This window comes from Helicobacter sp. 13S00482-2 (genome assembly GCF_002272795.1).
Taxonomy (GTDB): Bacteria; Campylobacterota; Campylobacteria; order Campylobacterales; family Helicobacteraceae; genus Helicobacter_J.
On record NZ_MLAT01000001.1, the window covers coordinates 115,343 to 282,368 of the forward strand.

Genomic DNA, 167,026 nt, shown 5'->3' on the forward strand with positions numbered 1-167,026 from the left:
TTATTTATCTTAATCAATGTATATAAAAGTAACATAGAAAAATATTTTTACAGATGTTTTTGAGTGCATAAAGGATAAAAATAAATATTATTTGTAGAATAAAAACTGAATCATTGCTGAAATGAATTTTAAATTTCATAGGAGAAAATATGGATACAGGAACTCAAAAGTTCGATTTTATGGAAACAGTTTCCAACTTCATTCATCATGCTGATGGATTTATTTGGGGATATTATTTGGTAGCACTTCTATTATTGGTGGGGATTTTTTATAGCATCAAACTAAGATTCCCACAAGTAACGCTTACAAAAGCTGCTCTCCATCTCATCACAGAAAGAGATGTGAATGCTAAAGGCAATAAAGAGCATATTTCCCCTTATGAAGCATTGATGATTTCTATGGGGACACGTGTGGGTATGGGCACCATTGTGGGTATGGCAGTTGCCGTTGTGATGGGAGGACCAGGAGCTATTGTATGGATATGGATAGCAGCGTGGTTAAATGGTGCGATAGCAATCGCTGAAAACACACTTGGACAAATCTATAAAAGTAAAGATGGAGGAGCTTTTAAAGGTGGGCCTGCATACTATCTGACTAAGGGCTTAAATGCAAAAAAAACTGCTATTGTTTATAGCCTTATCACAATAGCTATTGGCTGGGCATTCATAGGATTATATAGCCAAACTATTTTTAGTTCATTTGAAAGCTACTCACTCGTAAGAGAAACCCCAAATATGAGCATATATATTGGATTAGCTTTGGCAATATTTTCTGGAATCATGTTTTTTGGTGGGGGAAGATATATAGCTAAATTTACTAGCTATGTAACGCCTTTTATGGCATCTGTGTTTCTTATTATTGCCATTATCAGTATCGGTATGCACTATCATAAAGCACTTGATATTATCAGTGAAGTTTTTAGGAGTGCTTTTGATTTTAAAGCAATTTTTGGAGGATTCGCTGGAAGTGTCGTGGTTATAGGTATCCAAAGAGGACTCTTTGCCAATGAGGCTGGACTAGGATCTGTGCCAGGAGCTTCTTCTTCTGCACACACCACTCACCCTGTAAAGCAAGGCGTTGTCCAGGCATTTTGTGTATTTATAGATACCGTCATTGCAACCTTGGCAGTATTTTTTGTGCTCTTTAGTGATACTTATACTAATGGGGTGCTAGATCCTGATACGGGTGCAAGACTCACGGCTATGCCTCTTGTGCAAGCTGCTATGCAAGAAAGCTTTGGCGTATGGGGGAATTATTATGTGACGTTCCTTATTGTCGTACTCACATCAACTGTCATCATCGGTGCGTATTATATCGGACAGATGAATGTAAAATATATCAAAGACAACCCCACTATAGTGGCTATCTACCGCATCATCACGATCATCATTGTGTACCTAGGTGCTCAAGCTTCTTTAGATCTTGCTTGGGGCGTTGCAAATGTGGTGATGGGAATAGGTGCAACGATCAATATCATCACGATATTCCTACTTGCCAATGTGGTTAAAATCGCCTTAGAAGACTATAAAAAACAAAGGAAACAAGGGAAAGATCCAACCTTCAGTGCTAAAAAACTAGGTATCAAAAATGCTGAGTGCTGGGATTGAATAAAATAAATCAAAATATATCAGGATAAAAAAATGAAATTTGACAGAATCAAAGAAATTAAAAAAACTCTTCCAACAAAGCCAATTTGGCAATGGAATGCCACAGATGTAGCATTAGGTATCAGACATAAAGCTATTAGCTCACTAGAGGCAACAAAAAGCGTTCTTGAGAGAATACAAAAAGTAAATCCAAAATACAATGCCATCATCAATTTAATGAGCGAAAAAGCACTCAAACAAGCTCAACAAGCTGATGAACTTATTTCTCAAGGGATTATCCTCTCACCATTGCACGGAGTGCCTGTTAGCATCAAAGACAACGTGGATGTAAAAGGCGAACGCAACACGAATGGTGGGATATTCAAAGATAGAATATGTGAAGGTGATAGCACTATTGCTACAAACTTCAATACTGCTGGATGTGTGAGCATCGGGATGACAAACCTTCCAGAGTTTGCCATCAGGTGGTTTAGCGAGAATCCACTCTTTGGCAGAACGCTGAATCCTTGGGATGAATCTCTCACTCCTGGTGGAAGTAGCGGAGGTGCGGCATGTGCAACTGCTAGTGGGATGTGTTTTATCGCTCATGGGAATGACATCGGTGGCTCTATCCGTTATCCTGCATATGCTTGTGGAGTTGTGGGGCTCAGACCTACCTGGGGAAGAATCCCGCAATTTGATCCTAGCAGTCCAGGTGGGAGAACATTTGCGAGTGAATTTTTTTCTATTGAAGGTCCTATCGCTAGAAGTGTTAATGACATCAGATTGGGTCTAGAAGTGCTCTCAAGAGGGAGTATTTATGATCAGGTTTGGGTACCTGCACCGCTCACGTATGATGATTGTAAAATCAAACGCATTGCTGTAGTAACCGAGATTGATGGAATGACTATAGAACCATCTATAAAAGAAAACCTCAAAAAAACCGCCAAATGGCTTATAGAAGATGGCTATGTAGTAGAGGAAATCAAACTCCCTGAATTCAATATTGCAGCAGAAGTATGGGGGAAAATTCTTATCGCAGAAAAAACAACCATCATCGGGCATTATGTGACAGATTATGGATCAAAAGAAGTCAATCAAGCTTGGGAAGGAATGTGCTATGGCTTACCTGGAGCTAAAGATATGCGTGAATATATGTTAGCTATCGCAAAAAGAGATGAACTAAGAAGAGTTTATAATGAAATCTTAGATACCTATCCTGTCATAATGCTCCCTGTATCTGGAAAAGAACCTTTCAAGCATGGGGATGATTTGAAAGGAAATGATTATTTCAAAGAAGTGATCATGCCAGCTCAAATCCCCCTATTAGCACTCGTATGCCTAAACTACCCAAGTATGAGCGTACCTACTGGACTAAAAGATGGGCATATACCTGAAGGAGTGCAACTTTTTGCTTCTGATTATCGTGCCGATCTCTGTCTTCAAGTAGCCGAAGATATTGAAAAACACGCCAAAATGCCTTTTAAATTCGATTAATTCTGCTTTAGTGCATGGGATTGCTTTTTTGCAATCCTTTGGTCTAACAAAAAAAGTTCAATATTTTTTATGTATGATTTCAAATCATTAATAGGTGAGGTTTTATGCTAAAGTTTATTGATTTTTGTAGTGGGATTGGTGGAGGAAGATTGGGATTAGAGCAAAATGGCTTTAAGTGTATTGGCTTAGTGAAATTGACAAAGAAGCTATCAGAACCTATCAAAGCTTGTTTGATACAAAAGAGCCAAACTTAGGGGATTTAACCCAAATATACCCCGAAGAACTTCCAGATTTTGATGTGATGATCTCGGGGTTTCCTTGTCAAAGCTTTAGTATTGTAGGCAAAAGAGAAGGATTGCAAAAACAAAGAAAAAGGTCAGATTATTTATCATCTAGCCAAAATCTTACAAGCTAAAAAACCAAAATTCTTTATTTTAGAGAATGTAAAAGGTATCATCAGCCACCGATAAAGGAAAAACCCTAAAAATCATATTAAAAATTTTAGAAAAATGTCATTATAGTGTCTCTTATAAAGTCCTCAACAGTTGTGATTTTTGTCTTCCTCATAAACGTGAGAGAGTTTATTTTGTGGGTTTTAGAAAAGATTTCAATCAAAATTTTGATTTTTCTAACATCCAACCTGCTCACAAACAAAATATCACAAAAATTCAGGATTTTCTAACTCCAAGTAAAGATAACCTATTTGATAATACCTCCTCCTCTTATGAGACTTTTTTGAGATACTTAAACAATAAATACAATCTCAATCGTTTTCATCTTGAAGGACTTTAAAAGAAGATTTTCTCATCTTAGATACTCGCCAAAGTGATTTAAGAATCTATAGAAATGCCACTCCAACTCTAAGGCGAGATAGACAAGGGATTTTATATGTTTATAACAAAAAACTCTATAGGCTAAAGCCAATAGAAGCCCTTAAACTACAAGGTTTTGGAATAATAGAGAACTTAAAAGAAAAAATTCAACCCCTAAAAGATACTAATATTTTGAGACAATGTGGGAATTCAATGAGTGTAAATGTAATAAAGGCAATAGCAACACACCTACTGGAGCAACACAATGGATAAAATCGCTTTAGGTTCAAAAACACCAAAAGATGGTTTCAGAAATGAATATTTTGTGATAGATATTTTTAATAATTGGAAAAAAGAAACACTAGCACAAGAGTGGCTCAAAACAATGGGATACAAGATAGAAGAAATAGAAAATGTAAGGGCTCAGAAAATAAAAGGTTCTTATAAGGCAGATGTTCAGGTTGTTATTTCAATTCAAATCAAACTACAAAAACTTCAAGATATTCAAAACCTACAAGTCAAACTTGTTTCTAATCCACAAGGGTTTAATCAAATCGATAAAAGATGGCTGAAATCCTATGTGGATTTATGGAGTATTCCTGAAGATGTGATTGAAATCCTGCGATACTTCATCGGAGAAATAAAACCCAATATCCAAAATCCTAGAGATGAAAGAAGAATGTTTTTTGATGAATTCTCACAAGAAGATCAAAATAAAATCCTAGAATTTTTCAGAGAAAATCAACCATTGATTTTAAACGACATTTTAAAAGGAAGAGGACAATTTGCTAGTGAGTGGTTTTAGTTATTTTAAAATTATCTTAAAATGGATTTTAAAACCTATAAATGAAGTGATTAATTTCTATAGTGGAAATGTTATGTTTTCTCCAAGAGGAAGTCTTCTGATAGGAAAAATTACTATGCAAAGAAAAGGTGGGGATGGGTAGAGAAAGTGCAAAAATGTTACAGTTTAAAATCAACCCTGCAGAGCTATTTTAGGATTTAAAATTATCAAAAAACTCCTGCAAAAAACTATTTTTACCTCCTGAAATATGAATATCAGCCCCTATAGAGCAAAGCTCTTCATAAAGCTTTATATTTGTTTTGATAGGATTATTTTTTATCTCATCTATGTATGCTTGAGGAATTTCAAAGCCTAGATTATTGTTTATTATTTTTTTACAAAACGCACTCTCATAAATAGGGAAAAAGCTTATCATCCCCATAGCATTACTCCCTTTTGCGATTGTTTCAAAATCATCCAAGAACTTCTGTGCGATTTTGGGTTCAAAAATAGGTTGAGAAATGATGATGTTAGCTCCAGCTTCTATTTTTGTTTTTAGTTTATGCTTTTCCTCTGTATCTAATATAGCCTTACTTCCTGAAATAATAACGCTATCTTCCCCGAGTATATCCTTTGCTTTTTTTATTAGCTCTATTCCGTTAAGATCCCCTATACTAGGTGAATCTCCTCCAATAAGAGCAACCTTATTGACCTGTAAATATTTCAGTGCTAACAAAGTACTCTCGATGCGATCTTTTCTCCTCCCTGATCCTGCAATAGTTCCGATAACATCAATAGCGAGTCTTTGTTTCCACAGCATTGATATGATGCAAGATTCTGGGGTTGGTCTTGAATTTGGACTATCAGGAATCAGGATAAAATCAGGTTTTATTTTATCAATCCAATTTGAGATTAACTCTAAATCCATCTCTTTTTGTTTGGGAATGTATTCCAATCCGATCATTTTTTACCTTTTTGGCTAAAATTATAACACCTTAGGAGGCAAGAAATGAAACTAGCAGTATTTGATTTTGATTCTACATTGATGGATGGAGAGACGATAGAGTTTTTGGCAAAAGACAAAAATGTCATTGAACAAATTACCCAAATCACAAAAAAAGCAATGGAAGGGGAGATGGACTTTTATGAAAGCTTAAAGATGAGGGTCAAACTATTAGAAGGAATGGATCAAAAAAGAGCAATAGAGATTTGTCATCATCTTCCATTAAATCCTGGTGCAAAAGAATGTATCACTGAACTAAAAAATCACGGTTACAAGGTAGTGTGTTTCAGTGGAGGATTCAAATTCGCCACTGAATATTTTAGGGATATTTTAGGACTTGATGGAGAATTTAGCAACACTCTGCATTGTAAAAATGGGAAACTCACTGGCGAAGTTGGTGGAGAAATGATGTTTGATTTTTCAAAAGGAGCGATGCTTTTAACTCTTCAAAGAATACTAGGTGTAAGCATAAAAGATACCCTTGTAGCTGGAGATGGTGCCAATGACGCAAGTATGTTCGCTTATGCGGATAAAAAAATAGCTTTCTGTGCGAAAAAAATTCTGAGACAACAAGCCAACATCATCATCAACAAGAAGGACTTGAGAGAAATTCTTTGCTATCTTTGATTATTTCAGATAACCATTATCATAAAGTGCATTCACCATTTTTACCAAAATAGGTCCACCTCTTCCACCACTTTGACCGTGTTCAAGCAAAACGGTGATGGCATATTTTGGATTTTTATAGGGCACAAATCCAGTTATCCAGCCATGTGACCGATGAAAATATTCTAGATCACTCTCCTTAATCCTTACTTTTATCTCTTGAGCAATTTGAACTACTTGAGCAGTACCTGTCTTACAGGCAAGTTTTACTTTAGCACCTATCGTCCTTTTGTATGCCGTTCCACCGATAGTGCTACAAGCTTCATACATACCTCTTTGAAGTACAGGGAGTTTTGATTTCTGAAAATCACTCAAAACGTCTTTTGGATCTTCAATAAAATCCTCTTTTCCTAAAATTTTCGCAAAATGCGGGGTGGGAAGCTTTCCACTCGCAAGGAGTGCGGTATATCTAGCAATCTGCATAGGTGTCACCAAAAAAGCTCCCTGACCAATAGAAGTTACAATCGTGTCACCTGTATACCATATCTTGCCATATCGCTTCATTTTCCATTCTGGATCAGGCACGATCCCTAAAAATTCATTGGGGATATCAATACCTGTTTTTTCACCAAATCCAAGCTCTTTTAAAACATTTGCAATATTTGTCATTCCTGCATTTTGAGAAAGTTTATAAAAATACACATCGACTGATTCTCTGAGTGCTTTTACTAAATCAGTCTTTCCATGTCCTGTTGGCTTCCAATCTCTGAATTTTCTTCCTCCTACTTCAATATAACCTGGAGTGTCAATTTTTGTATTTTCATTCACGCCTGCATATTCTAAGAATGCTAGTCCAACGCCCATTTTTACGACCGATCCAGGAGGATATAAGGCATTCACAAATCTATTTAAAAGTGGATTATAAATATCTTCTCTGAGAGCATTCCATTTTTTATAACTAATACCTCCAACAAAATCATTCAGATTATACTCAGGATAACTCCCTGCAACAAGTACTTCACCTGTATGCACATCCATTACTATCACACTACCTGTTTGACCTTCAAATTCCTTATTAGCAATATCTTGTAGTTTCATATCAATACTTAAAATCAAATCATTTTGAGTTTTGGGTTTGGACTCTTCTAGCACTTCAAGTTCTTGATTGAAAGCATTCACTGCGACAACCTTATAGCCAATCTGTCCTTGCAAAAATGTGTTGTATTGCTTTTCTAATCCTGTTTTTCCAATAATACCTGTGTACTTGCTCACAGAATCTTTTAAAATATCATTTTCATCAGCTGAACCCACATAACCAATGATATGAGAAGCGGAAAGGTTATTTGGATAGAGTCTTTTTGTCGCAGGTTGGATCAAAATATTTGTATTTTGAATGATTTGAGGATATATTTTTTGCATATCCGCATAAGAGATATAATCAACCACTTTGATAGGCGAATGATTATAGATAGAATTTTGTTTTTTATAGGTTTTGATAATATTTTCTGAATCAATCCAAGGGAAAAAACCTTGAATGAAATTTACTTGCTCATTTAAATTATCATTTTTCAGCAAGGGTTTAAAAGAAATCGAGAAGCCTAGTTCATTGATAGCCAAAGGTTCTCCATTTCTATCAAGTATCTGTCCCCTAGCAGGAACTAAAATCTCTTTTTTGGTCATATTCCTTTGGGCTAATTGTTCAAAATATTGATGAGATTTGATTGTAAGGACAAAAATCTTAGTGAGCAAAACCGCCCAAACGATAGCAAAAAATGTGATAATGAGTTTATATTTGATATTTAATTTTTTCATACACAATTCCTAAACAAGCTTCATAAAGAATATAAGAAATAAAAATAGGTTCTAAGGTTACATTAAAGGTTCTTCCAAACATTCCAGTTAAATACAAAACAAAGAAATAAACCGCATAAATCAAAGGCACATAAATAAAAACAAAAAGTATATTTTCATCAAACAGCAGTCGCAACCTTTTAACAACAAGCCAATTAGTAAAAACAAAAATGAGGGGCAAAATACCAGCTACCTCATCGTGATCGTATTCAAAAAATATCAAACACGCAACAATAACAATGCTAACAATCCACCTATTTTCACTTGAAGTCTGCATATAAAAAATAAATAATAATCCGATCATGGGGGGTAAATAAAGATAGATATTGCTCACAGAAGTATAAAAGCTAAATGCTATTAGGAGAAAAATAGCTTTTAGAATCTCTTTAAAAAGATTATTTCTCCGCAAATTTGAAAATGTCTGCATTCGATATTTTTCATCCTTATTTTATGATCTTATCTTTATAGCTTATTTTGATTGAATATATAACCTCATAAGTGCCTTATATTCAAGCTTTAACTCAAAATCAAATTTTAAAATACTTTGCCCCTTGAACGTAAAATCAAATTCTTTCAATTCCAAGAACACCATCAAGAATCATTTCTCGTATTCTCTCTTTGCCTCCATAATTCTTATTGATAATTTTATCATTATTTGATGCAACTAACTTGCCTTTTTGATAAAGCCTGTGTTGCTCATTTTTATTGAGCTTATCAAATTTGGTATAAATGCTCAAAAGCCTTTGATCGGGTTTTAGAAGCTTTTGAATAATTTCAGATACATATTCATCAATTTGTAATTGCGTATGTCTAGCATCAACAAGATGGACGAATAATTTAATACAAGATCGATGATTTAAAAAATTCCAAAGATTATCTTCCCAATCTTTTTTTGTTCCTTTAGATACTTTTGCATAACCAAAACCTGGCAAATCTACGAATCTAAAAGAAATACTTTGAGAATCCTCTGCTTTTTTTTCCCATAAAACACTAAAAAAATTTATCAGTTGGGTTTTGCCTGGAGTTGAAGAGCTTTTTGCAAGATTTTTTTCCAAAATAGTGTTGATAAAGGTGCTTTTACCCACATTGCTTCTTCCTAAAAAAACCACTTCCATCATATCAGGAGGAGGACATCCTTGAAGATTGGTGGCAGAAGTTAGAAATTTCGAATCTTTGAGGATTATCATTGATTGCCTTGTGGGGGAATAATAGTTTTTGATGGATCTGAAAGCATATCTTGAGTATTTTTATCTTTTTGAATTTCTTCAGGACTTGTGTCGGATTTATTCTTACTAGATCTACTAGATTTGGCACTAGAAGGTTTTTTTGATACAGAAACATCATCAAGATTGAATATAAACTTAGCAGGTTTGCTATCACTTCCTAAAACATTTGCATAACCATTTTCATTATTGACAACAATCTCCTCGCCTCTAATAGTGTTTTCTTTTCCGACTTCTTTAAGTACTGCATTTTCTAAAAGTCTATATTCTCCAGTTTTGGACTCATAAATGAGTCTATCAGAATGTCCTTTTATTTCTCTACCATCTTGCATAAAGATGTGAAATTTCACATTTCCCTCCGCTTCATAAGATATAGGTTTTCTATCTTTATCTGTATAGATAACAACCTGATCAGCTTCTAGCGTGTCTTTAGATTTTTTGATATGCACATCTCCTTGAATGCGAGTGATTCCATTTTTATCATCACTAAAGAATTTTTTGGCACTGATTTCAAGAGTTTCTTCAGCAAACAGACTCAAAACTAAGCAAAACAGACAAATTATTTTTTTCATTTTCCTTTTCCTTTTCGTGGTTCTGTTTCTAGTATGATTTGTGAATTAATATTTTTAGCCTTAATGTTTTGAGTTCTTCTGTTATAGATAATATCCTCTCCTTCAAAATATCCATCGGTGGTATTAAAAATAAAATCACCCTCGCCTTTAAAAATTTCTTTGCGATAATCATAGATACCACCTTCACTCCAAAAACTCCCTCTATCGCTTTTAATATAAATCCCTCCTCTTGGAAAATGATACTTGTCTCCTCTTTTTATCACCTCATCACCACTTATATATTCATAAGTATTTTTGGACTGAGGATTATACCTACTAGCTAAAAACCCATATAAAATTTCATAATCAGAAAATTGAAATGCCTTAGAGCCCTCAATCTTCATATCCACAAAATCATTATTGACTTGATACATATTAAAATCAGTGAGTTCTATTTTTGCAATATCGTTATTTTTATTTTCTTGAAGATACTTTGAAGGTGCGAAGAAGAAAAATGAACAAAAAGTAATCACAAGCAATATTAAAAAAAAATTCAAAACACTATTGGTAGATTTTAAGTACTTCATCTTTAAGCCCATCTTTTAGCAAGATATATTCAATCATCTCTCTGATCGCACCATTCCCACCGTTGTTTTTTAATACCACATCTACATATTCACGTAGCCAAACCGCCCCATCAGATGGCATAAAACGCAACCCACATTCAATAAACATTGGTAAATCATTCAAATCATCTCCAATACAAGCAATTTCAGCAGTCTGTAATCCCAGCTCTTCTTTAAGATCTAAAACAATCTTTCTTTTGTTTTCTATTCCCATATACAGATGAGAGATGCCTAATTCTTTTGCCCTAAAAGCGGTGATTGAAGAGTCTCTTCCTGAAATGATGGCAACTTTCTTGCCAAGTTTTTGCCAAGCAACAAGACCTAACCCATCTTTGACATTAAAAAACTTGCTTTCACATAATTCCTGATCGTAGATAATCTTACCATCTGTAAGTGTCCCATCTACATCAAGCAAAATCAACTCAATCATAAAACTCCCTTTGTGCTAGGGATTTGAATATTTTTATTGAGATAAAGGGCTCTTTTGAGCGATAAAGCAAAGGCCTTGAAGGTGGCTTCTATAATGTGATGTAGATTCTTTCCTCTTTTGAGATAAATATGTGTGCATAGTCCAGCATTCAAGCAAAGCGCACGAAAAAATTCTTCAGTGAGTTCAATATCAAAATCCCCAACCTTTCCCTTAAAATCTCCATAATTACTCATATCAAAGACCAAAAAAGCTCGATTGCAAACATCAATATCACACTCTACACAAGCCTCATCCATTACAACTGCTGCATTACCAAAACGCTCTATATTAATGATGGGATAAATTTCTTCTTTAAGTAATTGCCCCAACACAATGCCACAATCTTCAACGCTATGATGATTATCAATATGTCTATCACCCTCACAAGTTATCTCAAAATCCATCAAAGAATGCTTAGAAAACGATTCAAGCATGTGATCAAAAAAACCTATTTTTGTATCAATTTTACCTCTACCTTCGCCATATATATTCAAACTTGCATTAATTTTTGTTTCTTGTGTATTTCGTTGAATGTATTTCATCTTTACTCCCTAATAATCACACCAGTTATATTTTTAGATTTGGCAAAATCAAGTGCCTCATCTTCGCTCTTGAAACCTTCGACAAATACTCGATATATCGGCTCTCCATTACTAGTTTGCTCTTTAATCTGGACTTTATAATCAGTTTGAATTGATTTTTGGATCTGTTCTTGTAAGGACAATGCACCATCTTTTTTCCTAAATGCACCTACTTGAAGCAAGAAGCTTCCTCCTTCTACGCTACTTTTAGAATCACCTATTTTGAACTCTTCTTTAAGGGTTGATGAGTTTTGCATATCTTTTGAAATAGATTTTTCATAATCTTTAGAAATCATTCCTCCAAAACCTAATACTTCAAGTCTAACCTTAGCTGTCCCTTTATCTACCATATTGATATCTCTAGCTGCTGCATTTGAGAGATCAATAATCCTTCCATCTACAAAAGGCCCCCTATCGTTGATTCTCACAATAGTTATTTTTCCATTTTCCTTATTATGAACTTTCACGATAGTATTCATTGGTAGGGTTTTAGAAGCAGCTGTATGAGCGTGCATATTATAAATCTCACCATTAGAGGTTTTTTTGGAGTGAAAATTTGGCCCATACCAACTTGCGATTCCATCAAAAATCTCTCCGACATCTACACGAGTTGGATAATACCATTTTTCCCCTACCTTATAAGGCCTCATTGTAGCTCTTTGAATTGCTGCAGATTCACGCATACCATCTAGCATTGAAGGGGATGGATTCCCAAAAAGATCACTAGAGAGATTCCCACTATCAAAGCTACCTTGAGTATATGATTGATTGGCGTAATTTGAAGTATATTTTTTGGATCGATATGAACCTAAGCCCTCATAATCGCTAAATGCCCCAACCCCGCCTCTATAAACACTTTGTGGGGAACATCCCAAAAACAAAACCACTCCAAAAAACAGTCCCATCCAAGGTAAGGATTTCAATGTTTTATCTCATTTTGGACTAATTTGCGATAGTCTTTTCTAATCACTGGTACAATTAATTTTTGATTGATAGACAAAAAAGAATTTTTCAGCTTATTGGTGATTTTTATTTCTTGGATACTAACTCTATATTTTTTTGCAATAGATGTGAGTGTTTCTCCTTGTTTTACTCTGTGGAGTACAAACATTTCGTTTGGATTTTGATCTTCTTGAAAATTCTGTTTAAAATACGCAAGCTTCTCATAGGGGACATAAACGGTATATTCCCCATAGCCAGGGGGTAAAAAATTATATCTGAATTGACGGTTGTATTTTTTTAACTCTTCTAGGGTCATTTCTGCACCTTCAGCAATGACAGAAAGCATCGTCCCAGCTTTTACATTCACACTAGCTAAAGTATTCATCGCTCCACGATTAAGTAGGTATTCTCTATCATCACTCTTGAATCTGTCTATATTATTGAATGCCAAAGACATACTTAATATCATACGAATATAATTTCTAGTCTCTTTAGGAAGATATCTTTTATGTTCATCAAGCAAAACATCAATATCTGTACTTTTAGCCTGTTTGATAGCCTTTTGAAGACGCCCTACGCCACAATTATAAGCCATAGCCGCAAGATACCACTTCCCTGTAATCTTGTATAAAAATTGAAGATATTTAATAGCTGCTTGGGTACTTTTAATAGGATCTCGTCTTTCATCAATATAATCATTGATTTTAAGTCCAAGCTGTTTTGCCGTAACAGGCATAAGTTGCCAAATCCCTGAAGCTTTTTTTGGACTATATGCACGAGTAGAAAACTCTGATTCAGCCATAGCTAAAAATAAAAACTCTTGAGGGATTCCAGCTTGTGCCATCATACTTTTGAGAATCGGGATAAACTCATAACCAGAATCAAATTTTTGCACAAAATAATCCCATCTAGCTTCTGCATTGCTAGATTTGAGTGAGTTTTTTGCTTTAAGTTCTGCTAAAAATGCTCCACTCACACCAAAAGAATTCAGTACATTCTCGCTGAATCTATCATAAATCAAGCTATTAAAATCTGCTTTCAAACTATGAGAACAAAGCAGACAAGCAAATAAAAGAGTGGTCTTGATTTTCATTGATCTCCCTGAATAAATTTTTAAACTAACTGTTTGATTGTACTTCAAAAATACTTAAAGGTAAAATATTCTCATTCACATCATAACCGAAAAGTATTTTTCATCACATCTGCCCAAATAGATCATAAGCATTTTTCGTGCTCAAAACTCCGATACTTTCATTATCCATCCCTAAAACTTCAGACAGTTTTTGCACCACCAAGGGAATATAAGAAGGCTCGTTACGCTCTCCTCTATGAGGATGAGGAGTTAAATAAGGAGCATCAGTTTCAAGTAAAATTCTATCTTTAGGTATTTTTGGAAGAATTTCAACAATTTTTTTTGCATTTTTAAAAGTTGCAACCCCTCCAATGCCATAATAAAATCTATCTGAAAGTCCAAGCAAAATCTCATCGGCATTAAAGCAATGTAAAACTCCACGAAGATTTTTATAAGTATTGAGTATCTCAAAAGCATCATTACTGGCTTCTCTGATATGAACAATCAAGGGTAGATTTGATTTGATAGCCAATTCAATGTGAGCAATAAATATTTCTTTTTGAATTTTCTTGTAATTTTCTCGTTCTTTTAATTCTGGTAAGCGATAATAATCAAGTCCACATTCCCCTATTGCGATGCATTTTTCATCCTTAAGAAAATGCTCTATATCCTTGAGGTTATTACCATAAATTTCATATGGATGAATCCCTAGTGCAAAATAAACATTTGGATAACTTTGAGCTATTTTCACAGCATTGCGAAGGTCTTTTGGGTCAGCACCTGGAATAATAAATTTTTCTACTCCATTTTTCTGTGCCCTAAAAATCACTTCTTCAATATCATCTTGATAACATCCATTATCCAAATGGCAATGGGTATCAATCAAACAACTCATTATTTGCCTCATCTTTTTATGGTAGAATTCAAAATTTTAAGAGATATATTTTATTCCAAAACTTTCAGTATTTGGCAACATAAAAAATATAAAAAATAACCTAATTTTTGAAGGATCTTGTTTGTTTAGTGGGTTGGTGCACGAAATAGCAAAGGTGAAAAAATTTCAAAATAATATTCTTTATATTCAATCCCCTTATAAGCCCACATTAGGAGATAGTATCGCTATAAATGGGGCTTGTCTGACAGTGATAAAAATAACTTCTGATGGATTTGGGGTAGAGCTTAGCAAACACACGCAAGAACAGATTGCCATGGAAAATTATCACGATCTAGTGCATATAGAACCTGCTTTAATAGCTAATTCTAGACTTGATGGACATTTCGTGCAAGGACATATTGATAGCATTGGCATCATCACAAATATAATGCCAAATGCAAATCAAACTGATTTCACCATCAAAGTTCCAAAAGACACACTCAACCTCATCATTCCTCAAGGTTCCATTAGCATTGATGGCATTAGTCTCACTATTGCGGAGGTTTTTGAAGACTGCTTCAAGCTCACCATCATTCCCTACACCATAGAACATACACTTTTTAAGGAATATAAAATCAATAGGCGAGTGAATATTGAAACAGATATTCTTGTTAGAAGCATCGCTCATCTACTAAAAAAAAGAGATCAAAATCTCAAAACAAGCTCTTGGAAAGAAATTGATTCAATGCTATTAGGTTATTAAAATGAAAGGCAAAACACTCAAAGCCATCGCTTTAGCCTATAGCAATCAAACAGATATTCCAGCAAAAATTATCGCTTCTGGACTTGGAGAAATGGCACAAGCTATCATCAAAAAAGCCAAAGAATTTGATGTGCCTATTTTCGCAAATCCTACTCTTGCAAACTCCCTAGCAACTATGCAAATAGATGAAGATATTCCTGAGGAGCTTTATGATAGCGTTGTAGAAGTATTCATTTGGTTAGAACAAGCTCAAAACTCTGCTCAACTCAGTAAAAATTAAATAGTCTCATCTTTAAATCAAACACTTAAAATCTAAAAAACCAAAATGAGAATAATTGTAACACTTTATAATAATTTATTTCAATTTTTTTATAAATACATATCGTGTTTATAAAATATCTAGTAGAATCCATTCCAAGTTTTGATCACATATTCACTATCAAATTTTCTAAGGAGGCTACCATTATTGAATTGAAAAATATCACAAAAACCTATCCCAATGGTTTTTGTGCCATAAAAAAACTAGATCTTGAAGTAAAAGCAGGCGATATTATGGGAATCATAGGATATTCAGGAGCTGGAAAATCTACCCTTATTCGCATCATTAATAGATTAGAAGATCCTAGTTCTGGAGAAATCACTATAGATGGGTGCGATATTTTGGAACTGAATTCCAGAGAACTTCAGAAGACTCGCCAAAAAATCGGGATGATATTTCAACATTTCAATTTGTTGAGCTCTAGAGATGTGTTTGGAAATGTTGCTTTTGCATTAGAAATAGCTGGTTGGGAAAAACAAAAAATATCCAAAAGAGTATATGAGCTCCTTGATTTAGTGGGTTTGAAAGAAAAGGTAAATTTTTATCCCTCTCAACTAAGTGGGGGACAAAAACAAAGGGTTGCTATTGCTAGGGCACTCGCTAATCATCCTAAAATACTCCTATGCGATGAAGCAACAAGTGCGTTAGACACAAAAACAACAAAATCTATTCTGGATCTTTTAAAAGATATTCAAAAAAAATTCAACCTCACTGTTGTGCTCATCACCCATCAAATAGAGGTGGTAAAAGAAATATGCAATCAAATGTGTGTGATGAGCGATGGAGAGATTATCGAAAGGGGGCTTGTTCATGAAGTTTTTGCCAATCCAAATCATGAAGTCACCAAGGAATTAATCTCTTATTTGCCCCCAACTGATAAGAGTCTCATCTTATCTCACATCAAAACACAAAATCAGGTTTATAAAATTGTCTTTAGTGGAGAAAATACCGATGAACCGCTGATATCAGATGTTATCAAACGTTTTGGGGTAGATGCAAATATTCTTTCAGGAAATATCGAAGAGCTTGCCACGCAAAATGTCGGTTATCTTATTATTGAATTTAGTGGCGATAACATCGCTCAATCACTAGAGTATCTCAAACAAAAAGGCTTGAATATTCAAAAATTGGAGAAAAAAAATGATCTTTGATATGATTTATGATTCTACGCTTGAAACCATCTATATGGTATTTTTTTCCTGCGTTCTTGCTGTGATTTTTGGACTCCCGCTAGGAGTATTTCTATGCATCACAAGAGAAGATTCTATCCTTCCAATGCCATTAACAAATAAAGTTTTAGGGGCCATTGTGAATACAGCTAGGTCTTTTCCTTTTATCATTTTGATTATTTTGCTTTTGCCTTTGTCTAGACTGATTATAGGAACAAGTATCGGTAGCACAGCGGCAATTATACCTTTATCAATCTCTGCAATTCCATTTGTAGCTAGACTCTTTGAAGGAGCCCTTCAAGAAGTTGATAAAGGACTCATTGAAGCTACCTTGAGTATGGGTGCAAACAAATTAACTATTGTAAAAATGATGATAGCAGAAAGTTTGCCTTCACTCAGCAATGCTCTTATTATAACCACAATATCCCTTATTGGATATTCAGCTATGGCAGGAGCTGTAGGAGCTGGAGGACTAGGGGATTTAGCAATTCGTATTGGATATCAAACCTATCGCCCTGATGTATTGTTCTACTCTGTCATCACTATCATTATTTTAGTTCAAATTATCCAGACAGGTGGGGATTTGATTGTTAAAAAATTGAGAAAAAACAAATAAAGGAACTAAAATGAAGTTACCAAAGAATATCGCATTAGCACTTATTTTGAGTTCAAGTGCTTTTGCAGGAGATTTAAGAGTAGGTGCCACACCCGTCCCAGCTGCAGAAATCTTAGAGTTTGCTAAGCCAATTTTGGCAAAACAAGGTGTGAATCTCATTGTGCAAAGCTTCACAGATTATGTCACTCCTGATATTTCACTCAATGAAGGATCTAGTGATGCAAATATGTATCAGCACCGACCATTTTTAGAGAAAATGAACAAAGACAGAGGATTTTCTCTTGTAGCTATCAAGTCCATATACATCGTTCCATTAGGATTTTATTCCAAAAAATACAAGAGTATTTCTGAAATAAAAAATAAATCCACCATTGCCTTACCCAATGATCCAACAAATTATTCTAGAGCATTGATACTTTTACACGACAATGGAGTTATCAAACTCAAAGATCCAAGCAACTTAGATTGTACGGAATTTGATATCATAGAAAATCCTAAAAAACTCAAATTCAAGCAAGTAGAAGCTGCAATGCTTCCAAAAGTGCTTGATGGTATAGACGCAGCTGTTATCAATGCAAACTACGCATTACAAGCTGGTATGAGTATCAAACAAGCATTTTTTCATGAAAATGGAAAATCTGTATATACAAATGTTTTAGCATCTAGGACAAACAATAAAAATAATCCTGATATTAAAAAACTATCAGAAGTTTTAACTAGTAAAGAAGTAAAAGATTTTATACTCAAAAAATACAAGGGTGAAATCATTCCCGTACAGTGATAAAATACCCATACTGATTTTTTGAGATGATTTAAAAATACATTAAAGGGAAAAAATGAAAAAAATAAAGTTATTTATTGGTTTTTTGGCTTTACTTACGAGCTTTCAACTCGCTTTTGCAGAAGTTTTAAAAGTGGGTGCGACACCTGTGCCACACGCACAGATTTTAAACTTCATCGTGCCTATGTTAAAAAAAGAAGGGGTTGATCTTAAAATCATTCAATTTACTGATTATGTCACACCAAACCTTGCACTAGCAGATAAATCTATTGATGCGGATTTTATGCAACACGAACCTTATTTGAAAAAAATGAACCAAGATAGAGGTCTGAATCTGGTCGCTATTGCAAAAATTCACGTGGAGCCTTTAGGTCTTTATTCTAAAAAAATAAAATCTATTGATGAGCTCAAAAATGGTGCAAACATTGCAATTCCCAATGATCCAAGCAATGGTGGAAGAGCCCTTATTTTACTCCATAATCACGGGATTATCACTCTAAAAGATCCGAACAATCTTTATGCAACAGAGTTTGATATCATTAAAAATCCTAAAAAAATCAAAATTCGTCCCCTTGAAGCAGCAATGCTTGCAAAATCCCTAAATGACGTTGATGCCGCCGTTATCAATGGTAATTACGCACTTCAAGCCAACCTTAAAGCCAAAGATGCAATTTTTGTTGAGGGAGCTGAATCTCCCTATGCAAATGTTCTAGTAGTGCGAAAAGGAGATGAGAATAGACCAAGTATTGTCAAACTAAAAGAAGCTTTGCAAAGTCAAGAGGTACGAAAATTTATTTTAGATACCTATCAGGGCGAAATCGTTCCTGCATTTTAATGAATATTAAATTTTTAGATCTTGCCCAGGAATACAATGATCTAAAAACAGACATAGATCGTGCTATTTTAGAGGTGCTAGAAAGTAGCTCATTTGTTGGTGGAAAAGCTTTAGAAGATTTTGAGCTTCATTTTGCTGATTTTATGGGGGTAAAGAGGTGTTTGGGGGTGGGCAATGGCACAGATGCACTTGAGATTGCAATCAAAGCATTTGATTTTCCCAAAAATAGCGAAATTATCTTACCGGCAAACTCTTTTATCGCCTCCATAGAAGCTATCATTAACAGTGGTCATAAGGCTGTATTGATTGATTGTGCTGAAGATTTTTTGATCGATATAAAATGTATTCAAAATGCCATTACTGCTAAAACTGTTGCTATTATCCCGGTACATCTGTACGGAAGAGCTTGTAATATGCAAGAAATCATGCACATAGCCCTTGAAAATAATCTGAAAGTTATTGAAGATTGTGCACAAGCACATGGAGCAAAAAGCATTGTAAATGAAAAAATAAAAAATGTTGGTTCTATAGGAGATATTGGGTGCTTTAGCTTTTATCCAGGTAAAAATTTGGGAGCGTATGGAGATGGAGGAGCTATCATTAGTAATCAAGTTGCGTTGATTGAAAAATGCAAGATGATAGCCAATCATGGCATTAATGGGCAAGATAAATATGATCACAAGCTACTTGGATCAAACTCTCGTCTTGATGGAATTCAAGCTGCGATCCTTAATGTCAAACTCAAACATCTACTTGCCTGCAATCATCATCGAGAACAAATCGCTCAGCTTTATACCAAAAAACTCTCTAAAATACCCCATATCATCACCCCACCACCATCACTATATGAAGATCATTGCGTTTGGCATTTATATACCATCATTTTAAAACACATCCCTAGCAAGAGAAATGAACTCAAGCAATATTTACAAGACAATGGAATATCTACAGGGATACACTATCCAAAGGCATTGAGCCAAATCAAAGCAATTTATGAAAATGCAAACTGCATCTTACATCCTTGCTTAAGAGCTACAAAATATTCAGAAAATATTCTGAGCCTTCCTATAGGCAATCACATCAAAGATAGAGAAGTGGATTATATTTGCGAAATGATTAAAAAGTTTTATGAATAAATACCCCACAAAAGTGGGGCAAAAAAATTATTTGAAATTTTTGAGTAATAAATCTTGGGTATTCATCACCCCAATGCCTTGATCTAAAAGCTTTCTAGCAATATCTTGAGCCTCTTTTAAAGAGTGCATTTTTGCTGTGCCACACTGATAGATATTGAGCTCTGGAATGTCTTTTTCATCTTTTACCCTCAAAACATCTCTCATACTAGCTTCCCAAGCATCTTTAACATCATAAGAATCAGGTTCTCCAATAAGACTCATATAAAACCCTGTACGACAACCCATTGGGGAAATGTCAATTATCTCTACCTTTGAATTATTCAAATGTTCTCGCATAAATCCAGCGAATAAATGTTCAAGAGTATGGATTCCTTTTTCACTCAAAATATCTTGATTGGGCTTACAAAAACGCAAATCAAAAACTGATATTTTATCGCCCTTTGGTGTCTGCATACTCTTAGCAAGTCGAACTGCAGGAGCTGGCATAATGGTATGATCAACCTTGAAACTATCTAATAAAGGCATAAAAACTCCTTTGAAATAATAAATAACCGATCTTGATTATATCAAAATTGAGATATAATTGAGTCTCACAAATAAGCAAGGAGAAACCCATGAAGCATTATTTTTTTTGTCTATTCTCATTATTTTTTGCATTAGGTTGCACTCAGATACAGACTCCGCAAATCTCTCAAAGTATAAACAAATGCCCCACGCCACTAGCAAACGTTCATATCAACTCCATTAGTGCTACACAAAATGACTTGAATATCAGCTCTGAAGAAATCAAAAATCTAATGAACGAAAATCTAAAAGATAATTGCTTTACATTAGAAGATACTCAAGATACTTATATGGTTAATATCTCTTATAGTACATCTTTAAAAAGCACTTCTGAGGATAAAATAGCTAGTTCAAAACAACAATCTCAAGCTGCTTCAGAGGTCAAAATATCTCTAAAAAAAGGCACTATTACAAGAACTTTTATAGGAACAAGCAACATTGAACTCAGTGGCAAAAAGATACTGAGCATAGGTTCTGATGCCAAAATCACTCCAGAAATCAAAAATGAATCTATTGCTAAAGCATTCAAAGCAGCCTATGAAAGTATGATTAAAAGCTTTGAATAAGAGAGAGTGAATGAAAAGTATCAAAGTTGGTTTTTTTCTCACCATTTTTGCGATTCTTACACTAAATGGGTGTGGAGCAAAAAAGCCAAAACCTCAAGTCACCTACACGACGATAAAATGTGAGACTATCTGCAAAAACAACCATTGCAACCAAAAATGCATAGGAGTTGAAGAAGTCAAATAAATCCCCTTCCTTATCGGGGGATTTTTAATATTTGATCCTGTCACTTATCCTAAAAAAATTCCATTTACTTTTTTATTCTCATTTTTGATACAATCATGATACAAATTTAAATTGTAAGGAGTTTTTATGTTATCAAAAGAAGTTATTAAATTATTGAATTCTCAGATTCAAAAGGAAATGTTTTCGTCAAATCTTTATCTTAGTATGAGTTCTTGGTGCTATGAAAATAGTTTTGATGGTTCAGGATTATTTCTATCAGATCACGCCGAGGAAGAAAGGGATCACGCAAAAAGAATCATTACTTATTTAAATGAAACCGATTCGCATGTAGAATTAGCAAAGGTAGATGCCCCTGAAAACAAGTTTAAAAGCTTGGTTGAAGTATTTGAAAAAACTTATAAACACGAGAAAGAAATTACTGTTTCTATCAATGAACTTGTAGATCATATGCTTAAAAACAAAGATTATCCAACTTTTAACTTTTTGCAATGGTATGTGAATGAACAACACGAAGAAGAAGCACTTTTTAGAGGTATCGTGGATAAATTAAGACTTATCGGCGATAATGGAAATGGTCTTTATCTTGCAGATCAATATATCAAAAATATTGCTCTCTCTAGAAAAAAATAAATCCTTGTGAGATGGCCAGGCCATCTCATCTCCGAAATATAAAACGGAAAAATCTTTTAAATTCTTTATTGACTTTAGCAAAATCAAAATTACTATTTTTTACACCCACAAAAACACCTTTCATTTCACTTCTCTTTGAAGCATCATCTAGATAATTTCCTTTTATGAGTCTCTCATAATTATCTCCCTTATCAGAATCATTTAAAAATTTGAATCCATATCCCAAATCAAAATCTTTCAAAAAATCTAATTTGTGATCTTGCGATAAATTTAAATAATCATAGCTAGGTTTGTATTGATACCCTGAGGATAAATATGCATTAATAGAATCTATTTGATGTGAAAAAAGAATACTAACCCCGCTTCTATTTGTAGTGATATTTTTATTACAACCTGATGCTTTTCCATCAGATAAAGTGCAATAAAGTTGCTTATCATTACTTGATGAGTGATTTTTCTGTGCATAAAGACTGAAAGCTAATGACAGTATAATCAATATTTTATTCATTATCATCTCCAAAATGAATACTTTATTGATTATAGCACAGGACAATCAAGAAAAAAATCAACAAATGCTAAATAAAATATCCCATAACTCCCTATCAATAGGCTTTCAATCAAAAAAGTAAATCTAATGCCATATAAAATGAAGTTGAGCGGAGTGTATCTTTTCCATATATGTCAATTTGTTCAGATGTATTACTGCCAATTTGTGTTGCAGAACTCATTTGATAAGCGATATCATAATAATCATATAATCTCACTTTGCAACCCACATCAATGCGTATTCTCCGTGCGATTGTCTGAGAAACTCCAAAATTCATATATCCACCTTTAATATTCACGTTTGGGGAATCTTTTTCTTTGAGTTTATTGAACATTTCTCCAAAATTATAATCATATCCCAAGCCCAAAAATATACCAAAAGGAGAGCGACCTTTCGTAAAATCAAAAAGATAATCTATGCCCGCAGAAGCAGTATAATAGACACTATCTTCAAAATCTACAAATGGAGCATATTTATGTGTATTTAGTTTTAGGTTCCCTGTTGTAAAACTAACGATAAATCTAAGACCATTTCTAGGAGTGAAAAAATAGTTATAACCAAATCGTCCTCCATAACCAACTGATGATTTGCCACTATAACTTGAAGTTTTGATGTTATTTTGGGTGGTTGAGTATCCACCTGGTTTGACATAAGATCCATGACAAGAGGATTTGCCATCAGGTAGTTTGGTGCAAACCAGATCTGTTTCAGTAGGGGTCAGAGTTACTCTTGTTGTCTCTTGATCTAATTTTAATTCATCATCATAGCAAGTATATGAGAAAATACCACCCATAAAAAATCTACTTTTATCTCTAGCAATACTTGCATTCCTCATTGTTTTGTCTGAAAAATAATTAGACTGAGTATCTGGAGTCCCAAGAAGATCTTGAGCATTTGTTATTACAGATAAGCAAAATATACTAGATAAAATAATCAATGTTTTTTTGTCCATAATAAACTCCTAAAAAACAAATTTTTACCTATTAATGATATTAAAAATAAAATTAAGATGTTCTTATGTATTGTATTATTCTCTATATTGATTTATCATAAAATAACCGTTAATATATATTCAAATACCCCAAATAAGGAAAATTGATGAAAAAAAGCTTATTATTTTTATCTGTGTTCTCGATTTTATCAGCAAATTCTCCTCAGATGATTCCTCAGCAGATAAAATTTCCCAAACATATTGATGAATGTATCGATGGGTATTTATATAGAGCTTTTGTAGATCAAAAAAATCAAATCATTCAAGCTTCTATTCACCAAGTAATGGAAAAAAGTTCCTTGCATGAAAAAATATTGCCTAAAACTTGCAAAGCACAACCAAAAGATATTATCAAATAGTTTTACCTGGACGTTTCCACGTCCCCCTAGAAAATACAATCCAAAAAATAAATGCTCGAATATAAGTCTCTATAAAAATCATTACAAAAATCCATTCTACCCCAAATCCAAGGTGCAATAATACCCACATCGGAAAAATCCTGAACACCCAAATACTGAGTGCATTTATCCAAAGTGAAATCTTAGTGATCCCTGCTCCCCTTAAAGATCCATCAAGCACAAAAATCCATATAAGAGGTACTTGAGAAAGCCCTACTGCTAAAAGATACATTTTGGATATATGAATCACCTCTTGCTCATTAGCAAAAATAGATGAAAAAAACTCAGCAAAAAATGCCATCACCAATCCTAAAATACCCATAATAAAAGAAGAAATTTTCAAAATAGTTTTAACAAAATCACTTGCAATATCCACCCTATTTGCACCCAAACTCTGTCCTACTAATGCCATCGCAGCAACCATAAAGCCAAAACCAGGCATAAACGAAAATGCTTCAATCCTAGTCCCAATCTGTGAACCAGCTAAAACACTATCTCCATATTCTGATAAAAATTTTGTAGTTAGCACTAAAGAAAATAATGTTAAAAGTCTCTCCAATCCCGCAGGAATACCAATTCTAAGAGCATTTTTAAAAAACTTAAAATGGAATTTAAAACAAAAACTCAAATAAGTCTTTTGCCTAAACATCAGTGCAAATAAAATCATTAATTCCAAATAAGCAATAATAACATTTGAATACCCCGCCCCCACAATTCCAAGTTCAGGAAACCCAAACTTGCCAAAAATAAGGATATAGTTCAACAAAATACAAAGCGATGTAGTGAAAATCCTCATCAAAAAAGGTGTGATAGTATCACCAATACCTGCAAGTGCTGAGATAATGATATTTTTTAAAAACATCGCTGGAAGTGAATAAATAACAATTTTTAAATAAATCTCTCCCAGTCTTCTGGCCTCTACCCCCATAGTGATCCAACTCAAAAATTTTGGATAACCCCAAATGGCGATAAAAACCATGGGGAAACAGACAAAAACTGATCCAATAAGCAAGGTAGAAAAAACAAGATTTGAGTTTTCTTTATCCTTTGCTCCAAAAAATCTAGATATTTGTGCATTTGTTCCAATATAAAAAATTGCATTGATAGTATAAAAAAGCATAAAAAAATTGAGGCCTACACCCACTGCAACAATATGCTCACTAGAAAGTTTTCCCATAAAAAACATCGAAATTGCTATAACAAAAATATCTAAAAAAGAATTCGCTCCTGAAGGAAGTGCAATGCTTAAGATTTTTTTTAATTTTTGCTTGAATGTATAACGAATCACTCTGATCTCTTTTTGGCACAAAACTGAACTGCTTGAATATTTTTGCCTGATCGATTGATGAGTTTTTTATCATAATATAAAATATCAAAATTCCAAAACATCTCTTGAAGCTCTCCTTCCTGAAGGATTTTTTCTTCATGAATATTAGCAGGATAACTATCATTTTTAATAAAGGTTTCCATCAAGAAGACACCTCCAACTTTCAAACCCTTTTTGATACCTTCAAAAAGTCTTCGATCTAAAAAATAAAAATCCAAAATCACCTCATAATGATCAGGTATTATTTCATAATGATCTAAATCCAAACACAAAGGAATAATATTGGGTATATTCACAAGCTTATTAATAGCTACAGGTGAAATGTCTATACACTCACAAACAAAACCTCTATCTGCTAAAAACTTCGCATTCCTCCCATTCCCACAAGCAATGTCCAAAACTCTCCCTTTAGGTAAAGTCTGTACACATTTTACTAAAAATTCACTCTGTGAGTTTGGCATAAAATCTTTTAGATGTTTCTCATCCCACTTGAGCATATCTTCCTTCATTTTCTTCCTCAAATGTTTTAAAAATCATACCCCTAATTCAATGCATTCTACCTGAGAAATTACTATCCTTATAAATAACCTTTATCGTTTTATAAGCTTGTATTTTAGCCATCTAAGTCCTGTATATGAGTGATAAATAACTCCTAATGGAATATAGCGCAATAACAAAAAACTAATTCTAGTTATTTTTGACATTCTTGAGTCATTCATAAGAATGCAAATAAGACCATAAATCTCTAATTTGATTTTATCATCAGGTATTTTTTGATTTTTGGCTACATAAATACTCAACAATAAATAGCGAATATATTTTTTAAAAACAGGAGTTAAAACTACTGTGGGAAACTCTTTGTGTTGATTAAAAAATTCATTCATATCTTTTATTCTTGCTAAAGGAATGCTAAAGTCTATTAAATTGCTTGAAGCATTTGGATTATTCTGACGATAAAAATAGTAGGGATCTTGAATATAGGAGATTTTTTTTGCCAAACACATGGTTTCAATAAAAAAAGGGTTATCTACCCAAGAAGCACCTTTTGCCTGAATAAAGTTGATTTTATTTTCAAATAAAAATTCCCTCTTATAAACCCCTGCCCAAATACTTGGATGATAGAATAACAAAGAAGGAAAATCCTCTATCTTAAAAATTTCCTTGGGAGGTTTGATGTTTTGTGTCCATTTAGGGATAACCTGATAACTATCTTTGAGATCTTGTGCGTCAAAATACTCATAATAAGCACATTTAAGAACATCTAAATCATCTCTTTTGGCCACCTTTACAAGCATCTCATACATTGAAAAATCAATAAAATCATCAGGTTCTAAAATCGCTATATATTCTCCTAATGCCTTATGAAGACCAATATTGCAACTATCACCATATCCTGAATTTTCTTTATCAACCACTTCAATTCTTTTGTCATTTTTGGCATATTCTAAAACAATAGCCAAAGAATCATCACTTGAGCCATCATTGACACAAATTATCTGTATATTTTTAAGGGTTTGAAAAACAACGCTATCTAGACATTGCCTTAAATATTTTTCTACATTATAAATAGGAATAATGATACTCAAATCAATCATTTTATCGCCATATTAATGATTTTATCAGCCAAATTTTTTATCCACAATCTACGTTTGGACCCTATGGGAAATAAAATCTTTAGGATAATTTTTTTTGGGAATTGTTTGAATCTGAACTTCAGAGTTTTTTGTTCCCTAAGATAATCTTTTATCATTTTTCTTCGTTTTAACATCGCTTGTTTTTGAACAAAAAAATAAGAATCCTTCTCCCACCAAGAATTCCCATAGTGATGTGCCAAAACCGATCTATGAGTTAAATCCTCTAAAATTGGAGTCTTTCCATAAGAAATGGGAGAGAAATAATCTTTGGGATAGATTTTGACCCTATCTGCAATAATAGGTTCTTTAAATCCAAAAATATAACCCTTTGACTCATTAAAACTGCCATTATCTAGGAAATATAATGCAGTGATTTTTGGACCTATCAATAATTCTTTACGTGCTAAATAAAGTTTTCCTAAATTTTCATAAATCTCGCACATAAATTTAGCCAAATTGGAGTTAGGTTTACTCGCCATAGAGTGACTTGTATAGCCTCCTTTTTGGTTTGATTCTATTCCAATAATAGCATCATATTCTTCTGATATGCTAAGCTCATCAATTAAAATATCCAAACCTTCTTTAGAGACAATCTCTATATCTCCATCTAAATAAATCCCCCCATACTCCTTTAAAACCCACCACCTAAAATAATCACTCAAGAACACTCCATCTTGAAGTTTAACCATTGCCCGAACATAAGAATTCACATCCAAAGGGAGATTGGTTGCATTCCAATTTCTGAATTCATAACCTTTAAGTTTTTCTTTCCAGTTCTGAAAATACTCCTGATAAATATCCTCCTCCCCTCCAAATCCAAAAAATATACGGTGCACAACCTTCAAAGACATTTTGACTCCAGAACAGCCTTCATTCTCTCGGCCATTTCTTGCACACATTTTTTCCAGCTAAATTTTTTGGCTTGATTGATTCCCTTCAAAGATAGCTCTTGTGCAAAAGATGAATCTAAATAAATTTTTTTAAAAGCTTCTTTCAATGCCAAAGAATCACTAGGACTAATAAGTATCCCGCCATCGCCAACAACTTCAGGAATAGAAGTGACGTTAGAGGCTATGAGTGGAGCACCACAAGACATCGCCTCAAGTGCAGGTAATCCAAACCCTTCATAAACAGAAAGATATACACTACACAAACTATGTGAATATAAATTTGACAAATCCCCATCATCAACATAACCTGCACGAATGATTTTATTTTTATAAACTCCTAAATTGTGAATTTTATCTTCTAGCTTTTGGATAAACTCTTCCCAATGACCCCCAGCAAGAACAAAAACAACATCTTGGATTTCATTTTGTTTGATAAATTCTATAAAATTTTCAACTATAAATATTACATTCTTTCTAGGTTCAATCGAACACAGACTAAAGATATATTTTTTATCTTTAGGAATGTGATACTTTTCTCTGATAAGATGATTTTTCCTCTCATTTTTATCAGGATAAAAGTTTTCATTCACTCCTAAATGAGCTACGCTGATCTTATGAGGATCTATCTGAGGACAATGCTTAATAAAATCTTCTTTGGTATAAACTGAATTAGCAAAATAGTAATCCTCTGAATTTAAAGAGTTAAAGAGCTGATAAAACCAGCTTTTTTTCGAGACGAAATATCCTTCACATACTATAGGTATGAGATCGTGCAATAAAGTGAATTTGATAATCCTATCATTATCTTTAAAAATCTGAGGAATTTTTTCCATAGGAGAGAAAAAGACATAATATTCATCTTTATCTAAAGCAAGAGTATCAAAAACACTGAATATTTTTTTTAATATAAGCAACATTAAAGTAAAAGATTTCGCAAAAAACATCTGCACAATATTTTTAGGAAAAAACAAAGAACGCAAATAAAACCCGTAAGAAACCCACTGATTGGGTTTAGAATACAAAAAGATATTTTGGATATCCCTGAGTTTATCATCAGATTGAGAATATTTTTTCAAAGCATAAAGAGATTTAATATCACAATAAAGCAACACTTCAAAATTTTCATTTTGCAACATTTCTAAAAATAAATTATAAGCACTAAAAAATATTCCTGATCTAGAGATATTTTTCTTTGCAATATTTCCAAGCACTGTGGCATCAAAAATGACTTTCATTGTTTTAATCCTTCATATTTAAAAAAATATTTTCTTAATAACCCTGAATAACTCGTGTACAAATTAGAATATTGTTTTGAAATGATCATTCAGACAATTGTAAAAACAAAATAATCATAAACTATTCTCTCGCTTTGGCTTCCTACAAGCAAGTCCTAAAACTAATCCAGAGAGAATAAAAAACGAATAATCAAGCTTACTATAAGCCAATATTACATCAAAAAACATAAAAACAATCAAGCCTGTTAAAAAAACCAAAAAACCAAAAATTGGAATATCTAAACACATTGAACCCGTAATCTTTGTAGCAGACAAACAAATTCTAATTAGCACAAAAATCTGAATGACTATAAGACTAAAACCAATCACACCTAATTCAAAAATCAAAGAAACAATCATATTGTGCATATGAGTGTGTGGAGCTAAATCTAAATTTTCAATACTGGAAACATGATACATATGTTGTTTAGATTCAATATCAACATTTCGTGAAAAATTTTTATAAAAAAATTGTGCCCCAAATCCATTTGGTCTAAAAGGATTTTTTGAAATATATATCAGTGTCGCTTTAAGCAAAGATATTCTATCAAGTGCATTTATTTCAAAATTAAAACGACTATCAAGCTTATCTCCGCTAAATTTAGAGCACTTATAACTTGTTAAATTATTGAAACAAAACACATCGAATCTACCCATCTCAGCAGGCGCATAACTCCAAACGATACCAATATGCTCAATCATTTTTCTAAAGTCAAGTCGTTCTCCAAGATGAGGACTACCAAAATACCCTCCCACACTAACAAGCACAATCCCTCCAAATACAAGACAAAGAAGACTTTTTTTCAATATATGTCTAAACAAAATTAGTGATACCAGCAACATTGCAACAACAGAAAAAATAAAAGCTCGTGTACCGTTGGCATACATTGCAAAAAGACTCACAAGCAAGAGCAAGACCCCCAGAAATCTCCATCTCGCTCTAAAATAAACTATCATTACTAAGCTCAAAGCAAATGCAAGGATTAAAAATAAACCATAAGGGATTATAGGCATGTCTCCAAACCCAACAAAACGTTCTATTGTGGGAGTAGAAGAATTTGTAGCATAATGAAAGATTGTCGACAATGGTTGTAAAAAAACAACAAAACTAAAACAGAAAAACAAAAATTCCAAAGCTTTTTGAGTTAAGTTTTTCATCACAAAATAAAACATCAAAGCCAGAAACAAAGGTGCTATCAAAAAAATACTCACAGCTCTAAATGTAGCTTTGGCATCAAAAGCAAAATACATTGATGCCAAAGCTACTACAATCACACCAATATGGCTTAAAATCCAAAGCTTTATAGGATAAAATTCTTTAATAAAGCCCCGCAAAGAAAATTCATAATGATAAAAACAGATCACTACTCCCAGAAAGCAAAACATTACCGCATATCTAAAATCAACTATCTCAAATAAAAAATACGCAAATACCATCAAAAAAGCAATCGTATAAGATTTTATATTATCAAAAACCTTTATTTTAGATTCTAACATTTTTTACCCACCAAAATAGAAAAACTGTTTTTTGATGCCATAATAAATGTAATGAATAAAATAATACACACTTGAAAAAAAACTTAATTTTTCTACCTGTCTATAGACCTCCCATTGACGTTTAGCAGATTTAATTTTATTATAAGTATCACTACCCTTACGAATGCGAATAGAAGCTAGAAAGTACTTGGGGGGGGGGGCAAAGCTATGATATTGTTTGAGTATTTTTAACCAAATTTCATAATCATGACGAATATTACCACTACAAAGTTTTCCTAAAACACTGCTGTCATAAACGGCTGTAGAATTTGCTATATCGCAAGTTTTAAGAATGTCTTCATAGCTAATATCACTTTTGGGGACAAAAGAACCAAGTTTATTGTTTTTTTCATCAATGACAAGATATGAGGTGTGTGAAAATGAGATATTTTTTGATAACATAAATTGTATTTGGATTTTGAGTTTATCTTTTTCCCAAACATCATCTGAATCTAAAAAAGCAATAAACCTACCTTGTGCTTTCTCTAAGGCAATGTTACGAGCTTCAGAAACACCGACATTTTTATGTAATGCAATACAAGAAATTCTACTGTCTTTCTTAGAAAATGCCTCAATAATACCCACACTTCCATCATTTGAAGCATCATCAACAACCAAACACTCAAAATCTTCAAAACTTTGAGAAAGAACCGAATCAAGTGTAAATGCTATAAAATCAGCTGTGTTATAGCTAGGAATAATAATTGACACAAGTGGTTTCTTCTCTTCTTTATGAATATTAAAATCGCTACAATTCAACTTCTTCCTTACAAAATATGATCTTTTGAAAACAATCCAGCCCTATGCTCTTGCCTTTATTATATCAAATAATTCTAAAATTTTTAGGATTGCTTTATCTATATCGTAATATTGATACTCTCCTAATCTGCCTATAAAATAAATATTTTTAAATCTTGAAGCTTCTTGTAAATACCTCTCATATAATTTTTTATTTTTATTATTGGGAATGGGATAAAATCTCTCCATTCCCTTCTTATATTTTCTAGGATATTCAAAACCAACGATACTGTGAGGGGTTTTTTGATCTAAAAAATATTTATATTCAATGATTCGAGTAAAATCATAATTATTAGGATAATTCACCACTGAATTGACTTGAAAATATTCATTTTGAATTTTTCTAATATCAAATTCCAAACTCCTATAAGGTAATTCTCCATAACAATAATCAAAATATTCATCAATCCCCCCACTATAAAATATCCTATCATACCCCTCAGTAGAAATATCTTTAAAATCTTGATTCAACCTCACTTCAATCAAAGAATTCTGAATCATCTTCTCGCACATACTAGTATATCCTCCAAAAGGGATACCTTGAAATTTATCCTTAAAGTATCTATTATCTTTCCCTACGCACACAGGAACTCTAGCCATCACCGATGGATCAAGCTCATCTGGTTCACACTGCCATTGCTTGAGTGTGTAATGATAAAAAATATTCTGGTAAATAAAATCACTTAAAAATTTCAATTCCTGCACTTTAGAGAGTTCTAAAATAGACACTTTACTCTCATAGTCATAAAGCCTAAGAAGTTGTTTTTCCAATTTCTTAGATAATCGCTTAGGAAAAAGCATTGATAAGGAAGTTAAATTGAAGGGCACTGGCACAAAATAACCATTGACAAAAGCTTTTACTTCGTGCATATAAGGATAAAAACGACAAAATGAATTCAGATATTCCCATACCCTATTAGAATCTGTATGAAAAATATGTGCTCCATATTTATGAACCAAAATTCCTTCATCTTCATAATCATACAAATTCCCACCAATATGATCTCTTCTATCAATAATCAAGACTTCTTCTTGAAGTTCATTAGCCAATCGCTCTGCTAAAACAAGTCCTGATATCCCCGCTCCAACAATAAGATTTCTCATCACTTTAACCCAATATCATTGCACCCACTACTCCAAATATCATCAAAGGGATATTATAAGCAATGAAAGTAGGAACGCAAGTATCCCAAATATGATTATGCTGATCATCAATATTCAAACCAGAAGTAGGTCCCATAGTACTAGAAGAAGCAGGAGAACCAGCATCTCCTAAAGCCCCTGCAATTCCTAAAAGCAATATCGTGGCACTCATTCCAAAACCAAGCTCTACACACAAAGGACAATAAAATGCCGCAATAACAGGAATAGTACCAAAGGAAGTCCCGATACCCAAAGTCACCAAAAGACCTATAAAAAGCATCAAAATCGCTCCTCCGAGCTTCCCGCCAACCATATTTACAGTGCTACTCACAAGATCCCCTATAGCTCCACTCTCTTTGAGAACTTCCCCAAACCCAGCAGCAATAAGCATTACAAAGGCAATGAAAGCCATCATCTTCATCCCTTCATCAATCACCATATCCATTTCATTCCATTTGATGACCTTCCCTATGAGCATCACAATAAGCCCAATAAATGCTCCAAAAGGAAGCGAACCTGTATAAATCTGCACACCAAAAGCTATAACTGCTCCTGCTAATGCAAAATAATCTTGCAAACTCAAATGTGCATTTTGCAATTTTTCCTCTTGTTGGGAGAAAATCTCCTCTCTATATTCTCTAGGTTTTCTATACAAAACAAGTATTGAAATCACAAGTCCCACAACCATACTTGCTCCACCTATCCACATCACACTAGCAATATCTGAAAGTGAAACTTGTATGCCATTTTGAATCATCTGATCACGTAAGATAGTATGAAAAATGAGTCCAAAACCTACAGGTATGCAGATATAGGGTGCTTCAAGTCCAAAAGTAAGAGCACAAGAAATAGCTCTTCTGTCAATTTTAAGCTTGTTCATCAGTCCCAACAAAGGAGGAATCAAGATCGGTATAAAGGCGATATGAACAGGAATAAGATTTTGAGAAAAACAAGCAATAAAGGCAATAAAAAAACATAAAAATATAGATCTACCATTAATCATTTTGGTCATTTTTGCGATTAAAACCTTTGTTAAATTGCCCTGAGATATGGCCACCGCTAAAGCACCAAGCAAAATATAACTCAATGCAGTTTCAAGATTGCCTTTCATTCCAGCTATCATAATATCAACTGTTTGAATAATGCCCATACCTGATACAATCCCAGCAACTATACAAGCACTGATAATTGATAACAAAACATTCATACGAAACAAACACAAAACACTCATCACAAAAACAGCGACCACAACAGGGTTGAATAAAATCAAATCTATCTTCCTCTAATCACAAAATCTTTTCAAGATATCAGCATACGCATCAATTCGTCTATCCCTTAAAAAAGGCCATACACGACGCACCTCTTCACACCTATCCATATCAATTTCAACACTTAAAATCTCATCATCTTCAACACTTCCAAGAGCTAAAAGCTCTCCTTGTGCGCCAAATGCAAAACTAGATCCCCAGAATCTAACCCCTGAAAGAGTTCCACTAGGATCTTTTTCAAATCCTGTTCTATTGATCGCAATCACTGGAAGAGAATTTGCGACACTATGTCCTCTTTGAACTGCAATCCAAGCATCTCTTTGACGCTCCTTCTCTCTCTCATCATCTCCATCAAACCATCCAATTGCAGTAGGATAGATTAATATTTCTGCACCTTTAAGTGCCATAATTCTGGCTGCTTCAGGATACCATTGATCCCAACATATGAGCACTCCAAGCCTTCCAATACTTGTATCAATGGGTTCAAAACCTAAATCACCAGGCGTGAAATAAAACTTCTCATAAAAACCAGGATCATCAGGAATATGCATTTTGCGATACTTTCCCGCCACACTACCATCTTTTTCAAACACAACTACAGTATTGTGATACAACCCACTGCTACGTTTTTCAAACAAAGAAGTTACCAAAACAACTCCACATTCTTTAGCTATTTTGGCAAAAAATTCTACATCTTCAGGATAATCACGAGCATAATCAAAGATATTCACATCTTCGGCTTGACAAAAATACTCCCTAGTATGCAACTCTTGGAGTAAAATAAGCTGTGAACCCTGAGCAGAGGCATCCTCTATCATTTTTCTTGTGTGTTCGATAGTAGCAATCCTATTGCCCTTAAAGCTATGCTGCAGAGCAGCAATTTTTATTTTTTTCATCTATTCTTCTTCATATTCTTCATCTGCATTTTGATAATCATCATCATCATAGCCGTTATACAAGGGGGTGTCCCCATCTCTATCATCTCCATAATCTTGATATTCATCATCAAGATCTTCACCTTCAATCTCATCATCTTCATACATTTTGTAGGCATATGTCTTGAGCATCACTTTCTCCTATTCAAAATATCTCTAATCACTTCACTTCCAATCTGCAAACCAAAGCTTCCTGTCACTGCACTAAAACTTCCTAAAGACTTGCATTTAGGATTTTCAGGGCTAAATATTACCTTAAAATCACCAGAAAAATTCTCTTTTTTTAATAAATCTCTAAATTTTCTGGCAAATTTATCCCCATAGCTTTTCCACACACTATCTACTCGAATTTCTAAGGGATTGAGTTTTTTAGCACTACCTGTGGAGCTAATATAAGTTCCATATGGCATTGTTGAACATTTTTTTGCTAAAGCTACTTTTGCAGGAATATCATCAATGGCATCAATAATATAATCATATTCCCTCACATCAAAATCATCTAAAAAATTCATATCTACAGATCTTTTTATAGGGGCAATACCTGGGTATATTTCAGCTAGAGCCTGAACTTTGTCTTCGCCAAGTTTGTGCGAACCAATCTGTCTATTTTGATTGGTGATGTCAAAAGTATCTTTATCAACAATACTGATACTACCAATCCCTGTGCGATACAGACAATCTAGTGCGAATCCCCCCACACCACCTATGCCAAAGATAATCACCCTTTTATCTCTAAAAAGTTCAAAATCTTCTCCAAATAAAAATCTTGTTCGTGTGAATCTATCTTCCATTACCTATTCCATATATTGTTTCTGTTATTCTATCATAAGCCCCGAGCTTAAAACCCCAATTTAAAGAAGGATTCACATGAAAAGCCATCCACTCAAAAAAATGTTCTTGTGTATGAGCTTGGGAGTAATCTTGGCCACCACTCAGCTCCTAGGCAAAAATATTGAAGTTAAGGATTATTTTGGGACTCAAAGTATCCCACTCCCTATCAATAGGGTGATTTATCTAGGAAGTTTTGCAGAAGTTCCTGCAATGTTTGGGAACTGGAATAAAGTCGTAGGGATGGCTTCTTATGGGTTTAAAAGTGATATTGTTAAACTCAGTGCCAAAAATCTAAAAAACATCAAAAAACTCAGTGATGACCACTATGCTGCCCTCAATATTGAGGAACTCAAAAATCTGTCTCCTGATCTTATCATTACTTATGTAGGAAATCCGCAGGCAGTAGAATTTGCAAAGAAATTTGGGATTAAATTTCTTTCTTTTAGAGATAAAAGTGTGGAAAATGTCATTGATGATATTTCTATTCAAGCAAAAGTATTGGGCGAGGAAAAATCTTCAAAACCAAAAATAGAAAAAATGAGAGAAATACTCCATCTTATTTATACAAAAACTCAAAACATTGCTCAAAAAAAACGTGTCATTGAAATCTTTCACAAACCCAATCAAATTAGTGGTGAAAATAGCTTAGATTCTGATATTTTAGCGAGAGCGGGAGTGAAAAATATAGGCTTACAGTATATTAAAAATGGAAGAGCTGAAATCAGTTTGGAAAAAATCGTTTCTGAAAACCCTGACATGATATTCATCTGGTGGCTCAGTCCGTATAATCCTGAAGATATTATCAAAAATCCACAATTTCAAACCATTAATGCAATCAAAAATAAACAAGTATATAAACTCCCTCCCATTGATATTGGTGGGCCAAGAACACCCCTTATTTCTTTATTTATAGCCATAAAAGCCTATCCAGAGGAATTTAAAAATATCAATGTTGGCAATGTGCTAAGGGATTATTACAAAACTGTTTTCAATTTAAAAGCTCCAGAAATAAATTCTTTTTTATGGAATTAAGGTCAATCTCTTAGACAATAAAGATATTTTTTCATCAATATGCTCCAATAATTATGGAATAATTCCAAGAACTAAAATCCTTGGAGACATCAATGCAAAGATATTGGAAAATATTTTTAACTGTTTTGATTTTGATATCCCTAACATCTCAATTACAGGCAAGGAAGAGAGGTGCTTTTGAAATTTACGGGGATATTTTTCAATTCTTACCAGTAATGGCAGCTGTTTATACGCTTACTCAGAAAGATTACCAAGGGCTTGGAGAACTCGCAATTGGTTCAGGGAGTGTTCTAGCGGCAACATTTGCTATGAAATACAGTTTTGTGGGTATCTCTAGAAATCATCCAAACTGGGCAAAAATCAGTCAAAGACCTGATGATTTAGACTCCTATGAAGGGTTTCCATCAGGGCATACTTCATTTGCTTTTTCAGCTGCGGGTTTTATGCAGAGGCGTTATGGTTGGAAATGGGGAGTCCCCACTACGGTTTTAGCAACTCTAGTAGGTATTTCGAGGATCACATCAAAAAGACATACCATTACTCAGACGATTGCTGGGGCAATACTTGGATATGGAGTATCTTATTTGGTTACAAGCAAGTTAGATAAAAATGTTGAAATAAAAGTAGATATCGGCGATGAAGAGATTTCAAAAGGCAAGTACCAAAACACCTATGGAATATCTGTAAGCTATAGATTCTAAAATTTATTTTAGAATCCTTGGCAAAGTGATTCCTTTTTGACCCTGATATTTTCCCTTTTTATCCCTATAGGTTACCTTGCAAGCTTCATCTCCTTGCAAAAATAGCACCTGTGCAATACCTTCATTGGCATATATTTTTGCGGGTAATGGCGTGGTATTTGATATTTCAATAGTGATATGGCCTTCAAATTCAGGCTCAAAAGGTGTTACATTCACGATAATTCCACATCTCGCATAAGTGCTTTTTCCTAAACAAATCGCAAGAGTATCTCTTGGCATTCTAAAATATTCCATTGTTCTAGCTAGTGCAAAAGAATTTGCAGGTATGACACAATAGCCATCTTTGGAAGCATCTACCTCTATCACGTTGCTTTTGTGAAAATCTTTTGGATCAATAATAGTTGCTCCGATATTTGTGAAAATCATAAATTCACTTCCCACTCTAATATCATACCCATAACTACTCAGACCAAAACTCACAACATTTTTACCCACTTGCTCTTCACAAAAAGGTTCTATCATATTGTGTGTCAAACTCATTTCTTTTATCCATTGATCAGATTTCAACCCCATAACACAGCCTTTATTTAAATTAAACTTATGGTATTATAGCAGATACGAATAGCTGACTGTAAAAACTCTAAAATTATGGATTTTAAAATTCAGATAAAAGGATAGGTACATTATGAATCTTGCAGAACTAAAAAAACTCATCGAAATGTTTGATAATTCAGACGTTGCTAGATTAAGTCTAAAGCAAAGTGATTTTGAAATAAAGCTAGACAAGCAACCTGGTTGTGCTCAATCAATTCCTCTTGTGCAACCTCAAACCGTGGTAGTAGAACCACTAAATTTGGCACAAACACCCCCTGCAGTTCCTAGCAACACTTCAGAAAATAAAAAAGGAGATTTTATTACTTCTCCAATGGTAGGGACTTTTTATCGATGTCCTTCTCCAGATTCTGCTCCATATGTGAATGTAGGTGATACCATAAAAAAAGGGCAAACCATAGGAATCATTGAAGCAATGAAAATCATGAACGAAATTGAAGCGGAATATGATTGCAAAATCCTTTCCATAGAAGTGAATGATTCACAACCTGTAGAGTTTGGAAGCAAGCTTATAAAAGTAGAGAAAATCTAAAACTATGAAACAAGTAGAAAAAAAATCACTCCAAAGAATCCTGATTGCTAATCGCGGAGAAATTGCTCTAAGAGCTATAAGAACTATTCAAGAAATGGGAAAAGAAGCCATCGCTATCTATTCTACGGCTGATAAAGATACGCATTACCTAGATATTGCAGATGCAAAAGTATGCATTGGTGGACCAAAATCCTCTGAAAGCTATCTTAATGTTTCTGCCATTATGAGTGTGGCGGAATTGTTTGATGCAGATGCGATTTTCCCTGGATATGGATTTTTAAGCGAAAATCAGAATTTTGTAGAGATTTGCTCTCATCATGGGATAGAATTCATAGGTCCAAGTTCTGAAGTAATGGTAATCATGAGCGATAAATCAAAAGCTAAAGATGTGATGAAAGAAGCTGGTGTGCCCGTAATACTAGGAAGTGATGGAGCACTCAAAAGCTACCAAGAAGCTCAAAAGGTAGCTGAGAAAATCGGTTATCCAGTAATCATAAAAGCAGCAGCAGGTGGGGGTGGTAGAGGCATGAGAGTCGTTGAAGATCCAAAACTCCTCAAAAACCTCTATTTGGCAGCTGAGAGCGAAGCATTGAGTGCATTTGGAGATGGCACAATCTATATGGAAAAATTTATCCGCAACCCCAAGCATATTGAGGTTCAGATACTAGCAGATAAGCACGGAAATGTGATTCATATAGGCGAAAGAGACTGTTCAGCACAACGCAGACAACAAAAACTCATTGAAGAAACTCCTGCTAGTGTTCTCTCTCCTGAAGTTAGAAAAGCACTACTTGAAACTGCCGTAAAGGCAGCAAAATATATCGGTTATGTGGGTGCAGGAACTTTTGAATTTCTTTTAGATGCTAACTATAAAGATTTCTATTTTATGGAGATGAACACAAGGCTTCAAGTTGAACATACCATTAGCGAAATGGTGAGTGGTCTAGATATGGTAGAGTGGATGATAAAAATCGCAGAAGGACAAACCCTTCCAAGCCAAGAAGAAATCAGTTTCAAAGGACATTCTATTGAATGTAGAATCACTGCTGAAGATCCTGAAAAATTCTATCCTTGTCCAGGTAAGATCACCAAATGGATAGCACCAGGTGGTGCAAATGTGAGGATTGATACACACGCCTATGCTGGATATGTCGTACCTATGTTCTATGATTCAATGATTGGAAAACTGATTGTATGGGGAGAAGACAGAACTCGTGCCATTGCAAAAATGAAAAGATCTTTGAGAGAATTTTGTATTGAAGGAATCAAAACCACGATTCCATTTCATCTAAAAATGATGGATAATGTGGATTTCAAACACTCTAAAATACATACCAAGTATTTGGAACAGAATATGGAATAACAAGTGCTTATTAAACTATGAAATAAGCAAAAGGACTGGTAATGAAAATCACTCCACATAGTGCTAATATTAATGACAAATCTTCTGGTAAAGGGGCTTTGAGCACACGTTTAGAGAATGATAATAACATCAATGGAACGATCAAGGCGAAGCCTCTAAAAAAAAATGAAGACTCTGTTGTCATTAACGAAAGCGAACTAGCAAAATCTACAAGAGAGATCAATAACACCATAGGTTCTTTACAAATAGCTATAAAGGCTATGAATGAAATGAGTCAAAAAACTGAGGAATTGATTAAAAACTCTGAAGAAATTCACGCAAAAGATTCACAAAAATCTGAGATAGCACTCAAAGAATCCCAAGATATTAAAGCAGATATCACGAAAATTTTCGATACCTCAACTTTCAATAAAGAAAATGTATTTACAAAAAAATATAGCCATATAGACCCTAAAATAAAATTTCAGTCCAACTCAATCAATCCTGATAAAATTGAAATAAAAAATACAAAAAATCTCAATGATTTTCTCAAGGATATTAATCTGCAGAAAAAATATGCCAAAGAAGGTATTGAGGCACTCAGAGAAAAAGTTGGGGAGACTCTTGTTGATGATGAAAAATACGAGACACTAAATAAAGATGCACTAGATAAAGAACAATTCAAGGCTTCTCATAATACCGAAGGAATCACCTTAGAACGCCTGACAAAACTACTTAATTAAATGAATCCTTATAGCACTCAATACATTGAAGATGATGACATACAAGCTGTCATAGAGGCTTTAAGAAGCCCTACACTCACTCAAGGAAACCTTACTCAAGAATTTGAAGAAAGAATTGCTGATTTTATAGGAGCGAAGTATGCTCTTGTATTTAACTCCGCTACAAGTGCTTTATATGCAAGCTATAAAGCCATCAATTTAGATCACGATCATTATGCCATCACTTCACCCATCAGCTTTGTTGCTACTACTAATATGATGCTAGAATGTCACTCAAAGCCCATATTTTGTGATATAAAAAGGGATGGAAACATTGATGAAAACTCCATAAAGTCACATATCACCAACCAAACAAGTGCTATTGTGAGTGTTGATTATGCAGGAAATAGCATCGAGGCTGAAGTAATCCAAAAAATCTGTAAAGAAAATAATTTAGTATTTATTTCAGATAGCTCCCACAGTTTTGGTGGCAAATATCAAAATCAAAAAATCGGCACACTCGCTGATGCGACTATTTTCAGCTTTCATGCAATCAAACCCATCACAACAGCAGAAGGTGGGGCCTTGCTCACGAACAATGCAGATATATACGAACAAGCCAAACTCATTCGATCGCACGGAGTCACAAAAAAAGAGTTATGGAATTCTGATGTCACAAGAAGTGGGTTTAACTTTCGTATGAACGAACTTCAAGCAGCACTTGGAATATCTCAACTCAAAAAAATCAATAGATTCTTGCATACCAAAGAAGAGATTGCAAAATTTTATGACAAAGCCTTTGAAGGCAATCCTTATTTTTTTACTCTTCATCAGCATATAAAACATTTCAGCACAAATCATCTCTATCCAATCATTCTTGCACCAGAATTTTGGTGCTCTAAAGAAGATATTTTTAGATCTCTTCAAGAAAAGGGACTTGGAGTACAGGTGCATTACAAGCCTATCAATGAATTCAGTTTGTATAAAAAACTTTTAGGAGAAGTCAATCTTCCTAATGCAAGAGATTTTTATCGTGCAGAAATTTCTATCCCATGTCATCAAAAAATGAGTTATGCGGATGCAAAAATAACTGCCGAAAAAATCCTGAGTGTTTTTGAAAAATTCAAGGCCTGTTTGCATTAAAAAGGAATAATTTTTGCTAGATATCCAAAAACGATTTGGAGTTCTACTGTGGAAATTAATTCGCAACTACCACAAACATCAATATATAATCTGTTTAACACACAAAAAGAACAAACCCAGAGTTCGCAAACTGAAAAAACTCATCTCAAATCTAACGAAAAAGCCTCTCTAGAGCCTAAAAAACAAATTACTAACCCCATAGAATCAAAGCAAAGAGAGACTTATGGGTTGCTCGTTTTAGAACTGATGAGTAATGATGAATACAACGCATTTAAAAGGGCTACTGCAGGAATGAGTGAAGGGGATAAGATGTTAGCTGCACAATCTTTGTATAGTTTGACAAACTTTTATAATGGAAAATATAATCCTGATTTACAACAAGATCTAAAAACTGATTCTAATCCTCATCAAAAGAATGCTCAAAGAGCCTTTGGCATACAAGCTCAAGATCTCAATAACTTTTTGGAAAAATACAAAAATGCCTATGAAAGTTCTGGTGGATTTGATACGATACTTTGATTATTGACTTTTCAGGGGATTTCTCTTATAATTACAGGCTCTTGTCAAGGTAGCTCAGCTGGTTTAGAGCGCTGGTCTCATAAGCCGGAGGTCGGGAGTTCAAGTCTCCCTCTTGACACCAATATGTTTTTTATTTCTTTTCTTAAAAATCCATTAAAAATATTTGAATCCATCTACAAGCATTTGAACTTAAATACCCTCTCCTTGTTGTATGGTTATTCTTGGTTTTTAAATCAAAAAATCCATTGCATGTTTTTAAAATCAAATCTTATACGGATTTATTTTAAAAACCCAGATTACATATTCATATGGCTGTAACTTGAAAATCTTCTTTATTCCTAGCTCAAATGACTTTAGAATTGTTTGCCTTGTATCCAAAAAATATAAGCAGTACTGTCAAACAAACAAATACAATAAGTGGTATATTCCACGAATGCGACAAATCATATATAAACCCAAGAAAAATAGGCCCTAGTGCAGCTATCAAATAACCCAAAGACTGTGCCATACCTGATAATCTAGCTACTTTTTGAGGATGTGAGGCTTTGGTTGAGACAAACAAAAGAGCGATTCCAAACATTCCTCCCATCGGAAAAGCTAAAAAAATAGTGGCAATAAGCATGGCAAATAAACTATTATAGAAAAACAAAATACCAAAAGCAAAAGCATACATTAAACACAAAAAGCTAGTCAAAACATGTTTGTGTTTATTCCTGATCCTAGCTACCATTATGGGTGCGACCAACGCAATGGGCATTGAACAAACCTGATATAAAAGCGTCATATTTGAGGCAAAATGAATGTCAAAACCCTTTTCTATCAAAATGGAAGGAAACCAAGCAATGATGCTATAAAAAATCAATGATTGAGTCCCCATAAAAAATGTTATCCACCAACTCGTAGCGTATTTATAAATAGGAGTCATCTCGTTAATATTTCTTTTTTGATTTTTATATCTTCTTCTGCCTCCTAGCTGAGGTATCCATAAAATAATCGCGATAACTGCAATTATTGCCCAAAGTGCTAGGGTATTCTTCCAGCCTAGATTCAATGAAAGTGTCAAAGGAACAGAGATTCCTGCCCCAATAGCTGCAGAAATAACCAAAACCAAAGAATAAATGGACATAATCTTTCCAAAAGTCTTAGGAAATCCTGCTTTGATGATGCTTGGCAATAGGACATTAGCGATGGCAATTCCTATCCCCATAATAAGTGTTCCAACAAAAAGCCCTGACTCTGCGAAATACGAACGAACGATTTCTCCAAAAAAGATAAATAATAGCCCATAAAGCATCATCGTGACATATCTAAATCTTGCAACAATGGGAGAAAATATGGCAAATGCCAAAAGAGGGAGTGTGGTGATAAATCCTGCAAGAGAGTTTGATAATCTATAGTGTTCTTTAATGATCTCAATAATTGGACCCACCGCTGTAATAGGTCCTCTTAAATTCAAAGTGATAAAAATAATCCCCAATAAAATAAATAACTCTATTCTTCTTTTGCTGTGCATCTTATCTCCGAAATTAAAAAATACTTCATTATATTTGAATAGATTTAATTTTTAAAGATTATCTTTAAATCTTATCAAGATTTTTTATAAAAAACACTCCATATTGATCATCTCAGAATAACAGATAGGATAAAAGTTTAAAAATTATACCTGAGTTCAATATAATAACTTCGACCTGCCGCAGGAATATAGGCCGCAGGAATAAAAGAATCAGAACTAAGGGCTAAATGATAATCAAAATATTGTGTATCAAATAAATTCTGTACCCCTGCATCAAATTTAAAAGATTTGAACGAATAACTCAAACCTAAATTATTCAAGATATAAGCATCTACTTTTGAATAGCTATTATCAAGAGAGGGGCCATAAAAAGAGTTGTTAAGCATCACGCTCAAAAGTTGATTATCACTTTTAATAATATCATAGGCAAGATTTAAAGTGATTTTATAATCCTGAACCAAAGGGATCTGTTTGCCTTTGTTGGTTCCTTTTAATATTTCATTATAGATATAAGAAATTGACTCATTCAAATGAAATCTATCACTAAAAAAATCTTGATAAGCAACCACCTCAACCCCTAATCGGTAAGTTTGATCTAAATTATTGTATTGCCAATTAGATCCGTGCTCAATCTGATTATAATGAATTTCATCTGAAGTGAGTGTGTAATATAATGTGGCAGAGAGATAGGTGAAATCATATTCATCTCTATACCCCAACTCAAAAGTATCATAAGTTTCAGGTTTGATACCATTGTAGCTAAGTCCATTTTTAGGATCTGAATCCATCATTTGATTGGGTGAAGGTGTGATAAAACCTCTTTCATATTTCAGGTAAATATTTCCCGTATCAGAATATTTGAAATTAGGAGTCATCTCTAAAGCATAATTGTTTCTAGTAGTACTAAGTCTAAAATGTGGAGAAGGACCGCTTTTAATGGTTTTATTTAAAGGGCCACTTGCTTGAGTATCTTTATCATTAGATAGATCATAAAGACTATTTTCATATCTTAGTCCCCCGCTAAGCTCAAAGTAATTCGTGAATTCGTATTTATCAAATACATAAAGAGCATTGGAAATTTTACTCGCCTCCAAATTAGTTTGCCAAGCATGATCTAAAGCAGTTGCTAGACTCATATCTGGCACTCCAACTGCACCTGCAACTCCTGACCCACTAGCACCTCCTCCTGTTCCCATAGGAGGTTTTTTTGCAGAAAGTGCGGCGACTATCTTATCAAGAAGCCCTTTAGGCATTTGAACGACATAATGGTTATTTGATTTTCTAATTGTGCTCTGATACAAAATATCATATCCTAGCATTATGGTATTTTTATCTGTGGTGTATTTGAGCTTTGCATTCCCCCCAGCACCCTGATTAAAAAATTCACTCCCACTTTCATCAAAAGGTACTGTTGTGCCTCTTTTTGTAGCAGAAGTGATTGAAAGAGGATAAGCCACATTGTCCATCTGATAAAAACCCAATAAGTCAAAATTCCATTTATCTGATAATTTGGCTTTATAATTAAGAGAGGTATTAATAAAATTATCTTCAGAGGTAATTTCTCCATTTCCTGCAGCTCGTCTATTGTTTTTAAGCTCAATAAGAGAAATACCAGGTGTTGTGTTTATTTTTGAATAAGAATAACCAACATTAAAATCTAAAGATTGATTTTCATTAAAGCTATAGAGAGCCTCTGCATTAAGATAATAGTTAAATAAACTATCCCCTATTCTATATCCATTAGTATTAGCAACACTAGCATCTGCTTTCAAAAATAAATCTCCGATATTTTTACCTGCTGATAAATCAAGCCTACCAAAAAGACCATCTATCACCTCATAGCTACCACCTTTTAAATTAATATTCGCAAAATCTTTTTTGGCGGATTTAGTGACGACATTCACCACCCCACCTCTAGTGCCATTCCCATATACCACAGCCCCACCACCTGGAATAATTTCTATAGATTGAACATCTTCAAGATTGATTTGAGAAAGTGGGGTGATGCCATGACTTGAATCCAAAAGATTGATGGGTATACGATTTATTAGAACTTTTACACCTTGATTAGCACTTCCTCCCTGTCCTCTCAAATCTATATTTTGTCCAAATCCGTTGTTTGAAAAAGTAATTAACGGAGACATCTTAAGTGCATCATCTAAATTTTGATAACCCTTTTTTGTGAGAGTATCTTTATCTATAATAACAATATTTCTAGGCTCATCTTTAAGGGGTATATCAAATCCAGTGGCTGAAGTAATGATTTTATTGAGCTTAATGCTTGATTCATCTTCAGCATTTAGCCCCACATAAAGCAGTGAAACAACAAAAAAAATCTTATAGAATTTCATTATTTTACCTTTAATATTAATTTTAGTAATTATTATTATATTTAGCTTATAATCTGTTTAATGGGTATTTTTAATTCAATAATTAATTTGATTATTTATGTGCTCTGATACACAAAATCAATCAAACAATAAAGATGCATGGATTATAAATTCTAGCTTTTGTTGTTTTTCTAGGATGAGTGTCCCATATGCAAAGCTTTGGCAATAAGCTCTAATGGATGAGAAAATGTTGTCTTCACTCCTTGGTGATCCATTGCATTATCTAATTGCATATGACAGGCACCACATTCTGCACTGACAATCTCCGCATTAGTCTCTTTTATCATCTGAGCTTTTGGAATTCCTGCCTTTAAGGTGAGGTCATACTTTTCACTTTGCATACTAATACCTCCAAAACCGCAACACCTACTTGAATCACTCATTTCTATCAAAGAATAGTTTTTTGATAGCAAATTTCTAGGTTCTTTATAAATATTCAAAACCTTTCTAGCATGGCAAGGATCGTGATAAGTGAAAGTTTGTTCTTGAGATGGAATTTTGAGTAAAATATCTGGAAGTGAAGTATTTTTGTCTAACCAAAAACTAGCCATATTGAACTTAGGAATTAGTTTCTGCAGTCTCTTTGACCAATCTCCTTCTTCATCTTTAAGAGCATGTTTCCAATCTTCTATCAGCATAGCCCCACAAGTCGCCTCTGGTATCAAGATAGCATCTACTTCATCAATAAATTCTTCAAAATGAATAATATTTTTTTTAATGAGATGTTTTACAGTTGCAATATCTCCAGAAAAATAAGCGGGAGCACCACAACATTCCTGTTTGGGAATCAAAACATCTATTCCTAATTCATCTAAGATAAAAAGTAAGCTCTCCCCTACATTAATATAATTATAATTACTCAGGCAGCCAATAAAAATCGCTACTCTATTGTGAAGTAGCTTTGAAGTTTTTGAAATATTTTTGGAGAGAATTTCACCATTATGTTTTTGCAAAAAACTCTTTGAAGAAAATGGAAATACAGTTCTTTTGCCAATTTTTGGGAGTGAGAATCTAAAGGTATTTTTAGTATTAGATGGATTTTTTTTGAATATACAAGGCGAAACAAAATAAACAAAAGAAAACACAAAATCCATCAATTTTCTATGCTTCAACAAATAAAAGAATAGTTTTTTACTCCAAGAAATGCCATATTTTTTTGCAATATCAACACGGATTTTTTCAATCATCACATCTATGGGAAGAGTATTGGGGCAAACTTGCACACAAGTAGTACATAAAAAACAAGACTCAAAGATATTCTTTACATTTCTGTCAAGCTCTAAATCACCTCTTTCATAAGCTCCAAGTAGATCTAAAAACCCCCTAGGAGAAGTGGTCTCATCTTTTTTAATTTGATAAATAGTACAACTAGGAATACATTTACCGCATTTTACGCAAGCATTAGAAATACTACCAAAGTCCATACTCACACGCTTTTACTGAATCGTCTCTGATTGATGGGAATTTTTTGAAGATACTCATCAAAAACCATAGCAATGTTCCTTATAAGCATTCCACCAGTTGGAGTGGTATAAATCCCCTCTTGGGTAATCTTTAAAAGATCTGATTGAATATATTCTTCTAATTGTTCTAACTCTATTTTGAAATAATCTGCAAAATTGATATGAAATCTTTCTTCTATAGTTTTAAAATCCAACTTGAGATTATTCATTAGCCCCATAATAACTTCTTTTCTAATGATATCTTCATTACTCAGTCGAATTCCACGTTCTACAGGTAATATTCCACTATCAATAGCCTTTTCATAGCTTTCCATATCTTTATAATTTTGCGTGTAATAATCTTTTCCTTCTCCAATGCTTGTAAGTCCCATACCTATAGTTTGTGAAAATCCACGTGTAGTGTAACCTTGAAAATTTCTACGAAGTTCTCCCTGAACACTTGCCTTGTAAAGCTCGTCGGTTGCTTTTGCAAAGTGATCCATTCCTATCATCTTATAAGCCATTTTTTCCAAAAATGTAATGGTGTATTCTAAGATTGCCAACTTCTCATCAGGAGGAGGAAGAGTGGTTTCATCAATTTTTCGCATCGTCTTTTTCATCCAAGGAACATGGGCATAGTTAAAAATAGCTAAACGATCAGGAGATAAAGCAACTACTTTTTTGAGCGTTTCAGAAAAACTCTCATATGTTTGCAATGGCAAACCATAAATCAAATCAAAATTGATTGAAGCAATTCCAAAACCTCTAGCAATATCAACACAGTGACTTACAAGATCAACGCTTTGAGTGCGATTGATAGCTTCTTGAACCCTCTGATCAAAATCTTGCACTCCAAAACTCAGGCGATTAAAACCTCCATTTTTCAAAACCTCCATTTGAGCTTCATTGAAATGTCTAGGATCAATTTCGCAACTAACCTCAGCATTTTTTGCAAAATTTGGAAAGGTAGATTTTATCAAATCAATGACTTCCTTTAGTTGCTTGGTATCAAAAAAAGTAGGCGTACCGCCTCCAAAATGAAATTGAACAACTTCGCGCTCTACGTTCATATATTTTTTAAGAATCTCAAGTTCCTTTTTTAGATAGCTAATATAGCGATCTTTTTTGTCTTCTTTACTAGTATAAATCACATTGCACGCACAGAAATAACATGCACTCCTGCAAAAAGGCAAATGCACATACAAAGAAAGTGGGAGCTTGTTCTGAGAATATGCATCTATATTGTCATTACGAATAAATGATTCTTTCAAAGCATTATCATCAAAGTCCGAAGAAAATTCTACGGCTGTAGGATAGCTAGTATATCTAGGAGCTGATTTTGAATATTTAACAAATTTTTTAAAGTCTATCATTTCAAAATTACCCTGTTAGCTAATCGGATTTTGTTTGCGAAAATATTCATCAAGATTAAAAAATAAATTAGGATGCTCCTTCTTTATCTGACCAACAAAAGATCGTGTATCAATCTTTGGCAAAGTCCCATCACTTTTCCGATATCTTTCAAGTCTATTATTAGCTACAGTTTTAACATCATCAAAATCAACAGGAGTATGAGCAATAATATCCCTCTCAATTTCAACTTTTAGCTTCTCTTCATATGCCTTTTTGATAGTAAGGATAATTCCCTTAAGGACGGACTGCGGAACCATGACATACTCATTATTTTCTTCGTCTTTGACAAACCAAGCTTCTTTGGAACTAAACTCGCCTTTTTGTAATTCTAAAAGCATTTTTGTCTCATCTATTTTTTTTGCACTAATATGATTATTCGTCAAATCTAATCCTCGATACAAGCCCTCGGGAGTATTTGAATTCAATCGTTTTAAATTCTGTTTTGATGTAGCCATACCATAATCCCCTTTTGTGCGTGAAGTCGATTTTGAGCCTCTTGAAATACCCTACTTTGATGTCCCTCCACCACACTATCTGTGACTTCTTGACCCCGATAAGCAGGAAAACAATGTAAAAAAATCGCATTTTGATCTGCTAAAGACATTAAATCATCATTCACACAATAATCCTCAAATATTTTCTTTCTCTCTTGTTTTTCATCTTCTTGACCCATTGAGGCCCAAGTATCAGTTGTAACGACATTACAACCTTTCAGTGCTTGTTTTGGACAAGTAGTGATAGTTATTTTCGCCCCACTAATTTGTGCAAAACTCATCGCATCTTGCACAACTTTTGTATCTGGCATGTAGCCCTCAGGTGAGGCAATAGTGAGCTCAAAACCCAATTTGGAAGCCAACATAAGCCAAGAATTTGCCATATTGTTCCCATCTCCAATATAAGCAACTTTTGGAGTTGCAATATGAACACTGTCATACTGCCTATTCAAAAGATAAATCCCGCATTCTATCATTGTTAGATAATCTGTAAGCAACTGTGCGGGGTGAAATAAATCACTCAAACCATTAATAACTGGCACAGGCGAATAAGAAGCGAATTCTTCAAGTCTTTCTTGTGAATAGGTTCGTAGCATTATCATATCCACCATTGATCCAATAGCTCTTGCAGTATCTTTGATGGGCTCTCCTCTCCCAAGTTGAGTATCTTTGCTAGAAAGAAACATGCCCATTCCTCCAAGCTGATATATCCCTGCTTCAAAACTTACTCTAGTTCGGGTGGAGTTTTTTTCAAAAATCATTGCCAGAATTTTATTTTTCATCAAAGGCGTACTTTTACTCTGAAGAAAATCCTTTTTTATTTTTATGGCAATATCTATCATATCAAGAATTTCATCTTTGGTAAAATCCTTTAATGTCAAAAAATGTCTCATAAATGACCCTTTAAATCATAGAGTAATCGCAACGAATTTAATTCTATCTTTTAAAACTTTTAATACAGTTGAATCAGCAACACTACTTGTAAATTTTATGCAGATGATCTATTTTTGCTCCTAGATTCAAAAGCAACATATCTGCCAAAATAATTGCAAGAAGACTTTCACACACCACACTACCTCTGATAGCAATACAAGGATCGTGCCTACCTTTAAGAGAGCAGATCACTTCATCTTTATCTGTGTTTAAAGTTTTTTGAGGCAAAAATATACTCGGTGTGGGTTTGAAATAAACCTTTACAAAAATTTCTGATCCATTACTCATTCCACCTAAAATCCCACCTGAATGATTACTCAAAAAACCATTAGAATCAATGCAATCGTTATTTTCACTCCCAAAAATTTCACTTGATTTAATGCCATCTCCAATCTCAACAGCCTTCACTCCATTTAATCCCATCATTGCACAGGCTATCGTGGCATCTAATTTATCATACAAAGGTTCTCCTAATCCAATAGGAATTTTTCCATTTTTACCTCTAGCTCTTATCAAGGCTACTCCACCCACACTATCGTGATTCATCCTTGCCTTATCAATAAGATCTTTTTGAATTTCTTGTTTGTTCTTATCTAAAGAAAAAATCTCATTTTCTTTAGAATATTGAAAATCCAACTCCTGTGCACTAATTGCCCCGATTGAATAAATACCACTTTCACAGACAATCCCTACCTCTTTGAGTAAGATCTTTGCAATTGCTCCACTTGCAACCCTAGCAACACTCTCTCGTGCAGAACTCCTCCCCCCGCCCCGATAATCCCTAATTCCATATTTATGATAATATGTCCAATCTGCATGTCCAGGACGAAAAACAGATCTAATGTTTTCATAATCAGAGCTCTTAACATTATTATTTCGAATGATCATTCCAATAGGAGCCCCTGTGCTAAGCCCATCAAAAACACCACTCATAATTTCAACCTCATCGCTTTCTCTTCGTGGAGTGCTGTAGCGATTTTGACCACCCCTTCGCCTATGCACTTCTTTGGCAATGAAATTTTCATCGATTTTAAGACCTGCAGGAACACCATCAACAACACATCCAATCCCAGCTCCATGAGATTCTCCAAAAGTACTAACTCTAAACCTTTGTCCAAGTGTATTCATATCAGTCCTTTTTTAGCTTCTCATAAGCAATTTGTGCACATTTTTGTTGAGCATCTTTCTTGCTTCTACCTTTTGCTCTAGCATATTGTACGCCCTTGATAGAAAGAATCATCTCAAACTCCTTACAATGATCAGGCCCACTCTCAGAGATCAACTCATAAGTAGGTATTTCAAAAAACTTTGCTTGGGAGAGCTCTTGAACACTGGTTTTATAGTCTAAAGATAAACTTTCAAAATCCTCGTTTGGATACACTTTTTCTAATAATGTATGCACAATCTTTTTAACCTCTTGTAATCCACCTTCAAGATAAATAGCACCCATCAGTGCTTCAAATGCATCAGAGAGAATGGACGGTTTATGGCGTCCATGATTTTGCTCTTCGCTTTGAGAAATATATAGATAATCCCCTAACTTAATACAAAGTGCGAGTCTCATAAAACCTTTTTCATTCACTATTCCCGCCCTCATTTTCGAAAGATTCCCTTCTGTGCTTTGTGGAAATTTATGGAATAAAAATTCTCCCACTATCAAATCCAAAACAGCATCTCCCAAAAATTCCAATCGTTCATTATCTGCACTAATCTTATAACTTTTGTGGGTGAGTGCTTCTATGAGCAAATCTTTATTTTGAAAAGTATAGTTTATGTCATTTTCTAGTACTCTAAAATTCATCGCATTATCCATCTAAAACCTTTTTATATTTTAAAGCCCACTTTTTAGCAATTTCATCACATCTTTCATTTTCAATATGCCCATTGTGGCCTTTCACCCAAATTGCCCTAACATCATGAGATTTAGAAACCTCAACATACTCTCTCCATAAATCTGGATTTTTTATCTTAATAAAATCTTTTTTTATCCAATTTGATAACCAAGAATTAATGCCATCACAAACATATCTTGAATCACTATAAAGATCAATTTTACAGGGTTGTTTTAAACACTTAAGTGATTCTATGACCGCTTTTAGTTCCATTTGATTATTGGTGCTGACTTCTTCCCCTCCTGCTATGATTTTTTCCTTATCTGCATATTGCAATATCCCGCAATATCCACCTGCACCTGGATTGCCAAGAGAAGAACCATCGCAAAATAATTTAACTGATTTCATTGTTTTTTATCTTACGTGGTTTTAAAATCAAATCCATCATGCCAAGTTCTGAACAAGAAGGACAACGATAGGAATCAAAAGGAAAAATGCTTTTACAACTATGACAACGATACTCAAAATCTATTCCTGCTTTTAAATGAGAATAATGATGGGATAATCTCAAAAGCTCTAATTCAAAAATTTCGCATTCTTTTTTATCATCAATAAAACCTTTTGCCCGATACACATCCAAGATTCTCTGAGAGCTCCCAAGCAAATTCATAGGAAGATCTTCTTTGCCAAAACTCCATAGCAAATCAATAAAATTATTGACATACTCAAGTGTTATGATATGATTCCAAAACATTGGCAAATTATAAGTTTTTAAATACGAAAGTATGACTTTTTGCAAAGAAGGAGCTTTTATAAATAAGGAATTGATTTGATTTTGCTTTTGCTCAAAAGAAAGGAAATTATCATTAGTAAGCATCATTAAATAAAGGTAATTTTTACTATCTAAAATAACTTTATTTTCAGAAATTTCAATATCTAAGAGCTGGTGGTCATTTTTGTCCTCGAAACGATCTTTATCATCAGAACCAAACTCAACTTCATCAAGACAATCAAGAACTTCTAGTGCTTTTTTATACTGCCCCATACTCTCATAAGTTCTCATCAAATAAGAGAGTGCATTGGAATTTCTAGGAAAACTCTTTAAAATCTCAATGAAAATATTCTTTGCTCTCTGTAAAAAACCCGCATTAAAATAAGTTACTCCTAAGGCTTGCAAGACTGGGATCTTATCTTTTGACTCAGAAGTTTTTTCTAATATGCTCAGATAGATTTTGATAGCCTGTTCGCTATCCCCACTTTTTGCATAGGTCTGAGCTAAAAACATTAAAGTGGGGATGGGGTTATGAGCTAAGGATAAAAATTCCATCACGCCATCATTTAGCCCACTATACTCGTAAGATTTTGCTAAATTTATCAAAGATTGCGAACGCTTTTTTGAGCGATTACGATTACGACTGTAATCTGCTAAAGCAACAATGGCAATGATGGCGATCAAAATTGTGATTCCAAAAAGAGGATCTCTGTAAATAAAAGCGATATCTTTCAATTCATTCTCTTATAGTGTTGATTTTTGCCTTTACCCTTATTTTCTCAAAATATTCATCTAAAATCCTATCTTGATTGCCCTCTACAAGTTTTTGTGCAATAAAATTTTTAGCTTGTTGAAAGGGAACTTGGGTCGTTCCTATCTTGTCTTTGATAAAAAACGATACGTAGCTACCTTCTCCAGCATTAAGTATAGGGGTAAAATCTTTAATTTTGGTTTGAATAAAAACTTGAGCAATTTGAGGATTTAAAGATTCTAAAGAAATTTTTTCTTCTCCACTATCCACGCCTGTTACCTTCATCATAGGATTTTCAACTGCCTTTTTTAGTGCTTCAGGATCTTTGGAAACATAACGAATCGTTTGAACTTCTTTTGGAATACTGAACTCTTCTTGATGTTTATCATAATAATCACGCATTTGAGTTTCACCAGCTGTATTAACATTTGACAGTAAAACACTTCTTAAGAGTTCTTGAGTTTGTATTTGCTCTTTTAATTCATCTTTGTATTTGCCATAATTCACCCCTTGTTTCATAAGCATGGCTATAAAAGTATCATAGTCCATTCCATTTCGTTTGGCAATATTTTTGATTTCATCTTCAATTCTAGCATCATCAACATTAATATTTAAACGTTTGATTTCTTGAGATTTAATCCTATCAGCTATCAAAACATCAATAGCTTTTTTCCTATCAATTTTCAATTTCTTTTGGGTTTGGGAGATTTCATAAAGCGTTATAGGATCTCCATTCACTTTGATGGCAATCCCATCAATAATGGTTCCCTGAGTAGTTTTTGATTGTATTTTTTGTTTTTGATCACTATGAGAATCCTCACCAAATAGGCCTGAAATGCACCAAAGGAGAGAGAAAATTAAGAAAACTTTTTTCAATAATATTCCTTGTTTTTAAATGCGAGTATTTTAACATTAAAAACCTATTTTTAATTTAGAATATGTTTTTTTAAGATAGAATTCAGAAACTCAAAATCATCCTCAGGCAAAAATAATGAAATTTGATTCTTCCAATAAAGCTATTTTGGCTTTGGCTTTAAGTTCTTTTTGTATGGGGGTCACAGAATTTATTGTAGCAGGAATACTCCCTGATATTGCTAACTATTTTAATATCACTCAACCCAAAGCAGGATGGCTTGTTACTCTTTATGCACTAGGGGTTGTGATCGGTGCACCCTTGCTCACAATTCCGCTAAGTTCCATGAATCAAAAAAATCAGCTCCTTATCAATTTAGGAATCTTTGCTGTTGCTAACCTCATCATTGCAATCAGTGATAGTTTTTATGTGAGCTTGTTTGCTAGACTCATTGCAGGATTGATGCACGGTGTATTTTTTGTTATCGCTACTATTACTGCGGTAAAAGTTGCAAAAGAAGGCAAACAAAGCCAAGCCATCGCAGTGATGGTTTCAGGGCTTACAATTGCTTTAGTGACTGGTGTTCCTTTGGGAACCTCTGTGGGTCAAGCCTTTGGATTCAAAGCTGTATTTTTACTGATTTTTATCCTCACTAGTATTGCTTTTATGGCAGTTTTAATGATTATGCCTCATCATCTTCAAAGCTCAAAAACTAGTATAAAAAATCTTTATTTAGCACTTAAAGTCCCTCCCTTAATCAAATGTTATGTGATTACTATTTGCACTTGTGGGGCTGGATTTGTGCTCTACACCTACATAGCCGACCTACTGTTAAATGTGAGTGGTTTTGAAAAAAAGGCTATCAGTATTGTTTTGCTTTTATATGGAATCTGTGCGGTCATAGGAAACTTAGCAGGGGGAAAACTAACTGATCTTAAAGGCTCAATAATGGCCTTACGAATCATTTTGTTTGGACAAGTGATTGTGTATTCTCTTGTGAGTTTAAGTGCATACTCCCAAACACTAGCTATCATCAATCTATGCCTGATGGGCTTTTTTGCATTTGCTGGAATATCCCCTTTAAAAACTCTTGCGATGATTAGTGCAGAAAAATACACTCCCAATTTTATCAATAGCTCTGTAAGCTTAAATGAAGGTGCCTTTAATGTTGGAATTGCTCTTGCCTCATTTATCGGAGGAATTATTTTTGCTCATCTAGGAATCATACTCAATCCATTATTTGCGGGTCTTTTTGCTCTCCCTGCACTGCTTATCACACTCAAAAGCTCACGCATTATCTGAAAACTCACGCATTGAAAATATCCTCAAATATTTCTTCAAATGAGTATTTTTAAATAAATTTTAAACAATAAAAAATTAAAATAAGTATAAAAATACATTAGAGGAAGTAAATGAAAAAAATAGAAACTTTATTTGTATTTCAAAATGGAACAAAGTATAAAACAACCCAAAGTAGAACAAGCATCTATCGGGTACAAAATAAGATCTTTTTACGTGATTATCCTGAAAATGATGAGAATCCTGTGGATATTACTACGCTTGAATCCATTTTATGCTATAGCGGTAAAAACGAAAAAACTACAAAGATGGTTATGCAGAGACTTTTGGATAAAATGAAAAGTTATGATGAGGCACAAGAACAAAAAAAGTCTCTCAAAACTAGAGTGTTTGATTTTATTGAATTTGAAAAAAACTTATCACTTGAACCTAAAAAGAAACGCAAGAAATAGCGACAATCAAGCTCACTTGTTTTATAATCTCAAGAATGGAAATCTATAAGGAAGTGTGATGTTTGCATTTTTTATCATTTTAACTCTGGTTTTAACTCTAGCTCTAATAGCTTTAGGGGTTTATCATATTCGGTCTCTAAAACCTTCGCCAAATATTAATGAACTCAAAATAAAAATTCAAGAACTCACCACAGAGCTGAGCTTACAAAAAACATACTATGAAAAAAATCTGATAAATGAGCAGGAAAAACTACAAAATACCATAATGAATCTCAATCATCAAAGCGATGCACAAAAACAATACTACGAAAAACGTTTGCTTGATGAAGAAGAGAAAATAGTTTCTTTAAAATCAGATCTCAACAATATGGAAAGAATCAAAAAAGAACTCAAATTAGAATTTGAAAATCTAACTCAAAAAGTTTTGGACAATAAAACTCAAGATTTTAATAACTCTCAAAGCAAAACGCTAGAACCATTACAAAAAGATATCAAAGATTTCAAGGAGGCTTTTGAAACACTCAAAACTGAGCAAACCAAAGAAAGAACAAGCCTTTTAACAGAAATCAAGCTCCTCAAAGATATGAATGAAACCATCTCTAAAGAAGCTTCTAATCTCACCAAAGCACTCAAAGGGGAGAGCAAGACTAGAGGAAATTGGGGAGAAATGATTTTAGAATCTTTACTAGAAAAAAATGGTTTTATACAGGGTATTCATTATTACAAACAAGCCCAATTTAAAGATGAAGATTCAGGCAAACATTACCAACCTGACATTATCATAAATCTCCCAGATGATAGGATCATCATCGTAGATGCTAAACTTAATTTGATAGCATATGATAGGTTGATTGCCTCAGAAACAAAGGAAGATATTGCAACGCACACAAAAAACCTTTTAGCCAATATCTACACTCATTTTAATGAGCTCGGGAATAAAAAATACCATCTTTTGACGCAAGGAAAAAGTCCTGATTTTACGATTATGTTCATACCCATTGAAGGTGCTTTCATAGAAGCAATGAGAGCTGATCCTGATTTGTTTAATAAAGCTTACAATCTCAGAGTTGTGATCACTTCTCCAAGCACTTTAATGTCTATATTGATGACAATTAACAATCTATGGAAAAATGAACAAATCGATAAAAACTATCATAATATTATTTCTAAGCTTGATTTACTCAAAGATAAAATGATGACCTTTTGCAAATATATGAATGACATTGGGAAGGGGATTGAGACACTTCAAAACAGATACGAAGTAGCCAATAAAACCTTACAGATAGGCAAAGCAAACATAATGGATAGGATCAAAACAATTCAAAATACAAATCAATCTATTGAATACGATGCCAAAGAAAATGAAGATTAAAACAAATAAATATAACTAACACGCCACTCATTGCCTTTAGAGATGTCAAAATTTTGCCTTAGAAGTTGCTGTTTCCAAGGATCAGGATCCCCATATTTATACCAGTTTTGAGAATTCAGTGAATAATAAGGGATTTTTACCCCTATATTGATACGATTGTGCCTACCAAGATAAATAGAACCTCCCAGATTAGCGAAAAAACCACTTCCAGAGGCAAAAAAAGACCTGCCATTCACTCCTGCTTCTAGATTATCCCAAGAGCTACTTTTTAAAGTCGCATACTCTACTCCACCTCCAGCATAAACACCAACCTTAAAAAATGGCATTTTTTTCCAAAACAATTGCACTAAAGAATCAATAGGAAGATTCACAAAAAAATCAAGATTGAGAGCATAGCTAATCCAAATTCCATTGTCAAATAACTCCACTTGAGGATCAGAAACATTTTTCATATTAACCTTTCCAGTAACCATCGTAGTAGGTGGAGGGTATACCGGAGGGCAATTGGTGCAAGTAACAAAAGAAGTATCCCGTGCAGGGGTGTCTTTTATGCTAGATTTCTCTAGGGAACCTAATGAAACATTAGCATACTCAATGCTTCCATAAAAACGCAAACCAACAATCTTGAATTTATCAAAAAAAGTCTCATCTCCTAACACTGCATAAAGGGTATTTCCCTGATACCCAAAATAAGATCCGCTTGTTTTATTCCCTATACACAACCCATCAGGACAGGTGCTATTATCTTTTGTGGTTTGTTGCCAAAAATCTGTCTGATAAGATGTTTTGTTTCCCATAAAACTTCCAAGTCCTACTCCAAAACCCGTGAAGAGATTATTCTCTATTGAAAAAAGAGGTAAGAATAAAAAGAATGGGAGCAAATACTTTAACACTTCAGTTTTCCTTTTCACACGCTTTTCTTATTTAGCTCTACGATGACAGGTAAATCACCTCTAATGATACTCATATCAAAAAACTCACTAATCCCTTCACGCATCTGCACTGAAGAAGTCATTGAATTAACCCTAGTGCGAAATTCACTTGCCTCTGTATGTCCTTTAGCATAAGCGTGAAGATTCTTACGAAACATCACCACACCTCTTTCTCCATAGAAATCAACCATCCTATCAAAATGTTCAAGCACAAGTTCTTTTTTTATCACAGGCGGAAGCTCATCAGTGTTATTTTTGATCTGCCAAAATATCCACGGAGAACTCAATGCCGCACGGCCTATCATCAGGCCATTCGCCCCTGTAATATTTAAAACCTCTTTTGCTTTTTGTAAGCTATTGATCTCGCCATTGGCTATCACGGGGACTTTTAGGATTTTCTTCATCTGAGCAATACTATCATAATCTATCTTTTCTTTTTTATATCCATCACTACGAGTTCTGCCGTGAACAACTACAAAATCTACTGGTGCATCTCTTAAGGCCATCGCTATCTCTAATGGGATTTTTTTATCAAATCCAAGTCTGACTTTCACACTCGTGTAGGGTTTATTTGTGGTTTCTCTGATGAGAGTAAGCATCTTCACTAAATGAGGAAGTTCTTTTAAAAGACCACTTCCATTACCGTGATTAGCCACCTTCGGAGCAGGACAGCCACAATTAAAATCTATAATGTCAATTCCTTGAACTTCATTTAAGATCTCCACAGCTCTTTTAAGAATTTCTTCTTTTGAACCTGCTATTTGAACGCAATAAGGACTCTCCAAAGGGGATTTCTCAATCATTTTCTTTGTTTTTGCACTAGAGTATGCTAGAGCGTGAGAGCTTATCATCTCACTCACTGTAATGTCCACACCAAATTTTTTCACCACAGACCGAAAGGGAAGGTCGGTATAACCTGCTAAAGGTGCCAACATCAATAAATTTTGAAAATCTATCTTCACTATCACTGCCTTGCTATGATTATGGGTAAGATTATATCACATTTGATTCATATAGCAAATCTATTGAATATTGAAGTTTTATTGCTTTGTTTCATCGGTTTTTTGAAACTTTTCAAAAATTTTTTTGATTTCAGCCTCTATCTTTAGAGTCAAATCAACAAAAGCAACCTCCAAAGAAACATTTCCTGGATTGTTTGGCTTGAAAACAAAACTTGTTTTTCCTTGAAAGTCCCCTATCTTAGGATATAACAAAATCGTTTTTTCACTCTTATATTTGCTCACATATGCCCACATTTGATAAATATCAGATACTGCGATATCTTTTTGTGATTCTATCTTTTTCCATTTAGTATCCAAGATGATAGTTTCATTATCTTTTGTTGCCACAATATCTGGACGCAAGGCACAAAAATCATTTTGCAACAAATATTTTCCACGATCTTGAGCACTAATATCCCAGTCTTGGCGATGGGATTTTAGATGATGAGCAACATAGGATTCAAAAAGATAGTTCATATCAAACAAAAGTGCTATAGCTACAGTATTCCCGCCATAGGGAGCAAAATTTTGTTTTCTTAAAAATACCTTACACCAAAGTAAAACAATCTTATAATACTTGAGTGATCTGTCATTATGACAAGAGTTAAAATCTTTGTCAATATTTTCACTAGTAGGTATATCATTAAAGACAAAATAGCATTCTCGCAAAAGACTTTGAGTTTTCGCACCTAGTGAGATTTTTGAAAATAACTCTAAGGTGCTTTTTATCAAACGATTTTGAGGAATATTTGGGGAGTATTCATCACTGCTAGTATAAAATCTCTCTTGATGAGTAAGATTATGCTTGATGTGCTGTGAGAACAAAAGTTTGCCTTTGAGATAAAAACGATTTTTCTGCATGGATTGATAGTTTGATTTGATACCTTTTTTGATAAGAATGATGAGTTCATTTAAAAACATCTGGATAAAGATTTCCAAAAGCGGGGTTTTTGAGGTGTTAAGATTTGAAAAATTAGAGGCTTTGGCAGGAAAGTTTCTAAGTGTTTTGAGCATCTCAACAAGCAGCGTTTTTGTGCTTTCACCCTGTTTTGCTAATGAATCCTTATCATTAATTTTTGGCAAAATCTCTAGGCAAAAACCGCTTTTGGTCTGGATAAGCCCAACATAATTTCTAGCTTTAAGGGCTTTCCCTGCTTTTATGATAGTTATAAATGCATGGTTATGTTCCTCAGAGGCAAATTTTTTAAGCTCATCAAAAATCTTTTCTGCTTTTGTTTTATCATCAACGATATTTTGTATATCATTTGATGAAATACTCTGCCATTCAATGATTTGCAGAGTATTTTTTGGGTTATTGTGATTGCTCATCTTTATTGGTTTCTTTATTTGCTGCTTGATTTAAAATTGTGCTATAGGTTGATGATTCATCCCAAATTTTCTCTTTAAAACTAGCGATTTTATAGCTCTCTTTATCTTCTAAATCCAAATTCTTAATGATCTCTGTATTTAAAAAAATATTTCTAGGCTCAATTTTCTTTTTTTCTATCATTTCATTGCCATTTAAAACCGCATTTATTTTCGCATAATCTTCATAAAAATACTCCTGTAATAAAGGAATAATTTTGTTTTGAAATACTTTTTTGAGATCGGTTAAAGTCTCTATATCCATAAAAAATGCATGGCCGATCGTGTGCTCTCTATCGTATAGAAATTCAATGCGTTCATTCATAGCTTCAAGCATTTCTTGTAAATTGACTTCTTCAATATCTTTATCTTTTAATAGTTCAGGCTTAGGAATCATTTCTATAAAATCAAACCTTCTGCGAAGGGCTGTATCCATAAGGGCAATACTCCTATCAGCAGTGTTCATCGTGCCGATAATATATAGATTCTTAGGTACTCCAAAAGACTCTCCACTATAAGGCAGAGTCAAGCTCAGCTCTTCATCATTTCCAATACGTTTGCTAGGCTCTATCAATGTGATGAGCTCACCAAAAATCTTAGAAATATTTCCACGATTGATTTCATCAATGATGAGAATATAAGGTTTTGTAGAATTTTTTTTAGCCTCCATGCAGATTCTTTTAAAAACTCCATCTACAACTTGGTAATTTATTCCCTGCTTGATTTCATTATTACCACTATATTCGTCAATAACAGGCTTGATACCTTCTATAAATTCCTCATAGCCATAGCTTTGATGGAAGGTTATAAATTTTATTTGGCCTTGTTTCGCAAGATGATCAAAAAGAATTTTTTTATTCTTTCGATCATTATCTGAAATAGCTATCTCTAAGCTCTCTAGCTCAATCTTGATCTTTTTATCATCGTAATTTAAAATTTCAAATGCCTTATCAATAGTTTGATAAGTTTTACCTGTTCCTGGAGGTCCATATAAAATTTGATTAAGAGGTATGCTTTCTAATTTTTTCTCATTGGATTGCACATCATCATTTGATGAACTTTCAGCTTTGGAATCTTCCCCGTATTTGTTCCATAATTCCCAAGAAAAAATATCTAAACTTCGTGGTTTCTTTTTAATAATTTCTTCATACATTTGACTCATCGTCATTTTATCTGAATCTTTTTTGCACTCTTGTTTGACAATTTTTCTGAGTACTTCTTCTTTATAAATAGGAATGATTTTTGGATTGTCCATGTCTTGATAACAAAAAGCTATCTTCCATTTATATATATCTCCCCCACAATCAATGCTATCAATATCGCTTATTTTATCATTCTTCACACATTCAATGATTTTTAAAATTTGACTCTTGATGTTTTCAAATGCATCTTCTTTTGTATCCCCATATCTTTTATACCAAGCATACCCATCTTCATCACAAATCAAAGGATCTTTTTTTTGCCTATTATTAACCTTATTGTAAATCCCATATCTAATGCAATCTACTACTCTTATCCTTCCTAAAAAATCAAGTCCATGTTCTATCCAGTAGGCAAAACAACTATCTTTGCCTCCAGATGTGTGATACTCTTGTAAAGTCATATTTTTGACTTTATCTTCATTCCATTTTTCTTGAAACTGTTTCCACAATTTTCTGTTTTCAGCACTCAACATCATTTACAACTCCAATTTTTTATCTCTATCATACTTTTTTATGGTAATTCAATGCATCCGCAAGGCTATTTGATGCACTCACTTTCCTCTATCACTTTTTTTGCTATCTGTGTTGCCCCGCCTTGAGTTATTTTGCTCTTCAATCTAGCACTAATATCTTTAATCTTAATAATGCCATTTTCATCTACTTCTTGAAGTTCTTCTAAAAATTCAAACAATACCTCTGGAGAGAGTTCATTTTGACGCACAAGTTTTCCTAATCCATCGTTTGTAAATTCTAAGGCATTATAATACTGATGATCTCCCGCTGCATATGGATAAGGGATGTATAACGCAGGAAGTCCATTTGCTGCTAGTTCCCATACGCTACTAGCTCCTGCTCTACTTACGCACACATCAGCTTGAGCTATTTTATCAACAAGTGTTTTATCAAAATCAAAAAGTTCTATAGAATCTAAAATTCCTAATGTCTCATAAAGATCTTTAATACGTTCAAAATCCCCTTTACCACATTGATGAATGATTTTTACTCCTTGTGCTAAAAGATTTTTTGCTACCAAAATAACAAAATCATTCAGTGCCCTAGCCCCTTGGGAACCACCTAAAAAAATCACACAATTGATTTCTTTTCTCACTCTGCCTTTAGCAAAAAATTCATTTCTGAGTGGATAAGAAGTCTTAATATAATTATTTTCTGTATGAGAAAAACTCCCAAATGTGGCTTTTGCAAAATTACAGAGGTATTTGTTTAAGGCACCTTTGATAGCATTTTGTTCGTGGATAAAAAGTGGAATCTTGCTCCCTATACTCGCTAGAGCTGCTGGACCTGCGGAAAATCCACCCACACTAAGGACAGCATTAATTTTATGAAGTTTAAATATCTTTTTTGCTTTGATGATGGAAATAAACTGTTTATACAATGAAACAATCAGGCCAAAGCCTTTTTTATTGACCACACCAGTAGTGTCAAAAAAATAGCACCTTTCAAACAGAGGGCTTCCTTCAAACCAGTCTCTGTCTTGTCCAGCGTTAGAGCCAATATAAATAACGCTATGACCTAAAGAGTTAAATTCCTCTCCCAACGCTTTAGCAATCGCTAAATGACCACCTGTTCCACCACCTGTAATAACGATATTCATAGCAAGACCTTATAAGTTTGCTTGAATTCTATCTAGGGGTTGGTTTGTAAATGCTTAAGCACCCACTTCTTCAATAGCAAAAGATTTAAGTGTATCTCTGAATCCAAAATCTGGATAATCCATAATTGAAAGTGCTATCTGTGCAGCTGTAGAATTACTAGGATTGAATATCAAAGGAGCTAGAAAATTTACCATTGAATCAGAAAGTTCTTTTTGCAGAACAACCACGCAATAAACCTCTACTTTAGAATCTTTATCAAGTTCTAAAAGCAATTCCACATACTTAGGAATACTAAAAGAATATTCTCTGAGCATGTAAGGATTCACCAACGCCATATTAAAAGAACCATCAAGACTGCTGATTTTGCTAAACATATCATCAATCTTTTCAAATTCAACCTGTGCAATATTTTCAAAACCTAAAATCGGTGCCTTTAAATCATAAAGCATATTTTCTCCTGTAATTGATTGGCTTTTTTGTATAATTAAAAAAGCAAAACCTATACCATATTTCAAGGAATCCTGATGAATACCGCCTCAGAAAGTAAATCCTATCAACCTAGTGATATAGAATCTAAATTTTATAAAATATGCAAACAGCGAGGATATTTTGAAATCAATGGAAATAAAAATATTCAAAAAGAAGGTAAAAAATTCGCCATAATGATGCCACCTCCAAATGTAACTGGAGTATTGCATATAGGACACGCACTAACCCTAACACTCCAAGATATCATCACGCGATATAAGCGAATGGATGGCTATAAAACGCTCTATCAACCTGGTTTAGATCACGCAGGTATTGCAACTCAAAACATCGTAGAAAAACAACTCCTAACTCAAGGAATAAAAAAAGAAGAGCTCGGTAGGGAGATGTTTATTGAAAAAGTATGGGAATGGAAAGAAAAAAGTGGGGGAGAGATATTTTCACAAATGGAACATCTTGGTATCACTCCTGCGTGGTCTAGATCAAGATTTACAATGGATGAAGGACTCAGAAATGCGGTGAAAAAAGCTTTTGTAAAGTGGTATGAAAAAGGACTTATCATTCAAGACAACTATATGGTGAATTGGTGCACACACGATGGAGCATTATCTGATATAGAAGTGGAATACGAAGAAAATAACGGCAAACTCTACCATCTAAAATACCCCATAAAAGACTCTAATGAATATCTTATAGTTGCCACTACCCGCCCAGAAACTTATTTTGGAGATAGCGGGGTAATGGTGCATCCTGAAGATGAACGCTACAAACACCTTGTAGGGAAAAAGGTTCTCCTCCCTATAAGCAAAAGGGAAATCCCTATCATCGCTGATGAATATGTGGATATGAGTTTTGGTACAGGTTGTGTGAAAGTTACCCCAGCTCATGATATTAACGACTACGAAGTGGGTAAAAGACATCATTTAGAGTTTATTACCGTATTTGATAAAAACGGATTTTTAAATGAAAATGCTGAAGAATTTCAAGGACTTGAAAGATTGCAGGCACGAGATAAAATCATAGACAAACTAACCAAAGAAGGTTATGTAGAAAAAATCGAAGAATATACCAATCAAGTGGGTAAATGTTATCGCTGTGGCAATACAATAGAACCCTATATCTCAAAACAATGGTTTGTAAAAGCAGAAGTCGCCAAAGGAGCCATAGAAAAAGTCAATAACAATTTTGCTTCATTTTATCCCCCTGGATGGAAAAATAATTACAACGCTTGGATGAGAGACTTAAAAGATTGGTGCATTTCTAGACAACTTTGGTGGGGACACAGAATTCCTGTTTGGACTTGCGAATGCTCCCATACATTTGCCTCTGAATCAGACTTTGTGCATTCTTGCCCAAAATGTTCTAGCAAAAATATCCTTCAAGATCCTGATGTTCTAGACACTTGGTTTAGTTCTGGATTATGGGCTTTTAGCACACTTGGATGGGGAAATGAGAATTGGGAAGAAGGTGAAAAATGGAACAAAGAAGATTTGAATGAATTTTACCCCAACTCTGTATTGATCACTGGCTTTGATATTTTATTTTTTTGGGTAGCTAGAATGCTTTTAAGTGGTGAATCCTTGCTTGGGGATCTTCCCTTTAAAGATATCTATCTACACGCCTTAGTACGTGATGAAAATGGACACAAGATGAGTAAATCTAAAGGCAATGTCATAGATCCTTTAGAAATAATTGAAAAATATGGAGCAGATTCAGTTCGTTTCACTCTAGCAATGCTATGTGTTCAAGGCAGAGATATCAAACTCTCAAATTCTAGTTTAGAAATATCCAAAAATTTTGCTAATAAACTCTTTAACGCTGTGAATTTTTTGATGATGTATTTAGAACAATTAGGAGGCACACACGCTTTAGAAAAAGGTTTTCAAACCAAAGAAAAGCTTGAGGATTTTAAAACACCATTAGGAAAATATGCCAAATCAAGACTGAATCTTGCAATCAAAGAAGTTCGATTAGCACTTAATTCTTATCGTTTCAATGATGGGGCAAATATTTTGTATCGATTTTTATGGGGAGAGTTTTGCGACTGGTTTATAGAATTATCTAAGGCAGATAAACCTTCAATTTATGAACTTGGGAGTGTCCTAAAAGAATCTTTAAAACTTTTACACCCTTATATGCCTTTTATAACTGAGGATTTATGGCATAAACTCAATGCTAGCTCACTAGAGAACTCCTCATCAATTATGATAGCTTCCTATCCTAATGAGATAATACAGGATGAAAACACAGAAAATGAATTTAAAATCATTCAAGATGTTATTATTTCTATCAGAAGGGCAAAAATGACTCTAGATATAGGGAACAAATCCATTGCGAAAGCTTATGTACAACTCAACGAGAATAAAAAAATAAAAAATCAAGATTTATTTATAAAGTTCATCACTAAACTAGCAAAAGTTGAGAAAGTTCATATCGTGGGCAATAAGCCAGAGAAAACAGTGAGCGATGTGAGTGAGTGCTGTAAAACCTATTTGAGCTTAGAAGGTATTGATATAAGTCCTATTTTAAAACGGCTTGAAGCACAAAAAGAAAAACTAGAAAAAGAAATCTCTAAACTAAAAGCAATGCTAAATAATGAAAAATTTCTCCAAAATGCCCCTGCTGAAGTTTTAGCTACAAATAAAGCAAATCTAAAAGAATGTGAAGAAAAATTTTCTAAAGTTTTAGATGAACTCAAAACCTTTGCTTAGATGAGATCCTTAAAAATAACATTTGGATTTTAAGAGTTTATAAAATTTCTAAAATTTTATCTTGCTCTTTAAAACTCCAAAAATCCTCTTAAATCTAAATAGAGAACCTATTTAGATATTGAAATGAGTTTATAGTATATATGCTAGGATGATTTTTTGTAGCTTTTCTTCCTTCTTGGAAGATAAAAATTAATCAAATAAATCGCCACCAAAGCAATAAAACCTCCAATAACCGTATGTAACTTGGGTATTTCTCCTAAAAATATCCAAGCAAATAGCAAAGCTCCAAGCGGAACAAGTAAAACAAAAATACCCCCCTGTGTAACACCTAAAACCCTAATACCCTTATAAAAAATTGTCGTAGCAAAAGTAGTAGAAAGTATCGTTACGCTAAACATACAGAGCCAAAATTTATAATCCACGTTTGCTAAAGGTTGAACATCTACAAAAAACAAAGAGGGTAAAAAAATTACAAATGGCAATATTGAACTATAAAAATTAATAATGATAGGGTGGGAATCCTCAGTAGCATATCTTGAACTTATCGTTAGTAACGCCCACATCAATGCTGCAAATACGTAAATTATGTTAAAAGGAGATATCAAAGAATCATAGTTGGTAATATCAACTAAAAACCCTCCTGAAACAATCCCCAAAACAAGTCCTATTTTTTCATTTCTCAAAAGTGATGTTTTCTTGAGAATACTCCAAATAAAAGTAGCAAATATCGGAGATAAAACCTCCGCAATAACCCCCGCACTCCCAGCTTCTCCATAATTAAGCCCACTCAAAAGTAAATAGTTATAAATCGTATTAAAAATCCCTATCAAAAGAGTAGGCAAAACAGCACTTCTAGGAATTAAAAAAGGAATCTTGAGATAAAACACAAAAGGCAAAAAACTCAAAGTGACAATGCCGCACTTGATAGAAACAATTTGAAAAGGATCCACCTGCTGATCAATCATCACTTTTGAAGCAGTCCAAGTGAGTCCCCATAGCATCATAGATAAAAACATCAATGCCCTCATTTGTGGAAACTCCTTTTGACCTACCTACAACAACCAATGATTATAGATTTTTTAACATTGTATCAAAAGCTTCTTTTGTTCCTGCTCTAACTGGTTGTAAAAGGCTAACTAGAATAATGGCAATACTTGCAAATAAAAATCCTGGAATGATTTCATAGAGTCCAAAGTATTGAATGAAAAAATTCTTATACACAACAACAACGACAGCTCCTACAGCCATTCCAGCAATCGCACCCATTCGAGTCATTCTAGACCAAAAAAGTGAAAAAACAATCACACTACCAAAACTTGCTCCAAATCCTGCCCAAGCATAAGAAACAATACTTAATACACTAGAGTCCTTATCGGTGGAAATAAAAAACGCTACACAAGCCACCAAAAGAACTGCGATACGCGAAACAGTCATCACAAGTTTAGGAGGAGCATCTTTATTGAATACTTTTTTATAAAAATCCTCTGCAATCGTGGATGAAGAAACCAAAAGTTGAGAACTTGCTGTACTCATAATAGCTGCCAAAATAGCACTGAGTAAAATTCCAGCAATCCAAGGATTAAAAAGCAATTGACTCATCACGATGAAAATTTTCTCAGGGTCACTCAAGGATAAATCAAATTTAACTACATAAGCAATACCTAAAAATCCTATCATACAAGCACCAATAAGACTAATGACCATCCATGATATGCCTACAAAAGTAGCTGTAGGTATATCTCTGGTAGATTTTATGGACATAAAACGCACTAAAATATGAGGTTGCCCAAAATATCCCAAACCCCAAGCAAGAGAAGAGATAACAGAAACCAGGCCTACCCCATTTCCAAAAGATAAAGCCTGTGGATTTATATCAGAAACCAAATAAACTGCCTCGCTCATACCACCTAAATGATAGAGCATCACACAAGGAACAATAATCAATGCCCCCATCATCAAAAGTCCTTGTATTAAATCTGTCCAACAAACCGCCTTATAACCACCAAAAAAAGTGTAAGCAACAATAATAACAGTGCCTACAACCAAAGCATAACTATAATCCAACCCAAATGTCGCTTCAAAAAGCTTCCCTCCACCAACCAATCCAGATGAGATATAAATAGTGAAAAATATCAAAATAACAAATGCAGAAATCAATCTCAAAATATGCTTGTCATCAGAAAATCTTGTTTCAAAATAATCTGGAATAGTTATTGAATTAGATATCACACTCGTATATACCCGCAATCTTTTAGCTATCAAAGCCCAATTGATAAACGCACCTACGCTAAGACCAATAGCAATATAGCTCTGCGAAAGCCCTCCCACATACAATGCACCTGGCAATCCCATCAAAAGCCATCCGCTCATATCTGATGCACCTGCAGAAAGAGCACTTACAAAAGGACCCATTGTCCGATTGCCTAAAAAGTAATCTTCTGTTGTCTCATTTTGTCTATAAAAATAAAACCCTATATAAAGCATCAACAAAGCATACACGAGGAAAGTCGTGATAATGGGAAAGCTTAAAACGACCGTTTCTTCAGTCATGATTATCCTTTGTTTTAATTATTTTTTTAAGGCTCTAGCACCTAAATTACCATATCTATGATAGGAAATGCTAACAGATTTTTCCAAGTGATAATAAAGCAACTCAAACCTACCATTTATGAGTGGTCTTGAAGACGCAATAATGATTGCATGAGCTGCGGAAGCTTTATAGATTGGATTTTCTCTATCTGGAGTTGCAAAATATCTCACTCTTCCAAATTCTGAGATTTTCTCTGCAAATTTTGTATCACTCTCATAACGAACTTGAACATCACAACCAAGCTTTGTGAGATTTTTTTCAATCATAACAAAATAAGGATTTGATTGTGCAGAATCAATGCTTAAAACAAGAGGAATCTTACAAATACTTGCTCCAATGACAACACCCATTATATCTTTAAGTGTATCAGTGTCGCTAATGCGATAACCAATAGATTTTACCTTTGTGTAAGAGAACAAGTTATCTTCACCACGAATATTGACATAATCTTTTTTGGTTTCAAATTCATGTTTATTGTGATAAGCATAACTCTTTGCCATATCAATAATAGTTTTGAGTTCCGCTGAATCAACACCGCTCAGGCCAAAAGATTCAATCTTGCTAACAATAGGAGTATCAAGCAAATTATTATCGCTATGTTTTTGAGTAATGTCCATAAATTGCGTGATATAGTTGAATATACCCACTTTTCGACCAAAACCAATCGCTGATTTTTTCACCCCACCAAATGGTTGTCTCAGAACGATTGCACCAGTAGTAGATTTATTAATATAGAGATTACCTGCTTCAATATTTTCAATCCATTCATCCCACTCACGTTCATCAAGCGATTCTAAAGCACTAGTAAGACCATAACCTGTGGAATTTACTATAGAAATGGCGTGTTTTAGATTTTTTGCACACATCACAGATAAAATAGGCACAAAAAGCTCTGTTTTATGGGTATAATCACCTTCTTTTGTTCCATATTTTATAGCAGGTCTCATTAGATATGGATTATTGTTCTCATAACTAGGTGCAATAGCCCACTCTTCATAACTTTCTTTTGTATCAATAGCTTTTTGTACTTTGTCATTGACCTTATCTGCTAAAGTTCCAATTTTATTTTTAAGAATAAAAGGATCTCCTACCGCCATACTCTTAGTCGCATCTATCAAAGTCTTTTTGAAATTCTCATCATTATAAACCTCTTCTTCTAGCACCAAAAGTGAAGTAGCTGAGCATTTTTGACCAGAATTACTAAAGGCTGAATGAATGATATTTTTGATAGCCTGATCTCTATCTGCCATCTTACTTACAATGGTTGCATTCTTTCCACCTGTTTCTGCAGAAAGCAAGAGTGCAGGATTAGCCTCTAGCATCTTATAGGCAGTATCTTCGCCTCCTGTTAATACAGAGAAACATACAGATTTATCTTTGAGTAGGTATTTACTAATATCTGATCCTTTTGCAGGAAGATAAATAAGTGCATCTCTTGGAATACCTGCATCCCAGAAACATTCACATAACATATATCCAGTCACGCTTGAAAGGCTAGAAGGTTTATAGATAACCCTATTCCCTGCCGCCAAAGGTGCTGCTATGGTTCCTATGGATATACCCACAGGGAAATTCCAAGGAGCAATAACCACACCTATTCCCTTAGGGGCAAAATGAGTATTTGGATTTTCTTCCTTTAAGATTCTAAGACTATGAGGATAAAACTCTAAAAAATCTATCGCTTCACTCACTTCAGGATCTGTTTCTGCATAAGTTTTTCCTACTTCTAATGCTGCTATACCAATAAGATCTCCTCTTCTCTCTCGTACTTTTTGAGCAACCTGTGAGATAATCTTATGAATGTCTTTATGATCCATTTTTGAAAATCCACTTTTATCCTCTTTTGCAACTTCTAGTGCTTTGTGAATAGCTTCCTCATCGGCAAGTGCGATGGTAGCAATTTTTTTATTTTGAATATGATCAAAAACTTCTGTTTTTTTCATACCAGGGTTTTGTATTTTTTCACCTGCGATGGGATAGATCTCTAGATGTGGTAAGTTTTGATATTTGGCCTTAATCTGTTGTGCCCAATCCCTATTGGCGGCCAAAATAAAGTCTGTATCACTTTCATTGGTGAATTCTTTATGATCATAGGTGCTTTTCCCACTTTGTGGAGCAAGACGATTTTGAGTCCTATGAGTAGAATTATCAAGCTTAGCCATGTTTTCTAACGAATCCAAAAATAACTGCTTTTGAGTTTCCCAATTTTTTGAACCCACTTTGAGATTGAAAAAATATCTCATAAAATTATCTTCACTTGTATTTTCATCAAGTCTTCTGACTAGATAAGCAATTGCATTATTAAAATGTTCATCATTGCAAACTGGTGCATAAAGAATCAATTTGTGCATTTTGCTGAGTTCATAAGAAGCCTGCAGACTCATTCCTTCAAGCATCTCAAATGTAAATGAGTCTTGAGCTCCCTTATCATAAACTCTTGTATAAGCATATGCAATTTCAAAAAGATTATGGGAAGCAATACCGATTCTTATGTACTTGTAGTTATCACCTTCAAGCACAAAATCCAACATCTTATTGTAGTTGGAGTCAGTATCCATTTTTCTTGAGAATGTCGGTAATTCCCAACCTTTTTGAGAAGCGATAGTCTCTTCTGATTCCATATTCGCACCTTTAACAAAACGAATTTTGATAGCAGGTTTGCCTGATTTTACCCTCTGTTTTGAAAAATCATGAAGTTTTTCTAAATACATTAAAGAATCTGGAATGTACGCTTGAAGAACGATTCCTGCTTCAATATCAAATTTTGAAACAGACTCCATAAAGGCACTCACTGTAAGTTCTAAATCTCTAAATTCCTCCATATCAAGATTGATAAATTTTTTCTTGCCGTGTTTTTTCTCAGATTCTTGAGCGATGCTATAAAGTTCATCAAGTCTTTTAACTACTTCAGATTTTGAGTATTCAAAATCAATAATATTGATTTGTGAGAAAATAGTAGTGATCTTAATGGAAATATATTCAATATGCTCAGATCTAAGCGCATCTTCATATTTGTGCATTCGATACAAAGCCTCTGCTTCGCCAAGCACCTCTTCACCGATGAGATTGACATTTAAAGTAATATTTTGACCTCTTCTTTTAATAATATGAGCATCAAGTTTAGATCTTTCTTCATCTAGCACCATCGCTTTTGTGTCATTTCGAATATAATTAACAAAGAAAGGAACACTCATATTCGGAGCTAATTTCCCCGCTGATAGAAATGCTATCAAGAGAAATTTTTCATACGCAGAGAAAAAATCTGCAATACCGTATTTTCCCAAAATATACTCAATCTCATTGAATCTTGCAGAGTTATCAAAACATCGAAAACTTCGATCAAGCAACTCTATGAGCATCACTTTATTTTTTGGATTTTCTAAAAGTTTCTGCATTTTCTTGTGAAATGATTTTTCTGTAGAAGAAATATGCTCAGTGATTTTTTGTTGTAATTCTTCGGCCAATTGAAGAGATTTAGAAACTAGCTGGTCCATTATGTCCATCCTTAATTTTTGTTATTTTGGTATATCACGATACGATATTTGATTTTCTCTTAAAAATTTGACAAAAATAATTTACAACTCTGCCATATTTATCTAAAAGTGTAGAAATGCTACATTTTTGCACAAACAAAAAAAAATATACTCAAAAAAATCTTACAGTTTTTGTTGAATTTTGATCTAAAAATATATAGTATTTAAAAACACACTAATTTTGAAGGGAATCGCTCATGAAAAACGATAATACATTTGCACGGGATCTAAAAACTCGTCACTTGATTATGATTGCTTTTGGTGGAGCAATGGGAACAGGATTATTTGTAGGTACAGGAGAGAGTTTGCATACTGCTGGTCCATTAGGAACCATCATAGCTTATTGCGTGGCTTCTGTAATTGTTTATAGCATTATGCTTTCTCTAGGAGAACTCAGCTCTTATTTTCCCAATACTGGTAGTTTTGGAGATTATGCTCATCGCTTCATATCTCCATCAGCGGGATATATGGTTTTTTGGCTCTATTGGCTGAATTGGACAACAACTGTAGGGATAGAATTCATTGCTGTAGGATTTTTGATGCAAAAGTGGTTTCCCAACGTAGATACTTACATTTGGGTGATTGTATGCATCATTGGAGTTTTTTCTTTTAATGTCTATAGGGTAAAAATCTTTGCTGAAAGCGAATTCACTCTCTCGCTCATCAAGGTCATTGCAGTTGTTTTATTTTTGATATTTGGATTTGGAATGTTGTTTTATCATTTATACCAAGATGGCTTTGCCAAAACATTTTCAAACTTTTATTTTCACACTCAAGATTATAGTGGATTTTTTCCAAATGGTATCACTGCGGTGTTTATGACAATTTTAGCGGTGAATTTTGCCTTCACAGGCACAGAAGTTATGGGCGTGGCTGTAGGGGAAACAGAAAACCCAGCAAAAGCGGTTCCGATGGCCATCAATGCAACCTTATGGCGTTTGATTGTATTTTTTGTTGGATCAGTTTTTATTATCGCCACATTTCTACCTATGAGCGATGCAACTATCACCCAAAGTCCTTTTGTAAATGTTTTGCAAATTTTTAACGTGCCTTATGTAGGTGATGTGATGAATTTCATCCTTATCTCAGCATTACTTTCCACGGCTAATTCTGGAGTTTATGCTTCTGCTAGAATGATTTGGGGGTTGGCTGAGAAAAAAATGTTGCCAGGCTTCTTTTGTGTAGTGAATAAAAATGGTATCCCTATCAATGGACTTCTTTTCTCTATGCTTGTATCGCTTTTAGCTTTGCTTACGGCAGTTTCTCCAGCAAAAAGCGTGATCAATAATCTCATTGCTGTGAGTTCTTTGGCAATGATGTTAGTTTGGCTAAGTGTGAGCATTTCTCAATATAAATTCAGAAAATGGTATCTTGGACAAGGTAAAAAACTTGATGATTTACCCTACAAAACACCCCTCACTCCAGGTATTCAGATATTTGGAGTTATCGGATGTGTGGTATCAATCATAGGTGCATATTTTGACAAAGAACAACGCATTGCCATCTATGGGACTATTATTTTTTGTGTGGTAGCTTTCATTGCATACCACCTAACCAAACATATTTGGAGAAAAGATGAAAAATTTACGTCAAATTGAATTTGGAGATATTTTATCTAGTGCCCTAGATATGAATGCTTCAGATATTCACATAATGGGAAATGGGGAGGTATTTTTCAGAGTTAGCACACAAATCACTCCCTCAGACATAAAATTAGAAAATAACGAGCTTCTCTTAGAGGAATTTCTTACTCCTATAGAAATAGAGTCTATCAAAACTGGCGAAGAAAAAGATATGAGTGTGTGTTATGAAGGCAAAAGATTGCGGGTGAATTTTTATCTCGCAAATGGTTTGCCTTCAATGAGTTTTCGTGTTCTATGTGAAAAAATTCCTGATATTGATGCACTTTTGCTCCCACCTATTCTCAAAAGTATTTTTAGTAAAACTAGCGGACTTGTATTAGTAAGTGGCAGTACTGGTAGTGGGAAATCGACCACCATCGCTTCAGCACTTGAATATGTAAATGAGCATTTTGCTAGACACATCATATGCATAGAAGATCCTATTGAATATATTCATAGCAACAAAAAGAGTTTTTTTTCTCATCGCGAGATAAAAAAAGATACGCAAAGCTTTGCTTCTGCCATCAAATCAGCTCTTCGTCAAGATCCAGATGTAATTTTTATCGGAGAGCTAAGAGATAGGGAGTCTATCAAAACAGCTCTTTTAGCTAGTCAATTAGGACATTTGGTTGTAGCGACCACTCATTCTTCAGATAGCACCAACACTCTCTCAAGAATTATCAATAACTTTGAAGATTCACGTTCTGAAATTGCACTTGAACTAGCCACTAGCTTAGAAGCCATCATTTCTCAAGAGCTAATCAAACTTGAGAATGGAAAACTTCAAGCAATCTGTGAAATTCTTATCGCCACACCTGCTATAAAAACACTTATTAGGGATCAAAAATTCCATCAAATCCCTTCTCAAATAGCAATGGGAAGAGAATTTGGAATGATTAATTTTGAGCAGAGCAAGAAAAATTTGGGGTTATAACAAATGTCATTATCCTCTAATTTTCTCATAGGAAGTGTTTTATTAGCGATAGGAGATAATCTTTGTTTTTAGGGTTCTCATAATAAAATTCAGCACTTCCATTTCTAGCGTTTTTGCCATATGTGTCTATGAGTTTTTTAGCAGGATCTTTGAATTCAGTCACTCTAATGTCAAAGAACACTCGGATTTTATTTTCAACAAATCTAAATGTGTCTATAACCAACGAAGTTTTTTTATTTGTGTTCAGATGAATATAATTTTTACAAGATTGATACTCACATTTTAGAATGTATGGTTTTGATATCTTCGTAGATTTCCTTTAATCTAGGATTTTCAGATCTTCTAAGACATTTTCCCTTTATTTTGAGGTTTTAAGTATAAACTTTAAAGGATTTGTATCTACCGCCTCAACCATATCCTTCATTTTATAACGAACTACCTCAAAGGTTCTTTTCTGTAAATTTTCGATTTTAGAGGGAATTTGTTCTCTGGGATATTTCTTCTCTATTTTCTCCCATATTTCTTTGGCAGTAAGTGGATGCGAACTTGAAGATAGAGCCTCCATAATGGCTTTTTTGAAAAAATCAACTACCTTTACTTTCATTTTTTCATTTAGAGTATCTATTTTATCTAACTTATTAGATATTTTTGCATCACTGCTTTTATAAAAAAGCTCATTAAATGCTTGTTTTAGGTATTTCTTACATTCTGCCTTCAAGTTTTGAGTTACTTGTTTTTGTTTGATTTCTTCTGCAAAAATCTTTATAAAACCTTCACTCGGTTTGTCTATCTCTTTTTTTAACTTATTTAATATTTTTTTATATTTTATGCATTCTTTTGCCCATTCTACTATAGCGTTTGGATTTATTTTGTCATAAGAAAAATTTTCAAGATTTTTTAAATCTTCACAATCATGACTCTTTAAGTCAAAAACAAAAAATGGTTCTTCATCTAATATGTTAGATCTATTTATATCAGAGAAAAATCGATACTCAACTCCATTACTTAGCATAACAAAAAGCTTATGTTTCGGGTCTGGATTAAGTTTATTTCTAAAATAACTGCTAAGCTGTTTATAAAAACCTCCCAAAGAACTCTCAAACGGTTTGGCTTCCAAGATTAAAACTAGGCTGCCATTTTTATAGAGGGAATAATCCACTTTTTCTCCGCCTTTTCCTTGAAAACCTGCATTATCTTCAACAACACATATATTAGGGTTTGTTGTATCATAGCCCAATGCGTCTAACATCTTATCTATCAAAGATTTTCTAGTCTGTGCTTCATTCCCTCGCATGGGTTTTGTAAAATCTTCATCTTGAACTTTTTTTGCCAACTCTTCTATCAGGGTGTTGTTCATTTTGATTTCCTTTTTTTGATATGTTTTCTGAGTAAAATATTTAAGAATCTATTGTTTTGGTTTATTCTCATATTTTTGAAAATATTCTTCTGACTTTACTGTTGCTTTTTCTCTAAGCTCAATTATTTCTTTAGTTACGTCTCTATACTTGGGTACTGTTTTTGAAGAACCGTTAATAGTAGAATATGTATATACCCCATCATAAATGTAATATTGAGGTGGCAAAATATCTCCTTCTGCGTATTCGCTAGAGCTTTTTTTTTCAACAAAAATGAGTTGACAAAAACTTTGGTTCGACAGTGAATCACAAAGAACATAAGGGAATTGAGCCAAAAATCCTTCTCCAGGAATAATTTGAAATATTCTTACCTGTGAATCAAGTTTAATTACAACCTGTCTATCACGTTCTAACTTGGTAGTGATATCAGGCGGTGATGTAAAAATCTTAGGTAATTTAAAAAAAACAAGATACGAATCAAGATAATATTGAAAAACAGCTTGTTTTGCTGAATGGATTTGCTCTGAAACATAGAGATACATTTTATCGATGACTGCCTTAAATTCTTGTGCCTGTTTTGGACTATAGTTATTAGTATAATATCTCACACCTGCCAAACATTCATTTAAGTCTTTCTCGCATTTTTTCAAAGAAGGAGCACTATAAAGAAAATAGAAAAACCCGAATCCCAATATCAAAACAAGTCTCATTGTCTATCCTTAAAAATTATAATTCAAACCAAAAATTAAATTATCTGCTCGTCCTCGCAGACCCCCGCTAGTAAAGCCTTCAGAACTAAAATAATTATAATTTGGAGAAATAAATTTACGTCTATACCTTATGTCCATATAAATATGCCTAAAAACTCGATAACCAACTCCAATATCAAAAGCAAAAGAATTATTGCTAAAGGCAATATCACTATCAAGTTTCAATGATTGATATTTAGGCTCAAATACAGCTGGAAAAGCTTTAAAATTAGCTGATAAATTGATATGGTTTTTTTGATACACATAATAAAATCCAACAAAAGCAAAAATACCGTATCCAGACCAGCCAATATCGCTGCCCAATGAAAACACTTGGGTTTTATCAAACCCAAAACCTAAGCCAAATGAAGGTGCTACATACAAATTAAAATCCTCTATTCCTACTTCTGATTCTTCTACTTTTTTATCTATATCTACTATATCTATGGCAAGACTAAAAATATAGCCTAATTTGATACTTAATACTTGTTGAAATTGTGGTGTATTTCCTGGATTACTGACTAACCACTTTCCCTTATACATAGCATCACCACTAAAACGACTGCTTAGTTTTTCATACCAATACTGTACCCCAACAAAAAATCCCCTTAGTCCTCTATCGTTTAATACTGCTTTATGATAAATATCGGTTTTCCATTTTTCAGCAATAAAGTCAGATTCATTCTTGTATAGACTCACAGATCTAAATTCATCGTATGTTTTTTTGAGATCAAAACCAAAAGTAGGAAAACTGTCAGCAAAGACAAAACTACAAAAAATAAGGTAAATAAAAATATTTTTCATTATTTATCCATGTAAGATAAATGCCCAAAATCACACCCACTCAATAAAAATATTCCAAAAATAATTACTAAAATTCTCATTAAGAATCCTTTATTTCTGTTTTTTTATGGTGCAATTTTCTCCTGTTGGAGATATAGTGTAAGATACTTTTTTGCAAATCACAGATATAGCTTCGCCTTTTTTTAACTTTGATAGAGCTTTTATTTCAGAATTCTTCACAAACATGGTTGCTGAAAAGAACCTATGATTTATGTCTAAACTGACATATGGCTCACCCATAGTCTTTCCAACAGATGTGATAATTCCTGTTATTTCTATCAACTTCCCACTCAATTTTTCACTAGCAGCAAGTTCATTTTCACTAAACATTTCCTGGAGCTCATCGGGGGTTGTTTTGAAGATTTTAGAATGTTGGGGCTGTGCTATCAAAAAACCTGATAGTCCCAAAAATAAAAATACACTCGCAACATAAACTCTCATTTTCTTGTCCTTTTTTCGATTTCTCGTATCATATTGTCGTGCTCTTTTTTCATTTGATACTCAATGTCTTTGCGGATACTTTTCTCGCTGTCACTTATCATTCGCACGATTTTATCTAGCTTTCTGTCTAGTTCCATTTTTCTCAATGCTGTCTGTATTTCTTTGTTAATCATTCCTGTGATTTCTCTTTCTGTTTCTCTATCCATTTTTTACTCCTCAAAATTTTAATCCAATTATTCTAGGTAATATTTCCTTAATTTTATCTTTAAATAGGTAAATATTACTTAATTTTGTTTAAAAAAATTTTCAAGTAGATTTTATGAAAAATTACTTGAGGATAAAGATGAAATTCACTCAACAAGATATAGCTAGAATCATCGGCGTAGATACAAAAACTTTGCGAAATTGGCGAAGGGATAAGCCCGAACTTTATAGACGCGTGATGCTAAGTTTCAGGTATGAAGAAATCCTCCTTGCCCTCAAAAATCAATATGAAGAATTCAAAAAAATAGGGGATAATCTTCACTGAATTAAAAAATCCATCTCAAGTCCAATGATACAAACACAAGATAAAATAATTAAACTCTTTATCACTCTAAATGACGTTAATAGATTTTAAGCCACATAAATATACAATTCCAAAAAGGATATTTATGAAAGTAACACTCAAACACTATACCCCCCTAGAGGTCTGTTCAATGGCTATTAGAACGTGTTGGCAAAGTTTTGACAAATCCGATAATGGGGGCGAAAAAGATCTTTCCCTCATTGATCGTGTAGGGAATAAAAACAAGCACTCTAGTACTCTAGAACACCTGTATTACAACTTCTATATACAGGGAATCAGTCGGGCTTGTTTGCAAGAACTCGCTCGTCATCGAATAGCAAGTTATAGTGTAAAATCATCTCGTTATACACTCAAAGAAATCAAAGAAGAAGCCTCTTTTATTCCCATCAATGAAGAAAATCTAAAAAGAGCTCAAAAATACATCGTTTTCACACCAAATGAAAACGTTAATATCGCCTCCATAAAAGCTCTAGAAAATCTTCGAGAACTTTTATTGCAACCTGTAGGAAACGATCTAGCCAAATATGCAATGCCCGAATCATACAAAACCGAACTTCACTGGAGTATCAATGCTAGAAGTCTGCAAAATTTCCTAGAGCTCCGCACAAGCAGGGCTGCTCTTTGGGAAATTCAAAAACTTGCCCATAGCATCTATGATGCACTTCCTAGTGAGCATAAGTTTATTTTTGAAGAGAAAATAACACAACCTTATGAAAAGAATCTATAAAGACTATGCAAACACTAACCATAGTTGATACCTTCGGGTTCTTTTTTCGTAGTTTTTATGCCCTTCCTCCGCTAAAAAACGCACAAGGCTTTCCTACTGGTCTTTTGCTAGGCTTTGCTAATTTGATAATGAATTTGCACAAAGAGGGCTTATCAGATTATATTGTTTTTGCCCTAGAAGGACGTGGATTAAATAAACGCAAAGAAATCTATCCAGAATATAAAGGGACTCGGGTGCAAACCCCCGAGGATCTACTGATGCAACTTCCTATTGCAATTGAATGGATAAAAAAAATGGAATTATTGAATCTAGGCTTTGATGGATATGAAGCTGATGATACCATAGCTTCACTTAGTCATATCGCTCAGAAAAAAAATCTTCAAGTTCGTATCATTAGCCATGATAAAGATCTCTATCAACTCATCAACGAAGATATCTATCTTTATAATCCGATGACAAGAAAAGACATAATGGAAAAAGATTGTCTGGCAAAATATGGCGTATATCCTCATCAATTCATTGATTATCAAAGTTTGGTAGGTGATAGTAGCGATAATGTTCCTGGTATCAAAGGAATTGGAGCAAAAACCGCTGAGAAACTCATAACAGAATTTCATAGTCTTGATAATATGTATGCAAATGTGGATAAAATCCAAGAAGTTGTCAGTCCAAGAATCGCAAACCTCATTAAAGAAAATAAAGAGATGGCCTATTTGAGTAAAAAGCTCGTCACTTTAAAAAAAGATCTCATTGATGAATTTGATTTTCAAACATGCAGAATGCCTCAACAAAACCCTCTGATAAAAGTTGTAGATGAACTTGAAAGCTATGAATTTATCAAACTCGTGCAACGCCTAAAAGGGATGCCGATGACTCAACCTGCCAAAGCCTTTATAGCAAAATCAAAGGGGATTGGTGGATTAAATGCTTCCTCACAATCTGCTTTTTCTTATATCCCACATTTACTCAATGATGAGAATGAATTATTTAAAATCTTAGATTCTATCCCTATAGATCAGGAAATTTCTTATGACTGTGAAACAGATTCTGTTGATGTTCAGAATGCAAAAATGGTGGGTTTTAGCTTTTGTTTTGATGGAAAAAATGGCTATTATGTGCCTATAGCTCACAACTATCTAGGAGTTGAAGCACAAGTATCCAAAGAGAGTGCAAAAAAAGCAATACAACAAATATTTTCTCACCCCATGATAGGTCACAATATCAAATTTGACCTTCTTGTTGCTGAAAATAACTTTGGCCTAAAACCTCAAAACTCCATCAAGGATTCAATGATTTTAGCGTGGCTTTTTGATAGTGTGATGAGTGTGGGACTAGATAGTCAGATGGAAAGATGGTTTTCTCACACGATGATAGCTTTTGAAGATGTTGTTACTAAGGGTGCAAATTTCTCAAGTGTTACTCTAGAAGATGCTTCAAAATATGCCGCTGAAGATGCGGTTGCTAGTATGTGCCTGTATCATAAAATTATCTTTGAATTGCGTGCTAAAGAGCTTGATTATCTTATAAAAATCGCTCAAGATTTAGAGTTTCCTCTCATCAGGGTTCTGGCAGATATGGAAAACAATGGAATCAAAGTTAATGTGAAATGGTTTGAAGAACTTCGATCAGAACTATCCAACAAGCTTTCAATCATTCAGAGCAATATTCATAAACATATTGGTTTTGATTTCAATCTAAATTCTCCCAAACAACTCGCTGAAGTGCTATTTGGAAAGCTCAAACTCAAGGGCACTAGACAAATAAAAGGTGGCTATAGCACAGATGAGCGAACTTTAGAAGCTCTATTGAACGATCATCCTGTTATTGCTGAAATTATGGAATATCGAGAAATTTTCAAACTCAAAAACACCTACATAGAACCATTGCTAAAACTCAATAATGATGAACATAAAATTCACACATCTTTTTTGCAAACAGGCACTGCTACAGGAAGATTGAGTTCAAAATCTCCAAATCTTCAAAATATACCCGTACGAACTGACGCAGGAAGACAAATCAGGGAAGGATTTATCATTAGTGATGAAAAAAACACTCTCTTGAGTGTGGATTATTCACAAATCGAACTTCGACTACTTGCACATTTTTGTATGGACAAAGACCTCGTCGAAGCATTTATCAACAACAAAGACATTCACACAGAAACCGCTATTCGCATATTTGGAAAACAAGAGGCTTCCTCCAAACGCTCTGTTGCAAAATCAATCAACTTCGGACTTATCTATGGAATGGGATCAAAAAAACTAGCTCAAACACTCAAAATATCTCCAAAAGAGGCCAAAAAATATATTGATAGTTATTTTGAGTCATTTCCAACTGTAAAAAATTTCCTAAAATATCAAGAAGATCAAATCTTTACAAATGGTTATGCTCAAACCTTATTAGGACATCGAAGATATTTTGATTTTACAAATGCAACAGAATTAATCAAAGCAAACTACTTGCGTGAAGGTATCAATTCGATTTTTCAAGGAAGTGCAGCAGATCTAATTAAGTTAGCAATGCTTAAAATCTATAGAAAATTTAAAAATACACCTGTGAAAATGCTCATTCAAGTCCATGATGAGTTGATTTTTGAACTACCTTTAGAGATTGCAGAAGAAACTTCTAAAGAAATTGAAACCATAATGAACAATATTTATACGCTCAATGTTCCTTTAAAATGTGGTATCAATCTAGGCAAGAACTGGGCAGAACTAAAATAGCTTAATTATAAAAAAGCACCAAGCCAAAATTTGCTTTGACTTGGATGTTAGTTGTGTGGGTTTTTTGTATCTTAAAGCAGAAGAAGTCTTTTAATTGACTTCTTTTAAGAGTGCTTTTGTCTCTTTTTTGTTGAGTATTTTTGCGATCTCATCAGCAATACTTTCGCTCTTTTGTGCACCTTCTTTTGTTTTAAATGGTCCTATAAGTATCTTTTTGACTTCAATAGTTCTTTGATTTTTTGTCTTTGGATCTATAAACTTTTCATTTTCTATAGAAATGACATAAGGATATTTTGAAAGTAAGGTCATTTGTTCTTTAGAGAGATTTCCATTTTTTGCCATAGTATAGACATCAAAATAATAGCCCTCTTTGATTGTGTTGGCCATAGTTTCTTGAGTAGAAGCATGAGATTGATTGTTTTGAGCAAACATTGTTTTCTTACCAAATGCATATCTTCCTCCAACAGAGACAAGATAGTTTTGATTATAATATGTCCCTCCAAAAGAGGTCTCTACATCTGCATAGACCTTCCATCTATCAGAGAGGATAGAATTCACGCCTACAGAAACCAAAGCCATTTGATTGGACTGTATATTTAGATCTGCAGTAGAGAAGTTTGATTTGAAATTGATATTTCCTCCTCCTACGATATCAGTTACATAAGAAAGTCCTACTCTAAAATCAGTTTGATTATGTGCAGTATTAAGACTATAGCCTAAAACTCCTCCTACTCTTCCTCTAAAAGCAAGAATATTATCAATAGCTGCATCTAAAAACGCATTCCCATTGATTTGATCAAATCCACCATTACCAACATATCCAAATATAAACTCAGCACTAGGCTCTAGATAAAGTCTGTGTCTAGAGGTTTGGGTTTCTTTGAGATTGAAATAAAAACGATAGCCCAACTCTTCGCCTAAAGAAGCAGTCGAAGAATTGAAAGATGTGTCTTTATTTTCGTTATTTTGCACACTCAAATCATTGCTAATAAAGGAGTATTTCAAAATCATATCATTATAAAATCCAGTATTACCTACATAAGAGTAATAAGCTCCAAGCTCAATGAGATTGGCTTTTCCATCAAAAGTTTGACCACCCAATTTATTATAACCATATGAAAGGGCAAGTCCCAAATAAGTTTTGCCATCCAAGCTAGAATTAGGGATAGAGAAGTCATAACCTGCTTGAACATTAGTAGAATAGGTTTTAACCTCTTGACCTCTATTGCTAGTAGTCATTCCATTAAAAATTCTTCCCCATACCCCTTGAGCATTTGTATTATCTCTGAGTTCTCCTAATCTTTTGTTGAGATCATTAATATTAGCCAAAAAGATGCTGTAGTTACTTGTGATGGCCGCTTGAGTTAGATTTTGCGAAGTCTGTGTAATTTGGGCTCGTGCAGAACCAATATAATAGTTTGTCCAAGTATCACCCCCAGCTGAAGCACTTGCATCATCTCCAAGATTTGAATTCTGTATTTTTTTATCAAAGGTTGTGGTGATTAAATCATATCCCTGAAGGACAGTAGATTGACTATTGAATGCCAAACCAGCTGTTTTATTGCCATCTGAATCAGTCGCATCATTTTTAATCGAAGCAACCAAGATATTTTTATCACTTAAATCTCCAAGCACTGGGCTTAAAGAATTCTGATACGCTTGAATATAATCAACTTGATTTCCTTTAGAAGCACTGTTAATGATGAGGTGATCACCTTTCCTTTTTTGATCATCACTAGCATTAGAAAAAGGATTATAAGAAAGCCTAAACACCGCATTATTTAAATCTTTGACCTCTCCTATATTCAGAGTAGCAAAAGAAGTTTTTAGATTGCTTGAAGCAGAAGGAATTCCTCCTGTGGCCAAATCAATGATAGTGTTTTCTTGATACAGAGAATCCCCTGTCAAACCTTTGTCATTCAGAATAAAAGATTCTTTTGAGCCATCTGCAAGTGGAGCAGAGGAAAGTAGTCCTATATTAGAACCATCTTCAAGAATAAGTTTTGAGCCTTGTGAGAGGTGGATATGAATATTTTTATCTGTGATATTAAGCTTACCAATAAATACAGCATCATCTTTAAAAATAGCCTCATAAGTTGTAGCCGTTGATACACCAGTTGCAGGAACCAAAGAAGATACCTCTCCTACCATTACTCCATAGATATTAGCAGTGTAAATATCAGAACTGCTGACCTTATCTATTTTAAAAGTTGTGCTATTAATAGGAAAAATATCCCGATAGTTTTTCAAAATTTCGTCTGCTTTAGCTGAATCTAAATTCAAATAGATACCACTTTGATAAGTCAAACCATTGACTTTGACTTGTTTTTTAGAAGCATCAGTTGAATTAGGATCAAAGACATTAATATCACCAAAATCAGTGCTATCTCCTCCTGAGAAAGCCACATCGCTACCATCAGCATTCTTAGAAATACTATCAGCAAAAACAATATTGGTTTCACCCTTTAAGTAATTAAACTGAGCGACACCCTTCACGCTACCTGATAATGCAATATTATTGACTGCATTTTGACCATTAGTAGTGACAACAAAAAGAGGGCCATCACCTCCATAAAGAAGTTTATTGGTAAAATCATTGGCTTGAAGTTTTGAAATAAAAGCATCAGAAAAAGATAAAGTGACATTGGCTGTTCCACCTGTAGTATTAACATTCCCTCCTAAATACAAAGAATCATGAAAATCAACGTTATTTTGACCTTCAGTGGTAAGAATATTTCCAGCATAAGAAGAGATATTAGACTGTGAAAGATAAGACAAAATTTCTTGTGGAGTCAAACTAGAAATTGATGAGTTAGAATCTGGATCACTAGGAGCATTAGATGAATCTGTAGGTTCATTATCAACTGCAGAAGAGACAACTGTTGTAGGCTCATCCTCAGGAGCATTCGGGGCTGTTTTTGCTAAATCTGCAAGTTTTTGTTTCAACATTTCGTTTGATTTAGTGAAATCAATGCTGCCATCTCCACTTAGAGCAGAAGAAAAAGAAACACTAGAAGTAGCTGTTTTAGATGTGACTCCTATAGTACTTAAGACTAAAGAACCTGATTTTAAATTTACAGTTGAATTACCATCTGAGACATTCAAAGCACCCAAAGTGGATTGATTGATAAGATTTAATGTAGATTGACCTCCACTCACATTCAAAGCACCTACATTAGAGGTGTCAGAAAAAGAAAGATTACTTGTTCCACTCAAACTCAAGCTTTTAGCAACACTATTATGATAATCAATATTCAATGTTCCAGCAAAGGTAACATCTCCAAGTATATTAATAGGAGAACTAGCATCCGCATCTTGGTTTAAAGAAGTATCGGTTTTTTGATTACTCAAACTCAAACTAGAAGAAGTTGCACCATTGTTTAAATTTCCAATATCAGAATGGCTCAAATCTCCAGTGATAACTCCAGAAAAATCAATATTTACAATACTAGAATCTTTTACGCCTGTGAATTTCAAAGTAGAATTTACATTAGCATTGCTGATGGTGTTGCTTTTGATGATGGTGCCTGTATCAAAATTAGCCCAGATAATGGAATCGCCAGTGATATCTCCTGAAAATGCAGAATTGCCAGTAAAGTTCACAGTCACTGCATTTTCTTGCCCATTTTTTTTCTTCCTCAAATTGATGTTACCATTCATACTAGAATTATCAAAGCTGAAGGTATTATAAGTGGCATTATTTCCAGTGTCATCTGCAATAATGTCCCCATTAAGAATTGATTTATTTGTAAAATACAGTCCCTTGTCTTTTGAAACACTGTTGATAAAAGTTGAATCACCCCAAGTAATATTTCCATTCACAGTAGTGCTATCAAATGTGGCATCAAGAGTCCCCCATCTATTCTCAATAGCTGAACCTTTGTTGCCTACCGATCCTATGGTGGTACCTACTGCAGAAAATTTTAGATTTGCTCCATTATATAATCTCAAGTGGTTTAAAGAGCTATTTTTCAAAGCCAGATCGCTTGATATTTTATTGCTAGAATTCAACGCAATATTACCGATAGTGGTATTGCCAATACTGCCAGTAATCTTTCCAGAAAAATTGATATTACCAATAGTGTGATCACTAGCCTGGCCACTTGTAGCCACCGAGGCAAAAGTTAGCGTAGAAGAAGCATTATTGTTAGTGATATTTCCTATTGAAGCATCCGTTAAGGTGCTAGCAAAAATCCCATCTCCACTCACGTTACCATTCATGCTAGAGGCATTGAGATTAAGAGTAACTTTTGAAGCATTAGCCCCAACTTGAATACTTCCTGTCCATTCAGAATCTTTCAAGTTAATCACGCTTGAAGGGTGAATATTATTAGAGCCTCCTGTTCCATCAGTCGTGAGATTCATATATATTTTTGAACCCCCTGTAGCCTTAAGGCTAAAATTATCATTGGTGTTTGTATAAGATGTAATGGAATTATCTTTCCTGCCCTGCAAGGTAGAGTTATCAAGTGTTAAATTAATGGTATCTGTGAAGCCACCATTTGTACCTGTTAAGTTGGTATTAAGCTTAGAACCATTAGTAGCAGTGATAGAAAGAGTTCCATAATTGCCTGTTGCATTGATATTCCCATCTAAAGAAGAATTATTAAAACTAACACTCGTTGTTAGTGCGTTGCGATATGCATCAGTTTTTGAGATGATGTTCCCTATCATCTTGGCACCATTAGAAAAATTAACGTTCATGCTCTGATAGCTATTATTAATGTTACCCTTCATAGCAAATCCCTTTGAGGAATTCCCAGAAAAACTTACGGTTGAACCAGTTGTTACCCTTCCAGTGTCATCAGTTCTTTTATTGACAATGCTCCCCTCCAAAGAAGAGTTCGTAAAGGTTACATTAGTGGTAGCCTGATAAGTCCAAGGCTGAGTAGTGATGATATCTCCTTTCATATTTGCATCGTTTTTAAAGACTCCCTTAAAGGTTTGATTGGCCACAGTTATATTTCCCACATAAGCATAACCCTTCACAGAGTTATCGCTATTTCCCTGATAACTTCCATCAAAGCTAAAGCTAGAAACACTATTAAATCCTCCATTCCTAGCCATTGTAAAATTTCCCTTATAAGCAGAGTTTTTGAAGTTAAAGGTAGTTTTAGAGCCATTATCAACAGTAAAATTACTCGCAGTTAGAATGCTAGAATTTGCAGTGACACTAAAATACCTGTCTGGATTATTCAATGCACCACTAGAGAGTTGTAGTTTTAAAGTCTTCACATCTGGAGTGCTATCTAGAGTATCACCAAATGATACGCTAACCCCACCATAACCAGTGCCCGATATACAAGCGGTGCTAGAAGTTGTAGAACAACTCGTAGTTGCTGCTTTTACAACAGAGAAAGGGGTTAATAATAAAGGGGCTAAAACAAAGGAAAATGATAAAAGAGATACTTTTGAAAGTGGGGAAGAGGAGCTTTTTATAACAATGGGGGGGGGGGCTACCACGGACTTTTGTACAGATTTTTGTACATTAGAACGCACGAATGTAAGGCTCTTGAACATCTTTTTCATAGGGACTTCCTTATATTGTTGTTATGTAATGTTGTATCTTTTAAACGTTGTCATTTTTCAAGGTGGTATTATAATCAAAATATTTGTGAAAATGGTAAATAAAAAGAATCTTTATAAAAAATATCCAAAATAAATCCATAATCCTCAGGAGGTGGGAAATATTTATTATTTAATTCTTATATTTTTTTAATATCTATAATTTTAATAATTAATATCATTAAATAATCCCTCAAAATAATCCCAAGAAAAACTCTGTTATGGCCTGTATTTGGAAATAAAATAATGAAGCGACCATTTATGAAAAACCCCTCTTACGTTATTTAGACTTTGTGGTTTTATCTTTTTCAATAGCTCATTTTGCCAAGATTTGACCTTAAAAGATGTGATTTCTGCAATATCCATATCTCCAAAATAAGGCAAAATGTCTCTTTGCAAAATCTGAATATATATTTTATGCGTTATTGCTCTCCTACCATTTTCTCCAGCTTTTAAACTCTCAAATGCAAAATCCCTAAAAAGATTTTTGGGACTATCTTTTAAATCTTCACCCTTTTTTATGTGAGACTCTTTTGGCATTATTGTATCGTTCAACTTCAAGAACTTATGCCAATTTGCCTCCACATACTCTAAATTTGGGGGCGTTGCATCTAACTTCGTAGAAATCCTATATCTTCTCCCATGTAATAGCACGTGGATATAGATGATTCCATTCCTTATTTTTGCGTATTTGTATCGCTTCATTATTGTGTAATCCTCGCTTTCGCTATGGACATATGTGCGACCCTGAAATTCTAGCATTATTCTTCCTCCTGCGTGATGTAGTGTTGAAATTTTTTAGTGATGATTCCCTTTAGATATTCTTGTTTAACATCATGATAGGCATCAAAACAGATACTGTTCTCAATAAAATCTGTGATAAATTGCATATCTCCATACTCCAAAGGTTTTTTGTTTTGGTATCTAATAAACTCCTCTTCAAGGGTTGCTTGTATCTGTTTCTCAATATAAATCTTGTAATACGGATAGATATATTGCATAGAAAAAAATCCATTTTTAACTTTATTGATATTTAAAACATCATTCATCAGAGCAACATATAGCTCAGTAAGAATATGGGGTGAAAAGAGTTCTATCATTCCTCTTAATCTCTCGGTCATAATCGGAGTTATGGAGTTTGGTTGAGATAAAATATCTTCCATAAATTTATTTTTATCAATATTTAGCATTTTTATTACTCTCCTTTGAATTTTAGAAAATATCTACCCATAGCATCTCTATCTGTAGTGATTTCTTTGCCATCTACAAGAGGAATATTTTTCCCTGCTATCACATCTAATAAGCCTAGATTGTGTTTTCTGAGTTCATTTAAAATATGCTCTGAATCTTTTATCCCTAGTTTTGTATTTTTTTTCAAGGTGTTTAGTGTTTGTGGTTCATACACGCTATCCCAACCCCTGATGATGGATTCTTCTAATAGCTTTTCTCTTTTGCTCTCCTCAAAACCCTCTAGTTTTTTAAGTAGCATTTTTGCACCACCCACACTCCAGTTTTTCTTTGACTTTTCAAAGCGATGATTCACAAATGCCTCCCACATTTCTCGCCCCACATTTTTTGGTAAATTCATATTGAGAATTTGGATTTTTATTTCTTGGTTTTTTGAAATGCGATTAGAATGAGGAGTTTTTGAATTGAATTCTTTTGCATTTTGAAGTTCATTTTCAATAGTCTGCCTAAATATATTATTCGTATTGTTATTAATAATAATATTATTATTAAGGGGTGCATTTTTTACCCATTGGGTAAATTTTGCACCTTCGGTTATTTCACCGAAGGGTTGTTTTTTGCACCTTCGGTTAGCAAAAGGATATTCGTTGATTAGTCAAATTCTTATCAAATTTGGCACGAAGCAAAGTTTTATTTTAAAATAAAACTTCATTGCAGGGTTTTAAACTCTAAATAAGGAGAGTTCAGGCATTAAATGATGATATTTTATCTTAAGCCTAAAAACCATTTTTATGTAGCCAAGATAGCATGTCATCTAGGACTTCAAGTCTATTAGGTTCATTGAAGACTTCATGGCGAGAATTAGCATATAGTCTTAGTTCCACATCTTCATAGCCTTGTGATTTTATGTGTTGATAAGATTTTTTTACACCCTCACCATAATCTCCACAAATATCCTCTTCCCCACTTAGGAATAATATTGGCAAATACCTTTTTTTAGGCATATGCGGATAAGTGGAAAAAACTTTTTTCATTCCCTCAAAAAGATTTGCGAAACTACCTAGCGTGAAACGAAACTGACATTTTGGATCTTCATAACGTAATTTTACAATTTCCTCATTACTACAAGTCCAATGATTTTTAAAGCGATCTTTATGAGGGTTTTTGGATTTGAACTTGGATTTAAAGGAAAACAAGTCGCTCATTTTAGGGCTACCTTTTACGCCTAATCTCTCAAGCATTCTAAAAAGAACCACACCAAATCCCAAAAGTTTATTTGGGGAAGGAGTACCTGTGAGAATCAGTGCATTGATCTTGTCTTCATGAAGTTGAAGAAATCTCCTAGATAATAAAGAACCCATTGAATGTCCAAATAATACAAAGCTATGAAGGGGGTATCTCTCTTTGATGAGAAGATTAAAAGTAAGCATATCATCTACGGCTCTCTCAAAACCATCCTTGCCCATTTCTCCCCAAAATACACTTCCTCCAACACTATCACCATGTCCTCTATGATCATTGATAAAAACGCTATAACCTTTCTCTGCTAAAGAAGTGCAAAGCCATTGGTATCTGCTTTTATGTTCAATCATTCCATGTGCAATCTGTATCACCACACCATTACTTATCTCAGGTATATATTCATCGTAATAAATATTACCAAAATCACTTTTAAAGCTAGAATTTTTAATTATTTTCATTTTATTTCCAAAATTTGATAGACTATAATGCAATTATGAATTGCCCTCTTGAGGAAAGGATTATACTATGAAAATCATCACTTTTAGAACAACAAAAAACTCTCCTTATCAAATTGGACTAGTAGATCTAAGCGGAGAAAGAGTCATTTCTTTGAAATCACTAGGACTAGGCATCAAATCAATGCAAGAATTTATCATGTGCTGGGGGGCTGAACTAGAACATAGACTTCAAAATACCCTAAATTCTAGAAGTGGCGAAATAGCACTCAAGGATATTATTCTCGCTGCTCCCATTCCTTGCCCTGCTCAAGAAATAATTTGTTTAGGGATAAACTATCTTGATCACGCACAAGAATCTGCGAAATTCAAAAAAGAAGTATTTGAAGGAAAAACAAAAGAGGCTGTGTATTTTGGAAAAAGGGTGAATGAAGCCACTCCTGATGGGGGGATCATACCTTCGCATAAAGACATCACTGAAAAATTAGACTACGAAGTTGAATTAGGAGTTATCATAGGTAAAGATGCGTGGAAAGTAAAGAGGGAAAATGCATTTGAGTGTGTTTTTGGCTATACCATCATCAATGATATTAGTGCAAGAGATGTACAGATGAAACACAAACAATGGTATTTTGGTAAAAGCCTAGAAGGTTGTACTCCTATGGGGCCTTGCATTGTCACTAAAGATGAATTTTCCATCCCGCCAATAATGAAGATTTCTAGCTATGTCAATAATGAATTGCGTCAAAAAAGCTCTACAGATTTGCTTATTTTTGGTATTGATTATGTTATTGAAGAATTATCAAAAGGAATGGTTCTGAAAGCAGGAAGCATTATCTCAATGGGAACACCTTCTGGGGTGGGTATGGGATTTGAGCCACCAAAATTCCTAAAGTCTGGAGATATTATAGAATGCCATATTGAAGGAATCGGGAGTTTGAAAAATACCATCGGGAATTGATGAGACTTTCTTTGGCTTTATTTATTGCTAATTGAGTTTTTTCAGTTTTTATGACTAAAAATATTTTAAATTTGCTAGGCATAATATTTAGAATATCCTCATTTGCATCGTGCAAGAAAATCCTCATCTTGTTGCATATTTTTTATAAGAATTTTTTACCCTTTTGTTTCTGAATCCTTGAGACTTCAGCAAACAATATTGCCACAGCTTGGAATAACGTTCTAGGGATAGGTTCATCAATATCAACCTCCTTATAAAGTTCTCTGGCTAATTTTGGATTTTCGATGATTTCTATCTCATGCTCCCTGGCGATTCCTTTGATTCGAATAGCTAAATGATCAGTACCCTTTGCAACCACCACAGGAGCAGGATCAGATGGGCCAAATCGTAGAGCGATGGCATAGTGCGTGGGGTTAGTAACCACAACATTCGCACTTGGAATAGCACTCATCATCTTGCTCATTGAATTTTTTAGCATCATTTGACGAATCTTCGCACGAATTTCGGGATTTCCTTCTTGTTGCTTGTATTCATCTTTGACCTCTTGTTTGCTCATACGCAAGGACTTGGTGTATTGTCTTTTTTTGATAATAAAATCTACTAATGCCATCACAAAAAAAAGTATCAAAAGCGAGATAATCAATACTAGTGCCTTGTTACGAAACCAAATCATCTGATCAAAAACATTAAAAAGTGCGATGTGTTCAAGTTCTCCTAAAAAAGATGAAAAAATCAAAAATCCCACCAAAAAAGCGATGAAAACCTTCAGAGTGATCATCGCACCATCTAAGAGTTTTTTGATAGAAAAGAGATTTTTAGCCCCAGATATAGGATTGATTTTGCTGAGTTTTGGAGAGATAGCCTTTGTGCTTAACAAAAAGCCAAACTGACCAATATTACCAAGTGCTCCTGCTATCATTAAAGCAAGGAATATAGGTAAAATCATCATTAAAATATTCCCTAGCAAAGATAAAATAAAATTAAAAATATTTTCTTGTGTGAAGTCCATGCTCATCCATTGTAATGCCTGGATATAGATGGCTTCAAAACTTTTAAGCCAAAAAGGAAATATCACAAATATCCCCAATAGTCCTACCAAAAGTCCCATAAAACCCACAATCTCAGGACTTTTTGCGACATTACCCTCTTCCCTAGCTTTCTGAATTTTATGCGAGGATGGTGCTTCGGTCTTTTCTTGTTCTTCAGGCATCTTCATCCTTCAGATTTTTGATAGCATTTTGATAATCTAAAGGAGTGTTAAGATTATAAAATTCCTCTTCATCATTCAAACTAATCGCAAGAGTCTGGAGTTTATCAATTAAGTTTCCTATCTTGTATTCACGCCCATTGAGTGCAGTTTGCAACTCTTCAAGAGTACTTTTATTCCAAAGCGATATCAGATAATGAGAACGTCCTTTTAAAGAAGGATAAATAACATCATAACTACCCTCAATGGAACAAATCCTATGTATGGTTTCATTTTTCACAAATGGGGTATCCACGCTCAAAAAAAATATTTTTGAAGCCTTTAGTGCCAAAAAAGCATTTCTGATGCCAACAAGAGGAGAAAAGATTTCGTCTTTTTCAATCAGGGTATTTTTTTCAAACTCTGGCAAAATGCCTTTTTTACAAGATATAAAAACATTTTGGAAAATTTTACACATTTTTTGATACTCATAAGAGATCAGATTGAGCTTACCAAAAGGAAGGAGAGCTTTATTTTCTCCCATTCTTGAACTTTTTCCACCTGCTAAGATTACGCAAGGAATGTTTTGAATGAGGAACATTTCACTCCTTTTTAGAATAGATTTAATAAGTTTATTGTATAGTTTAGGAGTTTAAAATCTCATTTATATTTTGCTAAGCGTTATATATTTTTTTATAGTTAGGTAAAAATGCTAATAGATGGCTTTGGAAGAACAATTGATTATATTCGAGTATCAGTAACAAAACAATGCAATTTTAGATGTCAATACTGTATGCCTGATACCCCGATGGATTTTTTTGAAGATGAAAACTACATTCCATTAGAGGGGATGATAGCATTTCTAAAAATTGCTATTGATGAGGGTATCAAAAAAATCCGCATCACAGGTGGAGAGCCACTCTTAAGAAGAGATCTCAGCAAACTTATTGCCTCCATTCACGCGTATGCCCCTGAAATAGATATCGCCATTACAAGTAATGCTTTCTTGTTAAAAAAATACGCATTAGAACTCAAAGAAGCTGGACTTAAAAGAATCAATATCTCTTTAGATTCACTCAAGGCTGATAGGATTATCAAAATATCTAAAAAAGATGCCCTAAAATCAATATTAGAAGGCATAGATGAAGCTCAAAAGGTGGGTTTAAAAATCAAGCTCAATATGGTGCCTATCAAAGGCATCAACGATGATGAGATTATTAAAATGCTTGAGTTTGCTAGAAGTAAAAATATCTTGTTGCGTTATATTGAATTTATGGAGAACACTCATGCAAAAAATGAACTAAAAGGGTTAAAAGAAGCAGATATTTTGAGAATTATTTCTGAAAAATACTCACCAAAACTCCTTGAAAAAGAAAATTTTGGACCAGCGAAAATCTATGAAATAACTAATGGTTATGCTTTTGGTATCATCGCTCCGCACAATGATGATTTTTGTAAAACTTGTAATCGTATTCGATTGACTTCTGAAGGGACGATATGTCCGTGTCTTTATTACCAAGAATCCGTAGATGCTAGACCTGCTATTACCTCTAATAATCCTAAAGAAATGAAAGCAGCACTACTTAAGTCCATAAAAAATAAACCCGAAAAAAATCTCTGGAATGAAGAAATAGCAACAAATGAAATATCTGCGAGGGCATTTTATTATACAGGTGGATAAATTTTGTTTGAATATTTTGTGATACAATCAAAAGTAAGCAATTTTTGATTGTAAAAAAGGAATCATAATGGATGTTTTAGACAGAGTCATAAGAGGGGATAATCTGAACGCAACTGAGCTATCAAAACTTTATGAATACGACATCTTTACACTTGGTAAAGCTGCTGATAGTATCCGTAAAAAGAAATATGATAACAAGGTTTTTTTCAATATGAACCGCCATATCAATCCTAGCAATATCTGTGCAGATGTCTGTAAATTTTGTGCATTTTCAGCGGGGAGAAAAAATCCCAATATGTATGAAATGAGCATTGATGAAATAGTCTCTCAAACCATCTCATCATACAACAGAGGAGCAAAAGAAGTCCATGTGGTGAGTGCTCATAATCCAAACTATACCTATAATTGGTTTTTAGAACTCTTTGGTGAAATCAAAAAAGCTATTCCACAAATCCATCTCAAAGCAATGACAGCTGCTGAAGTGGATTATCTAGAAAGAAAATCAGGGATTAGCTATCAAAAAATCCTCGAAGATATGGCAAAAGCTGGAGTTGATTCTATGCCAGGTGGGGGTGCGGAGATATTTGATGAGAAGGTGAGAAAACACATCTGCAATGGAAAAGTGAGTTCCAAAAGATGGATAGAAATTCACAAACATTGGCATTCTTTGGGGAAAATGAGCAATTGCACAATGTTGTTTGGACATATAGAAAATCGTGAGAATAGAATCGATCATATGTTGCGTATCAAAAACGCTCAGCAAGATACCAATATTGTAGAGGCCAGAAATGGTGGTTTCAACGCATTTATTCCATTGCTATATCAAGCCAAAAATAATTACTTAAAAGTTGATGAATTTCCTAGTGGTCAAGAAATTTTAAAAACCATCAGTATTTCACGACTTGTTCTTGATAATGTTCCTCACATCAAGGCCTATTGGGCAACATTAAGCATGAATCTAGCTCTTGTAGCCCAAGAATTTGGTGCAGATGACATGGATGGCACAATCGAAGCAGAAGCAATCCAATCTGCTGGAGGTGCTAAAAGCAAGAGTGGGATGGGTAAAGATGACATGATTTCACAAATAAAAAATGCTGGGTTTAAGGCCATCGAAAGAGATAGTCTGTACAATGAACTCAAGGAGTGGTGATTGTATTGCAATAAAATTTTTAAGAGTTCTATCTATAAATTTTAAAAATACTTAGAGAAGCTAAAAAATCAACGAGTATGTGAATCTTAAGCCATTTTATGTATAATAGCCAACAATTTTGTGTAAAAAAATATGATTTCTTAAGGGTATGTGCAACTTGTATATTAAAAAAATATTAGCATTGTTATTAATGTTTGGCCTTTCTGTGTTGTATGCAGAAAAAATTAAGACCATCCAATACGATGGACTTCAATATATGTCGCCGATGCTTGCAGGTGAGGTTACAGAGATTCAAGAAGGCGATACACTTGAATCTGCTAAATTAGATAAGGCTATTCTTGCTCTTTATAATCAGGGTTATTTCAAAGACATCTATGCTACTTTTGATGGGGGGGTGTTGATTTTTCATTTCACAGAAAAGCCCCGTGTAGCTAGTATTGAAATTAAAGGCTATGGAACTGAACAAGAAAAAGAAACTCTCTATACCCAAATGGGCATAAAAAAGGGTGATACTTTTGATGATCAAAAGCTAGAAAAGGCCAAAAATATTCTCAAAACAATTTTAGAATATCAAGGTTACTATGGAACCGTCATAGAAACAGATATTGCTCCTGTAGCCTCAAGCGGGGCTTATTCAATCATAATGAATGTCAATCGAGGGGATAATATTCTCATAAAAAAAGCTACTTATGAGGGTAGAGAAAAACTCAAAATCAAGGATCTAGAATCACTTAGTGCAAACAAACAGAGGGATTTTATGGGTTGGATGTGGGGACTAAATGATGGGAAACTTCACCTAAATGATCTGGAGTATGACAGTCTTAGAATTCAGGATGTATACATGCGACACGGATTTTTAGATGCCAATGTTAGTTCTCCTTTTTTAGATGCGAATTTTTCTAACTACAGTGCAAGTCTATACTATAAAATTATCGAAGGCACACAATACAAAGTCTCTGAGATAGAAATCACTATAGATAACGAAGTGGTGCCTATAAAGCAACTATTAAAAGCTATCAAAGTAAAAAAAGGCGAAATCTTCAATATCGAAAATCTAAGGGCTGATACTCAAATCCTGAAGAGAAAAATTGCTGATAAAGGATATGCTTTCGCCCTAGTCAAGCCTGATTTAGATAAAAATGAAACTGATGGAGAGGTCAAAGTCCTCTACCATATTCAAGTAGGAGATAAAGTCCATATCGGTGATGTTCTTATCTCTGGAAACACACGAACTAGCGATAGAATTATCAGACGTGAAATACTCCTAGCACCTGGTGATGAATACAGCCTTAGCAAGGTGAATGATTCTGAGAATGCACTACGAAGACTTGGTTTTTTTGATAATGTAAAAATTGAAGAAAGACGTGTCAGTGCTGACTCTATGGATTTACTAGTAAATGTACAGGAAGGACGCACTGGACAACTTCAGTTTGGATTAGGGTATGGAAGCTATGGAGGTTTGATGATAAATGGCTCTGTGAGTGAGCGAAATCTCTTCGGCACAGGTCAAAGCGGAAGCATTTACGCCAACATCGCCACAGGTACAGGCTCTACTTACACCAATCCTTATGGTGGAACTAGCAATGGACGTCAGTTCTCTGGGAATATCTCTTTATCTAATCCTAGAATCTTTGATAGCAAATACAGTGCTTCAGAAAATCTATATGCAAACTACTATGTCAATTATCAGTATATTGAACAATCTGGAGGATTTGGAGTTACTGCAGGAAGGCTACTCACCAACACATTGCGTGTGAGTTTAGGTTATGATGTGAATGTGACTAAAACCTATGATTTTTCATCTGCAGCTTATGAAAGATTCTATGCTTCAAAAGATCAAATAGTCGCTCATGATACTGAAGGAAATCCCATTTATGGTATTTGGGATAAGGATTATCATATTCCAATTGCAAGTTCCATCACTCCAAGCATTAGCTTTGATAATACCGATGATTATTATTTTCCAAAAAATGGCATCATCGCTTCAGCTTATGCTCAGTTTAATGGTGTAGGCGGGAACGTAAGAAATACAAAAATATATGCAAAATTTGCCGCTTATTATCATCTTAAAAAAATTATACCTATTGATCTTATAGCTAGATACAAGGCACAAGGTGGGTATATCTTCCGCTACACTCCTCAAGATTTTCTTGCCATCAATAATACCTTCTACATGGGTGGTGTCAGCACCATCAGAGGTTTCCAAAGCAGTTCAGTATCTCCACGAGATCCATCTGGCTTGTGGGTAGGAGGGGATGGATTATTTACCAACTCCGTCGAGCTGAGTTATGGGGTACTAGAAGCGGCAAAAATGCGAATATCAGCGTATTTTGACTATGGATTTATAACTTATAAGGGATACGATCAAGCACCTGGCATCGCTGATTTTCAAAACTACGGCATACCTGGAAAAGGAAGAGAGCAACTAGAGTGGAGAGCTGCTACTGGACTCGCACTAGAGTGGGTTTCTCCGATGGGTCCTATCGTGCTTGTTTTTCCAATAAAAATATTCAATAAACAAGATGGGGACTATACTTCAAACTTTGAATTCACAATGGGAACGAGATTTTAAAGGATAAAATATGGAACGAATATCCAATGAACAGATACTTGATTTGATGAAAAATGCTTCTTTAAAGGACTTAGGGGAGATGGCAAATCATAAAAAACAAGAACTTCATCCTGATAAAATCACTACTTTTATTGTGGATAGAAATATAAACTACACTAATATTTGCTGGGTGGATTGCAAATTTTGTGCTTTCAAAAGACGTTTGAATGAAGAAGGACAATATATCCTCAGCTTTGAAGAAATTGATCAGAAAATAGATGAGCTCATCGCTATTGGAGGTACGCAAATTCTATTTCAAGGTGGCGTACATCCAAAGCTCAAAATTGACTATTACGAGGATTTAGTTTCTCATATAGCAAAAAAATATCCCGATATTACCATTCATGGTTTTTCAGCTATTGAGATTAATTACATCGCTCAAATCTCTAAACTCAGTATTCCTGAAGTATTAAGTCGTCTCAAAGTCGCTGGACTTAGCTCAATACCTGGTGCTGGTGCTGAGATACTTAGTGATAGAGTGCGAGATATTATTGCTCCAAAAAAACTAGATTCTGATGAATGGATAGAGGTGCATAGACAAGCCCATAAGCTTGAGATAAAAAGTACAGCGACGATGATGTTTGGAAGTGTGGATACAGATGAAGATGTAGTAGAACACCTAGATAGAGTACGCAAACTCCAAGATGAAACAGGTGGATTCAGGGCATTCATACTTTGGAGCTTTCAACCTCATAATACTCCACTTCAAAAAGAACTCCCTCACATCAAAAAAGCTTCTAGCAATCGATATTTAAGATTATTAGCTTGTGCTAGAATTTATTTGGATAACATCAAGAATATCCAAAGTTCGTGGGTCACTCAAGGATCTCATATTGGACAACTTGCACTGCTTTTTGGAGCCAATGATTTAGGTAGCACAATGATGGAAGAAAATGTAGTTGCCGCAGCAGGAGCAAGTCATTCAATGAATGAAGATGAGATGATAAAACTCATTAGAGATGTTGGAGAATACCCTGCTAAAAGAAATACTGCTTATGAAATTCTCAAAAGGTATTGAATGAAAAATCTAGCTCTTGTTTTATTATTATTTTTAGGAGTTCAAATGAATGCAAGTACGCCAAAAGACGCTGTTAAGTTTTATGAAATAAAAAATGTCAAAATCCCTGTGGTCTATGAAGAATCTAGCCTACTCCCTACAGGATTTGTTCAGCTTGTATTTTTGGGGGGTGGAAATATCAACGATGGAGATAAAATTGGTCTATCAAAAATAGCATCAAACCTACTTAATGAAGGTACAAAAGAACTTGGAGCAACTAAATTTGCTGATCTTTTAGAACAAAAAGCTATCAATCTGAATGTTAAAACTGGACTAGAAACACTGAATTTTGAACTTGATTATCTCAAAGATCAGCAAAATACTGCTATCAAATTAATGAGTGATCTGATAAAATCTCCAAATCTCACAGAGGGTGCTCTTAAAAAAGTTCAAACTCAGATCACCTCAGCACTCCTAAACAAACAAAATGATTTTGATTATATTGCTAGTGTCAATCTTTCAAGTCTTTTATTCAAAAATACACCTTTGGCGAACCCCGCACTAGGAACCCTTAAAGGTATTCAAAATATTTCTTTAAATGATGTTAAAAAATATCTCCAAGAAAATCTCACACTAAAAAGACTTATCATCATCTTAGGAGGCGATATCAACACTGATAAAACCCTCTCGCTCTTAAAACCTCTCTTAGAAACTCTAGAAATAGGTCAAGAGACAAAAATTCATCATTATGAAGCCAACAGCACACCTCAAGAAAAAATCACCTACAAAGACACGCAACAAGCTTATGTGTACTTTGGTTCTCCTTTTAAACTCAAGGATTTAAAATCTGAAAGCTATAAGGCAAAAGTAATGAGTTTTATATTGGGTTCTAGTGGCTTTGGATCTAGATTAATGGAAGAAATCAGAGTTAAAAGAGGACTAGCATATTCAGCATATTTGAGGGTTTCTACAAGCAATATAGTGAATTATACAACAGGATATTTACAAACCAAACTGGAAAATCAAAAAGAAAGTGTTGAGTTAGTAAAAAAAGTAGTGGATGAGTTTGTTAAAAAAGGAGTCACTCAAGAAGAACTTGATAGTGCAAAAAACTTTCTTTTAGGTTCTGAACCACTTAGAAATGAAACGCTTTCACAGCGACTTTACACAAAATTCTTTAATTTCTATTTGGGATTACCACTTGATTTTGACAAGCAACAACTTGAACAAATAAAAAATCTCACACTAGAAGATCTTAATAACTATATCAAGTCTCACACAGAAATCAAAAATCTTACCTTCTCTATCGTGACTCAAAAAAGTCAAAAGGATAAAAAATGAGTAGTTTTGAGACTATTATTGGACTTGAAGTTCACGTACAGCTAAACACAAATACAAAAATTTTCTGCTCGTGTGCAACAAGTTTTGGAGAGGCTCCTAATAGTAATGTTTGCCCTACTTGTTTGGGACTTCCAGGTGCTTTGCCAGTTTTAAATCGTGAAGTGGTAAAAAAGGCAATTCAGTTTGGAACTGCCATCAACGCACAAATCAACCAAAATTCAATTTTTGCTAGAAAAAATTATTTTTATCCTGATTTGCCTAAAGCCTATCAAATATCACAATTTGATATTCCCATCGTCGGAAAAGGAAATATAGAAATAGAAGTTAATGGTCAAAAGCGAAATATTGGGGTGACAAGAGCACATATGGAAGAAGATGCGGGAAAAAATATTCATGAAGACGAATACTCCAAAGTGGATCTCAATCGTGCTTGTACGCCACTTTTAGAGATAGTTTCTGAACCTGATATGCGTGATAGTGATGAGGCCATAGCCTATCTAAAAAAACTTCATTCCATCGTACGTTTTATTGGAATCTCTGATGCAAATATGCAAGAAGGTAGTTTTAGATGTGATGCGAATGTCTCTATCAGACCCAAAGGTGACTCCAAGCTTTACACAAGAGTAGAAATAAAAAACCTAAATAGCTTTAAATTCATTCAAAAAGCCATCGAATATGAAGTGCAACGTCAAATTCAAGCTTGGGAAGAAGGGAGATACAAAGAAGAAGTTCGACAAGAGACAAGGTTATTTGATACTCAAAAAGGCATCACAAGATCAATGCGCGGAAAAGAAGAATCAGCAGATTATCGGTATTTTCCAGACCCTGATCTCTTGCCTGTGTATATTGATGAAGAACTATTCAAAGAAGGCAGGATGATAGCAGAGCTTCCAGATGAGAAAAAATCCCGCTATATTCGTGAGCTTAATATCAAAGAAAGCGACGCAGAAGTTCTTACAAGCGATCTAGAGATGGCAACTTATTTTGAAAAGATGCTAGAAAAAGGAGCAAGTGTAAAAGGAAGCATCACTTGGCTGAGCGTGGAGTTACTAGGACGTCTAAAAGGTGAAGTTAGCCTTCATAATTGTGGTATTACCTCATCTATGCTTAGTTTATTAGTAAAGCGAATTGATGAAGGTAAAATCAGTGGCAAAAGTGCAAAAGAAATATTAGATGTGTTGGTAGAACAAAAAGGTGGGGATATTGATAAACTCATAGATTCTCTAGGATTAGAACAAATCAATGATGATGACTCTATAATACAAATAATTGACACAGTACTTCAAGCCAACCCTGAAAAAGTCGCTGAATACAAAAGCGGGAAAGACAAACTAATCGGATTTTTTGTCGGTCAAGTAATGAAAAATTCCAAAGGATTCAATCCTGGGCGTGTGAATGAACTATTGAAGAAAAAACTGAGCTAAATGTGGCCATCCTTCAATCATTTTTTATTTTTATATTGGCTTGTTTTTTTGAAGTGGGCGGGGGATATTTGATATGGCTAACACTCAAAGAAGATAAACCTATTTGGGTTGGTGCCATAGGCGGGATAGGACTAGTCATTTATGGCATAGTAGCAACACTTCAAGTACAGGGTTTTGGAAGGATCTATGCTGCTTATGGGGGAGTGTTCATTGCATTTTCACTCATATGGGCATTTTATTTTGATGGCTTCAAACCTGATAAATATGATATTATTGGTGGATGCATCACCCTTATTGGGGCAGGGATTATGATGTATGCACCAAGAAATATTCACTAATTTATTCACAAAACTGCACTATTTAAATTCCACATTGGCGTGAGTATTCCTAATGCGAACCACAAAACCAGAAACCCAACAAAAATACTCATAATGGGCTCTAGCCATCTGTTAAAACGCTCTAGATTCTGAGAGTATAAATTTTTATAATGTATGGAAGAAATTTGTAACATTCTTTCTAAATTCCCGCTTTTTTCTCCTGAAATAATCAGCCCTCTACTCATAACATCAAGTATTTCAATCTTACAAAGAGCATTGCTAAGATTTTCTCCTTTTTCAATCCAAGCACTCACTTCTTGAAATTTTGCCTTTAAAAATTCATTCTTTAATGACAAATATGCGTTTTTTAAAGATAGTTTGATTTCAAGTCCAGCTTTTTCGCAAAAATAAAATGCCAAAAAATAACGATGCAAATCCCTATATAAAAATATCTTTCCAAAAATTGGTAGTTTCAAAAAATATCGATGAAATTTTTCTCTGAAAATTTTTGATTTTTGGGGAATCTGTTTCATAACAGAACCAACAAATATCAATGATATGAGGATAAAAATACCCCATTGTGAAAAAAAATTACCACTAAAAATGAGAGCTTTTGTAAGAAATGGTAACTCAATAGACATTTCTTCAAAAAGCCTTGTGAATTCAGGTAAAACTTTAGCATTTAAAAAGCCAAAAGCCAAAATGGTGCATATAAAAACCATACAAGGATAAAAAAATTTCTTTTTGAATTCTGCTGATTCCTCTTGCTTTTGCTCTATCTCTTTTGCGAGAAGTTCAAAAATCTCTGGGAGACTAGCACTGTTCTCTCCTACTTCTATCATAGCAACTCTCAAGTGTCCAACAATTGAAACAAATTTTGAAAATGAGGCACTCAAAGAATTACCCTGCAATAAAGATTTAAGAATATCTTGATACATTGATTTGATTTTTGGATGAACACAACTTGTGATGCATTGCTGAAAAATCTCATCAATAGCAATAGCACTACCAAGCATAAAAGAGATTTGTCTAAAACTTAGCAAAAGTTCGTGTTCATAAGGGAAAAATGATTGAATAGAAAAAGACTCTATAGGAATAATATCAACGGGCGTTATCCCCAAAATTTCTGCTTTATCGTAGGCCTCTTGGGGATTTTTTGCTTCCATAGTTTTATAAATATGCTTAGAATTTTTGATTCCTGATAATTTAAATTTCATCACATTTTTGCCAAACGATAAATTTCTTCAAGACTGATAACACCTTTCATAGCCTTGCTTACCCCATCATCAAAAAGTGTCTTGAAATCACTATTTTTGAGATAAGAATAAAATTCTAAGTGATTCTTAGCAATCATCTCTCTTAACTTAGGAGTAATCTCTAGGACTTCCATCACCGCTTCTCTGCCCAAAAACCCCTGCATATTGCAATCTTGACAACCATTGGCAAAAAAGAATTCTTCAGATAGTTTGATATTTTTTGAAGGAATATCAAGGATTTGTTTTGAGGATTTTTTGCATTTAGGACAAAGTTTTCTTGCGAGTCTTTGAGAAATAACGCCAACAAGACTTGAACTAAGCAAATACGGCTCCACTCCCATATTAATTAATCTATCAATCGTGCTCACACTATCATTGGTATGAATTGTAGATAAAACTAAATGCCCAGTTAATGAAGCCTGCATAGCAAGTTGTAGGGTTTCTTGATCTCGAATCTCCCCGACCATAATAATATCAGGATCTTGACGTAAAATCGCCCTGAGTGCCTCTGAAAATCCAAACCCATAATCGGGATTGATCTGGATTTGAGTTGCAAGATTGATTTGATACTCAATAGGATCTTCAATGGTGATGAGTTTTTTATCATTTGATTTCAGTGCCTCCAACATGGCATATAAAGTGGTGCTTTTCCCACTTCCAGTTGGTCCAGCTATGAGAATAATCCCATAAGGAACTTGCAATATTTTTTCTATTAATTCAAGGTTATTTGATGTGAGATTGAGTTTATCTAAACTAATTGTATCTGTTCGTCTATCAAGTATTCGCATCACGATACTTTCACCATATTGTGTGGGCATACAAGATACCCTAAAATCATAATTCACACCGCTTATTAAAAGAGTATAACGACCATCTTGGGGAAGGCGTTTTTCACTAATATCAAGTTTGGATTCAAGCTTGATTTTATTACATAATAATTCAAAGAATTCAAAATCAATTCGAGCAATTTCTTTAATTTTCCCATCTTGACGTATTTTAAAACTCCCATAATCAGCTTTGGATTCTAGGTGTATATCACTAGCTTTTTGAGAAATAGCGGTTTTTAAAATCAGGATATACAGATTATAAATCCCATCTTCTTGGTGATTGTTGTGAATTTGATGATAAATCTGTTCTTGTATTTTTAAGTTCTCTAAACTCACATAAAAATCCTTTAAGCTTGTGAGTGCAAACTCAATCTCGCAAGAAGGATACTTGTTTTTAATAAGCTCTTGAAGCAATTGGATATTTTTGGTATTAAATGGCTCTAAAGTAACCAGGGTTATCTTTTTAGAGCCAATACAATGAACAAATGTTTTAAGTTTTGAAGCAATATGATAAGGGATAAGCAAACAACACTTTTCATCGCTTATATGATTTTGCAATGTCACAAATCTCATATTTGAAAGGTTTAATATCTCTTCATAACACTCTGGAAATTCTATCAGTGCCTCTTCAAAAGACTTTTCATAGGTACGAATATAATCAAAAAGTATTTTTGATTTTTTATCCAAGCCATATTCACTTTCTAAAATTTTTTGAGTAGCCAAAAAATCTTCAAAAGCTTTTCTCATTGACTTCCTTTGCAAAATAATTCCTGACTTGATCCATCAAATATTGAGCTTTTTTTATCTCCTCATCAGTTCCTATTTTTTTCAAACTTTTTGTGTAGATCTCCCAACTTTTAATGTCTTTTGGATCAATTTGATTTGCCCTATATGACCAAATAATAGCGTCTTTATAAGATTGTTTTTCATAGTAGGATTGTGCAATATCAATAGCGTGAGCATAACTCAGAGTGCCCTGAAGTTTTGAGATATAAAATTTTGGTTTTTCCATCAATGGTAATATACCCTTTGATGAGCTTGAATATAGCTCTTCAAGTATGCTAAGAGATTGTGATAATTGTGCTATTTTCGAATTTTTTTCTTCAGAAACTTTTTCATATGCTTGAAGATAACCTTCATTGACCCCCTTTTTATAACCAGTGCAATAGACATCATAAGCAATAAGACCTATTTCCACTACAATAAGCACAAATGCAATGAGTCTAATCAGCCCTATTTTTCTATATATGGAATCCACCTTAGTCAAAAATGTATGTATTTTATAATGAAATATGGACTTCATTTTTTATCCTCTTGTAAAAAATCATACCCTAAGTCTTTCATATTTGGAGGGATAGAAGTAATGATTCTTGGAGTAATAATAATGATCATTTCTTGTGTTTGTTTGAGTTGCTTTTTATAAGAAAAAAGATATTTCAATATAGGTATTGAACCTAAAATAGGTACCTTTTTCTCAATCTTAGAATGAGTTTTGTGGATAAGTCCTCCAAGTATCACCTTTTGATTATTTTTGAGCTTTACAATTGAAGAAAGCTGATTGGTAGATAGATTTGGGGGTGATTTCAAGGCATTGGGCTCATTTTCTATCATTGAATCTTTTGTGCTTGTAATAGAAGGATTGATTTTTAAAATAACATAGTCTTTGGAAATAGATGGCGTCACATCAAGCAACACGCCCGAAAAAACTGTTGGAAATTGTTCGCCTGTATTTTGAACCACAGCAGTATTGGTGCTATTTTGATAAACCAAATTTTGAGAATACCGAAGCACATTTCCCACAGAAATAATTGCAGGTTGATTATTAATGGTCAGAACTTTTGGATTTGAGACAGAGCTGACCTTCCCGTATGTATTGAGAAACTGTAAAATTTTTCCTACGCTGAGATCTTGTGGAAAAATATTAATACCATAAGCAAATCCATCTTGAGTAAAAGAGAGAAGTCTATCCCCTTCTGATTTAATCCCTAAATTGTATATTTCTGCCCAATTCACTCCGGCTGTGTCAATATCATTATGCGAAAGGGTCAAAATATTGACATCGATGAGAACCTGAGCTTGAATCTTCTCATTAAGCGATTTGATATATTCACTTACCCGTTTGATTTGAGAAGGAGTAGCTGTGATGGTAACCAATCCTGCACCTTTATTGACAATAATAGATTTCTTCTGATTTTTGCTAGGTTGATTTGTATCAACGGAACGATAAGTGATTGCAAAAAGCTCATTTTCTAACTCTCCCCAAAAATTTAATTCATCAATAGAATATATTTTAGTCCCACTCCTACCGATATTGAGTTTTCTTTGATCTGTACCTATAGAGAGTGCCTTTTGATGAGTATCATCCTGAAAATCTGTATTACCATAAAATTGATTTTGATATAAATTCTGGGTATCTTGGGAAAAAATGACATCCGTATTGCTAGAACCCACCCTAGAAGTGGCAACATAATCAATGTGAAAGGTTTTGGTAATAAATCTTTGAAATTTAATATATCCATCTTTAATCTCATATGCCACATCCACACTATCAGAGAGAATATTCAAAAGTGATTCTAATTTTTGAGATCTTAGGTTGAGCATCAGTTTTTGATCTTTTAGAAGATTTTTAACTTCAGAATCCGCATAAATAACGCTAAATGAACATTCATCTGCAACTTCATTAATCACCTCTTGAGCAGATACATCTTGATGCGTGGAAAGGGTAAATTCTTTATTGTCACACAAATCAAAAGCATTTAAAAATGAAAATAAAAAACATAAAAATATGAAGATTCTTTTCATCATCTCTCCTCAGTCAGTAGGATTTTTATTGACATTGAATGATATTTTAGGCTGTGAATGGCTTTTTGTTTTTATGACATTTTGTTTTTGAGTGCTAATATGAAGAGTCAAAGTATTATTAGATTTCTTCAATATCACCTTATCATTTTCTATTTTAAATATTTGATATTTTGAAAAATATTCGCCCTTCTTATACCATTTTCCATTTATCTTTGCTTTTTGGTTCAATATCATTTCTAACATCATCTTTTGTGGCAAATTTGGATGAAAAAAATTCTGTATTTTTTGTGGGGGAATAACAATAACAGGAAGAGAGATCTCTTTAGCTAAAAGGGCAAAAGCACCGATAAAGAATACAACAAAAACACTTCTTAAAAATTCCACAGCGAAGTCCCTAAATTTAGTAAATGTAATGTGCAATCAATATTTTTAGAATTGGGTTTGAGTTGGAGATCTTGTATGAAGACAAAATGATTCTCTTCAATGAGGCGAATGAATTCAACAACATCCTCAAATGCTCCATTTAGAGTGAATGCAATATTTTTATCCTCCAATAAAATATCAGAAACAACATCTAATTTCAAATCTTGTGCAAATTTTGTGATGATACTAAGAACATCGTAGTCATTTTTTGAAACTTGCTTGAATACAAAAAGATTTTTTTGTAAGGTTTGAGTCTTATCAAAAATATCTTCTTGAGAACTCTTTGGAGATATGCTTTTGAATTGCTTTACATTCTGGGATAAAATGAACTTTGTCTGCTCGTAGATATTCATTTTTTGATTCAAAAAATCAGTTGTGGGTGGAATAATATATACATATAAGATAAAAAACACTACTCCAATAATGCTCATCAAAATCAAATACCGTTCTTTTTTTGTTCGCTCATTTAAAAACATATCTGAGTATTTTAAAAATCTATAGAACATTTGAAATCCAAATAATCTTTGTAGCGAAATTTTGATCTGTCTTAAAAATACCATTACTAAAAACTTTTTCATTTTGAACAATTGGTTTAGAGCCCACAGAAATCAATGGAGTTTTGCTAAAATCCTGCATAAATTGAATGAGATTTTGTTCTGATTCACTCACAATGTCAAGTTCTAAAACCTGCATATTTTCAAAAACATCACTTGCAAAATAAAAATTATTTACAAAAATATCCTTTCCTTTTAGACGTTTTGCTATCTCTGCAATTATTTGATAACGGGATATATAAGAGGTTTGTATTTTTTGTAGCGAATGGAGATGATTTTGTAGCTGATTTTGTGTCCTTGTTTCCTCAAAAACAGCTGCGCTATTCTTGCTAGAATCATTAATCAATGCGAGTATTTCATCATTTTGAAACTGGAGAGCTTTAATGTGATGATTGATATAAAATCCATAACCTATCTTACCTATTGGCAATATCAACATCAAAGCAATCACACAAGCTATCTTCAGCAACATTGAAAATGTTTTACTTTTCTTAAAACAAGCATCATGTGCTACTTGCAAAATCGGTAAATCATGATTTTTTTGTTTTTGGAAGTAATCCAAACAAAGAAACCCCAAAGGATTAGGGTTTTTAAGTAAATCTGCCAAAGGACATACCTGGATATCTACATTCAAAGGAACATTATTAGCACTATAAATAATTGAAAGCTTCCTTGAATAAACCGTTTGAATATAATGCAATGCCCTATTAATATCGTCTTGATGGCCGATAAAGACTTGGTAAGCAAGATTACCTAGATGATAAAAAACAAGACAATCCTCAAATAAAAATAAACCTGATTCTCTATACTGATCTTCTAAAGCCATAGGCAAAAAAATATCAGGAATATACACGCTCACATTCATTTCATGCTTGTTTAAATTGTCCTTGAGGACAGGGAGTGAATGCGCCGCTTCTTGAGTCTTTGCATAAATATGATAAATAAATTCTGAAGATTTATCCTCTATGATATAACTAAAAATATAGCTTTTTTGAGCCTGAAAAAAACCTTCTTGGATACACCTAGCATATAGATAATCTGCTATATTTGTTTTCTGAGATAGTTCAGACTTTTTTATATTTAACTGATATTTTGAAAGATCTCTAGCCCTTATAGTTGTAATAAGAATGTCATTTTTAGAGATTTTCACAGGATTTAAGTTTGTATCAAAAAATGAATGAGTTTCTTTTTCTAGATAAATAATATTACTTTTTCTATTCATAGAAATCATTATAATAACACCTTATATTCAATTCAAGTCAATATTATTTCAAATTTTTACTTAAAAATATATATAATTTTTATACTTTTATTCTCTTTTTTGATCTTCTTGCAATGGTAGATAGATCCTTGTTAGAGATCTTTGAATCTGTGATGTGCGGAGATTGAGAGCTTGTATATAAATATGTATTTCATAACCATCATTTATTCTAAAAATATTGTACCCACCTTGATATTGGGCATCAAATAAAAATTCATCATTATTGCATCGCTCAAAATCCAATGCCTGCAAACACAATTTTGCCATTTCTAAAATACTTTTGGTATATAAAGAAGATTGATATTTTAAATGAGTGTTGCTCATCATATCTATTCCTAAACCTTGAGTCCTTAAAGAAGCCGTAGAAATATAGGCAACTGCAAGTAAGACTATCAAGGCATAATAAAGACCTTGAGCTTTACGATTTTTTAAAAGATACTTTGGATGCAAAGGAGTATGAAACAAATTTTAACCTTTAAATATTTAACAATCGAATCAATCTATACCTACACAAAGGTTTTTTACTTATCACTGTGCATAATTTAATCTTAAATCCATCATGCGTTTGAAAGATCTCAAAATCACTTAATTGATCAAGCATTAAAAATCCATCAAAATATAAAGAATTGGCATTCAAAATGATTGTATGCAAATTCTTATTAGAAGGTCTTTGAGTGCTTTTCAAAGAAAAATTTGAATCACCAAAAGAACTACTCCAAGAAATAAAATTCTTTCCATATGTGATAGAATCTTTTGATGCCTCTAGAAGATATGCTTGCAATGAATCAAGGGTATTATTCATCTGCAAGTCGATACTCAAAATTCTAGAATACCTTATATTGTCTTTTTGAATATGCAAAAGCATTCTTGCACTCAAGGACAAAACCACTCCTAAAACTACAATCCCAATTATGAGCTCCATCAAAATAAATCCATTTTGAATTCTTTTAGAAAATTTATTGCTGAACATTGTTTCTTTGATCTAAAATAATATCGGGAGAAAAATACCTATAGCCGACCATATCATCGGGAGTTTGAATTAAAAATCCACTATAAATGTGTCCATTTTTTGACTCTATAGAAAAGTTGCTAGTATTTGTTTTTAAAAGAATAGTTTTTTCCATCAAGTCCTGTGCTTGATATATGGTGGATTGATTAAAAATATTATCTCTCAACCTTTGTTCATAGATCTTATAAAATAAATTAAATCCCAACCCCAAAACAACAATAGCCATCAATAACTCAATGGCAACATAACCCCTATGGATGCTTAGCACCAAAAAATTCTTTTTCTAAGATGATATTTTTACTCACGCCATCTTGCTCATATGAAATCTCCAAACTCACACGCCACCTACCCTCTAAAATCTGTTTGGAATCTTTTGATAGCTTCAGATTAAAATCTTTACTAACACAATTATTTCTATCGCAGTTTAGCATCCCTATATCCATCCTCTCTTTAGCATAATAGCGTTGCAGAAAAACGATGGTTTTTATATTTGAAATAAGATGAGACGAATCTTTACCTGAAGATTTTGATGATATTTTTGGAATAAAATCGACATAAATTTTATTAGGTGCATCAATAAATAATTCGGGTTTTTCATTTTTTTTCTCATCAGAAAGCCTTGAACCATTTCCTTTGATTTCATAATTCATTAAAGGCTGATTTTGAGGTTCAGGAAGAGGTTTTTTATTCACACTCATATAAATAGAATACTGAGCCTGAAATTCCCTAGTATCTTTGATAATTGGATTAATATCTTTTTCCACTTGTTGATAGTTTTTTCCACCATAAGCAATCTCTTCAAGATCAGGATGCCCTGAAGATAAAACCACAAGTCTTATGAGTAAAACTACACCAATGACAATAATTGCCAAAATACCAAATGGCCATAGATTGAACTTCTTTTTCATCTCTTTCCTCTACAGATCAATTTTATTTATTCAACTCAAATACTCAACGTTGTTTCTTTTTGTTTGGAAAAAAATAAACCCATGCAAACAGACCAATCAGGACAATCAACATTGCCCATATGATATAATATACCACTTCTCGAGACTTATCTTTTGGAAAATTTTGATCAAAATCTACATTGTAGCTATCACTGATTTTATCTGCAATGATTGAATACACATTCAAAATAGCAGCAGAAATACGATTAGGGGTAAATTCTGATTCTTTTTTAGGATCAGGCAATAGAGGTGCCATATAATCGAAAAACATTCTTTCAGTATCAAAAATATTTTTAGCATCATCGCTTAGAACAATATCAACTTTTTTAGATTTAGCAAAAAAAAATATGACACTATAAGGGGGTGTGATCTTAAAAAGGATACTTTTTTCATAAGCGATCCTACCATCTTTGGTAGGAAGATCTAAACTATCAACTATATCCACATAGAGAGAAAATCCAGTCTTATGCTTTATTTGAGTAGAAAGTTTATTGACAAAATCAACCGATTTTGGGATAAAAAGACCTGTTTGATTATCTAATACAAAAACCTCCCCCATCAAAGGCAAAAAAAGAAAACAAACAAGCCAAAAGAATTTCACCCGTTTATACCAAAAATAAAAATAAATTTGGAATAAAAGGAATGATAATTGTCATAATAATTGTTAAAACAATAAAAAAAGCTAAGATTTTTTCAAGTCCTGTAAATTTCATCATCCACTCCTTAGTGCTCTGCTTTGTAATGATATGCATTGTCTTTGCTTTTCATCTTGATGTTAGCCTGATTATCAATTTTATAATAATTGGTCGCCTGAGATTTTTGAATACTTACTGCTGCAAAACCAAATCCAACGGCCAAACCAACAACCAAAAGAACAGCAACTATATACCCCAATAATCCGTTGATTCCAAATAGTCCATTCATCATTCACTCCTTACTCATCGCTCAAAGGTTGCAAAGAACCTATATAAGCAGAAATTGCTTTTATTTGCGTGTCAGTAAAATTCCTATAAGCAAAAGATGGCATTTCACCTATATTGCCTTTTTTACCGTGCTCTAAGACATTTTTTACAAAATCAAAGGTACCATATTTTCTCAAATCAGCTGCCATACCATCGTTACCGGCACCATCATTTCCATGACAACTCGCACACATAGAGTCAAAAGCTTGTTTGCCTTTTTTGATTTCATCTTGAAGAACTGATCTTTTATTAGAATCTTTCACATCATTGATATTTTTCTTTTTATCAGAAAGAACATTCATCACATAAACAGCAATAGCTTTGGAATCCTCTTTACTAATAGCTCCTTCAAAAGGAGGCATATCAATGGGATAACCTAATCCAGAACTACCATGCTCAATAGTATAAATAATACCTTCCTCTTTTCCCCATCGGTGTAAATTCTGAGCTTTTCCATCCATACCTTCAGCATCAATACCATGACATTGTGAGCATTGAACCAAGAAAATACCTTCACCCATTTGTATGAGATCTGTGTTATCTAGGTTTTGCCATTTTTGCTCAAATTTTTTGTTATGGGTATCCACTTGTTGATTATAATCCCCAATCTGGGAGTAAGAATCTAGAGGGTAACCTACAAACATATACCAAAAACCCCAAAAAATCAATCCCAAAAAACAGATTGCATAGCCGATGGGAATATTGTTTTTAAACTCTGCAATCCCATCCCATTTGTGATCTGTAAGCTCCCCATCAGCTTTTGAGTCACGCATTTTCTTTATCAATAAACCAGCAATAAATATGGTCAATACTAAAATGACTATTGCAGCAATTAATGAAAATAAATTCACATTATCGCTTAACCATCCCATAACGTCTCCTTCAATTGTTTATTTGTTTTCCCTTGGCTCTATGATCTCATCATCCAAGTTATCTTTTAGTGCCAAATCTGCATATCTCTCATAATCCACGATACCTTTTTTTTGCTTCATATACATGCTGACGATATACGCATACAAAAATACCACAAGCAGAACGGTTACTACAAAATAAGCAATCGCTCTTATTGATTCAAGAGATTCTAGATTCATTATATTTCCTTTATTTCTTTATCCTGGACTGACCAAGACTGTTGAGGTAGGCTATGAGTGCAACAATTTGCTTGACTTCGCCCTTTTTATAAGCTTCTTTGACCGCTTGATTTTTCATATGATTTACAATATCACCTGCTTCTTTTAAAAACTCCTCTTTGGCCTGAGTGATATTTCCTAGAGGAACACCATTCTCGGTATCGTAAGGAACTCCAAAAAGAACCTTTTGCGTATAAGCCTCTGCATAAGCTGTATCAAAATCCACATCTTTCGCGAAAAGATGATGATATGCAGGCATAATAGAACCAGGAACTACGCTTGTGGGCTCCAACATATGATTTTCATGCCAATCTGTAGTTCTGCTATCGCCAACCCTATGTAAATCAGGCCCTGTTCGCTTAGATCCCCATAAAAAAGGTCTATCATAGGCATATTCTCCACTAAGACTATAAGCTCCATATCTATCAGTTTCTGACTGGAAGGGTCTAATGAGTTGTGAATGACAGTTATAGCAACCCTCAGCGATATAAACTTGTCTGCCAGCAGTTTGCAATACAGTATAAGGCTGTAAGCCCTCTATAGGTCTTGAAGATTTCATAAAATCGGGTAAAATCTCCACCAACCCTGCTATTGAAAATACAATCAAAAACGCTACGGTAAAAAAGAATGGATTTTTTTCTAACCAACTAAACATAAATATTTACCCCCTTATCAAGAAGCCATAGGTGAGGCATAATTTGGCTCACGATCTAGCTCTTTTGATGCAGTGATAGTCATCACAACGTTATAGATAAACATAATAAATCCTACCAAATACATCGTGCCTCCAATACTCCTTATCAAATAATAAGGATGCAATTCTTTCACAGTATCAATAAACTGATAGGTAAGATTACCATATTGATCAACATCTCTCCACATCATTCCTTGAGTAATACCAGCTATCCACATACTAGAGAAATAAAGCACGATACCAATAGTCATGATCCAAAACTGAATGTCCATAATTTTCTTAGAATAAAGTTCTCTTTTGTATATTCGAGGAAGCATATGATAACAAGCAGCAATAATAGTGAATCCAACCCAGCCCAAAACACCATCATGAACGTGTCCAATAATCCAATCAGTAAAGTGTGCCAAAGCATTGACTGATTTGATAGCCTGAATAGGACCTTCAAGGGTTGCTAACATATAAAATGTAGAAGCTAAAACTAAGAATTTAATCAGTGGAGATTCCTTGAGTTGATGCCACTGACCTCTCATTGTCAAAAGCATATTGATAGCCGTTCCCCAAGAGGGCAATATTAAAATAACAGAAAACACTGATCCAAGAGTTTGAACCCAGTCAGGGACAGTCGAATAGATAACGTGATGTCCACCTGCCCAAATATAAACAAACATCAAACTCCAAAATGAAAACAATGTCAGTTTATAAGAGAAAATCGGCTGACCAGACTCTTTGGGTAAAAAATAGTAGATAATACCAATGATGCCAGAAGTCAAAACAAATGCAACTGCATTGTGTCCCCACCACCACTGAATCATTGCATCATTACTACCTGCATACATTGATATAGAGTTCCAAATGCTTCCCACACCTGAAACAAAATAAGTAGGAATGGCAAGATTGTTGAATATATAGAGTACTGATATGGCCGTGAATGTAGCAATAAAATACCACAAAGAAATATAAATGGTTTTCTCTCTTCTCACACCCATACTTCCAAACATGCTCACTCCCCAAAGTACCCATACTACAACCACCAAAATATCTAAAGGCCAAATCAATTCAGCATATTCTTTAGATTGAGTTAGGCCTGCTAGAAGACTGATGACAGCCAGAATAAGCAACACAATATAAAGCCAAAAATGTAGATAGCCGATAAACTTCAAAAATGGGTGCTGATGATAGGTAATCTTCAAAACCCTCTGTCCTAAATAATACCAAGCTGCCCATATACCACTTAATGTGAAACCATAAATAACTCCATTAGTATGAAGAGGTCTTAATCTCCCAAAAATACCATACTCTCCAGCAATGTAATTCAAATCTGGAAATGCCAATTGAAATGCGAGCACAACACCAATCAACATACCTATGAACCCAAATGCCATTGTTGAGTATAAAAACAACTTGGCAATAGAGTAGTCATACTCTAAAGTAGCATCATTTTGCATCTATTCTCCTTTTTGCTTTGTTCTTTAAATGTTTAGAACCAACCCTTTAATTTTAGCCTTTTAAATTAATTTGTACCTTAAAAAACATGAAATAACAACAAAATATAAATGACTTATTGACAATGACTTGATAATCAGATAAATTTGTCTTTTAAGTGATGATTCATCTCATCAAAAGTCATATTTTTCTGGTGCATATATTCATAAATTTTTGATCTGATTCTCCTTGGAATAGCATTTTTCCGAGCAATATCTTTAAATTTTTTAGGGAGGATAAAATGAGGAATGTATATTTTTGAAACAAATAGATAATTTTCATTATTTTCCACAATATATTTAGTTGCAATCTCGCAAGAAAAACCTGTCCTTAAGATCTCTTTTCTTTGGTTAGAGGAAATAACATAGCCCATTTTCTTGATGATTTTATCAATCTCATCAATATCTTGATAAGGAGAACATTTTTGAAAATAAACTATATCACCAAAATATAATATCTCACGCTCTTTATAAAGCATTTTTCTCTCTTGGGTTAAGTACTCAAAAGATTTGGAAATCCCTTTGGAATATTTTTTTATCATCTTATTTGAATAAGTATAACGAAATTCATTTCGCTTGTATCTGCTATCTTCATTGGTAGAATCTTCATAAAACTTATATTTAGAACAATACTCATAAATCTCAGATTTTGTAATATTAATAAAAGGTCGTATTATCTTATAGCGTTCTCTTTGTTCAATCCCATCAAAACCCAAAATGGTATTCAATCCAGATCCTTTAGCTAACTGCATCAAAAACCACTCTAACTTATCATTGAGATGATGTGCTAAAATCAAATTATCATAATTATTTTTAACAATAATGTCTTCAAAAAAATCGAACCTTATTTTTCTTGCTTCGCATTCAAAATTAGATTCTATTCTTGGAGCTTTAAGCACAAAACACCTTTTGTGATATTTTCTACATAGATCTTGGGCATATTCACTCTCTTCATCAGAGGCTTCCCTAGTCCCATAATTCACAATACTCACATCAAATTCAATCCCCAACTCCAACAAAGAAAAAAACATCGACACAGAATCCACACCTGCAGAAAAGCCCAAAAGATTTTTATGATCTTGAAGCTCATCAAGAAAGCACAATTTCATAATTAAATTTTTCTCACCACTTTTCCAAACAAAAATCCATCTTTAAGCTCATTCACAAGCACCTCATAATAGCCTGATTTTAAGACCATATCATCTAATTCACTATCATTAATAAGTATCTCTCCATCAACTTCAGGAGGCCATCTGAAATCTCTAGCACTGTAGAAATATTCACTCACCTGACTTTTACCTTCTAAAATCACTTGATGATGTTTTTCTAGCATTTGATGTTTAATTTTCTTTTGTTGTGAGCTAATGATTTTATTGACAATGTTGATTCTTTTATTGATGATTTTAGTAGGGATTTTATCCTCCATATCATAAGCTAAGGTTCCATCCTCTGAAGAGAACGCAAAAATATTAAGCCTATCAAAAATAAAACTTTCTAAAAATTCGCACAATTCCTGAAATTCTTCCTCGCTTTCACCTGGATGGCCTATGATGATAGTGCTTCTAACAAAACTTCCTTCAATATTTCGCATTGCCTTTAATAATTCAATATGCCTTTGCTTGTTTGCTCCTCGTTTCATTCGCTTAAGCATCGTATCGCTAATGTGCTGGATAGGCATATCAAAATAATTTTGAAAGATTTTAGAATCCTTGATTGTATTGATAAGCTCCAAGCTTGTACTAGAAGGGTATAAATATAAAATCCGTGCACTCTTGGCTAGATTTTGAGTATCAATGGCTCTAATAAGATCTATCAATCCTTGATTATTATTTTTGTCCCTTAAATACGAACTAGAATCTTGTGCAATAAAGGTAAAATCACAATAACCTTGTGAGGTTAAGTTTTCAATCTCCTTTAAGATAGAATCAATACTTCGACTTTGCAACCTTCCTTTAAAACTAGGGATAGCACAAAAACTACAATTCTGATTGCACCCTTCAGATATTTTGATATAAGCGTGTATATTCGATCCTGTAATGACCCTAGCGTTAGATTCATCTGCTAGAAAAACTGCTGGGGTAATAGAGTTGGTTTTTGAATCTAGCATCTCATCAATTTTATCAAAATCCCCTACACCAGTAATGATATCAATCTCAGGAATGAGTTCTTTGAGTTCATTTTTATACCGCTGAGTCAAACAGCCACTAGCAAGTAATAACGCACCTTTTTTGCGCACAGAGGATGCTTGGAGAATCACCTGAATGCTTTCTTCTTTTGCAGACTGAATGAATCCACAAGTATTTACTATGATAACATCAGCAAGTTCAGGAGTATCCACCACCTCATAATCTTTCAATCTACCTAACATCACTTCAGAATCTACTAGGTTTTTAGTACATCCTAGCGAAATCAAATGCAACTTCTTACTCAAGATCGTTGCTCCAACATATCAACTTCCCAAAAAAAGTCAATCCATTCCAAAGAAGGATCTTTGACATAAAAATCTGCAAATATTTTAGCGTTGAGTTTTTGAAAAATAACTGCTGAATAAAAACTAACTTGTGGATTCCTAACTCTTAGCTTCTGTAAAATTTCTTCCAAACTCTTGCCACTATCAACGATTTCATCAACTACTAGAATCTTTTTGTGATCAGGTTTGATATCTGGCATATTTTCAATAATCAACGAACTCTGCACATTCTTATCACTATAAGAAAATGCACTAAGAGTGTATATAGAGCGTAGATTCCAAGCTAAGCAAAGCATATGACTCATCACCATTCCACCCCTAGCAATACAAACAATCGCATCAGGGACTCCGATATCTTCCTCAACCTTTCGTGCTAAAATTTTCAAATCCCCCAAAAATTCAGTATAAGAATAATACATTACCCCTCCTAAGCATAATAAGACTCTAAAAATGCAATATTCGCACATCCATTAAATTTTCTAACACCTAGCTTATCCAAAGCCAACTCAATGGCATTCACAACCCATAAAGCCTCATTTAAGGGTATGATTCCCATATGATTGATACGAAATATAGATGTCTTAAGGTGATCTTGGCCTCCAGCAACATTCACATCAAAATCGTTCTTCAATATCTTGGCAATCGCACTAGCATTGAGCTCATCAATAACCGTACTCATAGCTATAGCAGGTATCTTTGGGTAAATTTTTAATCCTATCGATTTCAGAGCATTTTGAGTGGCAAGGGCTCTTTTTTTGGTTTGTTCATAAATTTTTTCTATCCCACCCATGCTTTCAACGATCTCAAAGTACTTCACAAGCCCAATAATAATGGTAGTAGGAGCTGTCCAAGCAGTTGTGTTAGCAACTTGATTCTTAAGTTCTGTTTTAAGATTGAAATAAAAACCAATATCCCTAGCTTCTATCATTTCAATCGCTTTTTGACTCAGACCTATAATGCTCATACCTGGAGGAAGCATAAAGGCTTTTTGACTTCCTCCAATAAGCACATCAATATAACGAGTATCAATATCCTCTACTCCCATAGCTGTAATGCCATCAGCTATAACAAAAATCTCAGGATTAAAACTCTTGATGGCTTCAGATATTTCCTCTACAGGGTGACGCAAACCTCCTGCAGATTCACACACCTGAATGGCAACAGCATCAATGTTTTCATCTTTTTTTATAAGATCTAAGATTTCCTCCATTCTTGCAGGAGTATCCCAATTATGTTTTATTTCAACATTTGGAATATTGTAAGCTTTGGCAATCTTTCCAAATCGCTCACCAAACTTTCCACTATTAACACTCAAGAGCTTTTTAGTGCAAAATGTTCTGATGCAAGCTTCCATCGCCCCACTTCCAGAACTTGCCAACATCAAGACTTCAGGCATTTTTAATATCATCTTCAGTCCAAGCCTTGCTTTTGCAAAATACTCTTCAAATTCAGGAGTCCTATGATGGATAGTAGGCTTTGCCATCTCTGAGCGAATATCTTCTAAAACAGGCGTGGGACCTGGAGTAAAAAGCAACATTTTTTTCTCCCTAAAGATTCAAGGTTAGCGGACATTATACAATAAAGCCTTATAGAAATTTATTAATCAGTGAAACACTCTCTACCTTTAAATCGCCGTGTGCTATCTTTATTTAATTCTTCCTAAAAATGAGCACAAACTATCATTCTCGCACTTTATGTCTTTGAGAGTTATCAATGCAACCTTACATTAACGAAAGCAGCAAATTAAAATCTAGGATGAAATAGAAACAACCTCATCAAATCCCTTTTAAAATCTTTAGATTTTTTAGAATGGGTAGCTTTTTATGAAAAACCTTTGCAAATGATTCAATTTCTTTTATGTTATCCTCTTCACTTTCTATAAGCTGACCTTGTTTGATTATTGTTTGATTTTGAGATTTTAAAATTTCCCATACAAAATCAATATGCTCTTTTAATGTTTTTCTTCCTTCTATGATTGCCAACAAAAATAATTTCTCAAAGCGATTGATTTCAATTCCTTCCCCCAACAAAGCACTGCCAAGCACGGAAATATTATCTTCTGTTATCGCTCTTTGTAATATGTCAAAATTCAATCGGTGTGTTTTCTCCATAACAAGATCTACTTCTTGATCTGATTGAGCATAACGAAGAACTCTTTTAGTATCTAGCACAGTGATTACTTCTATAATCTGTGCCAAATTATCAAATTTGCCATTTCCACTTTTTATAATCTCTGCAATTGTCTTTGGTTTGTGATCAGCTAAAATATCCAAAAAAGATCCATAGAGTTCTTCTGATAAATTAAATCTCTTAGCAAACGTCCCGGCATGAACATCAATGCTAAGCTCTATGTTTTCTCTTGGTTCAATCAAAACAACCCTCAATTTAGATATAAGGTTCTTTTGTTCTGCTTGAGTTAATCTGCGAGCACCTTTTAGCCAATAATCTTTTCTGAACCGATTATTGTTCATCAAATCTCTTGTGTATTCTTGAAAATAAATATTATCAATGCTATCTAATAACTCTTTTTGATTATCATTATAAACCATATGTTGCCACATTGATTGAAAATGAGCTGGAAAAGCGAAGTTTATATTGGCTCTAGAAAGTTCTTTGTAGATCTGCAAAAAATCCATTATCTCCCAAGATTCATTCATAAACTCGTGTGCCAAATAAGATTTACTAAAATCTTTAATCTTTTCAACTTGAGATTTTAATGCTTCATTTTTTAAAATAAACGCTGCATCCACTTCAGAAAGCTTTTCAAAAAAATCTAAACCTGAATCTAACTTAGAAATGGTACTTTTAGATTTTGGTAACATAAAATCAGCGTAATTTTTCAAAACATTTCTAAAAGGAAGCAATTCAAGAAAACCTGGCAAAACATTGTAACTAATATAAACTCCTCCGCCAACTTTTAGCTTTTTATCAATAAAATCGCACAAATAACCTCTATTTTTTTCATCCACCCAACTGTATATCCCATGCAATCCAATAAAATCAAAATCAGGCAAGTCCTTTTGATGTAAAAAATCCAAAAAAGAATCCGCATATATTTTTGCACCATTCTCTGATATATCACTCAATTCACTCGCAAAATTTGCGTGAGATGGATTAAAATCAGTCCCCCACCATTTTACATTTGAAGTGCTTGAATGGATATTCATACTAAGTGCATTCCCATACCCCAATTCGCAAGCTGATGATATTTGGGGTGGTTTTATGCCACGCAATAAACAAAAAATCCTAAAGCTCAATGGAGAAAGCTCTCTATAATAGCCATAATTGTAATCAATATCAATGTTGTAACCATCTGTGTTCATTTTTTATCCTAATAATATTTTTTCAATTATAATATAAAAAATAAATTTCTAATAAAAAACTTTATCCATATTTTATACAAATCACCAGATATTCATAGAGCATGATTGGCTAAAACCATAGATGCGAATAAATTATTTTTTATTTATTGAACCAAAATAATCTATGACTTCTTGATACATCTCTTCTGCTTTGGTGATTGATTTTTCCAATGTATAGTTTGAAGCACTTTGAGCATAAATTTTCCCCATTTTTTCACGCTCGTTATGATTCTCTATCCAATAATCAATCTTATTAGCCAAATCCTTCCAGTCTCCAGCTTGGAATAAAGATCGCTCATCTAATGCAAATTGAGCGGTAGCTGAAACCCTACTATTAGAAATAATAGGCACAATACCACAAGAAATCGCTTCCAAACAAGCAATTGCCTCTCCTTCAACATCCGCAGAATGGACATAAATATCTGTCTTATGCAAAATTTTAAGCAGCTCACTTGGTTGCACAAAACCAAAATCTACCTGATTAGGCAAGATTTTAGCAAGTTGCCGAAGTTTTTTTTCAGTAGGACCCATTCCCTTCAGATGTAATTTTATTTTTGAAGCATATTGGCTATGTGCAATTGCCATTATGAGAAGATCTTGACGTTTTTCATTTGAATAACGTCCCACCATTGATATATGTACAAAACCATCACTTATGGGTTTTTCTATAGGCGGAGAATAAAGCTTATCAAATCCATTTGAAATAATAAATTTTTTAGCCTTATAGCCATTTTGACTGATCTCATTGGCTATAAGAGCAGAAGGGCAATGGATATGAAAAATATGGCGGTAAAACCTAAATTTAAATAACCAAAAAATAAATTTATTTAATATTTTCAATTTCTGAAGTTTCATATTATAAGTGATATGTTCGGGCTGCAAATGAAATGCTCCCATATAAGGAATCTTCATCCTTTTTGCAATTTTCATTGCAGAAATTTCAAGTTGAAATGGCAAAAATAAATGTATAACATCCGCACCCTTAAAAGCCTCCATCAGAACCTTTTCTACAGGCTTTCCAAAGATCATATGTTGTTTATGCGAAATTTCTGTGACAAAAGGTATATATCTTTCTGGAACTTGATAATTTCCCTCCCCATGAATATATGGAGCGACAACTCTAACTTGATGACCTCTTTCTTTTAAGGCATTTGCAAAACGGTAAGCTGTCATAGAAGTACCATTACTCTTGTCTGCAAAACTATCAACCACAAGTACGATAACCAAGCTAAACATCCTGATTTTGATCTTTAAGCCTTAGCTTGAATAATTTTTTATCAAAAATCACCACATAAAAAGCTCCATCAAAAATTTTAATATCAAGCAAAAAGCCTTCAACCCTTACTTCAGTTTTTTTAGATTCAGTTTGAATTGCATTTGCTCTAAAATTTATTTCGTGTCCTAGTTCAATGGGAGCAAAAAATTTGACTTCCGATCCAATGATAATGCTATTTTTTTGATTGATTGCACAAAGCGCAACATACGAAGCAGCATTGAAGATAAAACCATTATGAATCATGTTGTCATCTGAAATCATTGATTCTTTTGGAATAAAAATACTTTGAGCACTGTTTTTAGATAAAAAAGTCAAATCTCCACACAAGGAGGTATCAATTTTATTACAAACAACCCTATCTTGCGTTGCACTGATTGATTTTTGTTCGCTTTCAGTAGTCTGCTCATCCATTCTTTGTCCTTTTTAGGCTGAAATAAGCTCTTTTTGGAGCTGGATAGCCTTCTATTGTTTTAGAATAATCTTCTAGATCCAAAAATGACTCTAAACTCATCCCATCTATCCATTGGGTTTTTCGTTGCTCTAAGGGCGTGGTGTCTTTAATGGCAAGGATTTGCATTTCTGTAAAACCAGCCCTAAAACACCATCCTTCCAAAGCTTTGATAGAAGGAATGAAATACACATTGGGCATTTTAGCATAACTTATTTTTGGACAAAGTGCTATTTCCAAATCAGAATCAATCACAAGGGTATCCAAAATCAATTCTCCATTTTTTTTCAAACCTGCATAAAGAGACTTTAACGCATTGATTGGATCGCTCCTATGATACAAAACACCCAAACAAAAAATCACATCAAATTTCTTATCATACATCCTTAAATGTTCAATTCCCAAAAGTTCATAGCAAATATTTTGAGCAAGAAAAAAATTGATAAAATCAAACTGACACTTATATAATCCACTTGGATCAAATCCCACGATACTCGAGGGTTTTAGTTTTGCCATTTCGAACATATAATATCCATTGTTACAACCCACATCAGCAACATCTTTATCTTTGATATTAATATGAGGTGCAATCAGATTCCATTTTAAAAAGCTTTTCCATTCGCTATCAATAAACAAATCTCCTAAATAAAAAGGACCCTTTCTCCAGGGTTTAAGCTTTAAAGCGAGTTCTGTGAAAAAATCAAAGCTACTTTCTTCAATAGTATCATCAAAGTCAATCCTGATACCATCTTTACATTCATAACTACATCTCATATCTGGAAATTTTAAAGATAGCTCTTCAATAGAATTCACAAGCGGGGCAATACTCTTAGACTGAAGTAACTTTAAACCCTCTTTTCTTGCATTCTCAAGCATATAATTTGCTCAAAATAATGGCAAAACAGGATCTGAATAAGGCGTGGTAAGCAAATCTACCAAATTCGAGTTATCCATCCCAAATACAAGGGCAAAATTATAATTCTGATTTCTGAGCAGACAATCAAGATCGGATCTGTCTTGATAGATCTCATTTTGAGCTATCATATCAAAAACTTCTTCATAACCCTTGGGCAAAAGCAAGATTAATTTTCCCCATTTTGCGTACATCGCAATATATGTGGCATATTTTTTAAATTTTTCTATGTCCTCTTCAGTGATAACAACCCTATCTGTTTGTCCATAATGCACAAGCTTAGCACGAATATTAATAAAATTTGGTTGCATATAGGGAATAGAAGTGAAATTTCTCAAATCAAAAGCAATCTTATTGCTCCCAAATAAATCAATCACACTAGCAAGTTCGGGTAAAAATAAACTAGGAAGTCTTAAGTTGTATTGCGAAATCTTATAGCTAATTTTAACATCAAATAATGTCCTAACCAAGACATCAAAAGGGTATTCCTGAGGTACAACTGTTTGAATATACTCTAAAACAAGATCTAAAAGTTTATTGTCTTTGATCATTACCCTTGTAATATTTGGATTCTTAGCCATAAAGCTCAAAAATTCAGGTATATCTTTATCAAAGAATCCGACCGAATCATCAATATTTATCTGACGTGCAATTTCATATTCAATCTCAGAGGCAAAAAAAACTTCAATCTTCTCTCTTAAAAGCTTATATCGCACTAAACGAATCATCGCATCATGAATTGAAGAAACCTTTATCCAAGCAATTTCTCCATCGACCATTTGAACATACCTATCATATACGATTCCATAAGCACCTAAAGCTACTGCCCCATCAATTTCGTCAGGATTTTTTGCAACAAAAAGACAGCCTCTTTTAACTTCGCTAATTTGCGTAGCCACCCCATTAAAAGAACTAATAGATGGCGTGGATGCCAATTCTCCGTTGATAACCTCAACAGCCTCGTTCACTTTCACTCTAGCTTACCTTACTTCCATTTTTTTTGGCTTTTTCCACACGAAGAAGAGAAAGCCCCTCTTCATCTTTGCTAGCAAGTATCATTCCTTCACTGATTTCACCCATCATTTTAGCTGGTTTTAAATTTACCAAAACACACACTTGTGAACCTACAAGCTCTTCTGGAGTATAAGATTTTGAAATACCTGAAAGAATCTGGCGTGGCTTATTTTCTCCTAAATCTATTTGAAGTTTCAGTAATTTATCACTTTTTTGAATCTTACTCGCTTGCAAAATCGTACCTACACGAATATCAAGTTTTGAAAAATCATCAATGCTAATAGGTTTTTGTGTATCTTCTTGAGGTGGTTTCAAGAAATCAACTTCTGCCATTTTGAAATTTTCAACTTTTGGGAAAAGTGGTTCTATTTTTTTAATAACAAAATCCTCCAACAATTGATGATTTGAGACCAAATGCACAAAAGAATCTGAACTTATATTTACGTGCAAACAAGTAGCTATATCCTCTGCAGTACGGGGCATTATCGGATAAAGAAAAAGAGAACCTTTGGCCAAAATATTTGCAATAAGTCCCAAAAATCCTTGTGTTTGATCAATTTTATTCTCTTTCATCAAATTCCAAGGTTCATACTTGGCAATCAGGCCATTAGCAAGACTAAATAACTTCCAAAGCTCCTCAACATATCTGTTAATATGAATTTGCTCCATCAATAATGGAAGTTTTTCTAAAATTATCTGTATCTCATCAAGCTCTTTTTGATAGAACTTGGTAGTCATTTTGGAACTGATTTTTTTATCAAAGTATTTCTCGCTCATTCCCACAAGTCTATTTAAGAGATTTCCTAAATCATTACTCAAATCAGAATTGATTCTATCCACGAGTGCTTTTTGTGAAAAATCTCCATCTTGACCAAAAGGCACTTCACGCATTAAAAAATACCTCAACACATCAACACCATAAGCATCACTAACATCTTTTGGATGAATAACATTCCCAATACTTTTACTCATCTTAACTCCATCCCTTGTCCACCAACCATGCACATAGATATGCTTAGGCAATTCTAGCCCCAAACTCATCAAAAATGCGGGCCAATAAATAGCGTGAAATCTCAAAATATCTTTGCCCACAATATGAGTGGCATTTTTCCAAAAATCCATTCTCTCTTCTTGGCCACCATAGCCTAGAGCACTGACATAATTAAGCAGTGCATCTAACCATACATACATCACATGATGTCGATCATTAAAGTTTTCAGGCAAATCAATCCCCCATTTAAAGCCTGTACGAGTAATAGAAAGATCATTTAAGCCATTTTGAACAAATTTGATTACCTCATTTTTTTTATGCAATGGTAAAATACACTCAGGATTTAAGTCATACCACTCCAAAAGCTTATCTTGATATTTGCTCAAAGCGAAAAAATAGCTCTCCTCCTTGAGAAGACTTGTATCTTTCCCGCAATCAGGACATTTTCCATTGATGGTTTGCATCTGAGTAAAAAAACTTTCGCAACTCACACAATAATGTCCTTCGTATTCGCCCTTATAAATATCTCCTTTTTGATACATTCTCTCAAAAGCCTTTTGCACAGCAATTTTATGATTTTCATCAGTGGTTCGGATAAAATAATCATAATCAATTCCAAACATATCCCAAAGATTCTTGAATTTTTCACTGATTTCATCAGCATATTGCTTGGGGGTTTTTGACTTAGATTTTGCTGATTGTTCAATTTTTTGTCCGTGCTCATCTGTACCAGTAAGAAAAAATACATCATTTCCATTTAGCACTTGATATTTTTTCAGCATATCAGCAATAAAAGTAGTATAAGCGTGTCCGATATGGGGAACATCATTAACATAGTAAATAGGGGTGGAAATGAATGTTTTCATCTTTCTTCTTTCATTCAAAATTTTGACTTTATTATAACAAACTTATCACTACAGATACTTTAGAGTAACAAGTCTTCAATAATAGTGATGATTTTTGAGATATTGGTTTGCATACTCAGATCATAGGCAACTTTGGAACTATTTTCTTTATAAATATAAATACTTTTTTTATCCATCTCATTAATTGTATTTGCAATATCTTTAGGGTCAAATCCTATAGAGGTTTTCCCAATCTCATATCTATGAATGAATTTTTTAATTTCTAACAGTGGCGTGGATACCACACAAAGCCTAGATTGAATATATTCAAAAAATTTATTAGGCATTGCATTGGCATTGTTAAAAGTATTGGGTTGCAAGCTCAAGATCCCAATATCGAATTGATTACAGAATGTAACAATATCTCTCATTTCAACAGGAGGTAAAAATTTTAGATTATCAATATCAGAAGCTTTATCTTTGATGTTTTCCAGATAGTCTTTATGATTGCTCAATCCCATCACATAAAGACAAAAACGAGAATCTAAGTTTTTTGCTATTTCAAGTAGATTTTGCGAACATCTATCAGGACTTAAAAACCCGTGATAAATAATTTTTATAGTGTTTTTTAACTTAGAAGGTTCAAGCCAAACAAAAGGCGGAAAAGAATAAAAAACTTTTGACTCAACTCCAAAAACACTTTTATATTTTTTTCCTATTTCCTCGCTCACTACAATTGCCATATCCACAAGAGATAGATACTTTTTACAAAGATGTTCAAAAAATAACCCAAAAGTTTCCATCCACAAAGGATCATTTTCATATTCAAGTGGATAGTATTCTCTTAAGTCAATCAAGATCTTTGTGTGCGAAAAAAACTCACGATACCGTATTGCAAATGGCAAGAGTGTGATATCTTCTACCACAATCATATCAAGAACAGGCAAGGACTTAAATATATCTAAAATAACCTCTCTATTTGGAGTATAAATAAGCTTATCAAATTCTTTATTCTTACAATGATCTGTAATCTTTTGATTTTCTTCTTTACTCCTATCTTTAGAACTCTTTGGAGCAGGAAAATCAAAACATTTGATACCTTTTATAACAGAACATTCTCTTGCTATAGCAAAAACATCATATTTTTCTTTGAGCATCATTGCAAGACGGAAGGGTCTAGGGCGCTTTAAAATATCAAAATCCGCAAGTATTGCGATCTTTTTTTTCACCCACAATCTCCTGTTTTAGAGATAAAACTATATCCTGTAACAGGAAGCACACAAATCGTTTTTGTACGAGCGTTTTGCCTAAGAGTGATTTTAAAAGGTTGAGTAAGTTTTATTTTTGAACGCGTACAATAAGGAGTGCCAAATCTATCAAAATAAATCCTCATTCCAAGTGCAATTTCACAAAAACTATCCGCTTGAATATTTAAATCATCAATCCCATAAGCCTCACTCAGTCTCACAAAAACACTTGAATTATTTTTACACTCATCAGAAATATTTGTGTTGTTATAGCCACTCAAACAGCGTCTATCACTACCTTGCAAAGCAATAATATCTCCAGCCATTGGTCTTCCATCATAATTAGTGGTCACAGAAAAACGAGGCGTATCAATATAAATGCTGTAGCTAAATATTGTATATTTGCCATTAAGATGAAATTGTATCTGCCACATTGGGGTCTCATCAATAAGTCCCTGAGGATTTATACTTTTAAATCTTTTTGTAAGAAAATTTGTTTGATCTATATGGGTGTAGAGTTGAGTGTCATTTAATGCCAAATGGCGAGTATAAAGAATGTGCTCTAAAAGAGTATTGGTCGCTCTGTTTAATGTATTACTTTTCTGTGGAAGTGCAAAAAGTCCCAAGATTCCTAAAATAACAATCGCCATAACCATTTCTATCAAGCTGAATGCATGTCGGTTTTGAATCATTTTCATAGGTAGGCTCAAAGGTTTTTTGAAGTGGATTTAATAATGTTATATGATCTTATATTTCTACCCATATAGCTAATGCCTATATCACCTCTTGAGCCATTTGGAATCTTAATAAGCCTAAAATCACCTCCATCTTTTATTCCATAAAATCGTAATCTTAAAGCAAGGGCTTGATCTTTTGTATGGATACTTGTAATCCCATATTTTTTGATAGCAACACTTAGTTCTTTTGCAACATAATAACCAATCGCAAAATTATTTTTCACGCTGAAAATATAGGTGAGTTTATTTGAAAACAAACAAAAAGTCTCAAGAAATAAAGCAACAAACACAATAAAAAATCTCATCTTATAGCGAGTTCTAAAACGAGGTAATCTCACCCTCATATCGTGAAAAAAACTTTTCATCATAATAGGCAATCCTGTGACAATCATAGGGGCAAAAATTTCAGCATCTATATTTTGGCGAATGGATAACAAAAGTGCGAACACTAAAGCACTCACACTGACATAAACCATCAAATTATTTTGATTTTTTGTGATAGCCCAATAAAGGGTATAGTTGTAGTAAATAAACAAAAAGGGTGAGAAAAGCATTGCAAATTCTCCCAAAATATCTAAAAAATGCCCCTGCGGTCTGCCACTAATATCAAAGTCGAATAAATTCATATTCAAAGCAAAACCAAATAGAGCATAAATGATAGTCTTGGGCATTTTATTTTTAATGGCATAAAAGGTCAGTGCCAAAAACAATACACTTGAACTATTATCAATGAAAATACTTAAAAATAAAGATAAATAGGGAATCCTTTGGTATCTTAGATTGATATAACATATCCAAAGCGTTATAAAAATAATAAATCCACTTTTTGTAATCAAAATACCACTAAAATTAATTCCCGGCAACATCGCATACACAACGACAGTAAAAAGACTATCAGTTGGTTTTTTTAAATAAACCCTACTGATGGCATAAATCAAAACCATATTAAAAAAATGAATTAAAACAAACGGACCTCTCAGTGCATAATCATTGTTTCCAAAAAAATGAGTACTCAATCTTGCTAAATCAAATATAAAATTATCTGTCCCAAAAAATCCATAAGCTTCCTTATAGCTAATAGAAATTTGAGAAATCATCAGAAGTTGTATCAAAACACTCAAAAGAGCTATTATTAGGAAAAAAATATCAACAACATCAAAAGGACGTCTTGTTTGACTATGCCTATCTAACCAAAATCGAAAATACATCCAAATTTGTTCAGATCTTGAAGTTTTAAATTCCTCTGCAAACATCAAAAAATCTCATTAAATTTATATCCGCATTCTAGGAGCTTCATCCTAATTTGTTCTTTATGCTCCCTTCCTTTTGTCTCTAATGCCATCGTAACACTTGCGTCTCCATAATCAAGACTCGTGCTAACCCTATCATAATCAATTTGCACAATATTAACTCCAACTTGCGTGAGTATATCTGTGAGCTTTTGAAGACTTCCGGGCTTATCAACCAATATCACTTTAAATTTCATCTTCCTGTCTGATTTAATCAAACCTTTTTCTATGATTAGATTAAGCATGGTTACATCAATATTCCCACCACTTAAAATAATCCCCACCTTATCGGTTGATTTGAATTCTATTTTTTTGTGTAAAACTGCCGCAACTCCTGTAGCTCCAGCACCCTCCACAACAAGTTTTTGATTTTCAAGTAAATATAAAATACCACTTGCAATTTCCTCATCATCAACTTCTATAATGTCATCTACTGTTTCACAAATATACTGATAATTTCTTTCATTCACATCACGCACAGCAATCCCATCAGCAATTGTTCGGACAGAATCTACCTTTTGAATACATTTGGCCTTAAAGCTATCTCTCATAGCTGGGGCACCTTTTGCAGTAACACCGATAATTCTAACCTCGGGCTTGAGTGCCTTATACGCACTTGCAATCCCACCAATAAGGCCACCCCCACCAATTGGAACTAACACAATATTAATTTCAGGCTCTTCTTCTATCATCTCTAATGCAACACTACCCTGTCCTGCCATCACCTCATCATCAGCAAATGGATGAATAAAATGAAGCTTTTTTTCTTCTGCGATCTTGGTTGCACACGCATAAGCTTCATCATAATTATCACCAGCTAAAACCACTTCAGCTCCATATCTTTTGGTAGCTAAAACCTTCAATAATGGGGTAGCTTCAGGCATTACGATGACTGCAGGGATACCAAAATAATTCGCACAATAAGCAACTCCTTGTGCGTGATTACCAGCAGAAGAAGCAATCACCCCATTTTTACGCTCTTGTTCAGTCATACTTGCTATTTTATTGAATGCACCCCTTATCTTAAAGGCTCCAATAATTTGAAGATTTTCTTTTTTTAAATAAATCTGCGCACCAACTTCATTACTTAAACGGGGTGCAAAAGAAAGTGGATTAGGCTCAACAACAGGTTTGATTCTAACTCTAGCTTCTTGAATCTTTTTTAAATCTATCATTTATTCTCCTAGCTTTTGATACTCGATCTTAATACATTTGTTTTCTATCACTTCAACTCCCCTAGATTCTAACATATCTTTGGCATTTGCATTTGAAATCCCCAATTGCATCCAAAAAACTTTGGGCAAAACTTTAGCATTTAAAACCTCTGAAGCGATCTCTTCACAGGCTTGAGTCTTGCGGAATATTACCAAAATATCTGGATTTTCATTTTCTAAGACCATCTTCACATCTCTATAAACCTTCTCTCCTAATATTTTATCTTCTTTAGGATAGATAGGAATAATCTTGAAGCCTTTTTGTTGTAAATATCTTCCAACTTCATTGCTATCTTTTTTTATATCAGGACTCAATCCCACGATCGCAATCTTTTTGGTTTTATCTAAAATTTCTTTGATATCAGACATCTTTTATCCTTTTTATATCACGTAAAAATACTGGCAAAGCTATCAAAACTCCTGAAAGTATAATTAAAAAAATACCTACAATACTCACTAAATCAGGAAACTTATCCCCCAAAAGCAATCCCAAAGCAACTCCCCAAACAATGCGACTATAATCAATGGGTGCGACAATACCCGCTGGAGCAAGCATATATGCACGAGTGAGAAATTGTTGCCCAAAGGTTCCTGCTAGTCCCATTAAAAACACATAAAGCCACTCAATACCTGTAGGAAAATACCACCCATTAGAAAGATGAGGAATGCTAATAAACATTCCAATACCTCCAATAATGCTCATTGTGATACCAAAGGCAAATACAACACTTCTCTCATCAAAATAATCTCTCAAACTCCTAAGTGTTACAAATGCTAATGCCGCACTAACCCCACTAAAAATTCCTGCAAATATATTTTTACTATCAAGTCCTCCAACACTAGGATTTGAAATACATACCACGCCAATAAACCCGATGATGGTAGCAAAAATAACCCCTATTTTTGGTCTCTCTCTTAGAAAAATAACCGAGAAAATAACAGTGTAGATGGGTACGCTTTGTGCAAAAGCTGTAGCAGTTCCCAAAGGAATAGTCGCAATGTTATAAAATAGTGCCAACATGCTCAATCCACCAATAACCGCACGAAATAGAAGTTTTCCCCAACCGCCCTTCTTTTTCTCTTTTTTACTAGGTGATGAAAAAGCAAAGATTCCTAATACAAAAATCACCATCACAAAGGAGCGAAAAAATATATTCTCCATCGGTGATAATTGCGGAGAAAGTAGCTTTACAAAGGCATTCATTAAAGCGAAACTTAATGATGAAAGAGCCATATAAATAATGCCAAAACTTGTTTGAGAATATTTCATACATATCCTTGAGAAAATTTTGCAAAAGTATAAGATAAATTTGATTTTTAATCCTTAAAAATCATAGATAAAGCGATTTTTACAGAATTTTAAATATCAAGATTCTTCATCATTTAAAATTACTATAAGATTTCTAAATAAACTCTTGATTGTGTTTTGAAATACTTTAATAAGATTTATTGCTTACTTTGCTAGTAACTGAAGTATGAATTAAGATGAAAATAAATGTCCGGGGAAACCCGGCATTTACTAAAAGGAAGATAATGCGAAATTAAAACAACGGGAGACATTGCCTTAATTAAAATCACGATTTACAAACTAAACAACCAAACTAAAGGAGACCCACAACCACAACCACACCTACTCTCCTTTAGTTTTTTAAAGAACTAACAATTAGGAATTATTTTTTAATTTTATGTGGATTACCTTCACCTCCTATATAAGAGATTTCCCCATCAACAATATCATAAGCTTGACCAAATCCTTTAACAAATCTACCTTTAATAAATTCAAGATGAATCAGGTGAAAATCCATCATATTGCGAATGGTCTTAATACCGCCACTCTCACCCACTTCATTAACAAAACTATCAAAAATCTTATCAAACTCACTTCCGCGTTCAATAAATTTTGCTCGTGCTTTGTATCTCAAACGTTTTCTTAAAATTACCAACTTTGCTTTTGATTCATCTTCAAGAAACATAACCTGTAGATTATCTGGATTAGCCCTAAGACTCCCATAATGTTCGGCTACCTCGCTGACATAAATATAGCACTTATTTTCATATCTCAAAAGAGGGGCATAAGAACAAACCACTTCTCCAGAGGGGCTCAAGCTTGAGAGGATAATAGAATTCATCTCTTTTGTAAATTCCTTAATTTCTCTCTCCACAGATTCTATATCAAGTGTTTTTGGGACACTCTGACACAATTCAACAATGGCATTTTTGAGTCCATTATGAGGATCAGTGACCTTCTGTGGAAACTCAATCCTGAGATTTTTATTCCCATCATAAGAAATATCTAGTCCTAGCATATCAACTTTTGTAAGTTTGACATCTTTTGGTTCATTTAGTTGCCCAAACTTCTTTAGAAGTGCAATAAGTTCTGAAAGATGATGCTCATTCATATGATTCAAAATACTTTGAACTTCCATAAACTTTCCTTTAGTTTTAATGCTTAAATTTATTGCTTATTTTTAAACTAGTGAAATTATAAATCTTCTTAACTTAAAATAACATTAAAAATAAGAATGATTATTATTAATATAAAAATTTTACTCAGATCTTATCAAGTTTATCATTATTTTCGTATCCTAAAGCTATTTCCAACCACCAAAAGGGAACTCAAACTCATAGACAAAGCAGCAAAAAGAGGGATAATAAACCCAAAAACTGCTAAAGGAATCATCAAGAGATTATAAATAATACTCAAAAGAATATTTTGCTTGATAATTTTATAAGTGCAAATAGAGATATCAAAAGCACTTCCAAGAGAATCAAGACTATCATCAAGAACAACTACATCTGAAGAAGACACAGCTATATCGCTCCCTGATCCCATTGATATGCCTACATCACTTTTGCTCAATGCCAAAGAATCATTAATGCCATCTCCAATCATTATGACAATTTTACCTTGCTGATGATATTCATCTATAATTCTAACTTTATCTTCAGGCATAAGATAAGCATCAAAGCTTTCAATTCCAACCTCTTGTGCAATAAGTCCTACAACCGCTTTTCTATCCCCGCTTAAAAGCCTTATCTCAAGTGCCTTTTTTTTAAGCTTATCAATAAATTCTTTGGCACCTTTTTTAAGAGTATCTCTGAGCAAAAATATAGCACAAAGTTTCTCATTTACACTATATGCAAAAATCATATTTTCACCCACTTCGCTTACAGCAGAAACATCTATATTGTTCATTTTAAGGTACTCTAGACTCCCTCCTAGCAGTCTTTTATCTCCTGATTGAGCCCTAATGCCCATTGAAGAATTTTGAGCAAAATCACTAATAACACCCTCTGATTGACCTAAAAATTTTTTAACACTTTGAGAAATTGGATGAGAACTTGCAGACACAAAGGCTGATAAAAGTTTTTTATCAAATTTTTCAAATTCTCGTATTTGAATAACTTCTGGTTTGCCCGATGTGATCGTGCCTGTTTTATCTAAAAGAACCACATTGGCCTTTGCCATCGTCTCTAAAAACGAAGCTTCTTTAAAAACAAGAGCCTTTTTATATGCCTCCGTAATTCCTATAATCGTAGCAATAGGGGTTGCCAAAGCCAGGGCACAAGGGCAAGAAATAACAATCACAGAAATAGCAATCATCAAAGAATGCTCAAAAATCTCCCCGAGAAGATAATACCAAAGACAAAATGTTGCTATCCCCATAGTTAAAACAATCTTTGAAAAATATTGAGAAAGGGAATTTGCTAGATTTTGGATGCGTGGTTTGTGTGCGATACATTTCTCCATAAGCTTGATAAGCCTACTCATCAAAGAGTCTTCAAAAGGCCTACAAACTTTATAAATAAAACTTTTATTTGTATTCACATATCCAGAAAAAATCTCCTTGCCTTGCAAAAAAACAGATGGTAGAGATTCTCCATTGATGGCTTTGGTATCAAGTAATGCTTCCTTGCTCTGCAATATTCCATCAAGTGCCAAAGCTTCTCCAGGCAATACTTCTATCCTATCTCCTACTTTTGCTTCTTGGGGGGTTTTATAAACTCTATTTTCCCCTTCTAAAACAATCACGCTAGTAGGAACATTTGAATTAAGTTTATCAAGAGCATCTCCAGCATTTTTTCTAGATTTTACTTCTAAAAATTTTCCCACAAACACTATGGTAATAATCATTGCCACAGATTCAAAATAACTCTCTCCTGTCCTGCTTAGACTCGCATATATAGAATAAATATAAGTCAGACTTGCTCCAACACACACTAGTAAATCCATTCCAAAAGATCCATTTTTAACTCCAAAATATGCACTTTTGAAAAAAACTCTCCCAGTATAAAATAAAACAGGCGTGGCCAGAATAAATGAAACCAGATTCAGTGCATCTTTCATATCTCTTCCCATACCTAGAAAATACCCAGCATATTGTGCTACAGCTATCCACATAATATTCATGGTACAAAAAATCGCTACAACCATTGAAATATAATAACTTTTGCGTTCTTTTTTGGCTTTAAGCTCTTGAATCTTGGGATCATAAGCGTAAGCATCATATCCTATGGATCGAATCAGCTCAATAATCCTAGAAGGCTTTATCTTGGAATCATCAAACACAATTCTAGCTTTATTGCTTGTGTAATTGATACTAGCTTCATATATTCCATCTTGGGCATTAAGCATCTTTTCATTGAGCCAAATACAAGCTGCACAATGAATATTTTCTATAATCAACGAAAATTCACAAAGTCCATCTTTAGTAGAAATATATTTTTTAGCAAATGCTATGGTGTCAAAAGAATCTAAATTCTGAGCACCTATGTCTGCAGGAGGAGGTATTGCATTGTCTCCTAACTTATCATAAAAACCATCAAGCCCACTTTCTTTGAGCAAAAAATACACGCTTTCACATCCATTGCAACAAAAATACAGTTCTTTTCCATCATCTAAAATTTTTTTTAGGGCATTTTCAGGATATTGCAAATGGCAATGCGAACAGCTTGTCATCAAGTATTTCCTCCATCCTCAAGACAGATATCTTTTGAGCACACCTTAATACTATGAGTATTGGCATTTTTATATATTCTTTTCACCTCATCGGTATTATCTAACTGGGCACTTGAGTTATGAGTGAGAAGTGGGGGTAATATTTTTAAACTTGATTTGGTGTTGATTCTAGCTTGACATAACAAAACACTGGCTTGTTTGTCCATTCGAGGATAAACAAATCTAGCTACTTCAGGATTTAACCCTTCATTTTTTAGGGTGTAAAAAACCCGATGAACTTCCTTTGCATCATAACAAAATACAAAGCTCCCCTTCGGATTTAATAATTTTTTTACCTTGATACAAAAATTCCTAAATGGTAAAAACTCCTCATTTCTAGCAACCTTGATTCGTTCATTCTTCGCCCCTATGGTACCTGAACGATAAAAAGGTGGGTTAGAAATAATCATATCAAATTTACTAGTACTATGAAAATCTAAAAAATTCTTATGGATAATCTCTGTTTGAATATGTGCAGAAGCGGCATTGATTTTAGATAAAAAAGCCATATAAGGATCAATTTCTATCATTACAAGATGAATATCAAAATCTCTAGCACATAAAAGTCCTACGACACCACTTCCTGATCCCACCTCCAAAACACAAAAAGATTTTTTAATGAACGTTTTAGCAAAATCATATAAAAACAAACTATCACTATTGTAACAATATCCATCGTGTAGTTGATATAACTTTAGGACTTTTTTATCCATAATAATCCATCATTCCCTAATTTTTGAGTGTGAAGCAACTCCGCGTTGTAATCAAAACCCTTTGATTGTATGCCTTGTTTGATTGTAGGAGAAATATGCATTAAAACCATATCCACAAAAGGATTTATGCTCTCAAACAAATCCCAACCCCCTTCTATGATATTAAAGCCTTCTTGAAGTTTAACATCTCTAATATCATTAAATATATCCACCCTTCGATGAGAGATCTTAAAAAGTGGTGCATCATAAAAGGGTTCTTGTTTTGTGAGTATTTGCACATTTGGCAACTTGCCATCATATTCTTTTGTGCAATATCTTGTATCTAATGTGGGTTTATCCACTCTAAGTGTCTTCCCTGATATCATAATAGTATCTGCAACGCATCGTTGGTTATGAGTGAATGTCCTAGATTCTTTGCTTGAAATCGCTCCGCTTTGATAGTCTCCATTGAGCCTTTGAGCAATCTTGAATAGATTAAAATGCCCTTGATTTTTTAAACACAAAAAGGGATAAAGCAAATTCTCGCACTCATTTTTAAGAATGTTTTTTATAACTTCAATTCCAGATTGTTCAAGTCTTTGTGCCCCACCACTTGCTTGTTTTTGAATCTCAGATGAACCAATCACAACTTTTTTAGGGTGAATTTCCTCAATGAGTTCTGCACAAGGTGGGGTCTTTCCATAATGATTGCAAGGCTCCAAAGTCACATAAACAATACAATCTCTAAAAATCCCTTTATGATTGGTTTTTAAATACTGATGAATATCTTTAGAATCTACCAAATCACATTTTTGATGAGTTAATTTTTCATAGGCAATTTTTAAAGCATTCACTTCAGCGTGGGCTAATCCTGCTTTCTTATGAGCTGAGATAGAAAGTATATTCCCCTTACCATCCACCACCATGGCTCCAACACTTGGATTTGGAAGGGTTAAACTCTGATATTTCCAAGCCTCTTGGATACATAATGATAAAAAATATTCATCTGAACTCAATCATGTTCCTTGTTTGAATAGATACTAAACCAACATAATACTAAAAAACATTATAAAACAAATTTATGAAGGCTTTGGATAATTCACTCTTAGATCTAACTTGAAATTTAACGACATTGCATAGAATTTTTCTTAGATTATGAGATAATCCTGCTTTCTAAATATTGCTGATTGATAGATTTTACAAGGAGATTTGATGAAGATTCCTTATTTTAGCTTCGTACAAAGTAAAAATGATATTCTTGCAGGGATGGTAGCTTCTTTTGTAATGGTTCCAGAAGTAGTTGGTTTTGCACTCGTAGCAGGTTTTAACCCAATTATGGGACTTTGGACGGCTTTTATTTTAGGGCTTATCACAGCTCTGATTGGGGGAAAACCTGGTGCAGTAAGTGGGGCAGCTGGTTCTATGGCGGTGGTCATAGTAGGATTAGCCATTTCTCATGGAACAGCTTATGTTCTTTGGGCAGGTGTTTTTGCTGGGATTTTTCAAATACTCATAGGGATTTTCAAACTAGGAAAATTTATTCGATTCGTACCTCAACCTGCAATTTTTGGATTTGTAAATGGATTAGCGATAGTCATCGCAATGAGTCAATTGCAGTTTTTTAAAGGCGAAGGAGCGATAATGTATATCCTCGTAGGAATCACTATGCTCATCATGTTTATCTTGCCAAAATTCACAAAAGCCATTCCAGCAGGACTTGTAGCGATTATCGGACTTGGGATTATGGCTCATTATCTTGAATTAAACACAAAACTTGTTACCGATCTAGGTAATATTAGTGGGACATTTCCTCATTTTTCAATTCCACATGCTCCACTAAATTGGGAAACTCTAAAAATCATTTTTCCTTATTCTGTGATCTTAGCTCTAGTAGGACTGATTGAATCACTTCTAACCCTATCTGTACTAGATGAATTGGGAGGAAAAAGGGGTAATGGCAACAAAGAATGTATCGCTCAAGGCATTGGAAACACAACTTGCGGATTCTTTGGATCAATGTCAGGATGTGCGATGATTGGTCAAAGCATTATCAATACCGCTTCAGGTGGTAGCACTAGATTATCATCTCTAACCACTTCTGTATTGATTATTTTATTTGTTGTGAGCATCCCTCATGTCATTGGTAAGATTCCTATGGGGGCACTAGTAGGGGTTATGTTTATGGTCTCTATAAAAACCTTTGAATGGGCAAGTCTCTCAAGAATCAAATCTATGAATAAACCTGATGCATTCATATTAATAAGCGTAACGCTCATTACAATCTTTGCAGATCTGGCAATAGCTGTTATCATAGGGGTCATCATTTCTGCACTTGTCTTTGCTTATGAACAAGCCAAAATCAAAGCTAACGTGGAGATTGAAAAAGATGGGACAAAAATTTATCAACTTGAAGGACCTTTATTTTTTGGCTCATCTTCAGACTTTATAAATAACATCTTTAGCGTGGATACAGATCCCAAAAATGTAATTATAGATTTTAGCAAAACTAGAGTGATGGATAGTAGCGGGATTGAAGCTATTGACAAAGTGACAAAAAAATACTTACAGGCACAAAAAAGCCTCAAACTACGTCATCTAAGCGATGATTGCAAAAAAGCGTTGCAACTATCTAAAAGGTTCTGCACCTATGAACTAGATGATCCTAGCTATAAGGTAGCAAGAGATCTCTAGCTCTTTTTAAAAAGCTAGATTGGGATTAATGAAAAACTGGAAGATATAAAAACCCTGTTATAACCAAAGAATTCACAATATCAATGAAAAAGGCTCCAACCAAAGGCACAACAATAAAAGCTGTGTGAGAGTACCCGTAGTGATTTGTAATGGTTTGCATATTCACCATCGCCGTAGGGGTTGCACCCAATCCAAAGCCACAATGACCTGCAGCAAAAACAGCTGCATCATAATCCTTCCCGCAAAATCTAAAGGTTATAAAAACAGCATAAAGTATCATAACGACAACCTGACATACCAAAATAACAAACATTGGCAGTGCTAAAGCGACTAACTCCCATAAATTAATCGTCATTAACGCAAATGCTAAAAATAACGACAAACTTACATTTCCAAGAACAGCAACCTCTCTATCAAAAACTTTGTGAATATTAAAGGCTGATAAAAAGTTTCTCAAAATAACCCCAACAAAAAGGCACCATACAAAAGTGGGTAAAGTATAACTCATATGATTTTTCACAAAGTCAGAAACACTAGTACCTATGAGTAATGCCACTGCAATAAGTGCCAAAGATTCCACAAAACTTGAAGTGGTAATCAATCGTTCTTTTTTAGGAGATTCAAAACCTACTGGGGCAACTTCTTCGCTTTCATTTGGTTTATTGCCAGATTTCAATGGAGTTTTGAGGTTATATTTTTTTATCAAATATCTTGCTACAGGCCCACCTATAATCCCACCACTAACAAGTCCAAAAGTTGCTGATGCCATTGCCACTTCCATTGCGGGTGAAAAATTATAAGGAAGATCTTTGAATACAACCGCCCAAGCAGATCCTGTTCCATGCCCACCACTCATTGTAATGGATCCTCCTAGCATTCCCATCAAAGGATTCACTCCCATTGCCTCAGCAATCCCTATCCCAATGATGTTTTGAAGGAACAAAAGCCCCACAACCACAATTAAAAATACTCCTAACATTTTTCCACCCTTTTTCAAAGATGCAAAATCAGCACTCAAGCCAATGGATGTAAAAAATGCCAACATCAAAGGATCTTTTAAAGATGAATCAAATTTTAATTCAATACTAGAGAATTTATAAATAGCTAAGATAAAAATAGCTGCCACAACTCCTCCAACAACTGGCTCTGGTATATCATAATCACGTAAAAATTTGACCCTTTTTATAATCAAACGTCCCAACAATAAGACCGCTACCATACATACCAAAGTAGCATAAATATTAAAATTCAATGTATGCATTCTCTTCCTTTTCTTAATCTAAATTGAAATTCATTCCGTGAAACTTTACCTTAAACTACCTAAAACACTAATTTAAAATCAAACCCTACCAAATAATAAGCATTTTAATCTTATAATTCAAAAAATTATATTGAATCTAGGAGCATGTAATGAATGTTGTGTTACAAATAGGAGCAGGTGGAGTTGGAGGCGTTGTGGCTCACAAACTAGCTATGAATAGAGAAGTTTTTGGAAAAATCATCTTAGCGAGTAGAACGGTAAAAAAATGCGAAGAGATTGCAAAAAGCGTCTCAAAAAAAGGATATGGAGAAATTATCTGCGAGAGTGTAGATGCTGATAATGTAAGTGAATTAGTAACACTTATTAACAAATATAAACCCAAGGTTGTTATCAATGTCGCATTGCCTTATCAGGATCTGACCATTATGCAAGCCTGTTTAGAAACAAAAACTAACTATCTAGATACGGCTAATTATGAACATCCTGACACGGCTAAATTTGAATACAAGCAACAGTGGGCATTCAAAGATGCTTATAAAAAAGCTGGAATTTTTGGATTGCTTGGATCAGGATTTGATCCTGGTGTTACAAACGTGTTTTGTGCATATGCACAAAAGCATTATTTTGAAGAAATTCATTCAATTGATATTCTTGATTGTAACGCTGGAGATCACGGCTACCCCTTCGCTACCAACTTTAATCCTGAGATCAACCTAAGAGAAGTAAGCTCTAAAGGAAGATATTGGGAAAATGGAAAATGGATAGAAACAAAACCTATGGAAATAAAACAAGTATGGCCATATCCTCAAATTGGCGAAAAAGAATCTTATCTTTTGTATCACGAAGAACTTGAGTCACTGGTTAAAAACATTAAAGGACTCAGAAGAATACGCTTTTTTATGACCTTCTCTCAGAGTTATCTCAATCATATGAAATGTCTAGAAAATGTGGGCATGTTACGAATTGATGAGGTCAATCACAATGGCCAAAAGATTATCCCTATCCAATTTCTAAAAACTCTCCTTCCTGATCCTGCAAGTCTAGCTGGTAGAACTAAAGGTAAAACCAACATTGGTTGCTATATACAAGGAAGCAAAAATGGCAAAGAAAAAACCGTATATATTTACAATGTTTGCGATCATCAAACTTGCTATGAAGAGGTTAATGCTCAAGCTATAAGCTACACCACAGGAGTACCTGCCATGATTGGGGCAAAGCTAATTTGCGAAGAAAAATGGGGAGTTCCATCTATAGGAGCGGGGGTTTTTAATATGGAAGAACTCAATCCTGATTTCTTTATGGAAGAGTTAAATAAACAAGGGCTTCCTTGGGAGATTATTGAAAAATAATCACACCCTTTTTTTTGGAAACCTTATTTATAAATATATTCCTTTGTTAAAGGCAGATCGTTATTAACACTATTTGTTAATAACAATTGGAATAAATCCACGCTCCCCACACGGAAAGCTGAAGCACAACTATCTAAGTATAATCTCCACATGCGAACAAATCTTTGATCGTATCGCTTGGAGATTTTGTCTAAGTTATCATTAAAATTTTTATGCCAAATATCCAATGTTTTTGCATAATGAATTCTTAAGCTCTCGGCTATTAAAAGATGAAAATCGGACTCACTCATAATTGAAATCACCTCTCTGAGAGATGGTAAATAACCTCCTGGAAAAATATACTTATCAATCCAAGCATTTGTTTCTCCCTCAAAACAACACATAATGGAGTGAAGCAAGAACATTCCACCTGGTTTCAAAACCTCTTTCACTTTTTTAAAGTAAAGAGGAATATTTAACTTACCTACGTGCTCAAACATACCCACACTAACAACTTTATCAAACTGATAGAGTGCACCATCTAAATCTTGATAATTCAAAAGCTTGATAGTTATTTTATCTTCTAAGTTGGCGTCTTTAACCCTTTGCGTAGCTGCTTTATACTGCTCTTCACTAATTGTTATGCCTAGCACATCCACTCCATAGGTTTGTGCTGCCCTAATCGAAAGCCACCCCCATCCACATCCTATATCTAGGAGTTTCTCACCTTTTTTTAAATCAAGTTTTTTAAGCGTATGGTCAATTTTTTGAATTTGAGCTTGATAAAGAGAGTCTTGAGGGGTTTTAAAATAAGCACAAGAATAGCTCCAGGTCTCATCTAACCAAATTGAGTAAAAATCATTTCCCAAATCATAATGACTTGAAATATTAGATTTTTCTTTTGCACTACTCTGCATGGGCTTTGCATTATCGTGTTTGTGAAGATTCTCATAATTGCTATGCAAATATAAAACCCTAGCAATCTCATCCATTGAACCCTCTATATCAATCACACCATTCATATATGCCTCTGCAATTGCTAAAGACATATCTTTTTTGGCATCACTAAATTTCAATGGTCTATTGATTTTAATAGTGAATTTGGGCGGATTTAAACCGTTTGTGATTTTATCTCCATCCCAAAACACAACACAATAATCACCCATATTCCATTTTTTAAATGCCCTTTTTAATATCATTTTTGAAAACATCTCAAAACACCTTGTATAACAAATTTGAACACATTATAACACTTTGAGTTTAAAATATTTTAAACTGAGACTAAAACATCTATTGATTGATCACTATTAAAGACAATTTTTGATAAAATTTCTACTTTACATTCTAAAGCTAAAAAGCGGGGGCAAAATGAGCATAGACATCCGGAATAAATTCTTAAAGTTCTTCAAATCAAAAGGGCATCAAATCTATGAGAGTATGCCCTTAGTGCCTGATGATGCTAGTTTGCTTTTTACTAACGCAGGAATGGTTCAATTCAAGGATATATTCACAGGCAAAATCCCTACACCAGAAATCAAAAGAGCCACTTCAGCACAACTATGCATTCGTGCGGGAGGAAAACACAACGATTTAGAAAACGTGGGTTATACAGCTCGGCACCACACACTTTTTGAGATGTTGGGTAATTTTTCTTTTGGAGATTATTTTAAAAAAGATGCGATCTCTTATGCATGGGAATTTGTGACCAAAGAACTTGGATTTTCTGAAAATGTCTTATATGTTACCGTACATCAAGATGATGATGAAGCCTTCAGTTTATGGAGTGAGCACATTGATCCTAGCAGAATCAAAAAAATGGGAGATGCAGATAATTTTTGGCAGATGGGGGATACAGGACCTTGTGGGCCTTGTAGTGAAATTTTTGTGGATCAAGGAGATGAATTTTTCCATTCAGAAGAAGATTATTTTGGTGGTGATGGTGACAGATTTTTAGAGATTTGGAATCTTGTATTCATGCAATATGAAAGAAGTGCTGATGGAAAACTCCATCCACTTCCCAAACCAAGCATTGATACAGGAATGGGATTAGAGCGAGTTCAAGCACTGCTAGAAGGCAAAAGGAATAATTTTGATTCTTCAATATTTATGCCACTCATACAAGAAGTTTCCAAAATCACAAATAAAACCTATGTCTATGAAAATGGTGCAAGTTTTCGTGTGATCGCCGATCATGCTAGAGCGGTGGCTTTTTTACTTGCACAAGGGGTCAATTTCGACAAAGAAGGTAGGGGCTATGTTCTGCGTAGAATTCTCAGAAGAGCAGTTCGTCACGGATACTTATTAGGATTAAATGAACCCTTTTTGTATCTTATCGTTGAAAAAGTATGCGATCAAATGGGTGGGCATTATCAATATCTTTCCCAAAAAAAACAGATTATTTCTGAACAATGCAAAAACGAAGAAGCAAGATTTTTTGAAACCATTGAATCTGGAATGGAAATGTTCAAAAAAGAACTTGAATCACTCCCAAAAAATACTCCATTTAGTGGAGAAATTGCTTTCAAGCTTTATGATACCTATGGTTTTCCACTAGACCTCACTCAAGATATGCTTAGGGAAAAGAAAATAGAAATTGATATAGAAAAATTTGAGTCTTGTATGCAGGAACAAAAAAAACGTGCCAAAGCATCTTGGAAAGGCAGTGGAGATGAAGTTAAAAATGGAGATTTTCTAGAACTAATCAATGAATTTGGGTCAAATAAATTCAATGGTTATGAACATTTTCATTTTACAAGCAAAGTTTTAGCACTACTTGATGAGAATTACAAAAGAGTCAAAGAACTCAAAAATAATGGATATATCTTATTTGAAACCACGCCATTATACCCAGAGTCTGGAGGAGCGATAGGAGATACTGGAGAGCTTTATAAAGATGGTAATAAGATAGCGGATATATTGGATACAAAAAAATATTTTGGACTAAATATTTCTGAAATCCATCCTTTTGGCATCATAAAAGTCAATGAAATGCTAGATATATATGTTAGTTCTGATCGATATGAAATCAGCAAACATCACAGTGCCACACACTTATTGCATGCAAGTTTGAGAAAAATATTAGGTTCACATATTTCTCAAGCTGGAAGTTTGGTGCAATCCACTCGCCTAAGATTTGACTTCTCTCATCCAAAGCCTCTAAATTCGGAAGAAATTCAAAGCATTGAAGAAGAAGTCAATCGCCTTATATTCAAAAGTATTCAAACAAAAACCGAACTTTTACCCATACAAGAAGCAAGATCAAAAGGTGCAATGGCACTTTTTGGTGAAAAATATGGCGACATTGTCAGGGTTATCAGTTTTGATGAAGACTCTTGTGAGTTTTGTGGTGGGATTCACGTGCAAAATACAGCCAATATAGGGGGTTTTTATATCACTAAAGAATCTGGTGTGAGTAGTGGAGTTAGAAGAATTGAAGCTGTTTGTGGAAAAGCTGGGTATGAGTGGGGGAAAAATGCAATCAAAACTCTTGAAATAGCAAAAGAAACACTTAAAACTCAAGATGTTCATCTAGGAATACTCAAGCTCAAAGAGCAAATCAAAGAGCTTAAAGAAAAGAATTCCAAATCAAATTTCTTAATAGATCTTGAACCTATTGATCAGGTTGAAGGTGTGAATATTATCATTAAAAAGATTCAATCAGGAAATATCAAAGAAATCATTGATAACACCAAAAATACGAATGAAAAAGTAGCCATTTTTTTGCTCCAACAAGAAGAACAAAAAATCTCTGTAGCCTGTGGAGTAAAAAATGCTCCTTTAAAAGCCGGTGAGTGGGTAAAAGAAGTGGCAAATATTCTAGGAGGACAAGGTGGAGGAAGAGATGATTTTGCTAGTGGTGGAGGGAAAAATATTGACAAAATACAAGAGGCTTTAGATTTTGCTCAATATTTTGCGAGAAAAAAAATAAAGGAACCAGCTTGATTATTCTAGCTTCTTCTTCCATCACTAGAGCAAGATTACTAGAAAGCTTCGGGATTGAATTTATCCAAAAACAGGTTGATTTTAATGAAGATACTCTGCATTTCAAAGACCCTAAAGAATTCGCATATCAAGCCACACTTGGTAAATTCAAATCAGCTATTGAAACACTAGGATTAAAAGTACCATTATTGTGTGCGGATACAGTCATTAATGTAGAAGGTGCATTGCAAAGAAAGGCGATAGATATTTCAGATGCTAAAGCTATTTTAAGCTTACAAAATGGTAAAAATATTGAAGTATTAACCTGCATGATGTATAAATCTGAAAAATTAGAGTTTGTTGATATCTCTTGCACACAATACAAACTAGCTAGATTTGATGATCTCCATCTACAAGAATACCTGAGTTCTAAACAATGGGTTGGGAAAGCTGGATGTGTAATGGTGGAAGGCTTTCACAAAAACTATATTCTTGAGCAAAAAGGGTTAGAAAGCACTGCTTTAGGATTGAGCATAGAAAAGATCTTACCATTTTTGGAGACCAAATGAATACAAGTGTTTTAGTGCTCATGCTTGTGGTTTCGATTGTAATAGGCTTTCTAGGTCTTTTGGCATTTTTATGGGGTCTAAAAACAGGTCAGTTTGATGATGAAAAAAAAATGATGGAAGGTGTCTTATTTGATGGAATTGATGATTTAAACGAAGCAGCAAAAAAACAAAAGAAACAAAAAACTATTAAAAGGAGTAAAGATGAACAAAATTTATGATATAGCCATTATTGGTGCAGGACCAGGTGGTATAGCTTCAGCTGTTGAGAGTGCGGTGAGTGGAATTAAAAACACCATTATGTTTGAAAAAGGCGAAGAGCATTCTATGACTGTGCGTAAATTTTATAAAGACAATAAACGAGTGGATAAAGATTATAAAGGACAAAAAGTAGAGCTTAATGGACACATCTTATTTGATGATGGAACCAAAGAAAGCACTCTAGAGTTATTCAGTGAAATACTTGAACACCACAATATTGAAACTCATTTCAAAACAGAAATAGAATCTATCAAGCAAAGCCCTGATGGGTTCTTATTAACCACCACAGATAACAAAGCCTACAGTGCCAAATACATCATCATATCAATAGGAAAAATGGGGCAACCCAATAAACCTTCTTACAAAATCCCAATCACGCTACTTAAAAAAGTTGCCTACAATATCAATGATTGCAAAGAAGGTGAAAAAATTCTTGTGGTAGGAGGAGGAAACTCAGCTGTTGAATATGCCTGTTATCTAGCCACTATCACTGATACAACCTTGAATTATAGACGAACAGAGTTTTCACGCATCAATGAATCTAATGCTCAAAATCTAAAAGAAGTTCTTCAAGAAAACAAGCTTAAATCTAAATTTGGGGTTGATATTGAATCTCTTGAAGATGAAAATGGTAAAATCAAAGTCAATTTTACCGATGGAAAAAACGAAATTTTTGATAGAGTCATTTATGCCATCGGAGGAGTTGCACCGATAGATTTTCTCAAAAAATGTGATATAGAGTTAGATGAAAACAATATCCCTATCTGTACTGATAAACTAGAAAGTTCAATAAAAAATCTATTCGTAGCTGGTGATATTTTATTCAAATCTGGTGGTTCAATTGCCATTGCACTCAACCACGGGTATAAGATCATTGAGGAAATCAAAAGCAGATTATCTTAAATTTTGCTAGATATTAAAAAAATAAAATTGTATCAATATTTTTATAAGCATTTTATTGAAAATATTCTAAAATAAGCTGGTATATAAATTTACAGGAGGTCAAAATGTTTCACGAATATAGAGATGAGATTTCTGTGTTAAAATCAAAGAATGCCCATTTTGAGAAGATTTTTGAAGAGCACAACGAGTTGGATCAGAAAATATCCAATGCTGAAAATGGGCTAAGTGTCATACCCGATCTTGAGCTAGAGAGACTAAAAAAGCTTAAGCTTAAGCTTAAAGATGAGGTTTATGCAATGATTATGGAATATCGAAAAAGTAAAAATTAATCTACTTTGAGGGAGAAATACCCTCAAAGTGCTTCAAAATAAATTTTTTTTCTAACTCATAAAGCTTATACCTAATATCCTTAAAGACCTCGCTCTCTCCAAATATCCCTAGATCTGCATATTTAAGATATTCTTCTAAAACACGTGAACTTTCTTGTGCCCTTTTAAAATTCGCTAAAACTATTTTGGATAATTCATCACGATCGGCTTCTGAAGAGATGGTTTTTTTTAAAACATCCTGAACGCTATCACGATAAACAAGTAAAGAAGAAATATTTTTTAATGTAGCTTTATGTCGGAGACTTTTCAAACAAGAGGCTATCTGTTCATCATTATGAAGATACCTAGCGGTATCTTCAACAACTCTTATCCCCTCTTTAAGGCGATTAAGATTAGCATCAAGGATTCTATAGACTCTCTTAGTCGTTTCTTCCACCAAATAATCCAATAAGTTGTAAAATGGAGATAAAAATATTCAAAAAATCCAAATACAAGCTAACTGCAGCATCTACTGGACTATCATATCTTCCTCTAACCATATTTTGAGTGTCATAAGCTACATAAACGCTAAACAACACCGCACAAGCTCCCGCAATAATGGCTTGAAAAATGGGGGAACCCATAAAGATATTCACCAATGAGCAAACTACCACAACAATCAGAGCTATAAAAAGCATTTTTCCCATATTTGCCAAATCTGATTTGGTTTTAAGTGCAAAAATACTCATCACTCCAAAAATAATCGTAGTCATACCTAAAGCTTGCCAAATAGCTCCCGCTCCAGCTTTAGCAATCACATATCCCAAAAGTGGAACCAAGGTGACGCCTGATAAAAATGTGAAAATAAACAACATCGCCACATTCAATCCAGGCCTACTCTTAGAAAACATCAACCCAAAAAATGCTGCGAATTCGGCAATAAAAATCACCCATTTATACTCAAGCACTTCCTCAAAAAAATTGAATCCCAATACCGCCCCAATAGTTGCAAAAAGCAAACTAGCGGCAAAAAATTTATAAGTTGTTTTCACAAAACTTACTAACGCAGTATCACTCATAACACTAGAATATTCTTGAGCTCTTCCATTCATATAATTTCTATCATAAAGTCCCATATTTAACCCCTTTATTTTGGTTTTTTGGAAGTTGATTCTCAAATCTTACCCTCTTTGTGTCAAGAAATTGTAAATTGAAGTAAATCGATTTTTGTGCAACTATTAAGATAAAATAATAAGTATATTTTACAGGCTTTGAAAGGGGCTGAATTTATGTCTAAATTAAAGATTGCTATCAATGGCTTTGGAAGATTGGGTAGGAGCATTGCTAGAGTGATTGTGAGTAGAAATGAGCTTGAACTTGTGGGCATAAATGACACTAGTGAATGGGAAATACTTTCTTATCTGCTTGAACATGACAGCACACACGGACATTTTCCAAAAGCAGTGTCATATCAAAACAATCAACTCTTCATAGATTCAAAACCCATCAGAACCTTCTCTTGTCACAATCCAAATGATTTAGATTTTAGTATCTGTGGAGCTGATATTGTGATTGAATCATCAGGAAAATTTCTCACACGTAAAGATGCTGAGCATCATATTAAAAAAGGAATCAAAAAAGTCATATTTTCAGCTCCTGCAAACGATGATACACCAACCTTTGTAATGGGCGTGAATCATCATCTTTATGATGGAGAAAATATTATTTCCAATGCTTCTTGCACGACAAATTGTCTCGCTCCCATCTGTCAAATCATTCACGAAAATTTTGGCATACAAGGCGGAATTCTAAGCACGATCCATAGCTATACAAACGATCAAAATCTCCTTGATAGCGCACACAAAAGCGATAAAAGACGTTCTAGAGCTGCTGCAGTAAATATCATTCCTACTAGCACAGGAGCAGCAAAAGCCATTTATAAAGTTCTACCTGATCTCAAAGATAAACTTCACGGGCATAGCATTCGAGTTCCTATTTTAGATGTCTCTATGGTAGATCTAAATTTGGAACTGAAAGCATCTGTGTGTACTGATACAATCAACAATATCCTCATAGAAGCTTCAAAAAAAAGATACAGTGGAATATTAGGTATTGATGAAAAATATGGGGTGAGTACAGATTTTTTAAATGATCCTAGAAGCAGTATTGTGGCAAAAGATTTGACCTTTAGTATTGGTAAAATGGCTAAAATTATGGCCTGGTATGACAATGAATGGGGATATTCTAATAGAATCATTGATCTAGCTTTGTTTATATTTAGATTCTAGCTAATTATTATTTAAACTAAAAATCAATCGGAATCTTTATGGATTCAATCTAAAAATGAGAAAAATTTTTTAGAAGCAAAACAAAAAGCATTCAATCCAAGATCAATATATCTCTTAGTAGAAAAACGAGTCTTAATAGCAACCTCAAAATTCCCTTAGGGTACATACATATATGAGGAATTTAAACACAATCTAGAAAATTTTTGCTTTGAAATGCCAAAAAGATGCTCATCAAACCAAAAAAAAGGGGGGGGGGGCATTAAAAAAGCAAAGTCTCATCCAAAGGATTTAAAAATAAACCTTACTGAAAAGAAAAACAAATTTGCTAAGTGGGGGTTGCATCCATTGCTAGTAAAACTTTTAGATGATGAAGAAGTTGATTATTACTGCAAAATAGTTCATAACAAAAGTAGTATCAAGCCACAAAACGAACTAATAAATGGTTATATCTTGATTTTGTGATAGTAAATTTTGCGTATGCAATTTACGAGGATAAAGTCCAACGGTTTATGGATAAATTTGAAAAATTATCTATCGAGCTTTATTCATTTGAAATTAAAATCCACCTTAGTATTTTCAATTTTAGGGAACGCCATTTCAAAGCACCAAGCAACTTTAGCTACTCAAATAAACACTATCTAGCCACTTTGAAAATAGATAGAAGATGATAATGAACTTTTAAATTCAATCAAAAAAGCAAGCAATTCCTTTGACATAGGGCTAATTTTAGATGCAGAAAAATTTTTGAAAGCAAAAACATTTCTAAAGAATATCCTAAAGAGTTCTCAGATTATTCTGTTATAGACGAATTGAATGAGAAAAATAAAGATTTTTTAGATGTGGTGAAAATCTTCAAGATAGATAATAAAAATAGATTTAAAAATATGATTAATTTTCAGATAATGAACAATTATAAAAATAAATTATTGCTAAAAATATAAAATAATTTTAATTTATTGTTTATATCTGACCTTCAGGAAAAATTTTAGAAAGAAAATTAATCATTCTGAGAAACAGCGTAGTGTCTGGAGAATGTGTTTTATATATCGTTTGACCATCTTCATTTCCCTCCCATATAACCTTATTTTTTCTAAGTGTTAAGTGCCAAGCTTTTTTCATCTCTATTTGCATCAATTTTTTTGTTTCTTTTGCAAAATCCTCATTATCAAATACTGCAACAACTTCAGTATTGATATTTTCAGAACGCTGATCAAGGTTAAAGCTTCCTACCCAAGTAATTTTATCATCAAATACAATAGTTTTACTATGCAAAGATGCTCCAGAACTGTGTTTTCCTTGAATTTTAATCTTACCTTCATTGCGTTTATATTCATATACATTTGCACCCATCCTAACAAGTTTATCGCGATATCTTTCCCAAGCGCCATATATCACGAGTGCATCTGTAGAAGAAAGTGAATTAGTTAATATACTAATTTCAGTTCCTCTATCTATAACATCTTTGAAATATTTCAATCCTTTTTTACCAGGTATAAAATATGCTGAAGAAATATAAATGGAATCTGTTGAGGAATCCCAAATATTTTTAAGTGCTGCTGCTATAGGGCTAGGGATTTTTTTTTCTACCTTTGCAGGAGAGTCAGCTATGAGCTTTGCATTCCCCCAATATACCTGATTCCCTCTGTATTTGTATCTACTAACAAATGCGTCTATAGCTAAGTTATAATTTTTCCAATCCTCTGGAGAACCCTCAATTTTTTTGATATATTTAGGATAATTTTTCATATATTTTTTCATTTTAGATTTTGAAGGCAAAAATGCTACAGGAATAGAACGATGAAAATTCCAATACTCTTCAAAGCTATTATGAGCCTCTTGCGCAACCTTCCCTAAGAAAAAAATATCTGTATCAGCAAAATTAACATTCAGATTATTATCAAAATAATTATCAGCAATATTCCTACCACCAATGATAAGGGCAATATCATCTACAATAAAAAGTTTGTTATGCATCCTTTTATTGATTCTTTGAAAATCATAAACCATTTCTGGGAATCTAAAAAAACGAATTCTATTTCGATAAGGATTAAAGATTTTGACGCTAATATTAGGATGATTATCTAAAGCAATCACATCAGAAAAATCTGAATCAAGTCCATTATCATCAATCAGGATTCTGATTTTAACTCCACGATTTGCGGCTTCCCAAATCTCGTGCATCAAAATCCTTGAAGCAATATCATTCTTATAAATATAAGTCTGAATATCAATAGTTTTTTCTGCCATCCTAGCTAAAGAAGCACGATGAAGAAGTGCATAAGATCCATCTTTGATAATCATTGCACCACTTTGAGTGGGAAATTTCTGAAGTTCTTGAAAATAAACTTCACCTATGGCAGTATGAAGGGGATTGAATTCACAAGTGCTATCATCAAAAACTGTATTTTGTTTAGAAATACCACCCGTAGAAGCAACTATAGAGGAGCAACCTGCCAAAACAAATAATCCTGCAAATACCACAACCAATATATTTATTCCGCCAAGCATACTCACCCTAGATAATCTGAAGACTTATTTTATGTCATATGTCTTTGACTTTAATTTTTCATTTCTTAGTGCCTACAGAAAGCATTTTTCTTCTCAAATAAGCGATCTTGGTCTGCAATGGAAGTTCTTTTGGACAGGTGTCATGACAAGCAATCAAACTCATACATCCAAACACCCCATCATCATTACCCACAAGCTCATAAAAATCATCATCTGTTCGCTTATCATGTGGATCAATCATAAATCTAACAACCCGATTCATTCCCGCTGCACCAATAAAATCTTCACGCATTAATTTGGTAGCACAACTAGCTATACAACAACCACATTCTATGCATCTCTCAAGTTCAAATACTTCCTGAGCCACATCAGGTTCAATTTTTTCTTCAGGTTTTGAAATATCAATGGTTTCATTTGTATGTATCCAACTCTCAACACGTTTAGTCATACCTGCAAACCATTCACCAGTATTCACGCTCAAATCCTTGATCAGCTTGAATGCAGGTAATGGCATCAAAGTAATAACACCTGTAGGAAAATCTTTAGTAAGGGTTTTGCAAGCAAGTCTAGGACGACCATTAATCATCATTGCACAACTTCCACAAATACCTGCTCGACAGACAAAATCAAAACTCAAATCAGGGTCTTGATGTTCCCTGATCATATTCAGAGCAATAAAAATTGTCATTGAATGGGCTTCTTCTAACTTGTATTCCCTAAAATGAGGCTTAGATACAGCACTTTGAGGGTCAAACTTCAAAACCCTAATTGTAATGATTCTTCCTTTATTTTCTTGAGCACTCATTTTTCATCTCCTAATCGTTGATTTTTAGCTTTATATCTAGGTAATAAATCAAATGGCATTAAAGCTTCCTGAAGCTGATACCTATCACCTCCCTTACTTTGGGTCTCTTCTGTGATTTTTTTGATTTCTTCATCTCTTTTTTCTTTTAAAGGATGAGGTATAAAATTTCCTTTAGCTCCATATCCTCTAAAATCTGGGGTGATTTCCATCTTCATAATATCTAAATCCTCATATTCAAGAGTTGGCAACGTTTGATCAGGGTTAGGCCAGGAAGCTAAAGTCCTTTTAAGCCATTTTTCATCATCTCGTTTAGGATAATCTATTCTAGTATGTGCTCCTCTAGATTCCGTCCTCTCTAGTGCGCCTTTTGCGACACAAAGAGCAATTTTGAGCATTCTTGGAACTCTATAAGCATCTTCAAGTTCAGGATTATTGTGCATTTTTTTGTTTTTCACATTCAGATTTTTGGAACGTTTATAAAGCTCTTCAAGTTCCTTTACAGCCTCTTCAAGCAAGGGGCCATCTCGGAAAACTCCAACTTTTTCATCCATAATTGTTTTCATTTTATTTTTAATTTCATACACATCTTCATTCCCCCCATTACTGAGTAAAGAAGCTAAATACGTCTCCTCTTTTTTTACAAAACACTCAATGGTATTGGATTTTACATCAATATCAGCATCCACGCAAAATTCAGCAAAATAATCCCCAATAATCATACCAGCCACCACTGCTTCGCTAACAGAGTTCCCTCCTAAACGATTAAATCCATGTAGATCCCAACAAGATGCTTCACCTGCACAAAACAATCCTTTTAAGTGTGTATGACCTTGATAATTTGTCCTCACACCACCCATTGAATAATGTTGCATCGGCTTAATAGGAACCCATCCTTTGCTACCTTCATCAGCAGGATCAATACCAGCAAAAGTTTTAGCAATATCTTGAACATCTCGCAAATTTCGCTCAATATGAGATCGACCCAAAATTGAAATATCTAGCCACACGTGCTCTCCATAGGGCGATTTAACGCCTTTGCCACTTTTAATATGCTCTAATATCCTCCTAGAAACAACATCTCGACTTGCTAATTCTTTTTTCTCAGGCTCATAATCAGGCATAAAACGATAGCCATCTTTGTCTCTAAGAACCCCGCCATCTCCACGACAACCTTCAGTCATTAAAATTCCGCTAGGAACCAAACAAGTTGGATGGAACTGAACTGCTTCCATATTCCCAAGTTTTGCAATGCCTGTTTCCATAGCTATAGCAGCTCCCACTCCATCGCATATAACAGCATTTGTAGTATGTGCATAAACACGACCATAACCACCTGTAGCCAACAAGGTGCCTTTTGAAATGTACGCAGAAATTTCACCTGTGATAAGATCTCTCACAATAGCACCATAGCACCTACCATTTTCATGAATGATTGAAACTGCTTCTTTTCTATCTCGAATATCCACGCCATTTTTATAAGCTTCATTAGCCACAGCATACAACATAGAATGCCCAGTTGCATCAGCAGTAAAGCAAGTTCTCCATTTTTTTGTCCCTCCAAAATCTCTGGATTGAATATAACCGTGTTTATTGGCTTCTTCTGTGATTGTAACGTGCTCACCATTGATAACTGCAGGTCTATCCCCTTTTTTAATACGTGTCCAAGGCACCCCAAATCCAGCCAATTCTCTGATCGCCTTAGGTGCTGTGGTAACAAACATTCTAGCTACATTTTGATCGCATCCCCAATCGCTACCCTTCACAGTATCCATAAAATGAAGATCTTCATTATCTCCTTCACTCATTTTTCCATTTCCAAGACTTGCCTGCATACCGCCTTGTGCTGCCGCTGAGTGACTCCTACGTACAGGAACTAGACTCAAAACAATAACATTCAAGCCCTTTTGTTTTGCAGAAACCGCCGCTCTAAGACCTGCCAAACCGCCACCGATAATCAATGAATCGCAATATGTTACCTTCATAGCTTATTCTCCCTTGCCATATATTTGTGTGTCAATATGCTTGTAATTTATATTTGAATCTGTCTGAGTGAGTCCTTTTGAAATATAAGCATAATAAGTAAAAAGCCCCAAAACAATAAAAAATACACTCATTGCCCATTTAACTCTTCTAAGATTAGCAATACCGAATTTTTCAAACCAACCCCATTTGATACACAATCTATAAAGTCCAATAGATCCGTGCAATTCAACAGCAAAAAGTAAAAAGATATAAAGTAACCAAAAATGCTCACTCACAAATCGATAGGCAGAACCATTTGGCCCTATTGTATCAGGTTGTGTAAGCATTACGAACAAATGCACACTAGCTAAGAAAAACATCGCAAATCCAGTCCCAGCTTGAATAACCCACAAACTCGTATCACTATGCTTCATTAAATGTTTATGCGTTTTTAAAATCATCAATTGCCTGTAGTTGATGGGAAATTTTCTCATCGCCAAAAAAGCATGTACCACCAAAACAATGATAATGACCACAGCAACACCACTCACGATAGCAGGATTCCCTGCCTTAGTGATAAAGCTTCCTTCAAAGAACTTAGCGACTTTATACATAGCCTCATCACTGATGAGTATGCTTGATACCAAAAACATATGGGCTATCATAAACAATGCTAAAAATAACCCTGTTGCACTTTGCCAAAAATCAAGTTTAGCGGGAGTTTTACTCTTTTTGCGTTCAGGGGTAATACCCAAATAACCTTCAATGATTTTATCTTGTTGCATCTATCTCTCCTTTTATTGTATGAATTCAATCAACCAAAATAACTTCTCATCAATTCAATAACCCCAATTACATAAACATTCAGCTTTAGCTTTTACACCCTAATCAATAAATCTAGGATTTTTTTGCACCAACGGGGAATGCTCTGCAAGAATTACGAAAGTACTGACGCTATGATTATTGTCTTTGAGATGGATCTTGATGCCAAATGCTTCCTTATTGTTAATATTGGTAAAACTACTCACCACATTTGCTACAAGACCGCTTTGAGGGTTGATGGATGAAAAATTGACCCACATTCAATCTCCTAAACTCTAATTGCGTTGGCCATAATTATAAGACAATTTTTGTTAAAAGTTGTCTTAAAAATTTTAAACTTATTCATAAATGCTTATTTCAACAAATAACGATGATACTTTTTGTAAAAATTTTTAAAAGAACTCACAAAAAAGGATTCTCCCAAGCTTCAAACAAATGAGACGGTTTTCTCAAATCAAAAGAACTCAATTTCTAAAATACTTGCTAAAATGCTAAAATATTCCAAATAATACTTTAAAGAGGCATTATGACAAAAATTATTGCAGCAAACTTCAAAACCAATCACACAAGAAAAAGCACGGAAGAATACATTCAATCGCTTGATAAAAAACTTTTACCATCTGATAAGGTTTATATTTTTCCAACTCCAATAGCTCTATGTGAAAATAACTTCAAACATTTAAATATAGGGACTCAAAATGCCTATCCTATTTTTAATGGAGCATTTACTGGTGAAATAGGTCTGCAAGCACTCAAAGAATTAAATATAAAAACCATCCTCATAGGACACAGCGAAAGAAGGAATATTTTAAAAGAATCACAAGAATTCTGTGCTGAAAAATTTAATTTTTTTATGAAGGAAGAATTTGAAATTATTTATTGTGTGGGAGAAAGTCTATGTGTTCGAGAAAAGGGTTTTGAAGATGTTAAAAAATTCATTCAAACTCAGTTTGAGAATATCCCCATAAAATACCCAAAACTTATCGTTGCTTATGAACCCATCTGGGCTATTGGGAGCGGAATGAGTGCCTCGCTTGAACAAATAAGCCAAACACATTGTTTCATTAAAAGTATTTGCGATGCTCCTGTTTTATATGGAGGAAGTGTGAATGCAAAAAATGCTTCAGAAATTTTAAATACAAAAGAGGTTGATGGCGTTCTTGTTGGAAGTGCCTCACTTGATATGGAAAGTTTCTATGAAATCATAAAAAAAGCAAGAGAAAAATAGGAGAGAAAATGAAACTTAGTAAAATGTTGCAATCCATAGGTATTGATACCTCACTTGATAGGGATTTTGAAGTCAAAGCACTTGCACCTTTAGAGAGTGCATCAGAAAACGAAGTTAGCTACATTGACCAAAGTAAATATCTAGAAAATCTCAAAGACTCAAAAACTGGTGCAGTTCTCATCAAAGAAAAAGATATTAAAAGTGTTCCTGCTCACATACAGCCTATTATTGTCCCTGATCCTCATTTGGCTTTTGCAAAACTTTCTGCCTTTTTTGCCAAAGATGAGTTTGCACATCCGCTAATTGAAAAACATAAAACCCAAATTGGTGAAAATACCACCATAATGCCAAATGTATTTTTAGGTGAAAATATAAAAATTGGTAAGAATTGTTTATTGATGCCTGGAGTAGTCATTAGCGATAATGTCATCATCGGAGATGGGTGCAAGATATTTCCCAATGTCGTGATCTATAGAGAGAGTCAAATTGGGAATAATGTTTTTATACACGCAGGAACAGTTATTGGAAGTGATGGATTTGGATATGCTCATAATGAAAAAGGTGAGCATATAAAAATTGAGCATAATGGCAAAGTCGTGATTGAAGATGATGTTGAAATAGGAGCGAATAATACCATCGATAGAGCTGTATTTGGAGAAACAAGAATCAAAAAAGGCTCAAAAATCGACAACCTTGTGCAAATTGGTCATAACTGCATCATAGGAGAACATACTCTACTTGTCTCTCAGGTTGGACTTGCTGGATCCACTACCACAGGCAGAAATGTAGTTATGGGTGGCCAAGCAGGGACTGGCGGACACATTCATATAGGAGATTTCACGCAAATAGCAGGAAGAGGGGCTGTCGGAAAGAATCTTCCGCCAAATACCAAATGGGGAGGTCATCCACTAATGGAACTAGATGAATGGATGAAATTCTTCGTTACATTACGCAGAATGGTGAAAAAGAAAAGCGAATAATCTATCTAAGTATTTTTTGCTTTTTGATAATAAACAACTCGCCCGAGAATGTTTTTATCAAAAAGTGGGCTATTTGGAATCAAATCTGCGTGTCCGACATACATTCGTCCATTTTCTTTAAGAACTTTATAAAATCTCTGTATTGTTTTAAGGCGATAGGCCTCATCAAAATAAATCATCATATTACGTGAAAAAATAATATCAAACTCTCCTAATTCCAAAAAAGCCTCATCAAAAATATTGATGAGTTTGCACTCACACTTTGGCAACAATCTCTTTTTGATTTTAAAATCTTTTTCTACAGAATCAAAAAATCTATTTTGCAACTCATCATCCAAGCGATGCAATGATCTTGCGGAATAAACACCCTCTTGTGCCTGAGTGATAGCATCAGAGTTAATATCAACTCCAAATATCTGGACTCTATCAAGGTTAATCCCTGCTTGAGAGATCAGCATCCCTATAGAATAGACCTCATCTCCACTTGAACAAGGAGCTGAAAGAATCCTTATATCCCCTTGAAGTGATTTGGCAAAATCAAGTGCAGCTTCAAGCTGTAACAACTCTCTGTAAAAATAAGTTTCATTCACAGTAACCAAATTAAGAGCTTCCTGCCTAAAAAGACTATCCCCCAAAACCTTATTGCTTAAATCCCTAAAAGAAGAAATACGATGAGCTTGTGCAAAATAACTCAATCGATGTTTGATAACATCTTGTTTTGGAGTTAGATCCACGCCAGAAATTTTCCTGATAGTTGAAATGAACTCTGATAAGCCATCATCATCATTAGGAAGTGGGAAAAACTCCTCTTTTTGATCTACAATAACCTCTTTCTCTTTCTTCTTAAAAAACATATAAAAAACTCTCCAATCTTGTTCTGATATTATCTAAGTGCATCACATTCACATCAGGATTGATTTCCTTTGCTTTTTTGGGCATTCCATAGACAATCGCACTCTCTTCACTCTCAGCAATACAGGTAGCTCCAGCACGATAAAGATCAAAAAGACCCTTTGCACCATCATCCCCAATACCCGTAAGAAGAATCGCCAACACATCAATAAAGCCACAAATATGGACAGCAGAGTGAAACAAAACATTGATATTGGGATTATAAATACTAGCGACGTCTTTAGGAATGATGCTAAGTGGGGTATCTTCAGATACAACAGAGGTTTTACTGCATATAAAAACCTTGCCAGATAAAAGCTCTCTTTGTGAAACTTCTGTGATTTCCATATTGATGCCACGCCCAAATTGAGAAACAAAATAGGGAATAAAAACAGTATTCATATGTTGGGCGATGACGATGGGAACATCAGAATTATTTATGTCTTTTAGAAGTCTGTTGAGGTGGCCAGGACCTCCTGTAGAGGCCCCGATAAGAACGAGTTTGGACTTTCTCAAGTCTTAAACTCAGCAAGTTTGTTATTCAAGATCTCTGTCATCTTATTAAGGTGTTCAGCAACACTAGCAATTTCTTCCACACTTCTTGCATTCTCTGTAGATATATCATTGATTCCTGAAACTCCCTGTATGATTCCTTCGATACTTTTTCCAGTTTCGATGTAATTATCCACAGTCTTATCAGCGGTGGTGATAGCATCATTCATGATCTTATTCATACTTGTTATTTTATCTTGAACTTCACTAGAAATATGTGTCAATTCTTCAATTTTTTGAGAGTTTTTGTTCATTTGCTCACTCGCATCTGAAATCTCTTGCACGATCACAGAAATTGTAGAATTGATTTCAGTGAGGCTTTTTTGTGTTCTCTCTGCGAGATTCCTAACCTCATCAGCAACCACCGCAAAACCTCTACCATGTTCTCCAGCTCTAGCAGCTTCAATAGCAGCATTGAGTGCTAAAAGATTGGTTTGATCGGCAATTTCATCAATGATATAAAGAATAGATTTAACATCATCAGCATTTTTACTCAACTGCTCAATTTTCACAGCAAGTTCTGCTTCTGTTTTTGCAGAGATAACAATTTGATTAGAAAGATTTCCAATAGCCTCATTTGCAGTATGAACATAAGCTCTAGCCTCTTGAAGATCTTTTTTGCTATCTTGTGCTACATCAATAGAAGCGTGCATCTCTTGTTTTATCTCTTTGCTTTTAACCGTCACATCTGAAACAATATTTGTAGATTCTTCCACACGATTTCCAGTCTGCAACGATGTAGAGCTTAGCTCGTGTGCAATAGAAGAGTTCTCTGTTGATAGTTGCTTGGCCTCAACAATAAGAACCCTAACTTTTTCTATGAAGTTATTGATTGCCTCACTAGCTTGTGCCACCTCATCTCTACCTTTAATTTCAAGCTTTCTAGTAAGATCTCCATCTCCACTAGATAAATTTCTAGCACGATGAATCAAATTTTTCAAAGGATTGATGATGCTCTGACGAACATAGAAGAAAGACGCCACAGTAATCAAAATAACCACTATCAATCCAACCATCACAAACTTCATAAGACCTTGCTCTATAGACTCTGAAACTTCATTTTTAATTTGTTGATTTGACTTTAAAATATCCCCAATATAGGCAGTTACAATCACGATATATCCCGAATCTCGATCCACTTGTGCATAAGCGATTTTATCCTCTGGCACCCCTCCTTGTGTCTTTGCCATTTTATATTGCAGATAGCCCCCACCTCTTTTAGAAACTTCAATGAAACCCTTTACATATGGAACTCCATCAGCAGAAGTAAGCCTCATTCCATTTTTTCCTTCATTTTGAGGATTAACTGGATCAAAAAGCACTGTCCCATCGGTTTTTATAATAAGAGGATAAATCGCATTATCTGAATCATTGATATTTTTAAGTATCTGCATAATATCTGACTCTAAATACCCCATTCTACCATCTCTAGAATAGCTCTTGGACATCACATGGGTAGCATGATCAATCAGCTCATAGGCATCTCTAAGTTGTCCTTTTCTCTCATCAATAGCACGTTGATCAAGCTTATTGACTAGAAAGCTCTCAATATCCAAATTGAGTCTGAACGAACTAAAAACGATAATTCCCGTCAGTAAAATCATAGATCCAACCAATATTGCAATAATACGCGAGGATATGGTCATAAAAACTCCTTAAGACATTAAAGTATTTGAAAGCAAGTCTATTTTCACCTAGTTTCAAAATAGACTTAAATTCTATTCATTGAAATTATATCTAAAATAATATTTTTGCAATATTATTTTATTCAAAATAAAAACATACTAAAAACCACACCATCAAACACAATATCAAATTCTTACCCCCCATTGCATTCCTTTTGTTCATAATCATTGACATAACAGTACCAATTGAACTCAAAAACGATAGGCAACATTAATACCATAATTCATTTGACCACGCATATCAGAATCCACATCTGGAGTGATACTCAAATTTTTCGGCATATACTTGCTAGTAACCACCCAAGAAACACCCCAACCAATAAGACTTCCTACAGCAACCTGCCAAATACTGTGCTTCCCTGCATACACCCTAGATGCATCTGTCAATAATGCAAGTGCAATAACTGGCAATGCAGGTTTATATCCATATCGATAAAACACAAACCCCGCCGCACTAAAAGCTCCTCCAGCATGTCCGCTTGGCATACCTTTATAGTCATCACAACAAGGACGCTTTGCAAAAGCTATTGAATGACCTTTTTTATGAGCACTATCAAAACTCCACTTCACGCCTTCTATGATTCCCTGAGTTACCAAACTACCCACAGCTAGTTCTGTAAAACCCCTATAATCTTTCATTCCCAAAGAAACCACTGCAACAAATACAGGCAAAAGCCTAAAAACATCTCCAAATCTCTCAAAGTCATCTCTGGCAACTGCGATATTAGAACAAGCACTCCAAACAATCATCACGCAAAAAATTATTTTCTTCATCAAACCTCTCCTAACATATGAACTAAAATTATATTAAAAAATCACATTCAAACCGATACAAATAATATATAATACCCTCCAAATAAACCAAAGGATGGATATGGAATTTTCAAGCAATCATTCAATAATATGGATCATTCTTGCAGGTTTTCTTATCTCCTTGCTCACTTCAAGCATCATCATCTTAATCTCCAAAAAATTTCATATCTTCATAGACAAAATCGACAATCTCAAGCCCCAACGCTTCCACAATATCCCTACTTCAAGAGCTGGTGGAATCGGTATATTTGTGAGTTTCTTTATCATTTTTTTGATCTTCAAAGATACAAATTTATATTTTCTATTGGCCATAGCCATAGTATTTTGTAGCGGACTATTAGAGGATTTTTCAACTTCTCTCTCTCCAAAAGCCCGTCTTTATATTCAGCTATTAGGGAGTGCCATAGCTGTATTTGGAATGCAAGCCTCCATCACAAATCTATCACCAATTATCACATTACCCTATTTTGCAGGTATTGCATTAGCATTATTTGGTATTGTAGGGGTTTGCAATGCTATGAATATCATCGATGGATTCAATGGACTTGCTGGAGGATTTTCTTTGATGGTATTTTTGTGTATTGCTATAGTGGCTTTTATTTTGAAAGTAGATTTTATTTTTTTCACTTCCATTATCGGTATAGCTTCAACTATGGGCTTTTTAGCTCTGAATTTTCCAAAGGGCAAGATATTCTTAGGAGATGGAGGGGCTTATATGTTAGGGTTCATCATCGCACTGCTTCTAGCTATTCTCGCACAAAAAAACGTTGGTATTTCCGCCTGGTTTGGACTCGCAGTGATGATTTATCCTGTTTGGGAAGTGATATATTCCATGATTAGAAGAGTTTTGAATAAAAAATCCACCACTGAGCCCGACAAAGAACACCTTCACACACTCATTTATTCAAAAATCAAAAACAACCCACTCACAGCAACTCTAATATGGCTTTTCAATCTCCCCTTTATGGTTCTTGCTGTAGTTTTTATGCACGATGATTGGATCTTAATAGGAATCTCCATCGCATTCATCATTATTTATATGCTCATTTACAAAAAACTACTCAGCTCAAATTCCTAAAACCTCTAATGAAGCCATTTTACAGCCTCTTCATAAGGCTTTCGGTGTTTATTAGGAATCCTATTGCCTATTGAATACCCAAAACTTATCAAGCAAACAGGATTCAAACATTCCATATCAATATACTCATTCAATAGCTTCTTCAATCCTTTGGCATAAAATCCACCAATAATACACGAATCAATATCTAGCATCGCAGCAGTTTGAGTCATCTGCCCAATAGCAATAAAACATTGCTCAGCAACATAAGCATCGATAGCTTTTTCATTCCCTTTCAGGCGATTTTCTCGAACCGATAAAATCATTTCTGAAATCACAGCATAAATATCCATACCTTCATAGAGACTTTTCACATAATGACAATCAGGTCTGATCATATCACCTATGAGACCATTCACAACCACCAAATGCGAACAATCTTGGATTTTGGTTTGATTCCCCAGAGCATCTTTGGCAATTTCATTTTTTAAAAAATCCGAAGTGATAACCACAAACTTCCAAGGCTCTAACCCAAGCGAACTTGGTGCGAACCTCCCAGCTTCTAAAATCACCTCAAAATCCTCTAGAGATATTTTTTTATCCCTATCAAAATCCCTACAAGAATAACGACGTTTAATAATGTCTAAAATCTCATCTTTTCTCATAAAATCCCTTTCAATCCAATCAATAATTTTTTATATGAAGATTGATGATACCATACAAACACCCCTGAATAAGAAATATTCAAGATTTCTAGATAGCAAAATCCTCAAAACCTATTTCCCACTCACAGCTCAAATCATTTTTTCATCTTCTCATCACCCTAACACACATCCAATTAGTACTCATAAATCAAAGCTTCTCAAATCCAATTGCAGGTCTTATCACAAGAAGTCTTTTATGGATAATTGAACTCATTATTGAGTAGTTCTCTAAAGTTTTCTCACAAGCCAAATCAACACCACTGATTTGCATTCTTTATTTGTTCTTCTATCATCTCTATACCCAAAATCCTTTTAATCAGATTTATTTGAAATGCTTATCGTTCTTCCACAATGTCATCACATTTTGACATCATCAGTGAAGTTTTATGCATAACACCCTCTCTTCTTCACTCGCTTCTCTCAAACCCAAACCGCACGTAACGCATTCACTCCATTTTTTATAACAAACCCAAACCTCACGAAGAATAAAGATTGATTCTAGGCAAATCAATGAAGTTTTATGACCTTTAAACCAACATAACGTCTTCACCAACATCTCAAAGTCTATCATCTGTGTTATTTTTATCTCCTCCTCTCACCTCTTACGTTCCTTTTTTGCCCTCTCTTATGAAAATAAAACAAATTTCCCTCTTATCAAAAAATCCTCCCTTCAAACTCAAACCCTCACATAGCCCCTTCACTCCTTTGCCTGAAACCCTCTCTTCTTCACTCCTCTTTTTTATATCAAACTCAAACCACATATAATCCTTACAATTATTCAACCCCCCCCCTCCTGCTTTTTTGTCTCAAATTCCTATTGAAAACATCAGAGGGACATGCTCCCTTCACTCTTTTTTTTTATAACAAACTCAAATCCCGTATAAAACCCCTCCGCTCTCCTGTCTGAAACCCAAACCCTGCATAACACCCTCTCTTCTTCACTCCTCTTTTTCATATCAAACTCAAACCACATATAATCCTTACAATTATTCAACCCCCCCCCTCCTGCTTTTTTGTCTCAAATTCCTATTGAAAACATCAGAGGGACATGCTCCCTTCACTCCATTGTCTGAAACTCCACATAGCCTCTCCTGCTTTTTTGTCTCAAATTCCTATTGAAAACATCAGAGGGACATGCTCCCTTCACTCTTTTTATCTCAAACTCAAATCCCGTATAAAACCCCTCCGCTCTCCTGTCTGAAACCCAAACCCTGCATAACACCCTCTCTTCTTCACTCTTTTTTGTCTCAAAACCTCTCTTTTCTCATCTTCTCATCACCCTAACACCCATTCAAATAGAACGAATATTCTTTCCTTTTTGAAATTTAGTACTCATAAATCAAAACTTCTCAAATGCCCTACCAAATGATATTCTATGACGTATTTTATAGAGATATTCAATCAT

Annotated in this window: 161 protein-coding genes, 1 tRNA gene and 2 pseudogenes; 54 read left to right on the forward strand and 110 right to left on the reverse strand. The window is 34.1% G+C overall.

The genetic code is table 11. The features are described 5' to 3' along the window. Positions 1-149 precede the first annotated feature (149 nt). The 5 genes and pseudogenes from BKH42_RS00490 (at position 150) to BKH42_RS09930 (ending at position 4,842) form a co-directional block, all read left to right on the forward strand. A complete protein-coding gene (locus BKH42_RS00490) occupies positions 150-1,607 on the forward strand; it encodes an alanine/glycine:cation symporter family protein (RefSeq protein WP_095293685.1) in 1,458 nt (485 codons plus the stop codon). A gap of 33 nt (positions 1,608-1,640) precedes the next feature. Further along, complete coding sequence (locus BKH42_RS00495) at positions 1,641-3,083, forward strand: amidase (protein WP_095293687.1); 1,443 nt, start codon at positions 1,641-1,643, stop codon at positions 3,081-3,083. Between the two features lie 116 nt (positions 3,084-3,199). Then, positions 3,200-4,168: pseudogene (gene dcm / locus BKH42_RS00500) on the forward strand (DNA (cytosine-5-)-methyltransferase). Further along, positions 4,161-4,700 (forward strand): type II restriction endonuclease, encoded by a 540-nt coding sequence (locus tag BKH42_RS00505; protein ID WP_343286864.1) that lies wholly within the window; start codon positions 4,161-4,163, stop codon positions 4,698-4,700. Before dcm ends, BKH42_RS00505 begins: the two are co-directional and overlap by 8 nt. Positions 4,701-4,773: 73 nt before the next feature. Further along, entirely contained in the window at positions 4,774-4,842 is a 69-nt protein-coding gene (locus tag BKH42_RS09930; protein WP_343286865.1) for a hypothetical protein, read from the forward strand. 48 nt (positions 4,843-4,890) lie between these two features. Here BKH42_RS09930 and BKH42_RS00510 read toward each other — a convergent pair whose 3' ends face one another. Next, positions 4,891-5,643 (reverse strand): methylenetetrahydrofolate reductase, encoded by a 753-nt coding sequence (locus BKH42_RS00510; protein ID WP_095293689.1) that lies wholly within the window; start codon positions 5,641-5,643, stop codon positions 4,891-4,893. Positions 5,644-5,688: 45 nt separating this feature from the next. Here BKH42_RS00510 and serB point away from each other — a divergent pair, with 45 nt between their 5' ends. Next, entirely contained in the window at positions 5,689-6,309 is a 621-nt protein-coding gene (serB, locus tag BKH42_RS00515; RefSeq protein ID WP_095293691.1) for a phosphoserine phosphatase SerB, read from the forward strand. Here serB and mrdA read toward each other — a convergent pair whose 3' ends face one another. From mrdA to BKH42_RS00565, 10 genes and pseudogenes are all read right to left on the reverse strand, one after another. Beyond that, a complete protein-coding gene (gene mrdA / locus BKH42_RS00520) occupies positions 6,310-8,100 on the reverse strand; it encodes a penicillin-binding protein 2 (RefSeq protein WP_095293693.1) in 1,791 nt (596 codons plus the stop codon). Further along, positions 8,075-8,566 (reverse strand): hypothetical protein, encoded by a 492-nt coding sequence (locus BKH42_RS00525; protein ID WP_095293695.1) that lies wholly within the window; start codon positions 8,564-8,566, stop codon positions 8,075-8,077. The genes mrdA and BKH42_RS00525 overlap by 26 nt, the downstream gene beginning before the upstream one ends. Before the next feature lie 136 nt (positions 8,567-8,702). Next, positions 8,703-9,326 (reverse strand): ribosome biogenesis GTP-binding protein YihA/YsxC, encoded by a 624-nt coding sequence (yihA, locus tag BKH42_RS00530; RefSeq protein WP_095293697.1) that lies wholly within the window; start codon positions 9,324-9,326, stop codon positions 8,703-8,705. Beyond that, positions 9,323-9,934, reverse strand: coding sequence for a lipopolysaccharide transport periplasmic protein LptA (gene lptA, locus BKH42_RS00535; RefSeq protein WP_095293699.1), 612 nt, complete (start codon positions 9,932-9,934; stop codon positions 9,323-9,325). Before lptA ends, yihA begins: the two co-directional genes overlap by 4 nt. After that, entirely contained in the window at positions 9,931-10,500 is a 570-nt protein-coding gene (locus BKH42_RS00540) for a hypothetical protein (RefSeq protein ID WP_095293700.1), read from the reverse strand. Before BKH42_RS00540 ends, lptA begins: the two co-directional genes overlap by 4 nt. Then, entirely contained in the window at positions 10,475-10,969 is a 495-nt protein-coding gene (locus BKH42_RS00545) for an HAD family hydrolase (RefSeq protein ID WP_095293702.1), read from the reverse strand. Before BKH42_RS00545 ends, BKH42_RS00540 begins: the two co-directional genes overlap by 26 nt. Further along, positions 10,966-11,550 (reverse strand): imidazoleglycerol-phosphate dehydratase HisB, encoded by a 585-nt coding sequence (gene hisB, locus BKH42_RS00550; protein WP_095293704.1) that lies wholly within the window; start codon positions 11,548-11,550, stop codon positions 10,966-10,968. Before hisB ends, BKH42_RS00545 begins: the two co-directional genes overlap by 4 nt. A 2-nt stretch (positions 11,551-11,552) precedes the next feature. Then, positions 11,553-12,281, reverse strand: a pseudogene (locus BKH42_RS00555) (septal ring lytic transglycosylase RlpA family protein); the annotation flags it as partial. 227 nt (positions 12,282-12,508) lie between these two features. Further along, complete coding sequence (locus BKH42_RS00560) at positions 12,509-13,624, reverse strand: lytic transglycosylase domain-containing protein (protein WP_095293706.1); 1,116 nt, start codon at positions 13,622-13,624, stop codon at positions 12,509-12,511. 103 nt (positions 13,625-13,727) lie between these two features. Next, positions 13,728-14,498: a TatD family hydrolase gene (locus BKH42_RS00565; protein ID WP_095293708.1), complete on the reverse strand. Its 771-nt coding sequence runs from the start codon at positions 14,496-14,498 to the stop codon at positions 13,728-13,730. Positions 14,499-14,619: 121 nt separating this feature from the next. On the opposite strand from BKH42_RS00565, the gene ribE reads away from it, so the two are divergent. The 7 genes from ribE to BKH42_RS00600 all read left to right on the forward strand — a co-directional run bounded on the left by ribE (position 14,620) and on the right by BKH42_RS00600 (position 20,096). Then, on the forward strand, positions 14,620-15,240 hold the full coding sequence (ribE, locus tag BKH42_RS00570; RefSeq protein ID WP_095293710.1) for a riboflavin synthase: 621 nt from the start codon (positions 14,620-14,622) through the stop codon (positions 15,238-15,240). A gap of 1 nt (position 15,241) precedes the next feature. After that, entirely contained in the window at positions 15,242-15,520 is a 279-nt protein-coding gene (locus tag BKH42_RS00575) for an EscU/YscU/HrcU family type III secretion system export apparatus switch protein (protein WP_095293711.1), read from the forward strand. 182 nt (positions 15,521-15,702) lie between these two features. Further along, on the forward strand, positions 15,703-16,710 hold the full coding sequence (locus BKH42_RS00580; RefSeq protein ID WP_095293988.1) for a methionine ABC transporter ATP-binding protein: 1,008 nt from the start codon (positions 15,703-15,705) through the stop codon (positions 16,708-16,710). After that, on the forward strand, positions 16,700-17,344 hold the full coding sequence (locus tag BKH42_RS00585) for a methionine ABC transporter permease (protein ID WP_095293713.1): 645 nt from the start codon (positions 16,700-16,702) through the stop codon (positions 17,342-17,344). Before BKH42_RS00580 ends, BKH42_RS00585 begins: the two co-directional genes overlap by 11 nt. A 10-nt stretch (positions 17,345-17,354) precedes the next feature. Beyond that, positions 17,355-18,125, forward strand: coding sequence for a MetQ/NlpA family ABC transporter substrate-binding protein (locus BKH42_RS00590; protein ID WP_095293715.1), 771 nt, complete (start codon positions 17,355-17,357; stop codon positions 18,123-18,125). Positions 18,126-18,180: 55 nt separating this feature from the next. After that, positions 18,181-18,960, forward strand: a complete 780-nt coding sequence (locus tag BKH42_RS00595) for a MetQ/NlpA family ABC transporter substrate-binding protein (protein WP_095293717.1) — start codon at positions 18,181-18,183, stop codon at positions 18,958-18,960. Beyond that, positions 18,960-20,096, forward strand: coding sequence for a DegT/DnrJ/EryC1/StrS family aminotransferase (locus BKH42_RS00600; RefSeq protein WP_095293719.1), 1,137 nt, complete (start codon positions 18,960-18,962; stop codon positions 20,094-20,096). The genes BKH42_RS00595 and BKH42_RS00600 overlap by 1 nt, the downstream gene beginning before the upstream one ends. Before the next feature lie 27 nt (positions 20,097-20,123). On the opposite strand, the gene luxS is transcribed toward BKH42_RS00600, so the two are convergent. Continuing rightward, positions 20,124-20,621, reverse strand: a complete 498-nt coding sequence (gene luxS, locus BKH42_RS00605) for an S-ribosylhomocysteine lyase (RefSeq protein WP_095293721.1) — start codon at positions 20,619-20,621, stop codon at positions 20,124-20,126. A gap of 89 nt (positions 20,622-20,710) precedes the next feature. Here luxS and BKH42_RS00610 point away from each other — a divergent pair, with 89 nt between their 5' ends. From BKH42_RS00610 to BKH42_RS00615, 3 genes are all read left to right on the forward strand, one after another. Next, positions 20,711-21,226, forward strand: coding sequence for a hypothetical protein (locus BKH42_RS00610; protein ID WP_095293723.1), 516 nt, complete (start codon positions 20,711-20,713; stop codon positions 21,224-21,226). 10 nt (positions 21,227-21,236) lie between these two features. After that, positions 21,237-21,410, forward strand: coding sequence for a hypothetical protein (locus tag BKH42_RS09370; RefSeq protein WP_180673852.1), 174 nt, complete (start codon positions 21,237-21,239; stop codon positions 21,408-21,410). A gap of 126 nt (positions 21,411-21,536) precedes the next feature. After that, a complete protein-coding gene (locus tag BKH42_RS00615) occupies positions 21,537-22,040 on the forward strand; it encodes a ferritin (RefSeq protein WP_095293725.1) in 504 nt (167 codons plus the stop codon). 25 nt (positions 22,041-22,065) lie between these two features. Here BKH42_RS00615 and BKH42_RS00620 read toward each other — a convergent pair whose 3' ends face one another. Continuing rightward, on the reverse strand, positions 22,066-22,548 hold the full coding sequence (locus BKH42_RS00620; protein WP_095293727.1) for a hypothetical protein: 483 nt from the start codon (positions 22,546-22,548) through the stop codon (positions 22,066-22,068). A gap of 109 nt (positions 22,549-22,657) precedes the next feature. Then, positions 22,658-23,539 carry a hypothetical protein gene (locus BKH42_RS00625; protein WP_095293729.1) on the reverse strand — a complete coding sequence of 294 codons (882 nt, stop codon included), beginning with the start codon at positions 23,537-23,539 and terminating at the stop codon, positions 22,658-22,660. A 146-nt stretch (positions 23,540-23,685) separates the two neighbouring features. On the opposite strand from BKH42_RS00625, the gene BKH42_RS00630 reads away from it, so the two are divergent. Further along, positions 23,686-23,937 carry a hypothetical protein gene (locus BKH42_RS00630; protein ID WP_095293731.1) on the forward strand — a complete coding sequence of 84 codons (252 nt, stop codon included), beginning with the start codon at positions 23,686-23,688 and terminating at the stop codon, positions 23,935-23,937. On the opposite strand, the gene BKH42_RS00635 is transcribed toward BKH42_RS00630, so the two are convergent. The 12 genes from BKH42_RS00635 to BKH42_RS00685 all read right to left on the reverse strand — a co-directional run bounded on the left by BKH42_RS00635 (position 23,930) and on the right by BKH42_RS00685 (position 35,572). Beyond that, complete coding sequence (locus BKH42_RS00635; RefSeq protein ID WP_257874208.1) at positions 23,930-25,264, reverse strand: MATE family efflux transporter; 1,335 nt, start codon at positions 25,262-25,264, stop codon at positions 23,930-23,932. The genes BKH42_RS00630 and BKH42_RS00635 overlap by 8 nt on opposite strands. Continuing rightward, entirely contained in the window at positions 25,261-25,812 is a 552-nt protein-coding gene (locus tag BKH42_RS00640; RefSeq protein ID WP_095293733.1) for a methyltransferase domain-containing protein, read from the reverse strand. Before BKH42_RS00640 ends, BKH42_RS00635 begins: the two co-directional genes overlap by 4 nt. Positions 25,813-25,893: 81 nt before the next feature. Beyond that, a complete protein-coding gene (locus BKH42_RS00645) occupies positions 25,894-26,898 on the reverse strand; it encodes a glycosyltransferase (RefSeq protein ID WP_095293735.1) in 1,005 nt (334 codons plus the stop codon). Further along, the gene (locus tag BKH42_RS00650) at positions 26,895-27,788 is read right to left on the reverse strand and encodes a glycosyltransferase (RefSeq protein WP_219349816.1); all 894 of its coding nucleotides are present in this window, start codon (positions 27,786-27,788) and stop codon (positions 26,895-26,897) included. The genes BKH42_RS00645 and BKH42_RS00650 overlap by 4 nt, the downstream gene beginning before the upstream one ends. Next, entirely contained in the window at positions 27,779-29,062 is a 1,284-nt protein-coding gene (locus BKH42_RS00655) for a glycosyltransferase family 1 protein (RefSeq protein ID WP_095293739.1), read from the reverse strand. Before BKH42_RS00655 ends, BKH42_RS00650 begins: the two co-directional genes overlap by 10 nt. Before the next feature lie 114 nt (positions 29,063-29,176). Further along, entirely contained in the window at positions 29,177-30,598 is a 1,422-nt protein-coding gene (locus BKH42_RS00660; protein WP_095293741.1) for an O-antigen ligase family protein, read from the reverse strand. Between the two features lie 3 nt (positions 30,599-30,601). After that, on the reverse strand, positions 30,602-31,396 hold the full coding sequence (locus BKH42_RS00665; protein WP_257874209.1) for a glycosyltransferase family 2 protein: 795 nt from the start codon (positions 31,394-31,396) through the stop codon (positions 30,602-30,604). Between the two features lie 42 nt (positions 31,397-31,438). Then, complete coding sequence (gene glf, locus BKH42_RS00670; RefSeq protein WP_095293743.1) at positions 31,439-32,539, reverse strand: UDP-galactopyranose mutase; 1,101 nt, start codon at positions 32,537-32,539, stop codon at positions 31,439-31,441. A 4-nt stretch (positions 32,540-32,543) separates the two neighbouring features. After that, the gene (locus tag BKH42_RS00675) at positions 32,544-33,848 is read right to left on the reverse strand and encodes a Na+/H+ antiporter NhaC family protein (RefSeq protein WP_180673854.1); all 1,305 of its coding nucleotides are present in this window, start codon (positions 33,846-33,848) and stop codon (positions 32,544-32,546) included. Between the two features lie 12 nt (positions 33,849-33,860). After that, positions 33,861-34,742, reverse strand: coding sequence for a carbon-nitrogen hydrolase (locus BKH42_RS00680; protein ID WP_095293745.1), 882 nt, complete (start codon positions 34,740-34,742; stop codon positions 33,861-33,863). After that, on the reverse strand, positions 34,743-34,913 hold the full coding sequence (locus BKH42_RS09375; RefSeq protein WP_180673856.1) for a hypothetical protein: 171 nt from the start codon (positions 34,911-34,913) through the stop codon (positions 34,743-34,745). Then, the gene (locus BKH42_RS00685) at positions 34,913-35,572 is read right to left on the reverse strand and encodes a ThiF family adenylyltransferase (protein WP_095293747.1); all 660 of its coding nucleotides are present in this window, start codon (positions 35,570-35,572) and stop codon (positions 34,913-34,915) included. Before BKH42_RS00685 ends, BKH42_RS09375 begins: the two co-directional genes overlap by 1 nt. Before the next feature lie 76 nt (positions 35,573-35,648). Here BKH42_RS00685 and BKH42_RS00690 point away from each other — a divergent pair, with 76 nt between their 5' ends. Together BKH42_RS00690 and BKH42_RS00695 are read left to right on the forward strand one after the other, a co-directional pair. Beyond that, entirely contained in the window at positions 35,649-36,644 is a 996-nt protein-coding gene (locus tag BKH42_RS00690) for an ABC transporter substrate-binding protein (protein ID WP_095293749.1), read from the forward strand. Between the two features lie 92 nt (positions 36,645-36,736). After that, entirely contained in the window at positions 36,737-37,345 is a 609-nt protein-coding gene (locus BKH42_RS00695) for a phosphatase PAP2 family protein (protein WP_095293751.1), read from the forward strand. Positions 37,346-37,348: 3 nt separating this feature from the next. Here the strand turns inward: BKH42_RS00695 and dcd are convergent, their stop codons facing one another. After that, positions 37,349-37,918, reverse strand: a complete 570-nt coding sequence (gene dcd, locus BKH42_RS00700; RefSeq protein WP_095293753.1) for a dCTP deaminase — start codon at positions 37,916-37,918, stop codon at positions 37,349-37,351. A gap of 112 nt (positions 37,919-38,030) precedes the next feature. Here dcd and accB point away from each other — a divergent pair, with 112 nt between their 5' ends. From accB to BKH42_RS00730, 6 genes are all read left to right on the forward strand, one after another. Beyond that, positions 38,031-38,489, forward strand: coding sequence for an acetyl-CoA carboxylase biotin carboxyl carrier protein (gene accB / locus BKH42_RS00705; RefSeq protein ID WP_095293755.1), 459 nt, complete (start codon positions 38,031-38,033; stop codon positions 38,487-38,489). Between the two features lie 4 nt (positions 38,490-38,493). Next, positions 38,494-39,852, forward strand: a complete 1,359-nt coding sequence (locus BKH42_RS00710) for an acetyl-CoA carboxylase biotin carboxylase subunit (RefSeq protein ID WP_095293757.1) — start codon at positions 38,494-38,496, stop codon at positions 39,850-39,852. Positions 39,853-39,893: 41 nt separating this feature from the next. Next, positions 39,894-40,574: a hypothetical protein gene (locus tag BKH42_RS00715; RefSeq protein ID WP_095293759.1), complete on the forward strand. Its 681-nt coding sequence runs from the start codon at positions 39,894-39,896 to the stop codon at positions 40,572-40,574. Next, positions 40,575-41,696, forward strand: a complete 1,122-nt coding sequence (pseC, locus tag BKH42_RS00720) for a UDP-4-amino-4,6-dideoxy-N-acetyl-beta-L-altrosamine transaminase (RefSeq protein WP_095293761.1) — start codon at positions 40,575-40,577, stop codon at positions 41,694-41,696. 48 nt (positions 41,697-41,744) lie between these two features. After that, entirely contained in the window at positions 41,745-42,215 is a 471-nt protein-coding gene (locus BKH42_RS00725) for a hypothetical protein (RefSeq protein WP_095293763.1), read from the forward strand. Positions 42,216-42,258: 43 nt separating this feature from the next. Next, positions 42,259-42,336, forward strand: a tRNA-Met gene (locus tag BKH42_RS00730). Between the two features lie 222 nt (positions 42,337-42,558). Here BKH42_RS00730 and BKH42_RS00735 read toward each other — a convergent pair. From BKH42_RS00735 to BKH42_RS00785, 11 genes are all read right to left on the reverse strand, one after another. Further along, complete coding sequence (locus tag BKH42_RS00735) at positions 42,559-43,728, reverse strand: MFS transporter (protein ID WP_095293765.1); 1,170 nt, start codon at positions 43,726-43,728, stop codon at positions 42,559-42,561. A gap of 137 nt (positions 43,729-43,865) precedes the next feature. Next, positions 43,866-46,079, reverse strand: coding sequence for a TonB-dependent receptor (locus tag BKH42_RS00740; RefSeq protein WP_095293767.1), 2,214 nt, complete (start codon positions 46,077-46,079; stop codon positions 43,866-43,868). A gap of 170 nt (positions 46,080-46,249) precedes the next feature. After that, entirely contained in the window at positions 46,250-47,542 is a 1,293-nt protein-coding gene (locus tag BKH42_RS00745; RefSeq protein WP_095293769.1) for a (Fe-S)-binding protein, read from the reverse strand. 2 nt (positions 47,543-47,544) lie between these two features. Then, positions 47,545-48,933 (reverse strand): oxygen-independent coproporphyrinogen III oxidase, encoded by a 1,389-nt coding sequence (hemN, locus tag BKH42_RS00750; RefSeq protein WP_095293771.1) that lies wholly within the window; start codon positions 48,931-48,933, stop codon positions 47,545-47,547. A gap of 15 nt (positions 48,934-48,948) precedes the next feature. Continuing rightward, positions 48,949-49,428, reverse strand: coding sequence for a DUF2603 domain-containing protein (locus BKH42_RS00755; protein WP_095293773.1), 480 nt, complete (start codon positions 49,426-49,428; stop codon positions 48,949-48,951). Next, the gene (argF, locus tag BKH42_RS00760) at positions 49,404-50,360 is read right to left on the reverse strand and encodes an ornithine carbamoyltransferase (protein ID WP_095293775.1); all 957 of its coding nucleotides are present in this window, start codon (positions 50,358-50,360) and stop codon (positions 49,404-49,406) included. The genes BKH42_RS00755 and argF overlap by 25 nt, the downstream gene beginning before the upstream one ends. 82 nt (positions 50,361-50,442) lie before the next feature. Continuing rightward, positions 50,443-51,528 carry a chorismate synthase gene (aroC, locus tag BKH42_RS00765; protein ID WP_095293777.1) on the reverse strand — a complete coding sequence of 362 codons (1,086 nt, stop codon included), beginning with the start codon at positions 51,526-51,528 and terminating at the stop codon, positions 50,443-50,445. A gap of 1 nt (position 51,529) precedes the next feature. Continuing rightward, entirely contained in the window at positions 51,530-52,213 is a 684-nt protein-coding gene (gene rnc, locus BKH42_RS00770) for a ribonuclease III (RefSeq protein ID WP_095293779.1), read from the reverse strand. Beyond that, positions 52,206-52,640, reverse strand: coding sequence for a ribonuclease HI (gene rnhA, locus BKH42_RS00775; RefSeq protein WP_095293781.1), 435 nt, complete (start codon positions 52,638-52,640; stop codon positions 52,206-52,208). The genes rnc and rnhA overlap by 8 nt, the downstream gene beginning before the upstream one ends. Then, entirely contained in the window at positions 52,627-53,739 is a 1,113-nt protein-coding gene (locus BKH42_RS00780) for a tetratricopeptide repeat protein (protein ID WP_095293783.1), read from the reverse strand. The genes rnhA and BKH42_RS00780 overlap by 14 nt, the downstream gene beginning before the upstream one ends. A 1-nt stretch (position 53,740) precedes the next feature. Continuing rightward, a complete protein-coding gene (locus BKH42_RS00785) occupies positions 53,741-54,631 on the reverse strand; it encodes a SurA N-terminal domain-containing protein (RefSeq protein ID WP_180673858.1) in 891 nt (296 codons plus the stop codon). A gap of 115 nt (positions 54,632-54,746) precedes the next feature. Between BKH42_RS00785 and BKH42_RS00790 the strand changes: the two genes are divergently transcribed. From BKH42_RS00790 to rmuC, 3 genes are all read left to right on the forward strand, one after another. Then, positions 54,747-55,910 (forward strand): MFS transporter, encoded by a 1,164-nt coding sequence (locus tag BKH42_RS00790; RefSeq protein WP_257874210.1) that lies wholly within the window; start codon positions 54,747-54,749, stop codon positions 55,908-55,910. Positions 55,911-56,020: 110 nt separating this feature from the next. Next, complete coding sequence (locus tag BKH42_RS00795) at positions 56,021-56,359, forward strand: hypothetical protein (protein WP_095293789.1); 339 nt, start codon at positions 56,021-56,023, stop codon at positions 56,357-56,359. Between the two features lie 58 nt (positions 56,360-56,417). After that, a complete protein-coding gene (gene rmuC / locus BKH42_RS00800; RefSeq protein ID WP_095293791.1) occupies positions 56,418-57,731 on the forward strand; it encodes a DNA recombination protein RmuC in 1,314 nt (437 codons plus the stop codon). Here the strand turns inward: rmuC and BKH42_RS00805 are convergent. The 6 genes from BKH42_RS00805 to fliW all read right to left on the reverse strand — a co-directional run bounded on the left by BKH42_RS00805 (position 57,728) and on the right by fliW (position 64,293). Then, positions 57,728-58,624 carry an outer membrane beta-barrel protein gene (locus BKH42_RS00805; protein ID WP_095293793.1) on the reverse strand — a complete coding sequence of 299 codons (897 nt, stop codon included), beginning with the start codon at positions 58,622-58,624 and terminating at the stop codon, positions 57,728-57,730. The genes rmuC and BKH42_RS00805 overlap by 4 nt on opposite strands. 14 nt (positions 58,625-58,638) lie before the next feature. Next, on the reverse strand, positions 58,639-59,619 hold the full coding sequence (locus tag BKH42_RS00810) for a tRNA-dihydrouridine synthase (RefSeq protein ID WP_180673874.1): 981 nt from the start codon (positions 59,617-59,619) through the stop codon (positions 58,639-58,641). An 84-nt stretch (positions 59,620-59,703) separates the two neighbouring features. Further along, positions 59,704-60,993, reverse strand: a complete 1,290-nt coding sequence (locus BKH42_RS00815) for an McrC family protein (RefSeq protein ID WP_095293795.1) — start codon at positions 60,991-60,993, stop codon at positions 59,704-59,706. Continuing rightward, entirely contained in the window at positions 60,977-62,707 is a 1,731-nt protein-coding gene (locus BKH42_RS00820; RefSeq protein WP_257874211.1) for an AAA family ATPase, read from the reverse strand. The genes BKH42_RS00815 and BKH42_RS00820 overlap by 17 nt, the downstream gene beginning before the upstream one ends. Before the next feature lie 62 nt (positions 62,708-62,769). Then, the gene (gene murG, locus BKH42_RS00825) at positions 62,770-63,843 is read right to left on the reverse strand and encodes an undecaprenyldiphospho-muramoylpentapeptide beta-N-acetylglucosaminyltransferase (RefSeq protein WP_095293797.1); all 1,074 of its coding nucleotides are present in this window, start codon (positions 63,841-63,843) and stop codon (positions 62,770-62,772) included. Between the two features lie 54 nt (positions 63,844-63,897). Then, positions 63,898-64,293, reverse strand: coding sequence for a flagellar assembly protein FliW (fliW, locus tag BKH42_RS00830; RefSeq protein ID WP_095294000.1), 396 nt, complete (start codon positions 64,291-64,293; stop codon positions 63,898-63,900). 75 nt (positions 64,294-64,368) lie between these two features. On the opposite strand from fliW, the gene BKH42_RS00835 reads away from it, so the two are divergent. Beyond that, positions 64,369-67,041, forward strand: coding sequence for a valine--tRNA ligase (locus BKH42_RS00835; protein ID WP_095293799.1), 2,673 nt, complete (start codon positions 64,369-64,371; stop codon positions 67,039-67,041). A 143-nt stretch (positions 67,042-67,184) separates the two neighbouring features. On the opposite strand, the gene BKH42_RS00840 is transcribed toward BKH42_RS00835, so the two are convergent. Genes BKH42_RS00840 through BKH42_RS00850 form a run of 3 tightly spaced genes read right to left on the reverse strand, consistent with a single transcriptional unit; the run spans position 67,185 to position 73,125 of the window. After that, on the reverse strand, positions 67,185-68,069 hold the full coding sequence (locus tag BKH42_RS00840) for a DMT family transporter (RefSeq protein WP_257874212.1): 885 nt from the start codon (positions 68,067-68,069) through the stop codon (positions 67,185-67,187). Between the two features lie 40 nt (positions 68,070-68,109). Next, on the reverse strand, positions 68,110-69,591 hold the full coding sequence (gene putP / locus BKH42_RS00845; protein ID WP_095293801.1) for a sodium/proline symporter PutP: 1,482 nt from the start codon (positions 69,589-69,591) through the stop codon (positions 68,110-68,112). Between the two features lie 18 nt (positions 69,592-69,609). Further along, positions 69,610-73,125, reverse strand: a complete 3,516-nt coding sequence (locus tag BKH42_RS00850; RefSeq protein WP_095293802.1) for a proline dehydrogenase family protein — start codon at positions 73,123-73,125, stop codon at positions 69,610-69,612. Between the two features lie 236 nt (positions 73,126-73,361). Here BKH42_RS00850 and BKH42_RS00855 point away from each other — a divergent pair, with 236 nt between their 5' ends. Next, the gene (locus BKH42_RS00855; protein ID WP_095293804.1) at positions 73,362-74,762 is read left to right on the forward strand and encodes an amino acid permease; all 1,401 of its coding nucleotides are present in this window, start codon (positions 73,362-73,364) and stop codon (positions 74,760-74,762) included. After that, a complete protein-coding gene (locus BKH42_RS00860; protein WP_095293807.1) occupies positions 74,740-75,720 on the forward strand; it encodes a PilT/PilU family type 4a pilus ATPase in 981 nt (326 codons plus the stop codon). The genes BKH42_RS00855 and BKH42_RS00860 overlap by 23 nt, the downstream gene beginning before the upstream one ends. A gap of 358 nt (positions 75,721-76,078) precedes the next feature. Here BKH42_RS00860 and BKH42_RS00865 read toward each other — a convergent pair whose 3' ends face one another. From BKH42_RS00865 to BKH42_RS00885, 5 genes are all read right to left on the reverse strand, one after another. Continuing rightward, positions 76,079-77,077 (reverse strand): type I restriction endonuclease, encoded by a 999-nt coding sequence (locus tag BKH42_RS00865; RefSeq protein WP_095293809.1) that lies wholly within the window; start codon positions 77,075-77,077, stop codon positions 76,079-76,081. A 48-nt stretch (positions 77,078-77,125) separates the two neighbouring features. Continuing rightward, complete coding sequence (locus BKH42_RS00870) at positions 77,126-77,785, reverse strand: hypothetical protein (RefSeq protein ID WP_095293811.1); 660 nt, start codon at positions 77,783-77,785, stop codon at positions 77,126-77,128. Between the two features lie 9 nt (positions 77,786-77,794). After that, the gene (locus tag BKH42_RS00875) at positions 77,795-78,628 is read right to left on the reverse strand and encodes a hypothetical protein (RefSeq protein ID WP_095293813.1); all 834 of its coding nucleotides are present in this window, start codon (positions 78,626-78,628) and stop codon (positions 77,795-77,797) included. A 90-nt stretch (positions 78,629-78,718) separates the two neighbouring features. Further along, positions 78,719-79,108: a hypothetical protein gene (locus tag BKH42_RS00880; protein WP_095293815.1), complete on the reverse strand. Its 390-nt coding sequence runs from the start codon at positions 79,106-79,108 to the stop codon at positions 78,719-78,721. Beyond that, positions 79,105-79,314 (reverse strand): hypothetical protein, encoded by a 210-nt coding sequence (locus tag BKH42_RS00885; RefSeq protein WP_095293817.1) that lies wholly within the window; start codon positions 79,312-79,314, stop codon positions 79,105-79,107. The genes BKH42_RS00880 and BKH42_RS00885 overlap by 4 nt, the downstream gene beginning before the upstream one ends. Before the next feature lie 137 nt (positions 79,315-79,451). Between BKH42_RS00885 and BKH42_RS00890 the strand changes: the two genes are divergently transcribed. From BKH42_RS00890 to polA, 3 genes are all read left to right on the forward strand, one after another. Further along, positions 79,452-79,637: a hypothetical protein gene (locus BKH42_RS00890; RefSeq protein ID WP_095293819.1), complete on the forward strand. Its 186-nt coding sequence runs from the start codon at positions 79,452-79,454 to the stop codon at positions 79,635-79,637. A 124-nt stretch (positions 79,638-79,761) separates the two neighbouring features. Beyond that, on the forward strand, positions 79,762-80,403 hold the full coding sequence (thyX, locus tag BKH42_RS00895; protein ID WP_095293821.1) for an FAD-dependent thymidylate synthase: 642 nt from the start codon (positions 79,762-79,764) through the stop codon (positions 80,401-80,403). A 5-nt stretch (positions 80,404-80,408) separates the two neighbouring features. Then, on the forward strand, positions 80,409-83,126 hold the full coding sequence (polA, locus tag BKH42_RS00900) for a DNA polymerase I (protein WP_095293823.1): 2,718 nt from the start codon (positions 80,409-80,411) through the stop codon (positions 83,124-83,126). Positions 83,127-83,216: 90 nt separating this feature from the next. On the opposite strand, the gene BKH42_RS00905 is transcribed toward polA, so the two are convergent. The 5 genes from BKH42_RS00905 to BKH42_RS00925 all read right to left on the reverse strand — a co-directional run bounded on the left by BKH42_RS00905 (position 83,217) and on the right by BKH42_RS00925 (position 91,579). Beyond that, positions 83,217-88,655, reverse strand: coding sequence for an autotransporter outer membrane beta-barrel domain-containing protein (locus BKH42_RS00905; RefSeq protein WP_095293825.1), 5,439 nt, complete (start codon positions 88,653-88,655; stop codon positions 83,217-83,219). Between the two features lie 255 nt (positions 88,656-88,910). Further along, positions 88,911-89,453 carry a hypothetical protein gene (locus BKH42_RS09840; RefSeq protein WP_095293827.1) on the reverse strand — a complete coding sequence of 181 codons (543 nt, stop codon included), beginning with the start codon at positions 89,451-89,453 and terminating at the stop codon, positions 88,911-88,913. Next, positions 89,453-89,881, reverse strand: a complete 429-nt coding sequence (locus tag BKH42_RS00915) for a hypothetical protein (RefSeq protein WP_095293829.1) — start codon at positions 89,879-89,881, stop codon at positions 89,453-89,455. Before BKH42_RS00915 ends, BKH42_RS09840 begins: the two co-directional genes overlap by 1 nt. 5 nt (positions 89,882-89,886) lie before the next feature. Then, positions 89,887-90,249, reverse strand: a complete 363-nt coding sequence (locus BKH42_RS00920; RefSeq protein WP_095293831.1) for a hypothetical protein — start codon at positions 90,247-90,249, stop codon at positions 89,887-89,889. Positions 90,250-90,655: 406 nt separating this feature from the next. Beyond that, positions 90,656-91,579, reverse strand: coding sequence for an alpha/beta fold hydrolase (locus tag BKH42_RS00925; RefSeq protein WP_095293833.1), 924 nt, complete (start codon positions 91,577-91,579; stop codon positions 90,656-90,658). Between the two features lie 67 nt (positions 91,580-91,646). Between BKH42_RS00925 and BKH42_RS00930 the strand changes: the two genes are divergently transcribed. Further along, positions 91,647-92,537 carry a fumarylacetoacetate hydrolase family protein gene (locus BKH42_RS00930; protein ID WP_095293835.1) on the forward strand — a complete coding sequence of 297 codons (891 nt, stop codon included), beginning with the start codon at positions 91,647-91,649 and terminating at the stop codon, positions 92,535-92,537. A 142-nt stretch (positions 92,538-92,679) separates the two neighbouring features. Here the strand turns inward: BKH42_RS00930 and flhB are convergent, their stop codons facing one another. Continuing rightward, entirely contained in the window at positions 92,680-93,747 is a 1,068-nt protein-coding gene (gene flhB / locus BKH42_RS00935; RefSeq protein WP_095293837.1) for a flagellar biosynthesis protein FlhB, read from the reverse strand. Further along, positions 93,740-94,324 (reverse strand): molybdenum cofactor guanylyltransferase MobA, encoded by a 585-nt coding sequence (gene mobA / locus BKH42_RS00940; protein ID WP_095293839.1) that lies wholly within the window; start codon positions 94,322-94,324, stop codon positions 93,740-93,742. Before mobA ends, flhB begins: the two co-directional genes overlap by 8 nt. 108 nt (positions 94,325-94,432) lie before the next feature. Here mobA and moaA point away from each other — a divergent pair, with 108 nt between their 5' ends. The 7 genes from moaA to BKH42_RS00975 all read left to right on the forward strand — a co-directional run bounded on the left by moaA (position 94,433) and on the right by BKH42_RS00975 (position 103,265). Further along, positions 94,433-95,404: a GTP 3',8-cyclase MoaA gene (gene moaA, locus BKH42_RS00945; protein ID WP_095293841.1), complete on the forward strand. Its 972-nt coding sequence runs from the start codon at positions 94,433-94,435 to the stop codon at positions 95,402-95,404. A gap of 67 nt (positions 95,405-95,471) precedes the next feature. Continuing rightward, the gene (gene mqnE, locus BKH42_RS00950) at positions 95,472-96,554 is read left to right on the forward strand and encodes an aminofutalosine synthase MqnE (RefSeq protein ID WP_095293843.1); all 1,083 of its coding nucleotides are present in this window, start codon (positions 95,472-95,474) and stop codon (positions 96,552-96,554) included. A gap of 190 nt (positions 96,555-96,744) precedes the next feature. After that, positions 96,745-99,126 carry an outer membrane protein assembly factor BamA gene (gene bamA, locus BKH42_RS00955; protein WP_257874220.1) on the forward strand — a complete coding sequence of 794 codons (2,382 nt, stop codon included), beginning with the start codon at positions 96,745-96,747 and terminating at the stop codon, positions 99,124-99,126. A 10-nt stretch (positions 99,127-99,136) separates the two neighbouring features. Beyond that, positions 99,137-100,183, forward strand: coding sequence for a dehypoxanthine futalosine cyclase (locus tag BKH42_RS00960; protein WP_095293845.1), 1,047 nt, complete (start codon positions 99,137-99,139; stop codon positions 100,181-100,183). Further along, on the forward strand, positions 100,184-101,503 hold the full coding sequence (locus tag BKH42_RS00965; RefSeq protein ID WP_095293847.1) for a pitrilysin family protein: 1,320 nt from the start codon (positions 100,184-100,186) through the stop codon (positions 101,501-101,503). Further along, positions 101,500-102,927: an Asp-tRNA(Asn)/Glu-tRNA(Gln) amidotransferase subunit GatB gene (gatB, locus tag BKH42_RS00970; RefSeq protein ID WP_095293849.1), complete on the forward strand. Its 1,428-nt coding sequence runs from the start codon at positions 101,500-101,502 to the stop codon at positions 102,925-102,927. The genes BKH42_RS00965 and gatB overlap by 4 nt, the downstream gene beginning before the upstream one ends. A 2-nt stretch (positions 102,928-102,929) precedes the next feature. Then, on the forward strand, positions 102,930-103,265 hold the full coding sequence (locus BKH42_RS00975) for a YnfA family protein (protein ID WP_095293851.1): 336 nt from the start codon (positions 102,930-102,932) through the stop codon (positions 103,263-103,265). A 5-nt stretch (positions 103,266-103,270) separates the two neighbouring features. Here BKH42_RS00975 and BKH42_RS00980 read toward each other — a convergent pair whose 3' ends face one another. From BKH42_RS00980 to ribD, 37 genes are all read right to left on the reverse strand, one after another. Next, entirely contained in the window at positions 103,271-104,461 is a 1,191-nt protein-coding gene (locus BKH42_RS00980) for a type II secretion system F family protein (RefSeq protein ID WP_095293853.1), read from the reverse strand. Beyond that, positions 104,461-106,074 carry a GspE/PulE family protein gene (locus tag BKH42_RS00985; RefSeq protein ID WP_095293855.1) on the reverse strand — a complete coding sequence of 538 codons (1,614 nt, stop codon included), beginning with the start codon at positions 106,072-106,074 and terminating at the stop codon, positions 104,461-104,463. Before BKH42_RS00985 ends, BKH42_RS00980 begins: the two co-directional genes overlap by 1 nt. Continuing rightward, a complete protein-coding gene (locus tag BKH42_RS00990) occupies positions 106,058-106,630 on the reverse strand; it encodes a hypothetical protein (RefSeq protein WP_095293857.1) in 573 nt (190 codons plus the stop codon). Before BKH42_RS00990 ends, BKH42_RS00985 begins: the two co-directional genes overlap by 17 nt. Continuing rightward, positions 106,627-108,129, reverse strand: a complete 1,503-nt coding sequence (gene mshL / locus BKH42_RS00995; RefSeq protein WP_180673864.1) for a pilus (MSHA type) biogenesis protein MshL — start codon at positions 108,127-108,129, stop codon at positions 106,627-106,629. Before mshL ends, BKH42_RS00990 begins: the two co-directional genes overlap by 4 nt. Positions 108,130-108,138: 9 nt before the next feature. Then, entirely contained in the window at positions 108,139-108,513 is a 375-nt protein-coding gene (locus BKH42_RS01000) for a hypothetical protein (protein WP_095293862.1), read from the reverse strand. Further along, positions 108,501-109,058 (reverse strand): hypothetical protein, encoded by a 558-nt coding sequence (locus BKH42_RS01005; RefSeq protein ID WP_095293864.1) that lies wholly within the window; start codon positions 109,056-109,058, stop codon positions 108,501-108,503. The genes BKH42_RS01000 and BKH42_RS01005 overlap by 13 nt, the downstream gene beginning before the upstream one ends. Then, complete coding sequence (locus tag BKH42_RS01010; RefSeq protein WP_143428541.1) at positions 109,048-110,328, reverse strand: hypothetical protein; 1,281 nt, start codon at positions 110,326-110,328, stop codon at positions 109,048-109,050. The genes BKH42_RS01005 and BKH42_RS01010 overlap by 11 nt, the downstream gene beginning before the upstream one ends. Positions 110,329-110,415: 87 nt before the next feature. Beyond that, complete coding sequence (locus BKH42_RS01015) at positions 110,416-110,832, reverse strand: hypothetical protein (RefSeq protein ID WP_095293868.1); 417 nt, start codon at positions 110,830-110,832, stop codon at positions 110,416-110,418. A 10-nt stretch (positions 110,833-110,842) separates the two neighbouring features. Continuing rightward, the gene (locus tag BKH42_RS01020; protein ID WP_143428542.1) at positions 110,843-111,289 is read right to left on the reverse strand and encodes a hypothetical protein; all 447 of its coding nucleotides are present in this window, start codon (positions 111,287-111,289) and stop codon (positions 110,843-110,845) included. 34 nt (positions 111,290-111,323) lie between these two features. Then, positions 111,324-111,644 (reverse strand): hypothetical protein, encoded by a 321-nt coding sequence (locus BKH42_RS01025; RefSeq protein ID WP_143428543.1) that lies wholly within the window; start codon positions 111,642-111,644, stop codon positions 111,324-111,326. After that, on the reverse strand, positions 111,628-112,284 hold the full coding sequence (locus BKH42_RS01030; protein WP_095293874.1) for a hypothetical protein: 657 nt from the start codon (positions 112,282-112,284) through the stop codon (positions 111,628-111,630). The genes BKH42_RS01025 and BKH42_RS01030 overlap by 17 nt, the downstream gene beginning before the upstream one ends. Positions 112,285-112,327: 43 nt before the next feature. Beyond that, entirely contained in the window at positions 112,328-112,924 is a 597-nt protein-coding gene (locus tag BKH42_RS01035; protein WP_095293876.1) for a hypothetical protein, read from the reverse strand. 122 nt (positions 112,925-113,046) lie between these two features. After that, complete coding sequence (locus BKH42_RS01040; protein ID WP_095293878.1) at positions 113,047-113,247, reverse strand: DUF4006 family protein; 201 nt, start codon at positions 113,245-113,247, stop codon at positions 113,047-113,049. A 10-nt stretch (positions 113,248-113,257) separates the two neighbouring features. Next, the gene (gene ccoP, locus BKH42_RS01045) at positions 113,258-114,157 is read right to left on the reverse strand and encodes a cytochrome-c oxidase, cbb3-type subunit III (RefSeq protein ID WP_095293880.1); all 900 of its coding nucleotides are present in this window, start codon (positions 114,155-114,157) and stop codon (positions 113,258-113,260) included. 18 nt (positions 114,158-114,175) lie between these two features. Continuing rightward, positions 114,176-114,376, reverse strand: a complete 201-nt coding sequence (locus BKH42_RS01050; protein WP_095293882.1) for a cytochrome c oxidase, cbb3-type, CcoQ subunit — start codon at positions 114,374-114,376, stop codon at positions 114,176-114,178. Between the two features lie 10 nt (positions 114,377-114,386). Further along, a complete protein-coding gene (gene ccoO, locus BKH42_RS01055; protein ID WP_095293884.1) occupies positions 114,387-115,070 on the reverse strand; it encodes a cytochrome-c oxidase, cbb3-type subunit II in 684 nt (227 codons plus the stop codon). Positions 115,071-115,087: 17 nt separating this feature from the next. Beyond that, the gene (ccoN, locus tag BKH42_RS01060) at positions 115,088-116,554 is read right to left on the reverse strand and encodes a cytochrome-c oxidase, cbb3-type subunit I (protein WP_095293886.1); all 1,467 of its coding nucleotides are present in this window, start codon (positions 116,552-116,554) and stop codon (positions 115,088-115,090) included. A 134-nt stretch (positions 116,555-116,688) separates the two neighbouring features. Next, complete coding sequence (gene tilS / locus BKH42_RS01065; protein ID WP_095293888.1) at positions 116,689-117,699, reverse strand: tRNA lysidine(34) synthetase TilS; 1,011 nt, start codon at positions 117,697-117,699, stop codon at positions 116,689-116,691. A gap of 2 nt (positions 117,700-117,701) precedes the next feature. Beyond that, complete coding sequence (rimO, locus tag BKH42_RS01070; RefSeq protein WP_257874213.1) at positions 117,702-119,021, reverse strand: 30S ribosomal protein S12 methylthiotransferase RimO; 1,320 nt, start codon at positions 119,019-119,021, stop codon at positions 117,702-117,704. Continuing rightward, positions 119,018-119,479 carry a phosphoribosyltransferase family protein gene (locus BKH42_RS01075; RefSeq protein WP_095293892.1) on the reverse strand — a complete coding sequence of 154 codons (462 nt, stop codon included), beginning with the start codon at positions 119,477-119,479 and terminating at the stop codon, positions 119,018-119,020. Before BKH42_RS01075 ends, rimO begins: the two co-directional genes overlap by 4 nt. 8 nt (positions 119,480-119,487) lie before the next feature. Next, positions 119,488-120,597, reverse strand: coding sequence for an alanine--glyoxylate aminotransferase family protein (locus BKH42_RS01080; RefSeq protein ID WP_095293894.1), 1,110 nt, complete (start codon positions 120,595-120,597; stop codon positions 119,488-119,490). A 238-nt stretch (positions 120,598-120,835) separates the two neighbouring features. Further along, positions 120,836-122,383, reverse strand: a complete 1,548-nt coding sequence (locus tag BKH42_RS01085) for a methyltransferase regulatory domain-containing protein (RefSeq protein WP_095293896.1) — start codon at positions 122,381-122,383, stop codon at positions 120,836-120,838. A gap of 132 nt (positions 122,384-122,515) precedes the next feature. Continuing rightward, the gene (locus tag BKH42_RS01090) at positions 122,516-123,649 is read right to left on the reverse strand and encodes a glycosyltransferase (RefSeq protein ID WP_095294007.1); all 1,134 of its coding nucleotides are present in this window, start codon (positions 123,647-123,649) and stop codon (positions 122,516-122,518) included. Between the two features lies 1 nt (position 123,650). Next, positions 123,651-124,109, reverse strand: a complete 459-nt coding sequence (locus BKH42_RS01095; RefSeq protein WP_095293898.1) for a thioesterase — start codon at positions 124,107-124,109, stop codon at positions 123,651-123,653. After that, positions 124,102-125,022 (reverse strand): tRNA 5-methoxyuridine(34)/uridine 5-oxyacetic acid(34) synthase CmoB, encoded by a 921-nt coding sequence (gene cmoB / locus BKH42_RS01100; RefSeq protein WP_095293900.1) that lies wholly within the window; start codon positions 125,020-125,022, stop codon positions 124,102-124,104. Before cmoB ends, BKH42_RS01095 begins: the two co-directional genes overlap by 8 nt. A 9-nt stretch (positions 125,023-125,031) precedes the next feature. Beyond that, entirely contained in the window at positions 125,032-126,033 is a 1,002-nt protein-coding gene (locus BKH42_RS01105; protein WP_095293902.1) for a hypothetical protein, read from the reverse strand. A 1-nt stretch (position 126,034) separates the two neighbouring features. Further along, positions 126,035-127,930, reverse strand: a complete 1,896-nt coding sequence (gene metG, locus BKH42_RS01110; protein WP_095293904.1) for a methionine--tRNA ligase — start codon at positions 127,928-127,930, stop codon at positions 126,035-126,037. 59 nt (positions 127,931-127,989) lie between these two features. Continuing rightward, the gene (locus BKH42_RS01115) at positions 127,990-129,138 is read right to left on the reverse strand and encodes a glycosyltransferase (protein ID WP_095293907.1); all 1,149 of its coding nucleotides are present in this window, start codon (positions 129,136-129,138) and stop codon (positions 127,990-127,992) included. After that, positions 129,135-129,854, reverse strand: coding sequence for a type II secretion system protein (locus tag BKH42_RS01120; protein ID WP_143428545.1), 720 nt, complete (start codon positions 129,852-129,854; stop codon positions 129,135-129,137). The genes BKH42_RS01115 and BKH42_RS01120 overlap by 4 nt, the downstream gene beginning before the upstream one ends. An 8-nt stretch (positions 129,855-129,862) precedes the next feature. Beyond that, positions 129,863-131,149 (reverse strand): glycosyltransferase family 39 protein, encoded by a 1,287-nt coding sequence (locus BKH42_RS01125; protein WP_219349817.1) that lies wholly within the window; start codon positions 131,147-131,149, stop codon positions 129,863-129,865. Continuing rightward, positions 131,146-132,357, reverse strand: a complete 1,212-nt coding sequence (ilvA, locus tag BKH42_RS01130; protein ID WP_257874214.1) for a threonine ammonia-lyase — start codon at positions 132,355-132,357, stop codon at positions 131,146-131,148. The genes BKH42_RS01125 and ilvA overlap by 4 nt, the downstream gene beginning before the upstream one ends. Continuing rightward, positions 132,358-132,765, reverse strand: coding sequence for a CoA-binding protein (locus BKH42_RS09845; RefSeq protein WP_257874215.1), 408 nt, complete (start codon positions 132,763-132,765; stop codon positions 132,358-132,360). Beyond that, positions 132,758-133,666, reverse strand: coding sequence for a DMT family transporter (locus BKH42_RS01135; protein WP_095293913.1), 909 nt, complete (start codon positions 133,664-133,666; stop codon positions 132,758-132,760). Before BKH42_RS01135 ends, BKH42_RS09845 begins: the two co-directional genes overlap by 8 nt. A 400-nt stretch (positions 133,667-134,066) precedes the next feature. Beyond that, on the reverse strand, positions 134,067-134,822 hold the full coding sequence (locus BKH42_RS01140) for a HugZ family heme oxygenase (RefSeq protein ID WP_095293915.1): 756 nt from the start codon (positions 134,820-134,822) through the stop codon (positions 134,067-134,069). 146 nt (positions 134,823-134,968) lie between these two features. Further along, on the reverse strand, positions 134,969-137,356 hold the full coding sequence (locus BKH42_RS01145; RefSeq protein WP_095293917.1) for a heavy metal translocating P-type ATPase: 2,388 nt from the start codon (positions 137,354-137,356) through the stop codon (positions 134,969-134,971). Beyond that, entirely contained in the window at positions 137,356-138,108 is a 753-nt protein-coding gene (locus BKH42_RS01150; RefSeq protein ID WP_095293918.1) for a methyltransferase, read from the reverse strand. Before BKH42_RS01150 ends, BKH42_RS01145 begins: the two co-directional genes overlap by 1 nt. Further along, the gene (gene ribD, locus BKH42_RS01155) at positions 138,090-139,103 is read right to left on the reverse strand and encodes a bifunctional diaminohydroxyphosphoribosylaminopyrimidine deaminase/5-amino-6-(5-phosphoribosylamino)uracil reductase RibD (RefSeq protein ID WP_095293920.1); all 1,014 of its coding nucleotides are present in this window, start codon (positions 139,101-139,103) and stop codon (positions 138,090-138,092) included. Before ribD ends, BKH42_RS01150 begins: the two co-directional genes overlap by 19 nt. Before the next feature lie 196 nt (positions 139,104-139,299). On the opposite strand from ribD, the gene BKH42_RS01160 reads away from it, so the two are divergent. Further along, positions 139,300-140,778, forward strand: a complete 1,479-nt coding sequence (locus tag BKH42_RS01160) for a SulP family inorganic anion transporter (RefSeq protein WP_095293922.1) — start codon at positions 139,300-139,302, stop codon at positions 140,776-140,778. Positions 140,779-140,803: 25 nt separating this feature from the next. Here the strand turns inward: BKH42_RS01160 and gltS are convergent, their stop codons facing one another. Next, a complete protein-coding gene (gene gltS, locus BKH42_RS01165; protein ID WP_095293924.1) occupies positions 140,804-142,039 on the reverse strand; it encodes a sodium/glutamate symporter in 1,236 nt (411 codons plus the stop codon). A gap of 149 nt (positions 142,040-142,188) precedes the next feature. Here gltS and BKH42_RS01170 point away from each other — a divergent pair, with 149 nt between their 5' ends. Next, the gene (locus BKH42_RS01170) at positions 142,189-143,388 is read left to right on the forward strand and encodes a saccharopine dehydrogenase family protein (RefSeq protein ID WP_095293926.1); all 1,200 of its coding nucleotides are present in this window, start codon (positions 142,189-142,191) and stop codon (positions 143,386-143,388) included. A 23-nt stretch (positions 143,389-143,411) separates the two neighbouring features. On the opposite strand, the gene BKH42_RS01175 is transcribed toward BKH42_RS01170, so the two are convergent. Next, on the reverse strand, positions 143,412-144,578 hold the full coding sequence (locus BKH42_RS01175) for a class I SAM-dependent methyltransferase (protein ID WP_095293928.1): 1,167 nt from the start codon (positions 144,576-144,578) through the stop codon (positions 143,412-143,414). A gap of 157 nt (positions 144,579-144,735) precedes the next feature. On the opposite strand from BKH42_RS01175, the gene alaS reads away from it, so the two are divergent. The 5 genes from alaS (at position 144,736) to BKH42_RS01200 (ending at position 149,347) form a co-directional block, all read left to right on the forward strand. Beyond that, positions 144,736-147,309 carry an alanine--tRNA ligase gene (gene alaS, locus BKH42_RS01180; RefSeq protein ID WP_095294009.1) on the forward strand — a complete coding sequence of 858 codons (2,574 nt, stop codon included), beginning with the start codon at positions 144,736-144,738 and terminating at the stop codon, positions 147,307-147,309. Beyond that, complete coding sequence (gene maf, locus BKH42_RS01185) at positions 147,306-147,857, forward strand: septum formation inhibitor Maf (protein WP_095293930.1); 552 nt, start codon at positions 147,306-147,308, stop codon at positions 147,855-147,857. Before alaS ends, maf begins: the two co-directional genes overlap by 4 nt. Continuing rightward, a complete protein-coding gene (gene ccoS, locus BKH42_RS01190; protein WP_095293933.1) occupies positions 147,854-148,075 on the forward strand; it encodes a cbb3-type cytochrome oxidase assembly protein CcoS in 222 nt (73 codons plus the stop codon). Before maf ends, ccoS begins: the two co-directional genes overlap by 4 nt. Then, positions 148,059-149,018 carry an NAD(P)-binding domain-containing protein gene (locus BKH42_RS01195; protein ID WP_095293935.1) on the forward strand — a complete coding sequence of 320 codons (960 nt, stop codon included), beginning with the start codon at positions 148,059-148,061 and terminating at the stop codon, positions 149,016-149,018. Before ccoS ends, BKH42_RS01195 begins: the two co-directional genes overlap by 17 nt. A 104-nt stretch (positions 149,019-149,122) precedes the next feature. Continuing rightward, positions 149,123-149,347 carry a DUF465 domain-containing protein gene (locus tag BKH42_RS01200; protein ID WP_095293937.1) on the forward strand — a complete coding sequence of 75 codons (225 nt, stop codon included), beginning with the start codon at positions 149,123-149,125 and terminating at the stop codon, positions 149,345-149,347. Between the two features lies 1 nt (position 149,348). Here the strand turns inward: BKH42_RS01200 and BKH42_RS01205 are convergent, their stop codons facing one another. Next, complete coding sequence (locus BKH42_RS01205) at positions 149,349-149,783, reverse strand: thiamine-phosphate pyrophosphorylase (protein ID WP_257874218.1); 435 nt, start codon at positions 149,781-149,783, stop codon at positions 149,349-149,351. Next, on the reverse strand, positions 149,767-150,462 hold the full coding sequence (locus BKH42_RS01210; RefSeq protein ID WP_095293939.1) for a Bax inhibitor-1/YccA family protein: 696 nt from the start codon (positions 150,460-150,462) through the stop codon (positions 149,767-149,769). Before BKH42_RS01210 ends, BKH42_RS01205 begins: the two co-directional genes overlap by 17 nt. Before the next feature lie 153 nt (positions 150,463-150,615). Between BKH42_RS01210 and gap the strand changes: the two genes are divergently transcribed. Then, positions 150,616-151,614, forward strand: a complete 999-nt coding sequence (gap, locus tag BKH42_RS01215) for a type I glyceraldehyde-3-phosphate dehydrogenase (protein WP_095293942.1) — start codon at positions 150,616-150,618, stop codon at positions 151,612-151,614. A 213-nt stretch (positions 151,615-151,827) separates the two neighbouring features. Beyond that, entirely contained in the window at positions 151,828-152,076 is a 249-nt protein-coding gene (locus tag BKH42_RS01220; protein ID WP_095293944.1) for a hypothetical protein, read from the forward strand. A gap of 498 nt (positions 152,077-152,574) precedes the next feature. Here BKH42_RS01220 and BKH42_RS01225 read toward each other — a convergent pair whose 3' ends face one another. The 5 genes from BKH42_RS01225 to BKH42_RS01245 form a co-directional block, all read right to left on the reverse strand. Beyond that, a complete protein-coding gene (locus BKH42_RS01225; protein ID WP_095293946.1) occupies positions 152,575-154,122 on the reverse strand; it encodes a phospholipase D family protein in 1,548 nt (515 codons plus the stop codon). Positions 154,123-154,180: 58 nt separating this feature from the next. Next, complete coding sequence (locus BKH42_RS01230) at positions 154,181-154,927, reverse strand: fumarate reductase iron-sulfur subunit (RefSeq protein WP_095293947.1); 747 nt, start codon at positions 154,925-154,927, stop codon at positions 154,181-154,183. Continuing rightward, complete coding sequence (locus BKH42_RS01235) at positions 154,924-156,909, reverse strand: fumarate reductase flavoprotein subunit (protein ID WP_095293948.1); 1,986 nt, start codon at positions 156,907-156,909, stop codon at positions 154,924-154,926. The genes BKH42_RS01230 and BKH42_RS01235 overlap by 4 nt, the downstream gene beginning before the upstream one ends. A gap of 3 nt (positions 156,910-156,912) precedes the next feature. Next, entirely contained in the window at positions 156,913-157,674 is a 762-nt protein-coding gene (locus BKH42_RS01240; RefSeq protein ID WP_095293950.1) for a fumarate reductase cytochrome b subunit, read from the reverse strand. Between the two features lie 99 nt (positions 157,675-157,773). Beyond that, entirely contained in the window at positions 157,774-157,971 is a 198-nt protein-coding gene (locus BKH42_RS01245) for a hypothetical protein (protein ID WP_095293952.1), read from the reverse strand. A 266-nt stretch (positions 157,972-158,237) separates the two neighbouring features. Here BKH42_RS01245 and BKH42_RS01250 point away from each other — a divergent pair, with 266 nt between their 5' ends. Further along, entirely contained in the window at positions 158,238-158,939 is a 702-nt protein-coding gene (locus BKH42_RS01250) for a triose-phosphate isomerase (protein WP_095293954.1), read from the forward strand. 8 nt (positions 158,940-158,947) lie between these two features. After that, a complete protein-coding gene (gene lpxD, locus BKH42_RS01255) occupies positions 158,948-159,919 on the forward strand; it encodes a UDP-3-O-(3-hydroxymyristoyl)glucosamine N-acyltransferase (protein ID WP_095293956.1) in 972 nt (323 codons plus the stop codon). Positions 159,920-159,924: 5 nt separating this feature from the next. On the opposite strand, the gene BKH42_RS01260 is transcribed toward lpxD, so the two are convergent. The 4 genes from BKH42_RS01260 to BKH42_RS01275 all read right to left on the reverse strand — a co-directional run bounded on the left by BKH42_RS01260 (position 159,925) and on the right by BKH42_RS01275 (position 163,821). After that, a complete protein-coding gene (locus BKH42_RS01260; RefSeq protein ID WP_095293960.1) occupies positions 159,925-160,773 on the reverse strand; it encodes a protein-glutamate O-methyltransferase CheR in 849 nt (282 codons plus the stop codon). Continuing rightward, positions 160,763-161,326, reverse strand: a complete 564-nt coding sequence (locus BKH42_RS01265; protein WP_095293962.1) for a CheB methylesterase domain-containing protein — start codon at positions 161,324-161,326, stop codon at positions 160,763-160,765. Before BKH42_RS01265 ends, BKH42_RS01260 begins: the two co-directional genes overlap by 11 nt. Beyond that, positions 161,323-163,008 carry a methyl-accepting chemotaxis protein gene (locus tag BKH42_RS01270; RefSeq protein ID WP_095293964.1) on the reverse strand — a complete coding sequence of 562 codons (1,686 nt, stop codon included), beginning with the start codon at positions 163,006-163,008 and terminating at the stop codon, positions 161,323-161,325. Before BKH42_RS01270 ends, BKH42_RS01265 begins: the two co-directional genes overlap by 4 nt. Positions 163,009-163,239: 231 nt before the next feature. Beyond that, positions 163,240-163,821, reverse strand: a complete 582-nt coding sequence (locus BKH42_RS01275; protein ID WP_095293966.1) for a phosphatase PAP2 family protein — start codon at positions 163,819-163,821, stop codon at positions 163,240-163,242. A gap of 100 nt (positions 163,822-163,921) precedes the next feature. Between BKH42_RS01275 and BKH42_RS01280 the strand changes: the two genes are divergently transcribed. Further along, positions 163,922-164,938, forward strand: coding sequence for an MraY family glycosyltransferase (locus BKH42_RS01280; protein WP_180673866.1), 1,017 nt, complete (start codon positions 163,922-163,924; stop codon positions 164,936-164,938). Between the two features lie 5 nt (positions 164,939-164,943). On the opposite strand, the gene BKH42_RS01285 is transcribed toward BKH42_RS01280, so the two are convergent. Next, entirely contained in the window at positions 164,944-165,582 is a 639-nt protein-coding gene (locus tag BKH42_RS01285; protein WP_095293970.1) for an NAD(P)H-dependent oxidoreductase, read from the reverse strand. Between the last annotated feature and the right edge of the window lie 1,444 nt (positions 165,583-167,026).

Coding starts and splice junctions, on each gene's coding strand:
- BKH42_RS00490 (WP_095293685.1), top strand. CDS start 150: ATGGATACAGGAACTCAAAAGTTCGATTTTATGGAAACAGTTTCCAAC.
- BKH42_RS00495 (WP_095293687.1), top strand. CDS start 1,641: ATGAAATTTGACAGAATCAAAGAAATTAAAAAAACTCTTCCAACAAAG.
- BKH42_RS00505 (WP_343286864.1), top strand. CDS start 4,161: ATGGATAAAATCGCTTTAGGTTCAAAAACACCAAAAGATGGTTTCAGA.
- BKH42_RS00510 (WP_095293689.1), bottom strand. CDS start 5,643: ATGATCGGATTGGAATACATTCCCAAACAAAAAGAGATGGATTTAGAG.
- serB (WP_095293691.1), top strand. CDS start 5,689: ATGAAACTAGCAGTATTTGATTTTGATTCTACATTGATGGATGGAGAG.
- mrdA (WP_095293693.1), bottom strand. CDS start 8,100: ATGAAAAAATTAAATATCAAATATAAACTCATTATCACATTTTTTGCT.
- BKH42_RS00525 (WP_095293695.1), bottom strand. CDS start 8,566: ATGCAGACATTTTCAAATTTGCGGAGAAATAATCTTTTTAAAGAGATT.
- yihA (WP_095293697.1), bottom strand. CDS start 9,326: ATGATAATCCTCAAAGATTCGAAATTTCTAACTTCTGCCACCAATCTT.
- lptA (WP_095293699.1), bottom strand. CDS start 9,934: ATGAAAAAAATAATTTGTCTGTTTTGCTTAGTTTTGAGTCTGTTTGCT.
- BKH42_RS00540 (WP_095293700.1), bottom strand. CDS start 10,500: ATGAAGTACTTAAAATCTACCAATAGTGTTTTGAATTTTTTTTTAATA.
- BKH42_RS00545 (WP_095293702.1), bottom strand. CDS start 10,969: ATGATTGAGTTGATTTTGCTTGATGTAGATGGGACACTTACAGATGGT.
- hisB (WP_095293704.1), bottom strand. CDS start 11,550: ATGAAATACATTCAACGAAATACACAAGAAACAAAAATTAATGCAAGT.
- BKH42_RS00560 (WP_095293706.1), bottom strand. CDS start 13,624: ATGAAAATCAAGACCACTCTTTTATTTGCTTGTCTGCTTTGTTCTCAT.
- BKH42_RS00565 (WP_095293708.1), bottom strand. CDS start 14,498: ATGAGTTGTTTGATTGATACCCATTGCCATTTGGATAATGGATGTTAT.
- BKH42_RS00575 (WP_095293711.1), top strand. CDS start 15,242: ATGAAAGGCAAAACACTCAAAGCCATCGCTTTAGCCTATAGCAATCAA.
- BKH42_RS00585 (WP_095293713.1), top strand. CDS start 16,700: ATGATCTTTGATATGATTTATGATTCTACGCTTGAAACCATCTATATG.
- BKH42_RS00590 (WP_095293715.1), top strand. CDS start 17,355: ATGAAGTTACCAAAGAATATCGCATTAGCACTTATTTTGAGTTCAAGT.
- BKH42_RS00595 (WP_095293717.1), top strand. CDS start 18,181: ATGAAAAAAATAAAGTTATTTATTGGTTTTTTGGCTTTACTTACGAGC.
- BKH42_RS00600 (WP_095293719.1), top strand. CDS start 18,960: ATGAATATTAAATTTTTAGATCTTGCCCAGGAATACAATGATCTAAAA.
- luxS (WP_095293721.1), bottom strand. CDS start 20,621: ATGCCTTTATTAGATAGTTTCAAGGTTGATCATACCATTATGCCAGCT.
- BKH42_RS00610 (WP_095293723.1), top strand. CDS start 20,711: ATGAAGCATTATTTTTTTTGTCTATTCTCATTATTTTTTGCATTAGGT.
- BKH42_RS09370 (WP_180673852.1), top strand. CDS start 21,237: ATGAAAAGTATCAAAGTTGGTTTTTTTCTCACCATTTTTGCGATTCTT.
- BKH42_RS00615 (WP_095293725.1), top strand. CDS start 21,537: ATGTTATCAAAAGAAGTTATTAAATTATTGAATTCTCAGATTCAAAAG.
- BKH42_RS00620 (WP_095293727.1), bottom strand. CDS start 22,548: ATGAATAAAATATTGATTATACTGTCATTAGCTTTCAGTCTTTATGCA.
- BKH42_RS00625 (WP_095293729.1), bottom strand. CDS start 23,539: ATGGACAAAAAAACATTGATTATTTTATCTAGTATATTTTGCTTATCT.
- BKH42_RS00630 (WP_095293731.1), top strand. CDS start 23,686: ATGAAAAAAAGCTTATTATTTTTATCTGTGTTCTCGATTTTATCAGCA.
- BKH42_RS00640 (WP_095293733.1), bottom strand. CDS start 25,812: ATGAAGGAAGATATGCTCAAGTGGGATGAGAAACATCTAAAAGATTTT.
- BKH42_RS00645 (WP_095293735.1), bottom strand. CDS start 26,898: ATGATTGATTTGAGTATCATTATTCCTATTTATAATGTAGAAAAATAT.
- BKH42_RS00650 (WP_219349816.1), bottom strand. CDS start 27,788: ATGTCTTTGAAGGTTGTGCACCGTATATTTTTTGGATTTGGAGGGGAG.
- BKH42_RS00655 (WP_095293739.1), bottom strand. CDS start 29,062: ATGAAAGTCATTTTTGATGCCACAGTGCTTGGAAATATTGCAAAGAAA.
- BKH42_RS00660 (WP_095293741.1), bottom strand. CDS start 30,598: ATGTTAGAATCTAAAATAAAGGTTTTTGATAATATAAAATCTTATACG.
- glf (WP_095293743.1), bottom strand. CDS start 32,539: ATGAGAAATCTTATTGTTGGAGCGGGGATATCAGGACTTGTTTTAGCA.
- BKH42_RS00680 (WP_095293745.1), bottom strand. CDS start 34,742: ATGAAAAAAATAAAAATTGCTGCTCTGCAGCATAGCTTTAAGGGCAAT.
- BKH42_RS09375 (WP_180673856.1), bottom strand. CDS start 34,913: ATGCTCAAGACATATGCCTACAAAATGTATGAAGATGATGAGATTGAA.
- BKH42_RS00685 (WP_095293747.1), bottom strand. CDS start 35,572: ATGGAAGATAGATTCACACGAACAAGATTTTTATTTGGAGAAGATTTT.
- BKH42_RS00690 (WP_095293749.1), top strand. CDS start 35,649: ATGAAAAGCCATCCACTCAAAAAAATGTTCTTGTGTATGAGCTTGGGA.
- BKH42_RS00695 (WP_095293751.1), top strand. CDS start 36,737: ATGCAAAGATATTGGAAAATATTTTTAACTGTTTTGATTTTGATATCC.
- dcd (WP_095293753.1), bottom strand. CDS start 37,918: ATGGGGTTGAAATCTGATCAATGGATAAAAGAAATGAGTTTGACACAC.
- accB (WP_095293755.1), top strand. CDS start 38,031: ATGAATCTTGCAGAACTAAAAAAACTCATCGAAATGTTTGATAATTCA.
- BKH42_RS00710 (WP_095293757.1), top strand. CDS start 38,494: ATGAAACAAGTAGAAAAAAAATCACTCCAAAGAATCCTGATTGCTAAT.
- BKH42_RS00715 (WP_095293759.1), top strand. CDS start 39,894: ATGAAAATCACTCCACATAGTGCTAATATTAATGACAAATCTTCTGGT.
- pseC (WP_095293761.1), top strand. CDS start 40,575: ATGAATCCTTATAGCACTCAATACATTGAAGATGATGACATACAAGCT.
- BKH42_RS00735 (WP_095293765.1), bottom strand. CDS start 43,728: ATGCACAGCAAAAGAAGAATAGAGTTATTTATTTTATTGGGGATTATT.
- BKH42_RS00740 (WP_095293767.1), bottom strand. CDS start 46,079: ATGAAATTCTATAAGATTTTTTTTGTTGTTTCACTGCTTTATGTGGGG.
- BKH42_RS00745 (WP_095293769.1), bottom strand. CDS start 47,542: ATGGACTTTGGTAGTATTTCTAATGCTTGCGTAAAATGCGGTAAATGT.
- hemN (WP_095293771.1), bottom strand. CDS start 48,933: ATGATAGACTTTAAAAAATTTGTTAAATATTCAAAATCAGCTCCTAGA.
- BKH42_RS00755 (WP_095293773.1), bottom strand. CDS start 49,428: ATGGCTACATCAAAACAGAATTTAAAACGATTGAATTCAAATACTCCC.
- argF (WP_095293775.1), bottom strand. CDS start 50,360: ATGAGACATTTTTTGACATTAAAGGATTTTACCAAAGATGAAATTCTT.
- aroC (WP_095293777.1), bottom strand. CDS start 51,528: ATGAATACACTTGGACAAAGGTTTAGAGTTAGTACTTTTGGAGAATCT.
- rnc (WP_095293779.1), bottom strand. CDS start 52,213: ATGGATAATGCGATGAATTTTAGAGTACTAGAAAATGACATAAACTAT.
- rnhA (WP_095293781.1), bottom strand. CDS start 52,640: ATGAAATCAGTTAAATTATTTTGCGATGGTTCTTCTCTTGGCAATCCA.
- BKH42_RS00790 (WP_257874210.1), top strand. CDS start 54,747: ATGAAATTTGATTCTTCCAATAAAGCTATTTTGGCTTTGGCTTTAAGT.
- BKH42_RS00795 (WP_095293789.1), top strand. CDS start 56,021: ATGAAAAAAATAGAAACTTTATTTGTATTTCAAAATGGAACAAAGTAT.
- rmuC (WP_095293791.1), top strand. CDS start 56,418: ATGTTTGCATTTTTTATCATTTTAACTCTGGTTTTAACTCTAGCTCTA.
- BKH42_RS00815 (WP_095293795.1), bottom strand. CDS start 60,993: ATGAGCAATCACAATAACCCAAAAAATACTCTGCAAATCATTGAATGG.
- BKH42_RS00820 (WP_257874211.1), bottom strand. CDS start 62,707: ATGATGTTGAGTGCTGAAAACAGAAAATTGTGGAAACAGTTTCAAGAA.
- murG (WP_095293797.1), bottom strand. CDS start 63,843: ATGAATATCGTTATTACAGGTGGTGGAACAGGTGGTCATTTAGCGATT.
- fliW (WP_095294000.1), bottom strand. CDS start 64,293: ATGCTTTATGATTTAAAGGCACCGATTTTAGGTTTTGAAAATATTGCA.
- BKH42_RS00835 (WP_095293799.1), top strand. CDS start 64,369: ATGAATACCGCCTCAGAAAGTAAATCCTATCAACCTAGTGATATAGAA.
- BKH42_RS00840 (WP_257874212.1), bottom strand. CDS start 68,069: ATGAGGGCATTGATGTTTTTATCTATGATGCTATGGGGACTCACTTGG.
- putP (WP_095293801.1), bottom strand. CDS start 69,591: ATGACTGAAGAAACGGTCGTTTTAAGCTTTCCCATTATCACGACTTTC.
- BKH42_RS00850 (WP_095293802.1), bottom strand. CDS start 73,125: ATGGACCAGCTAGTTTCTAAATCTCTTCAATTGGCCGAAGAATTACAA.
- BKH42_RS00855 (WP_095293804.1), top strand. CDS start 73,362: ATGAAAAACGATAATACATTTGCACGGGATCTAAAAACTCGTCACTTG.
- BKH42_RS00860 (WP_095293807.1), top strand. CDS start 74,740: ATGAAAAATTTACGTCAAATTGAATTTGGAGATATTTTATCTAGTGCC.
- BKH42_RS00865 (WP_095293809.1), bottom strand. CDS start 77,077: ATGAACAACACCCTGATAGAAGAGTTGGCAAAAAAAGTTCAAGATGAA.
- BKH42_RS00870 (WP_095293811.1), bottom strand. CDS start 77,785: ATGAGACTTGTTTTGATATTGGGATTCGGGTTTTTCTATTTTCTTTAT.
- BKH42_RS00875 (WP_095293813.1), bottom strand. CDS start 78,628: ATGAAAAATATTTTTATTTACCTTATTTTTTGTAGTTTTGTCTTTGCT.
- BKH42_RS00880 (WP_095293815.1), bottom strand. CDS start 79,108: ATGAGAGTTTATGTTGCGAGTGTATTTTTATTTTTGGGACTATCAGGT.
- BKH42_RS00885 (WP_095293817.1), bottom strand. CDS start 79,314: ATGGATAGAGAAACAGAAAGAGAAATCACAGGAATGATTAACAAAGAA.
- BKH42_RS00890 (WP_095293819.1), top strand. CDS start 79,452: ATGAAATTCACTCAACAAGATATAGCTAGAATCATCGGCGTAGATACA.
- thyX (WP_095293821.1), top strand. CDS start 79,762: ATGAAAGTAACACTCAAACACTATACCCCCCTAGAGGTCTGTTCAATG.
- polA (WP_095293823.1), top strand. CDS start 80,409: ATGCAAACACTAACCATAGTTGATACCTTCGGGTTCTTTTTTCGTAGT.
- BKH42_RS00905 (WP_095293825.1), bottom strand. CDS start 88,655: ATGAAAAAGATGTTCAAGAGCCTTACATTCGTGCGTTCTAATGTACAA.
- BKH42_RS09840 (WP_095293827.1), bottom strand. CDS start 89,453: ATGCTAGAATTTCAGGGTCGCACATATGTCCATAGCGAAAGCGAGGAT.
- BKH42_RS00915 (WP_095293829.1), bottom strand. CDS start 89,881: ATGCTAAATATTGATAAAAATAAATTTATGGAAGATATTTTATCTCAA.
- BKH42_RS00920 (WP_095293831.1), bottom strand. CDS start 90,249: ATGTGGGAGGCATTTGTGAATCATCGCTTTGAAAAGTCAAAGAAAAAC.
- BKH42_RS00925 (WP_095293833.1), bottom strand. CDS start 91,579: ATGAAAATAATTAAAAATTCTAGCTTTAAAAGTGATTTTGGTAATATT.
- BKH42_RS00930 (WP_095293835.1), top strand. CDS start 91,647: ATGAAAATCATCACTTTTAGAACAACAAAAAACTCTCCTTATCAAATT.
- flhB (WP_095293837.1), bottom strand. CDS start 93,747: ATGCCTGAAGAACAAGAAAAGACCGAAGCACCATCCTCGCATAAAATT.
- mobA (WP_095293839.1), bottom strand. CDS start 94,324: ATGTTCCTCATTCAAAACATTCCTTGCGTAATCTTAGCAGGTGGAAAA.
- moaA (WP_095293841.1), top strand. CDS start 94,433: ATGCTAATAGATGGCTTTGGAAGAACAATTGATTATATTCGAGTATCA.
- mqnE (WP_095293843.1), top strand. CDS start 95,472: ATGGATGTTTTAGACAGAGTCATAAGAGGGGATAATCTGAACGCAACT.
- bamA (WP_257874220.1), top strand. CDS start 96,745: ATGTTTGGCCTTTCTGTGTTGTATGCAGAAAAAATTAAGACCATCCAA.
- BKH42_RS00960 (WP_095293845.1), top strand. CDS start 99,137: ATGGAACGAATATCCAATGAACAGATACTTGATTTGATGAAAAATGCT.
- BKH42_RS00965 (WP_095293847.1), top strand. CDS start 100,184: ATGAAAAATCTAGCTCTTGTTTTATTATTATTTTTAGGAGTTCAAATG.
- gatB (WP_095293849.1), top strand. CDS start 101,500: ATGAGTAGTTTTGAGACTATTATTGGACTTGAAGTTCACGTACAGCTA.
- BKH42_RS00980 (WP_095293853.1), bottom strand. CDS start 104,461: ATGAAATTTAAATTATCAGGAATCAAAAATTCTAAGCATATTTATAAA.
- BKH42_RS00985 (WP_095293855.1), bottom strand. CDS start 106,074: ATGAGAAAAGCTTTTGAAGATTTTTTGGCTACTCAAAAAATTTTAGAA.
- BKH42_RS00990 (WP_095293857.1), bottom strand. CDS start 106,630: ATGAAGTCCATATTTCATTATAAAATACATACATTTTTGACTAAGGTG.
- mshL (WP_180673864.1), bottom strand. CDS start 108,129: ATGAAAAGAATCTTCATATTTTTATGTTTTTTATTTTCATTTTTAAAT.
- BKH42_RS01005 (WP_095293864.1), bottom strand. CDS start 109,058: ATGTTCTATAGATTTTTAAAATACTCAGATATGTTTTTAAATGAGCGA.
- BKH42_RS01010 (WP_143428541.1), bottom strand. CDS start 110,328: ATGAATAGAAAAAGTAATATTATTTATCTAGAAAAAGAAACTCATTCA.
- BKH42_RS01020 (WP_143428542.1), bottom strand. CDS start 111,289: ATGGAGCTCATAATTGGGATTGTAGTTTTAGGAGTGGTTTTGTCCTTG.
- BKH42_RS01030 (WP_095293874.1), bottom strand. CDS start 112,284: ATGAAAAAGAAGTTCAATCTATGGCCATTTGGTATTTTGGCAATTATT.
- BKH42_RS01040 (WP_095293878.1), bottom strand. CDS start 113,247: ATGAATGGACTATTTGGAATCAACGGATTATTGGGGTATATAGTTGCT.
- ccoP (WP_095293880.1), bottom strand. CDS start 114,157: ATGGGATGGTTAAGCGATAATGTGAATTTATTTTCATTAATTGCTGCA.
- BKH42_RS01050 (WP_095293882.1), bottom strand. CDS start 114,376: ATGAATCTAGAATCTCTTGAATCAATAAGAGCGATTGCTTATTTTGTA.
- ccoO (WP_095293884.1), bottom strand. CDS start 115,070: ATGTTTAGTTGGTTAGAAAAAAATCCATTCTTTTTTACCGTAGCGTTT.
- ccoN (WP_095293886.1), bottom strand. CDS start 116,554: ATGCAAAATGATGCTACTTTAGAGTATGACTACTCTATTGCCAAGTTG.
- tilS (WP_095293888.1), bottom strand. CDS start 117,699: ATGAAATTGTGCTTTCTTGATGAGCTTCAAGATCATAAAAATCTTTTG.
- BKH42_RS01075 (WP_095293892.1), bottom strand. CDS start 119,479: ATGTATTATTCTTATACTGAATTTTTGGGGGATTTGAAAATTTTAGCA.
- BKH42_RS01080 (WP_095293894.1), bottom strand. CDS start 120,597: ATGTTGCTTTTTACTCCAGGTCCCACGCCTGTTTTAGAAGATATTCGC.
- BKH42_RS01085 (WP_095293896.1), bottom strand. CDS start 122,383: ATGAACACAGATGGTTACAACATTGATATTGATTACAATTATGGCTAT.
- BKH42_RS01095 (WP_095293898.1), bottom strand. CDS start 124,109: ATGGATGAGCAGACTACTGAAAGCGAACAAAAATCAATCAGTGCAACG.
- cmoB (WP_095293900.1), bottom strand. CDS start 125,022: ATGCTTGAGAATGCAAGAAAAGAGGGTTTAAAGTTACTTCAGTCTAAG.
- metG (WP_095293904.1), bottom strand. CDS start 127,930: ATGAAAACATTCATTTCCACCCCTATTTACTATGTTAATGATGTTCCC.
- BKH42_RS01120 (WP_143428545.1), bottom strand. CDS start 129,854: ATGAAAATGATTCAAAACCGACATGCATTCAGCTTGATAGAAATGGTT.
- ilvA (WP_257874214.1), bottom strand. CDS start 132,357: ATGATAGATTTAAAAAAGATTCAAGAAGCTAGAGTTAGAATCAAACCT.
- BKH42_RS09845 (WP_257874215.1), bottom strand. CDS start 132,765: ATGTCTGATATCAAAGAAATTTTAGATAAAACCAAAAAGATTGCGATC.
- BKH42_RS01135 (WP_095293913.1), bottom strand. CDS start 133,666: ATGAAATATTCTCAAACAAGTTTTGGCATTATTTATATGGCTCTTTCA.
- BKH42_RS01140 (WP_095293915.1), bottom strand. CDS start 134,822: ATGGAAGTTCAAAGTATTTTGAATCATATGAATGAGCATCATCTTTCA.
- BKH42_RS01145 (WP_095293917.1), bottom strand. CDS start 137,356: ATGACAAGCTGTTCGCATTGCCATTTGCAATATCCTGAAAATGCCCTA.
- BKH42_RS01150 (WP_095293918.1), bottom strand. CDS start 138,108: ATGGATAAAAAAGTCCTAAAGTTATATCAACTACACGATGGATATTGT.
- BKH42_RS01160 (WP_095293922.1), top strand. CDS start 139,300: ATGAAGATTCCTTATTTTAGCTTCGTACAAAGTAAAAATGATATTCTT.
- gltS (WP_095293924.1), bottom strand. CDS start 142,039: ATGCATACATTGAATTTTAATATTTATGCTACTTTGGTATGTATGGTA.
- BKH42_RS01170 (WP_095293926.1), top strand. CDS start 142,189: ATGAATGTTGTGTTACAAATAGGAGCAGGTGGAGTTGGAGGCGTTGTG.
- BKH42_RS01175 (WP_095293928.1), bottom strand. CDS start 144,578: ATGTTTTCAAAAATGATATTAAAAAGGGCATTTAAAAAATGGAATATG.
- alaS (WP_095294009.1), top strand. CDS start 144,736: ATGAGCATAGACATCCGGAATAAATTCTTAAAGTTCTTCAAATCAAAA.
- ccoS (WP_095293933.1), top strand. CDS start 147,854: ATGAATACAAGTGTTTTAGTGCTCATGCTTGTGGTTTCGATTGTAATA.
- BKH42_RS01195 (WP_095293935.1), top strand. CDS start 148,059: ATGAACAAAATTTATGATATAGCCATTATTGGTGCAGGACCAGGTGGT.
- BKH42_RS01200 (WP_095293937.1), top strand. CDS start 149,123: ATGTTTCACGAATATAGAGATGAGATTTCTGTGTTAAAATCAAAGAAT.
- BKH42_RS01210 (WP_095293939.1), bottom strand. CDS start 150,462: ATGGGACTTTATGATAGAAATTATATGAATGGAAGAGCTCAAGAATAT.
- gap (WP_095293942.1), top strand. CDS start 150,616: ATGTCTAAATTAAAGATTGCTATCAATGGCTTTGGAAGATTGGGTAGG.
- BKH42_RS01220 (WP_095293944.1), top strand. CDS start 151,828: ATGCCAAAAAGATGCTCATCAAACCAAAAAAAAGGGGGGGGGGGCATT.
- BKH42_RS01225 (WP_095293946.1), bottom strand. CDS start 154,122: ATGCTTGGCGGAATAAATATATTGGTTGTGGTATTTGCAGGATTATTT.
- BKH42_RS01230 (WP_095293947.1), bottom strand. CDS start 154,927: ATGAGTGCTCAAGAAAATAAAGGAAGAATCATTACAATTAGGGTTTTG.
- BKH42_RS01235 (WP_095293948.1), bottom strand. CDS start 156,909: ATGAAGGTAACATATTGCGATTCATTGATTATCGGTGGCGGTTTGGCA.
- BKH42_RS01240 (WP_095293950.1), bottom strand. CDS start 157,674: ATGCAACAAGATAAAATCATTGAAGGTTATTTGGGTATTACCCCTGAA.
- BKH42_RS01245 (WP_095293952.1), bottom strand. CDS start 157,971: ATGTGGGTCAATTTTTCATCCATCAACCCTCAAAGCGGTCTTGTAGCA.
- BKH42_RS01250 (WP_095293954.1), top strand. CDS start 158,238: ATGACAAAAATTATTGCAGCAAACTTCAAAACCAATCACACAAGAAAA.
- lpxD (WP_095293956.1), top strand. CDS start 158,948: ATGAAACTTAGTAAAATGTTGCAATCCATAGGTATTGATACCTCACTT.
- BKH42_RS01260 (WP_095293960.1), bottom strand. CDS start 160,773: ATGTTTTTTAAGAAGAAAGAGAAAGAGGTTATTGTAGATCAAAAAGAG.
- BKH42_RS01270 (WP_095293964.1), bottom strand. CDS start 163,008: ATGACCATATCCTCGCGTATTATTGCAATATTGGTTGGATCTATGATT.
- BKH42_RS01275 (WP_095293966.1), bottom strand. CDS start 163,821: ATGAAGAAAATAATTTTTTGCGTGATGATTGTTTGGAGTGCTTGTTCT.
- BKH42_RS01280 (WP_180673866.1), top strand. CDS start 163,922: ATGGAATTTTCAAGCAATCATTCAATAATATGGATCATTCTTGCAGGT.
- BKH42_RS01285 (WP_095293970.1), bottom strand. CDS start 165,582: ATGAGAAAAGATGAGATTTTAGACATTATTAAACGTCGTTATTCTTGT.